The organism is Flavobacterium aeripolare, assembly GCF_013294025.1.
GTDB lineage: Bacteria > Bacteroidota > Bacteroidia > Flavobacteriales > Flavobacteriaceae > Flavobacterium.
This window is the reverse complement of record NZ_JABSNL010000006.1, coordinates 57672-244483: the sequence shown is the minus strand read 5'-3', so window position 1 is coordinate 244483 and position 186812 is coordinate 57672. Positions and strand designations below refer to the sequence as shown.

115 protein-coding genes and 1 pseudogene (1 of these 116 only partly in view) are annotated in these 186812 nt (G+C 34.8%); 29 read left to right on the top strand and 87 right to left on the bottom strand.

Features of this window, described 5'->3' with window-relative positions; all coding sequences use genetic code 11:
- Positions 1-59: 59 nt before the first annotated feature.
- The 4 genes from HNQ00_RS09060 to HNQ00_RS09045 form a co-directional block, all read right to left on the bottom strand.
- Positions 60-614, bottom strand: coding sequence for an HNH endonuclease (locus HNQ00_RS09060; protein WP_173838005.1), 555 nt, complete (start codon positions 612-614; stop codon positions 60-62).
- Positions 615-739: 125 nt separating this feature from the next.
- Positions 740-1981 carry a hypothetical protein gene (locus tag HNQ00_RS09055; RefSeq protein ID WP_173838004.1) on the bottom strand — a complete coding sequence of 414 codons (1242 nt, stop codon included), beginning with the start codon at positions 1979-1981 and terminating at the stop codon, positions 740-742.
- Positions 1978-2403, bottom strand: a complete 426-nt coding sequence (locus HNQ00_RS09050; RefSeq protein WP_173838003.1) for a hypothetical protein — start codon at positions 2401-2403, stop codon at positions 1978-1980. Before HNQ00_RS09050 ends, HNQ00_RS09055 begins: the two co-directional genes overlap by 4 nt.
- A gap of 368 nt (positions 2404-2771) precedes the next feature.
- Positions 2772-3119 (bottom strand): helix-turn-helix domain-containing protein, encoded by a 348-nt coding sequence (locus HNQ00_RS09045; RefSeq protein ID WP_173838002.1) that lies wholly within the window; start codon positions 3117-3119, stop codon positions 2772-2774.
- A 1465-nt stretch (positions 3120-4584) separates the two neighbouring features.
- On the opposite strand from HNQ00_RS09045, the gene HNQ00_RS09040 reads away from it, so the two are divergent.
- The 3 genes from HNQ00_RS09040 to HNQ00_RS09030 are packed head-to-tail and all read left to right on the top strand — an operon-like array spanning position 4585 to position 11738.
- Positions 4585-7614: a SusC/RagA family TonB-linked outer membrane protein gene (locus HNQ00_RS09040; protein ID WP_173838001.1), complete on the top strand. Its 3030-nt coding sequence runs from the start codon at positions 4585-4587 to the stop codon at positions 7612-7614.
- 19 nt (positions 7615-7633) lie between these two features.
- Positions 7634-9061 carry a RagB/SusD family nutrient uptake outer membrane protein gene (locus HNQ00_RS09035; RefSeq protein ID WP_173838000.1) on the top strand — a complete coding sequence of 476 codons (1428 nt, stop codon included), beginning with the start codon at positions 7634-7636 and terminating at the stop codon, positions 9059-9061.
- The gene (locus tag HNQ00_RS09030; protein WP_173837999.1) at positions 9051-11738 is read left to right on the top strand and encodes a S9 family peptidase; all 2688 of its coding nucleotides are present in this window, start codon (positions 9051-9053) and stop codon (positions 11736-11738) included. The genes HNQ00_RS09035 and HNQ00_RS09030 overlap by 11 nt, the downstream gene beginning before the upstream one ends.
- A 57-nt stretch (positions 11739-11795) precedes the next feature.
- Here HNQ00_RS09030 and HNQ00_RS09025 read toward each other — a convergent pair whose 3' ends face one another.
- The 24 genes and pseudogenes from HNQ00_RS09025 to HNQ00_RS08915 all read right to left on the bottom strand — a co-directional run bounded on the left by HNQ00_RS09025 (position 11796) and on the right by HNQ00_RS08915 (position 53711).
- Positions 11796-12077: a DUF6520 family protein gene (locus HNQ00_RS09025; RefSeq protein ID WP_173837998.1), complete on the bottom strand. Its 282-nt coding sequence runs from the start codon at positions 12075-12077 to the stop codon at positions 11796-11798.
- A gap of 97 nt (positions 12078-12174) precedes the next feature.
- Positions 12175-12609: a hypothetical protein gene (locus HNQ00_RS16320; protein WP_254598475.1), complete on the bottom strand. Its 435-nt coding sequence runs from the start codon at positions 12607-12609 to the stop codon at positions 12175-12177.
- A gap of 254 nt (positions 12610-12863) precedes the next feature.
- Positions 12864-13684 (bottom strand): annotated as a pseudogene (locus HNQ00_RS16315) (MauE/DoxX family redox-associated membrane protein).
- Positions 13685-14439: 755 nt separating this feature from the next.
- Positions 14440-15408, bottom strand: a complete 969-nt coding sequence (locus HNQ00_RS09015) for a DUF3078 domain-containing protein (protein WP_173838016.1) — start codon at positions 15406-15408, stop codon at positions 14440-14442.
- Positions 15409-15687: 279 nt separating this feature from the next.
- Entirely contained in the window at positions 15688-17124 is a 1437-nt protein-coding gene (locus tag HNQ00_RS09010) for an MFS transporter (RefSeq protein ID WP_173837997.1), read from the bottom strand.
- Positions 17125-17242: 118 nt separating this feature from the next.
- On the bottom strand, positions 17243-19321 hold the full coding sequence (locus HNQ00_RS09005; protein WP_173837996.1) for a beta-N-acetylhexosaminidase: 2079 nt from the start codon (positions 19319-19321) through the stop codon (positions 17243-17245).
- Between the two features lie 241 nt (positions 19322-19562).
- Positions 19563-20240, bottom strand: coding sequence for a copper homeostasis protein CutC (locus HNQ00_RS09000; RefSeq protein ID WP_173837995.1), 678 nt, complete (start codon positions 20238-20240; stop codon positions 19563-19565).
- Positions 20241-20319: 79 nt separating this feature from the next.
- Positions 20320-21312, bottom strand: a complete 993-nt coding sequence (locus HNQ00_RS08995; RefSeq protein WP_173837994.1) for an isoaspartyl peptidase/L-asparaginase family protein — start codon at positions 21310-21312, stop codon at positions 20320-20322.
- 227 nt (positions 21313-21539) lie between these two features.
- Entirely contained in the window at positions 21540-23828 is a 2289-nt protein-coding gene (locus HNQ00_RS08990; protein ID WP_173837993.1) for a GH92 family glycosyl hydrolase, read from the bottom strand.
- A gap of 83 nt (positions 23829-23911) precedes the next feature.
- Positions 23912-24763: an endonuclease/exonuclease/phosphatase family protein gene (locus HNQ00_RS08985; RefSeq protein ID WP_173837992.1), complete on the bottom strand. Its 852-nt coding sequence runs from the start codon at positions 24761-24763 to the stop codon at positions 23912-23914.
- A gap of 102 nt (positions 24764-24865) precedes the next feature.
- Positions 24866-27142 carry a GH92 family glycosyl hydrolase gene (locus tag HNQ00_RS08980; RefSeq protein WP_173837991.1) on the bottom strand — a complete coding sequence of 759 codons (2277 nt, stop codon included), beginning with the start codon at positions 27140-27142 and terminating at the stop codon, positions 24866-24868.
- Positions 27143-27319: 177 nt separating this feature from the next.
- Entirely contained in the window at positions 27320-29347 is a 2028-nt protein-coding gene (locus HNQ00_RS08975) for a glycoside hydrolase family 97 protein (RefSeq protein WP_173837990.1), read from the bottom strand.
- A 319-nt stretch (positions 29348-29666) separates the two neighbouring features.
- Entirely contained in the window at positions 29667-31154 is a 1488-nt protein-coding gene (locus tag HNQ00_RS08970) for a SusD/RagB family nutrient-binding outer membrane lipoprotein (RefSeq protein ID WP_173837989.1), read from the bottom strand.
- Between the two features lie 11 nt (positions 31155-31165).
- Positions 31166-34273 carry a SusC/RagA family TonB-linked outer membrane protein gene (locus HNQ00_RS08965; protein ID WP_173837988.1) on the bottom strand — a complete coding sequence of 1036 codons (3108 nt, stop codon included), beginning with the start codon at positions 34271-34273 and terminating at the stop codon, positions 31166-31168.
- A gap of 977 nt (positions 34274-35250) precedes the next feature.
- Positions 35251-37902: a GH92 family glycosyl hydrolase gene (locus tag HNQ00_RS08960; RefSeq protein ID WP_173837987.1), complete on the bottom strand. Its 2652-nt coding sequence runs from the start codon at positions 37900-37902 to the stop codon at positions 35251-35253.
- A 105-nt stretch (positions 37903-38007) separates the two neighbouring features.
- Positions 38008-40260: a GH92 family glycosyl hydrolase gene (locus HNQ00_RS08955; RefSeq protein WP_173837986.1), complete on the bottom strand. Its 2253-nt coding sequence runs from the start codon at positions 40258-40260 to the stop codon at positions 38008-38010.
- 145 nt (positions 40261-40405) lie between these two features.
- On the bottom strand, positions 40406-42727 hold the full coding sequence (locus HNQ00_RS08950) for a glycoside hydrolase family 20 protein (RefSeq protein ID WP_173837985.1): 2322 nt from the start codon (positions 42725-42727) through the stop codon (positions 40406-40408).
- Positions 42728-42891: 164 nt separating this feature from the next.
- Complete coding sequence (locus tag HNQ00_RS08945) at positions 42892-45135, bottom strand: GH92 family glycosyl hydrolase (RefSeq protein WP_173837984.1); 2244 nt, start codon at positions 45133-45135, stop codon at positions 42892-42894.
- A 10-nt stretch (positions 45136-45145) separates the two neighbouring features.
- Entirely contained in the window at positions 45146-46264 is a 1119-nt protein-coding gene (locus tag HNQ00_RS08940) for a family 10 glycosylhydrolase (protein WP_371739048.1), read from the bottom strand.
- 30 nt (positions 46265-46294) lie between these two features.
- Positions 46295-47452, bottom strand: a complete 1158-nt coding sequence (locus HNQ00_RS08935; RefSeq protein WP_254598473.1) for a glycoside hydrolase family 18 protein — start codon at positions 47450-47452, stop codon at positions 46295-46297.
- Positions 47453-47482: 30 nt separating this feature from the next.
- A complete protein-coding gene (locus tag HNQ00_RS08930; protein ID WP_173838014.1) occupies positions 47483-48559 on the bottom strand; it encodes a carbohydrate-binding family 9-like protein in 1077 nt (358 codons plus the stop codon).
- A gap of 4 nt (positions 48560-48563) precedes the next feature.
- Positions 48564-49529: a glycoside hydrolase family 130 protein gene (locus HNQ00_RS08925; RefSeq protein ID WP_173837982.1), complete on the bottom strand. Its 966-nt coding sequence runs from the start codon at positions 49527-49529 to the stop codon at positions 48564-48566.
- 55 nt (positions 49530-49584) lie between these two features.
- Positions 49585-51462, bottom strand: a complete 1878-nt coding sequence (locus HNQ00_RS08920) for a sodium:solute symporter family protein (protein ID WP_173837981.1) — start codon at positions 51460-51462, stop codon at positions 49585-49587.
- Positions 51462-53711, bottom strand: a complete 2250-nt coding sequence (locus HNQ00_RS08915) for a GH92 family glycosyl hydrolase (RefSeq protein WP_173837980.1) — start codon at positions 53709-53711, stop codon at positions 51462-51464. The genes HNQ00_RS08920 and HNQ00_RS08915 overlap by 1 nt, the downstream gene beginning before the upstream one ends.
- 126 nt (positions 53712-53837) lie before the next feature.
- On the opposite strand from HNQ00_RS08915, the gene HNQ00_RS08910 reads away from it, so the two are divergent.
- Both HNQ00_RS08910 and HNQ00_RS08905 read left to right on the top strand, forming a co-directional pair.
- Entirely contained in the window at positions 53838-54896 is a 1059-nt protein-coding gene (locus tag HNQ00_RS08910) for a sensor histidine kinase (RefSeq protein WP_173837979.1), read from the top strand.
- Positions 54897-54972: 76 nt separating this feature from the next.
- Complete coding sequence (locus tag HNQ00_RS08905) at positions 54973-55689, top strand: LytR/AlgR family response regulator transcription factor (protein WP_173837978.1); 717 nt, start codon at positions 54973-54975, stop codon at positions 55687-55689.
- Between the two features lie 125 nt (positions 55690-55814).
- Here the strand turns inward: HNQ00_RS08905 and nagB are convergent, their stop codons facing one another.
- Complete coding sequence (nagB, locus tag HNQ00_RS08900; protein ID WP_371739053.1) at positions 55815-57743, bottom strand: glucosamine-6-phosphate deaminase; 1929 nt, start codon at positions 57741-57743, stop codon at positions 55815-55817.
- Positions 57744-59293: 1550 nt separating this feature from the next.
- On the opposite strand from nagB, the gene HNQ00_RS08895 reads away from it, so the two are divergent.
- Both HNQ00_RS08895 and HNQ00_RS08890 read left to right on the top strand, forming a co-directional pair.
- Entirely contained in the window at positions 59294-62506 is a 3213-nt protein-coding gene (locus HNQ00_RS08895; protein WP_173837977.1) for a SusC/RagA family TonB-linked outer membrane protein, read from the top strand.
- Between the two features lie 50 nt (positions 62507-62556).
- Positions 62557-64266, top strand: coding sequence for a RagB/SusD family nutrient uptake outer membrane protein (locus HNQ00_RS08890; protein ID WP_173837976.1), 1710 nt, complete (start codon positions 62557-62559; stop codon positions 64264-64266).
- 254 nt (positions 64267-64520) lie between these two features.
- On the opposite strand, the gene HNQ00_RS08885 is transcribed toward HNQ00_RS08890, so the two are convergent.
- The 17 genes from HNQ00_RS08885 to HNQ00_RS08805 all read right to left on the bottom strand — a co-directional run bounded on the left by HNQ00_RS08885 (position 64521) and on the right by HNQ00_RS08805 (position 97317).
- Positions 64521-65660 (bottom strand): formylglycine-generating enzyme family protein, encoded by a 1140-nt coding sequence (locus tag HNQ00_RS08885; RefSeq protein ID WP_173837975.1) that lies wholly within the window; start codon positions 65658-65660, stop codon positions 64521-64523.
- Between the two features lie 151 nt (positions 65661-65811).
- Positions 65812-67704 carry an alpha-1,3-galactosidase-related protein gene (locus tag HNQ00_RS08880; protein ID WP_254598472.1) on the bottom strand — a complete coding sequence of 631 codons (1893 nt, stop codon included), beginning with the start codon at positions 67702-67704 and terminating at the stop codon, positions 65812-65814.
- Positions 67705-67850: 146 nt separating this feature from the next.
- Positions 67851-70211: a glycoside hydrolase family 2 TIM barrel-domain containing protein gene (locus tag HNQ00_RS08875; RefSeq protein ID WP_173837974.1), complete on the bottom strand. Its 2361-nt coding sequence runs from the start codon at positions 70209-70211 to the stop codon at positions 67851-67853.
- The gene (locus HNQ00_RS08870; protein ID WP_254598471.1) at positions 70204-71724 is read right to left on the bottom strand and encodes a sulfatase family protein; all 1521 of its coding nucleotides are present in this window, start codon (positions 71722-71724) and stop codon (positions 70204-70206) included. The genes HNQ00_RS08875 and HNQ00_RS08870 overlap by 8 nt, the downstream gene beginning before the upstream one ends.
- 8 nt (positions 71725-71732) lie before the next feature.
- Entirely contained in the window at positions 71733-73091 is a 1359-nt protein-coding gene (locus HNQ00_RS08865; protein WP_173837973.1) for a sulfatase, read from the bottom strand.
- A 28-nt stretch (positions 73092-73119) separates the two neighbouring features.
- Positions 73120-74007 carry a sialate O-acetylesterase gene (locus HNQ00_RS08860; protein WP_173837972.1) on the bottom strand — a complete coding sequence of 296 codons (888 nt, stop codon included), beginning with the start codon at positions 74005-74007 and terminating at the stop codon, positions 73120-73122.
- A gap of 4 nt (positions 74008-74011) precedes the next feature.
- Positions 74012-75598: a sulfatase family protein gene (locus HNQ00_RS08855; protein ID WP_173837971.1), complete on the bottom strand. Its 1587-nt coding sequence runs from the start codon at positions 75596-75598 to the stop codon at positions 74012-74014.
- 310 nt (positions 75599-75908) lie between these two features.
- Complete coding sequence (locus HNQ00_RS08850; RefSeq protein WP_173837970.1) at positions 75909-80024, bottom strand: hybrid sensor histidine kinase/response regulator transcription factor; 4116 nt, start codon at positions 80022-80024, stop codon at positions 75909-75911.
- A 171-nt stretch (positions 80025-80195) separates the two neighbouring features.
- Positions 80196-81770, bottom strand: a complete 1575-nt coding sequence (locus HNQ00_RS08845) for a sulfatase family protein (RefSeq protein WP_254598470.1) — start codon at positions 81768-81770, stop codon at positions 80196-80198.
- Positions 81771-81804: 34 nt separating this feature from the next.
- The gene (locus HNQ00_RS08840; protein WP_173837969.1) at positions 81805-83607 is read right to left on the bottom strand and encodes a right-handed parallel beta-helix repeat-containing protein; all 1803 of its coding nucleotides are present in this window, start codon (positions 83605-83607) and stop codon (positions 81805-81807) included.
- Positions 83608-83619: 12 nt separating this feature from the next.
- Positions 83620-85098 carry a sulfatase family protein gene (locus HNQ00_RS08835; RefSeq protein WP_254598469.1) on the bottom strand — a complete coding sequence of 493 codons (1479 nt, stop codon included), beginning with the start codon at positions 85096-85098 and terminating at the stop codon, positions 83620-83622.
- An 88-nt stretch (positions 85099-85186) separates the two neighbouring features.
- Positions 85187-86515, bottom strand: coding sequence for a hypothetical protein (locus HNQ00_RS08830; RefSeq protein WP_173837968.1), 1329 nt, complete (start codon positions 86513-86515; stop codon positions 85187-85189).
- Positions 86516-86632: 117 nt separating this feature from the next.
- Positions 86633-88108 (bottom strand): RagB/SusD family nutrient uptake outer membrane protein, encoded by a 1476-nt coding sequence (locus HNQ00_RS08825; RefSeq protein WP_173837967.1) that lies wholly within the window; start codon positions 88106-88108, stop codon positions 86633-86635.
- A 12-nt stretch (positions 88109-88120) separates the two neighbouring features.
- A complete protein-coding gene (locus HNQ00_RS08820; protein WP_173837966.1) occupies positions 88121-91321 on the bottom strand; it encodes a SusC/RagA family TonB-linked outer membrane protein in 3201 nt (1066 codons plus the stop codon).
- 593 nt (positions 91322-91914) lie between these two features.
- Positions 91915-93366 (bottom strand): sulfatase family protein, encoded by a 1452-nt coding sequence (locus HNQ00_RS08815; protein WP_173837965.1) that lies wholly within the window; start codon positions 93364-93366, stop codon positions 91915-91917.
- A gap of 121 nt (positions 93367-93487) precedes the next feature.
- The gene (locus HNQ00_RS08810; RefSeq protein WP_173837964.1) at positions 93488-94942 is read right to left on the bottom strand and encodes a hypothetical protein; all 1455 of its coding nucleotides are present in this window, start codon (positions 94940-94942) and stop codon (positions 93488-93490) included.
- Positions 94943-95034: 92 nt separating this feature from the next.
- Complete coding sequence (locus HNQ00_RS08805) at positions 95035-97317, bottom strand: beta-galactosidase (RefSeq protein ID WP_173837963.1); 2283 nt, start codon at positions 97315-97317, stop codon at positions 95035-95037.
- Between the two features lie 281 nt (positions 97318-97598).
- Here HNQ00_RS08805 and HNQ00_RS08800 point away from each other — a divergent pair, with 281 nt between their 5' ends.
- Positions 97599-99224, top strand: coding sequence for a sulfatase (locus tag HNQ00_RS08800; RefSeq protein ID WP_173837962.1), 1626 nt, complete (start codon positions 97599-97601; stop codon positions 99222-99224).
- Positions 99225-99742: 518 nt separating this feature from the next.
- Here HNQ00_RS08800 and HNQ00_RS08795 read toward each other — a convergent pair.
- On the bottom strand, positions 99743-101185 hold the full coding sequence (locus HNQ00_RS08795; RefSeq protein ID WP_173837961.1) for a sulfatase: 1443 nt from the start codon (positions 101183-101185) through the stop codon (positions 99743-99745).
- A gap of 289 nt (positions 101186-101474) precedes the next feature.
- On the opposite strand from HNQ00_RS08795, the gene HNQ00_RS08790 reads away from it, so the two are divergent.
- Positions 101475-102425, top strand: coding sequence for a hypothetical protein (locus HNQ00_RS08790; RefSeq protein WP_173837960.1), 951 nt, complete (start codon positions 101475-101477; stop codon positions 102423-102425).
- A gap of 28 nt (positions 102426-102453) precedes the next feature.
- Here the strand turns inward: HNQ00_RS08790 and HNQ00_RS08785 are convergent, their stop codons facing one another.
- From HNQ00_RS08785 to HNQ00_RS08710, 16 genes are all read right to left on the bottom strand, one after another.
- Positions 102454-104439, bottom strand: coding sequence for a glycoside hydrolase family 127 protein (locus tag HNQ00_RS08785; protein ID WP_173837959.1), 1986 nt, complete (start codon positions 104437-104439; stop codon positions 102454-102456).
- 34 nt (positions 104440-104473) lie between these two features.
- Positions 104474-105973, bottom strand: a complete 1500-nt coding sequence (locus HNQ00_RS08780) for a family 16 glycosylhydrolase (RefSeq protein WP_173837958.1) — start codon at positions 105971-105973, stop codon at positions 104474-104476.
- Between the two features lie 5 nt (positions 105974-105978).
- Positions 105979-107460 carry a family 16 glycosylhydrolase gene (locus HNQ00_RS08775; protein WP_173837957.1) on the bottom strand — a complete coding sequence of 494 codons (1482 nt, stop codon included), beginning with the start codon at positions 107458-107460 and terminating at the stop codon, positions 105979-105981.
- Between the two features lie 209 nt (positions 107461-107669).
- Positions 107670-109235, bottom strand: a complete 1566-nt coding sequence (locus HNQ00_RS08770; protein WP_173837956.1) for an MFS transporter — start codon at positions 109233-109235, stop codon at positions 107670-107672.
- A gap of 32 nt (positions 109236-109267) precedes the next feature.
- Positions 109268-111163 carry a CRTAC1 family protein gene (locus tag HNQ00_RS08765; protein WP_173837955.1) on the bottom strand — a complete coding sequence of 632 codons (1896 nt, stop codon included), beginning with the start codon at positions 111161-111163 and terminating at the stop codon, positions 109268-109270.
- Between the two features lie 17 nt (positions 111164-111180).
- Positions 111181-112635: an NAD-dependent succinate-semialdehyde dehydrogenase gene (locus tag HNQ00_RS08760; RefSeq protein WP_173837954.1), complete on the bottom strand. Its 1455-nt coding sequence runs from the start codon at positions 112633-112635 to the stop codon at positions 111181-111183.
- Positions 112636-112654: 19 nt separating this feature from the next.
- Complete coding sequence (locus HNQ00_RS08755; protein ID WP_173837953.1) at positions 112655-113809, bottom strand: mandelate racemase/muconate lactonizing enzyme family protein; 1155 nt, start codon at positions 113807-113809, stop codon at positions 112655-112657.
- A gap of 563 nt (positions 113810-114372) precedes the next feature.
- A complete protein-coding gene (locus HNQ00_RS08750) occupies positions 114373-115740 on the bottom strand; it encodes a glycoside hydrolase family protein (protein WP_173837952.1) in 1368 nt (455 codons plus the stop codon).
- Positions 115741-116091: 351 nt separating this feature from the next.
- Entirely contained in the window at positions 116092-116736 is a 645-nt protein-coding gene (locus HNQ00_RS08745) for a bifunctional 4-hydroxy-2-oxoglutarate aldolase/2-dehydro-3-deoxy-phosphogluconate aldolase (RefSeq protein ID WP_173837951.1), read from the bottom strand.
- Between the two features lie 12 nt (positions 116737-116748).
- A complete protein-coding gene (locus HNQ00_RS08740; RefSeq protein WP_173837950.1) occupies positions 116749-117705 on the bottom strand; it encodes a 2-dehydro-3-deoxygalactonokinase in 957 nt (318 codons plus the stop codon).
- A gap of 192 nt (positions 117706-117897) precedes the next feature.
- Positions 117898-118251: a hypothetical protein gene (locus HNQ00_RS08735; protein ID WP_173837949.1), complete on the bottom strand. Its 354-nt coding sequence runs from the start codon at positions 118249-118251 to the stop codon at positions 117898-117900.
- Between the two features lie 28 nt (positions 118252-118279).
- Positions 118280-119278: a family 16 glycosylhydrolase gene (locus HNQ00_RS08730; protein WP_173837948.1), complete on the bottom strand. Its 999-nt coding sequence runs from the start codon at positions 119276-119278 to the stop codon at positions 118280-118282.
- Between the two features lie 282 nt (positions 119279-119560).
- On the bottom strand, positions 119561-120424 hold the full coding sequence (locus tag HNQ00_RS08725; protein ID WP_173837947.1) for an AraC family transcriptional regulator: 864 nt from the start codon (positions 120422-120424) through the stop codon (positions 119561-119563).
- A 352-nt stretch (positions 120425-120776) separates the two neighbouring features.
- A complete protein-coding gene (locus tag HNQ00_RS08720) occupies positions 120777-121262 on the bottom strand; it encodes a hypothetical protein (protein WP_173837946.1) in 486 nt (161 codons plus the stop codon).
- 10 nt (positions 121263-121272) lie between these two features.
- Positions 121273-123102, bottom strand: a complete 1830-nt coding sequence (locus HNQ00_RS08715) for a RagB/SusD family nutrient uptake outer membrane protein (protein WP_173837945.1) — start codon at positions 123100-123102, stop codon at positions 121273-121275.
- An 11-nt stretch (positions 123103-123113) separates the two neighbouring features.
- Positions 123114-126251 (bottom strand): SusC/RagA family TonB-linked outer membrane protein, encoded by a 3138-nt coding sequence (locus HNQ00_RS08710; RefSeq protein ID WP_173837944.1) that lies wholly within the window; start codon positions 126249-126251, stop codon positions 123114-123116.
- Positions 126252-126999: 748 nt separating this feature from the next.
- Here HNQ00_RS08710 and HNQ00_RS08705 point away from each other — a divergent pair.
- The 6 genes from HNQ00_RS08705 to HNQ00_RS08680 all read left to right on the top strand — a co-directional run bounded on the left by HNQ00_RS08705 (position 127000) and on the right by HNQ00_RS08680 (position 136374).
- Positions 127000-127389, top strand: a complete 390-nt coding sequence (locus tag HNQ00_RS08705; RefSeq protein WP_173837943.1) for a hypothetical protein — start codon at positions 127000-127002, stop codon at positions 127387-127389.
- A 278-nt stretch (positions 127390-127667) separates the two neighbouring features.
- On the top strand, positions 127668-129179 hold the full coding sequence (locus tag HNQ00_RS08700; RefSeq protein WP_173837942.1) for a DEAD/DEAH box helicase: 1512 nt from the start codon (positions 127668-127670) through the stop codon (positions 129177-129179).
- A gap of 475 nt (positions 129180-129654) precedes the next feature.
- Positions 129655-130248, top strand: a complete 594-nt coding sequence (locus HNQ00_RS08695) for a TetR/AcrR family transcriptional regulator (RefSeq protein WP_173837941.1) — start codon at positions 129655-129657, stop codon at positions 130246-130248.
- A 262-nt stretch (positions 130249-130510) separates the two neighbouring features.
- On the top strand, positions 130511-131656 hold the full coding sequence (locus HNQ00_RS08690; RefSeq protein WP_173837940.1) for an efflux RND transporter periplasmic adaptor subunit: 1146 nt from the start codon (positions 130511-130513) through the stop codon (positions 131654-131656).
- A gap of 11 nt (positions 131657-131667) precedes the next feature.
- A complete protein-coding gene (locus tag HNQ00_RS08685) occupies positions 131668-134826 on the top strand; it encodes an efflux RND transporter permease subunit (RefSeq protein ID WP_173837939.1) in 3159 nt (1052 codons plus the stop codon).
- A 129-nt stretch (positions 134827-134955) separates the two neighbouring features.
- Positions 134956-136374, top strand: coding sequence for an efflux transporter outer membrane subunit (locus HNQ00_RS08680; protein ID WP_173837938.1), 1419 nt, complete (start codon positions 134956-134958; stop codon positions 136372-136374).
- A 108-nt stretch (positions 136375-136482) separates the two neighbouring features.
- Here HNQ00_RS08680 and HNQ00_RS08675 read toward each other — a convergent pair whose 3' ends face one another.
- From HNQ00_RS08675 to HNQ00_RS08660, 4 genes are all read right to left on the bottom strand, one after another.
- Positions 136483-137091 (bottom strand): DUF1989 domain-containing protein, encoded by a 609-nt coding sequence (locus HNQ00_RS08675; protein WP_254598468.1) that lies wholly within the window; start codon positions 137089-137091, stop codon positions 136483-136485.
- A gap of 2 nt (positions 137092-137093) precedes the next feature.
- On the bottom strand, positions 137094-137771 hold the full coding sequence (gntA, locus tag HNQ00_RS08670) for a guanitoxin biosynthesis heme-dependent pre-guanitoxin N-hydroxylase GntA (protein WP_173837937.1): 678 nt from the start codon (positions 137769-137771) through the stop codon (positions 137094-137096).
- Positions 137772-138303: 532 nt separating this feature from the next.
- Positions 138304-138993, bottom strand: a complete 690-nt coding sequence (locus HNQ00_RS08665; RefSeq protein WP_173837936.1) for an SIMPL domain-containing protein — start codon at positions 138991-138993, stop codon at positions 138304-138306.
- Between the two features lie 59 nt (positions 138994-139052).
- Positions 139053-139691: a rhomboid family intramembrane serine protease gene (locus HNQ00_RS08660; RefSeq protein WP_173837935.1), complete on the bottom strand. Its 639-nt coding sequence runs from the start codon at positions 139689-139691 to the stop codon at positions 139053-139055.
- 114 nt (positions 139692-139805) lie between these two features.
- Here HNQ00_RS08660 and HNQ00_RS08655 point away from each other — a divergent pair, with 114 nt between their 5' ends.
- Both HNQ00_RS08655 and HNQ00_RS08650 read left to right on the top strand, forming a co-directional pair.
- A complete protein-coding gene (locus HNQ00_RS08655; protein WP_173837934.1) occupies positions 139806-140675 on the top strand; it encodes a lysophospholipid acyltransferase family protein in 870 nt (289 codons plus the stop codon).
- 58 nt (positions 140676-140733) lie between these two features.
- Complete coding sequence (locus tag HNQ00_RS08650) at positions 140734-142302, top strand: protein adenylyltransferase SelO (RefSeq protein ID WP_173837933.1); 1569 nt, start codon at positions 140734-140736, stop codon at positions 142300-142302.
- A gap of 74 nt (positions 142303-142376) precedes the next feature.
- On the opposite strand, the gene HNQ00_RS08645 is transcribed toward HNQ00_RS08650, so the two are convergent.
- The 4 genes from HNQ00_RS08645 to HNQ00_RS08630 all read right to left on the bottom strand — a co-directional run bounded on the left by HNQ00_RS08645 (position 142377) and on the right by HNQ00_RS08630 (position 146999).
- Positions 142377-143864: an aminotransferase class V-fold PLP-dependent enzyme gene (locus tag HNQ00_RS08645; protein WP_173837932.1), complete on the bottom strand. Its 1488-nt coding sequence runs from the start codon at positions 143862-143864 to the stop codon at positions 142377-142379.
- 103 nt (positions 143865-143967) lie between these two features.
- Positions 143968-144765 (bottom strand): zinc metalloprotease, encoded by a 798-nt coding sequence (locus HNQ00_RS08640; RefSeq protein ID WP_254598467.1) that lies wholly within the window; start codon positions 144763-144765, stop codon positions 143968-143970.
- A 133-nt stretch (positions 144766-144898) separates the two neighbouring features.
- Positions 144899-145417 (bottom strand): ankyrin repeat domain-containing protein, encoded by a 519-nt coding sequence (locus tag HNQ00_RS08635; protein ID WP_173837931.1) that lies wholly within the window; start codon positions 145415-145417, stop codon positions 144899-144901.
- A 58-nt stretch (positions 145418-145475) separates the two neighbouring features.
- On the bottom strand, positions 145476-146999 hold the full coding sequence (locus HNQ00_RS08630; RefSeq protein WP_173837930.1) for a catalase: 1524 nt from the start codon (positions 146997-146999) through the stop codon (positions 145476-145478).
- 94 nt (positions 147000-147093) lie between these two features.
- Between HNQ00_RS08630 and HNQ00_RS08625 the strand changes: the two genes are divergently transcribed.
- The 12 genes from HNQ00_RS08625 to HNQ00_RS08570 all read left to right on the top strand — a co-directional run bounded on the left by HNQ00_RS08625 (position 147094) and on the right by HNQ00_RS08570 (position 165977).
- Entirely contained in the window at positions 147094-148017 is a 924-nt protein-coding gene (locus HNQ00_RS08625) for a LysR substrate-binding domain-containing protein (protein ID WP_173837929.1), read from the top strand.
- 210 nt (positions 148018-148227) lie between these two features.
- Positions 148228-148965 carry a hypothetical protein gene (locus HNQ00_RS08620; protein ID WP_173837928.1) on the top strand — a complete coding sequence of 246 codons (738 nt, stop codon included), beginning with the start codon at positions 148228-148230 and terminating at the stop codon, positions 148963-148965.
- A 608-nt stretch (positions 148966-149573) separates the two neighbouring features.
- Positions 149574-151175, top strand: coding sequence for a hypothetical protein (locus HNQ00_RS08615; RefSeq protein WP_254598460.1), 1602 nt, complete (start codon positions 149574-149576; stop codon positions 151173-151175).
- Between the two features lie 154 nt (positions 151176-151329).
- Positions 151330-151767 carry an acyl-CoA thioesterase gene (locus HNQ00_RS08610; protein ID WP_173837927.1) on the top strand — a complete coding sequence of 146 codons (438 nt, stop codon included), beginning with the start codon at positions 151330-151332 and terminating at the stop codon, positions 151765-151767.
- Positions 151768-152038: 271 nt separating this feature from the next.
- A complete protein-coding gene (locus tag HNQ00_RS08605; protein ID WP_173837926.1) occupies positions 152039-157024 on the top strand; it encodes a translocation/assembly module TamB domain-containing protein in 4986 nt (1661 codons plus the stop codon).
- A 15-nt stretch (positions 157025-157039) separates the two neighbouring features.
- Entirely contained in the window at positions 157040-159337 is a 2298-nt protein-coding gene (gene tamL, locus HNQ00_RS08600; protein ID WP_173837925.1) for a translocation and assembly module lipoprotein TamL, read from the top strand.
- 176 nt (positions 159338-159513) lie between these two features.
- Complete coding sequence (locus tag HNQ00_RS08595; RefSeq protein WP_173837924.1) at positions 159514-160941, top strand: L-serine ammonia-lyase; 1428 nt, start codon at positions 159514-159516, stop codon at positions 160939-160941.
- A 391-nt stretch (positions 160942-161332) separates the two neighbouring features.
- Complete coding sequence (locus HNQ00_RS08590; protein WP_173837923.1) at positions 161333-161743, top strand: DoxX family protein; 411 nt, start codon at positions 161333-161335, stop codon at positions 161741-161743.
- Between the two features lie 231 nt (positions 161744-161974).
- The gene (locus HNQ00_RS08585; RefSeq protein WP_173837922.1) at positions 161975-162886 is read left to right on the top strand and encodes a mechanosensitive ion channel family protein; all 912 of its coding nucleotides are present in this window, start codon (positions 161975-161977) and stop codon (positions 162884-162886) included.
- Between the two features lie 290 nt (positions 162887-163176).
- Positions 163177-164106, top strand: a complete 930-nt coding sequence (locus HNQ00_RS08580) for a mechanosensitive ion channel family protein (protein WP_173837921.1) — start codon at positions 163177-163179, stop codon at positions 164104-164106.
- A 215-nt stretch (positions 164107-164321) separates the two neighbouring features.
- Positions 164322-165374: an AI-2E family transporter gene (locus tag HNQ00_RS08575; RefSeq protein ID WP_173837920.1), complete on the top strand. Its 1053-nt coding sequence runs from the start codon at positions 164322-164324 to the stop codon at positions 165372-165374.
- 57 nt (positions 165375-165431) lie between these two features.
- Positions 165432-165977, top strand: a complete 546-nt coding sequence (locus HNQ00_RS08570; RefSeq protein WP_173837919.1) for a hypothetical protein — start codon at positions 165432-165434, stop codon at positions 165975-165977.
- 132 nt (positions 165978-166109) lie between these two features.
- On the opposite strand, the gene HNQ00_RS08565 is transcribed toward HNQ00_RS08570, so the two are convergent.
- The 16 genes from HNQ00_RS08565 to HNQ00_RS08490 form a co-directional block, all read right to left on the bottom strand.
- Positions 166110-169127: an SbcC/MukB-like Walker B domain-containing protein gene (locus HNQ00_RS08565; protein WP_173837918.1), complete on the bottom strand. Its 3018-nt coding sequence runs from the start codon at positions 169125-169127 to the stop codon at positions 166110-166112.
- A gap of 22 nt (positions 169128-169149) precedes the next feature.
- The gene (sbcD, locus tag HNQ00_RS08560) at positions 169150-170367 is read right to left on the bottom strand and encodes an exonuclease subunit SbcD (protein WP_173837917.1); all 1218 of its coding nucleotides are present in this window, start codon (positions 170365-170367) and stop codon (positions 169150-169152) included.
- A gap of 224 nt (positions 170368-170591) precedes the next feature.
- A complete protein-coding gene (locus HNQ00_RS08555) occupies positions 170592-171584 on the bottom strand; it encodes an L-histidine N(alpha)-methyltransferase (protein ID WP_254598458.1) in 993 nt (330 codons plus the stop codon).
- 48 nt (positions 171585-171632) lie between these two features.
- Entirely contained in the window at positions 171633-173126 is a 1494-nt protein-coding gene (locus HNQ00_RS08550; RefSeq protein ID WP_173837916.1) for a BCCT family transporter, read from the bottom strand.
- Positions 173127-173133: 7 nt separating this feature from the next.
- Positions 173134-174495 (bottom strand): mercuric reductase, encoded by a 1362-nt coding sequence (locus tag HNQ00_RS08545; protein ID WP_173837915.1) that lies wholly within the window; start codon positions 174493-174495, stop codon positions 173134-173136.
- Between the two features lie 21 nt (positions 174496-174516).
- The gene (locus HNQ00_RS08540; protein ID WP_173837914.1) at positions 174517-174798 is read right to left on the bottom strand and encodes a DUF427 domain-containing protein; all 282 of its coding nucleotides are present in this window, start codon (positions 174796-174798) and stop codon (positions 174517-174519) included.
- A gap of 12 nt (positions 174799-174810) precedes the next feature.
- A complete protein-coding gene (gene egtB / locus HNQ00_RS08535; protein ID WP_173837913.1) occupies positions 174811-175950 on the bottom strand; it encodes an ergothioneine biosynthesis protein EgtB in 1140 nt (379 codons plus the stop codon).
- A 506-nt stretch (positions 175951-176456) separates the two neighbouring features.
- A complete protein-coding gene (locus tag HNQ00_RS08530) occupies positions 176457-177122 on the bottom strand; it encodes a bifunctional 4-hydroxy-2-oxoglutarate aldolase/2-dehydro-3-deoxy-phosphogluconate aldolase (protein WP_173837912.1) in 666 nt (221 codons plus the stop codon).
- Positions 177123-177132: 10 nt separating this feature from the next.
- Positions 177133-178155, bottom strand: coding sequence for a sugar kinase (locus HNQ00_RS08525; RefSeq protein WP_173837911.1), 1023 nt, complete (start codon positions 178153-178155; stop codon positions 177133-177135).
- 99 nt (positions 178156-178254) lie between these two features.
- Positions 178255-179019, bottom strand: coding sequence for an SDR family NAD(P)-dependent oxidoreductase (locus tag HNQ00_RS08520; protein WP_173837910.1), 765 nt, complete (start codon positions 179017-179019; stop codon positions 178255-178257).
- Positions 179020-179062: 43 nt separating this feature from the next.
- Entirely contained in the window at positions 179063-180331 is a 1269-nt protein-coding gene (locus HNQ00_RS08515; RefSeq protein WP_173837909.1) for an MFS transporter, read from the bottom strand.
- A 190-nt stretch (positions 180332-180521) separates the two neighbouring features.
- Positions 180522-181223 (bottom strand): FadR/GntR family transcriptional regulator, encoded by a 702-nt coding sequence (locus HNQ00_RS08510; protein ID WP_173837908.1) that lies wholly within the window; start codon positions 181221-181223, stop codon positions 180522-180524.
- 111 nt (positions 181224-181334) lie between these two features.
- The gene (locus tag HNQ00_RS08505; protein WP_173837907.1) at positions 181335-182180 is read right to left on the bottom strand and encodes a polysaccharide lyase family 7 protein; all 846 of its coding nucleotides are present in this window, start codon (positions 182178-182180) and stop codon (positions 181335-181337) included.
- A gap of 20 nt (positions 182181-182200) precedes the next feature.
- On the bottom strand, positions 182201-183034 hold the full coding sequence (locus tag HNQ00_RS08500; protein WP_173837906.1) for a PKD domain-containing protein: 834 nt from the start codon (positions 183032-183034) through the stop codon (positions 182201-182203).
- A gap of 32 nt (positions 183035-183066) precedes the next feature.
- Complete coding sequence (locus HNQ00_RS08495; RefSeq protein WP_173837905.1) at positions 183067-184446, bottom strand: RagB/SusD family nutrient uptake outer membrane protein; 1380 nt, start codon at positions 184444-184446, stop codon at positions 183067-183069.
- 14 nt (positions 184447-184460) lie between these two features.
- On the bottom strand, positions 184461-186812 hold the 3' portion of the coding sequence (locus HNQ00_RS08490) for a SusC/RagA family TonB-linked outer membrane protein (RefSeq protein WP_173837904.1). 708 nt of this gene lie beyond the right edge of the window; 2352 of the gene's 3060 nt are visible here — the last part of the coding sequence; its start codon lies off the right edge, out of view; its stop codon occupies positions 184461-184463.

The following is a 186812-nucleotide window of genomic DNA, read 5'->3' as shown; positions in this document are numbered from 1 at the left end:
AACCAGGATAAACATCTAATTTTAATGGAAAAATTAACAGCATAATTAATAATCGAAATTTAGAATAATACTCTTGTTTTATAGGGGTCAAAACAATAAGTTGTGGCAATATAACTTTTTAATTTTTTGGTAAATCTTTTATCCCACGTTGAGCTATTTATAAAAGTGCTAATATTTCTAAATAATTTTAATGTTACTGTACTCAAATATTGGTCTTCTATTGTTAAATATTCAATACAGGTACTACCAACGATTTTATAGCCCCAATTTGGATGATACGTTAAATGTTCATATCTGATTTCAGCTCCACATCCTTTGCGTTCACAAATCCCGTCTTTGTTGCCTAAATCTTCAACAGATATAAGAACCCATCCATATTCGGGTTCTATCAAATTATGCTCTCTTGCATGACAGCCCTTACAAAGTGTAATACAATCACTGTATGGATAGTCCCATGGTTCAAGGTTTGGTCTGTATACTTTATGATGTGCTTGAAGAATGACTTCAGACTCTTGTCTATCACATTTTAAGCATCTATTATTATCTCTAAGTTTTATCGCTATAGAGAATTCATGCCACTTATTGTTGTAATATGATTTTCTAAATTGATTCATCTATTTTTACGATTCTGGGGCTAAATATCATACAACGTGTTGCTATTTTGAGATGGTGGGGAATTTGTAACCTTTCTGCTTTGCATAATTTTATTACGAAACGACAATTCCACTAGCTCAATGCTTTATAAAAATTCAAAAACTGAATTATTTTCAAAATCTTCTATTGTTAAAGCAAAACTATCTTCTTTAAAAGGAAAAATTGAGTGAATTGTTATTTCTTTTTCTTTAGTCACTGAAATCAAATTTCTGTATCTTTTTGATGAAGGATATGTTCTGACATTAATAGCAGGAGTGTTTTCAATTATTTTTGCTTTCGAATTTTGATAAAGTACAACCTTATCAAAATATTCAACCACACAACCTTCTGGTACTATTGAGGTAGATAATGGTTTAAAGAAATTTGCGCTACCATTTTTTAATGTTGGTAAAGCCTTATTTTTTGATACAAAATATAATTGTTTGTCCTTTGGTTTGTTTAAATTTATATTCAAAAAACTTCCATCTTTCATAAAAAAGAATCCAGAAGTTGAGCTATTAAAACAATAATTGATTTCTTTTTTTTCTATTCTTGAATAATTCAATAAAGTTGAAAGGTCATACTTTGATGAACCAAAATCCGTTATTCTTCTTCTTTCGCTGTCTTCATCAAACTTTGAATAATTTAATTTATTTTCAATTTTTTCAGTTTCATTTACGTAATACTCAAAATCATTTTGCTTGTCATAATTTATAACATCGTAACCAGACCAAGCAGTTCTAATTGATTTTTCAGCAACAGGCTTCTCGTTAACTTTAAGATTGTTAGAACTGTTTAAAAAAGTTCCGTGAAATAATCCGTTGCTATTTGAAGAGATAATTATTTCTCCTGATTTAGCATTCAGGCAGGTTACTTTGCCGTCAAAACGTTTTTGAGGTTTAGTTGGTTCTAAATTATATCTGTCATCGGAATTTAAATTAATTTCATATAGTCCCTCTTTACTACCAACATATAAGCGCATTGCGTACATTTTGAGGTCAAGAACTGGCATTGAAGGAACTTCATCAATTACAGTATAATCGTTCTCATCAAGAATTATTGTAAATTCCATCTCTTCAGAAGCTTTTTCCCATAGATGAATAAAACTTTTTTTCATTTCTCCAATACCAAAAAACACTTCTGCCTGCCTATTATTTAGATAATCATTTCGCTGAAATGAAACCCTTATTAAATTTTCAAAATCAGGATACTCGTTTACGAGCTTAGATATAACACGAGATAAAGGTGAATAAACTATTTGACCATTTGATAGAATAAGAAATAAATGACCACTGTAAATGTAGCTCTCAATTGCATCTACTTTTAATGTGAATCTGAGAGTTTTCATATCGATCCTTTTAAAATTTTAATATGCATTCTTTTATCAATAACTTTATCTTTTAACCATTTGTCTACAGTTTTTGTACTTGGTTCAAACTCTCCACTATGAACAGGGAAACCGTGCCAAGGGTCTTCAATATTTGCTGGATTTGGAAAAAAAGATAGTCTTTCTTCTCCATCTCCGAGAATAATTTCTCCATTTTCTAAAATTCCAAATAACCCGCAATTCTCATTACAACCCCATTCCCCTTCGTCAGAAAGCTTAAAAACCTCATACTGTTCATTCTTTTTAAGAATCCATTTTGTTTTATCAGGATTTTTTTTTGCTGTCTTATTGTGATAAAAGACGGGATGATAAAAATTCTTATTTTCAGTTAGCCCAAAATTACCCTCTTTATTAATTGTGACTTTCGGAAATTTGTACTTCATTTGGTTTTTTTTAGTATTGCTGCTAAATTCAACAAGTAACATTTAAATTAAAGTTTCAATACAACTCATGCTATGTATCTTGGGACGTAAATAAAAGCTTTTTAGATTATTAATGCAATACCCACTTTTAGTGATATATTGAAAAATTTATCAACGATTAAAAGTAATGCATTATATTTTTTACAGTTTTCTAAATTATCGCCAAACATAAATCGAATAAAAAAAGATTCTCTAAGCCATTTAAAATCCAATTAATAGAAGAAAAAAAATAACTGGACAAGCAGCTAAACTTTTGAGGTACTTAATAGTGATATTCTTTATAATGTTTACATTTAGCTAATAAAGTATAATTATTTATTTATTGTAAATTATTTTAAAGGCTCAATCAGTATCACCTCTGACCTCAAAGCCTTAGTACCGCTTTCATTCATAGTTTGTTTTACGGTAACTTTAATTTTATCATATTGAGGAGTAGGGAACTTCATCAGATCTGAAATATTTTTATAACCAAAAGCCTTTGCTAATAATGCAATGTGACGTGTCGAATATTTGTGACGCTGAGTAAATGATTCAACATTTCCAACAAATGTTTTCGCCACACCCATTGCCATGCTTAAATCTTCCTTAGTAAAACCTATTGATTTTCTCAGTGCGACAATGTGATTAATCAACTCAAAATCAAATTGAGTAGTTTGAAATTCCAATATTTTTTCCATTAAAAGTAAATATTATATCCAACTTGTTGGATATTTGAATATTATTATTATATTTGTTCTAGCGAATTGATTATGAACCTCTAAAAGGTATAATTAGACGATGTTTTCTCGTTCCGTAAAGTCCTATTTTAGCAAACGAGAGTATCGTGAAATCGCTCCATGTCATAAAGTTTATTACTTTTGCAAACGGCATGCGAGCGGTTCTCACATATGCTTTCAATTGCAACCAGTAATTATTAATTATTGGTGAGGGTCGTAGGACACCCACGGATTGAAAGTGTGAGGCCGCTCCTTGCTTTTTCTGCAAGCACTCTTCATACCTGAAATACATCGTTCCATAACCATAAACCTATAAATTATGAGAACTAATTTTTTATGTATTACTCGTAGCAAACCACCTTAATTAACTACTAATTAAAGGTTCCTTTTGTCGCCCTCAACTGAAACAATCAATGGGTTGGCTAGGATAAGCAGAGAAGCACTCTTACAAGAGCAACTTCTACCATCAGTATAATTTATATACTGATACGTGAAACCCTACCCTGATATATAAAATGAGATTTATTACAAACAACATTTCTATCGTTATATCTCACCGCAAACCTAAGCTGCTTTTGGCACTTAGATTTCAGCCTTTCTATTTTAAACTCGCACTTTAAAAGTATTGTCTTTATTTCTATTTTCCAAATGGTATGCTTAAGTTTTTAGAATATGTTTTGCGAGGGGGAGCAAAAGGAGTTTTTGAACCAAAATAAAAAATAGATATTCATCTAAAAAATATTGATGGAATACATGCTATTATACTTAAAATCAACTATAAAATTAACAAAACCATTTATGACTTTATAATCTATTAAACCTAAACACCTGCACCAAAAAACCTTTTGAATAAAATGGACATAATTTAATTTGAGTTAGTTATCACAAGGTGCAGGTTATTTAGTAATCCTATAAAACCAAAAAAAACAGCTTGCTAATGATAGAATGGTAATAATGAATCAAAGAGATCAAAGAGAACCTGTCCCCTGTCGTCAAACAGATTAGAGAGTCATAACAAAACATTTGTTTAATCTAACCAACAACCAATATAATGAAATACTACAAACAAATACAAGCCGCTTTAATAGTGGCATTAATAACAATTATAATTCTTTGGCTTTATGGTTGCAGCAGAATTTTCTAAACGAGTCGTCCAGACCTAAAACAGATCTAAAAGGCTGTTTTTAAAGATATTGGGTTCAATTAATAAACGGTGCAACTTATTGAGAAGCTACAGTAACTAATAACCTTTAACGCACAACCATCAAACTTTTAAAGCCTATGACTAAATAAAAAATTAACCTTAATGCCTTAGCGCCTTTGTGGCTCATCACACAAAAAAAAGACCCTCTACCCCTGTCGTCAAACAAAATAGAGAGTCACAGTAAAACAAAACGCATGTTTCATCTAACCAATAACCAAAATTATGAAAAATAGTTCATTAATCAACGGGAGTAGGACAATAGTGTATTCCCTTATTTTAGGGTTGTACCTGTTCCTTACCCCTGTCCTAGCTTACAACGGCAGCAATTTTCTAAAACTCAACCTTCAAACCCATCAAGTAAGCGGCACCATTACAGATTCTAATGGCCCATTACCAGGCGTAACGGTTACTATCAAAGGAACAAATACGGCTGTCATTACAGACTTTGATGGGAAATATCAAATAGCGGCTTCCCCTAGCGCTACGCTAGTCTATTCCTTTATGGGGTATAAGACGGTCTCTATGCCAATCAATGCGCTTAAAATGATTGATATCGTTTTGCAAGAAGATGCCACAACGCTTCAAGAAGTACGCGTCAATGCGGGATACTATTCCGTCAAGGAAAGCGAACGTACTGGTAGTATTGCCAGAATTACAGCAAAAGACATAGAAAAACAGCCTGTAACTAATGTACTGGCAGCTATGCAGGGAAGAATGGCTGGAGTTAGTATCACGCAAAATACTGGAGTGTCTGGCGGTAGTTTTGACATCCAGATTAGAGGACAAAACAGTTTGCGCGCTGATGGAAACAAGCCTCTTTACATCATTGACGGTGTTCCTTATGCTTCAGAAGCGCTAGGTTCTGATTTAACTGGTACAGTCCTGCCTGGCGGAATCAGTCCACTAAACAGCATCAATCCCGGAGATATCGAAAGTATTGAAGTCCTTAAAGATGCTGATGCAACAGCCATTTATGGATCCCGTGGCGCTAATGGTGTGGTACTCGTAACTACTAAAAAAGGCAAAGAAGGCAAAACAAAATTCACTACGAATGTTTCTACTGGTTTTGGGAAAGTCACCCGACTGATGGATTTGATGAATACCTTGCAATACTTGCAAATGCGAAAAGAAGCATTTGTTAATGATGGTATTCCCTATGGTTATTCTGATTATGATGTTAACGGTACTTGGGATCAAAATCGCTATACTGATTGGCAAAAGACATTTGTTGGAGGAACTGCTGAGTTTACTGATTTGCAATCATCCGTCTCAGGCGGATCGTCACAAACGCAATTCATCATCAATGGAAACTTTCACAAAGAAACAACCGTTTTTCCTGGCGATTCTAATTATAAAAAAGGAAATATACACTCTCAACTGAGTCAGGAATCAGAAAACAAAAAATTTAGACTCAATTTTTCGATGGGTTATACCGCACAGGAAAACAACCAACCAGGGATTGATATTACGCAACAAGCCATTCTTCTTCCGCCTAATGCACCAGCTTTGTATGATGCGCAGGGAAATTTAAACTGGGAAAACAGTACCTGGAATAATCCTCTTGCTAACCTAAATGGAAAATATATATCCCGCACCAATGACTTATTTGTCAACAGCTTGTTGTCTTACAACATCCTCCCCCATTTAATTGCTAAAACAAGTATTGGTTTTACAGATACTCGTTTTGATGATAGCCGCACACAACCTTCTACTTTGTATGATCCTGCCTATGAAGTAGGAAGTGAATATTCATCTATTTATGTCAATACCACGAACAGAAAATCATGGATCATCGAGCCCCAAATATCATGGAAAAAAGAATTTGGCAAAGGGAAAACAGAAGTGCTATTGGGAAGTACTTTCCAACAGCAGAAGACCCTTCAACTAGTACAAGAGGCAAACGGATTTAGTAGCAATAGTCTGCTTTATAATCTTTCCTCCGCCTTTAATGTATATGATCTTTTGCATGAGGAATACGTTTACAAATATCAAGCGTTCTTTGGTAGGGTTAACTTCTCATGGGCGAACCAATACATCCTCAATTTTACTGCTAGAAGGGACGGTTCAAGTAGATTTGGTGCACAGAAACAGTTTTCCACTTTTGGAGCGATTGGAAGTGCATGGTTGTTTTCCAATACCAATTTTATAAAAGATAATCTTCCTTTTTTAAGTTTTGGAAAACTTAGGGCTAGTTATGGTACTACAGGAAATGACCAAATTGGGGATTATCAGTTTTTAGATACTTACGGCTCTTCTGGAAACAATTATGGGGGAGTTGTCGGACTGGAACCAATACGCTTGTTTAATCCCAATTTTGGATGGGAGACCAATAAAAAATTAGAATTCGCATTAGAAACCGGTTTTATACAAGACCGAATTTTTTTAACAGCAGGCTGGTATAACAATCAATCTTCAAACCAATTAGTGGGAATTCCACTCCCTGCAACAACCGGGTTTAATTCCTTACAAGCAAACTTAGACGCAACAGTACAAAACAGAGGAATCGAGTTAACATTACGTACCATTAATTTTCAAAAACAGTCCTTTATCTGGACCAGCAGTTTTAATTTGACAATCTCGCGTAATAAACTATTGTCTTTTCCCAATCTTAAAGGGTCAACATACGAGAATCAATTTGTAATAGGTAAGCCTTTAAATATTAAAAAAGTATACCATTATACGGGTATTGATCCGGCAACCGGTATCTATCAATTTGAGGATTTTAATAATGATGGCTCACTTACGGCGGCAGAGGACAAACAGTCCATCCGTGATTTGAATCCAAAATATTTTGGAGGGTTTCAAAATACAATTACCTATAAAAACTGGCAATTGGATTTTTTGTTTCAGGGGGTCAAGCAACTAAATTACAGTGGATCTTATACTACGGGAATACCTGGGACGATGATAAATCAGCCAGCAACAGTTGTTGATCATTGGCAAAATTCAGGAGACAGTGCGCTTTATCAACAATATACTACAGGAGTAAATGGTGTAGCAGTGTCCGCATTTTACAATTTTTACTCCAGTGACGCCATGATTGTAGACGCATCCTATATTCGTCTCAAAAATTTGTCCTTGTCCTATACTGTTCCGCAACAATGGATCAAAGGTATCAATTGCCGATTCGTATTTCAAGGTCAAAACTTGCTTACCATTACCTCGTATCGCGGAGCAGACCCCGAGTCCAGATTTAGTTCAAGTCTCCCGCCTTTAAAAGTATTTACGACTGGAATCCAACTTACTTTTTAACCCTTTAATTTCAAACATTATGAAACAAATATCATTTTTCCGATTTATCCAGCAAGGTAAAGCTGGAATAGTAACCAATAGATTGCTTATCCCATTCCTTGCATTTAGTCTGCTTCTGAGTAGCTGTGATAATTTTGTCGATGTGGAACTCCCAACATCACAACTTACGGCAAGCGCCGTTTTTCAGGACAAGGCTACAGCCAATGCGGCTATGGTGAGTATTTATGCCAAAATGAGAGATACAGGCATTTTAAGCGGGAATGTTTCAGGGCTATCCAATGAACTTGGGAACTATGCAGATGAACTTGATTATTATGGCGGTATTTCTGGAACGACCCGAAATTTTTACAACAACAGCATCCTTGCTTCTAATACCGAAATTTTTAGTTGGTGGAGCAGCAGCTACAGCCAAATTTATGCTGCGAATGCAATTATCGAAGGGGTTAGCGCTTCTACTGTATTGGCTAAAGTGGACAAAGACCAACTTACTGGCGAAGCATTATTTGTAAGATCCTTACTTACTTTTTATCTTCTAAATCTATACGGTGACGTGCCCTACATTACGACAACGAATTATCAGTTAAATAAAGTGGCACACAGAATGCCTTATTCGGAGCTGTATTCCCACATCATCAGTGATTTACAACTTTCTGCTTCATTGCTATCGGACAACTATATTTCTACCGATCGGGTACGTCCTAATAAGTCTGTGGCCATGTCACTATTAGCAAGGGTCTATCTTTATAATAGCTCATGGGCAGAAGCAGCCGATACCGCTTCGTACCTCATCAATAATACCGGAGTATATCCTTGGGAAAATAATCTGGAGGCCATCTTCTTAAAAGAAAGTAGTACCACTATTTGGCAATTTATGCCTCGTACCGATGGGCAAAATACGCAGGAAGGAGAAACTTTCATCTTTACCTCAGGACCGCCGCCCACTGTTGCTTTGAGTGATCAACTCCTAAATGATTTTGAAATTGGGGATCAACGGAAGATTCATTGGGTAAAAACAATAACAAACGGAAGTGATAGCTGGTCTCATGTCAATAAGTATCGTCAAAAATCAAATACTTTGGGAGCAATGGAATACTCTGTCGTATTTCGTTTAGCAGAGCAATACTTGATTCGTGGTGAAGCACGAGCGCAACAAGGGGATCTTATTGGAGCGAAAGAAGATTTGAACAAAATTAGAAATACTGCAGGCCTAGCGAACACTACTGCTCTGAGTAAATCGGATATTCTTACTGCTTTATTGCAGGAGAGAAAGGTGGAACTTTTTACCGAAATGGGGCATCGCTTCTTTGACCTTAAAAGAACAAACCAACTCGATGCCGCATTAACAGTCGTAAAACCAGGATGGAATACTACGGATAGGTTGTTCCCCTTACCTGAATCGGAAATTTCATTAAATCCCAATCTGAATCCACAAAATAATGGCTATTAAAATGCAATATACTATAGAAAATATAACTCATACTTCTGTTAGATATCTAACTGGAATAAAGGCGTACTTTGTAGGTCTGATACTCCTTTTGATTTCATGCCCTGGGACTGCACAAAACAACAATAAAAAAGAACTTATAGCTGCCGATTATTCTTTATGGAGTTATCTCACCTTGCAAAAACTCTCTGAAAATGCAAAATGGATTAGTTATTCGCTGTCTTATCAAAATGGCAACGATACTCTATTTGTTAAGAACAGTACTAATTCAAAAACCTTTACTTTTCCTGGCGCAAGTGGAGGAAAATTTTACGCAGATAAATGGTTTTTGATAAAAAGTCCAAATGGAGAACTAAAAATCACTGATTTACTTACCTCAAAACAAGAGAATATAGAAAAAGTAGTTCAATATGATTTGAGCGTTTACACCAAAGATATACTCATATTGAAAAAAGTTAACCATGAGAAAAAACAGCTGCAGCTAAAAAATCTGGCAACTGGTAAATCCCTTATTCTAGAAGATGTGGACAAGTACTGGTATAATCAGCAGAATGATGGCCTTGTTTATACTTCAAAGTCAGGAAACCATACGATAATTTCCCTCTTCAACTTAAGGGATAAAACTACCTCAGTAATCGCTAATACAACCGCAGCTTGTGACTACTCCGATATTACTTGGCAAAAAAACGGAAAGTCTGTTGCTTTTATAAAGCACCCTTTAGAGAATGATAAAAAAACAGAATCCACTTCAGTAGGCTATTATGATATAGAACAAGCTAAATTATATACTTTTAATCCATCTATACAAGATATTTTTCCAGCAAATATGAAAATTTTCTCTTCCTCTTTTGAAAAACTTAGCATTTCTGATGATGGCAGGCGTATATTCTTTGGAATGGAAAAAACGACAGCTCCTATTGACCCTTTGCAAACGCAAATTTGGAATGCAGATGACAAATTTCTTTATCCTGTCAAAGTAAACAATGATAATTGGAATAAAATAGCCAAAGTGGCTGTATGGTGGCCTCAGCAGAACCGCTTTAGCCCCATTACTGATAATGAATTTCCTAAAATGATGTTAAGTGGAGACCAGAAATATGCTTTTATCTACAACCCAGCTACGTATGAACCACAAGAAAACCGTGATGCTCCCTTGGATATTTATATTTTGAATCTGGAAACAGGAGAGCGAAAATTAGTATTGCAAAACCAATCAACAGGTGGAGGGACTTCGATTTCTATTTTCGAAAAACATATTGCCTATTTTAAAAATAAGGATTGGTGGATTTATGATATAACTCGTGGATTACATAGAAATCTTACCAAGGAACTTGGTGTGTTTTTCTCAGATAACGAATCAGACTGGCCCGAAGAGGCATCTCCTTTTGGTAACCCAGCATGGATACAAGCAGATAATACACTTCTTGTATATGATAAGTATGACATTTGGAGTATTGCACTCGATGGATCAAGTGCCCGTAGACTGACCAAAGGTCGAGAAAACAAAACTACTTATAGAATCGCACCTCAATCACCACAGCTTTATGACAAAATGAATTACGATGGTGGGTATAAAATTATGTACCAACCCTCTGAAAGATTAGTGCTAAAAACCGAAGCATTGGAACATAAGGGATATTGTTTTTGGGATAAAAAAAATGGAGTACAACCTTTATTGGATAAAAAAATGCATACCAGCCGACTCCTAACTGGTCAAAATAATGACTGTTATGTGTATCAAGAAGAAAACTATAATTTCCCTCCGAGATTACTTTTTAAACAGAACTCAAATTCAAAAGAGAAAGTACTCTTTCAAAGCAATCCACAGCATTTTAAATACAATTGGGGACGGTCTAAGCTCATTAGCTATACCAATTCTAAAGGCACTATTCTGAATGGTGTATTATTTTATCCTGCCAATTATAATTCCCAAATCAAATATCCTATGATTGTACATTTATACGAAAAGCAATCGAAAGAATTGTATAAATATGTAAACCCATCTCAGAACAACCCGACAGGATTTAATATTAGCAATTTTACATCAAATGGATATTTTGTTTTTTTACCTGATATTGTTTATGAAATTGAAAATCCAGGACCTTCAGCAGTAGATTGTGTCGTATCAGCTACTAAAAAAGTCATTGATAGTGAATCTATTGACAGATCCCGAATAGGTATCACTGGTCATTCCTATGGAGGATATGAAACGGATTATATAATTACCCAAACTGATATGTTTGCAGCAGCGGTGGCTGGGGCCGCTATTACTGATTTTGTTAATGGTTACCTTTGGGTTGTCCCAGGATATGGAATACCTAATTTCTACCATTATGAGTTTGGACAACTAAGAATAGGTAAATCTTTATATGAGGATTACCCCGCATATTTAAGAAACTCCCCACTTTATCATGCAGATAAAGTAAATACACCACTATTGTCTTGGGCAGGTGATCAAGACGGCCAGATAGATCATAATCAAACTATAGAATTTTATCTGGCACTGAGACGCCTTGGTAAAATAAATACCATGTTACTCTATCCCGGAGCAAATCATGTTTTAATGGAAAAAAAACATCAAGAAGACTTAACCCAACGAATTGAACAGTGGTTCGATTATTATTTAAAGGACAAAAAAGAGTCTGTGTCGTCCTTGAAAAAAGGGAACATTCCCCAGTAAAAAACAATGCAGTTCCTTTGCTGGAACTGCATTGCCCTTTTCTACTAACAATAAACACTAGGGTCTATAAACCGTTACTGTACATTGATTTGCCGAATTTTTAGCAAACAATGGCGTAGCCCCTGGTACTAATCCTACGGTACAAATGTTTCCATTGTTAATAGTTGAACACATATCACGTTGTTCACATGACGTTCCTTGTGGATTAAGTTTAACATACCCTTGAACTGTTGCTACTGTTTTAGAACGCACATTCATGGCATTGGTTGTAAATGCCCCTGCTACCGCAAGAGCAAATACGGCAACAGGAATACCCTGTTTGATAAAATTTGCTTTCATAATTAATAAAATTAAAATTATTTTTGATCTACTCTTTGACAGGTTTTCGATCGTTCCCCCGACACTGGCCAGTATATTTTAAAGACATTATTCTTTTCTACTTTTGATCGTTATTTACATTAGTTGATAGTAATCCTTTGTTTAACTTATATTGAACTAAATGACTTCCTATAAATCCATAAAAATTATCATCCAGCACAAAAAAGTTCTTCAACTTTTCATCATCATAATCATAGATGTAAAAGCTCCCTACATAGGTATTCGTGTTTAGATTGTATACATCAATGATAGTTGCTTCCTCCCACATTTCTAGAGGTTCATATTGTCCAATTAATGCTGAATTGACAAACAGTAAATTGTTAGAAACCGCACTAGACTTATTAACCATTAAAGGGGGCGCTGCCAGTTTGCGCTCTTTTCTACTTGTCACGTCAACAACTTTAATCTGAGCCTTACTAATAGTGTCTATTGTCTTACCTCGATAGCTAATATTCAGTGCCTGATCTGCAACAATGAATTGGTTGCGATACAAATAGATATAAACTAACCGATTAAGGGCTTTGTCAAAATGAAGATAGCCGTCTACATCAAAAATTCCATCAATCTGTTTCTGTAAAAGATTGGCATTAAAATATGTTTTAGGAGAACTTCCAAAATATAAGGTTCCAAGAATACTTTCGCCTTTTATATTGTAATTGGATCGAAATACTAAATTAAGGGAATCAATAAGCTGGTAATGAGAAAAAGTAGTTGCTCCGTTCCATAATAAATTAGCATTCCAATCGGCTATTTTCCTACTGGTACAGTTCCATCAATAAGATAAAAATTTGGAGGTAGAATGCGAACTTGAACAGATTGAAATTTAAAATCAGTTCGATTAGGATGAATCTTAAATTCATTCTTTTTAAGTAAAGACTTATCCATCGTGGTCACTAGAAGAGGAGCTGTATAATTCCCCAAATATATTTTGCCCTCACCAGCCCCTGCAAAATAATAAGAATTAAAATCGAGATCAATTTCTCCAACTTTTGTAGCATCATCTGGGAAGCGACGAACAAAATTATTTCGATGATGCATAATATCTTCTGATACAATAAAAAATAAGACCACGATACCGGTACTTAAAACTGCCGTGCTAATCAGTGAGAGAAAAATCGCATATGGCTTTGCACTAAATTGGGATATTTTTTTTTTGGAAAGAATACAGATTCCTACAACGGATAAAGCGACAAAGAAAACATTAAATATTAAGTGAGTTGACCAACCCATTTTTTCAAGAATTCCTCCGCATGAACAAGGTACAAAAGAACTAAAATTTAAAATAACTACTATATAAGTGGTAAACATAATCATAAGACTAAAGGCAGCAAAAAGACCTATGATTCTCCATCTATTAAAAATAATCAGTAGAGAAATAAGTAATTCCAAAACAGGAACAGTCCATGCCACCCAACTGGAAAACTACTTAATAAGGGAGACTGTCCCAGTTGCACTTGGAAGTTCTCGAAATCCAGCAATTTGCTAACTGCTGCATAGACAAATAGAAGAACAAATAGCAGGCAAATTGTCTCTAGAACTATATTCTTAATTCTTTCATTAAATTTCATGTTTTCTGTAGTTTTAGTTTAAACCATTGCATTTATGAAATAGTATAATTCAATCCTTTGCAATTAGAACGAAAACAAAATTACAACACGCTATTTAATAGACTGTTATCTAAAACGTGCCAACATTTTTCAAAAACAGGCTTTTTTTAGTTAAAATTTTAAAATGTTGGTAATACTCAGAAATAAAGACATTAATTAATCACTTGACTTTACCAGTAACTCATAATCTTAAACTAAATTTTAAAAACCAATTCAGTGTTCAACTGTATTTCCTCTCACTTCTTAAATTCTTTTTTTTTATTGCATTTAATGTTTTATCCGATAAATGATTTTGAATGAAAGTTAAAGAATCTAGACCGAAATTTAACCTTCTAAAAAACACTTAAAATTAAAAATACCTACTAAATAAAAAACATAAATGCATGTAAATCAATTAATTACACTAAAAAAACCACAACTGTCTAACAACGCTAAAATTGGAATCAGGTGTTCGATTGAAGTCTCAGTCACTCCACAAACGACAAATGACGCCATTGGAAGACAATTGGTGTCATTTTTTTTCTCTACATCGTACGGAAATTTAGTATAGATTTAGTAATTGAAGGTTTAAGCAATCAAAATAATCACAAAGATGTTGCTTAACCTAAGCTGTGTTTTTTGTTTGCATATCTACTGTACCACTATAAACAACAATTAGTAGATTCGGGTCGTGATTCTTAATGAGATCGCAGATTAATAGATCAATAAAACTTGTACTAAAAATTATAGATGATTCCTACTCCTAAAACTTGTTTTAATTGTGTTTTTGGGCCTAAGATAACCTGCTTTCCACCGATTTCTTCTTTGGCTTTTATATCATCGTCATAGATAATGTGGATTCCAATGTTTGTTTTTACATGTTCGTTTACCACTAATTCTAACGAAAGGTCATTATCAACATCAATGTTGCCAAATTTATTTATATAATCCGAATACAAACTAATTCTATTTTCAATAGTGATGTTTTTTAATATTTCTTTTTTATAAAAGCTAGTTAACAGAAAACCAAGTTCCAATTTTGATTTTTCTCCTTCCGTAATTAATTTTCCATCCAGATCATACAGTGCTTTTTTTACACCAAAAGCGCCCTGATTAGCTAATCTTTGGTCAGACACAATTGTTATTTTGGAAGTAAAAGGAGATAAGTAAAGTAATTTGTGCTTGTCTTTTGTAGCATATTCTGCTCCAAGCCCTAAAAAAATGTACGCAGGTGCAAAAGGTCTTGATACTGATATATCCTTATTTGGATACGCATACCCATCCGTGAATTGGGTAGAAAAATTAAATTTGGCTGTATGATACCAGTTCGATACAGTGTCGTGGCGGTAGCCTAAAGCAGAATTTAACTGCAGTACATCTTCCGTCTTTCGCAATTCAATACCATCTTGTTTATTTAGGCCATAACGTACAATTAATTCGTTTGTCCAGTTGTAATTGTCTTTCGTATATACTCTATTAAATTTACCTTTTAATAATCCAGAAATAGAGCTAGTTCCACCAGCATTCCAATTCACAAAGGCAATTTCAGAGATATCAAATCCAATGCGATTTTTTTTAACCCAATGAGAAAGAGTGTCTGGTCCAATCACTTTAGGGACATCTATAGTAGTAATGATTTTTTGGGAGAACATAGTGGCTGAAGACAGCAATACAAAAAACAGTATGGACGAAGAAACTAATTTCATTATCATATCATTGTGTTTAGTGGATGCAAACAATTATTTTTATCCAATTGAAAAACTATTTATAAGTCTTTAATTTCAATCTTGTAATTTTACCGTAATCGTTCAACGGTTTTGTATTTTATGAACTTAGCGTGAGTACAAGGACACATATTCTTGGCTACATAAGCTAAAATTCCATTCCAAAGCGTCCCTGTACAGTCAAATGTTCGATATACATTAAAGAAATTTTATTTTAGAACGAAAATTTTTATTTATACAATTACTTTATTCTACTTAAAACTAATGCCCTCCGGCTATTTTAGTATCAAAATTAATTCCTTGGGCTTTAAGAATACCACTGACCCTCCAAGCATAAAAAACCAAATAGGCAAAACATAAAACGCCTACAATATAACTATTTTGAATACCGATAACTTCTGAAATGGATCCTTGCAACCAGCTCACAATTCCACCACCCATAATCATCATTATTAAGAAACTACTCCCTTGACTCGTGTGCTTTCCTAATCCGCTTACTGCCAAAGTAAAGATACAAGGCCACAGCGTACTACAGAATAAACCAACGCTGGTGATAGCATAAACACTAACCATCCCACTTGTACCCATTCCTATTAGTAGCGCTACTATTCCTAAGGACGAAAAAATGAGTAGCATTCTCGCAGGATTTCCTTTACTAGCAATGTCTGCGGCAATCAATACTAAAATAACTAAACCATAAATATAGAATGGAGTCAAATCATGTTTAGCAATAGCATTTACAGCTAAGAACACGCCAAAAGCCAAATAAGGAGCCAAGAAACGCAGTACTCTTCGCAAGTTCATATCATTCGTAAATGCTTCAACAGCTCCGGTCCAACGACCAATCATTAAACTCGCCCAATATAAGGAAATGTAGGGAGCGACATCTTGTGTTAAAAACCCTAAATGCTTTTCCATATAAGCTGGTAAATTACTGGCAGTAGAAACCTCAACACCAACATATACAAAAATGGCAACCATCCCTAAAACCAATTGAGGGTACTGTAAGGCTGATCTTTTTGAAACAGCCGCTTCGTCTATCACTTCTAAGATTGTTTTGGGTTTTTCTGGAAGTGACGAGAATTTTAATAAGATCGCTACAATTAAAAAAGCCAGTCCCAATACTAAATAAGGGATTTTCACACTTTCAATACTCATCTCAGTGCTACCTGCTACATTTGTACCAAAAATAGCAAAACTCACAATTAGAGGACCAATGGTAGTTCCAAGATTATTGATTCCTCCTGCCATTGTTAAACGTTGTGATCCCGTGGTCAATGGGCCTAAAGCAATAGCCAGTGGATTTGCAACAGTTTGTTGTAAAGAGAAACCCAAGGCTACAATGAATAAGCCGGATAACATTAAGGGAAAAGAACTCATATTTGCCGCAGGGTAAAAGAGCAATGTTCCCATTGCAGAAATAGCCAACCCTAAAGCTAATCCATTTTTATACCCAATCTTATTGACAATATCTTGTTTTATTAAAAGAGAAATCCCCATATATATCAAAGAACCTACTGTATAAGCAATGTAAAAGGCCAAAGAGACTAACTGACTCTCCCCTTGCGACAAATCAAACGCTTTTTTAAATACTGGTATTAATATGTCATTACTGGCAGCTACAAATCCCCAAAAGAAGAATACAATAGCTAAAGGGATAAATTGTCCCCATTTCGTTTCTGAATTTTCTGTATTCATGGTAAAATAATTGATTAATTAAAAATTAGTTAGTAGTTAAATATTTTTAGCCTAAAAGTTCCTTAAATAGATCTAATACTGAATTCTATTATACATCAATCAGCACAGTGTCTATTTTTCAGTCCTTTAAATCTATATATGTTACCATCTTTTTTAAACTGGCATATACTGCTAGTTCAACATCCGCATGGTTTTTAGCATTGCATTCCTCTAATAAATTACTCAGAAGAGAAGAGTCCGTTTTCTTTTTCTCCAGGGCCAATAAAATTTGCACTGAAATATCACTTAGACTTTTTGACAAAGGTAAAAGTGGTTGAACCAAAGGTGCATTGGCACTCATCTCCACTAAATCTGAATTCATATTGATCCACTTGCTGAAATAATTAGTAAGTGCAACTTGATTTTCACCACTTTTATCTACCAAATAATTATCTACAATTACATTAAAATCATAGGCGTCAGAAGCGTCAGAAGTACAAGCGTCTGCAAATAAAGTAAATGGTGAATACGTTTGATATTCGGTTCCACCACTATTTCGTGTATAAATTTTTAATGGTTCGCAAACATTAGAAAAGTCTTTGAGAGCGGTAGTTTCCTGATTATTACTAATATTTCTCAAGAGTACTCCTTTGTTTTTTAAATGTGTTATTCCAAGTTCTTCCAAATGGAAGGAAACTCCTTTTATTCTTTTGTGCAAACTATTCAAGTCAGTAATATCACGACTCGACCAGAGTCGTTCAGCTATCGCGGCTGTTCTAGGCCAAATTCTAGAATCTATAGTCAAAGGAGTTACTAACTCGCTCCACATAGTTGCCTCTCCACCTAATATTCGTTCTTTTTCTTCTAAGCTTAGAACTGTATTTTTAGGTATTGGATCATTCAAATAATGGTCTTCCATATTTTGCATCAAATCAAGATAATATCCGTTTGACAAAACTGTTTTATAACCATTTTTTGCAGCTGCTGCAATAGAACTACCTTTTGACAGACCTTCGTTTAGTCCTTTCCATGAATGAATAATAGCGCTTTTAGACATGTTCTTTGTCATTATTTCCTCCCACCCCATTAATTGTTTGTTATGCTTTCTTAGCATTGGGACCAATTGCATCGTAAAATAGGTTTGTAATTCGTGGTTATTTGCTAACTTCTTTTCTCTCTTAAACTCTTGTATTTTAGGATTAGTATCCCAATCTTTTCCTTCGTTCTCATCGCCTCCAATATGGAAATAGTCACCGGAGAATAAAGGACAAACTTCATCAAAAATTTCACTCAACAATTGATATGTTTTGGGATTTGAAGGATCTAATGTAGGCGTAAAAATCCCTGCATTTCTTTCAATCGAATAGTTCACTAAAGTTTGCTCGTTTGTTTTTAAAATCCCTTTGTCTAAATTATTTTTTTTACTACCTAATTCAGGATACGCAGTTAGCAAGGCAGATGCGTGTCCAGGAACATCAATCTCTGGAACAACCATAATACCTCTTTCATCGGCATATTTTACGATGCTTCTAATTTCTTCTTGAGTATAATAATCTCCATCTGAAGCTAGTTCTGTAAGTTTTGGATGGTTTTTAACTTCAATTCTCCAACCCTGATCATCGACCAAATGCCAATGAAACACATTCATTTTAACCGAAGCCATCGCATCAAGATTTCTTTTGATGACATCCACTGGCTGAAAGTGTCTGGCCGCATCAATCATCAATCCCCTCCAAGTAAATCTTGGATTATCTGAAATAACAGCTGTTGGAAAATAGAAATCCGTACTGTTGTTTTGCAATAGCTGTAGTAAGGTTTCTAAAGCATGAAGGGCGCCAAGGTCATTAGCAGCATTAATTCGTATTAGATTTGGTTCTACCTCCAAAACATAATTTTCGTCTTCATTTAATCCTAAGACACCACTACTCTGACAGTTTATTTGTAATTCAGCAGATGGAAACTCATTGATCTTTGTAATGAATCCCTGCTCCAGAAACAATCCAGTCCTGCCATCTAGCCTTCTTAAAAAATGCGTTGCGCCCACAAAAATCCTTGAGTTGGGATCCCCGGTAATATTAACTTTAAAGTTTTTTGTTAGGGTAAAAACACCTTTATTTAGATTTATATTTTGAGGCCATGGCATCAAATCCAGTTGTTCTTTTTTAATTTGAGCATTTGATACAAAAGCAACAAGCAATAACATTAAAATATTCTTCATAATTTACTATCCTATTTTTTAAGCTGTAATTAATTCTTAAATCGTTTAAAAAGCTTCTATGTTTTATATGTATTCATTTCAAAATCAACACACTATTTAGCCGTAAATTTTAAGTATTACTCGGACCTTAATATGAATCCTTAATCAATAACATCTTTATAGCTAATATTCTGTATAAATTCTAAAGTATTTTAGGTTCTGCTTATTTTCACACTTAACTTATTAGTTAAAAGATGCAGAACTATAATTCCAAATTATTTTGTATTGCCTTAATCTCATTTCCATTTGCTGTTTCGGTTAAGTCGACAATAGCAGAAGAATGATAAAATAAGGCATTTGTATTTTTCTTTACTAAACCAATATTTGACGAACGCAATCCGCCTCCAGGCATAATCACAATTCTACTGTTTGCTTTTTTAACTAATTCAGCTAATACTTCAATCCCTTCTACTACATTCTTTTCTTGTCCAGAAGTCAGAATAGTGGTAAAACCGCATTCAATAATCGTTTCTAAAGATTCATCAATATTTTTTACTACATCAAAAGCGCGATGAAATATACAAGGACACGGATAGGCTAATTTTACTAATGCTGTATTTTGTTCTTTATTTACGTTGCCATCTTTATCTAAAATTCCAAAAACAAAACCATCTACTTGTAATTTTTTAAATGCTACAATTTCAGCTTTCATTTGTTCTAATTCATCATAGGAATAGACAAAATCTCCGCCACGAGGACGAATCATTACATTCAATTTTATAGACAGCTCCTTCCTTACTGCTTCCACAGTTTTAAAATCAGGAGTTGTTCCTCCTTCTTTCATATTGGCACATAATTCAACTCTGTCTGCACCGCTTTCTTGTGCAATAAGTGCTGATTCCCTATTGAAACACGCGATTTCCAGTTGATCCTTTTTCATATACCGCTATTTATTCTTTTAAAACATCAAATAAAATTTACTTGTCATTTTTGGTATTTGTTACCAATTAATTGCATATTTACTTCATAAAATAATTAGCATCAATTAATCGGTTTCCTGTGTCATCATGAACCGCATAATTAAACCCTCCTTGAATACAATAAGAACCATATTCTCCCTGTTTATTTAAAGCTATAAAACCCACTTGTATATCTTTTAATTCCTTGTTTCTACTCTTTGTTAATTTTACGATTCGGTCAACAGCTTCTTCACATGCTTTTTGCGGGGATTTTCCCTGGCGCATCAATTCGACAACCAAATGGCAACCAGAAATCCGAATCACTTCTTCACCATGACCCGTTGCAGTCGCCGCACCAATTTCGTTATCAACATACAAACCAGCTCCAATAATAGGAGAATCCCCAACACGTCCATGCATTTTGTAGGCCATTCCACTAGTTGTACAGGCTCCTGAAAGATCACCGTTAGCATCCAAAGCAATCATACCAATGGTATCGTGATTTTCAATATTAGCAATAGGTTTATATTGACTTGTTTTAAGCCACTCTTTCCACTCTTTTTCAGACTCTTCGAGCAATAAATTTTCTTTCTTAAATCCCTGAGATAATGCAAACTGTAAAGCGCCGTCACCCACTAGCATAACGTGAGGTGTTTTTTCCATCACCGCACGAGCTACAGTAATAGGATGTTTGATGTATTCTAAACAGGCAACTGAACCAATATTAGCTTGTTCATCCATAATACAAGAATCAAGCGTTACTCGCCCATCTCTATCCGGTCGTCCTCCATATCCTACGCTTCGCTCCGTCGGATCACCTTCTGGAACTTTTACACCCGCCTCAACAGCATCTAAAGCACGTCCTTTATTTTTCAAAATTTGCCAAGCGGCCTCATTAGCCTCAATACCAAATCTCCAAGTAGACAACACAATAGGTTTCTTAACCTTTTTTGATACTGCTTTTTCCTCTTCGGGTTTCACTCCAAAAGAATTCAATGCAACTGCTACTGAAGCCACTGCCGCTGTTCTTATAAAATTTCTACGATTACTCATCTTATTATTTTTAATTGACTATAATTTCATTTTCCAACCTTAATACACTCTAAAAACTGTTCTCCGTTTTGAATAAAAACTACTTGCCAATATTAAAACCAAAACAATTATCGTACTGATAATATATTTAAAACAATATAACACTTGATTTAGAGCGAAAATTGGGACTGCAATGTTGACAAAACACCTCTATCCTGAATAAATTTTCTACGTGACTGCATAGCAATCTATTTTTTTTGTGAGGAATAAGAATACGGATAACTCGTTTCTGATGTTCCTCTTTCTTTGTCAGGAGTTCCAACCATTTCGAAATCTAATGTCGTTCCTTTTAGCAAATCAAAATGATTGATATAGTTCTTGCTATAAGTACTATTATTCCATTTTAACTCTTTAACATATTTATTTTTATCAGAATTATTTGGCGCATTTATAATTAGCTGCTTACCATTTTCTAAATTCAAAGTAACCTTCTTAAACAATGGTGCTCCTAAAACATATTCGTCCGTCGCTGGACAAACAGGATAAAACCCCATCGCAGAAAAAACGTACCAAGCAGAAGTTTGTCCATTGTCTTCATCTCCACAATATCCATCGGCTTCTGGCTTATACAGACGGTTCATTACTTCTCTTGCCCAATACTGTGTTTTCCAAGGTTGTCCTGCATAATTGTACAGATAAATCATATGTTGAATAGGCTGATTTCCGTGGGCGTATTGCCCCATGTTCATTATTTGCATTTCACGAATTTCATGAATAACAGAACCGTAATAACTTTCATCAAAAACAGGAGCCATACTAAATACCGAATCTAATTTACCTGTGAATTTACTTTCCCCTCCCATTAAATCAATAAGGCCATGAATATCATGAAAAACACTCCAGCTATAATGCCAGCTGTTTCCTTCGGTAAAAGCATCACCCCATTTAAATGGATTGAAATCGGCCGGAAAACTACCGTCTTTATTCCTACCGCTCATGAGTCCAAAAGAGGGATTAAAAACGTTTTTATAATTCATCATTCGTTTTTCAAATAGCTTTACCTCCTTTTTAGGACGGTTTAATTTTTTAGCTAATTTCCAAATAGCAAAATCATCATAGGCATATTCCAGTGTTCGTGCAGCGTTCTCGTTGATTTGTACATCGTATGGAACATAACCTAAAGTATTGTAATACTCAACTCCTTTTCTACCCACTGCATCCATTGGTCCTTCATTATTCGCACCATGTAACAATGCTTCGTATAATTTATTAATATCATATCCACGTAATCCTTTTATATACGCATCTGAAACAACAGACGCCGAATTATTCCCTACCATTACGTTTCTAAAACCCGGACTTGACCATTCTGGTAAAAAACCGCCTTCTTTGTAATCATTAATCAAACCTTCTTGCATCTCTTTATTTATCGAAGGATAAACTAAATTCAACAGAGGATACAAGGCGCGGAATGTATCCCAAAAACCAGTTCCCGCATACATATACCCTGGCAATACTTTACCATTGTAAGGACTATAATGAACAATTTCTCCCTTAGAATCAATCTCATATTGTTTTTGTGGAAAACAAACCGTGCGATACAAACAAGAATAAAACGTTTTGAGCTGCTCATCACTTCCTCCCTCAACTGCTACTTTACCTAGAACGTTATTCCATTCTTTTTTAGAAGCTGCAACGGTTTGCTCAAAAGGGACATTAGCTAATTCAGTCTTTAAATTCAGTTCGGCTTGATCAAAACTAATAAATGAAGATGCAATCCTCGCATTGATTTTCTCCCCTTTTTTAGTTTTAAAACTCACTATGGCTCCTACATGATCATCAGTCAACTCTAATTTATCGCGTTCCAGAATGGAATCTCTCCAAGTATAATTTGTTTCAAATGGCTTATCAAATACTATAACAAAATAGTTTTTAAAATTACTGGGTACACCCCCACTATTGCGAGTCGTGAATCCAATAATCTTATGCTGCTCTGGAATTATTTTTACATACGACCCTTTATCAAAAGCATCAATAACTATTGACGACTGCTCGTTCTCCGGAAAAGTGAATTGAAAATGAGCGGCACGTTCTGTGGTAGTCACCTCAGTAGTCACATCATAATCAGCAAGATAGACACTGTAATAATAAGGTTTAACAATTTCTGATTTATGACTAAACCAGCTTGCTCTTTCCTCTTCTGTAAAAGCTAATTTCCCAGTGATAGGCATGATTGAGAATTGACCATAATCATTCATCCATGGCGATGGCTGATGCGTTTGCTTAAAACCTCTAATTTTCTCTGCTGTATAGGTGTAGATCCAGCCGTCCCCCATTTTACCCGTTTGAGGCGTCCAAAAATTCATTCCCCAAGGTCTGGCAATTGCAGGGTAAGTATTACCATTAGAAAGGTTATGTGCTGATTGTGTTCCCATCAAAGGGTTTACATAGTCTACTGGGTCAATACTATTCGTTTGAGCACTTGACTGAAAAAACAAAAAAAACATTGCCAATAAAATTAAATTCCTTTTTATCATTATTATCCTTTATTTATAAATTGCTAACCTATTATTTTACTTTAATAATCTTAAAATTCATTCTCAAAAAACCTTATAAAACTTTATAAAGAAACTTTGATAAACACCGGAGCATGATCAGACAAAAAAACTCCATTCACTGTCTCGGCAGAGACATAATATTTATTAACACTTATCTCTTTATTCACAAAAATATAATCAATAATCTTTCGTTCTTTAATGGGAATTGTTCCAAATCCATTAAAAGTCCAATCTGATCCATATACCTTTGAAGCCACTGATTTTGAGTCAAAAAGGGTAATCGAGTCTGTAGCAACAAGCATTTTTTTGATCACCGACGATTCAGGTTCTGCATTAAAATCTCCCATAATAACCTGAGGTAAACCAGTCCTTAATAATGCTACTTTTTGTTTTATTAACGCGACACTTTCTTTTCTGGCTACTGTACCTAAATGATCAAAATGAGTATTTAATACAAACACCTTTTTTCCTGTAATATTATCTTTAAATTCTGCCCATGTTGCTATTCGTTCACAAACAGCATCCCATCCTTTTGAAGGTTTTTCTGGTGTCTTACTCAACCAAAAATACCCTGATTTCACAACTGTAAATTTGCCTTTCTTATAGAAAATAGGGCTAAACTCGCCTTTCTCTTTTCCGTCTTCTCTACCCACTCCAATAACAGCATATTCTGGTAGTTTTTTAGATATATCCTTTAATTGGTTGACTAATACCTCCTGCGCACCGAGAATGTCAATTTTTTCGGAAAGAATCAATTTTACAGCTTCTTCTTTTCTATATTTCCAGTTATTCAAATTATCATCTGGATTGTCGTATCGAATGTTAAAAGTCATAACATTTAAAACAAGTCTAGATTTGTCCATTGTACTGGACGAAAGAGAAAAGAACAGTACTAAATAAAATATATTTTTCATATAAGATTCAATTTTAAAAAATTTCATGCCTTTGGTTTCATATTTTACTAATTGGACTATAGTTGATACTGTACTCCATTTTGACCCACTACTCTTATAAATCTACATAGGTCTATCTTCTTTTTTTACACCCCACGATGGCGAAGGGACACTTCCCATATATAATTTCAATTCTCCTCCTTTTACTATCATTTCGTGTGTGATGTAAGACTTAGTATATGCATGTCCTTTGTATTCCGCTTTTTGAATGTATTTATTTTCTTTACTGTAATCTACTGCCGTCATCTTAAAAGAAATTCCGTTTTTATGATTTATCGTAGCGCTACTCATCAAAGGACTTCCTAAAACATAAATCCAATTGGCTGGATTAACAGAGTAGAATCCCATAGATGAAAGTACATACCAGGCAGACATTTGACCCAAATCTTCATTTCCGCAAAGACCATCGGCTTTTGAAGTATAAAAAGTATCTGCTATTTCTCGAATTAATTTTGCTGTTTTCCAAGGCTGACCTGCGTAAACATATAAATATGGAATGTGGTGATTTGGTTCATTTCCTTGTGCATACTGCCCAATAAAACCACTAATATCCGGTGAAGCATTATCACCTACAACACCTTCTTTTAACGTAAATAAAGTATCTAGTTTCTGAGTGAATTTTTCATCACCACCAAATAATTTTATTAAGCCGTATGGGTCTTGCGGTACTAGCCAAGTATATTGCCACGCATTACCTTCAACATAATCATCTTCCCTATGTGATGAAGAAAGTGGGTCAAAAGGTTCTCGCCACTGACCATTTTTTAATTTCCCTCTCATGAACCCAGTTCTAGAATCAAAATACTGCTCATATAATTTGGCTCTTTTCGAAAAATATTCATAATCATCTTGCTTGTTCATTTCCTTTGCCATTTGTGCAACACACCAGTCATCAATAGCATATTCCAATGCGTTTCCTACACTTTCCACCTGAGAATCTGCAGGAATGTATTCTAATTTTTGAACATAGTCCATACCAGCACGGCTTTGCATTGATGTTTTTTTTATCGCTTCATAAGCTAAATCCACATCATAGTCTCTAAAACCTTTAAGATAAGCATCTACAATAACAGCTATCGAATGGTTCCCGTTCATAGTATTTGTTTCATTTCCCATCAAGTGCCAAACCGGTAGTCTTCCTTGTTGCTGGTATATGGCCAGAAAAGATTTTACAATATCATTTATTTTATCAGGCTGCGTAATCGTAAATAAAGGATGTAAAGCACGATACGTATCCCAAAGTGAAAAAGTAGTATAATTTGTAAAACCGGCTTTTTTATAAACTTTTTTATCCGTTCCTCTATAATCGCCATTTATATCGTTAAAAATAGAAGGCGCAAACATAGTATGATATAAGGCCGTGTAAAAAATCTTCTTGGTGTTTTGATCTGCCGTAATCTGAATTTTGTTTAATTCGGTATTCCATTTTGTTTTGGCTTTCTGCGTTGTTTTTGCAAAATCCCAATCTGGAATTTCCGCTTTTATGTTTGCCGAAGCATTTTCAGAACTTACCGGAGAAATCCCTACTTTAACTAATATTATTTTTTCTTTATTCAAATTAAAATCAAGTACAGCCTTCATTCGAATACCTTCCGCTTCACTTCCTTTTACAGTGGATATACTATCATACAGCGTAATATTTGCAATAGGCTCCGAGAATTCCATCGCAAAATACACTCTTTGATCTTCAGCCCATCCTTTTGAAAGGCGGTAACCTTCAATACTATTTTTCCCCGTTTTCTTGATAAATGTCTTCATTGGTTTATCCCAACCCACACCATCAGCCAAATTAAGTAAAACATGAGATTCCTCTTTTGAGTTGAAAGTATATTTATGGAAGCCTACTCTTTCAGATGCTGTTAATTCTGCTTTAATATTATATTTATCCAATAAAACACTATAATATCCAGGTTTACTGATTTCATTTTCATGCGAAAAATAAGATCCATAACCATGCTCCATATCTTCCTTTGTTCCTTTTGTAAGTGGTACTTTTCCAGTTACAGGCAATAGTAGAATATCATTCAAATCCCCAATTCCTGTGCCACTCAAATGGGTATGGGTAAAACCCAAAATAGTATTACTTGCATAATTGTAGCCACTGCACCAGTCCCAACCTTCAAAGACATTAACTGGTCCTAGTTGAACTGCTCCAAAAGGTACATTTGCTCCTACAAAAACATGACCGTGTCCAGCTGACCCTATAAAGGGATTTACATATTGACTATAATCTAAACTAGATTGCTTATGGGTTATGTCTTGCGCGGAACTTGGTTGTACAAACCATATACTGAGTGCAATAATAGAGGAGAAAGCTATTTTATTATATTTTGTAAACATTATACTTTTTAGTTAATTAATACCTATTATAATTTTATAAGTAACGAAAAATTTCACAGATTTACTTTAAAACATGTTTACTAAACTTTTGCCAAGTTATTCTTGAAATAGCTAAATTAATATTTTATAAATTTGGCTAAACTTAAGTCATTTTTTTTTAAATCTGTTTTTCTATTATTATTTAATAGGTACAAACCTAATTGCTTGTCCACCACCAGCGGCTAATTTAATATCGAGAACACTCTCTGAATTAACTTCTTCTTGATAAACCGCTATATCCTGTGGGTTTGTCTTCCAATCAGCGTTTACTCCATCAGCATATATTTCAGCACGATACTTTATACCTTTATCTAAAAATGTTAACGCTATTTTTAGATCTCGCTCATCTTCATCAGTTATACTACCTAAAAACCAATTATCACTAAATTTATCCTTTCTAACAACAGTAATATAATCTCCTATTTTACCATTAACTACTTTTGATTTTTCCCAGTCCACTCCTAGATCTTCAATAAATTTAAAAGCTGGCTGATTTTCATAGTTTTCAATAAGATCAGATGCCATTTGTAATGGACTGTACAAAACGACAAATAATGCCAACTGTTTAGCAATAGTAGTATTTACCCTAGAAGTTCCATCGTCTAAGTCATTCCATTTTACTCTGTTTTTCGCGTTTTTATATAAAACATCAAATGTTCCAGGCGTATAATCAAGTGGGCCGCCTAAACCTCTTGTAAAAGGTAAAATTGTTTGGTGCTCAGGTGGATTCCCAGAACTCCATCCATTCCACTCCATACCTCTTGCACCTTCTCTTGTCATCATATTTGGGTACGTTCTTCTAATACCAGTTGCTTTAATTGGCTCATGAGCATCAATCATGATATGGTATTTTGCAGCTGATTTTACCACGGCATCATAATGATTCACCATAAATTGACCATGGTGAAACTGTCCTTTTGTTTGTATACCACCCGCATATCCTGTTTTTACCGTTTTAACCCCTAAATCGTGGTACATTGAAAATATTTTATCAAAATTTTCTTGAAAGGATTCTGCTGCACCTCCTGTTTCTACATGACCTATATAACTTATATTTTTTGATTTTGCGTACTGCGCAATTTCTTTCAAATTAAAATCTTTATAAGGAGTTACGAAATCAAAAGCATCTTTTTTACCCCAATTTTCCCAACCTGTATTCCAACCTTCTGTCAAAACACCTTGAACCTTATGCTTACTCGCAAAATCAATATATCTTTTAGTATCAATAGTATTTGCACCGTGTCGATCGCCCAAAGTCCACGTTTGTGTCCCAATATGCATTCCCCACCATATACCAATATATTTCATAGGTTCAATCCACGAAGTATCCTCCAACTTATTAGGCTCATTTAAATTCAAAATTAAATTAGATTCTACTAATTCCGAAGCTTTATCAGCTATTTGAATTGTTCTCCATGGGGTTTCCATAGGAGCTTTAGTTTTTACCTTTACTCCATCTGGCCACGGAACTAAATTACATTGAAAGGAAAATGAATTGTTTTCAGATTTCAATAAAGTCATGTCTGCATAATTAGTCAAATTAGCCTCATGAATACTTGCAAAAAACCCATCGGTAGTTTCAAATGTTATTGGTGTATTAGCGCTAGTAACATCAGAGATTAATGCTTTTTTGTATAACATTTCATAGGAATCAAAATTTGCTGGTATATACCAAGCAGTATGATTGTTTATAAAATTAAATTCTGTTAACTCTTTAGTTATACTAATACTATCAATATTTTTTTGCTTAGGAATTTCATATCTAAACCCTATACCATCATCATAAACTTTAAATAAAATATTCATTTTTCTCTTTAGCCCTTCCTTTTCTTGTAACTCAACCTTTAATTGATTGTAATTATCAACTATTTCTTTGTTTTCGCCCCATACTTGAGACCATGTTGTATTTGAATGACTATTTTTAAATCTTATCACTTCTAAATTTTGACTCAAAGCTTTTGCTCCTGTGAACTCAAATCCTAGATTTGAAGATTTGATAAATGGAGTATTCTTATATTTAATAGAATAGTGAACAGCATCATTAAAAACTTCTATGGTTGCTTCTATTTGTTTGTTTGGAGATCGTACTGTTAAAACATTTTTCTTAGCAAAACTGGTAAGAAATACTAGTAAAAGGAGAAAATAAAACTTACAAATATTTTTCATTATTCTTTATTAAAAATTTATTTAATTATTTATTATTATGATTGAGCTCAATACCCACAATTACTAACTTATTCGATAGAATAAATTAGAGATCTCCTAATAATTTATAAATGAATACAATTAGATTAATTTATAGGTATTTACTTCGAAAACAGATTAGTTTCCTAAATTATTTTGCTTGCAATTTATTTACTGGCAAACCCTTATTAAGGGGCTATGCAAAAAAAATGTTTTATTTTGTTGATCATATTTGTTTATAATAAAAAAAAGGGAGGGTAAAACTGCTCCCTTTTTAATAACTAAACTGAAAATATTTTTATTATTTGTCCCACCATACTCTTGTAGTAAGTACATCTGGTCCTTGAGCTGCAATTGCTGCAGCATAATTTGTAGGATTTACAACTTGTTCGCTAGTTGTATATGTTAATCGTCTTGGAATGGTTCCATTAGTTTCATTTCCAGGATAGTTTACCGGAACTAAATTAGGAAAACCTGTTCTTCTCCAGTTAGCAAAAGTTTCATATTCGTTTAAGAATGTTGCTACCCAGTATTGATCTCCAATCATTTGTAGCGCATTTGCAGCAACAAAAGGCTTATTAGTTAGATACTCTTGGATTTTTACATCTGAGATAGTCGCCGCTGATCCATAAATCGAAAGATATTTCATTGCTGCAGTAACTCCTGCATTATAATGAGATTCTACATTTCCACCAGCTAATCCCCATCTGAAAGCAGATTCAGCTAACATAAATTCAACTTCAGCGTACGTTTGGAAAAACATTGGTGCATCTTCCCCTGTAATTATTGCTCTGTTAGGTTCTGCGTATGCATTAGTATCATCCTCACCAGTTAAAGTCTTTAATAGGTCTGAATCTAAACCATTAGGTAGACCTTTCAAATTAGCAACAATAGTACTTTTGTCACTTCTTCTAGCCCCTAAAATTGGTAGTCTAGGATCTCCATTAAGAAAATCTACAAAAGTTTTACTTAATCTTGGATTACTATCTGCTGAAAAAGCTTCTCCATTACCATTTTTATTAATCCCTTCAGGACCTGGTGTGTGCTGAATATAAGCTATGTCACTATTTGATGTCATTACTCCTCCTGCAATAGCTTTGGTAGCCCATTCTTGAGCCGCAGCAGCATCAACTTTAATCATGCGCAGCGCTAAACGTAACATCATTGAATTAGCGTATTTTTTCCACTTTGCTTGATCTCCGTCAAAAATTAAATCAGCAGCTCCCCATTTTGAAGTTCCAGTACTTAATTCAGCAGCTGATTCTTCCAGTTCTTTTAACATATCTGCATAAATATCGCTTTGCAAATCATATTTAGGCGTTAAAATCCCGTCTAAATATCCTTTTCCTGCTTCACTGTAAGGAATATCTCCATACAAGTCAGTTAACCTTTGGTAAATCACGACTCTTTGAATTCTTGCAATAGCAATCATTTCAGCAGGTTGCTCTTCCTTTTTTAACTGCGCTAAAATATCCTCAATCCCCTTTACTGGACCTGAATAATAACGATCCCATAATGAAGACGCATAGCCTTTATTCCAGAAATATTTATCTCCAGACCAATAACTAGCCGTTGTTGCAATATGCTGCATCATAGTCGATTGGTAAATTAAGTTTGCTCTCCATGCTTCGTAACGCTCCCCTGACATTCTCAATTGTGTAGCTGTTAATTTACTTGCTGCATCTATTTGAGAAGATTTTGTTGGATCAACATTTAATTCTTCATAACCATTATCACACGATGTAAATACTAGTAATAATAGTAATAATTTAAAAATTACTTTTTTCATAATTATATCTTCTAAAATTTGACATTTAAACTAACTCCGTAACTTCTTGTAGAAGGTAATCCATAATATTCAAGACCTTGAGCGTTACCATTACTGTAAGCTGCTTCTGGGTCAATATTATCAATACTTCTCTGGATATAAAACAAATTCTTTCCTATTACTGAAATATTAGCGCTAGTTAAAAATGTTTTCTTTAAAAACTGTTGAGGAATATTATACCCAATACTTACTTGTCTGAATTTAATATAATCAGCATCCTCAACAAACTCCTCAGCGATACCTGAAATTCTCCCCCAGTAAGTAGCTAAATTTTTAGGAGCAACAGTTGTTGTGAAAGGTAAACCTGTCGCATCATCAATACCATTAACAGTTAATCCGTCTTCACGACCTTCTAATGTCATTTTATGTTGACCTCTTCCCACTGCTCCAGCATTTGTTCCTGAAAATATTTGGCCTCCAAATTTAGCATCAATTAGAAATGATGCATTAAAATTTTTATAAGTAAAGGAATTGTTTAAACCCATTGAGTAAGGAGGAACTCCTTGCCCTAATTGTTTATTTCCACCATCTTTTGCTCTTGGAACACCATCAGAATCAATCTCATAAATAATCATTCCATCATCATTTCGAGCGTATGACGTTCCATAAATCACACCATAAGGTTGACCTACAATATGACTAATTTGTACATTTTGACTACGAGCCTGACCTAAATTAATATCAGAATTTGTTGCATTTGTTGCCACTACCTTTCCATTATTATAAGCAAAATTAAAGCTAGAAGTCCATTTGAATTTTTGCGTTTTAATTAAATCCCCTGAAATAAGCATTTCAAATCCACTATTGGTAATTTCACCTAAGTTAGCTATTGAACTTCCATATCCTGAAGTTTCTGAAGCACTTACTTCTACAATATCTTTGGTAGTAGTTTTGTCATAATAAGCTAAATCAATTGATAATTTACCATCAAATAATCTAGTATCTAAACCAAATTCAATTTCATTTACATTATAAGGAACTAAGTTTCCATTAGGAATACTACTATTAGAAATACCTCCTAAAGATTGACCTAAATGTCCTTGTCCAAAAATCCCGTAAGTTAAACCTAATGAATAAGGATTTGGTGCTCCCCCGGCTAATTCAGAATAACCAGCTCTTAATTTTGCAAAACTTATCCACTTTGGTAATTCAAAAGCATCACTAAGTATTACACTTGAGTTAACAGATGTATATAAATCATTATTAGGGCTAGTTTTTCCCGGAGCTGACAATGTTGAAAACCAGTCATTCCTTGCCGTAAAATTTAAATAAACCAATTGTTTATAGTCAAATCCAAAAGAACCATAAATAGAACTCATTTTTTGTTTACTATAAGCATATTCTGTACTTTGATCTTTTGTGTTTTTGACAGTCTCTAAATTTGCCACAATAAATCGATCTCCGTTCAGTTTTAACTGCTCTCTCTCTTGAGTATTACTAGAAACTCCAATAATTGAATTCGTAGAGAAATTTTTAGTAATGTTTTTATTGACACCCAACATAAGATCTGAATCGGTTTGAGTATATCTTCTTTCTTCTTCATTCATCCCTCCTTCTGTTTTATAAGCAGTCCCCCAAGGCTCTACAGAAGTTGCTTTTCTAGTATATTCATCTATACCTGTTCTACCCGAAAGATATAACCAATCTAGAATATCATATTTTAAAGATGCAGAAGCAATAATTCTATTTTTCTGATCTTCATTTCTGAAATTATAAGCTGCGAAGTACGGATTAGTAGAATAAATATTAGTTGATGTCGCTCTCTCAGAACCATCTGCATTTGTTCCAGGATTCATTGTTGTTATATCAACGTTTGCCGGTAAAACTGCAACAGAATAGTTTGCATTCCCTGGCGAATCTGATAACCTTGGTCTGTTATTAGTACTTTCTCTAATATACTTAATATTTGTACCTAACGTTAATTTATCTGCCAAAACAGATCCTAAATTTAAAGAGAACGTTTTTCTGTTAAGACCTGAATTTGGTACAATATCATCATTTGACAAATCAGATAAAGAGAATCTATAATTAGATTTTTCATTAGAGTTAGAAATTGCAACAGTATTGATATAAGTTGCTCCTGTTCTATAGAATTTATCTACATTGTTTCCTGCATAAGAATAAGGTCTTGACACACCATCCCAATTTACAACATTAGAACCATCTAACTTAGCTCCCCATGAAGAATTTGGATTATCAAAAGCCATCGCTTCTGTTGCTGGTGCTACTCCTAAAGTTCCTTGCCCGTATTCTTTTTGAAAATCTTGAAGTGATGAATTAACCTCATCAAATATCAGTGAAGAACTATACTCGACACCTAATCCTTTTTGATTTTTTCCTGATTTAGTAGTGATCATAATTACACCATTAGCAGCTCTAGATCCATAAAGTGCAGCTGCAGCACCACCTTTTAAAACACTAATAGAAGCAACTTCATCCGGATTTATACTGGAAATTCCGTCTCCACCATCACTACCACCATAGGTTCCTGCAGAACCATTAGTGTCGTTCCCCATTGGCATACCATCAATGATATAAAGTGGTTGGTTATCTCCTGTTAAAGAAGTATTACCACGAATAATAACTCGACTTGAACCCGCAGCTCCTGTTGCGTTTCCTGTGATATTTACACCTGCAATTTTTCCCTGTAGACCATTAATAGCATTTGTTTCTTTTAATAAAGAAATTGCATCCCCTTTGACTTCAGTTATAGAATAACCTAATGACTTAGTTTCTCTTTTAATCCCTAAAGCGGTAACAACTACCTCGCTTAAAGATTCTGCACTTTGAACTAATGAAACGTTAATTACAGTTTTATCCTTAACTGAAACTTCACTGGTGACATAACCCATAAATGAAAATTGCAAAATTGCATTCTCATTTTTTAGTTCAATACTATACTTTCCATCCAAATCAGATGAAGCCGCATTTGTCGTTCCCTTCACAAGAATGGTTGCTCCCGGTAATGTCATACCACTACCCCCATCCTTAATTGTCCCTGACACTGTTGTTTGTGCATTGGCATACTGGAAACCGAAAATGCAAAAAATAAGCAGTAGTCTTAATACTTTTTTAATCATAGTTTAGTTTTTAGATTAATATTTCAACCTTTAACTTAAGGTTAATAGTTTGTTAAAACTAAATTTATAATTCCTTATTTGCATATTATTTCGACCAATAACAATTTGTAAAAGGTGTTAGTCATTTTTTAAACTATTTAGCATCTAAAAGCGTCATTTTATAAAGTAATTTTTAGCGTAAAAAAAAACTTCCTTAAATAGAAAAACAATGTTAAAAACAACCCCAATTTGAAAGCTAAAAACAGTTAAACTCATTGAAAAATAATACAAACTCTGCATTCTCCTTTAATTCAACTCAAACGATGTATTATTTTCAAATATGTTAATAATTCATTTAATACTGCTTTTTTTTATACATCAAATAATTATAGCATAAAAAAATTAAACTGATAAGAATCGTATTAATCGAAAAATAGTCGTGCTTTAATTTTTTTTCGGTATATATTTTTTGTTAAAAAAAACAGAATGTTTTCATTTTAAATTACGATAATAATGAATAAGTAGCGCCTTTTTAAGGTTCATTCAGCGCTTCAGTAATATTTGTTTTCACCGTTTTTAAATGATTTTATTTTAGAGAAATATTCACTAAGAACAAAGGATCCTGCAGTATAAAAATGAGAAAAAACTATTTTTACGCATAGATAAAGATGCTGTTTAAATACTACTATGGATATTTAAAAAACTAGCTCTTCTTATAAAAAAAGGTTAGTCTGTTTTGGATGTCATAAGTCTTTGTTGCTTCTACAGCAGTAAGCTGACCTGGTTCAAATTCTTTGACAATTTGTAATTTAATAGACATTGAGTACTCTTTTTGAGTAAACTTCACATGACGTGTTTATCCATGTCTATCCATTAAACTAATTTTTGTGTCTCTTTATTTCAGGACGGGACAATGGCTAAAATTAAAAAGGAGGTAGTTTTCACTACCTCCTTTTCATATACATACTTATTAATAATTAATTAATGTATTGATGATTCTATAATCCCCATTTTTTATTTGGTCTTGGCCCCATTTCAAAAATCAATTCTCCATTAGATACTAAAGCCTCATGACTAAACCAACTTAAGTTATACGATTTTCCGTTTAATGTTGCAGACTGTATATAAGCATTCTCCTTTGAATTGTTGTTTGCGATGATAGTAAAAACTTTCCCTTTACCTACATTGATTTGAACCTTATTAAATATAGGGCTACATATTTGATATCTTGGGTCTCCTGGATTTGCTGGATAGAATCCCATAGCCCCAAATACATACCAAGAAGAGACCTGACCACAATCATCATTACCTGGTAAACCTCCTACATCATTAAAAAAATATTTAGCCAGCATTTCACGAACAACTTTTTGTGTCTTCCATGGACTTCCTAAACTATTATACATATAGGGTGCGTGCATAGAAAACTCATCACCTACATAGTACATATCCTTTTCAAAAAAATCATCAAGATAGTTTACTAATTTTTCTTTTCCGCCCATAAAACTTGCTAGACCAGGAATATCGTGGGGAACAAATAGTGTATAATTCTTATAATATAATTCAGTATCATGATCACTTCCTTGTGCCCAAACACTAATACTTTTGTCATAAGGTGGTAGCCATTCACCATTAATTTTTTTTCCTCGAACAAGCCCTGTTTCTTTATCTAGTACATTAATATATCTTTTTGATCGTTCCATAAATTTACTATAAAAATCATCTTTGCCTAGGGCTTTTGCTATTTGTGCTATGCAATAATCATCATAAGAGAATTCAAGAGTTCGTGCTACTGGTTCTCCATATGTTCCAAAAACATCGGCAGGCACATATCCTATTTCATTAAAGTAATCAATCCCTACTCTACCAGAAAAGCCTCTATCCCCTTTCTTATTAGCATTTTTAAGCATTGCTTCGAATGCCATATCAGTATCAAACCCTCTAATTCCTTTTACGTAAGCATCAGCAATTATTGCATCAGCATGAGTCCCCATCATAATACTACGATACCATGGATTAGGCCACTTTGGTAACCAACCACCTTGTTGATATGTATTTAACATACCATTAATAATATCAGTAGTTTCCTGAGGTTTTAAAATGACCCATAATGGATGTAAGGAACGGAAGGTATCCCATATTGATAAATCAGTATACATTACCCCTTCGTGAACTTTAAAATCAAATGGACTAAAATATCTCCCTCCCTCGTTTAAATTACGTGGACTTACAAAACATTTAGTCAATGTAGTATAAAAAATCGCTTTATCATCTTCGTCACCTTCAACTTGAATCATATTCAATTCTTTTTCCCAAACGTCAGCACCTTTTTTTACAGCCTTGTTAAAATCGAAATCCGGAAATTCTTCTTCCATATTTGCACGGGCTTGTGCTATGTCAATTAAGGATGTACTAACTTTCATCTTTACTTTTTCATTATCATTTGTTGCAAAAGTTACATACACCGCATTTCCGTCAGCTCCTTTTAGAGCCATTTCTGATCCTAATTTAGGATCTAACGTTACTGGCTCTGCACATCTCAATTGCATAGCAGTCGATCCTGAACCATCATAATATTCAATCCTAATAATATATTTATTCCCTTTTATAAGATTTATTTTATAATTTTCAGTACCGACATTGCGATACATCCACTTATCTATTACGAGTTTATCGTTAATGTACATTCTAGTACCATCATCAGTGGTTAAGTTAAAAATATGTTCTCCTGAGTGTCTTGCAACAAGAGTACCTGTATAAATTGCAGAGAAAAAGTCATCTCTTATACCCTTAATTGGTGATTTCAGCCATTCATAATTTAATTCTGAATACGTTTCAAATCCTTCTGGTTCTCCTTCTAGTTTATCATTATTATAATATTTAGCTTTAAATCCTTCCGGCACCAAACCGCTATTTACTACATTAGCTAACAGATCTACGTTAAAGGAGTCAAATTTTTTATCAAACTTTGCTACAAAATAGTTCCTAAAGTGACCTGCAATTACCATATAACCTTCAATTTCATTTTTATCAGGAATCACTTTGTAATATCCTGGAACATAAACACCATCGAAAACCACTGATGAAGCTTTAGATTTAGGAAAAGTAAACTGAAAAAAACCAGTTTTCGACGCCGCTGTAAATTCTGTTTTTATATTGTAGTCCTCTAAATTCACAGCATAATAATGAGGTTTAGCAATTTCAGTATCGTGACTGAATTTTGATGCACGAGCCTCAGCATCAATCTGCACCTTACCTATCATCGGCATTAAAGACATTGGCCCCCAATCACTAACAACAGCTCCATTAGGATAGCGTGTACCACGAAACCCTTGAATCTTATTTTGATCATACCAGTAAGGTACTGGTACATTATTCACACGATTAGTCCATTTCGCAGTCTGTGGTGTCCAATGCGTCAAAGCAGATGGATTACCAACGATAGGAGAGACATATCCTAGAGGCTCCTCTGCTTCTGTAACAGTAATATTAGCAATACTAGGCGCAGTACCAACACGAGTGTCTACATAATTCAAATATTCTTTGGCAGGAATTAGCCTTGAATTTCCAGAAACATCTTTAAGTTGCTTACAACTCAAACACAGTAAAGCAAATGCGCATATACTAAAAGTTATTTTTATTTTTTTTATCATAATTTATTTTATTTTGCGATAACGAAACGCACGTTATTTAAAAGCTATATTATTAAAATGTATACCGTTCCTAAGCCACATATTAAACTTCAGATAGATAATTCTTCACTTTTGAATTATTTTTAAAGTTGACCCATTTACAAAATCATCGTGGGTTATAAAAAAGCTTTTATAGTTCTTTCCGTTTAGTTCTATATTATTAATTTTATCATTTTTAGAACCTTCTCGTTCAATAACGATACTTTTATTTTTGTAATATTCAGAATCTAATTCGATAGTAATTTTATCAAAGACTGGCGCAGTAATGGTATATTCTGGATTGCCTGGCGCAATAGGATAGATTCCCATCATCGAATATACTAACCAAGCCGACATTGTACCTGTATCATCATTTCCTGGTAAACCATCTGGTTTATTTTGGAAATATTTTTTTATCAATTTTTTTACTAACTCTTGACTTCTCCACTCTTCTCCTTTTACATAGTTGAACAAATAAGGATAAGCAATATCAGGCTCATTAGCCATATCAAAATAGTTGTTATCAAAAAGCTTTTGCAGTTGATTTGTAAATTCTTTTTTACCTCCCATCAATTTCATTAATCCATTAATATCATGCGGGACCATAAAAGCATATTGCCAAGCATTACCTTCTATAAAACCAATATTTTCTTCAAAATTAGCACCAGATAGAGGGTCAAACGGCTCATAAAAACTACCTTTTTCTGTTCTTGGACGCAATAATTTTAAATTTTTATCATATAATTTTCTATACGATAACGAACGATTTTTAAAACGCTCATAGTCTTTTTTATTTGCTAAGGCTTTCGCCAAAATAGAAATAGCATAATCAGAAGCATTGTATTCTTGAGTAGTAGAAACCGATCCTTTGTTTTTTGTAGTAACAAAACCTTTCTCTATATAATCTTTCAATTCTGGACGCAACGGATTATTCTCGATTTGATCAGCACTTTTAAGCATGGCTTTGTATGCCTTTTGAACATCAAAATCCTGAATCCCTTTTAAATAGGTATCAGCAATTACAATACTAGCTGGATCACCCACCATCGTAAAAGTTTCTGTAGCATTCAATTCCCATTTCGGCAGCCATCCATTTTCATCATACATTTCCAACATACTTTTTATCATATCAGATTGCTGCTTTGGATATACCAATGACATCAGCTGATGCAAATTTCGATAGGTATCCCAAAGTGAAAAAACTGTATATCTCGTTCCTTCTGTTTTACCTATTTTGCCCGTTTTAATCTCCGGATAATCCCCATTAGAATCATTTAAAGTATTAGGATGAATCAAAGTGTGATACAAGGCCGTATAAAAAACTGTTTTGTCTTCTTTTGTGCCACCTTCTACCTTAATTCTAGAAAGTAAGTCATTCCATTTTTTGTACGTTTCTTTGTAAACGGCATCGAATGTTTTATTTGATGTTTCATTCTCTAAATTTTCACGGGCGTTAGCAATGCTCACATAAGAAACACCGATTTTGACTTCAACAGTTTCTATTTTATCAAATTCATAGGTAAAATAAGTCCCAATACTATCTCCAACAACCATTTTAGTATTGTTATCCATCATGCGCATTTTACCATTATATCCCATCCATTGTGCTTCAACACCTTCGTGTTTCGCAGGTTTTTTCCAAACTCCAAATGAATCAGCAGGTTTAGAAAATTGAGCCACAAAATAAACTGGATAAGCATCTTCTGGACTATTGTAACAAAACGAACCTACATTGCGCATTCCTTCAATCTCAGTAGCCGAGACTACTTTTACCATTCCGCCTTCTTCATTGGTTAAGCCCACTCCAAGATTCAGTAGAATATTAGACTGCCCTTTGGGGAAAGTAAACCTACTTACACCAACACGTTTTGAAGCTGTAAACTCTGCTTTGATATTGTATTTATCAATCTTCGAACTGTAATAAGCCGTTTTTGCCACCTCATCAGAATAAGTGGAACCGTATTTTAAATGATTTGTTTCTACTTTTCCTGTGGTGGGCATCAGCAATAGAACACCCAAATCAGGGCAACCAACCCCACTTAAATTCACCTGAGAAAATCCTGTTAAAAAAGTATTTTCATGAACATAAGGATTCGACAACCAACGACTGTCTTTCTCTAATGGTAAGTTTTGTGGTCCCGCTACATTAAACGGACTAACACTAGCCATTCCTCTAGGTGCAATTGGCCCGGGATAAGTAGCCCCAAAATTAGAAGTACCAATAAAAGGATTGACATAATCAGCGGGTTGCTGTTGTGCACATAAATTAGAGTAGCAGATAGAAACTACCACCACAAATATAGATTTTACTATTACTTTAGTTTTGTAAATTAAAAGCATATCATTTATTTAGTATTTATTTATATTTTTAATGTCCAAGCTTCTTTTGAACATAAATTATTTTTTAATGGTACCTGAATAATAACTTTAGACCCTTCATAGATTTATTACTATTTAAAACCCAACTAACCATCTCTTACAAATTTTAATTTACCTGAATTTCGTCAACAAATAGCCAAGTTCCGCCGCCTGTAGGACTCTTTTTCAAATTAGTAGCAACCACTTTTAAAAATCTTGACTTTGTTTTATTAAAATCAATTTTAAAATCTTTAAGTTCGTCATTCCCATTTGCTGCAAAAGCACGCGTTAACTTTCCAACTTCTATAAAATTAATATTATCATTAGAGATTGAAACAGTCACTGTAGTAGGAAAATAAATTCCTGATCCTTGACTTTCTAAACTCCCTAAAATTACTTGTTGAATCTCTTTTTCTTTTTTTAAATCAATAACCACTTCCATATCGTCTTTTAACCAAGCCTGCCATTGTCCATCGTGAAAATTCTTAGTTCCTCTGATAATGTTTACCAAACTTAAAGCGCCATCACCTTTATAACTATCATTAAATGGTATTTTAAAAGTGAGTTTGCTTGCTACCGCTTTATGAAACTGAATGGTATCAATAAAAATTTTTCCTACAGGCTTATCGTCCTTAAACAAAGAAGCTTTGAATAATGTAGTTCCCTTAACCTCAATAGGATTAGTGTATTTAATTGCATTTTCAGTTATCTCTTTTTCTCCAATTAGGTATCGAATGTCAGGATTAGGAAATTCGTTTTCTAAACTTAAGAGCACTTTTTTCGTATCCACATTTACTATGCTACTTACTGTTATCATGTAAGCGCTTTTAGCATAGTTAATCCTTAACGCATCGTAACGCTTAAACATCGCCCCCAATCTTATGGAGAAATCTTCCCAGTTACGCGAATCTTTTGTACTCCATAAAACTTCAGACAACGCCGCTAGTCTAGGAAAAAGCATATATTCTGAAAGTGCATCTGAAGTTATGTATTCTGACCATAAATTGGCTTGACCACCAAGAACATGTTTTGCTTCGGCACGAGTCATCGACTCTACGACAGGGTCAAAAGCATATACTTTGTGTAAAGGTAAAAAACCATTAAAAGCTAAAGGCTCTTCATTTTGAGGACCTTGATAAAAGTTAAAATAGCAGTGAGATTCTGGTGTCATAATTACATCATGTCCCTGCTCAGCGGCTTCAATTCCGCCTTTAGTTCCTCTCCAGCTCATTACAGTTGCTTCGGGAGCTAAACCTCCTTCTAAAATTTCATCCCAACCTATTAATTTTTTGTTATTTAAAATTATGAATTTTTCAATTCGTTTTATAAAATAACTTTGCAATTCGTTTACATCTTTTAAGCCTTCTTCTTGAATTCTTTTTTGGCAATCAGGACAAGTTTTCCAATGGTCTTTGGTTGCTTCATCACCACCAATATGAATGTATTGTGAAGGAAAGATTTCCATTACTTCACTTAGAACGTTTTCTAAAAAATTGAATGTACTTTCTTTGCCTGCGCAATAAATATCCGTAATAGGCCAAACTCCTCCCGAGGGGGCACCAATAGCACTTCCAAAACAAGACAATTCAGGATACGCCGCAATCGCTGAACTTACATGCGCCGGCATTTCAATTTCAGGAATAATTTCTACATTCTTAGACTGAGCATATTTTACAATCTCTTTTAATTCTTTTTGCGTTAAAAAACCACCATATGTTCCTTTATCCGTAGGACTATTTACTGCTCTAATATCCCAAGCTTTGTCTTCTTGATCAACCCTCCATGCACCAACTTCCGTTAATTTCGGGTACTTTTTAATTTCGATTCTCCATCCTTGATCATCTACTAAATGTAAATGCAGCACATTCATCTTATGCATCGCTAGACGGTCAATAGTTTTTAAAATATATTCTTTATTAAAAAAATGTCTCGATAAATCAAGCATCAATCCCCGCCATTGAAAACGAGGTTTGTCTTTTATATCAATTGCAGGAATTTCCCAAATGGTATTCGCAACTACCATTTCACTTTCTATTGCAACAGGCAATAATTGCCTCATAGTTTCTAGACCATAAATAAATCCAGCACTCCCTTTAGCAGTAATAACTACACTTTTTTTAGAAACTTTCAATTCATAAGCTTCTTTTTTAAAACTATCATTTACTTTTAATTGAACAAAATTACTTTTAGGTGCTTTTGAAACAACATCAAATTTTAGTCCCGAAGCTTTTTCAAATTTGTTAATTAATGTGGAAGCAATTCCTCTTTGCTCGTCATCGCTAACGACAAATTCTGTTTCATTCGAAAACTCGAACACTCCATCAGAAAATACCATTTCATTGGGCTTTGGAATGATTTGAATCTCTTTTTGACTAAATGCTTTTTGCCCTAAACAAACATTCGTAACTGCAATAAACACTATAATCAATAAGCGGTCGACTTTATTCATTTTGGTTTCTATTAATTTTTAATTAAACGGTGTAATTTAAAATGGTAGTACAACGCTTTTTAACCTAAGAAAATAGTGTTCTATTAACCATACAATCAGTAATAACAGTCTCTATCTGTCTAAAAGTGCTAATCAATTTGTTCTTTGCACTTTTTTAAATTCAATTAGAAAACTATTGATGACAAAGCCATCGTGTTAGTTGCTTTTTTATTTGGAGTACTCCCCATTTTAAAAGTTAAAGTCCCTCCCTTTTCTATCTCTTTGTGAGTAATATAGTATCTGTCAATCACTTTACCGTTTAATGTAACGGACTGAATGTAGAAATTTTCATCACTATTGTTAATTGTTTTTACAATAAATTTATTCCCATTTTCTAAATTAATAGTTGCTGATTCGAATAAAGGTGAGCCAAAAGCATAAATTCCCTGTGCTGCATTTACAGGATAAAAACCGAGAGAACTAAAGATATACCAAGAAGACATTTGTCCGCAATCTTCATTTCCACAGTGTCCGTCAGGCGTGTTTTTATATTGTGTCTTTAAAATTTTTCTAACTAATTTTTGTGTTTTCCAAGGTTTATTTACATAATCATATAAATAAGCTACATGGTGACTTGGCTCATTCCCATGGGCATATTGACCTATCATTCCTGTACTAAAAACAGGAAGCTTATCCTCCGGTAACGGATCTAAACTAAACATAGTATCTAACTTTTTATCAAAGGCATCTCTACCACCAACTATTTTTATTAATCCTTCAACATTTTGAGGAACAGACCAGAAATATTGCCAAGCATTACTTTCACAAAAATAGGCGCTATACTCTTTAGGAATAAAGTCACTTATAAAAGTACCATCTTTTAATTTTGGTCTCATGAATTTACTTTTAGAATCATACAAATTCCTCCAGTTTTCAGAACGTTTCAAGAAATAATTATAATCAGCTGTTTTATGTAATGCTTTTGCAAACTCCGCTAGGCACCAATCATCATAGGCATATTCTAAGGTTTTTGATACTGACCAATTCTCATTTTGATCTCCTACAGGAATATATCCCATTTTTTTATAAACATCTAACTCTCTTAAATTAACCATTGAGCTTTCTTTGCACGCCTTATATGCCAAGTCAACATCAAAATTCTTAATCCCTTTTAAGTAGGCATCTACGATTACAGGTATCGCATGATTACCAATCATCATATTTGTTTCATTTCCTTGCAATGACCATACAGGCAACAATCCTGTTTCTTTATAATGTGCCAATAAGGAATTAATCATATTAGAAACTCTCTCTGGATGCAAGATTGTGTACAAAGGATGTGCAGCACGGTAGGTATCCCATAAAGAGAACGTATCATATCGATCAAAACCTTCTGCCTTCATTATTTTTCCGTTAGCCCCTTTATACTCTCCGTTATGATCACTTAAAAGTGTGGGAGCTAGCATGGATTGGTACATCATCGTATAGAAAATTTTCTTATCGTTTACATTAGATGTTGTAACCTCTATTTTATGAAGTTCCTTATCCCAAATAGAATCTGCTTTAGCTCTATATTTTTCAAAATCAAAATCAGGAGCTTCGATCTCTAAAGATTTGTATGCTCCTTTAATGGAAGCGTTAGACAAACCTGTTTTTAAAACAATAGCCTCATTATCATTAGTCGAATAATTCAATATTATTTTTGACTTTGTTGCGATTACTGGGCTACTTGTTAGTGTATCATTTTTAAATATTTGAAAAGACTTGAATGGTTTTGAAAGTTTTATAACAAAGTAAAGGCGCTGATCTTTTGCCCATCCCGTAGACATTCTATATCCTTCAATAGTTGTGTCGTCAACCACACTTAAGTGTGTTTTTGTAGGAGCGTCCCAGTTTAATGCATATCCTAAGTCAATATGAATTTGAGATAAAGTGTCTTTTGGAAATGTATATTTATGAATTCCTGTTCTAGCAGTTGCGGTAAGCTCAGCCTTAATACCATAATCTAGAAGATCTACGGTATAATATCCTGGTGAAGCCTGCTCTTTATCATGAGAAAACTTAGAAAAAGGCATAAAATTATTTTCGGCAATTTTTTTTGTGAATCGACTATTTGTAGGCATTACAAGAATGTCGTATAAATCTCCGGCACCTGTACCCGTTAAATGTGTGTGTGAAAAACCGGTAATAATAGAATCTTTATAAAAATAACCTGCAATCCTATCCCATCCTGGAATACCAATATCTGGACTTAATTGAACCATTCCAAATGGAACTGTCGCTCCTGGATACGTATTACCAGGACCGTCCGTACCGATAAATGGGTTAACAAGACTCGTCAATTTAATTTGCTCCGCTGTTGTCTCTTTTTTGCAACAGATCAATAAAGATGTAAATAGTACTAAAAATATAAAACCAATTTTTCTCATTTGTTTACTTTTATTTTAGGCTTGCCTTAGTTTCTTTAATCGTTTTTATATTTGCCGCTGTTAAAGCCGCTCCATCAAAAAATGTAATTCCTTTAGCGCCATTTTCTTTGGCTAAAACAATCGCTTCTTTCAGTTCGTCCTCTGATTGTAATCCAGGAATATAAACCCCGGTGTTAATTCTAATTTTTGTGTCTTTTAAATCAGTTACACCTTGTTTAGTTGCGTACCCTATCCAATCAATTTCTTCGTTATAAAAATTATGATAGATCATAGGATAAACTTCATCAATATTCCATTTATCCCAGCGTTGGCGTACCATATGGTCGGCCATTTCTGGATAAGGAAATACCGCAGCTGTTAATTTTTTATTGTGTTTATGAACAATTTTGTACGCATCGTCGACCACTGCTTTAATAGCATTTAATCTAAAGTTCTTCCATTCCATATCGATTGAGGTATTTTTACTTTCCCTCGGATTTTTATGGTGTAATTTTTCAAAAGCAGCAACACAAGTATCACAATAACAGAAGTCGTATTCTGGCATTTCAAACTCTTGTTTTAAGTTATACTTAGGCAATAAACCTATTGGTAAAAAAATATCTGGAAAACGAATATAATCTAAGTGCACACTTTCGATTCCATCCACTTTTGCCAAACCTTCAACTAAACTTAGTACATGATTTCTAGACTCTTTCCTTGTAGGGCAAAGCCATTGGTAATAATCCACATAGGGACGAGTATCAAAACAAGATTTCCCGTCTTTGCTAACCATATACCATTCGGGATGCTGTAGTGCAATAGAATCTCCAGGACGATTCATTGCCATAATCCAGGCATGAACTTTTAATCCTTCTTTTTTAGCAACAGGAACCAATCGCTTTAGAAGTTCAGCATCTGTGTTTGTATTAATTAAAACGGCGTCAATTCCCCCCTCTTTGTATTTTTTAAATTCACTTGTATAAAAAGCATCCGATTTTTTAGCATCTGCACCTATCCACACACCAAACTGAAAAGCTTCTTTTATTTCTTCAGTGCCTTGGGTTATATTTGCATCTTCGCCTCCTATTTTACTATTGCACGCTATAAAAAGTAAGCCAATTATAAATGTCGCTATATATTTCATCTTCAATGGTAATTAATTAGTTTATAATTTATTTTATCATTTTTTAATACTTTCAAAAAGTTGCTCTAATAATTCTTTGTTATTATCTAAACTATATTCCCAAAACATAGCACCGCCAAGTCCACTTTCCTTTATAAATTCTGATTTTAATTTTATTTCTTTCGGTCTTTCATAAGATATAAAAACACGGTCTTCTGCGTTCCATAAATAGGATGCTTTTGCCTCGTTATCGTATAATTTCTTGAATTTTCCAGACTGCATTTCTTCGGCTATTTTCCAAGAAGAGATAATCTCATTTGTAGTTTCGGCAGATTGATACAATCCATTATTTTCTGGTGATACCTTTTCCCATTTTCTACCGTAAAAAGGAATTCCTAAAATAAGTTTGTTCGCAGGAATACCCACTTCTAGTAACCTAGTAATGGTACTAGCCCCGTTATTTCCAACAAATTTTACATCACTCGAAGGGTATAAATTGGCATGATGTCCAGTTTGATGAAACGGTCCGCTATAAAAATCGTAACACATCACATTTATAAAATCAAGATATTGATGCGCCTTTTTTAAATCAGTATGATCAATGTATTTTTGATTTGCTCCGGCTGCTATAGTTAATAAATAATGTGTTTTAGCTACTTTATCCTGAATGTCTAATTGTTTTCGTAATTCACTCAGTAATAAGGTGAAATTTTCTTTATCAGCAGTTCTAAAAACATTATCCTCCCCAAGTTGCCCTGGATATTCCCAGTCAATATCAATACCATCAAAATCATAGGACTCCATTAATTTAACTGCACTTTTAGCAAATTTTTCTCTTGAATCACTATAAGCAGCTATATCTGAAAATTGATCTGACCAAACCCAACCGCCTATTGAAAATAAAACTTTCAAATCAGGGTTTTGTTTTTTAAGGCGCATTAAACTCCTAATTTTTATGCTATCCGTAGCTAATTCAAATTGAACACCGCCATCAACAATATTGGCAAAAGCATAATTAATATGTGTCAACTTTACAGCGTCAACTTTTGCTGGATCAAAATCTTCATAACCCGCAACGTAACCTATAATTTTTAAATCTTTGTTTTTATTTTTCTGATTTTTTTCTAATGAAGAACAAGCAAAAAAACTGCTTATAATTACGATTATAAAACTTGATCTAATTAATGTATTGTATTGTTTAAAAAGATTCATCATTACGATTTATTTAAAAAATATTTATTCAAATTAATTACTTTTTTCTAAAAATTGGCCATCTTCCTTTATAACTAAGGTTTTATTAGAAAAAGGACTTATAATTGATATAGTATAGCCTGCCAAACAATTTTCCAGTACTGGCTTCAAAGTTCTACCGTCAACTGTAATACTTCCCTTTGAAATCGTAGCTAGTGATGTAGCCCAAGATTTATGCGTTTTATGATATGTTTTTTGTTTTCTATAGAGACTAAACAATTCCCATTTAATTTTATCGTCCTGTGGAACCGTGAAAAAATCCTTATTCCCAACCTCTTTTGACGAAAAATAGACATAGCCCCATTTTTCTGGTTCATGCATATTAATCACTCCCATAGGCGACCAAACCCAGTTATATTCTGGCAAGAACTTCCCTTCAGTACCTTTCTTACGCTGGTACTTACCATCAATGATTGAATGCTGCCAGTTTACTCTGGAAAAATTCACCCTCCAAAAATTATCTTTAGGCACGTTATCCTCCCCATACGATTTTCTAAATGCAGCCCAAGGAATCGCCATTTCTAAAACCCATCCATTATCTATATCTAATGAGTTATTCAGCGTTCCATTTACTTTTACCGCTGACTTTAATCCATTGATGTCCCAATCATTTAAAACGACATTTTTTTCTCGATAAGGTTTATTTATAAATAAGTCCCATACTGTATTTAAAGCATTTATTTCTAATTCAGAATAATTTTGAGTATCTCCATCTGGGTCAATAAAAACTTCAAAATCATTATTGTAAAAAATTATAGTATCTCGTTGTTTTAAATTTGCCCAAACATGAGGTTCCTCCATTTTTGCAAGTATATAATAATAATTGTCATCCCAAAGCATTTTTATTTGAGTATCATACTTTGGTTTTTTAACACCTTCAATATCTATAAAAGGAGTCGTCCACTCTGCTTTTTCCCAAGCTGCTTCTGCTGCATCACCATCGATAGTTATTGCAGTTGGGGTTTTGTAAGCAACGTAGCTTTTGGGTGTCATTTCGCTATTTGATTGAGCATAACTCAACATCGAAAAACAACCTAAAATTACTGACAGTATTTTACTATTATCTCGCATCATTTTATAAACTATTATCTTTTGTAAATTGAACAACTTCACTTAATTTACCAAAAGCCAGTGCTACCACAGTATCTGCAGCACCATAATAAACCGCTAATTTATCCTCTTCTAAATCATGTAAAGCGGCGCATGGGAATACCACATTAGGCACATCACCTACTTGTTCATAATTTACCGTTGGTCCTAACAAATAAGGTTGTGTTCTATATTTCACATTATCTGGTTTTTCTGTATCTAAAATAGCCGCACCCATTGCATAACGGAAACCATTACAAGTATTGATAACTCCGTGGTACAACATCAACCAACCTTCGTCAGTAAGAATAGGAATTGGTCCTGCCCCAACTTTGGTGCACTGCCAAGCACTGTCCTCAAAGGGAGTCGGTTTCATAACTAATCTGTGTTCTCCCCAATACTTCATATCTGGACTATAACTGATCCATATATCTCCAAAAGGCGTATGGCCGTTATCACTTGGACGGCTTAACATAGCATATTTACCGTTTATTTTTTGTGGAAACAAAACACCATTTCTATTAAAAGGCAAATAAGCATTCTCGCATTGAAAAAATTCTTTGAAATCAAAGGTATAACCAATGCCTATTGTTGGTCCGTTATATCCGTTGCACCATGTAATCCAATAACGATCTTCAATGAATACCACCCGTGGATCGTATTTATATGCTGATTCAATCATTTCAGTATTACCCGCTTTCATTTCAATAGGTTCATGATTGATATCCCAGTCTATTCCATTTTTACTAAAACCTGCAAATATATTCATTTGCACCGCTTTATTGTCACATCTAAAAATTCCTGCAAATCCGTCCCCAAAAGGAACCACAGCACTATTAAAAATACTATTAGAAGACGGAATTGCATTTCGATCAATAATGGGGTTATTTGAATATCTCCACATTACATCAGTACTATTTTCTGGCTTATCTTGCCATGGAATTTTATTCATTTTTGTTGTTTTATTTTAGTAATCTTTGTTTTTGTCTTTTCCAAAAAAGGAGTAGTTAGTCTTCAATTTTCCGAACTTTATCTAGCCAAGTATATTTTAAAATTATCGAAGTTATTAAAAAGACAACTAGGGAAACGATCATTTTTGGATAATCTCTAATTAGTAAAAATATAGGAAGTACAATCATGCTCGATTGCCATACAATTCCGATGGCACAGTTCATCATATCCATTAAAAAATTATTGTTTTTTTCAAAAGAATGATCTTCAAGCTGTAGTTCAGTATACACAGGTTTCCACCAACCCCAAGGTCTTACATTTGTATAAAATGATTTTAAAACTTTACTATCTGTAGGTTTCGTCAAAAATGTACCTAATAAACAACCCAGTGTTGAAAAACTAAAAATAATTGGGAACATATAGATATCTTTCAGTTCAGACAGCTCATAAAATAGTGTTCCTTCAGTAAAATGACCTTTACTTTGACCTAATACAAATTGTAAAGAAGCGACAACAAGTCCTGCAAACATTCCCCAGAAATAACCCCAACCATTAAAACGCCACCATACCCATTTCAAGAAATTAGCAGCCACATAACCACCAAATAATGCGCTAGTAATCCATAAAGTCAATGAGTTAATAGAATCAGCAAAGAAACCCATAAAAACACCTAACCCTACAATAACAAAAGAAGCGATATGGCTAACTTTAATGTAATGCGCACTTGTAGCGACTGGTTTAAAATATTTTTTATAAATATCATTTACAATATAAGCAGGACCTGCATTTACAAATGCTGAAAAAGTAGACATAAAAGCAGCTAATAATCCTGCTAACAACAATCCTTTAATCCCTACTGGGACATGAAAATTAATTACTGTTGGCAACAAAATCTCTAAGTCACCTCCACTCAATGCTGGATTATGAATCATCTGTGGAGCAAGTGTCATCAATGCTATCACTACAATTCCTCCGATCAATAAATACCTTGGAATAAATAGAATTAAATTAGTAAAACCACTCATGTAAGCCGCTTCTTTAACTGATTTAGTAGAAAGGATCCGTTGTAAATCGTAGCTTGGCGTAGGCCCTGCAATACTAGCAAAAAAGCCTTTAAATAAAGACATTCCTATTAATGCACCAAACATTTTATAACCTTCGGTATTGATCAATTTATCAAACACTTCATATTTACCTGACCAATGACTTCCTAATTCCATATCAAAGAAAACATTTTTCCACTCTTCTGTAATAACAGAACTAATCTGTATATCAGTATAATTTACTAGTGTATATCCTGCCACAAGTACTCCTGAAAGCACCATAATTCCATATTGCAGCACTTCTGTAGCAACAACAGAGAACATCCCTCCTTTTATGGTATAAAGTGTCGTTAAAAAGATAATTATTAAAGCATATGATTGTTCTGAATTTAAAAATACCGATCCGTTAAAATGAACCGCTAAATCCCAAGGTAAAATTACAGTTAAAAATTTACCAATGCCTTCAAAAAAATAAGCTATAAAACCTATCGTTGAAATTATAGCAAAAACAGCAACAATAATATGAGAAGCCTTTCCAGCTCTATCGTTTCCGAAACGCGTTAAAATCCACTCAGAACCTGTCATTATATTAGATCTTCTTATCCAAACTGCAAGGAACATCATCACAAAAATTTGATTCCATATTGGCCAAAGCCACATTAGCATAAAACTTTTAACCCCGTACAAAAACAAAATCCCCACCATCCAGGCGGTTCCTGAAACATCAAACATTCCTGATCCATTACTTAAACCTAAGTAATACCATTTTATAGATCTACCACCAAGGAAATAGTCATCTAAGCCATTTGACGCTTTTCTAGAAATCCAAATACCGATACCAATTGTTATCAGGATGTAAATTATAATTATACTTAAATCGATGATATCCATTATCCCTTTTTGTTATTATTTGTTAAACCCCATTTTTTATTTGGCTCTGACCCCATCTCAAAATGCAGAACACCACCTTTTGTGATTTGTTTATGAGTAATAAATGTTTGATCAAATTTCTTCCCATTTAGTGTTGCTGACTGAATGTAAAAGTTCTCTTTAGAAACATTTTTTGCTTCAATCACAAATGTTTTACCATCGACGAGCGTTATCGTTGATTTTTCAAAAATTGGACTTCCTATCTGATACTCTCCAGATGCAGGATTCATAGGATATATACCTATAGAACTAAATATATACCAAGCAGACATTTGACCACAGTCTTCATTTCCGCTTAATCCGTTAGGTGTTGTGTTGTATTGTGTTTCTAAAATATAATGTGCCCAATACTGTGTTCTCCAGGGCTGTCCTGCACTATTAAATAAATAAGAAATATGATGACTCGGTTCATTACCATGTGCATATTGACCTATTAATCCAGAAATATCAGCAGATACATTATCACCTGTAATCTCAGAACTTTCAGTAAATAATTTTTCTAAGCGGCTAGCAAAGATTTCATTGCTTCCATGTAGTGAAACAAAGTCTGTAACGTCTTGTGGCACAAACCAGCTGTGTTGCCAAGCGTTTCCTTCAGTATAGTCAGTTTGTTCTCTGTGGTTTGAATGTTTAGGGTCGAAAGGTTCATTCCAAGATTTCCCGTCTTTAGATTTCCCTCTCATAAAACCAGTTTCTGGATCGAATAAATAGTGATATGCTTTAGAACGATTCAGAAAATATTCATAATCGGCTTCTTTACCCAAAGCTTTTGCCATTTGAGCAACACACCAATCATCATAAGCATATTCTAAAGTAATAGTGACAGACTCATCAAGTAAGTCATAAGGAATAAATCCAAATTGTTTGTAAAAGTTTAAACCACGCTCGTTTTGCATCATTGTGGTTTTCATAGCTTCGTATGCTTTCTCAGCATCAAAACCTTTAATTCCTTTTTGGTACGCATCTACTATTACAGGAATTGAATGATAGCCTGTCATAGTATTAGTTTCATTAGCATAAAGCGTCCAAACAGGTAATATTTTTTTAGTTTCGTAATACGACAACATAGAGTTTACAATATCTGAAACTTTATCTGGAGCGATTAATGTTAACAAAGGATTTTCTGCTCTAAAAGTATCCCAAAGTGACAAGGTAGAATAAGCCGTATAGTTCTTAGCAGTAACGATGCTGTCATTCTCTTTTCGATATTGTCCGTTTTTATCACTGTAAGTTACAGGAGCAATTTGAGCATGATACATTGCTGTGTAAAAAATAGTTTTAAGGGAATCTATAGGAGTTTCAACTTGAATTTTAGACAAAGAACTATTCCAAACATCTTCAGCCGCAGTTCTAGCAACATCAAAAGTTTCTGAATCCAAATTGTCTTTTGCATTAGCAACACTAACAGATGAAACTGCTACTTTTACTATTAATTCGGTATTATTTTTAGCATCGAAAAATAATTGAGTAGAAGTTTTTTCACCTTCAGAAGCAGCTCCATCAATTATTTTGTGATTACTAGCAAGAATATAATTCTTTACTGGCTTAGAAAATTTAGCCACAAAAAACACTTTTTGATTTTTGGCCCATCCTGTACTAAAACGATAGCCACTCACTGTATATTCATCTTCTAGAGTTAAACTCGTTTTTACTGCTTTATCCCAATTAATGGCATAACCCAAATCTATTACTACAGACTGCTCGTCCCCTTTAGCAAAAGTATATTTCTGATATGCGGTACGCTGTGTTGCCGTTAACTCAACATTAACTTTTGAATCTTGTAAAAACACTTGGTAATAACCAGGACTAGACTTTTCATTAGAGTGAGAGTAAGATGATTTATAAGGAATTTCATCTCGTGCAGTAGCTTTGATTGTTAAATCTACTTTTTTATTTATTGGCATTAATAAAACATCAGCTAAGTCTCCAATACCCGTTCCGCTCAAATGCAAATGGCTAAACCCAACAATAATAGAGTCTGAATAATGGTAACCCGAACACCAGTCCCAGTCTGACTTTCCATTATCAGGACTCACTTGTACCATCCCAAAAGGCACTGTAGCTCCAGGATAGGTATGACCGTGGCCACCGGTGCCTATAAATGGATTTACAAAAACCGTTAAGTTTTCTTTAATCTCACTTTTAGCTGAATTATCTTTACAACTATAAATAAACACTGACAATAAAATAAATAAAATCTTGCTCTTCATATGTTAACTATCTTAATTTAAGTTTAAATTTTCATAAATTTAACCACTCTTAAAACAAATTTAGACGGACAACGTCTAAACGATGTTAAACATCAAAAAAGCAGTTACAAATCCTATTTTCTACCAATGAATTTTACCTCTAATAAACTTTACAAAATTTCAGTAACACATCATGTGATCTTTTGGTTAATTTACTTCTCTTTCAATACTTTTCGTTGGGGCAGTTATTTTAATGATTTTTCATATTCTTTTAAATCTAATTTATTGGGTTTCCCTATTCATATGATTTTGTGTTATTTGAATATTTTTCTATTAATGCCCTACTTGGTTTACAAAAAAAAATACTTTAGCTACATTCTTGCTATTCTGTCAGCACTTATAATAATGATGGTTGTGAAATTTGAACTTACCTATTATTTATTAGGGCACAAGGTTTGGCCAGAAGGTCCACAAAGTATTGATAGAATAAATCTCACATATGCTATTGACACTATGATAGGTGAACTTTATGTGATTACTTTTGCTACTGCAATAAAAATAACGCTTGATTTTTTAAATGAGAATAAAAGAGCCGCTGATCTTGCCAAAATACAATTAGAAACTGAATTACTTTTTTTAAAGGCCCAAGTCTCCCCTCATTTTTTCTTTAACACCTTAAATAATATCTACTCTTTATCAGTCGATAAGTCTGACAAGACCCCTAAAATTATCTTAAAACTTTCTGAGTTAATGCGTTATATGATATACGACACTAAAAATGGAAGACAATCATTAGAAAACGAAATTCTTTGTATTCAAAACTACTTAGACTTGGAAAGGATTCGACACGATAATCGTCTTGAAGTAAATATGGCTATTTCTGGTGACATTGAAGACAAAAAAATTGCTCCTATATTATTACTTTCATTCATTGAGAATGCCTTTAAACACGGCGTAAATAAAAACATCGGAAACGTTAAAGTTGATATCAAATTTAAAATCAAAGAAGATTTTCTATATTTTTCAATCTCAAATCCAATGCCTAATACATCCATCTCCGAAGAAAAGGATACTGCTACAAATGGTATTGGATTAGCTAACGTAACAAAAAGACTCGAATTAGGTTATAAAAAGAACGATTATAAACTAACCATTAAAAATAAAAACAATAGTTTTGTAGTTAAGCTTAAAATAAGAGTAAGTTAGCACAACCTTAATAAATTAATAATTCTTTAAATAAATTCCTTCTATAAACCACCTGGAATTAAGAAATAATAAAGATATGAAAGTAAGATGTTTGATTATAGATGATGAGCCATTAGCAATTAACATTATCAAAAATTACTTGGAGAATTTTGAGAATTTTGAATTGATTTCTACATTCAACAATGCTATAGACGGTTTAAATTTTTTAAAAAATAATAGTATTGACGTGATTTTTTTAGATATTAATATGCCTGTATTAGACGGAATAAACTTCATTAAAAGTTTAGATGCTCCTCCCCTTGTAATAATGACAACAGCTTACAATGAATTTGCACTAGAGACATACGAGCTAGATGTTTTAGATTATCTCGTTAAACCTATTGAATTCCCTAGGTTTATGAAAGCTATCAATAAAGTAGATAAAAGGCTAGATCCTATAAACGGAAAACACACTACAGAAACGAATAAGGAACGTCCCTTCATTTTTGTCAAGATAGATAAGAAAAAAATGAAAAAAATCTTTCTAGATGAAATTTTAGTAATTGAAAGTCTAAAAGATTACTTAAAAATAAACACTATTAGTAGTAGATACATAGTACATAGCACTTTAACTGATTTTACTAATTTATTACCTCCTAGGGACTTTATAAGAATACATCGTTCTTTTACTATTTCTATAGATAAAATTGACGCTCTTGAAGGAAATAGTGTAGAGATTGAAGGACTTAGATATATTATCGGTAGATCCTACATCGATGATGTAAAGCAGAAAATTTTAAATTCTTCAATATAGAATTTAGAACCTTTCTAAAAAAATTGATGGCTATCATCTTTCTAAAAAAGTGATAACCATCAATAACAAATAACCAAACCAAACAAATATTTCAACCAAAAATATTCATTAACTTTTATATATTTCTAAAAAAAATAACGCTTAAAAGCCTCTATTGCAGCATACTCAGCTAAACCTAAATCATTATATTTTATTGCTGTAGCTCTATTTCTATCCTCTGCTCGAACCCAAAATTCTCTAGAATCATCCCCTTGAAACATTACTCCATCTTTTTGAGATTGATGATAAAATATTGCGTGACGTTTTTTAAGTACTTGGTCAGGACTCATAGGTACTGCCATTTCAATTTGCCACGACTCCCATTCATGCCAAGCTCCGCGATACAACCATACCCAGCAATCATCCATAAATTTTTTGCTCTTTAATTGTTTTAAAGATTCAAATAAACTGTCCAAACAAACTTTATGAGTTCCATGTGGATCAGCTAAATCTCCCGCTGCATAAATTTGATGTGGCTTTATATCTTCGATGAGGTCACACATTATTTTAATATCAGTATCAGTAAGTTTACCTTTTTTTACCGTACCTGTTTCATAAAAGGGAAGATCAAGAAAATGAACATTCTCATCTGGCAAACCTAAATATCTTGTAGCTCCTAGAGACTCACTTCTTCTAATACCCCCTTTCAATTTTCTGACTTCAACAGGATCAATATCATTTTTAGATTTATTCTTTGAAAATTGAATGATCGTACTAGAGGAAGTAGATGCAGGATTTAAAATCTCTGATACTTCAGCAAACTTCAAACACTCTTCATTAGAAACCGCTAAATTCCCTGAAGTTTGATAAGCAACATGTACTTCATGACCATGCTCAACTAATCTATCAAAAGTTCCTCCCATTGAAATTACGTCATCATCCGGATGAGGGCTAAAAATTATAATTCTTTTCTTAGCAGGCAGTGAGCGCTCTGGTCTATTAGTATCTTCAGAATCGGGTTTTCCGCCCGGCCAGCCCGTTATGGAATGTTGTAATTTATTAAACATTTTAATATTCAAATGATACGCTATTCCTACTTCGGCTAATAAGCCAGACATCCCATTATTATTATAATCTTTATCCGTTAATTTAAGAATCGGTTTTTTAGTTAATTCACTTAACCAAACAACAGCTTTAAGCTTTAAATCATCACTCCAAAAACATGACTTTACTAACCAAGGAGTTTTTACCCTTGTTAATTCAGACGAAGCGTCCCTATCCAAAATAAAAGTTGTGTTATTATGCTCTTGCAAATAAGTAGCCGGCACTTGAGATGATTTTTCTCCTTCAATTGTATCTTTTACTATTTCAGCTTTACTTATACCCCAGGCAAGAAGTACAATTCTTTTTGCTCTTCTTACCGTACCAATTCCCATTGTAATGGCTTTTCTAGGCACATTATCAATACCTAAAAAAGAAGATGCTGCATCGATGCGTGTAATATGATCTAGAGTAATACTTCTTGTACCAGAATTAATATGAGATCCTGGCTCATTAAACCCTATATGTCCAGTTCTTCCAATTCCTAGTAGTTGAAAATCTAATCCTCCATAAGATTTAATTTTCATTTCATAATCAATACAATATTGCAAAAGTTCTTGTGAACTAGCCCCTCCATCAGGAATATTAATATTCTCAGGTAGTATATCTACATAATTAAAAAGATGATCATGCATAAAATGAAAGTAACTTTGAATATTCTCTTTATCCATAGGATAATATTCATCTAAATTAAAAGTTACTACATTTTTAAAACTTAGTTTCTCTTCATAATGCATTCTTACAAGTTCTTCATATACTTTTATAGGAGAAGATCCTGTAGCCAAGCCCAAAACACAAGGTTCATTTAACTCCTCTTTGGTTTGTATTAAATTGGCTATTTCACGTGCTACTAAAATTGAAGCTTCAACTGATGAATCAAAAATAACATTATGAATTTTTTCACAACGTGTTTCTTCAAATTTCCCTGCTTCTTTATAGCTTATTTCATCTCTAGTCATCTCTCGGTTTATCATTTTAATTACTTTCTGAACTAAAATTACATAATAGCTCTTAATACGAGTTAAAATTTCGACTAACAACCCTTGTACTTCGGCAAAAAACATAATTAAAAATGTTAGACTCTTTAATCTATCTTAATCATTGTGTAGTTCCGACTAAGGTTTTTAAACATATTTATGAAATTAAAATTATTACTCTGAAAAACAACCAATCCTTTGTAGTGGAAATCCATTGACGTTAAATTCCCCATTGTCTATTTGGCTCCGATGGAGTTTCTATAATAAGCTTATCGCCTGTTAGAATCTCTTGCTGCTTTAACCGGGATCTCTCTATTTTTTTTCCTTTCAAATTAGCTGATTTTTATGTAAATATTGTCCATGTTATTATTCATAACTTCTAGAATAAAAGGCTGGACATGCTAACTTAGCCCGCAGATTGAGTTAAGAATAAAAGACTTATTTTTAATTTATGAAACAGACGCGCAAGATTTACGACCGAGCTTTTAAAGAGAAAGCCGTGCAATTGAGTTATGAAAGGCATAACCTATGAGAATTAGCTCGTGAGCTAGGTATTACTGCCCCTCAGTTATACAAATGGAGAAAAGAGGTCGATTATAATCAGAAATACAATAATAGTTCTATAATAATTTTATTAAATTGCTACACTTTCATTCTAAATTTAGCTACATTTGACTTTAATTAAACATGAATTATTACGTTCATTAAAATCAAGTTAAGCAACTGATAATGTTATAATTTAGCTATCAAATTAACTCATTTAGTTTTGTGGCAAAATCGTGGCACATTGGGTTATAAATTTAGACAAATGCAGCGTAGATAAGGGTTCAGCCGATTAGGTTCGAATCCTACTCTCCCCACTTAAAAAAAGCTGCAATTTTACTGCAGCTTTTTTCGTTTTTAATATATCCCTTTTAGAGGTGAAATACTTTTCTTCTGCCCTTAAACTTAGACAGGTACTCCCTAACTAATTCCAGATTTACTTCCTCTACGTTTGTAAAGAGCATGTCTTTTGCTTATTCGAAAACAAATCTTCCGTATACCTTTTCTACTAAATACCTCCTATACGTATACGCAGTATCGACAAATGGAAAAGCCATTGTTAAACACTGTAAATGCCATTTTTCCGCCTTTTTTCTTGAAGCCATCATTGAATTTAACATCCTCAAATTAACGCCAACTTTTTAGTGCTTCCAGAAAATAACTTAAAACCAATAAGTAACTCATTTACAACCTCATCCTTAGTTACGAAATCTAAATAATGGGTAATTTAAAACAGATGAAGGGTAATTTAAAGGAGGTTTGAAACTTAATATAGTGGTTAATTTGTTAGAAATAATTGCAGTATATATAAATTATTTAGATAAAAATTATTGATACTATAAATTAATCAACATAATAAAACTAAAACCACAATTAAATAGTAAAAAACAATTAGACAAATTATTACTCAATAAAATAACTATCAAACATTATTAACAATACGCTTTCCACCCACTCTTTAATGATGAAACATCTATTTCTAACTAAAAATCAATAACCAACAAATGAAACATCTCAATTTTAAAAAAGGCAACTATCATATATTATGGAAATTTGATTTACTAAAACGATACGCGATTTTTTTGCCACTTCTTTCTGTTTGTCAAATACAAGCAAAGTCCCATGTAAATCTGGAACTGACTAACAAAACTAGTGTTTACATATCCCATCTCAATCAAGTAGACAGGCAAATTACAGGTCAAGTGACAGATGGAAAAGGCCCACTACCTGGGGTTAATGTAAATATTAAGGGGTCTACTGTAGGAACGGTGACTGATATGGATGGGAACTTCACCCTATCTGTAAAAGATAATAATGCTATTCTTGTTTTTAGCTATATGGGTTTTGACTCTAAGGAAGTAGCTGTAAAAAGTCAAAATTCTTTAAAGATAGTTTTAACTGAAACGTCGTCTAACTTAGATGAAGTAGTTGTTGTAGGTTACACCACCAAGAAAAAAGGAGAAGTCACTGGTTCGATTAGTACCATAAGCTCTAAAGAAATACAAAATACAAGTAATAATGATGTGGCTAAATCGCTAGCTGGTAAAGTTCCTGGTTTAATTGTGGTTGATAGAGGTGGATATCCCGGTGCAACTGGAAACACTACCTTATTGATTAGAGGAAAGGCTACTCTGGGTAATAATTCTCCATTGATAATAATTGACGGTATATACTCAACAGATTTCTCCTATTTGTCTCCTCAAGACATTGAGTCAATGTCTATTTTAAAGGATGGGGCCGCTGCTATCTATGGTGCACGTGCAGCAAATGGTGTTATATTAATCACCACTAAAAGAGGTAAATCTGGAAAAACTAAAATTAATCTCTCTTCAACTTATAGTCTTTCGTCTTTTTCAGTAAAGAACAAATTTATGTCTTCTGAACAGTACGCTATTTATAATAATGAAATAGCAGAACGTAATGGAACTGCGTTGCCGTACACCCAAGATGACATTACTAAATTTGCTTCAGGAACAGATCCTATAAATTATCCTAACACCAATTTTGCGGATCTAACTTTCGCTAAAAATTCTCCTTTAAGAAGAACTTCTTTAAATATTTCTGGCGGTACTGAGAAAATAAATTACTTTGTTAGTGCTGACAATATGGATCAAGTGGGACTGTTTAAATCCGGTAGCTTGAACTTCAAACAAAATCAAATACGCTCTAACGTAGACATTAAAATTGGAGAAGACTTTAAATTAGGAGTTGATTTAAATGCTCGCTTTGGAGTGAACAATCAACCAGGTGTTGACTTAGCATACATTTACAAGCACATTTACACTAACGAACCAACACAAGTAGGAATATATCCAAATGGTCTTGTAGGTTGGGGTGGAGAGAATGGTTCTAACCCTGCAATCATGTCTACAAATGCTTCTGGTTTTCAAAAACAAAGCGATACTAATTTAAGAGGTAGATTTTCTTACGACTGGGATTTACACAAATTAACTAAAGGTTTGTCTGTTAAAGGTTTCTTAGGAATTAGAAAAATGAATAACGACAATAAAAGTTGGTACACACCTTGGACTGTTAATCAGTACGTTTCGTCTACTGGAGAATATTTGCCTACTATAGGTTTTTCTCAACAAGGTCAAGAAAGTATTTTACGTGAAAGTTTCTGGAAGAACGATCAAACAATGGTGAATTCTACACTTCATTACAACACTAAAATTGGTGAGAAGCACGCTATAACAGCTTTTATAGGAGCAGAACAAACTAAAGAAAGCTCTAGAGAGTTTTATGCTCAACGTACCGGTTTTCCTAGTAAAGATCACCCCGAATTATTCGCAGGAAGTGACAACGGACAAATCTCAGGAGGTTCATCTAGTGAATGGGGACGTGTAAACTATTTTGGTTCCCTGTCTTACGACTATTCTAAAAAATACTATGTAGATTTTACATTGCGTCGTGATGGATCAAGCAATTTTGGACCAGGAAAACAATTTGGTACCTTCCCTGGTATTGCTTTATCTTGGGCTATAAATAAAGAGAAGTTTCTTGAAAATATATCTTGGATTAATTCTATCCGTTTGAGAGCATCATCAGCAGTAATGGGTAATGACCAAATCGCAGGTTTTCAATATCAAACAAGTTATAACTACGGTGGACCTACTAATACTGCTCAGCCTAACTACTATATCTTTGGTACAAATGGTGTAAGAGAAAATGGTTATGTAAGTGCTAATGTTCCTAATCCAAATATTACATGGGAGACAGCATACATTAAAAACTTAGGAGTTAATTTCAGCTTATTTGATAACAGATTAACAGCTGATGCCAACTATTTTTATCAAAAAAGAACAGACATCTTAATTACAAAGGCTGCAGCGATACCAGATGCAGTAGGCTTAAATTTACCCCAACAAAATCTTGGAAAAGTAGATAATTATGGTGTAGAATTTCAGGTAGGTTGGAGCGATAAAATTGGCGACCTCTCATATAATATAGGTGGTAATTTTACACAAGCAAAAAACAAAGTTGTTTATATGGCAGAAGCTGCTGATGTTCCAGATGCCTTAAAGCGCGAAGGTCACTCACTAGATTCTTATATTGTATATCCTACTAATGGCATTTTTAAAGACCAAGCACAGGTAGATAGTGCTCCAGCAAAACTAGCAGGTACAGTACCCGGTGAGCCTAATTATATCGATAGCAATAACGATGGGAAAATTGATGCTAATGATAGAATACGCTTGTATTCATCTAATGTGCCTCAAATTCAATTTGGTTTCAGCGGAGGATTGAATTATAAAGGATTTGATTTCAACTTCTTGTTTCAAGGTCAAGCCAAAGCAAAGACCTTAGTGTTTTTCGACCAATCAGGTGCTAAACCAGAATTTACTTATACTGATAGATGGACACCACAAAATACTAATGCCTCTTACCCTCGAGCATTTGCGCAAGGTGATAAATATAGTGGTCAGCAAAACCCTATAGATTTCTCATTGAATGGTGGATTTGAAGGTGCCGATTTGTATTATAAAGATGCCACATTTGTTAGATTGAAAGAAGTAGAACTAGGGTATACATTTAGTAAAGAGAAAATAAAATTTGCAGATCTTAAGTTTTTTGTAAGAGGTTTTAACTTATTAACCATGTTTTCAGAAATCCATAAATTAGGTTTAGATCCTGAAGCAGCTGGTTACAACAACTTTAGAGAAAGTACTTACCCTTCTTTAAAATCAGTTTCAATGGGTTTCAATGTTAACTTCTAATTAAAAGTAAATCACATTATCATAAAATTTAAATCAAATATTTTGACAAAATGAAAAAAATAAAATTAATATATATAGGTGCTTTTTTTAGTCTATTTATGGCCACCGGATGCAGTGATGCTTTAGAGACAGAAGCTTCAAATGCCTTTGGCGAAGACTTGATTTACTCTGACCCTGTTCAAGTAGAAAAATTATTATATAACGTTTACAATAGTACCGAAAGTTGGTCAGTGAACAGAAGTGATTGGTGGGGAATTCGCTTTAATATCGAAAACGCTTCTTTTGAATCTAAGTTTAATTTTAAGAATCTAGATTTATTCAAGGAACAAGCCGGATGGACTTCAAGTAATGTTGGTTTGCTAGGCAACAAATGGAGTAATTATTACCATTACATCCGACTCTCTAACGAATTCTTAGATCGCATTGATGCTAGTGAAGCGATGCAAAAAGATCCTGCAAAAGTGGCTGTCCTAAAAGCCGAAATGCGTTTTTTAAGAGCGAACTGCTATAGTAAATTAATAAAATATTTTGGTGGCGTACCTATAATGGAACACGCATTAGGTTTAGACGCAGATTTTGACATCAAGCGCAATAGTTATGACGAATGCGTTGCTTTCATTGTAAAGGAATTAGATGAAGCAGCTGCAGTATTACCTGCTAGTCGCTCTGAAGCTGAGTTTGGTCGCGTGACTAAAATTGCGGCGCTAGCTGTTAAGTCTCGTACACTTTTATACGCTGCAAGTAAACTTCATGATCCATCATCGGCGCCTATTAACGATCCTTTATTTGTTTATACTAAAACTACTAAATGGCAGGATGCAGCAAATGCAGCAAAAGCAGTTGTTGACTTAATGGGAGGTCGTGATCTAATTGCAGTGAATAATGCTACAGAATATCAAAAACTATATCTTTCTCCTAATGCTGACATCATTTTTGCAAGACCGTACAGCTCGCAATACTATGAATTTGGCACAGATGCTAACTCGCTAAGTGATTTAACGCAATCTCCTAGTGGTTACGGAGGCTGGGGATTATCTTCTCCTACGCATAATTTTACGTTACAATTCAACATGGCTGATGGTACGACTACTGATGGGGCTACTTTTGATCCAAATAAACCAAATAGCAACCGCGAAATGCGCTACTATGCTGATTTACTTTTTAACGGAGCGCAGTTTAGAGGACGTGATGTTCAGTACTATTTATCAGATAATCCTAGTGCTTACCCTGACGGACTAGATTCTCCTAGAGGTCTTGGAAACACGCAACACTCTTCAAAAACAGGCTACAATGTTCGTAAATTTCAAGACGAAGCTGTTAATATTGCTGGTGGAATTTCTCCTAAAAGACCTTACGTATTGTATGGTTTAGCAGAAGTATATCTTAATTACGCAGAAGCTTTGTATCATTTAGGCGAAGAAGGTACTGCACGCATTTACTTAAACAAAGTCTCTTCAAGAGCATTGCAACCTGCAATCACTTCCTCTGGAAGCAGTCTACTTGAGGCTATCAAAAGAGAAAGACGTGTCGAACTTTGTTTTGAAGGACACAGCTTCTTTGATGAAAGAAGATGGATGGATGAATCTCATCTTGCATTTCCTATAAAGGGACTAAATTGGAAAAAAGATGCTAGTGGCAATCTTTCATTTACACAAGTGACTGTATTGACAAAAGCATTTGACCCAAAAATGTATTATCTACCTATTCCATTTACTGAAATCCAAAAAGCTCCGGCCTTAAGTCAAAATACAGGATACTAATTTTTAATTTATACGTCATAAATTAGCTTATACAACAAAGCCAAGAACAATGTGTTCTTGGCTTTGTTGCTTTTACTACCCGCTTAAAATAGCTAGTATTATTTATAAATCTGTAAAAATATAGTCACCAAAACTCCTTTAATCAACGCAAAGGGTCTTGATGTAAAAATAAGCAAAGCAATAAAATAGTACAATTAATTTGAGTCATCCTTAAGATTTCATGCTACTACCCTACTTTAACATAGAGTGAATTACTATTTCACACATCTAAAACCAATATGATTTGCTGCAGATTTTACTTCGCCATTTCCTCGAGTACCTAACATATAACGCGTGCAATATTGTTCTGTACATAAAAAAGAACCACCACGATGCACTCTTTTTGGTAAACCTGGCTCATTAGGATCATTAAAAGTGGCTGGTCCTTGCGGATTTTTACTAACTTTATTTTCACTTGCTAATTGAGCATAATAATTAGCGTCGTACCAATCACTCACCCATTCCCAGACATTCCCAGACATATCATATAAACCGTATGCATTTGCCTTGTACTGAGCTGTTGGAGCTATTCCGGCAAAGCCATCTTCAGCAGCATCTGCACCATCAACTGGAAATTTCCCTTGATAGATATTAGCCTGAAATTTACCATCTACTGTTAGTGTATTTCCCCAGGCATATAATTCCCCTGATTTTCCACCACGCGCTGCAAATTCCCATTCGGCTTCAGTGGCTAATCTTTTACCAGCCCACTTGGCGTAAGCGATTGCATCTTCATAACATACTTGTACCACAGGGTAATTATCTTTTCCTTCTATGGAACTATCTGGTCCTAGTGGATGTCTCCAGTTTGCTCCACCTACATAGCCCCACCAACGTAAGTAATCATTAAGCGGAACTTCTTGTTTAGTGGGCATGAAAACAGCCGTACCTGCAATAAGTTTGTCAGCAGGAACACCTGGAAATTCTTCTGCAGAGGGTTTGATTTCGGCTACAGTAACATATCCTGTGGCTTTTACAAAAGCGGCAAATTGTTTGTTAGTTACTTCCGTTTTATCCATCCAAAAGCCATCAACATAAACTCTATGAACTGGGTTAGCATCATTTGTAATCCCTTTTACACCGCACAAACTTTCGTTGCTAACACTGCATCCCATAGAAAATTCTCCACCCGGAATCCACACCATGCCTTCTGGAGCATCTTTAGGTTTATTGTTTTTATTTTCGATGGTAGAACTAAAGTCAATGTCTCCAACTTTTGATTCATTGTCAGCACTATTTTCAGAAACTACATTTTCAGAAATCATCTTTGACTTGGTAGCATTAACAAAATAGATTACCCCAGCTACAATTAGCACAAGAGCTATAGCGGATATCGTTTTATTTTTAGTACTCATATATATTTTTTTTTAAACGCAAATGTTGTTATCGAATAATTATAGAACCTGCAAATTTAATTATAAAATAGCTGGCATTACAGAGTTTGTTACCAATTATCTTCTTTATTTTATCCACAAAACATGCTGTAATTGTCAAGCATATTCACTTCTACTTAAGAATAATATTGCTAGACATTTTATCTTTGCGCAATATTTCTGTAGCTTTTCCAGAAAACTGATTGTTCTTAAATAATAAGTTACGAGAATGGTTTACCATAATAGCCGGATTATCTGGATACAAACTTTCATGGTTCTTAGAGTCATTAATAGTATTACCTACAAATTCAAGCATATTTACGTTGTTTGCCTCTACTATCAAATTATCAAATTGATTAAATACATTATTAGAAATCAGGATATTTTCAAATGCAATATGATCACTTTCGTTATCTGTTTCAAATCGAATGACCCCCTTGTTTTGACCACCAGTAGCACAATCTTGAAAAATATTATTACGAATAGTCAGATCGAGAACGCTCCCTGACTCATACCAATACCCACTTTCTACAGGTGCTAAAATTGCTTCCATCTCAGTGCTGAAAAACGAATTCTCAATCACAATTTTACGTGGAGTAGATAGTAATAACCCTCTAGCTCTGTTGTTTATGATTCTACAATTTTGCACAAGTAATTCAGGATAAGCATCTAGGTTTTCTATATAATCTCCTACTTTTAAAGAACGTGGTAAAACTTCATTAAAAGAGATTACTTGATAGCGGCCATTGATTTTTTCTACAGCTTTCAAAGTCATTTCTTCCGTAGCAAAAAAGGATTTTTGTAAATTAACAATTCCTATTTTATCATTTTGCTTACCAATGGTAAAGCCCTGTTGCTGAAAATGTCCCACTTTTATAGCTACCTTATGGTCACCCAATATTTCAGTAATTTGTTGATAGATACCATGAACGTTAACAGCGTCATCTAATTGACTACTAAACAAACAATTTTTAATCTCAATTTTACCGCTACAACCCACAAAATGTGTCGCATCAGCAGTTGTTGAGATTATCCTACCCTGAGAAGGCGTTACATTAAAATTATCTATAGATATGTTTTTAGTATTCTCTGCAATAAGCCCCATACCACAAGCATGATGAACGTCTATATTGTTAAAAGAAACATCGCTAGAAAAAGTTATATGAAAAGCCGGTGCAAACCGATTATACCCTTGCTCACCCTTCATAACTACTACCTTCCCTACTTCTGGAATCTTTTTAGTATGGCCATAAATCCTTATGAGACCAGGCTCTAATTGCTCAGCGGTCAGCTTGTCTTCGATTCCAATTTTTGCATAGTCAGGTGATCGTAAATCAACAGGATATTTATATTTTATCGCGTCTACGTTTGATTGCGTGGCCGTCTTACTCTTTGTAGTTAGCGACGTGTAAGCCTCTGTATGAAACGCTGTAGCTCGCGTTTCTGGATCAAACAATATTGATTGTCCTATACTATGTTCATAATATTCTTTAATAAATACTAGCTGACCTTTCCTAATCTCATACGGATAATCTTTTGAAATCTTCATGTCAAAAGTTTTCTGTTCTAAATTATTTGCTACAATTATTCCTTCACTATGAAAGGACATACCCCAATCAATTGAAACATTTTTGATTCTAATATTAGAAGAGTTCTCAATAGAAAACGGTATAATTAAACCATGAAAAATAAAAGTGGAACCTTGCCCATCTATGGTCAGATCATGCCTGTCAAATATAGGAAAAGCAGTTTTTACCACACTACTGTTGTGATTAGCAACTTGTGTATATCGCTCTAAAGCTTTATCAGGATAAAAATGATATATGCCTTTTTTAAATTTGAGCACCTTAATATTCTCGTTATCTAAATTCTTTAAAGTTTCTAAAAGTAATGGTGTAGCATCTCCAGCGATACTCTCGTCAAATAGTAGTGAGGCACCGTTCTGAGTTTGCCCCTTAACGGTGAACGAACATCCAAGTATCAATACGAGAATAAAAAGATAATATTGCTGTAATTTAAAAGTCATGATATAATACTATTTTTTAAAGAAATATTTTATAGTTTTTTGATTCTCTTTCAGCTAACCGCTGTCTCAGATTGAAGTACTAGCTATTGTTGCTAGTAAAGCATACACATTTAAAAGAGTATAATTATTGTTTTTTTATCGAATAATTATCTAACAGTTTTTACGACAGTATTTCCTTTCAAATTAGCAATTGCCGCTTCAAAAGCTATTTTTCCACTTTTCGAACCAATTCTTACCAAAGCTGTTGCAATTCCTGCTTCGGCTGTTATAGGACCAACGTTCATAACTTCAGCATCTCCTTTGATTGAAAAATTGATTTTACTATCGAAAGTTGGAATCACCGTTCCATTTTTGTCAACGGCTGCGATGTACACAAAAACAACATCATTTACATTTGACTGTGGCTTTTTACCACTTTCGTCAAACCAAATCTTTAATTTACTAGGCGCTTCTGGTGTTTTTACAGACACTTTTTTCACTTCCTTTCCATCAATATAACCTACAGCCTTCAACTCACCTGCTTGAAAAGAGGGGATTTTAAATGTAAAAGGCGCATGGCTAATTTTTGTTGTGTTTTTATCAACATCCGGTTTTTGAGAAGCAATACTTTTTCCATTCAAGAATAATTCAACTTGATCGCAATTGCTAAAAACCTTTACGTCCAAATTCGAATCGGCATTCCAATAACTAGCAATTTTCAATACTATTGCTTCTTTTAGACTTTTTTGACTTGCATAAAAATCATAACCAAATTTTGGCAACCTAAAAATATCCATGATTCCCGAAGACTCAATTTCGTCATGATAGCCACGGTTGTAATCATACATTACCCAGTATCCATCGCCCATGACGCCCGTTGCAAGATTATCATTATGAGATTCCTGCAAATTATAAGCTTGCTGTACCAATGCTTTTTCACCTTCGGCTCTTAAATGGCGACTGCTTTTTTCAAGACGCAAACCTTTAGGCATTTTATCTTGATTCAATCCACCATTAGAGGAATAATATTCCCAATCTCCATATTCAGATACAAAGTAAGGCTTGTCAGCATGATTTTCATTTCCATGTAATATTCTATGCTGTCTCGATTGAAAATAGATATCGTATACTTCTGGCATCCATCCTGATGAAAATGCTTGACTTCCTGGATATTCTTCATGGACTCTTTTATTCAATTCTTCCATAAAAAAGATTGGCATTTTAGTTTCGTTCAATGACACTTCCCAAGAAACAACCGATGGATGGTTGCGGTCTCTACGAATTAAATCTGTAGCGGCATTGTAGCAAAAATTTCTAAAAGCATCTGTATCTGCATAATATTGCCATCCTAGAATAGCATCAACAACAAAAATTCCTAACTCATCACAAGCGGCTAAAAAAGCGGGTGATTGTGGGTAGTGAGACAAACGAATACAGTTAAAACCAGCCTCTTTAATCTTTTTTGCATCACGGTATTGTGCATTGTCCGAAAGTGCATAACCAATAAATGGATACTCCTGATGACGGTTTACCCCTCTCAAAAAAGTCTTTTCTCCATTTACATACAATTGATTGTCTTTAAATTGTAAAGAACGAATTCCGAAAGTATTCATTTCTAGATCTTTCAACTTTCCGTCTACTACAACCTTCGTTTCTAACTGGTATAAATTAGGATCCGCTGGAGACCATAATTTCGCATTTTGAATACGAATCAAAGCATTCAGCTCAACCGATTTTGTAGCTGCTAATCCGTTTGAAATAGTTTTATTTTCTGCTACTTTTTTTCCTTTAAAATAAATGGTTTGCACACACTCGATATCTTGCGATGTACTAGTTTCATTTACTATATCTGTTTTAATAGCAACCTCACTTTCGTCAGTTGCAACTTTTGGAAAGGTTACAAAAACACCACCACCAGCTTTTTTATTTGCCAACATTGGATTCGAAATATAAATTCTATCCTTGTAGCTAATCCATGCATCACGGTACAAACCACCGTACATATTAAAGTCTAATATCTTCAAAGGTTTCGGACCTGAAATTGGATTGTCTGTATTGTCCAATTTTACTGCAATAGTATTACTTTGTCCTACTTTGACAAAATTTGTTGCATCAATAACCACAGGCATATAGCCGCCCAGATGATCTGCAGCCAATTGACCATTGATCCAAACTTGGGCACGATTCATAGCACCTTCTAGCTCAATAATTACCTTTTTATTTTTATTAGCAGAAGCTATTTCGAATTCTTTTCGGTACCAACATATGCCTTGCCATTGATCATTTACGACTAAGGGCTCAATATTTGCCGTGTGTGGCAAACTTACAGCCAACCATTTTGAATCATCAAAATCAGTTTTGCTTAAAGCTTCGTCTGAATTTGTAGTGTTACTAATTTTTGAGAATTTCCAACTGTGATTGAAACTTAACTTGACGGTAGGTAATTTTTGAGCAATTGCACTACTACTCATAAGTAGAACAGCAATCAAAACCAACTGTTTTATAGTATTTATATTAAACTTACTCATCTGACTTTTTGGTATTTTTTGTTTGTTTATTAGCAGTTCTATAATCCTTAGTTATCGTTTTTAAACCTATTTCAACTCCTTCAAGTATCTGCTGGTACAGTTCAGGTTTATCTTTTTTAACCCATTCTAAAACTTGAACGGCATCTGCATCTTCGGGTTCGTAAACATCACTTACTGGCTTCATTTTTTTGTCATACCAAACTGTTTTTTTACGTAACTTTTTTAAAGTAGCACTATACTTTGCGTCAAATGCAAGATTGTGTAATTCCTCAGGATCTTTTTCTAAATCATATAATTCTTCTACCGGTTTTGTAGGTGCAAAGAACAATCGCTGAGCATCATTCAACTTTCCTTCTTCATTCAATCGTCGCATTACGTGTATAGCAGGCCTGTAAAATTCAAGGTATGCTTGGTGTGCATCATAAGGAATCTCTGGTTTATCATTACGTATGTACTTCCATTTATCCGAGGTTACTGCTCTTGACTTCTCTAAGATTTCGTCCCATAAATCACGTGCAGCGTATACATAATCATTTTTAAATCCTTTTTTCAAAATAGATTTTCCCGTCATAAACGATGGTACTTTTACAGCAGCTAAATCTAAAATAGTAGCCGTAATATCTACAGCCGAAACAATCTCTTTACTCACATGTGGACCTGTATAATTTTTAGGATAATGCATAATAAAGGGTATATGCAATCCTGGATCTTCAAGATATCCTTTTCCTTTAATATTACACCTACCATTGTCACCAATAAATATTACGATAGTGTTATCAGCCAGTCCTTTGTCTTCCAACTCTTTGAAGATCAAACCAACTTCATTGTCCAAAAATTCAATTTGATCTAAATATTTAGCCCAATCCAATCGTATAGCTGGATCATCTGCTAGGTAAGAAGGTAAAACTACTTTGGCTGGATCAACTGGATGTTTTGATTTTGCACGTACTTCGTTCCACCAGTCACCTCTATGACTAGCAAGCAACTGGATTTGAGCAAAAAACGGTTTACCATCATTTACAATTGTATCATATCTATCAAATAAACCAAACTGCGTTTTACCATCCCAAGAACCTATTTGCTCTGACTTAAAATTGACATCAGTTTTACGACCATGTCCCATTACAGCTTGATTTCCTAAAATAGTGGTGTATCCCGCTTCACGTAGCAAAGCAGTAAATGGTTTGAATCTTGAATCTAGAGGCACTTCTCTATTACTACGGTGGTGTTGCGCATTAATTTTTAACTGATGCGTACCAACCATCATTGAAGATCGACTTGGTGAACATATAGGATTAGTGACAAAACAATTATCATAACGTATTCCTTCTGCTGCCATTTTATTTAAGTTTGGCGTTTTTACAGCAGCCATACCATAGCATTCTAAATCCAGACTCATATCCTCGGCCATTAGCCATACAATATTGGGTCTTTTGCTTTCTTGTTGCGCCACTGCCGAAACCGTCATCAAAGACACAAAGGCAATAGTTATTGATTGTTTAAAATTCATCATTTTTTGATTTATTTTTTATTGTAAGCAGGAACCGCTTTCTTCTCCCATTTTGCTATATCTTTTTTCAATTTAGCGGCTTGTTTTAATTCGATAGCAATCAAATCATGTTGTTCTGCTTGATCCTTTTTGATATTGAACAAATGAAATAGCCCGCTGTGGTATTTAATCAATTTCCAATCTCCTGCAATAACGGCAGCATATTGATCCTCATAACTACGGAAAAAATACAAACTTCTATCTTCTTTAAATTTTTCTCCTTTAACAATTGGCAACAAACTTTTACCATTAACTTGTTTGTCTTTACACGCTTTTCCTCCTGCAATATCAACCAAAGTAGGGAAAACATCTATCGTCTGAATTGGAATAGCAGTATTCGTATTTGCTTGTGTAACGCCAGGATAGTACATTATAAATGGGACTCTTGCTCCACCTTCACCAAGAGTATTCCCACCTGTTTTACCTCCGCTTAGAGGAGCATTGCTAAAAAACCCACCTTGATCTGATGTGAAAATAATTACCGTATTCTCTGCAATACCTTTTTCGATTAATGCCTTTCTAACCCTTCCCACCGATTCATCAACAGCTGAAATCATCGCGGCATATTCGGCATCTTTTCCTTTTAAACCTTCTTTTTTGTATTGTTCTACCCAGTCTTTTCTACCAATTTGTGGTCCATGTACATCATAATGAAAATAGGACAACATAAAAGGGGCTTCTTTTTTATAGTTCGAAATAAAATCTACTGCTTTGTCTGCCAAAACCGTTTCGAGGTATACCTCTGTGTTATCGAAACTAGCCAAAGGGTTCACATCTTTAAAGAATGGTGGGTAGTATCCTTTTGGATGTCCAAAATTGCAAACGCCATATTCTTCATCAAATCCTTGCTTAGATGGATAATAACGAGCATCACCTAAATGCCATTTACCTAAGAAAAAGTTGTAGTATCCTAATTCTTTCAATCGCTCAGCATAAGTGACTTCATTCAAAGGCAACATATTAATCGATGGCATTTGCACAGGATCATTAGGCCATAAGCTATAGGCGTTAATTGAATTACTCTTTTCGTCAAAGTCACGTCCGTTACCGTCATCAATATGTCTCACCATTTGAAAACGAACAGGTTCTCTACCTGTTAAAATTGAAGCTCTACTAGGACTACAAGTAGGCGTAGCAATATAAGCACGACTAAACTCCATTCCGTCTTTTTTTAATTGATCGATGTTGGGTGTGTGGAATTTTGCGTTGCGATACCCCACATCTGCCCATCCTAAATCATCTACAAAAAAAAGTACAACATTGGGTTTCTCTTGTCCGTAAATGGTTTGTAATGCCATTAAAAATACTAACGCAACGATTGATTTTTTCATAATATTTCTCTTAATTACTTTATTTCTCTTACTGTAATTGCAACAATGCTTCTGCAAATGCAGTTCCTAATCTATATTGCCCTTCGGCATTGTAATGCACGTTATCCGAGTGTTTAGGATAATCCTTATAAGGTGCATCGGCAGTAGTTTTGATTGTCTTTACTTTCGATACTATTTCTGAAACTTTCCACTCTGCTGCTCGTACCGTTGCAGGTCCTGCAGAAAAATCTCCGTAATGTGAATTAATTTGCCCCAGCACAAAAGGCATGTCTTTTACATTCAAATCAGCACGAACACGGTTGATCAGATTGACCAAATTAGTCTCATAACTCAAAGCCGAAACTTCTTTGGCAGCATCATTTTCTCCTTGCATCCACCCCATTCCAATAATTTTATACACTTTGCCTTCTCTTTCGATTCTTTTTATATTTTCCTTGACATCATCAATAAAATTAGCGTACAATTTTAAATCTCTTTTAAAACCTTCTGCTTCTACTTGAGCCGCTTTTTCGGCAGTCCAATCAGGATTCCAAGCGCCATACAAAGCAGTTCCACCTTGAGCCGTTTTGACTAACAAAAACTTGTCTTTTGGAAATTTTTCTGCTAAGACAATTCCAATCAATAATTCTGGTCCAAAAGCTTCTTCAAAACCATATTTATTTTTATGCCCTTTGGACAAATAAAAAGATAATGGTGTTGGTCCTTTTCCATCATTGCTTATTTGAACCCTATCTACAGCATTGGCCAAACGCTTTTTAACCGATTCATCCAAAGAAGTATAATCTCCGGCACCAGCCATATTTGACTGACCTGCTAGCAAAACTATATTTACTGTGTCTTTATTTGTTTGCGCAAATGCATTTCCATAACTCAAAATAAAAAGAAGAAACGCCACCAGTTTGTATGTACTCTTCATCTTCTTACTTTTTATCCATCATGTCTAAATCGATATCTTGTGGATTGATTCTTGCTTTTTTATACGGCTTACCGCTCATATAATTGTTATATAAATTCTGTACACCAGCACCAAAATAAGGGTAATGATCAAAAACATCTCCGTTACCAAGAATTCTAGGATCATTTTCTTTGATTAACTTTTTGGTTAATTCTTTATTCATATTCGCCATTAACTTTAAGTAATCTGCATTTGAAGCTAGATTTGTAACGCAATAGGGATCTTTTTTTATGTCGTATAATTCATTTTCACCACGCTTACCAAAGTTCAATTCCCAGTATTTCATTATTCCATCCTTTCGTCTAGAATCTAAAACCGCTGTCTTCGTTGGACTCGAATCACAGTTCAAATATCCTAATTCAGGATTTCCAACTGGCCATCTGTCAATTTTAAAATTGTGTAAGTATAAAAATCCGTCCTTGATAATTCCGCGTACAGGATACCCTTCATCATTTGGCCTTCCCACATCATGACGTTCTTTCCCTACCAACTGGTAGTCACGCTTTTTATTTACTACTCCTGCTTTATCTGAAAATAAAATATCCGTTAGACTATTCCCTGATAATTTAGCCATTCCTGATTTCTTTTCAGAGATCCCACCTAACTCTAAGTAAGTTGGAGCAAAATCAATAAAACTCACTAGATCATCTACAACACGGCCTGGATTTTTAATTCCGTTTGGCCACATAATCGCTAGTGGCATGTGGTTTGAATATTCATAAACTTGCCCTTTAACACGAGGAAAAGGCATTCCGTTATCTGAAGTTACGATTACAATTGTATTTTCAAGTTCGCCAATTTCTGCCAACTTATTCAACATGTTTTGTAGGTGCTTATCAAAATATTCTACCTCAAAAGCATAATCCAACATATCATTTCGCACATCTTCATTATCGGGCCAGAAAGTTGGAACCTCATTGATTTCGTCAATTGTTTTCCCTCCTACCTTGGCACCAGAACGAAATTCATATCCACGGTGTGGCTCCTTACCGCCATACCAAAAACAGAAAGGTTCTCCTTTTGGTCTCGCTTTTAAGAAAGCATCAAAATTTTTGGTGTAGTCAATATTTGAAATTCCCGTAGTAGGTGGTTTCAATTTAAATTCATTGTATTCTGGTCCAGCTAATTCACGCTCTTTCCCGTTAATTTCTCCAGGGTTTCCTGGGCCCCAACCTTTTCCTGTAAATCCAACAAAAAATCCGTTTTCACCCAAAACTTCAGCATAGGTTTTAAACTTCGTTGGGAAATCTGGAGAATGGTTTGCGGCTGCTTCCAACTGCCAACTATTGCGACCTGTGATAATACAAGCACGTGAAGGTGCACATTTTCCGTTGGGCGTGTAGGCATTATTGAACAAGATTCCTTTTTTGGCCACTTGATCAAATCCTGGCGTTTTCACCCATTTGCATCCATAGGCACTGAAATGTTTCCAGCCCGCATCATCTGCGATTGCAAATAAGATATTAGGTCTTTTAGCTTTCTTTTCCTGTGCCCTTGTAATTTGGCCAAAAGCAAGTAGCGAACCAAAGGCAATTAATAGTATTTTTTTCATTATTTATGTAGATAAGATTGTCGATTCATTACAACAAAAATTCAATAATTATTCTATTTCTATGTCTTTGCAGGTCTAATATTAGTCTTCTATAGTAAATTTTATACCTTAATAGCTATATAAACGCCTGATTACAAATGCAGCTCATATTATTTGCAGTTTCAAAGCAGAAATTACTGTAAAGTAGCGATGAAGTATTTTAATTAATAAATCAACAGCAAAATAAACGTGCTGCAAAATGTGAAATACTAACCATTTCTTGAAAATCTGTAGCTGCGAGACTATAAAAAGAGGTCTATTTATCCTGATATTATTCGGCATATTTACTTGCAATCTCAGCAGCATATTTTCCAGGGGTGTAATTGTACTTTTCCTTAAATAGTTTACTAAAATGCGTTCGGCTTTTAAAACCGGTCATGATGTATACCTCATTAACTGAGAAGGTGCCGGCCATTAAAAATTCTGAAGCCTTTTTCAGACGATAAGCTTTCAATAGTTCAAATGGGGTACAGTTTGTCAGGGATTTAACTTTTTGATAAAAGTGAGTTCGATTTAAATATAAATCTTTAGCAAAATGATCTAAATCTAAGTCTTGATTATCTAGATTTTCAGCCATTAAACTATATAATTTTTCTAAAAAAATGTGATCATTAGCGTTATCATTTACCTCTAGAGTAAGAGGCAACTCGATCATAAAACGTTCCCGCAATTGTTTCCTATTTCGCAAAATTGATTCAATTGTTGCTAATAAATGCTGCATATTGAATGGCTTTTCAATGTAAGCATCTGCTCCATCAATTAATCCTTTTACTTGATCATCAATTGTTGTACAAGCGGTAAGTAAAACAACCGGAATATGACTCGTTTTAATATTAGACTTTACACTTTTACAAAGTTCGAAACCATTGACTTCGGGCATTAAGACATCACTCAATATAAGATCAGGCCAGCTAATTTCTAACGCATCAAGACATTCTCTACCGTTCACATAAACTTCGATTTTTAAATACTTCTCTAGCATTCCGGAAATATAGTTTCGTAAATCTAAATTATCTTCTACGATAAAAATTTTAGCCTCTGAAAAAGAAGAATCAAAATGTAATTTCTCTGCTGCAACAGGCTCTAAAACGATAGGCTCTATATTATTATTTTCTAACTCTAAGACTTCGTTTTCGATTTGCATTTGACTTAATGAATATTCTGTATGTACAATAGGTAATTGCAAGGAAATTGTTGTTCCTTTCCCTAATTCACTTTGAACATCGATAGAACCAAAATGCATTTCTACTAATTGTTTCGAAAAAGCCAAGCCAATTCCCGAGCCACCGTAATAGGCTTTTTCACTAACTTTTGAGTGATAAAATCTTTCAAAAATGTGTGGTAAATCAGCGCTATGAATACCACTGCCTTCATCAGATATCGCCACATTCAAATTTTTATCAACTATGTTATAATTGACAAGTATTGCGTCTTTTGCCTTTGTATGCTTAAAGGCATTAGTAAGTATATTATTAAATATTTTCTCTAATTTATCTTTATCAGCGTACACATAGATAGTGGCTGGAGCAGCAACAATCTCAAGACTTTTATTTTCACTCAATGATATAAACTGATATTCTGAAACCAAATCTTCAATAAAATGATTAAAATTAAAATAAGAATAATTCATCTTTAAAAGATTAGCATCCGCTTTCTGAAAATCGTGAACCTGATTGACCAATGCTCCTATCTTTGAAGCTTGCTTCTGGATTATTTGAAGCGTATCACTCACTTCTGAATTATTTTCGAATCTATTTCTTAAAGAATCTACGGGACCTAATATTAGTGTAAGTGGTGTTTTGATTTCGTGCGAAATATTACTAAAAAACAGCAATTTAGCTGCATTAATCTCTTTACCAATATTACTTTCAAGTTGCTCAACATCGAGATCATGCTTTAATTTTTGCATTTTTAAAACATAGTAAAGTATTACGTACCCCACAGCTAATAACAATAAAAAATAAATCAAATACGCCCAGTAGGTCTTCCACCAAGGGGAGCTGATTGTAATTTTTAATTCTTTAATTTTTGTCCACTCATTTAGAGTATTAGATGCTTTTATTTTTAAAGTATAGGATCCCGGTGGTAAACCATTGAAATAAATATTGCGCTGGCTTGACGGAATTTCAATCCAATCTTTATTAATTGGTAGTAATTGATATTTTATAAAATGATTTTTTTGAGAAGAATAATGCAGCGAGGTTACACCAATAGAAAAGACATTCTCGTGGTATTTTAAAAGTAATTCCTGCAGTTCACTCAGGCGTGACTTCATGATCACCCTTCCATTAATTGTATCATTAGGTTTTACAATACTATTGAAAATTTTCAAATCTCCAAGCTCTAACTTTGGCAGTGCCTCAGAATGTGGAAGCGCATTAGGATTGAAATAGCAGAAACCATTAAACCCGGCAAACAGCAGTAAGCCATTCTCCATTCTAGTAAAACCATAATTGAAATCTTCAAATGGCAAACCATCAACCACATTAAATTTTTGAAAGCTTTGTTTATCGATATCAAACTTATTTAAACCATTATTTGTACCAATCCAGAGTGATTTTCTACCGTCAAAAACCATACTTTTAACGACATTGTTAGACAATCCTTCTTTTTCAGAAAAGGAGATAAACTTGGGAGTTTTATTACTATTTTCTACTTTACAAATCCCTCCACGCTCTGTACCCACCCACAAACTATTATCTGGTAAGCGCAATACTGATGTAACAAAACTACTCGATATAGCACTTGGATTTCTACCATCATATCTAAATTGGTCAACCCTTGCATTTTGTAATTTTTTGCTTTTATCGAATGCCACGCGTAGTAAACCATCAACATTAGTACCTACCCATAAAATATTTTTATATAATGGATCAGCATAAACACATTTTATAAGAGGAAGTTTATTTTTAAAAAACAAGGCATGTTTGCTTAGTTTTTCGACATCTTGTACATCTTCATTCTTGTCAAGAATAATTCGATAACACTCCTTTGAGGTTGTTAGGAGAATATTACCATAGGAATCCTCAGTTATGATCCCCTTGGCATCCACAATTTTAACCTCAGAATCAACAGCAGCAATTTTCTCTAATTTTGATGATTTATTTTTTACCCGATACAAACCGTCGCCAAAAATTTTAAACCACAAGTTTTTTTTCGAATCCACATAAGTAGCACCAATCTTACTGATTAACTTTTTTGGAATAGCAAAAGGTAGTGGTTCAAATCGCTCCAAGCGTGTGTTGAACAAATTCAAACCTCCTTGTAACGTAGAAATATATACTCTGTCTTTATCAAGATCAGTGATACTATATACTTCATTAGACGTTAATCCATAGGGTTGCTCTAAACTGGTATCGTAGTGTTTAAATGGATTAGAATTGAGATTGTACTTAAAAATTCCTTTGTTATAGCTCCCCACCCAACAACTGTTTTTTAAAGGTACGATGCAGCTTACCCGCAGCATGTTTTCGGCAAGGTTGAAGTTGGTTATTTTATACTTCTCATTCTTTAAAAAAGACTTGCTGTCATTTATTTTCAGAAAGCCATTCTTAGCAGTTCCTAGCCATAAGTTGTTCAAGTGATCAATAGCTGCACATACAAACTGATATTGCTCTAAATCAGTTTGTACAATTTTAAACGAGAGCAAATTTGCTTTCTCCTCATAATTAACAATGGCAATACCATTATCAAGAGTTACTAATAATTTACCCTTAGCAAATTTTATGATTGACCTACTTTCAGTAATAGCTGTACTTAAAATATTCTCAAATTTATTTGTTGAAATATTGAAACTAATCAAACCTATAGACGTAGAAAAAATATAGGTATTACTGCCTACTAAACAGCCATCGTAAAAGGTAACATTACTTCTAGAAGTTGGAATATATCGCGTTTTGAAACTGTAATCACTATTAAAAATTAATAAACCGCTACCCTCTGTCGCACATAAAATAAGATCCTGAGCAGGAGCAATAATTATTTTTCTAACTATAGGACCATTTTTCCCTTCTGATAATAATTTACTCGTGAAAATAGTTTTAAATTTCTCTGTCGAATAATTGTAAATTGACAAGCCGTCATCTGTTCCTATCCAGATGTTACCTTTTTTATCTTCAGCGAGAGACCTGACACGGTTATTTACCATTAGCTCTTCCCTAACTATGTTTTTATAGGTGTCAAACTCATAGCCGTCATAGCGATTTAAACCATCGTAGGTCCCAATCCATATATAGCCTTTACTATCTTCAAGAATAGATGTTACTCCATTGTGTACGAGACCATCTGAAATAGATATATTCTTAGAGTAGGATATTTTTTGGCTCTGCGCTAGAAGATTAAAAGTGCACAGTAGTAAAAATATATATTTTATGAGTTTATAAAACATAGAGGAAATGATGATTTAAAATCGTTTATTATGTAAATATAACCACCAAAATTGAATTTTTCATTTATTTGTTGGCAATATACTATGAAAAATTAAATACTATAAACTAGAAATAGCAATTCTCTAGAAAACCATTTCTAGAGAATTGCCTATTATACCTCTGATTTGTGGTTACTGTAGTTTTAGTTCGCTTACATTTCCATAATCTACCCCTCTTATTTTTTCGAAGCTATCTCTTAACTCTTTCAGTTTTTTAGGGAACTTTTTAGCTAAGTTATTTTTTTGGCTAATGTCTTCCTTAGTATTATACAATTGGTAGTCATCATCTGCTCCCATTTCTATATTTACTTCTGTATTAATCTTTGAAGCACCTTTGTAAGGAGGTATCATGATCCAATCTCCTTGTCTTATTAAAGTTTTAGAATTAGCCTCTAGAACAAGTGTTTTTCTACCTTCTTTGCTATTCCCTACAAATTCATTAAGCAGATTTTGACTGTCTCCATAATTCGTTTCGTTACTTCCTACTAGCTTGGCAAGTGATGCTAACAAATCGACTTGACAAACAACAGCATCAGAAACCCCAGGTTGAATAGTACCATCCCAATACGTTATAAACGGAACTCTAGTACCGCCATCAAACAAGCTGTACTTACCACCTCTTAACAATCCTGCTGGTTTATGGTTGCCTAATTTTTCAACGGCATCATCGTAATAGCCATCATTTAAAACGGGACCATTGTCACTTGATAATACGATCAAGGTGTTCTCTAATAGTCCTTGAGCTTCCAGCTCTTCCATAAGCTGTCCTACACACCAGTCTGCCTCTACAATAACATCGCCTCTAGGTCCCAATCCTGATGCCCCTACAAATCTAGGGCTAGGTGTACGAGGCACGTGCGGTTGTTGTAACGCGTAATACAAAAAGAAAGGTGCCTTTTTATGACTGCTGATATAATTCTTTGCTTCTTCTAGAAAAGTATCTGCCATATCTTCATCAACCCATTTTGCACTAGCACCACCTTTCATGAATCCTATTCTTGGAATACCGTTGACAATACTTTGATTGTGACCATGATGCCACTTCATCTTCAACATCTCTGGATTAGAAAGTGCTGTAGGCTCACCATCAAAATTAGTTTTATAACTTACTTCAATAGGATCTTTGGGATCAAGACCAACAACATTTCCGTTCCGAATGTATACTGTGGGCACTCGATCTTGCGTTGCTGCCATAATAAAGCTGTAGTCAAAACCTACCTCATTAGGTCCTGGGCTAATGTGATTGTTCCAGTCTACGTTACCTGTACCCAAACCTAAGTGCCACTTACCTACAATTCCAGTATCATAACCGTTAGCACGTAGCATTTTAGGGATAGTCATTTGCAGTGTATCAATCAACAAGGGTGCTGTCCCTGGCAAAATTTTAGCTTTAGCATTGCGCCAGGGGTAACTTCCCGTTAGCAAACCATATCTACTAGGTGTACATGTGGCTGATGTAGCATAAGCATCTGTAAATTTTATACCTCCAATTGCCAACTTATCAATATTAGGTGTTTTAATTCCTTGAGAATCATAGATTCCCAAATCCCCATATCCTAAATCGTCTGCGTATATAAAGATTATATTGGGCTTTTTATTGACTAAATCAACCAGCTCTTTCTTTTGACCATATCCATCAAAAAACAAAATGATAGTGGCTAAGAAGGTGAAGGAATTTCGAATCATATTATTTTTTTTACTTATCATAGCTGCATATTTATATTATTAATTAAGTGGACTATTAAAAGCCCGCATTTCCATTTTGAGTGACTGTTTTCTTTGAGATCACATCCATTTTGACACCGTTTTTATTGGCACCTTCATACTTGTTATTTGTTATTTCGACGTCTTTACAATTTACAAATTCGAATATAGGCGCTAAGGGATACAGATTATGCGCAGCTGTTTTTTGAATAATAGTATTATTAGCAATTGTTAATCCTGCCACTCGATCTGCCCATACCACTCTATTAGAAGATGACTCTATTGTATTATTTTCAAAGCGAATGTTTTTATCGTAGATCGCTTTACTATCAAAAACCTTCCCTAACCTAGGAGTGATGTATAATATAGCCGCTTCGGCACCACCATAGCAGCAGTTTGTAAAATGGTTATTGCGAATTAATACGTCATTGACCGCACCTGACTCATACCAGAAGAAACTTTCACCCCTCAGTTGAATAGCAGACATCATTGACGAAAAATTGTTGTTCTCGATAATAATTTTTAAAGGTGTTTTTATAATCACGTTACGTGCTCGGTGATCTTTTATAGTGCAACCTCTCATTGTAAATGTAGGGTTCCAAGTTTTATTTTCTAAAATAGCACCATTTTTCAATCCTACTGGAAGCGCCTCTTTAAATCTAATTTTGATAAAACGATCATTGATAATGCTTGTCTCTGCAACTACATTTACAGCTGCTCTATCTGGACTAGGTGGCATAATAATCCAAACCTCATCTCCTGCAGAAGCAAATTCGAAACCCATTTGTTCTTTGTGCTTTAATTCTACAACAAGTGTTTTTTTATCGATTATTTTGTTGACTTCTACATAAGTTCCGTGTACATTAGTTCCATCATCTAGCATTTGTTTGAATGTGCAATCTTCAATTAAAATAGCTCCTTTGCAGTTACTAAAATGTGTGGCGTCGGCTATTGTAGAAACTACTCTATCAGCACCCTCACGCACATAAACACCACATTTTTTAATTACAATATCTTGTGATCTTTCGAATAAAAATCCCATACCAAGAGCATGATGGACAATAATTCCTTCCAGCAAAATATTTTGTGAATTAGTATATTGAAAAGCAGGAGCATATCTATTTTGCTCGCCTTCACCCTTTGAGTTTAGAATATTACCTATTTCAGGATATTTTCTAAAACGATCATGTATTCTTATAATACTGTCTCCCATAACTTCAACCCAGCGAGGTCCTAGCGAGTAATCTAATGCACCATCTGCAGCTCGTTTTTCGTTTGAATCAAACTCCAGTGTACTACCCATTTCAAAAAAAGAAAACCCATCAACATTAGGAAATGAGATTCTATCTTTTTCTACACTCCATGAAAATCCTTTACTAAAAGGTTTTACATCTACATAGCTCTCTTTTTGATTTACAGCAACAACCCTAGATTGAAATACAAAGGGAATGTCCCAGTCAATACTAAGATTTTTTACTGTTACCTTTTTACAGTTTTTTATTTGAAATGGCGCCACTTGTCCATGAAAAATAAATTCTGATCCATTACCTTCTATTGCTACAGAATCATATCCTTCTAATAAAAAGATTATCTTTTTTAACCCATTACTGTGATTAGTGATGTAACTGTAGTTATTTACTGCAAAATCAGCTAAGAATAGGTACTTGCCCTTTTCAAAAACTATCGTAAGCTCTTTATCTGTATTTCCTTCAATTGCATTACGTACTACCTCTGTCATATCACCATCTTGGTGCTTGATTTCAATAGTAGTTTTAGCAAGCGAGCTTATAGAAATAAACAGCGCAATTAGTATGTTAATCCTTATCAATATATGCTTCATTTTTTAACTTATTTAAAGATGTGTTCCTGAACCTTGCAGGCTACTGTCGTGATCTCCCCACATTATTAGCCAGGGATCATTTGTCTTAGTTTGAAATTCCCTTATTTTAACTTTTAATTCATTTAAAATCGTTGCATACTTTGCATTGGTAGCTAAGTTATTTACTTCGTTAGGGTCATTTTTTAGGTCGAATAATTCAAATTGAGGATGGTGTAAAAAGTCTTGCGTTTTACGCTTACCATAGAATTCACTTTTATTCCTGTACACTGCCTGCCAGGTTGATGAATCCCAGAGATCAGAAGCAAAAGGGTATTCTAATGGATAGGCAATATTCCAAATCAATTTATAATTTCCTTTGCGTACTACGCGCATTGGGTAGTACATGGTTATTTCGTGAAAGGTGTGAGATACATTTATTTCGTCCCAACCTATCGGATCTTCCTCTCCAATTATTTTTTCGAAAGAACGACCTTGAAATTCGTTTTTAGTAATTGGAACTCCCGCCATATTTAAGATTGTAGGCGTCATATCGACCCATGATATCAAGGCATTATTTACAGTACCTTTTTTTGATTCGAAAGGGTCTTTGATGATACAAGGCAATTTAATTCCCGGCTCATACACCGTAGTTTTGGCTCCTGGAAAGGCCATACCATTATCTGATATATAAATAACAATCGTGTTTTTATCCTTTCCTGATTTTTTTAACATCTCCATCAACTTACCAAAGCCTTGATCAATTCTAGAAATACTTTGATAATATTGAGCGATTTCCTCTCTACTTTTCTGGGTATCTGGCATGAAATCTGGCACTAGAACATCTTTAGGATCGTAGACAATCGTTTTTACGCCAGGATAACCTTCTGGTTTGTTACCAAAATTGTTAGGTGTTTTCCAATCAGCAGGTTTAAATGGGCCTCCACGATGTGGATCATCAGTACAGAAATATAGAAAGAAGGGCTTATCTGAATTTAAAACACTTTCACATTTTTCGGCCATTTCAAAAGTGCTTCTAGGATTAGCTTCGAGCACTATTTGAAAATGGTAAACTGTTTCTGGAGCCACATGGTACTTGCCTATTCTTGCTGTTAAATAACCCGCTTTTTCTAATAAAATAGGTAGTGACTTAATACTGTCGTAAGTGCTAAAATGATGGTAATCGTGAACATGACCGTATGAGCCAGTAGCATGACCATATTTCCCTGTAAGTAGCACAGAGCGACTGGCAGCACAACTAGCACTTGTACAATACGCATTTGTAAATCGAGTTCCCTCAGCCGCTAACTTATCTAAATTGGGTGTTTTAATAACGGGATTACCATAAGAACCAAGTGCATCAACACCGTGATCATCAGCAACAAATAGAATAATGTTAGGCCTTTGTTCTTTTTCTCTCACATTGTTTCCGCTTCTTTCTACATAGCTAGAGAGAAAGACAATCATTATTAAGGCAGGAATGCAAATGGATAATATTTTTATAGATTTTTTCATAGCACACTATTAAATTGGATGGTTTCATTTACAGGAAATAGTACATCAATTACATTACCTACTTAGGTGTAAAGTTTGTTATTGTAGTTTACTTTTTCTTAGAGCCCACCTTAGATTTCTCTTTACCGTGTTTTGCTTTCATGCCCGGTATCGCCACATTACAATCAGTATTTCCCATATTCTTGAAGGTATAATCTTCTGTCATTACAAAGTTGGTATTAGTTCTTTCTATGTTTCCAATATGCACCTCATAGCAGCCACCATCTTTACCGTTTTTACAGCCGCTTGATGCTGTTGCATTAGTCCTTATAACACTTATTGAGCGACCTGGAGTACTCTCATTGTCTGGATTTTGTTTTTTAGCAATCATTTCTTTTTGCTCATCACAATTGAAATACATAAAATCCTTTGCTTTTACCTGAGCTCCTATACCACCAGTTGCTTTGATATTTCCTATGTATGAATTATGATCAAACGTACCCATGTTGTCTACACCACCTAATTTTTTATCCTTAAAGCCAGCTGCTATTTGAACTGCAAAGCTAGAATTAACGGCAAAAATTCCTTCGGCATCCACTCGACCTTGATTTACTCTATGAGGAGAAAGGTTTAAAGCAGCATCTCCATTTTTTACTTTAATGTTACGTCCCACAATGTCATCTACAGTCATAATGTTTGCTGTTCCTGTTTCTCCACTTCCTGTTTCTACACGCATAGTAACACCACCTATACCTTCTAAATTTTTACACAGAACAGTTTTTGCAGCCTGAATTTGAATTACTCCATAACCTACATGACTATCAACTAACAAGATGTCTTTAACTATTCCGCCTGTCGCAACCTCATTACGATCTTTTGAATCTGGTAAGTTTAAAGCAATACTCGAGAAAGGTGTATAAGAATCTTTTATCTTAAAACCTGAAAATTTGAAATTTCGAACATTACATGCTGTTATTATTTTCATACGATAGTCTCCTTTAGGAAATACTGCAGAGAACCAAGTGCTCTTATCCTCATTATCCTCATCAGCATTTGTAATGGCTACATTTTCGACCTTAAATTGCTTACCAACTTCAAAAATTGTACTACTTACCTTCTTACTATTAGGAGAAAAATAAGGTTGCAGTACTACCTCTTTATCAATTTTAAGATGAATATTTGACTTTAATAAAATGTCAATTAAATAGTATAATCCTTTTCTAATGTGGATTGTACCACCACCCGCATTTGATAAGGATGTAATTTTGGCATTCAATAAATCACTGTCATTTTCACTATTTTGACCTGTGAGTTGTACCTCAACTTCTTTTTTATTGAATGTATCAGTATAAAATCTATTTTCATTATCTGTCAAACGTGTTTGAGCCATTCCTAGCGCGCTGCTTACTAACATTAGTAGCAAAACTGATTTCTTCATAATTTTGTTATTTGTTGTGAGATCATTCGATCAGTATTTCAACACATATATGGGTTTAATACCTATTTTCAATCAGTAGTATAAATCAATATAGAGACAAAGCAATTGCTACTTACATTAATAATTATTTTGCACTAAGATTCCTTTAGATAGGGTAACTTGTGAGTAAGGAATAGGCATTACTTCATGTTTACCAATGATAAAACCACGAGGTACAAGAATCGATTCTATTCTTCCTGTACGTATCAAATCATGGTAACGGTAACCTTCTCCCGCTAGTTCTACCCTCCTCTCATGATAAATCGCGTCACGCATTGCGGTTCCTGTTAATGTAGTAGGTAGATCTGGAACAATAGTAGCAGCCATTGTACCTCTGGCGCGCTGACGAACCTTATTTACATAACCTACTGCTGTAGAAGGATCAGTTTTGTAAATTGCTTCAGCATACATTAAGTAAGCATCTGACAAACGCATTACACGTATATTATTTGCACTATTGTTAGTTCCTCCGATAGTAGGTTTTGGGTAATTACTGTAAGGATCCCATGAGTATTTACGTATATACCAACCGGTGCCGTATGCAGACGGTTCATTAAGTTTATAAAATGTTGTTGCCTTTCTAGGGTCATTTGCCTCAAACTCGTTTAGTAAATCATCCGTAGCTTGCATAAAGCCTCCACCTCGCTTAGACCTAGGAGAAATGCGTTGCGTAATACCTGTACCTAATATACTTGCATTAGTAGCAAAATTGATTTCGTAAATAGACTCACTACTCCACTCCCCTTCTTGCTGAAAAACAGTAGCTAAATTTACTAACTTGTACGGCATGGTAAATAGTTGCTCGCCATATAATTTAACCTGCTCCATCTTGTTTTGATATAGAGACACACGCATCATCAAGCCCAGTGCAGCACCTTTATCAGCATGTCCTAGGTATGAGCTAGGTTTACTAAACCTAGATGGTAGATCAGCTAGCGCCATTTTTAAATCATTTTCTATAAAAAGATAGGTCTCCTCTGTAGTTGATCTTGGAATATCGTAATCACCAGCTTCTTGTAATGGATCAATCAAGGGTACACCGCCAAAAGAATTTACTAAATCAAAGTAATAGTATGCTCTTAAAAAATGAGCTTCAGCTATTAATTCTTTCTTACGGTCTGCATCTTCAAAATCTATGGCAGCCACTTTATTGATAATTAAATTAGCATATAAAATTCCTTTGTAATTAGTTTGCCAAGTTTGCTCTATGGCAATATTTGTTGTCGAAATAGTATAACTTTCTTTTTCAAATAAAGGTACATTGTCATTTAGTCGATTCCCTCCTTTAATAAAGTCATCGGTTCCTATATCACCTTGAATTATATCTGTTCCCATCACAGCCCAAAAGTTTTCCTTCCCATAAATTTCGCGCATAGGTGAGTAAGCAGCATTTAGTGCTTGCTCTGCATCTGCAGGAGTTTTATAAAAATTCTCTACTTCTGGCGTTCCAAAAGATTCAACGTCTAGATAATCTTTGCTGCATGATAAGAACAATGTTGCTAGTAGCAAGCCAGAATAGGTTACGCTCTTTTTTATTATATTGTGTGTATACATCGTTTTTATGTATTAAAAATTAATATCTAAACCTAGGGATAATGATCGCACTGATGGGTATCTACCTCTATCAATACCAAGATCTAAAGGACTATCTTGTGAACTATCCACTCCTAATTCAGGATCTACTCCATCATATTTTGTAAAAGTCAATAGATTTTGTGCCGCAACATAAACCCTTAAGTTTTGCAAGTTGATAGCATCTAAAACAGACTTGTTTAGGGTGTAACCTAACTGCACATTTTTCAATCTTAAATAAGATCCGTCTTTTACAAAACGACTCGATTGTAGATTATTAATTCCCGCATTTGTAAATGTGGATCTAGGTACTGAATTAGAAGTTCCTTCAGCGGTCCATCTACCTAGTACAGTAGTACTTGAATTTGAAGCCAAATCCCCTTCTAACCAATAATCTGTTGTGTTATAAATTTTATTTCCTTGGCTACCTTGAAAGAAAGCAGTGAAATCAAATTGCTTGTATGCCAAATCTAAATTTAGTCCATAGGTAAACTTAGGAAATGGCGACCCTATATATTTACGGTCATTATCTGTAATTTCTCCATCACCATCAACGTCTTGATATTTTACATCACCGGGTTGTGTATTTAATAGTGAAGCACTAGAATCTATTTCGTCTTGGTTTTGAAAAATACCCAGCATTTGGTATCCGTAAAACGAAGCTAAAGAATGCCCCACCTCAGTACGAGAAATATTATAAAAATTATTCCCGTCTCCTGTTAAAATAATACTTCCTTCTGAGGCTAAAGCTGTTACTTTGTTACGAATAAAAGAGATATTACCCCCCACATTAAAAGAAAAGTCTTTGATTGTCTTTTTGTAATTTAAACTTAATTCCAAACCTTTGTTTTCGATATTCCCAGCATTTGTATACGGACTATTAGCATAACCAGAGGTAAATAATATTGGACTAGCCAATAACATATCCGAAGTATTTTTAATAAAATAATCTGCAGTAACGGTAATGGCATTTTTAAAGAATCCCATATCGATACCAATGTTAGTAGTAATCGTAGTTTCCCATTTTAAATTAGCGTTTCCTGGCGTTAATGGCGCAATCCCTAAAGCGGTTAACTCATCTTTACCAAAAATTGAATTTGTACCCACATTTAATGTATTGTACACTGCTGAGTTAGGAATATTTTGATTTCCCGTTTCTCCCCAACCAGCACGAACTTTAAACTGACTAATTGCATCTACCTTAAAAAAGTTTTCCTTATGTAGGTTCCATGCCGCTGCCAAGGATGGAAATTTTGCCCATCTATTGTTAGATCCAAAACGGGAAGAACCATCAACACGATAAGTACCTGTTAAGATATACCTATCATCAAAGTTGTAGTTTAATCGCCCAAAGAAAGAAAGCAACTTAGACTCAGCTCTTGTACCACCATTTGTTGAAGAAGACACGTCTCCTGCATTAATGGTAGGTTGTCCCACACTTGTAGGTATTGAATTTCTACTTGCATTTATATTATTATTACTCGAGTTTTGAATCTCTTGTCCTAATAAAGCGGTGAAATAGTGCTTATTGTTTATTTTCTTATTGTAATTTAAAGTATTGGATAAGACAATAGAACGTCGCTCTGCCCTACTTAAATTGTATGTACTCACAGGCGAACTAAACATAGGCGATACATAATAAGCTGGTTGAAAGTTATCTGATGAAGTATTATTTACTTGTAATCCAAAATTAGATTTAAAAGACAAATCTTTTATAATATCAACATCTATATAGACGCTTCCTAAAAAGCTCTCCTTTTTCTCAGGAGTGACGCCATATTTTGTTAAACCAAAAGGGTTAATAGGCTGTGCGGCATATTTAGGTAGTGCATAGCTACCATCTTCATTAAAAAATGGTGTTACTGGATCGATAAAAAATCCGCTAAATGCAGCCTTAGCATTAGAGTTGACTCCGTATGAGGGAACCGAATTTGTATTTGAAACTGAATACTGTATGTTGTTTCCTAATTTTATTTTTGGTGTTATTTGATAGGTATTGTTTACTCTAAAATTAGTCCTTTTATAACTAGACTCTTCAACAACTCCAGTTTGATTGATGTACCCAAAACCAACATAGAACGTAGATTTATCTGACCCACCTGAAGCGGCAAGTTGGTGACTTTGTAATGTTCCTGTTCTATAAACAGCATCCTTCCAGTTATAATTTGGTAAAGAAGATGGATCGGCTAAGAAAGGATCGGCAGCACGACCATCATTTACATTTGCTTCATTATAAAGTGTAGCCCATTGCTCAGAATTTAATACATCTAAATTATCAATACGTTTTTCTGAACTAGTAAATGTCTTGTAACTAATAATTGTTTTTCCTTTTTTACCGCTGTTTGTAGTGATTAAAACAACACCATTAGCTCCACGAGAACCGTAAATAGCAGTAGCAGATGCGTCCTTTAATACCTCAACTGATTTTGCGTCAGCCATGTTTACACTTGAAATATCAGTAATTGGCACACCATCTACAACATACAATGGATCAGCATTGTTAACTGTGCCTACTCCTCTAATACGTACTGTGGGAGTGGCACCAGGTCCACCAGAACCTTTAGAAACAGTAACACCTGCCGCTCGACCTTGAATTGCTTGTGCTATAGATGTGTTTTGAGTTTTGTTAATATCCTCAGTGCTTACAGAAGTTAAAGATCCAGTAACGTCTGATTTTCTTACTGTGCCATATCCCACTACAACTACCTCATCTAGTGCGGCAGCGTCACTTTTTAAAGTAGCATTTACAACACCACTTTGAGTTATAGCTATTTCAACTGTTTTCAAACCTAAGTAGGAGAAAATTAGAATTTTTGCATCGCTTGAAACTGTAAGCGTATAATTTCCGTCAATATCAGTCGTGGTTCCATTTGTACTACCTTTAACTAAGACATTGACTCCAGGAATAGGAAAACCAGCCTCGTCTTTAACAACTCCTGTAACTTGAGTTTGCTGTTTTACATTACTTGGAAGTAATGACGTAGTACTCCAAGACATTGTACTATCATGTGTAGATGTCAAATTGTCTATCGTTGTATGTGTAAAACTACGATTAGATAAATTTAGCGCGTTCGCATTAATCGAAAGCATCGTTCCCATGCAAGCCACCACCATAAATTTTGTTGAGACCTTTAGAGGCGAAGGTAGTTTTAGTGAAGTACTTGATTTGGTTAATTTAGTATTGGTTTTCTTCATTAGGCCTTAGTTTAAAATTGTTAGTGTTTAAGCATTTAGAAATCACAAATAGCTCGTCATAATTTGCTTCCTTTTTAAAATATTTAAAAAAAAATCAATTTAAGATGCAAATTCGATCATTTTCGAACTGATTAACGATCTGAGAAACGGTAAACTTACGAATACCGTAATCAACCCTTATTATAATTTGCATCTGAATAAAATTTCCTAATATATTTTACAATATTCACATTTATTTCCGATGATGTAAAAGTTCAAATATTATTTCCGCAGGATGTTTCTAAGGGTAAATAAAATGTCTTTCTGAATAAATTAGCTAAAGACATTCGACAACATAAGTACTAAATGATTCATAATCAATAACTTAACATTATATACAAAATAACAATAACATAACATAGTTAAAAGCCCGCTAGCTAAAAACTGCTTTTAAATAAGAGCTACCGCTACGTCACAAACAAAAAAAAAGAGAGAAAATATTACGGTAAGTAATTTTTCTCTCTTTTAGAACCAAACTATTTAAACAAACTATAATCAAATTTTAGAGCCTGATAATTAAATCAAGTCTATTCACTAATTATTTCAAACTTCGATTAATCAATTTTAAATGTATTGGGAAACTGAGCCATGTTTTTGTCTTTCCAAACTTGCTTTAATTCTACTGGATCAAACCATAACGGCTCTTCGTGACCTTCACTCCATTTTTTAGCTCCAGCTACCATAATTTTTAGTTGCTCAGGATGTTGCCTACTTATGTCTTTCTTTTCACTTATATCCTCATTAATATTGTACAATTTCCAAGGACCGTTATAGGCTTTTGCAGCTTTCCATTGGTCTAATCTAACTCCTACATCTGAGAAACCTGAACGGTGACGCATAGCAAATATCATTTGTCCTTTTCTAGGATTATTTCCTGTAATAACATCGTTCCAAATGTCTTTTCCATCTAGTTGTTTTTCTTTTGGAATAGCAGCATGTGCTAAACCAGCAAAAGTAGGATAGAAATCTAAAGAAGAAACTGGGTAGTCAAAATGCTTTCCTGCTGGAACATGATTAGGCCAATGGAAAAACATTGGAACTCTAAATCCTCCTTCATAAGTATCCCCTTTAGCACCTTGAAGCGGGTAGTTATTAGCCCCATGATCTACTCTACCGCCATTATCACTCAAGAAAACAATTAAGGTATTATCAAATTGATTCGTCTCCTTCAAGACTTTTACTAATTCTCCCACACCTCTATCAACGGCATATACCATGGCAGCAAAGGTGCGTCTGTTTTTATCTTTAATATCCTTGAATTTCTCTAAATCTTCCGCTTTAGCTTGCAACGGAGTATGCGGAGCATTGTAGGCTAGATAAAGAAAAAATGGCGTTTCTTTTTTAGATGCATCTTTTACAAATCTAACGGCATCATGAGAAAACGCATCAGTTATGTATTCTGTTTCTTTCGTTTCTTTCCCATTTCGAAGCAAAGGAAATAAATATTCGAAAATATTTTTATTGCCTGCCTTCACTAAATTCTCATATTTAGGTTGGTACTCATTTGGAAAATAATCATGACCTCCTCCTAAGAAACCAAAAAACTCATCAAAACCTCTATTTTGTGGTTCGTATCCAGGAACAGCGCCAAGATGCCACTTTCCTATGATTCCCGTATGATATCCTGAATCTTTCAAAACGCTACTAATAAATTTCTCTGATAACGGAATTCCAGTTCCTACAGTTCTCTCACTGTTTGCAGGAAGGTTGAATTGAGAACCAAATTCATGCGGATACTTACCCGCTAACAATCCGGCTCTACTGGGGCCACAAAATGGATGTGCAACGTACGCCGAGGTGAAAATTGTTCCTTCTTTAGCTAATCGATCAATTTCTGGAGTGGTAATATCCTTAGAGCCGTTAAAACCTACATCAGAATACCCCATATCATCCGTCATCACGATAATAATATTCGGTCTCGAAGACTTCGTTTCTGCCGTCTGTCCTTTTGCTCCTGTGCATGACGCTAATGTTGCAGCAAATAACACAACTAATACTTTATTCATATCTCTTTCTTTTTATTCGAAATTAAATTTGACAACAAGAAGTTGCACTGTCTTTCAAAATTATACTTTTTACATCGCGATTCGTACTTGTTTTTTATCCCGTTACTAATAGAAATTACCCTCAATTACTAGTAACGTCAACACTATCTAATAAATAGAGATCACCAGCTGCTTTGATATAAATAGCAATAGTAGCCACTGCTTTTTCCTCTTTTAAATAGGCATCAAAAGTAAACGCTTTTAACGGACTTACATTTCCTAATGTTCTTTTTTTAATGATTTCACCTTGATTGTTTTTTGCAATTACGATAGCTTTACCTTGGATAAAAACACCATAAGCACCATGAGCTATTCCGTCTTTTGTTAGATGGAGTTTTTGTGTAATTATACCTGTTTTATTCACATCAAGAATGGGTGTACTTGCTATTTTTGCTGCAGCTTGGATTTCGTTATAATCAAAACGCTGTCCAGGTTTTAAGGTGTGAATCGCTGTTTTAATTTCTGTTTCTAAATATCCTGTTTCTAAGCCACTGTTGTAAATCTCAGCATTGGCACCATACTCATAATTTAGTTTTTTACTATAGGGTTCAAAAATAGTGACAAAAGCAGTCTTCTTTAATTTGTCTACAAAGCCTATCCATGATTTTGCAGCTATAAAATGCACGCCACCCATCAAATCGTAATCATAATGCAACTCACATACCCCAGGAGCAACCTCCCCTTTCCAGTTTGTCCCGCTATTGAAATATTTAGCTACATCCTCTGCATTATTTTTATCTAATGGTTTCCTGTTTTTATTTACAAAGTTCCATCTTGATTGCGGTGTCAACATGATTTCAAATGATTTACCATTTGGCAATACATCCTTGTTAGAAATGGGAATATAAGCTAAAAAATTCTCCCCGTCTTCTAGTTGAGGTTCGCTTCTAGTAGGATGCTGACTAGTAATTTTAAGCCCTCTTTCAATTGTGGTTGCTCCTTTATTTAGCAAGCTATGGGTAATAAAAACCAGACTTTTCCCTTTCTCGATATACATACTACGCTTGTACTGTAATTGCTCATCGTAATTAAGAACAGTACTGAATGTATTTATAGTGCGATCAAATACTGGTACGGGAAGATTTTGAATTCCTGAACTCACATTAATCAGCTGGTGGGCGGCTGCATCAGTAGATACAAAAGCGTCATACGGACTATCGCCCATTATAACCGGTGGCGGCCAGCGCTTCGTTCTTTCTCCATTACTGTTGACAGCAAAATTATCTACTGGTATGGGCACAAGGCGGTACCCACCAAAGTTGCGCCAGTCTTGCATTTTAACTTTATCGTCAGCAGCAAATTTGCGTCCTAGCAGTTTAGGATTTACCCATAATGAAGCTGTTTTACCCAAATCAAATTGGAGCATTCTCCCTGCAGCGTCTGGTACTACAGCAACAGTAATAAACTTGTTTTTAGCAACTAATACATTGTTCCAACCCCAATTGTTGTAATTATCAACAACAGAAACGGTTTTGTAAGACTGCGCAAACATGCCACAACTTAGTAACAGCAAACTGTATTTTATGGGTAGTTTCATTCCTAAATTATTTTAATAGTTTCAAAAGAGACCTCTTTTTCAAAGGCATTATATTCTCAAACTAAATGTTTCAACGGTAAGCGTGCGCTTTTTTACTTTTGCTCAGAGACCGATACAAAGTACACTTCGTACGGTTTTAATAGTGGTGTTGCAGCAACTGCTACTCCATTAATCAAATCAGTACATACAACTCCATGTGTTGAATTAGTCATTTTAAATTTTATCTGTATCGCTTCCTTTCCCAAATTAATAACCGATAAGACCTGACGGCCGTCCTTAGCTGTAACGCTTCTCCAAGTACATTTTTTCTTAGCTCCTATAACAACTTCTTCAACAGTTACCTTAGGCATATGGTCAAGATTTTGTACTATTTCGAGTGCTGACTTTTTCATATTCTCTGCAACAGAAACAATTTGTAACGTACCTGCCGCCTTCACTAGTGGCTTTAAAGGACGCCCATATTCATCTGATTTAAAACTTACATCGTCAATAAGTACTTTCCCTCCCTTGTTCAAATAGCTTTGTACTGCATCAAACTCCGCTTGAGTCACTTTCTCTGTTTTATAAATTGCGATAACATCCCAATTTTTACTATCAATTCGCTGGATACTGTTACTTGTAGCAAAACCTAAAGGCAAGCCTTCAAAATTTAAACTCTCGTACAGCTTAAAAAGATCATCCATATAAGCAGCCTTTTGATTTGCTGTAGTTTTAGAATAAAAAACTCTAATTGGTTTGCGTTGCTCCTGCATTGCCGTGATCTCTTCACTAAAAGTATTCAAATCTATCATCGTGCTCTCTAGCTCTTGAGTCACTCTAGGCTGTTGATTAAGCGAACCCGCATAAGCATTTGTCAATTTCTTCTTGAAAGAACCATCCTCTGCTCTGGGCCAGTACCAAGTTTGCGTAGCATTTAATCCTAATGTATGTGCCGCCCAGGTTACCGCTCTAACATATTTGGGATTCATGTATAAATCCCTAGCGTGGTTTGTTGTTATTAAGTGACTTTCTGAATTAAAATTAATTTGGTCAGGCTGTATTGATTTTAGAAAGTCATACCCCATAAACAGTTCTCGCCAACCTAATACGTAATCAGCTTGCCAGTCGGCAGTTTCTCTTGTATTATTGTAATGCGCTGCAACATCATTACCGTTGATACCACTTAAGGTAGTCAAAGCCTCAAAATCGATACCACTATCAGCATCATTATTCGTAAAAATAGAAGGCATTATTTTCAAATGTACTTTTGCTGCCGGGTCATATTTAATAATTTCAGCTTTTAAAAACGCGATCCATTGTGTAACACGCTCTTGATTAAAGGTGGTCCAATCGTACCATTTTGCTGTTCCCATTGTCGAAATATCAATTGGTACAGCAGTGGCAACTGCATCAAAGTTTGAAAAATTGGTTCCCCATAGTGCATTTAACGCTGCAATAGAATCATGTTTGTCTTTAAGCCAGGTGATGAATTTATCAATAGTGTATTTAGACACATCTGATCTAAAATATACTTTCTTCTTTCCGTTTGTATAATTTGCCCAGCGCGGCTCGTTTATCAGCATGTAGCCTAGTTGCGAGTAGTTTTTAGCTGCTATAAACGGAACCGTCTTTGCAAACAAATCACTCATCATGTTTCTAGCGCCAGGATTATCAATGTCATAAGCTGTAAATGGTTTTCCTATGATTTTATTAAATTGATCCCCGTAAGCTTTTGCCGTCCATTGCGGCACATTATTGTTTGCAATAAAAATAAATCCTGCATTTCCAGAAGCTTTTTCTTGTAACTCTTTCTTTGTTTTAGCTACTAATTCTCCTGTTTGATCGGCTAATTGCATCGGACTTAAAAGGTAGCCGTCTAGCTGTCCAAAATAGTCTGTTAGTTCCTTCGTTTCTGGTTTCCATGTGTAATCAGATAGAAACACAGGTCTATCATTATATAGTAATTGATCTTGCTTAACGACAATTTTAGACCAATCTATTTCATGATATGGCTTTCTACTAATTTTTCCTTCTTTGAGCTGTGTTGCGGTATTTATTGATGCATCAAGCATTGTTAGGATGTCTTTCCTTTCAAATTCAGGTAGTTCTTGAGCTAGTTTTCCAGCTTGATCCTTGTAAATGTTAACCATTTTGAAGGCATCTTGATTAAAAGCAACGTTTTTCTCATCCCAGCGAGCATATTTTAAAAATACTTCGGCAACACGTACCGTCATCTTTTCTTTGTAAGAATCAATTTTTCTACCCTCTAGGTCGTGAATCAGCGTTTGTAAATTTGCTATTTTAGAAGTTACATTTATTTCTGACGTTTGCGCTTGTACATTGGTTGCTAAAACCATCAAAACGCCAAAAAGTACATTTTTTTTATTTGTCTTCATTTATATTAAACTAGTTTTACTTTTTAAATTGGTACTACTGTAATTCGCTAAGTAAAAACATTTATGCTATTAAAGAGTTCTTAAATTTACCTCTCATTACTATCATATTATCTATTTTAAAATGCTTTTTTTTTGGATATGTTAAATTTTAAAGTAATTTTCGGGTAAAATCTTTATAGCAAAGGGTAATCTTAATGATTAAAATAACTGACATATTTTCCTTATTTGTAATTCGATCTATTAAACTAAAAACGTAATTTACTTTAGCTAACTTTTATTCGATGAAAACAAAACAACTACTCCCACTTTTACTACTAGCAGTACTTAGTTCCTACAGTGCTTTTTCGCAGAAAAAGAAACAACCCAATATCTTATTCATTGCAGTTGATGACCTGCGCGCAGAGTTAGGAACCTATGGCTCAGAAATTGTAAAATCTCCTAATATCGATGCTTTGTCTCAAAACGGAGTACAATTTAACCGTGCGTATTGTCAAGAGGCTATTTGTGGTCCTTCACGTGCTAGTGTCATGACTGGAGCACGCAATGAGACTATAAATGTAATTGACTTGTTTCAAGATTTTAGAGAAAATGTACCAAGCATTGTGACGATCCCACAGCACTTTAAGGAAAACGGTTATGAAACTGTCTTTACAGGAAAAGTATTTCACCCTGGGTTTACAGATGATGAAATGTCTTGGAGTAGAAAACCGGTGAAGGTACAAGTGGGTGATAATGTACCTAAGATATCTGGAGGATATGCGCTTGCGGCAAGCCAAGAGATGTATGCAAAAAATAAAGAAGAATTAGAAGCTAAATATGGCGCCAAACTTATTCGTGAGAATTGGCTAGATAAAGGTCCTGCCTTAGAATCTGCTGATGTACCAGACGAAACCTATGATGATGGATACAACACCTTGTCTGCAATTGCAACGTTAAATGACATGGTTAAAAAGGGGGACAAACCTTGGTTTCTTGCACTAGGATTTAAAAAACCACACCTTGATTGGATTGCTCCAAAAAAATACTGGGACCTGTATGACGAATCAAAAATTCCAATTGCGACTCAAGTTAGCCCTCCTATTGATGGTGCAAGTATGGCGCTATCAGAATCCTTAGAGCTACGCGTTTCAGCAGACATGCCTAAAACGGGTGAATTTAGCCCTGAATTACAGAGGAAACTAAAACATGGTTACTATGCGTGTATCAGTTATATAGACGCTCAATTAGGAAAAATGATCCAAGCCTTGAAAGATTCTGGCGAGTATGACAATACTGTGATCGTATTATGGTCTGACCACGGATTTAATTTGGGAGAAATGGGATATTGGGGGAAAGCAACCAACTATGAGATTGCCACTCGCGTACCGTTTATAATTTCTGCACCTGGTGTAACGAGCAAATCCAAAGGCCATCAATCAGATGCTACCGTTGAGCTAATTGATTTATATCCTACTTTATGTGAATTAGCGGGCATCAATAAACCGGCACATTTAGAGGGTCAAAGTTTAGTTCCGTTTTTGAAAAATCCTGCTGCAAAATCATCAAAACCTGCATTTAGCGTATTTCCAACACCAGCTTTGCGTGAATGGGCAGCGCGTCCATTTACACCGCCGTTTAGAACTACTTTCTTCATGCCGCTAATCGAAAAAATAGAAGCAAAAATAGAGGCTCAAATGGGTGACAAGTGGGATCGAAAAACATTTGAACAATTTGTAATGGGCTACGCAATGCGAACAGATAATTATAGAATTGTTGTTTGGAAAGATAGAAGAAAACCCAACGATACGCCATTATACGTAGAATTATACGATCACGTAAAAGATCCAAATGAAACGGTAAATATCGCAAAGCAAAATCCAAAAATTGTAAAAGAATTAATAGCTTTATCTAATAAAAAGCAGTCGTAATTTATTAAGATAGTATTGAAGAATCCAGCGTAGAAAGACTTTCTATTGCTGGATTTTTTTTTGGGTAGATTACTGATTTAATTTTATAATAGGTACGGCTGAATTCACTGATGAACGGTAGTGTAATACTGCTAGCTAGTTATCTCAACTAAACTAGTATCAATTAAACATTTTTCTGTGAAGCGAATACATTCAAGCATAACAGCAGCAATAATCAATAACGACACTTTCTTGACACTATTAAAACTTAATTCTTAGCTTGAATCATAGCGCTACCTCTACCTTATTAAAATAGCGCGTTATTACTCATTTCGAAAACAAAAAAACAGCCAAATGGTTGTTGAAAATTCAAGCCGATTAATTGTAATTATTCTATGCAAATCTAGATAACCTGAACATCTTTGATAATAAAAAGCCGTAAAAACAGAAACAAAACATAGTTTAAATAGAAAAATCCAGTACAGTAGCGAACTACTAATACTGGATTTTTACTAACTAATAAAAAAAAACCAACTTAATTAATGGGTTTTTCCAAAATACGAAGGATCACTCATTAACTTCATTTCCTTTTTAACTAACTCTGGACTTCTATAACGGTCCATTCGATCAATATCATACTTTTCAAATTTTCTTTTAAGCATCCACAAAGGTCGCTCTAAGGTCAATTCCCAACTAAAAAGTTGTTTGTACATCTTTCTAACTCGTTCAGGATATTTTGTAGCTAAATCGTTTTGCTCAGAGATATCTTTTGTCAAGTCATACAGCTCTGCTGGTCTATCAGGAAAACGAATTAGTTTCCAATCGTTCTCTCTATAAACAGCACGATTTTCTTTTTTCCAAAACATTGTTTCATGTGGTCTTTGTGTTTCCTCTCCTTTTAAATACGGTACAAGATTTACCCCATCAATGTCTTTCAAATCTGCGCTATTTCCTCCTCCTGCAACGTAAAAAGTAGGCAATAAATCTAACGTGCTTACCGGGTAGTTATATACTTGGTTTGCCTTTAATTGCGCTGGCCAACTCACTAAAAACGGCACTCTCAAACCGCCTTCTAAATGATTGGATTTTGTACCACTCAATGGTAAATTTATAGAAGCATTATTATCTGTAGGTCCGCCATTATCATTTGAGAAAACTACAATCGTATTTTCATCTAAGCCTAATTCTTTTAATTTATCTAGCACTTTACCACACGCTCTATCTAAAGCTAGGGTCATCGCAGCAACTTCTTGACGTACCCCTACTAGCTCTGGAAATTGTTTTAAATCTTCAGCAGTTGCTTCAACAGGCGTATGCACCGCGTTAAAAGCTAAGTAAAGAAAAAATGGCTTGTCTTGATTTCTTTCGATAAAAGAAACTGCTTTCTCTCCAAAAACATCTGTGGCATAACCATCAGGTTCTTCAAAATTCCCAAAACCATTCTCCATTCTCTTATCTAAGTTGTTCCCTTTTAAGTCTCCTTTGTAAGCATAGTAGCTACGGTCACCACCTCTAAAACCATAAAATTCATCAAAACCTCTTTTTAATGGATGAAAGCGATCTGCATCCCCTAAATGCCATTTTCCAATCATAGCACTAGTGTAACCTAGCTTTTTAAGATAATCAGCCATTGTTACTTGATCTAATGGTAACCCCATATCATCACCAAGAAACTTTGAACTTTCACTCATATAACCTGGTACATTGATTTCTTCATAACCAAAACGTTGCTGGTATTTACCCGTTATAAGTCCTGCTCTTGAAGGCGCACAAGTGGCATCAGTAACATAACCTTGCGTGAATTTTACCCCACGCTTTGCCAGTTTATCTAAGTTGGGTGTTTTCATAATCTTACTGCCTTGAAAACCAAAATCAGCATAACCAGCATCATCACAAAATAAGAATACAATATTGGGTTTCTTTTGAGCATTGACAGTCATTTGGAAACCAACAATTGTAAGTAGTAGTACTATTTTTTTCATAGCATTGTTTTTATTTATTTTTAGTAACACCAGCCTAACTAACATTATTTAACTACTGTTGCTTTACAAATTGACGCAAAAACATTTGATTTAATAAAGGTCATTTTATCATATAAGTATTCGATTTTAACCTTATTTGGCAAATAAAAAATTAAAATGTGTTTTTTTTAGCCTGAATTATTTTGAAATCGTTAATAGTCAGTAAGTCTTGGATAATTTCTACCGCAAAATATTAGCCATTTTGCAGTTTCTTTATAACTCATTCTAATACTAACATAAACGACCAATTATGCTTAAATCTAAACTACTATTTTCGATTGCCATTCCTTTAATTCTATTGCCCGTTTCATGTAAACTAAAGCAAACTGATAGTGTATACAAGAAAAAAACAAATAGCTATCCTAACCAAATAACATTTAATGCAGCTGGTCAAAATCCAGAGGGAATTGCATTTGACTATAGTAAAAACAACTTTTATCTAAGTGCGATAAACAAAGAGCCAAAAATTGTAGCAGTAAGTTTAAATGGTATTGCTACGGTATTTTCGAATACTAGTACGGGTTCAAGTATGTCCAGTTTTGGTCTGGAAGTAGATTTTAAGAACAACCGTTTACTAGCCTGTGAAAACGATAAATTATCAGGAAATCTAGCCATATATAATCTCATTAGTGGAAACTTGCAGCATTCTATTGCACTAACTCCTTTATTAACTAACAAGATGAGCCATCAAGTAAATGATGTAGCTGTGAGTTTATCGAGTGATATTTATGTAACAGGTCGCTTAGAGGATGTGATTTATAAAGTTAATAGTAATCTCCAACCCACTATTTTTTTCGAAAAAGAAGGCTTTTCAAAACCTAACGGAATTGTAGCGCATCCAGATGGCTATTTACTGGTAAGTTATAGCAATGCTCATTCACAACTAGTAAAAATACCGTTATCAAATCCAGAAGAAGCTACGATTATCGAACTAAAAGAATTTGAAGGATTTGATGGTATGCTATTAAATGAAAAAAACAACATTGTAGGAGTATCATTTGCTGCAGATCAAAACAAAGACTATTATGTCAGAGAGTTAATTAGTACTGATAATTGGATTTCGGCGACAGTTGTCCATTCGAAAAAAATAAATAAAAGTACCACAATTGCCCAAGTTGCTCCCAACACGTACTATGCAATAAATCAAGATTGGTCCAATAAAAAAACCGAAAACTGGACGTTAGAAAAAGTAACGTTTTAGTTTTCGGCTTTGTTAATTTGCTTTATTATTACCAAACAACAGGTAGAAAAACAGTCATCTCTGCCTGTCCTCTATTGCTCCAAGCATAGTAAGGAACTAGTTGCGCCTTATACGATTGAAATGCTGGCTTATTAACTGTTTGATACATATCATCTGTCTTTGCTGCTCTAATTAAGAGTGGCGCTTCGACAACAGTTATGCCACCAAGAAAATCCTCTTTATGTACAGCCTCTTTAGGACCGTTACCATCAAAATACACATCTAATATTGAAACGCCTCCAGGTAAATCTGGTGTTTCTAAACAGTATACAATAGGGCCTCTTTTAACCGCTACTTGATTTCTAACTTCTTCAATTCTATTGTGACCTTCGATTAAAGTAACCTCCATAGGCATGTCTAAAATGATAACATCACCCGCTTTCCAGGCTCTAGTAATCGTAGCAAAATTACCTGGATTGATGGTCGTAGTAACCGCTTCTCCGTTAACAGTCAAACTACTACCAATAGCCCAATTAGGAATTCTAACTTTAATATCAAAAGCATCATTCTTACATTCTTCAACGGTAATTTTAACGATACCTTTCCAAGGATAGTCTGTGTCTTGTGATAATTTAATTGCCGAACCATCTAGCAAATTAGTATCTAAGGTATTCCCACCAAACAACACTACTGCCACACCATTTTCAGATAAATTATAAGCCCATCCTGAACTTTTACAAATGGTCCTTACTAAGTTAGGAGGACAACAAAAACACTCAATATAAGGTTGTCGTACTGGGCTCTCAGTAACATCAGCATGAGATTCATAATCCCTAGAATTGTTGACCATACGCAACGGATTAGAATAAAAATAATCTTTTCCTTCAATACTAATTCCAGATAATCCACTGTTGTACAGTACAAGTTCTATAATATCTGCATATTTAGATTCCTCTTTTATAGCCATCATTCTACTGCTAAACATAGCATTGCACAAGTTAGCACAAGTCTCATTATAGGCAGTCATATTAGGCATCATGTAGGCGTCTATAAAACCTTCTTGAATCATATCTAAATTAGTCGAAGCACCAAAATGGGCTTGACCAACTGCTCCTGTTACGTACATCTTTTTGCCTGTAACATTCTCCCACAAGCCGTCTAATGCATCTATCAAGGCTTGTTCACCTGTTTCGGCATAAACATCAGCAGCACCTGCGTAATAGTACAAAGCTAAAACTGCATGCCCTACTGCTTCTTTAGATTCTCTCAGAGGCGTTCTTTCTTGCACCATATCCCCTATAGGATATCCCTCAGTTGTAGAATCGTGTTTTATTTCATAAGTCCCTCGACGGTTTATAAACTTTTCTGCTAGCTTTAAGTATTTTTCATCTCGTGTCGTTCTAAACAATTCCACCAAGCCCATTATTTGCGTTTGGTTGAAACCAAAACGTTGATAATGCTTTGTATCAGGCATAAAATACGCACATAGTAAGTTGGCCATTTTCACCGCTATATCAAGAAAATTGCGTTGTCCTGTAATGCGATAGTGCACTGTACCTGCTATAAATAAATGCCCACAATTATACATTTCGTGGTATTTTCTATTTTCAAAACGGTCTGCCCCTTCTGTGATTTGGATATGAGTATGAATGTAACCATCCTCCTCTTGAGCTCTACCTATAACAGCAATGTACTCGTCCAATTCTTTTAAGATAGACTCATTTTTTGTTAAGCCATAGATATAGGTTTTGGCCTCCATAAATTTATAAAAATCACCATCATGCCAGTAGAACCCTTTGTGCTCTCCCTCTTTTTCACCTGCAGCAATTTTAAAATTATTTAAACCATGACCAATATCTCCACACAATAAATCGCCCATGTAAGGAAGCATGTGATCTTCGGCCGTTTTTACTTTATCAGCCCAGAATCCGGTATCCCATTTGCAGTCACCAAAATTGATACTTTTCAATTTTACAAAAGGACTTTCAGAGTTATTTGTAATTGCGTTGTTATGATTGTTTGAACTTGTGCTCATAATGTGTGTTTTATATTCTAATCTTCTCTTTTATCTATTTTACTTTGTGCACTGCTATATCGTCAATATACAGTTTGGCCGCTTTTGTTTTGGGTAGGTCTGCTTTGCGAATTTCAATCTCCATTCCGTCATTAATTGCAGAAGCTTGTGCTCTAGAAATTTTTGCTTCAACGGTTACCCATTGTCTTCTCGCTAATTTTTCTAAATCTTTAAACTCGACTTCTAACTTCGGGTTTTGTAAGGTCACATGAATTGTATTTGCAATACGTCCTTGATCTAGCCACAGCTTCATTGATAAAGTAAAATCACCCGCCGGTAGTTTTAAAGATCCATCTGGCGTTTTAGCAATTACTTTTTCTGCTTCTAATTTTTCGTTTTTACCAAATCCTGTAAATTTGAGACTGTTCACTCCCGAAGCATAATCTCCTTCGACAATTTCTAAATATTTCGATGAAGGCGCATCTATCAACCAAAATTTTTGATACTCATTTGGTGTAGAATCTTCAGGTACCATTTTAAGTGGTCTTTTATTATTTTCGAATAAAATAGGGCCTTCAAAACCATAAAATGCACGGTCTTTAGCGAGTAAATTATCAGATGGCTTTTGCCAAACACGCATGTATTCGATTTCAAAATCAACAGGTAGTTCTTCTTTATGAGGCAAACCTAACCATTTAAAAATTTCAGAATCCAACCAAACTTCCATTGGATTATTTAGTACCCAGTCTGTCCCTACTTCGTCTTGTGAAAATTGATGCACTAGTTTACCATCTATGAACAATTTTAAATAATCTTCACCCCATTCTGCTCCATACACATGAAAAGCATCTGCGGTTCTATAAGGCAAATTTTCTGTGTGTTGAAAAACGTTTGTTGGTCTTGTTGCCGGAGGACTCCAGTCGTGTGCCGTTGCTAAATATGAATTTTCTTTAATGTTTCCCGTTTTAACTTTTGGGTTCCCCATTAATTCATAAACATCTAATTCTTGCTCGTAACCAATGGCCCAAAAAGCGCCAGTAATTGCAGCGTTACCTACTTTAGATTTTACTTCCATATAACCGTTTAAAAAACGTTTTTTAGAGATAACGCCTGCCGTTGTGATAGGCAACGGTTTTCCGTCGATCATTCCATATACAGACGCTCCCATATTTCCATCGGCATACTCTTCTTTAGCAAATGGATATTTAGGTTCCCATGCTGTTCTTAATTTCAATTTACCATCTTTAACACTCACATTATGAGGTGCAAATTGTGAGGGCGCTCTTCCTTTCCAGATATAATAATCGCCGTTTTGTCCCTCTACAAACCATTTTGTAGTGTCAATTTTAGTACCTTCAAATTCGTCACTAATTTCTTCATTAAGTACCCAACCTTCCGTATTTTTTGGATCAGAATAAGGATTGTATTTAGCAACAGCTGATTCTGTCTTTTGCGTCCTTTCTGTGCTTTGTGCTTTTGTACTGCTACAACCTATTCCCATTAATACGGTCAAAGGAAGCAAGAACAATGATTTAACTTTTGTGGTTTTTAACATGGTAATTATATTTTTGTAATTTGTATATCGTCAATAAATAATTTAGCTGCTTTAGTCTCTGGTAAATCTTCTTTTTTGATTTCGATTAGCATTCCATCATTCAACTCTGATGGTTGATTTCTTGTAAATAAAGCCTCAACCGTCACCCATTGTCTCCTGGCTAATTTTGTAAGATCGGCAAAAACTACAGTTAGTTTAGGATTATTTAACTGCACGTGTATTTTATCTGCGATTCTACCTTCATCCAGCCATACTTTCATGCTAATTTTAAAAGCTCCTGCAGCCAATTTCAAAGCTCCTTCTGGAGTGATCGCTTGCACTTTATCTGCTTCTAATTTTTCGTTTTTACCATAACCTGAAAAGGCTAAACTGTTGACACCAGAAGCATAATCACCTTCTACTATTTTCAAATATTTTGCAGATGTGCTGTCAATTGACCAAAACTTTTGATAGTCATTAGGCGTTGAATCCTCAGGAACCATAGTAAGCGGTCTTGGATTATTTTCGAATAAAATAGGTCCTTCAAAACCATAAAATGCACGGTCTCTTGCTAATAAATTATCTGATGGTTTTTGCCATACACGCATGTATTCTACCTCAAAATCTACTGGAAGCTCTTCTTTATGAGGAACACCTAACCATTTAAAAATTTCAGAATCCAACCATACTTCCATCGGATTGTTTAGCACCCAGTCTGTACCTAATTCTTTTTGATGTGCTTCATAAGTTAGCTTTCCATCTCTAAAAACTTTTAAGAAATCTGCACCCCATTCTACTCCATAAACGTGAAAAGAATCGGCGGTTTTATAATTTACTAATTCGTCATTTCCAAACGCTTTTGTAGGACGTATTGCAGGCGGACTCCAATCATGAATCGCTGTTCTAACGGTATTAGATAAGATGGTTCCGTCAATTTTAGGGTTCCCCATTTGTTCGTACACATCTAACTCTTGTTCGTACCCAATAGCCCAGAAAGCGGCAGTAATAGCAGCATTACCTGCTTTTGACTTTACTTCCATATAGCCATTTAAAAATCTTTTTTTGCTAACAATACCTGCCGTCGTCACTGGCAGTGGCTTTCCTTCATGCATACCATAAACATCAGTGTTTGCACCATCTGCATAATTTTCTTTAGCAAAGTTAAAATTGGGCTCCCATTGTGTTCTTAATTTTAATTTACCGCCTTCTACAATTACATTGTGTGGCGCAAACTGTGAAGGTGCTCGCCCTTTCCAGATGTAATAATCTCCATTTTGACCTTCAACAAACCATTTTGTAGTATCGATTGTATCACCATCAAACTCATCACTTACTTCCTCGTTTAATACCCAACCACCAGCATTTTCTTGATCAGAAAACGGATATACCTTTTGGTCGATTGCTTTACTTTTGATAGCCGATTTACTTTGCTTTTTCTGCGCACAACCTATATTCGAAAATACTATTGCACTAACAAGTAATAGCAAATTAACACTGACATATCTCATCTCTTTTTGTTTTAATATTCGTTTAATAATAAAATTTTATTGACTTTCAACAGCTTGCAAAACCATGCTATTTAACTACATCTCGCTCTGAATTCTACTAATTTTAGTAACAGCTTACTATGCTTATAACGATTTAATCTGTGGGTAATTATATCATTTCGTACAACACACCCCACACACTTTAAGTTTGTAGTGCTTTAAATTCTAACTTATTTGTTCTGGAGTTTCAATTGAATTTCCTCAATAGTCATATTTTTTGTCTCTACTAAATAGCGGTACAAAATCACTAACCCTATAGCGACAGTCACTGCATAAAATAGCAAGGTGTAACTTATTCCCATAGTGGCGAGCTGCTTAGGGAAAAATACCTGAACTAGCATACTCACTAAGCTTGTTATCAATGTAAAAAATGGGATAGCGATACCTCTAATAGAATTTGGGAAAATCTCTGAGAACAATACCCACATTACTGGCCCTACAGAAAAATGAAATGCAGCAATAAAACTAAGTATTCCTACTAGAATCAAAATTGAATTAATAGTTGCTGCTTTTTGAATCAAAATACTCTCATAGTTACGTGCATCTACCGCGCCTAAATTATCTTCTAATGCTTTTTTAAATTCGATATCGCTACCATACTCCACACCCACAATAGGTTGCAGTCTTTGTACATTATCAACTGATGATAATGCTGTAATCGCTTCGGTAGTTATGGTATATCTCGCAGTTTGAAATCCGTAAAAGCAAATCCCTAAACTTAGAATTATCCAGGCCATTCCCCATATAATTAATGGTCTACGTCCTAGTTTATCTACTAACAATAAACCTAGAATCGTAAAAACCACACTAGTTAATCCTACCCAAATAGATTGCATAAAAGCAGTATCTGATCCACCTCCAATTTGTTCAAAAACAGTAGGAGCATAAAATAATATTGCGTTGATTCCCGTAGCTTGTTGCGCAATGGCAATGGTGGTTGCGATAATTAAAATGACACGCATTTTTTTACTAAAGATTTCTTTTAATTGAGATACAAGAGAATGATCTTGAGAACCAGTAGTGATCTCATTTTCCATTTCTGAAATTAAAATGGTTACTTCCTCCTCTGCTTGAATTTTTCTAAGCGTGTTAATTGCTTCTTCTTTTTTACCATTAAGCATCAACCAAGCTGGGCTTCTAGGTATGAAAAATAAAGCTACTAACCAGGCAAACGCAGGAATGATTTCAGATCCTAACATCCATCGCCATACATTAGTTTTTAAACCAGTACTCACAACCCAAGCAGCATCTGAGTTTGCATAATTTAGAATAAGATAATTGATAAAATAAGCGGCTGATAAACCTAAAACGATGTTTATTTGAGTCATCGATACTAATTTACCGCGCCATTTAGGTGGTGCAATCTCACCAATATACATTGACGCAACAGAAATCGAACTAAAAGCCAAACCACCTAAGAAGCGAGAAGCGACTAGTGTCCAATATGTAGGTGCAATTGTTGCTCCTACCGCCGAAATTAAATACAATAATGCAATGATTTTTAAGGTTGTTCTTCTACCTAAAGCATTACAGGCACTACCTGCAAAAAACAGAGCCAACAAGACACCTATACTAGGAGCACCCACGACAATCCCTAATTGCATAGGATTTAAAGAAAACTCCTCAGTAATAAACTTTACTGTTCCTGATATTACCGCTGCATCTAAGCCAAAAACAAAGCCTCCAAAGGCTACAATTGTGGCATAAGTAAATGCGTTTCTTTTATATGAACTCATAATTAAATGATGTATTAAAAATTGGTTATTGGTTAGTTTTTAGTTCCGATTAAAATTTTATTATTGATCGAATTAACAGATTGTTTACTAGTTTCTCCATTTGACCAGGTCACTTTAACTTTAATTGCTTTATCACAAGAATCTAGTCCAAAATGGATAAATTTATTGAAGCTAAGTGAGTAAGATGCTCCAGTGGCTCCTACACGCTGTATTTGTTTTTTGTTACAAGACTGCAGTTCGACCACCGCTCCTAAAGCTATCGCTTTTCCCGACTTAGAGTTGCCTATTTCGATAGTAACCGATTTATTTTTAGCAGCATTTGCCAACTCATTTTTGAACAAGTGCCATTTTCCTCTTTCGTTCCCAATGACTACATCTATTTTTCCATCTAAATCATAATCGATGGTTTCAACCGCCATCCCTATCGCTCCTAATTCATTAGAAACAATTGCTAAATCTTGGATAGGTTCAAATGAGGCGTTTCCAGAATTAAGATACAATACTGATTTATTGGGATGAATTAAATCGCCTCGTTTTACCATTAAAATATCTGCAAAACCATTGTTATCAAAATCAGCCACTATTGCTCCTTCGATAAACTCATTCAAGAATATTTTTGACTTCTCAGTAACATCAGTAAATTTCCCTCCTTTATTTTCTAACAATAAGGTGCTTGGAGCTTTAGGGTGCTTGTAATCAGGATAGTCTAATACGCCACGTACCACACCTGTTGCCGGAGCATTAAGAGATCCTGCGATTCTCCATTTATCATTTCCTACATAGCCTATGTAAAAACCAGATTTGTCTTTATAATTATCAGGAAACCCAAGAGAATTGCTGTTTACTAATCTAATGTTTTTACCAGAGTGCGTCTCTGCTGGGAATTTATAATCATACCCAGATTCTCCAATAAAATAAGTATCGGCATTAGGCCATTGTGACTGAAAATTTTCCATGTTCAATACATCGCCTACTTCAAGATCTGCAAACTTAAAAGCGCCCCTTTTTGTAAAAAAGCCCCATGTTTTACTTTCTTTATCAAAGAATGTTTCCCCTATTTCAAAATCTTTTGAGCGTGTAAAGAACAAATCGAAATCGCCATCATTGTCATAATCTATTTCGTTAATACTCGTAACATCATCTATTTTAAATGGGAATATTTTATCTGTAACTTCTTTAAAAGTAAGATCTCCTAAACCTTGAAAAGCTTTCACACTGCCATTACCATACATAATGATATCTACAATAGCATCCCCATTATAATCTGTTACTAACGTTTTTTGACCGTCTGCTTTTATAGCAGGTAATTTAGATTTAAGAACTAGTTCCCCTTTACCTATATTTTCATAGATATAATTTTCACTTTCTCCTTTTTTATCTGCGTCAGGGAAAGCAAAATTTAATAGATCTAAATCACCGTCATTATCTAAATCTACAAACTTAACGGTACGACCGCGCATCATTTCTAGTGGTACATTAAATTCAGGAAGCTCAATAAATTCACGCTTTTTATTTACAGTGAACAATTTAGAATTTCGAGCATTACCACCAGAGCCACCGCCGCGAGCCATTATAATCTCTAAATTTCCGTCGCCATCAAGATCACCCACAGAAACTCCGTGAACGTCTCCTATTAATATGTCGTATGGTTTTTCAAATTTCCCTTTATTATTCCAGCAAACTTGTACGCCATAACCATGATCATTAATTAACAAATCAAGATAGCCATCGTTATCTAAATCGACTACAACAGGCGCATCCCACTTTCTAAGATTTTTATCTTTAATGGAAAACTCCTTACCCACTTCGGTAAAGTTGCGATTTGCAGTAGCAAGCGCTGACTCTTGACCATTACTTACATTAGCTAGAATGCAACTTACGGTAAAGGCATAAAGTGCCACTTTTAAAGGTTTATTTATTCTCTCCATTTTAAATAATTCTAAAATTAGATTGCAGTAGACACTCTTTTCTTCACCAAATAATCATCAAGTGCTAAATGCGAACAGTCATGTCCGATACCACTATTTTTAATTCCACCATGAGGCAGGTAGATGGCATATTTCACTCCATTAATTTGAATTTCTCCAAAATCTAAATCCTCTGTAAAACGTTGAATTCTTTTATGGTTGTTTGTAAAAAGGTAAGATGCTAATCCATACTCTGTGTCATTTGCCATTTCTAACACTTCGTCGTCTGTATCAAAAGACATAATTCCGGCAACAGGTCCAAAAGTTTCTTCTCTAAACAAACGAGAATCTGTTGTGATTCCTGACACTACAGTTGGTTCCATCCAGTTTCCATTTTCTGGGAAACCCTCAGGAATTTTTCCACCGTACTCTAATTTTGCTCCTTTGCTTACAGCATCAGCAACTAAATCAAACATTCTGTTTCTAGCTTTTCTGTCCACTACAGGTCCCATATCAACTTTTTCATTAGGATCAATACTAAATCCTAATTTAATTTTTGAAGCCCTATCAATGTAAGCCACTAAGAATTTATCGTAGATATTTTTGTGTACAAAAATTCTGTTTGCAGCCACACATATCTGACCTGAGTTACCAAATTTTAATCCAATTGCTAAGTTCAAAGCGGTATCAAAATCAGCATCTTCAAAAACAATAAAAGGTGCATTTCCACCCAATTCCATTCCTAATTTTTTGATTGATGTTGTACTATCTGCAATGATTCTTTTTCCTGTCGCTGTAGAACCAATCATGGTTAATACCGCTGGAATTGTGCTTGTTGTCATTGTTGTAGCCACTTCTGCAGAAGGACCTGCAAGAATATTTACAACTCCTGCTGGAAAATCAATGCTGTGTAGTATTTCACCAAGGATATAACTTGACAAAGGCGACATTTCAGAAGGTTTGATAATCAATGAACATCCAGCTGCTAATGCAGGTCCAATTTTGAAACCAACATTCAATAACGGAAAATTCCAAGCTAAGTACGCCACGGCTACACCTGCAGCCTGCTCAACCATCTTGTGTGTATGCGTGTGCTCGTAATCAGGAATTTGCTCTTCTCTACGGTTTTTCATTGCTGCAGGATACCATTCTAATGCATTGGTAATGGCTTCGATATCTTCTGCAGATCCAGCATAGGTTTTACCCATTTCGTGCACCATTGCCGAGCGTAATTCTGCTTCTCTTTCGATAATAGCCGTTCTTAATTTGGTCATCCAAACGGTACGTTCAGCCAAAGATAATTTCGACCAAAATTTAAATCCTTTTTGTGCAGCGATCAATGCTTTTTCAGCATCTGCTTTTCCTGCTAAGGCAACTTGAGCAATAGCTTCTCCAGTAGCTGGACAAATTACTGCTGCTTTTTCACCACTCACTGCATCAACTAATTGACCGTCTATATATAATTTTTTATATCCAAAATCTTGTGTTTTCATCTTGTTTTTAATTTGGTAATTAAAGTTTTAATTTAATGGTATCTTTTGAGATTGCATACTGTTTCAATATGTCCTCGTCAACGTCTATCCCTAATCCGGGACGATTTGGGACTTCAAGATAACCATCTTTCATTACTATCGAAGGGAAAGTTAACTTTTCTCGAAGACCATTTTCTGTTTGATCGTATTCTATTAAAAAATTTGAATTGTACATTCTTCCTGGTATGCACTCCATATTAGCTATAAAATGCAGCGCCACATGAATCCCTATTGCTGTTCCCCAAGTATGCGGAACAATATCTACTCCATTTGCTGTAGCTAATGCCGAAATACGTTTGGCTTCTGTAAGTCCGCCACTACTGCAAATGTCTGGCTGCAAAATATCAACTGATTTATTTTGAATTAATTGTTGGAATCCAAAACGCAAATATTCACATTCTCCTCCCGCAATTGGGATTGTCGTTTTTTGCCTTAACTCATTATATTGCCCATAAAACTCTGGCGAAATAGGCTCTTCAAACCAAGCAATATCATACGGCTCAATCAATCGACTCAATTCTATAGCTTCTCTCAAAGTATAGGCATGATTAGAATCGACCATTAACTGAATATCAGGACCTAAAATTGCGCGCATTTTCTTCACGTTAGCAACATCCGCTTTGATCCCTAAACCCACCTTCATTTTCATGGCTCTAAAACCTTGAGAAACATATAGTCTCGCTTCTTCTTCAAAATCCTTAGACGGATTATCATGACATGAAAAGTACAAACCAGTTGCATAAGGTTGGATTTTTGTGCGATGCGCACCACCAAGTAAAGTCGCAATTGATTGCCCTAAAATTTTACCTTTTAAATCCCATACCGCAATATCAATTGCACTCATAGACGCCACTAAGATTCCTCTACGAGCATAATCTAGGGTTCTACGGTACATTCTATTCCAGATTACCTCATTGTCTAATGGGTTTTGACCTATAACCATAGGTTTCAAAAATTCGATTCCAGCCTCAAGTATACTTGCAGGTCCGTAGCCTTCTCCCCAACCGTAAGTACCGTCAGAGCAAGTTATTTTCACTACACAAATACATCTTTCTGCATATTCCCATTGCGAAAAGAAAAAACTTTTAGACAGCGTATCTTTGAGTACATAGGTTTCAATTTTTTCAATAACCATAACAAATAATTTAGTTTTAAGGATTCATATATAATTCAGCTTCCTAGAGGTATAGGCATTAAAATGAATGTTGAATTATTTTTTACTAAATTATATGTATTACACGCTTTTTTAAGTCAATAAATTACCTAAGAAGTAGCCTATTTTATCTCTTTATTATGAGAAAACAATAAAAAAATGGGTAATTTTTTTACTTATATAGATTATTTGTCTAATAAAAAACTGAATTACACAAAGTCAATTTACTTTGCATAACTCAGTTCTTTATATAGTAATAAGCAACTATAGCGCTGCATGTTAAGTGCTTTCAGATTGTGTTTAAGAGTAAAATCTGATTCTTATATTTTAAAGTTACTGTCAAGCTAACTAACAGTAGTTGCATTATTTATTTATTTTTGGCTGTTGCCAAAGTAGCTCTAATTTTAATAAAAACTCTTGTAGTGCATAATAGCATTCGAATACAATTACCAATTTCCTAGTCTAGCCCGACCACATTTATTATTCGAAAAAAGACAGCTTTGTATTGTTAGTTATCAATCATAACCCTTTATATCGAAACAAAACTAAGCTCTTTTTTTATTCTTATTTACACCCTTAGGCTTTGTGTCTTTTTTACTATTTTCCGTTGCTGTTTTCTGTAAACAATCTGCATTTCGCTCCACTTTCGTTTTATCACAGCCATTAACCGCCATTGATTTGTAAATAAAATTATCCGGTAATAAAAAATCAGAATTGGTTTTTGTAATTTTTCCAATATTGATTTCGTAACAACCACCATCACTACCGTTTTTACAACCGCTTTCTAAAGTTGAGTTGGTTCTAAAGACACCAATTGAACGTCCTGCAGTACTTTCAAAATCAGGATTCTGACATTTACTTGCCATTTCTTTACGCTCAGCGCAATCAAAAAACATAAAATCCTTAGACTTTACTTGCGCTCCTTTACCACCAGTGACAGTAATATCACCCACATAAGAGCGACTATCAAAAGTTCCTATATTGTCAACTCCAGTTTCTTTTCTATCCTTGAAACCTGCGGCTAGTTGTACCGCAAAAGTGGAATTAATTGCAGTAATCCCTTCGACATCTACTCTACCTTGATCGACTCTATGCGGGGAAATTGTTAGCGCAGCATCTCCTTCTTTTATCGTAATATTTCTACCTACAATATCATCTACGGTTTGCACATTCAATTTTCCAGTTTCACCACTTCCCGTTTCTACTCGCAAAGTTACGCCACCCACTCCTTCTAAGTTTTTACACAAAATAGATTTACCGGCTTGAATTTGAATCACTCCATATCCCACATGACTATTAGTTAACAAAACATTCTTAACAATGCCTTGTCTTGCTACTTCATCGCGGTTACTATTGTCAGGTAAATTCAAAGCAATAGCCGAAAATGGTGTGTAAGAATCAATCACTTTAAAACCAGAGAACTTAAAATTACGCACATTACAAGCTGTAATTATTTTCATTCGGTAATCTCCTTTTGGAAACCTAGCGGTAAACCAATTTGCTTTATCTTCATTATCTTCTTCTGCATTAGTTATCGCTACATTTTCAACAAGAAACTTTCTACCCACTTCAAAAATAGAATTGCCCATTTTTTTTGCTGTTGTATCTAGAAAAGGTTCGATAACCACCTCTTTATCTATCTTTAACTGAATATTAGAACGCAGTAGCACATCAATTAAATAGTAGTTCCCTTTTGTCAAATGAATGATTCCTCCGCCACTTTTTGATAAAGAGGCAATCTTGGCGTTTAGCAAAGCGCTATCTGTTCCATCATTCTTTCCTGTTAATTTGATTTCGATTTCTTTATTCGGAATTTTATTGGTGTAAAACCTATTTTCATTATCCGTTAATCGGTCTTGAGCCAAGGCTGTAATTGTCGTTAAGAACAGCATGATTGCAATTGCTTTTTTCATTATAGTTTTTATTTATTTTTTAGTAATACCAGATTAAATGCAATCACAACAGTGCTAAATTATAGGTCGCATCTACTATATATTAGACCTTAAATAACGGCAATAGTTTAAGCAGCTCGTATCACAATTTATACATTTAACGTTAGTTTACGATTTATACTTAGCAAACAAAAAGTCTGAATTAAAATGATTGTTCCCTCCTTTCTCAAAAAAAAATCCCGAAGGAAATTCCATCGGGATTAATTACTAATAAACTAATAATTCAATTCTTTAATTACTAAAATACTTCCTGATAAGGATCTAGCATTAATTCTAAAATTAGCAAGATCATCATAGAATCAGTAGTTAAATTTACTTTGCTCTAGCAGTATTTACTGCATCGCAAATAGCTTTGAAATGCTGATAAAGCAACTCATAATTTTTAGCTTCAATTAATTTTTTATCGAATAAAGAGCCGCCCATACCCACACCTATAGCGCCAGCTTGAAAAAACGACTGAATATTATTAACATCTACACCTCCTGTGGGTAGTAATTTTATGGTGTCTAATGGCCCCAAAATATCTTTTACATAGCCAGGCCCCATTTGCGTAGCTGGAAAAATTTTAACTGCCGTAGCGCCTAGCTTGTTTGCTTTATAAATCTCTAGAGGAGTGAAAGCACCAGGAAATATAGGAATGTTATTTTCATTACAATACTTCATTACAGCTACGTCCATTATTGGAGTGACAATAAATGTTGCGCCTGCCTCTAGAGCTTGCATTAGATCATCCATGGTGCAAACTGTTCCTGCACCCACATTTATCTCTGGATGATTTGCAGCTACCGCTTTAATAATGGCACAAACATTATCAGAGTTCATCGTGATCTCTAGTGTCGTCAAGCCTGCTTTTTTATAATAAGGTAATATTTCTTCAATTGTTTCTAATGATACATTGCGGATAATCCCCACAACGGGCATTTGCTCAAAAAGTTCTGGTTTATAATTTGTTCCCATAATCAAGTGTTTTTAAAGTTTGTTTTTTAAAATATTCCATTGCCCTTTTACTACTGAAAGATCTACTAAATGGGCTTCTATAATTTCTGTTTTTGACTCTAAGCCTAGCACACAAATCGCTTTGTGGTACAGTTCAAACAATTTTCCTCCAGCGCATAATTTTATCGAGTCACAATCTAATTGGCGTAAACTTTGCAGTTCCTCACCAATTAGTAAGCCACTGAGGTAATAGTAATTTTCTACATTCGATTTTTCTTTGAACAACGTATTTGTTCGAATAGTAAAAAGCGTATTCAAGAGTGATTTTCCTTCCATAGCCTTAGCAACACCTTGTTCAAATGCGCTTAAAACTGCTGTATTATAATCTGTTCGTTCTAGCGAAGCTTTCAAAATAGTATGCTCTGCGATTACGCTAAAAATTTCTCCTGTCATAAAAGTGAAAAAATTGATTATCTCACCATTTACACATACCACATGCTTGCTGTGCGTTCCAGGAGTTACAAAAACAATCGATTGCTTCTTGTCTTGCTCATTTACTAAACCTATAATTTCGACTTCTTCCCCTCTTATAACATCTGACTGTGACTTTACACCCGAAATTAAGTGTATTGTATTTGGGATGATATCTGAATTTATTTGTTCGATAAAAAGTGATTTACCATCTGTTTTAAAAGGCAAGTTTGCATAAGGTAATTCCCTTAATCCAATGCTAGATGAAGCCATTCCAGAAATAACGATAGCCACATCTGAAGTGATTTGATTTGAAAAAAGAGCCAATTGATTTTTTAAGAAATTCAAAAAGTAGGTTTCTTTATCACCGCCAAAGTCCAACCATTCATTATAAATAGTTTTAATCCCTTTTGAAGAGACTACTTCTTCAATTATTTCCAAACTTGGAACTGCTACCAACCTTAAACGTAGGTTTGTAGTTCCCCAATCAACACTTACAAAAGTTTTTATATTGGCCATTTTACTTCATTTTTGTTCTAAACAAATATAGCTGAACGCCTCTATTATTTGATTTTAGAGATTACCTGAACCTACTTCTTTTTTACCCTAATTAAAGAATCAAGACTCTAGCTTGTATTATGAACGTAAAAGTCGGTGATGTAAAACATACAAAACCGACTTATTTTTCACAAAATCCCGACAAACTATTGCTTATACTCCTTTTAACTCGTTACGCATTCGATCAAAAAATGGCTTAGATTCGGCTGCCGTTTTTCCAGTAATGCTGTAAAATGCTGCGTTAAAATCATTGTTTACCTCATTTAATTGTGCTCTTTTATCAGCTACAGATAAAGTTCCCGCTTTCCCCTCTTTGTTTATGGACATGAATTTAGTCACATACACGTTTCGAGCATCAAGCAATTCTTTCGTTTTACTAGCATCTAGACTAAAGGTGGTAGCTGCCGCCTCAACGAAATAGTTGATCTTTTTTTCTTGTGTTTTGTTTTGAGCCTTTACCGAAGAAAAGGAAACTAGTAACAACAGTAGTAATGCAATGTTTTTCATTTTTGATTTTTTATAATTTGTTATTCAGTTATTTTTTTTGCCAAACACGCACGTATTCAATTTCGAAGTCTACGATACCGTCCTCTTTTTTACCATCGGGACTATTTAATTCTAAGTCTTCTTTACTATCGGGAACACCATGCCAAGGAAAAGTTTCTTGATCTAACCATATCGAAATTGGTTTTGTTGCAACATATCCTTTTTGGAATCCTATACTAATCGCCCACGAATCTATTTTTTCCTTCGAAGCTTCGGTGAATAATTTCCCGTCTATATAATATTTAATACCGTTTTGATCCCACTCTACACCATAAGTATGAAAAGCATCAGCTACTCTAAAATCTAAAATATGATGCTCTGTGTAGACACTATTATTTCCTTTGACAGTCCAGTCATGAATAGACCACCATAATTCTTTATCTAATGCTAACTTACTCGGCTGCCTGTGATCTCCAAAATGTTCAAACATATCTACCTCTAAACCCTGACCCATCGCCCAGAAAGCACTGGTAATCTCAGCATCAGCAGCTTTGCTTTTAATCTCCATATAGCCGTATTGAAAAAATTTTCTCCCAATAAGACAGGCGGTTGTAAGATTTTCAAATTTGCTTCTGGTGTTATCTTTCCCCCATGGTTTATCTAAGTCTTTACTGAAGGGGAAGTCAGGTTCCCATTTAGTCTCTAAGATTAGTTTGCCATTCTCTAAGCGGTAATTATTTCCAGAAAATTGAGAAGGAGCACGACCTATCCATACCTTCTTATTAGGTAAGTCAGGATGTTTATACTCTGGTTTTCCATCTTTAAATTTCCCTACGACATACCATTTATTCTCATCTAATATAGGAGCATCAAACTCATCACTAACAGTGGTATTTAAGATCCATTGCCCTTTATTTGTAGGGTCAGATAACGGCAGTAATGCTTTACCACTTGTTTCATTGATATTGTTCTGGCTTACACATTTTACAAAAAATAAAGACAGTACTGCTGTGCAAAAAACAGAAGTATTTCTAGTAGTAATCATCATTTAAAATACTTTTATATTATGGATTCATAGACAAACTTATATCATAGATATTTCATCAATTCACAGTCTGCAACTATGTAAAAAAACGAATAAACACTAGTAATATACAGTCAAAAATTACCTTATAACAGCGTTATTTTACCTGTTACTACAAGTAGTGCATGTAGAACCATAGGCATGCGATAAACTACCGCCTAGACAGTGCCTTTTTAAATTAAAAAAACTATGCTTTTTTGAGAAAAGTCGCTTTACAGCATTGAAAGGTTTCTATTAAATGGACTGCTATAAGTTATAGCGATAGCCCTTAGGTGTTTCACCCATAATAGCTTTGAACTGTTTATTGAAATTGGGAATTGATTTATAGCCTACATTATAACAAACTTCTGAAATAGGGGTACTTTCTTGAATAAGCATTCGAGAAGCATTTCGTATTCTAATTTCGTTTAAAAATTCAGTAAAAGACTTATTAGTCATCTTCTTAAAAAAACGACAAAAGGAGTTAGTAGTCATGCAAGCAATGTTAGCCACGTCGCTTAAAGTAATATCTGACCTATAATTTTCAGAGATGTATCTTATTACACTATCCAAACGATCAGGACTTTCAGTAGAAAATTGCCTCATATCACTTGATGATAATACAATTCTATCTTCGGGACTTGTTAAAGACAAGCGGTATAAAATATTTAAAAGACTCATCGATTGTTCTGCCGGTGAAACAGCCGTAATATCCATGAGTTCAACATTTAATTGGTTAGCAATTGCGGCACTAAAACTAACGCCAAATTTAGATTGCTCCAGTAAGTTTTTAATACTATTAAATTCAGGATTGTCAAAGGTGTCTGTACCCATGAAATTGCTGGTAAATTTCATGATGATTGTTTCGACCATTAAATTCCCCTCTGACTCATAATAGGTTTCCTCATTGCGCCACAAGTGTGGTAAGTAAGAACCCACTAAGACTAAATCTCCGGCAGAAAAATGAGCCACACTGTCTCCTACAAAACGAATACCTGAGCTTCTTGATATGTATATTAATTCAAATTCTGCATGATAATGCCAGGCTGTATCTAAACAAGGTACTTCCTTTTTAAAAATACTAATTTTTTGACCTACAAAATTTTCGGGATTTTTTAAAACAAGTTTCATAGCAGTGAAATTATAGATAGTTGTAGTTAGAGATAATATTTTACTATTACCTAATTAAAATTACCTCATCATGAACAATATTTAATTAAATTATGCATGATTAACATTACGAAGATAACAATTATATAACTATAAATTAATGAATCACGGAAAAACTGCTTAACAAAAATTCCATATCATCATTTAAGACCTTACAATTCAATAAAATCAATTATAGGCAGTGTGATGCTCCTTATTAATTAAGCTGTTCATTATAAAAACAAAAAAAAGACATTAGATACTAATGATCTAATGTCTTTTACAATAAATGGTCACCTACCTACCATTTATATTTTTTATAAATGACTTCGTTTTAAATTACAGTCACAGTAAATGTTTGTTCAAACACCCAAACACCATCAACTAAAACCGATTCTACTTCTGGATCTCCTTTATAGATCACCTTATCCTTGAACGTATTTTTTAAAGTAATCGTGTACCTACCTACCGTGGGGTACAAGATGTAAACCGTTTTATCAGTTGTCATTAGACCTTTATCTGCATCAATAAAAGCAGTAAGATCTGGTGGTATTCCAGTACCATCCCCATTTTTAAAACCTGTTTTTAAAAAGTTGCTACCTTCAGAAATTTTCCACTCATGAGATAGTGCACCTTGCGATAAATCAAATATCGAAATTGCTTTTCCTACACCTATAACCGCATTTTCAGTCGTTTTAAGCGGTGTACTAGCATACCAAGTTACATCAGAATAATTTGGAGCCTCAGTAACAGAATCATTTGAACACCCTGTAAGTAGCGCTCCTAAAAACAACATGCTGAATACTATTTTATTTTTCATCTTAGATATATTAATTATTTAGGTTAGGATTTCTTCCTACTTCATTACTAGGTAACGGCAAATACTCGCTCACACCCACTTGGAAATTTTGTGCAGGAATAGTAAATTCGTTTGGTACAGTATGATTTGCTAAGTTGTCATTAGAAGGCCTAACGATCACCTTTGCCACATCGTCTACTACTATTGCTTTAAATTTAGTATTAGGAGTTCCTATGTTAGGGTTTGTAGTTTTTTGATATGTAAAATCATTTAAATAGAAAGTCTTAGTAGCAAGATCATCAAAACGATTTTTTAAAATTCCCCATCTACGTAAATCAGCAAAACGGGTAGCATGCCCTTCTGCAGCAGTTTCTAATGCTTTGTCTACAAACATAAGTTGGTCTAACAATGTTTTTGCAGTGTACGATACTCCGTTATACGTGCGTGCCCCACTAAATTCTCCAGAAGTACCTAATAATACTAGTCCCCATCTCGCTCTCACTTTATTGATCAAAGCAAGCGCTCCATTAACATCGCCTGTTTTTATCAAGCACTCTGCTTGCATTAAATACACTTCAGACAAACGGTGAACAATAAAGTTTTTAGAAGATTTTTGAGCACCAAGTGGATTTCCAGATTCTCCTGTATAAATATCTACATTCAAATACTTTTTATAATAGGCAAATACTCTCGCTTGCGCAGTAGGATTTGCTGCAGATAATGTTAATCCTGCTGTAAGCACATCTATCGCTGCTGGTTGTCCATAAGTAGGTGTATCTAAATCATCTGGTAAAATCACCATAGCCGATGCTCTCAAAGGAACTGATCGCAATGGATTAGATAATGCACCCCCTTTGTGATTTCTAACATCTTTTACATCCATAGGCTCTGATTTGTAAGCATAAGCTACCCAAGCTGGAGCGCTAAAAAGTAAATTTTGAGAGAAGCTTAAAAAAGCGTTACGGGTTGTAGTGCTTTCTTCGTCAAATAATCCAAGTTCTGGTCTGAAATTACCATCAAAGTTCACTTCAAAAATAGATTCACTATTGAATTCGTTAGCTGTGTAAAACATGGTAATAGGATCCTGACTTGCTGTAAGTCCGAATAGCTTATATGCTGGATTGTCAATTACATTTTTAAAGTAAGGAATCGCTAAGTCGTTTTCTCCTTGATACAAATGACTCATTCCTAAAACGGTCGCTGCAGCTGCTTTTGAGGCTCTTGCTTTCTCAGCTGTAGGGGTTGCAGGCAAATTATCATAAGCGTACATTAAGTCTTTTCGAAAAAAAGCAATCACATCAGCAGAGCTAGACACTGTTTTAAAAAAGTCTTCGTTAGTTATAGGCGTATGATCTTCAATAACCACACGACCTTCATTAAATGAAGTATGCAGGTAAAAATGAAACAACCCTCTCAAGAATCGAGCTTGCGCCATTTGATACGTCCATTTATCAGTATCTGTTACTTGTGCTTTGATTTTTTCTAAAGCTTCAATAACTTGATTAGCTCTAAAAACTCCTCTATAACAAGCTGCCCAGTGGCGGTCTATCGACTGATTATTGTTAGTATAATTTTGAAACCAAAAAGTATAAGCTAAATCATTAGAAGCAAATGGCGTAGGACGTACATTAGAAAAATACCCCATATCTGACCTTACCATTTCTTCACGTAAATTAAATGTGTACGGAGATAGTAATGTGGCATAGGCTGCTGTAAGTCCAGAGTTAGTATCGTCTAGATCTTTCCAGAAGCTGCTTGCATCAGTAAAATTAGGGTTTGTTTCATTTAAATCGGGACTGCAAGAAACGATAAGTCCAGCAGTAAAAATAAGCGCAATATATTTATTTATAGATTTTTTCATAATCAGATACATTAAAAATTAAATTGTAAACCAGCTACATACATCTTAGTCATAGGGTAACTTCCCTTGTCTAAACCTCTTGAACTTACATTCCCTCCTACCTCTGGGTTATACCCCGTGTACTTTGTAAAAGTGAATAAGTTTTGTCCTGTGAAGAAGAAACGTAATTTTTCGAATCCTATTGATGATGCTATTTTTGTAGGCACGTTATACCCTAATGTTATGTTTCTTATTCTTAAGTAAGAACCATCTTCAATGAACAAATCAGTGTTTGGTTGGTAATTTGGGTGTGCCGAGAAAATTCCTCTGTAAGCCGGCAATGTTCCATTAGGATTGACATCTGAATACGAATTTAAGATTTCGCTACTTCTTCCAAAACCTACTGCTGTTGCTCTAGCCCCATTTACAATTTCGTGACCTATTGCAGCATACATATTTACGTACAAATCAAAATTATTATAATCAAAGCTTACATTATAACCCAACTCGTATTTTGGCAATCCGCTTCCTGCATATACACGATCTCCTACTGATTGAAAAACACCATCTCCATCAACATCTTTATAAATTAAATCTCCCATTTTGGCCGAAGGTCTAATTTTTTGAAATTCAGCTAGTTTCTCAGGTGTGTTAGCGATACCATCTGTAGCAAAAACAAAGTAAGCACCTGCTTCATATCCTTTTGCAATAGCAGTAATCTGGCTTGTACTAGCATTACCTCCTGGTACAATACCTGTATCATTAGTTAAGATAGGACCATCAAAACCATCAGCAATTTTAGTCACTTTGTTTTGGTTTGTTGTGAATGTCCCGTTCATTTTAAATTTTAACTTACCAATATTGTCACGGTACCCTATTGCTAGTTCGTATCCGCTGTTTGTCATATTACCAATGTTTAAAACGACCTGATTGTTGTTATTTAAATTTCTAATAGAGTTAGGCGCTCCAAAACCTGAAGAAGAATCATCAAGACCTACACTAGGCGGAACAGTCAAGTTAAACAACATATCCTTTTTATCAGTTCTATAATACTCTGCAGTAACACTTACCTTATTTTTAAACAACCCAATATCAACACCTATGTTTCTTTGAGTCGAACTTTCCCATTTTACATCACTGTTCCCTATTGTTGTTTGAATAGTACCATTAGACGCATTACCATCACCAAAAGCGTATACATGATCTCTATAAATAGAAGTACTGTAGAAGTAATCTTGAAAATTTTGATTTCCTACGGTACCGTTACTCACTCTTAATTTCAGGTTGTTTACAACAGATAGCATTGATTTAAAAAACGCTTCATCAGATACATTCCAAGCGGCTGAAACACTAGGGAAAATTCCGAAGCGATTTTGTTTTGCAAATCGCGATGATCCATCTCTACGCACACTTGAACTTATTAAATAACGCCCTTTGTAATCATATTGTACTCTGGCAAGCATACCAAATAATCTTGTAGTATAATCAAATCCTGACGTAGCAGATGCATTACCTGTTGCAGTATTTAATACCGGAATATCGTTATCTTGAACATTGTCTTTTGTAACGCCAAATTCTTCATTCACATATTTTTCACCTGAAACAGCAGTCGTTAAAGTAAAATTATGATTTTCGAATAATTGCGCTTTATAATTAAGGGCTGCATCCCAAGTAATAGCTGTATTTCTAGAAGCATCTTGTCTAATAAAACTAGGCTGAACAACTTCTAATCCTCTTTGAACATCAAAAGTAGATTGTGATGGTCTGAATCTTTTTCTAGTAGTATAAGTATCTGTGATTCCTGCTCTAGTAGTGATAGATAATGATTTTAAAATATCATAATTTACAGATACGTTAGTAAAGGATTTATTTAATCTTGTTTGATCTTTAGAATTTAAACTTTGAATTAATGAAACATTTGTATTAAAATCGTCTCCACCAAAAAGATCTAATGAGTTCCCGCTTGCCGCTAATACGGGCTGCGTAGGTTGGTAACGTAATAATTGACTAATTGTATTTGACGCACCGCGATCAGTATATTCTCTTGCAATACCTACACCTAAATCTACTGTCAACTTATCTCTCTTATAATTAACATTTGATCTAGAATTGAATCTTTGATAATCAGTACCTATTACAACACCTTTTCGATCAAAAATAGTTCCTACAAATGAATACTTAAGGTCTTTACTACCACCACTTACATTGATGTTATAATTTTGAGTATTGGCATTATCTGTAAATAATAATCTAGAGATATCATTGTCATATTGATACCTGTCTGGAGCATTAGTCAAGTAAGCTAAATTGATAGCATCATCTGAACTCCCTGTTAAATTTCTAGCTAAAAGCACATCTGAATACGTTTGATCTACTGAACTTAGCAATCGTTGCCCTCTCCCTAGACTTTCAAAACTTTTTGATGCATCTATTCTAACTTTCATTGGTCCTTCTTCACCTCTTTTAGTAGTGATTAAAATTACACCTGCTGCACCTCTAGTTCCATATATAGCTGCAGAAGAAGCATCTTTTAATACGTCGATAGATTGAATTTCGCTAGGATTGATTCTTGGATCGCCTTCTTGAGGTATTCCATCTACAACATATAAAGGCGTATTTGAACCTGATATAGACGTTATTCCTCTAATTAATATTTCTGAACTACTTCCGGGCTCTCCTGAAGTAACAACATTTACTCCTGAAATTTGTCCTTGAAGTGAGCTACCCAAATCTGAAGTGATTTGTTTTGCTAAATCATCTGCTTTCAATGTTGCCACCGCACCTGTTAATTCTTTTTTCTTAACAGCACCGTACCCTATTACTACTACTTCGTCAAGTCCCTCAACATTTGCTTTTAAGGTGACGTTCATAGATTTACTTTTTACCATTATAGATTGCTTAACCAAACCCAAATAGCTAATTTCTAAAACATCCCCAATTTGAGCATCTATTTTAAAAACACCATCAAAGTCAGTTATAACTCCTAATTTACTTCCTTTTTTCAATACTGATGCTCCCGGCACAGGTAAACCGTCCTCAGCACTAGTTACCACACCTACAACTACAATTTTACTCTCCTGAGCAAAAGTTAAGGATCCCGTAATTAAAAATAAAGTGAGCAAACAAGCGCTCAATAATTTTCTGCATTTTAAGTCCATACTTATTTTCATTTAATTTGGTTTAAGTTCTGTTAGAATAATTGGTTCCGCAAATTTTCAAAAATATCGATCTGCTATCATCAGGAGTTCTGAATACGACTATTCAATCCTTCTAAGACTTTGGTAAAATTATATCCTTTATCTAAAAACATACTGACAAAGATTACCCTTAACTTGTTAAATTTTACCATAATTTTAAGATATGTGGAAAAAAATATCTTTTAATTTATATTAAAACAAATATTTCAAAACGAAAATTTAATAATATATAATTCAAGAGGCTGCTGGGCATCTTTTATTAGCGTTTCAACATATAATACAGATTGTGCATCACTAAGTATATCTAGAAATGTTTCAATTAACTGTAGGCTACGATCGCAGAAAAATATGTATAAACGGCCGTAATGATCTTTACCTATATATTAAGGAGTACTCTTGATTAGTTAAAACACTATTGCAATATGAATAGACATTCTCACTTACCGTGTTAAAAACAATTAAATTACTTTTATCTTGCAAATAGTTACTGTAGCTTTTAAGTAGTAGTAGTAGTAGTAGTAGTATGAATGAAACAATGAATAATCCATCATTCAACATATAGCAGTTCAAAAATATACTCACTCAAATAAAAATTTCTCGAATACAGCATTATAACCGTTTGCTATTATTTCAAACCTTATTACTAGATCAATTTTAAAAGACTTATAACGCAATCAAAAAAATAGCTCGCTTAACAGACAAAATTTAAGTTACTTCAATTATGAATACAATCACATCAACAACATTTACGGCTACAGCAACAGTAGGACTATACAAGTCATACTCTAAGGAACTTATTTCTATAAATACATTTAAAAAGGCATTATGTAAAGCTCAAGAAGAAATTAAAAAAGAATTTAATGTTGCGTTGAGTACCAAAATGACGTTATGCCAAATTATTTTTCTTGGTCAAGAGGAACCCTCTGTAAGTCTAGATTTTATTCAATATCCTAAATTCCCGAAAGATGAAGTGGTTCTTCAAGAAGCAATCATGCAATTAGTGCAGCTCTTAATGGAAAGCCTGGATCAAAATCGAATAGTAATTGTCTTTCAGAATGAAACAATTTGCCTAGAAAAATCAGAAGAAATTGACCCCAAAATTCAATTATAAAATAACTATAACTAACTAGCCAAATAAATAGTAAACATATCTTAAAGTTAATTTTGAAATAACTCTTGTTCATTTCACCCAAATCCTATAATAATGGCCGTGAATTGTATAAAATAATGATAGCACAAACAGTCTACTTTTATTTTGTGAAACCAAACAAATAAATATTCCTAAAAGACTGCGTTGGTATTCGAAAATTTGATCAATATAAATTGGTCTTGGCACACATATAAGTGTTGTATTCGAATACAAAATAGCAGCCTATCATTATTAAGACTATGAAAAATGCTATTCAAAACGCGACCTTGTTTTACGATTATCAGCAGAAAGATATCGAAACAATATTTACAAATATAGAAAGTAAACCAAATCAGAAGTTAGTATATCAATTGCCCACAGGTGGTGGTAAAACGATGATATTTTCAGAAATCACCCGAAAGTATTTATCACAGTACGACAAACAGGTCATGATCTTAACGCACCGCAACGAACTGTGCAAACAAACGTCTAGCACTTTAAAAAAACTGACCGTGCAAAATAAGATTATTGGTAGTAAAACTAAAAATTTTAAGACCAATGCAAGCTGTTATGTGGCGATGGTAGAAACATTGAGAAACAGAATCAAAGACAAAAAAATCAATACTAAAAATGTTGGCTTGCTTATCATTGATGAAGCGCACCACAACTCTTTTAGAAAACTGACAAAGAAATTTAAAAATGCCTTTATAATAGGAGCAACTGCAACCCCATTTAGTTCAGATGTTTCTAAACCTATGAATACCTACTATGATAGTTTAATCACCGGTGAAAGCATTGCAAATTTAATTGATAATGGTTTTTTGGCTAAGCCAAAGTCATACGAATATGAAATCGAACTCAACACCTTGAAAACTGGAGTACATGGGGATTTTACGGTAAGCTCATCTAACGAGCTCTATGGTTCTCAAGCCATGCAAGAGCTATTACTACAGGCATATAAAGAAAATGCCAATGGTAAAAAAAGCCTGATTTTTAATAATGGTATTGCCGTATCTCAGCAAGTGGAACAAAACTTTAAGGCTGCTGGTATCCCAGTGAGACACTTAGACAATAAAACTGCAGATGAGGAGCGAAAAGAGATCTTGCAATGGTTTAAAAAGACAAAAAATGCAGTGCTGACTTCGGTTTCAATTTTGACTACTGGTTTTGACGAACCCACCGTGAAGCACGTTATCTTGAATAGAGCGACTACATCCATCACGTTGTACCATCAAATGGTAGGACGTGGCGCGAGAAGATTAGCTTCTAAAAAGACTTTTGGAATCACCGATTTAGGAAATAATATTCAACGTTTTGGAGCTTGGGAAGCGCCATTAGACTGGAAATACATATTTGAACACCCAGACGACTTTGCTAAGCAATTACACTATCAAGTGGTAGGCAACACTTCATCACAATCGAATGCTATTACTGCTGAAATGCGAAGCCATTTCCCCAAAACGTTAGAATTGGCTTTTGATATAGACAGTCATTTTCAAGAAGCTCTTGACATGGACAAAAAGCATAAAACGGTTATACAAGAATCAATTAGACAGCAAGCAAAAATGTGTTTAGATAATGGCGAAAGCCTAAGTCACGCACTTGAATTAGCAGCAATCTTAAATCCTGAAGTTCAGTGGCGCGTAAAGCAGTATGTAAAATGCTTAGATAGTGCAAGCACAAGTTATAAAAGTTGGTTGATGGAAGATTACCAAAATCGATTAGAAGGCTTGATAAAAAAACTATATCCTAAAATACATGCAGCCGATTAAATGCGTGATTGCATTTAAGAGTACAGCTGCCGCAGCATATAATTAGTAAGAAAAGGTAAATTTATTCTATTCCTATTAATCTGTGGCAGCATACTAGTAATAACGGCTTAGATGACTACAAACATGTTAGGGCGCGTTTTTAATTCGATAACACAAACAAGCATCGGTATAATCTTGGTCAGCGTATTCTTATTGATGACAATCCCGTAAAGGCTTTACCCTTAAAGTGCAAAAAGCCTATTGAATTCTTTTATCGATAGTAGCAAATGACAGTTTACGAACTACTAAAGTCCAAATTAATAATCAATTTCAAAAGTACAGATAACTTGTAATCAATAATATGAGTTTCAATGCTACCCTTTAATCAATAAAAGTGATGTGGAAATAACAAAAAACAATACTAGCTTTATCTTAAAAGGAATTATTGTATTACTTTTGCCTAACACTGTTAAATCATTTAATAGGGTACTATAATATGGCAAGCAAAGATCGAATTTTAAGACATAAGGAAGAAACCAGAACTAGCATTCTCAAGGCAGCCCACAAGATTGTCAAAGAGGAAGGCTGGCAAGGACTAAGCATGCGAAAAATTGCCGATCGAATTGAGTACACAGCGCCTATTATCTATGAGTATTTTTCGAACAAAGAATCAATTTTAGAGGAGCTTACTTTTAAAGGTTTTAAGAAATTATCTAAGCACTTAGAAGTAGCTAAAGCTAAACATGATTCACCGGAAGATCAATTAGAAGCAATGTGGATGGCCTACTGGAATTTTGCTTTTACACATACAGAGATGTATCAGGTAATGTACGGAATTCAAGTGAGCTGCTGCTCTAAAAAATGTACTGTGACTGATTCACCTTATCAGCTGTTTATTACGGTAATCTCTGAAGTTATGAAGGGAAAATCACCTACAGAGGAAGAAATCAAACAGAAATACTTTACGTTCTTTTCGGTTATTCATGGATTAATAGCAATCAATATTATTAATAGAAGCGATGTATCTGAATCTATTAATAACCAAATCTTGAAAGACGCTATCGGCGGAATTATCACATCCATCAAATAAAAAAATTTTCACAAACAACTTAACACCTTTAGATAATCTAATCTAAATAGCAAGCTTCTTATAAAAGCGAGCGCCATTCACACTATTAGACCCTTACTTAACACTGTTAAATAAATTAATATGATTATGTAGCACTATTTTAAACCTTACTCCAAACACTTTTGTCTTTTTACTTAACAGTGTTAGATAATTTAATTACGTAAATAATAAAAATCAATTTTGCATTGATTTAGAATAAGAAAACAAATAATAAAATTCAAAAATGAAAAATACCCTTATTAAAACTATGGTTCTTGCTGTTTTAATCAGCAGCTGTAATAATAAAGCAGAGGCTCCTGCTGCACCAGCTCCTTCCCTAGCTGTTATGACATTAAAAACAGTATCAACTACTACGTCCGTTGCTTACCCCGCAGCAATTCAAGGTACTGTAGATGTTGAAGTTCGCTCTCAAGTAAATGGAAACCTTGATAAAGTACTCGTTGATGAAGGTGCTTATGTTCGTAAAGGTCAAGCACTTTTTAAAATCAATGATAGACCATACAGAGAACAATTGAATAATGCTCTTGCTAATTTACACGCAGCAGAAGCAGCTCAAATAAATGCTGATATAGAAGTGGATAAATTAAATCCATTAGTTAAAAACAAAGTGGTTTCTGACTACCAGTTGAAAACGGCAAAAGCAATGCAAAAAGTAGCTCAGGCAAATATTGAGCAAAATAGAGCAATGGTAGCTTCTGCTCGTATTAACCTTGGTTACACGACAATTTCTGCTCCAGTAAGTGGATACATAGGTCGGTTACCTAAAAAGCAAGGAAGCTTAGTTAACGCTGCCGATGTAGAATCGCTAACAACCCTTTCAGATGTGCATGAGGTGTACGGTTATTTTTCATTAAGTGAGAGTGATTTTATCAATTTCAAGAATACCTACGCTGGAAATACACTAGCTCAAAAAATGAAAAACCTTAATGCTGTTGAACTTATTCTTGCTGACAATAGCGTCTACGAAAAAACCGGTGTAGTTGATATGATTGACGGTCAGTTTGATAAAAACACCGCTGCAATTACCGTGAGAGCAACATTTCCAAACGCAAACGGAATTCTTCGCTCAGGAAATACAGGAAAGATAAGATTGCAAATTCAGCATGATGATGCCATTTTAATTCCGCAATCAGCTACGATTGAAATGCAGGATAAAGTGTTTGCTTTTACTGTAAATGCTAAAAATGAAGTTACTAAAATGCCACTAACTATTTCAGGCAAAAGCGGTACTAATTATTTAATTAGCGAAGGATTAAAAGCTGGAGACAAAATCGTCTTAAGTGGAATCGACAAACTACAAGAAGGTCAAGTGATTCAACCAATTACTACTGCAGTAAAACAAGTTGCACAAACAGATATTAAAAAATAATTACTAGAAAAATGTTTAAAATATTTATACAAAGACCAGTACTCGCAACTGTAATCTCTATTTTATTAGTGATTTTAGGAGTACTAGGATTATCAAAGTTGCCATTGCAGCAATTCCCTGATATTGCACCGCCATCTGTACTTGTTACCGCGGTGTACCCAGGAGCAAATGCGGAGACAGTACTTCGCTCTGTAGCACCCTCACTTGAAGAGTCTATTAATGGTGTAGAGAACATGACCTACATGAGTTCGACAGCCAGTAATGATGGAACATTAGCTATTACTGTTTTCTTTAAATTAGGAACAGATGCTGACCAAGCTGCAGTAAATGTGCAAAATAGAGTTGCACAAGCAACAAGTCAGTTACCTAGTGAGGTTGTTCAACAAGGTGTTATTACTGCAAAGCAACAAAACAGCTTTGTAATGGCCATTGGTTTGTACACTGAAGACGAATCTAAGTACGACCAAACATTTGTATCTAACTACGCTCAAATTAATATTATCCCTGAGATTAAGCGTATTCCAGGTGTAGGTTCGGCAAATATTTTTGGTGGTGTCAAAGATTATTCGATGCGTGTGTGGTTAAATCCTTCACAAATGGCCTCGCATAATGTTACACCTGCTGAGGTTATGGCAGCCATAAAAGACAAAAGTTTAGAAGCAGCTCCAGGAAAATTTGGAGAAAGAAGTAAGGAAGTATTCGAATATGTAATCAAATATAAAGGAAAACTAACTAAACCAGAAGATTATCAAAACATTGCCGTAAGAGCTAATGGTGACGGATCTATCTTGCGTTTAAAAGACGTTGCGAGAGTAGAACTTGGTGCGTATTCTTACACTAGTTTAACACGTTTGAATGGTAAAAAAGGAGCTGTAATTGGAGTAATTCAATTAGCAGGATCTAACTCTAACGAAATCCAGATTGCAATTAATGCCTTAATGGAAAAAGCTTCTAAAGATTTTCCTGCAGGAATTAAACACAATATTTTTTATAGCACAAAGGTCTCTCTAGATCAATCTATCGAGCAAGTACAACATACCTTAATAGAAGCTTTTATTCTTGTATTTATCGTGGTGTTTTTATTCTTACAAGATTTTAGATCTACGTTAATTCCAGCAATTGCAGTTCCTGTTGCTATCTTAGGAACCTTCTTTTTCATGCAATTATTTGGTTTCTCAATTAATTTATTGACACTTTTTGCCTTGATTTTGGCGATTGGTATTGTAGTCGATGATGCGATTGTAGTTGTTGAGGCAGTGCATGCTAAAATGGAACACAAAAAACTAGCGCCTAAAGCGGCTACGCATGAAGCAATGCACGAAATCACAGGTGCTATTATTTCGATCACCTTAGTAATGGCTGCAGTATTTTTACCTGTAGGTTTCATGGAAGGCTCGACTGGAGTTTTCTACCGTCAGTTTGCATTTACTATGGCGATAGCTATTGTAATTTCGGCTGTAAATGCACTTACTTTGAGTCCGGCGCTGGCAGCATTGTTTCTAAAAGACAACCACAATGAAAATGGGCATCATGATGAAACTACCAAGACTAGTTTTAAAGAAAAATTCTTCACAGGATTCAATACGAGTTTCAACAAATTAACGGATCGTTATGTAGGTAGTTTGAATTTCTTAATCAAAAATAAGTGGGTTAGTTTAAGCGGATTGGCATTAATCACTTTTGCTACAGTAATTATGGTCAAATCAACTCCTGTAGGTTTTATACCAACAGAAGATCAAGGTTTTATTGCCATTGCCGTAAATACGCCATCAGGAACATCGCTAAATGGAACTCAAAAAATTATGGGTGATGCCGAAACTACATTAAGAGGTATCGAGAGTTCGCGATTTGTAACTGCTATTTCAGGTTTTAACTTGTTAACAAATTCTACGAGTCCGTCTTCGGCAATTATATTTTTATTGTTGAAACCAAATGAGGAACGCGGTGCAACAAAAGATATTGACGGAATTATGAATGAAGTTCGTGGCAAACTAGGTGCGATTTCAGGAGGAAGTTTCTTCGTATTTAGTTTCCCTACCGTTCCAGGATTTAGTAATGTAGAAGCGCTAGATATTGTCTTACAAGATAAAACAGGTGGAAAACTAGATAAATTCAGTGGGATTTCTCAAAACTTTATTGGCGAGTTAATGAAGCGCCCAGAGATTGCGGTTGCCTTCACAAGTTTCAAAGCAGATTATCCTCAATTACAACTGGATATCGATGATGAAAAAGCAGACCAACTGGGAGTAAAAGTGAGTGATATTCTGGGAACAATGCAAGCTTACTTTGGTAGTGCTCAAGCCTCAGATTTTAACCGTTTTGGTAAATACTACCGTGTAGTTGTACAAGCAGATATTGAAGACCGTGCAGATCCTTCTGCTATTGATCGTGTGTTTGTTAAAAATAAAAATGGCGAGATGGTGCCTATCAATTCATTGGTAAAACTGACTAGAATTTATGGATCAGAAACAGCCTCACGTTACAACTTGTTTAATTCGATTTCGATAAATGCAATTCCTAACGCTGGATTTAGCTCAGGTGATGCCATTAAAGCAATTGAGGAAGTTTCGGCAAAACAATTGCCTACTGGTTATAAGCATGAATTCTCTGGTCAAACTAGAGAGGAGATTTCGTCTGGAGGTCAATCTGCTACCATTTTCTTACTGTGTTTAATATTTATTTATTTCTTATTAGCAGCACAATATGAGAGTTACATACTACCATTAGCAGTTATATTGTCTATACCTGTGGGAGTTTTTGGAGTATTTATAGCGATAGGATTAACGGGGATTGCAAACAATATTTATGTACAAGTCGCCCTAGTAATGTTAATAGGTTTACTTGCTAAAAACGCCATCTTGATTGTAGAGTTTGCTTTACAGCGTAGAAAAGCGGGACAACCACTAGTTGAAGCAACAATCGAAGCGGCGCAACTACGTCTCCGTCCGATTATCATGACTTCACTAGCATTTGTTGTAGGATTGATTCCTATGATGGGAGCTACGGGACCGTCAGCACAAGGCAATCATTCGATAAGTATAGGTGCTGCAGGAGGTATGATCTCTGGAGTAATTCTAGGGGTATTAATTATACCGGTACTTTTTATTGTTTTCCAAAATTTACAAGAGAGATTCACTGGAAATCCAAGTGAAACTAATAACAACATATAATTTTATGAACCACTATATCACATCAGTAATCGTCGCTGTAGTCGCTGCAATGGCTTACTTATCATACAGAATCTCAAAAGAATTAGAAGACAAACAAGATTCTTGTCCAGAATGCTAATACCTATTCAAATGAAAAAAAATCAATTAAAAATTGTGCTAGCTGTAATATCAGTTAGCACATTTATATCCTGCTCTGTGAGTAAGGACACGCCACTACCTGCGACTGCTATTCCAGCAAGTTTTAGAGGGGCAAGCACAACCAGTGATAGTTCGAGTATTGCTGATATTAGTTGGAAAGATTTCTATACCGATGCTGCTTTACGCACCCTTATAGACAGTGCGATCACTAGAAATAATGACTTGCAAATCGCCATTAAAAACATCGATATTGCTCAAAAGAAATACGCACAATCTAAATGGAATAATGTTCCTCGCTTAGACCTTGCGGTAACAGGAAGCACTACAAATCCATCAGACAATAGTTTTACGGGTAAAAATCTGGGACAAGCGTTAGGGCAACAGCACCTTGACGACTACTCTACATCATTGTCACTTTCATGGGAAGCAGATATTTGGGGTAAAATTAAAAGTCAAAACAAAGAAGCTTTTGCTACTTATCTGCAATCTGAAGAAGTACGTAAGGCAGTAAAAACAGCTGTAGTTGCTGACGTTTCTAAGGGGTACTATAACTTATTAATGTTAGATTCTCAATTGGCTATAGCCAAAAAAAATGTGCAGCTTAACGACAGTACTACAACTATAATTAAGTTGCAGTATGATTCAGGAATGGTAAGTTCACTAGCTATTCAACAGTCAGAAGCACTGAAACTGAATGCACAACAGCTAGTTCCCAAATTAGAACAAAATATCGCTATTCAAGAGAATGCTCTAAGTGTTTTGACCGGAGAATTTCCTAATTCGAAAGAAAGAAGTGCATCAATCAAGAGCATGAAGATCAAAGATAGTCTAGCAATAGGTTTTCCTTCTTCTTTAGTACAAAAACGTCCTGATGTACATAGTGCTGAGCTGGCTTTACAAATCGCAAATGCTAGAGTGGGAATCAATAAAGCCAACTTATATCCTTCATTGAAAATTACTGCGCAAGCGGGCTTGAATTCGTTCGAACTTTCAAATTGGTTTACAATGCCGGCTTCGTTATTCGGAACTGCTTTAGGTGGTCTTGCACAGCCTATTTTTAATAATAAAAAGCTGAGAACCAATTATAATATTGCTAAAATAGAACGTGAGAAAGCCGTAATTCAATTTAGACAAACAGTTTTAATAGCAGTAAGCGAAGTGGCAGATGCCATGGTAAAATTAGAGAAATTGCAAGATCAAATTGCTTTCTTACAACAGCGAGTGACGATATTAAACAAAGCAACCTTCAATGCTACCTTGTTGTTTAAAAATGGTATGGCTGACTATTTAGAAGTTTTAACTGCGCAAGCAAATGTGTTGCAAGCAGAACTCGAACTAGCAAATTTAGAGAGAGAACAGCTAAGTAATAATACAGAATTGTACAAAGCCTTAGGCGGCGGATGGCAATAATACAACGCTAGAAAAATAAAAGCCGGTACGTTAAATCAATAACATACCGGCTTTTTTTATGCGTAATTCTCTTTTTTTTCTCGAATGTAGATCTCGTGTAATCCTAGTTTACATTTGGGAAACCATATAATGAATAGGCTTAAAAGTACCGCCATTACTATCCTCGGCAGAGCAAGCAGTTAAGCAAACAATCAGGTCCATTTCTGCTTTAAACTTTACGTAATCACCTGCAGTGGATGTGGGAGGCAAAACACTAATCTTTCCTTTATCGTCAAACTGCACATTCATAAATATATTGAAAGCAGTAGGTATGTCGTCTAGCTCAATATCGTAAGCAGCTAGATTGACTTTAAGATTATTAAGGCAACTAGGGTGTTCTTCATGATTATTATACATAATCTGAAAGGTCTCTGGGCTACAAGGCGCTAATAAAAAATCATTACGCCCATTGGTGTCTTCCACTATTTCCATCATTTTATGAGAGCGATTACTCCATAAAAAATTTCCTGCACTTATGAGAATACTTTCTTCAAAATCTAAGGTCTTGCCTGAAGATAATTTCTCTTTTTTGTCATCTAAATTAAACAGCACCATATCGCTAACCTGACTACCTAGAGGATCAACAACGGTCAAAAAATCACCTTTTTTTAAAGCAAATGCTGCACCAGTTTGCGGCGGAATCAAGTTGAATTCGTTCATTATTATTTCTTTGCCCATTGTTAACTATTTTTATTGTGAAAAGGACATTTCCAGCTAGCGTCTACTTCCCTACCACTGTATTGTTTGGTTTCGCTATCTTCGGCAAAATCTTGTAAAACTGGATTAATACTTCCTTGCAAAGCTTTATCTCTCCATCTAATCCGCTTTTTTACAGATTGGTACGTACCCATCTCTCGTAATTTTTCAAATTGCCAGTGCAAATTAAAAACTAGGGTACAATAAGGTGCTCTTCTAGCCATTCTCGAACTCTTAGGATGCATTCCTACAATGTAAAATGCTTTTCCTTTTATACTAAAACTAAAGGTAGGGTCATTAGGGTCTTGGCTCACATTAGGATCCCACTCAGTGTGGTCTTGATCATGCAACTTTTGTAAAAATTGCCATAAGGCATTTTCAAAAGCAAGTTCTGTTTTAAAATTATTATCCTTAAAACTGATGATTAAAGATTCAAAAACATTCGATTCAAAATCATAGCTTTCTAAATAGTCAGCTATATCATTTAATATGGGTTCGATTACTTCATCATTTGTGATATCATCGTAAACTTTTAAATGGTATTTATCCATTCTAAAAACCGTATTTGCCATTAGGCAGGGATGATTTTTATTGATGATAAAATCCTTAAATTCCTGTTCTATTGTTCCCACTTCGGTAGTATCAACGATTGCTGTATTCATGTCAGTATCTTTTAATAATAGCTAATTTTCACTTTACATTTTATTATCAGAAAAGCTTATTTTATAAAAAAATTGACCGATGCTTCTATCATCGTTGGGCAACTGATCTTTATAATTAAAGACGTAGGCACTACTGCATGCACGAACGGGTGGAAAGCACATGCGCCGTTACAGCTGCTTCAACAACCTGCCTACCCGTGTTCTTCGTTTCAACAAGCATCAGGTCAATTATTTCTTTCATTAAGGTTTTATTTTTTATCGAATGAACCATTTTAAAAGCAATGCTATAATTCAGTAAATTTTGTTCCTTTTCTGTTTTATAAGATTATAAATTCTACCCGCTGCCAATGTTACAGAATTATACTTAGGTTTTGTATTATTAAAAGAACCCACTTTAAACTGCAAATAATGCAATAAATACAATCTAAAACAGTGAAAAGCATTGCTTACATACTACTGTATAAAAAAATCTGCTTACTCTCTATGTTGAGAATAAGCAGATTTTAGCATACATATTAAAGTACTATGTGTTTTATTCGAGAATGAAATTAACACTTACATTAGCCGAAATTTCGATTTCACCCGCAGCAAGTGTTTCTCTAGGTGTAGCTGAGTCACTCATTTCTGCTTTCATCATGCGAGCATAAACAGGTTGTGGCGAATAGCTTTGTGAATTGTCCGAAATTGTCATTGCACGCCCTAGTTTCTGTCCAAGAACAGATACATAATCTTCTGCTTTCATCTTCGCATCTTTCATCGCTAATTGTCTAGCTTCAGATTCGTACTTAGCCATATTAGAAGATTGAAAAACAACATTGTCTATTCGATTCACACCTTCAGAAACTAATCCTTCCATCAATTCATCATATTGATTTAAGTTCCTTACAATGATTTCGATTGTTTGTGTCGCATTATAATTGGTTTTCTTCTTAGCATAATCATACTGAGGATTCAAAGCTACGCGCTGCGTTCTATAATCTGCAGTGGCGATATTATTTTTCTTGATTAACTTTAAAACAGCATCAATTTGCTTGTCGTTTTCTTTTTTAACGTCTTTTGCATTGCTTCCTTTTGTCTCAACTGTAGCAGTAATTGTTGCTTGATCTGGTGCCACTTTTACTTTGGCTTGACCATTAACACTTATTTGTGGTACTTGTTTAATTTCCTGGCCGTATGACTGAGCCATAAAAACCATTGCTAAAATGATTAGTGCTTTTTTCATAATTCGTTTCTTTTGTTTGTAATTATTATGTTACAAGGCTGTATTCAAAAGCCGTGCCATTACAGTTTCCCCATTTTAGCCATTACAAATAAAATCACGATAGGAATTGTCAACAGCACTACCATAAAAGTATGCTCTATAATTAATGATGGCTGTGTTGCCAGTGTAACAATATAACCACCTATTGCTCCACCAAAGTGTGCTGTGTGGCCTATGTTATCATTTTTTGCTCGCATGCCATAAATAGAATATAAAAGGTATAGAATCCCGAATAAATAAGCAGGAATAGGAACAATAAAAAATAACCCTAACATCATATCAGGACGCAGTAAAATCGCTGAATACAGCACACCCGTTACCGCTCCTGACGCTCCAACGGCTCTATAATTGTAATCGTTTTTATGAAATAATATTGTAAGTAAACTACCAAAAAGCAAACTCGCCATATAGATAATAATAAATGAAACAGTTCCCAAATAGCCAATAACTACTGGTGCAAAAAAGTAAAGCGTTAACATATTAAAAGCGAGATGTCCTATATCTGCGTGTAAAAAACCAGAAGAAAACAATCGAACTTGCTCGCCTGCGCGAATACTTCCCATGTGAAATTCATATTTTCGAAAAAAACTAATGTCATTAAAGCCTTTAAAACTCATTAAAGCATTAGCTGCGATTATAATAATCAAGATGGTATTCATAAATTTATTTTATAATTTCAGTAAATATAAACATTCTTAAAGGGACGCGTTTGCAACTTTTTAATTTTTTAACGCTATTCATTTTTGCCTTACCTTTGCAACAAAATTTATTGCATGCAATTTCTAGTATATATAATCGCTTATCCTTTTCTGTGGTTCGTTTCGATACTTCCATTTCCTATTTTTTACGCCTTGTCTGATGTGATCTATTTCTTGATTTATCACGTTATTGGTTATCGTAAAAAAACGGTTAGAAGTAACTTAGCATTAGCACTACCGCACTTATCTGAAGAAGAAAGAAAAGTGATCGAAAAGAAATTCTATCAGCATTTTTGTGATATGTTCTTAGAGATGGCAAAAACCATGACGATATCTGAAGAGGAAATCAACAAACGTTTTGTAATAACAAATCCTGAACTAGTAACAGAATACGAACAAAAAGGCAAAAGCATCATGTTGCTAGCTTCGCATTATGCAAGTTGGGAATGGTTGCTCGCGCTTAATAAAAAACTATCTTTTCAAGGGGTAGGTGTGTACAAGAAATTAGCCAATAAATATTTTGATAAATTAGTAATAGACATACGATCTAAATATAATACAAAGCTTGTTGTTACTAGAGAAACGATCCCGTTAATCGCTAACAATCAAAGAAAAGGAATTTTATCAATGTACGGTATGGCTAGTGACCAATCGCCTAAGAATGACCGAATTATTCATTGGGGAAATTTCATGGGTATCGATGTGCCAGTGCATACTGGAGCTGAAGTTTTAGCAAAAAAATACGATTTAACAGTGCTTTTTGCTAAGGTAGAAAAGGTAAAACGTGGCTACTATCAAGCCACCTTGATTCCCTTGACAGACGAGCCTAAATCAATTCCTAATTTCGAAATCACAAACCAATTTATTAAAGAGGTTGAGAAACAAATTCATGAAGCTCCTGAATATTATTTCTGGACGCATAAAAGATGGAAACATAGAAGATAAAGGCACTTTTACTTTATATTAACTAGCGGTTTGAGTTATATTCTTTAATTTTGTTAGTATGAAATTAAAGATCAACAATAAATATAGTACACTACTTCCAGCAGATCCCGAGGAAGCAAATGGAACACGCCAAGTTACTGAAACAGCGTTTTCTTATATGCGTCCTACAGTTCCATCAAAACCAGAATTGATACACTTTTCTAAAGAGACTGCCGCCCTAATTGGTCTTACAGAAACAGATGCTGCAAGTCCTGCGTTTACAGCTATTTTTTCTGGAAAGGATCTTCTTGAGGGAACACGTCCTTATGCCATGAGTTATGCCGGACACCAATTTGGTAATTGGGCTGGACAACTAGGCGATGGTAGGGCGATTGTACTTACTGAAATCGACGTGCAAAATAAAAATTATACGTTACAACTTAAAGGAGCTGGGCCTACTCCCTACTCTCGTCGTGCAGATGGTATGGCAGTGTTGCGCTCGTCTATAAGAGAACATTTGTGCAGTGAAGCAATGTTTCATTTGGGCGTTCCCACAACCAGATCACTATCATTACTATTAACTGGCGACCAGGTTTTAAGAGACGTGATGTATGATGGCCACGCCGAATATGAAAAAGGTGCAGTCGTTTGTAGAGTAGCACCCTCTTTTATACGATTTGGAAATTTTGAGTTGTTTGCTTCTCAAAATGATATTCCGAACTTAAAAAAACTAGCCGATTTTACCATAGAGCAGTATTATCCTGAAATAAAAGGAGATGATAAAACACGTTATGCAGCCCTATTTGAGGCTGTAGCCAATAATACGCGCAAAATGATTGTGCAGTGGCAACGTGTGGGTTTTGTTCATGGTGTAATGAATACTGATAATATGTCAATCCTAGGGCTAACCATTGACTACGGCCCTTACGGATGGCTAGAAGACTATAATCCTGACTGGACACCCAATACCACAGATCGCGAAAATAGAAGGTACCGCTATGGAAATCAGCCCCAAATAGCATTGTGGAATTTGTACCAACTAGCAAATGCTTTGTATCCCTTGATCGAAGAGGCGGCTCCATTAGAAACCGTTTTACAAGCTTATCAAGATCAATACGAAGCGGATTATACGGCCATGATGAATGAAAAGTTAGGCTTGGCTGCTTCTCTAAATGACACCAAAGAATTAATTGGTTTGCTTTCGCAAAATTTACTCTTGCATGAGACCGACATGACTATTTTCTTTAGACTATTAGCACAAATCAAGCAAGCAGATGATGAAGAATTGGCTTTCAAAAAAATTAGTGATGCCTTTTACAATCTGGAAAAAGTAAGCAAGGAAACTAAAGAAACGTGGTTATATTGGTTTACGCAATACATAACAAAATTGAAAGCTGAAAAAGCTACTGATGCTGAAAGAGCTATAAAAATGAATCAAGTAAATCCTAAATATGTATTGCGCAATTATATGGCACAACTGGCTATAGACCTAGCCGAAAAGGGAGATTATAGTTTGATTACTGAATTTTACGAGTTATTGAAAAAACCCTATGATGAGCAGGAAGCTTTTTCAAATAAATGGTTCGCAAAAAGACCCGACTGGGCGAGACAAAAAATAGGTAGTTCGATGCTATCTTGTAGTTCTTAAAACTGCATTGATGCTTTTTGTAAGTATAAAAAAAGCCCTTTTACTTATTACTAGTAAAAGGGCTTTTCTATGCATTAACTAAACCACTTGTCAATTAAATGATCATCGATGGCTACAGCTTTTTTATGTGTAAATTCGTTTGTTGCTTTATTATAGTCGTATTCTAAAGCCCATTGCTTGTGATTTGCAGCTAACGCTTTGATGCTCTCACATACAAATTCAATCTCAGCAGAAGTCGTTGTAGGATGAATAGACATTCTAATCCAACCCGGCTTTCTTATTAGGTCTCCTAGGGAAATTTCGTCAATTAATTTATCTGATGTTTCTTGATCAACATGCAATAAAAAATGACCGTATGTACCGGCACAACTGCATCCCCCACGTGTTTGAATTCCAAAACGGTCGTTCAAAATCTTAACACCCATATTAAAATGGAGGTCATCGATATAAAACGAAATCACACCCAATCGATCTTTGTGTTGAGCAGCGAGAATTTTAATATTAGGAACTAAACCTAGCGATTCAAAAACGTAATCAACTATCTCATGCTCTCTATCTAGCATGTTGTCGATTCCCATTTTCTCTTTTAATTGAACCGCAAGTGCCGTTTTTATAACTTGTAGAAACCCTGGCGTTCCTCCATCTTCACGATCTTCGATATTATCGATAAATTTATGTTTACCCCATGGATTTGTCCATGAAACAGTTCCTCCTCCTGGATTATCAGGAACGAGATTTTGATACAATTTTTTATTAAATACGAGTACTCCTGGAGTTCCAGGACCGCCCAAAAATTTATGAGGCGAAAAGAAAATAGCATCTAAGTACGCCTCTGGATCAGCTGTAGGATGCATGTCAATAGTCACGTAAGGCCCTGAACAAGCAAAATCTACAAAACAGAGTCCGTTGTTAGCATGCATCACTTTTGCAACTTCGTGATATGGTGTGCGAATTCCTGTTACATTAGAACCAGCAGTCAAAGTGGCAATCTTAAAAGTTCTATCCTTATATTGCTCAAGAATGGTTTTAAAATTTTCCATACAAAAAAGACCTTCCTCATTTGAAGGAATCACCACCACATCGGCGATGGTTTCTAACCAAGTAGTTTGATTAGAGTGATGCTCCATGTGCGAAATAAATACAACTGGTTTCTTCTCAGCAGGAATCGTTATAAAATCTTTCAAGTTTTCTGGAACACGCAGCCCTAAGATACGTTGAAATTTATTTACAACCCCCGTCATTCCTGTTCCATCAGTAATTAGAATATCGTCTTCACTAGCGTTTACATGATGCTTGATTATGTGTCTCGCCTTATGATAAGCCTTTGTCATTGCAGTACCTGAGATGGTAGTTTCTGTATGGGTATTGGCTACAAACGGTCCAAACTCATTCATCAGTTTCTCCTCGATAGGTCGGTACAATCTTCCGCTAGCAGTCCAGTCAGTATAGATAATTTTTTTTGTTCCATAAGGCGAAACAAACTCTTGATCTATACCTATAATATTTTCTCTATACTGTTGGAAATAACGTTCTAACTTGGTCGTTTTTTCTGTTGCAATCATCTCGTTCTAATTTTGCCTCAAATATACAGAAATTTAAGGGTTTTACTATTCGAGAATAGTCAAAACCGTCCCTAATTTCTACTAAAATGTAACTATTTAACGATTATCTACCGCCATTTGCTCTTAAATCTGCAAGACACTGCGCATCTAGCTGTGGTACCGCACCAGCAGCAGCCATTGCACCTATCCCTACTTGCATCTCTGACGAAAAATACATCAAGCAGCTCTCTACCACGCAATGTTTACTATTATCAGGATCCTCATGATTGCTTTGTAAAGGCGCACCCAAATTTGTCAAACCCAGAATATGTCCAAATTCGTGCTCCATAACCGTGGCTTCTAGTAACGACCGCGTATTTGAAAACGGGTTGCTACTCGTGTTTCTCCTAATGGTATTTTCGAAAATAACAAAGGAAGTATTGCGATAGGCAATTCCTAACACGACACTGTTCCCTTCATTCTCAGCCGAAGCACCATCAGAGAAATAAGCCCAAACAGCGATTTCAGTGCCATTGTTAAATTTAGTTCTATTAGCATCTTCAATTGCAGCAATATCTGTGGTGGTATAGACCGTTTTAGCTGGTGATTCAATCTCTCTTTTTAATACGGTAATGCCTCCAGGTTTAAAAGTACGTGCTTCAATAAAAGAAACAAAGTTAGCAACCGCAGCCGCAGATGGCTCAAATCCTTTTACATAAACTAGCTCGACAACCATACTTTTAAATTTGGCGTCAGAGAGTAAATCTCTTGAAGAACTACCCGTTACTTTTTTATTGTTGACCGTTACTAAGGCTGTTGCCTCTTCGCTAGTATCATCTGTTTTTGAACAGGCTGTTCCTAAAACGGCTAGTAAAAACAAGGCGCTTATAACCTTACTCGCTTTCATCATTCTTAATTTCATTTGTTTTTTCTTGTATTTATTAAAGTGGTATTTAAATATAAATACGCAAAAAATCACATTTTAGTTTAAGCTAAGCATACAAATAGCTCATTTTAAAGCATTAAAAATTGATTAAAAGCTAGTACAAATACAATTACTCTGCAGACAATAGTTCGATAAGTGCGTCGTGACCTTGCATCGCTGCATGATTTAGTGCCGTGTTTCCGCGATTGTCTCTGATGGTTTTATCGGCACCGTTTGCTAAGAGAAATTTCACAATTTCAGTTTGCCCAAAAGTACTCGCATAGATTAAGGCAGTCGCATTATTTAAATTCGTTAGATTAATATTGGCTTTGTTTTCGATCAAAATTTTTACAATTTCTAAATTCCCTTTAAAAGCCACGCCCATCAAGGCCGTGTTTCCTGATTTATCTTGTGCATCTATCAGTGCGCCTTTGTTAATCAACATTTGTACTGTAGCAACTTCATTGTTGTATGCTGCTAAAATTAAAGGCGTAAACCCTTTGCTATCTACTGCGTTTATGGTGTCTTGATTCATCTTGTATTGTTTTTCGATTGCTGTAATATCTCCGTTTCTAGCGTTGTCAAATATTGACTGTGCTTGTGTCGTTGCTGTAATTATCAATAATAGCAACAAGTATTTGATTTGCATGTTTTCAATGTAAATAAGGGGAAATAGTGCTACCTCCCCTATCTTTTATAAATATAATTTAATTTCTGAAGTCTTTTTGAGAGAATCCTAATTTTTCTGCAACTCGCATTCCGAAATTCGAATCTGCTCTGTAGAAAAACGTAATCATCTTTTTCTGGATTTCTTTGTTGGTCACCTGGCCTAAATCACCACACAAGTTCTTGATTAAATTGTCTTGCTCTGTTTTACTAAGAGCTCTGTAAAAATCTCCCGCTTGCGCAAAATCATTAGTTTTAGTAATTTTCTTTTGCGTTATAGTAACATTTGTAAAGTTTGTCTCTGATTGCTTGAATTTACTATTATCAGCAAATGAAGCTTTGTTACTTGGTTGGTAATTAACGTCAGGGTTTTCAAACTTTTTATTAGCAAAACTACCGTAGCCATTTGAGTTGTAATTTACTGCTGGCTCTAGCGGTTGGTTGATTTTTAACTGTTGGAAATTACCTCCCAAACGGTAACGCTGTGTATCAAAATATGAAAACAATCTTCCTTGTAACAATTTATCCTCTGAAGCTTCAATTCCAGGAATGAAATCCGCTGGTGAAAAAGCGATACTTTCTACTTGCTCAAAATAATTCACAGGATTTTGATTTAACGTCATCGTTCCTATTTTGATTTTCTCAATTTTATCAGCAGGCCAATCTTTGGTGGCGTCTAAAGGCCAGAAATCAAAGGATTGTAAATCCTCTGGAGCGATCATTTGTACGTATAAATCCCACTGCGGATAATTTTTATCGGCAATGTCTTTTCTCAAGCTCATTGTCGCGTGCTGCCAGTCTATGCCTTGTTGCTTTGCAGCCTCTTCTATTGTCATGTTTTTTACACCTTGTTTTGTAACCCATGAATATTTTACATAAGTCACTTTTCCAGCTGCATTAATCCACTTATAGCCGTGTACACTGCTACCATCCATGTACTGATACCCTTGAGGAATTCCTAAATCAGTATACAATCTCGTAAGCATGTTTGTCGATTCAGGAACGTTTGAGAAAAAGTCAAAAAATCGGTTTGGATCTTGCTTGTTAGTTTCTGGAGATGGTTTTAATGAATGCACCATATCAGGAAATTTCATGGCATCTCTAATAAAGAAAACAGGTAAATTATTCCCCACGATGTCATAGTTTCCTTGCTCAGTATAGAACTTAACTGCAAAACCACGCGGATCTCTTAAAGTTTCTGGAGAACCATTCCCGTGAATTACAGTCGAAAAACGAACAGCCAAGTCGGTTTTTTTACCCGATTTTGCAAAAAGCACTGCAGATGTATAGGCAGACATGTCTCTCGTCGCCTCAAAATAACCCGAAGCTCCAGCTCCTCTAGGGTGAACTACACGTTCTGGCGTGCGCTCTCTATCAAATGAAGCTAATTTTTCGATTAAATAACTGTCTTCTAATAACACAGAGCCGTACTCCCCTATAGTTTTAGAATTTTGATTGTCACCCACTGGAGCACCATTGTTACTCGTCATGGTTTTTTGCGGGTTTGTTTGTGCACTTGTGGCTAATGCAATTGATAAAGCCAATGCTGATAATAGTAATTTCATCTAATTTGTTTTTTATTGTGGTACAAATATCTCTTGAACAAGTTTATTAATCAAATTAATAATATTTATATTTGTATTAATAAAATCAATAAGCATGACATTACAACAGCTAGAATATGTCGTTGCGCTAGATACTTACCGGCATTTTGTAACCGCTGCCGAAAAGTGTTTTGTCACGCAACCTACTATTACGATACAAGTTAAAAAGTTAGAAGACGAGATAGGATTTGCTCTATTCGATAAAAGTAGTTCACCATTTAAACCCACGGATTTAGGCGAAATGTTTGTGAGAAAAGCCAAAATTATTTTGCGGGAAGTGAGCGATTTAAAAAACATGGTTAATACCGAGCTCGGTAATTTAGAAGGAGAATTTAGAGTAGGCATTCTTCCTACCATTTCACCTTACCTGATTCCGTTGATCTCAGGTTCGTTCTCGCAAAAATACCCCAACTCTATTTTACGAATAGAAGAAATGCAGTCTGAGGCTATAATTGCGGCGTTACAAAAGAAGGAAATCGATATTGGTATTCTTGTCACTCCTATCACTGAGCCTTACATCAGGGAAGTAAATCTATACAACGAACCCTTTGTTTTCTATGGTCAAAAATCAGACGAATTGAATCATAAAAAAACGATAACTACGCAAGATGTGGAACAATTAGAAGACGTATGGTTGCTTGAAAATGGCCATTGTTTTAGGAATCAAGTTTTAAATATTTGCAACAATATAGAAAGTAATAAAAGCATAAAATTCCAGAGTGGTTCTATCGAAGCTTTGAAGCGCATGGTCGATAATTATGGTGGTTTTACACTAGTGCCTGAAATGGCAATCAATAAAAATGATCAAGGTTGCAGTATTAATTTCTCAGATCCCAAACCCATTAGAGAAGTTAGCTTAGTAGTGCATCACTCTTTTTCGAAAGATACTTTGATTGAAGCTTTACGGACAGAAATATTAGAAAAAATCCCAAAAGACTTTATTAAAAAGAAGAATTTTATGAAAATAAATTGGCGTTAATTGCAACCGCTTTTTATTCGAAAATAAGCCAGCGCGAAAATATCTTAAATTTAAAGGTGCATCTGTAGGCGGTATCAAAATTATTATTACTACATTTATTTTTAGGTCTAAGAAAGCGACTGTAAAACAACAATGTGTTTAATAGAATAATGCATCACAGTTAGGGTGAATTTCAAAATACGCCCATAGCTTTTTTAAAAATTGATTAAAATGAAAAATGACAGTACCAATTATACTACAGAAAAAGTAGCAGAAAATACCATCATAGAAGGAAGTATGAAACCAGCAGTTTTTGCAGCAGATGCAGCGTCAGGATTAAATTCTACGAGAATGAAATACAAGCCCATGCTTGACGATACCATTCTTTTTAGAGACGAAACTAGCGTAGAAACTAAGAAGCATAGCATAGCACAATTGATTGAAAAACTAAATGTAATTGAGAATCTTCGCTACAAGCGCACCGTAGAGGATACGTATTGCAATGTTTATTCTTTTGATTATTGCCATTTCAACAATGTTTATTTACCTACAGTCTGGTGGACAGATGAAGCCATTGAAAGATTGCAAGCCGGAGAAGATGTAACACCTATATATAACGACACCGTAAAAACAATTTACTCTAGTGCCATCACGGATTGGTTTGTAAAATGGGGCCCAGCTTTTGGGTGGAAACGCACCATGGACGTTAATGAATTACAAGAAAAAGTGAATAATGAAGGCGCTATAGGAATTATATGTGCCAAAAGAAAAATTAGAGGGCTCTCTGGACATATAGTTCCTGTTGTTCCTGAAACCGCTGCACATAAAGCATATAGAGAGGACGGACGCGTAATTTATCCTTTACAATCACAGGCAGGAAAAGTGAATTATAAGTATTTTGCCAAGGTTAAAAAAGACTGGTGGAACAATGCTTTGTATTCCTCATCTGTGTTTTATTATCATGACTAAATTTACAATTTATACTACAATATATTAGACTGCTTTCTCACATGGGAAAGCAGTTCTCTTTTAAGTTTGTTTTCACTATCCTTTTGCTTTTATTTTCGAAAAAAAAGTATTTGATATTAGTACCAACTAATACATTAAAAAAGAACAGCTTACAAAAATTATAACTTTAAAATATTCGAACAAAACGGTATAAATAAGACTGTTTTTAAACGGCAGAAAATTTAACAGTTCGCAGCTATCATTTGCTGTTGTATTTTCGAAAAAAATGGAGTAGTTTTGCACTTTGGAAAAATACAAGAAGAAACAAAAACTAATTTTGGATCTTCGTCTTCTTAAAAGATTGTCTCAAAAGGAATTACAGTGCGGTTACAAGTCGTTATCACCAACTTCAAAAAGCGCTCCTTTTAACAATATTTCGGTCGATCAAAAACTAAATTTCTAAGACTGAAATTAAATTCCTGTAATTTAAAAGTAAAATCGTTTTTTGTTGCTTAACAGCTTAATGTTCCTACTTCAATTTGAGACACATTATAAGTCGTTTAAACAAAAACCTATAGGATAAAAAAAAGCAAAACAGTATATAACACCTAAAGAAAGCCATCGTATAAATGAAAGAAAATCACAAAACAAAATATTATTGGGGTATTGGTTTAGAAAATGAAACCTACTTACAATTTGAAGAATCTTTAATCGTTAGTGGTGCTTTTATACAGGAAAAAATAGGTAGGGAAAAATACAGTATTGATTACACAAAAAACTACAAAGAGGACAGTTTAGCGCCGCTACTAGAAAAAGCATTTATTACCGATGAGAACTATGCTGTAAGTCGTATGATGAACAGTCACTCATTAGAAAAACTAGATGTAAATTTTCAACATAAAACCATTTCGTTGCCAAGCGTTGCTTTAAGCGAAGAAGAAGCTGCATTTGCTACACCACTTACAATTGACAACCCTGAATTTCTAGGGAAATCGATAATGGAAACTTTTTTAGAAAAACAACCGTACAATATTCAGAGTATGATTACTCAAAGAGAAAAGACCATGGGCTCTGTTCACTTTGATGGTGACTCTATTGAATTTGTTACTAAATACTTTGAAAATAGAACCGTTGTTGACTCTTGCAAAGAACTGAAAGCAACTAAGAAGATATTTATTGATAGGCTTAATGACTCTAATGTACTAACAGAAAAATTACGTTTTCCTGATTACAACTCTGGGTTAAATATGTTCATGACCAATCAAGAAAACTTAGTATTGTTCAATAATGGAACCTACCATTTTCACATTACCTTACCTACCCTTACTGAGGATAGCCGTATTGTTGACTACGATGCTTTTGAAAAAACCCATGCTAATGCAATTTACATGCTGCAATGGTTTGAACCTTTCTTTATCGCAACCTTAGGGAACCCAGACATTATGGGAGTAATTTGTGAGAAACACAATCTTGACAAGAATTTCACTATGGGGTCTATGCGCAGTGCCATGTCAAGATATATTGGCGTGGGTACCTACCATAAGGCTATGCCAAAAGGTAAAATACTTACTTACAAAGTAGATGATTTTAGAAAGTTATTGAAATTCTCGCAGGAAGATAATATCTGGTGGAGAGATCGTATTGAAAGCGAAATGGAGTACGAACTACTTCCTGAAGTTGGCTTGGATTTCAATCAAGAAAAAATGTATCAGAGTGGTTTTGAGTTTAGAAGTTTAGACGAATTTCCTGCTGATTACTTAAATGACGTATTGTATGCCATTATATTGCTATGCGAACATTCATTGCACTTACCCGATGTGAAATGGGGTCACGATAGCGCGGCTTGGAATAACTTGGTTTTTAATTCTTTAAAATCAGGATACAAAACGACAATTAGCGATGATGAAAAAGCAGAAATCTTAGCTACTTTACAAATACTTGACGTTAACGATGCTAACTATGATAGCTTAAAAGTAGCATTTGACGCAATTACAAAATTAGATGCTTTTTTCTTTAAGATTATTGCTGTCTTGTACGATAAATATAAAGACAACAACATTTGTTTAGACAGCATGTTTGGAACCGAAACTAGCTCTGCTCCTTACTGGGAAAACTATAACGAAATCCAAACGATGTTTCACAAAAAGCAAATTACACCCTTAGAAGAAGATGCGGTAGTGTTAGAGAGAACGGTACCCTCTAATAAAACTATTGAAACTACAATTGTATAAAAGGAGTTTCTGTTAAGTGTTTGCAACCGCTTATATAATCTAAGCGATAGCATATTTTAATATATTTATAACTTGTGTTGGCTTTATTTTCGAAAAAAAATTTTTAATTTTGAGCGTTGTATTGACAATTGCAGTACAGTAAAAAACAACAATCATGACAGCATATAAAAAACAATTATCCTTTAGATGGGCAGATTTAGATCCTAATTTTCACGTACGCCATAGTGCCTACTACGATTTTGGAGCGCAACACCGTATTGAAATACTAGAACAACTAGGTTTGACGATGAAGGTATTGCAAATGAACTCATTTGGACCAATACTATTTAGAGAAGAATGTGTTTTTAGAAAAGAGATCAAATTATCTGATGTGATTTTCATGCACACAAAAGTATCTCAAATGAGAGCAGATGCGTCAAGATGGTCTATTGTGCACGAATTTAAAACTGCCGATGACCAATTGTGTGCTACAATAACTGTAGATGGGGCTTGGATGGATACTAAGCTTAGAAAAATAGCCAACCCTACACCAGAAATGGCTTTTAAAGCGCTGACTAGTTTTCCAAAAACGGAAGATTTTAAAGAACTATAATTGCATTAAAATTATAACTTATAATAAGCTGATAGCACTCAAAACAGAGTACTATCAGCTTTTTTTGTTTTCTTTGATTTCATCATGTGCTCTAATCAGGAAGTTATGGCACGTAACCAACTAATAATACCGTAATAAATTCTTAAAATATTGTAATATTAAGTCTGTTAGTTATAAGAGATATTAGATTAAATTTTTAATCTTTGCCACTGTTTCATCTTCTTGAGATGCTAACAGCACAAATTAGCCTTTTGACCTAAAACAGAAACACTTGGAAAAATATTTAAAGATAAGTTTACGAATATTCTTATGGATTATAGGAATACTTTTTGCAATAATCATCGTGGTACTTGTAGCAATACAGCTCCCTACTGTGCAAAATTTTGCAAAGAATAAAGCGGTAGCATTTCTCGAAGAAAAAATCAAAACCAAAGTTTCTATTGACAAACTAGACATAGGCTTCCCTAAAAAAGTTATTCTGGAAGGCGTTTATTTTGAAGGTCAAAAAAAGGACACATTATTAGCAGGAAAAGAACTGGCTGTAGACATCAGCATGTTTGACCTACTGAACAATAAAGTAACCATTAACAGCATTGATTTAACAGGGATTACTGCAAATGTAATTCGTGATGATAAAGGCGTTTTTAACTTTGATTACATCATAAAAGCGTTTGCTTCGCCAGAAAAAGCGCCGGTTGATACTACCGCTACTCCACTCCAAATTTCACTACAATACATTAATCTAGATGACGTTAAAATAAAATACAGCGATGCTTTTACTAAAAATGATCTTGCTTTAAATCTAAATCATCTAGAGACTCGTGTGAAAACATTTGACCTTGATAAGATGAATTTTGAGGTACCCCGAATTAAAATCAACGGATTAAAAGTGGCTTTGGCTCAGGGATTAGTCGAAAAAATCAAAGCAGTAAGCGATGATGTCGCCGATGCTACGGCTGATGCGCCCTTCAATTTACAATTAGGTGAAGTGGATTTAGCTAAAATCGACCTGACTTACGCAGATGATAAAAGTAAACTGGCTACTAATTTAGACTTCAAAAAATTGCTGGTAAAGTTTAACAAAATTGATATGAACAACCAATTGTTTATTATCGACGAAATTGCATTTGAAAATGCAAAGGGTAAACTAAGCTTTGGTAAAACGACAACTCGTACAACTGCAGTTCAAGACACTACAGCAACTGCAGAGCAGAGTAAGCTCGAACTAAAAATAAAACAAACAAAATTTAAGAATATTGATTTTGTTTTCGAAAATAACAATGCTGCTGTTGCAAATAAAGGAATCGATTACCAGCATTTAGACCTACAATCTTTAAACGTAGATCTTGCAAACCTTCATTACAGCCCTTTGAGTATTGAAGGAAACTTAAAAGCACTTACGGTTAAAGAAAAGAGCGGTTTAGACATTCAAACATTCACCACTGATTTTTTCTATGGTCGAAAAAATGCGTACTTGAAGAACTTGAATTTAAAGACAGCTAAAACCGAACTAAAAGACAATATCGAAGTGGGGTATCCTTCTATCGAAAGCATTAGTGAAAATCTTGGAGAGCTAAGTGTAAAAGCAAACTTAAACAACAGCAGTTTGAGTTTTCAAGATGTTCTTATTTTTGTTCCGGGCATGGAAAACTCAGTTCCTTTCAAGGGCAATCCAAACGCAATTTTAAAAATTAACAGTAAAGTAAGCGGAAAATTAAAGCAGCTTAGTATTCCGCAATTAGAAGTTAGCGGTATTGGGGCGACTACTATTGCTGCGAGCGGATCAATTACTGGATTACCTGATGTAGATAAAGCGTATTTTGATCTTGATATAAAAGATGTAAAAACAACATCAAAAGATATCGCAGCTTTTACTCCTAAAGGAACTATTCCTGCTAGTATTCAATTGCCATCGCAAATGAATTTAAAAGGAACATTTAAAGGTACGATCACAAATTTTAATACGAACCTAGCTTTAGGTAGCTCTTATGGTAATGCAAAAGTTAACGCGTTATTTGACCAACGCGTTAAAAACAAAGAGCGCTACGATGCGCAAATAAACCTATCTAATTTTGATTTAGGGAAGTTAATGCGTGACAATACCATTGGTAAATTAAGCTTGAAAGGAAATGCTAAAGGAACAGGATTAGATCCTAAAACGGCAAAAGCTACCGTACAAGGAACTTTAGTGAGCTTAGATTATAACAAATACAAATACCAGAATCTGGCTTTAAAAGGCGCAATTAATAATGGATTATTCAATATCGCTGCCGATATGAGCAATCCTAACCTAACCTTTGATTTAATTAGTAGTGGAAATTTCAAAGACAAATATCCAGCTTTAAAAGCATTATTAAATGTTGATATAGCTGATCTTGAAAAGTTAAACCTGCATGCGGGACCTTTAAAAATTAGAGGTGCAATTGATGCCGATATTAAAACTGCTGACTTAGATTACCTGAACGGTAAAATTAATATTGTCAAACTAACAATTGCCGATGCGAAACAGCAAATCGTAACCGACTCTATTAGTTTAGTTGCAACAGCTAAGCCTGATACTACTGCAATCGTTGTAAAATCTCCATTTTTAAACGCTGCTATAAAAGGTAAATACAAATTATCTAAAATTGCTACTGCTTTACAAAACTCAGTAGCTACGTACTATGATACAAATCCTGGCGCAAAGAAAGTTGCTAGCGAACCACAGAATTTTGATTTTAACATGAAAATTCAAAGTAGTCCGCTTATTTCTCAATTGCTTCCAGAGATTAAAAGTATGGAACCAATCGCTATATCAGGGCGCTATAATACAGTGAACGATACGATCGTATTAAAAGGACAAATACCTAAATTTGTTTATGGTAAAAATACTATTACTAATGCCGTACTTGACGTAAACACTGAGGCCACATCATTAAACTATTCGTTTATTGTTGACGACATTCAAAACGATCAATTCCAGTTGCCTTATACCGCATTCACGGGACAGTTAAAAGACAACATAGCAGCATACCAACTGCAATTAAAAGATCTTAAAGATGTAGAGCGCTACGCGATTGCTGGTACTTTAAAATCAGTTGCTGCTGGTAGCGAACTGCATTTAAATCCTGAGAATCTTGTTTTAAATTACGAACCGTGGCAGGTCGCTGCTGAAAACCTGATTCGTTTTGGGTCTACTGCAATTTATGCAAATAAATTTGAGTTGAGTAAATCAGGAAGTAGCATTTTAATTCAGTCGCAATCTGAGAAATCAAATGCGCCGCTAGCCGTTCAGTTTAAAGATTTCAAAATCGAAACGTTGAGCAGTTTAGTGGAAAAAAGTGATCTTCAAATTAGCGGAAACATTAACGGTGACGCTACTATCAAGAATTTAAATGCGAGTCCAAATTTTGTTTCAGATTTAAATATAGCCGATTTTGCTTTTAAGAAAGATACAGTAGGTACTATCGAAATTCACGTTGACAATAACGTAGCAGATACTTACAATGCTGCTGTAGGAATCACAGGACAAGAGAACAAACTGGATTTATACGGAACGTACAAAACAGCAACCTCTGGACTTAACATGAATCTTGATGTAGCCAAGTTAAATCTAAAAAGTGTACAAGGGTTTACACTAGGAAATTTACAAAAAAGTACTGGTTTTATTGATGGTAAATTAAAGATTACAGGAACTTCTTCGGCACCATCTATTAATGGAAATTTAAAGTTTAATGCCATTGGATTTAATGTAACACCATTAAATGCGACATTCAAAGATATGAATGACAATATTGTATTTAATGATGCAGGAGTTAATTTTGATCAATTCACCATTAAAGATGATCAAGACAACGACATGATTATTGATGGTATCATTACAACAAAAGACTTGACCAATCCTGGCTTTAATTTAACGCTAGTAGCTGAAAATTTCAAAGCTGTAAACTCTAAGCCGCAAGACAACGATTTGTATTATGGCGAGATGTACTTGAATAACAACCTTCGCATCAAAGGGGATTTAAACAATCCTACTATCGATGGTACTATTAAAGTAAACGCAGATACTAAATTTGCCATTGTATTACCACAATCTGATCCATCTATCGCAGATCGTGAAGGAATTGTCGAATTTATTGATCAAGATAATCCGCCTTTAATTACTAAAATTACTGTTGATGAATCGCTAAGTAAAACTGAAATTAAAGGGATGAACGCTTCGGTAAATATCGAGGTCGACAAAGATGCCGAATTGTCTATCATCATTGACAAAGCTAATGGTGATTTCTTAAAATTAAAAGGAGAGGCTGAATTAACCGGAGGAATTGATCCTTCTGGTAAAACATCACTTACTGGTCGTTACGAACTGAACGAAGGTGCATACGAAATGAACTTTAATTTTATCAAAAGGAAGTTTGAAATTAAAGACGGCAGCTACATTTTATGGACAGGCGAGCCAACATCTGCAGATATCAACATCACCGCAGTATATAAAAATGAAGCTGCTCCTATTGACTTAGTTGACGATCAATTAGGAAGCACATCATCTGATATAAGAAATACCTACAAACAAAAAATTCCGTTTGAAACGGAGTTGATCATGAATGGAGAGTTGATGAAACCTACTATCTCGTTTGACATTGTTTTGCCTGATGGAAACAACAGCGTGTCTACAGAAATCATCAATACAACACAGGCTAAATTGTCTCAGTTACGTCAGCAACCTGATGAATTAAACAAGCAAGTATTTGCGCTATTGCTATTGAATCGTTTTATAGGTGAAAATCCATTCTCTAGTGAGGCCGGTGGTGCTTCTGTAGCTTCTATAGCGAGAGAAAGCGCAAGTAAAATCCTTTCACAGCAGCTGAATAATTTAGCAGGAAATTTAATTGAAGGAGTCGAATTAAACTTTGATTTAAACTCTACCGAGGATTATACAACAGGACAATTAGAAAACAAAACAGACCTAAGTGTTGGCGTTTCAAAAAAATTATTAAACGACCGCTTGAAAGTTACTGTAGGAAGTAGTTTTGGGCTAGAAGGACCGCAACAAACAAACGAAGAGACAAATAATATCGCGGGTGATGTGAGTATCGAATACCAATTATCTAAAGATGGCCGTTATAAATTAAAAGCATACCGCATCAATAAATACCAAGTTGCCTTGCAAGGACAGGTTGTAGAAACAGGAATTTCATTTGTACTAACAATTGATTACAACAAGTTTAGAGAACTGTTTCATTCGAAAAAAACAAACGAAAAAGAAGCTAAGAAATAATACGTTATAACGAAGATGACAAAGAGTAGACAAAAAATAAGCTATTGCCTTTTGACCGCTGTATTAATTGCAAGCTGCACGGGTACACGTAACATACCTGAAGGAGATCTTTTATACACTGGTGGTTCTGTAGATGTAGTGAGTAAAACCACTCCTAAAAAACAACGAAAAGCATTAGAAGCTGCTTTGACACCACTATTACGTCCTAAACCAAATGCTTCTTTTCTAGGAATGCGTCCTAAATTATTCTTTTACAACTTGGCTGGAGAGCCTACAAAAGATAAAGGATTTAGGTATTGGTTGCGTAACAAAGTGGGCGAGCCACCGGTTCTTTACAGCAAAGTAGATTTAGAATACAACAAAAAAGTACTGCAAAACTACGCTGAAAATAACGGTTATTTTAACACCACATCTGAGGCTGATTCAACTCGAAGTGGTAAGAAAGCCACCGCAGAATACACACTTGATCCAAGGAGGATTTACACGATTAGAGACGTAAAATTCCCAGAGGATTCTACTGTTTTGAGTACAGCAGTGAAGAACACTAAGCGAGGCACAGTCCTTAAAAAAGAGGCTGGCTATAGTTTAGATAACATTAAATTAGAGCGAGAACGCATAGACGCACGTCTTAAAGAAAAAGGTTTTTATTACTTTAATGAGGACTATTTAAAGGTGCAAGTAGACAGCACTGTCGCAGATCATAAAGTAGATATGATTGTAAAAATCAAAGACGAAACTCCAGACTTAGCTAAAAACAAATACAAGATTAATAAGATTGTCGTTTATCCTAACTTTAAACTTTCTAAAGATAGCTCAGCTACCGTAGATAGCAATAAATTAGAATACCATGACTTTACCATTATAGATAAAGAAAATTTATTCAAGCCTAGAATTTTTGACCGCACTTTATACTTTAAAAAGGGCGATTTGTATAATAGAACAGATCACAACCTTTCCTTGAACCGATTGGTTAATTTAGGGACGTTTAAATTTGTAAAAAATCAATTTAAAGTTGCTGATACCATTGGCAATTACCTCGATGCCTACTACTATTTAACACCGTTGCCTAAAAAGTCAATACGAGCAGAATTACTAGCTAAAACCAACTCTGCTAATTATACGGGAACAGAACTAAACTTAAACTGGAGTAATCGCAACTTGTGGAAAGGCGCTGAACAGTTGACAATCTCTGCTTTTGGTGGGGTTGAAGTGCAAGTATCTGGACAAAATAATGGCTTCAACGTATACCGTTTTGGTACTGAAGCCAACTTAATATGGCCTAGAATTATTGCTCCATTTAAATTTGAATCTTCAAGTGGGTTTGTTCCAAAAACAAAAGCTACTCTAGGATACGAATTCCAAAATAGAACAAAGTTGTATTCGTTACAAACATTGAAAGCGTCTTTTGGATATTTATGGAAAGAAAACGAGCGTAAAGAGCATTTATTTAATCTTACCGAGATTACCTATGCGAGTCCGCAAAATGTTACTGCATTGTATCAATCACAAATTGATGCTACCGCGTCGCTTGCTCGTGTGATAGAAAAGCAATTGATTTTTGGCCCTACCTATTCGTACACCTATACTAATACGATGGAAAAAAGAAAGAAAAACACGTTCTATTATAAAGGAAGTGTGGATTTATCAGGGAATATTACTGGTTTACTTTCTGGAGCAAACATAAAAAAAGGCGATACTATTAAAGTTTTTGATGTACCGTTTAGCCAATTTATCAAAATCGAAAATGAGTTTCGCCATTACTTAAAGTTAGGTCCAGATTCACAATTAGCAAGTAGAGTAATTGTGGGAGCAGGATTTGCTTACGGAAATTCTGACGAGATGCCGTTTATTAAGCAATTTTTTAATGGAGGAACAAATAGCCTTCGTGCCTTTAGAGCGCGATCTCTAGGACCAGGAACTTACGATGGATCTACAAACAACAATACTTTTTTACCCGATCAATCAGGAGATGTAAAGTTTGAATTTAGCACAGAGTACCGTGCAAAAATATATGGCTTAGTTAAAGGTGCTGTCTTTTTAGACGCTGGAAACATCTGGTTGCTTAAAGAAGATCCCGAAAAACCGGGAGCAAAATTCTCAAAAGATTTCATGAATGAACTGGCTGTAGGTGTAGGTGCTGGTTTACGTTTTGACTTCTCATTCTTAGTACTGAGAACAGATCTCGCCTTCCCTATTCGCAAACCGTATTTACCTGATGGTGAACGTTGGGTATTAGACAAAATAAACTTTGGTAACGGCGCTTGGAGAAGTGATAATTTGGTTTTTAACCTAGCCATAGGGTATCCATTTTAAGCATTACATCATAATAAGGACCTGTTTTTTGAACATTACATAAATTATCGAGAAGTTATCCATTGTGAAATAATCATTGAAAGTGAGCAATCTCCAATATAAATTTCATATTTATAAATTTAAGACTGTGTTCGTTGCTAAATTCGATTATATTTGTCTAAAAAAACAAGGGTACTATGGAAGAATGCATTTCGGTTTTTGACATGCTTAAAATTGGTGTTGGTCCTTCAAGTTCACATACTTTAGGTCCGTGGCGCGCAGGAGAACGCTTTTTAGAAGAGCTTCGTGAAGAGCAACTTCTTGACAAAACAGTAAGAGTTAAGATAGATCTTTATGGGTCATTATCCTTAACAGGTCGCGGTCACGCCACTGATCTTGCAGTAATGTTAGGTTTAAGCGGACAAGATCCTGAGTATATTCCTGTAGAAAATATCGATGGTATCATTAAAACGATCGAAAAAACAAACACCCTGCTTCTTGCTAATGAGCATGCAATTGCATTTCATATTCATGAAGATATTATATTCAATAAAGACTTTTTACCTTTTCATTCTAATGGGATGATGTTTACTGCTTTTAACGCAGCAGGCGATGAATATACTGCTACCTTCTACTCTATTGGTGGTGGTTTTGTAGTCAAAGAAGAACGTACAAATGCTAAGGAAAAGATCAAGATAAAATGTGCTTTCCCGTACATGGTTAACAATGCTGCTGAGCTGCTTAATTTTTGCATTAGCGAGAATAAAAGCATCTCGGAAATTGTATATGAGAATGAAAAATCAATGCGTACCGAAGAAGTCATTGATCACGAGTTAATGCGCATCTGGAATACCATGTTAGAATGCATGTACATAGGATGCCACTCTGAAGGGATTTTACCCGGTGGTCTTAATGTGCGTCGCCGAGCCTTTGACATGCATCAAGGATTAATAGGGTTATCTAACTATGCTGACCCACAATCGTGGTTAGAAGAAATTAGAAAAACAGAAGTTAAATTTCGCCAGATCTTAAAATGGGTTAGCTGTTTTGCACTAGCCGTAAATGAGGTAAACGCCGCATTAGGTCGTATTGTCACTGCGCCTACAAATGGTAGTGCTGGTGTAATTCCATCGGTATTGATGTATTACATGGTTATCGAAAATCACCAAGCAGGTCCTAAAGAAATCAAACAATTTTTACTAGTTGCCGGCGAAATAGGAAGCATCTTTAAAAAAGGATCTACTATCTCTGCAGCTATGGGTGGTTGCCAAGCCGAAATAGGCGTTTCCTCTGCGATGGCAGCGGCTGCATTGTGCGAACTCATGGGCGGAAGTCCTGAGCAAGTGTTAATGGCTGCAGAAATAGCAATGGAACACCACCTTGGTCTTACCTGTGATCCTATAGGTGGATTGGTCCAAATTCCTTGTATTGAGCGCAACACCATGGGTGCTATAAAGGCAATTAACGCCGCTGAATTAGCACTTTCTACTGATGCTAAAAATGCCAAAGTACCTCTCGACAAAGTAGTCAGCACTATGTGGGAAACTGCAAAAGACATGAATAATAAATACAAAGAAACCTCTGAAGGTGGTCTAGCAATCGCCGTGAATATGGCCGACTGCTAATAAAACATAGCATATATATTATAAACCTACTAATGCGCACTTTTACTGCCATCTAGTAGGTTTTTTAATTTGGATTCAATCCCTATTATTTGGGCGTGCCGTAGCTTGCATTGCATTCCAGCAACGTCAGGCTCTTCGTTACAATCTTTTATTCCGTTATACTGCATAAGAGGATTTCCACTGCGATCCTTCACGCGACATTTTAGTAGTCAACAACGACAGTTATCAACTAGTACTTAATCGTTAATACTGATTAATAAGTCACCTACTTTATTTACTTTACATTCGATTATATTTTGAACCTATTTTCATAACTTCGTTAACGTACTATAGTAGCTATAAAACAAGACTAGATACTCACAAAACATTATTAATAACTAATACTAATAGAATGCAAAATAAAACAACATATTTAATCGTAAGATTAGGAATAGGCCTAAGCATGTTCGGACATGGATTAGTTCGTTTACCAAAACTGCAAGCATTTAGCAACGGAATGCTAAAGATGTTTGCCAACTCAATTCTACCAGAAATTTTAACGGTTCCCTTCACTTATGCAATTCCTATTGTAGAATTTACTTTTGGACTAATGATTGTACTTGGTTTGTTCACTAGAACAGCTGCTATTGTACTTTCTACATTGTTGATCTCGTTAATATTTGGTTGCACACTTATTGAGAATTGGGATGCTATTACCTCTCAGTTAGTGCATCTAGCATTTGTTGCTTACCTAGTTAATTATATAGACAACAACAGTTATGCTGTAGATAACATCTTGCTTCAAAATAAAAAAGGGGTTTAAAACAAACTATAAAAAGACTTAAAAAGTCAAAAAATATTTTTCGATAAATACTTTTAATTGTGCCTTGCTCAGCTTCTGTATTAGAAGGAGATAGCTTTCAATTAGCTGTAGTCCTATTTCTATTTGCAATCTGGCAGGAACCATTAATGACCTATAAAAGTTGCTTGCAGCTATTTCATTCCTTATATTAGTGTTTTCGAACAAAAATTAACATTAAACCAAAAATAAAACATGAATTTTGACTTAAATAAAATGAGCGAACTACTAAACGATAAATTAGTAAGTTGGGGCGAAATGATCATTAAATTATTACCTAATATTGTTATCGCCGCCATTGTCTTAGTAATTGGTCTTTACATTGCTAAGTTTATTAAAAGACTTACAGCAAAGTTAGTGGCAAAAATATCTACTAATATTACACTAAACAACTTGTTTAGCTCGGTAGTTTATTTTGCTTTTATAGGTATTGTTCTGTTTACAGTTTTGAGCATCTTAAATCTAGACAAAGCCGTTACATCGATTTTAGCCGGTGCCGGGATTTTAGGTTTGGCATTAGCATTCGCTTTTCAAGATATTGCTGCTAACTTCATGTCGGGAATTTTCATATCATTTAGAAAACCTTTAAAGGTGGGCGATATAGTGCAAATTAAAGAGTACATGGGTAAAGTAAAAATGGTCAACTTGCGCGACACTGTTGTAGAGACATTTCAAGGTAAAACAGTAATTATTCCTAACAAAGAAGTTTTTCAAAACCCAATTGAAAATTACACTATTCTGCAAAAAAGAAGGTTTGACCTAAGCGTTGGCGTTTCATACGGTGATGATTTAGAACGCGTGCTTGCAATTACACATGACGCTGTGAAAGATATAGCGGACTTATCTCCTGATGACGAGGTGAGTGTTTTCCTGATGGAATTTGGCGATAGTTCAATTAATCTATCTGTTAGAATGTGGGTAAACACACCAGAACAAGCTGTTTACAACAAGGTAAGAAGTCAAGCAATTTTAAATATTAAAAAAGCATATGACGCTAATGATATTATGATTCCGTTCCCTATACGCACATTAGATTTTGGAATCAAGGGTGGAACTACTTTATCGCAAACGCCAATTCAAATGGCAACTGCAAATCCTAATAAGTAGGAACTGGTTAATAAAAATTTTAGAAATTATAAGCCTGATTACTCCAATAAGAGTGGAGTAATCAGGCTTTTTTCATTATCTATATTTAGGGCAACTTAAATAGCTGATTGCTTTTTAAACAGCATAATTTCTTAACAAAATCCTATTTTTTTACGCCAACTTTTGAGCTCCAATCTATTTATCGTATTTTCGTTTATACGAGTACTGCTGGAATATTACAAGTGAAATTCGAAAAAAAAGCACACTCAAAATTATGCACAATCTGAAAAATTAATAAACAGATAATCACTATGAAAAGAAATTGCTACCTCATCATTAGCGTTTGTTTTGTCGCCTTATCTGCTGCGCTAGGACCAATCTTAGCGGCGCTGACAAACATGCTAAATATTAATACTGCGGTATTATCTTCGCAGCAGCATAATTTTGTAATTGCTAGCTTTTCTTGTTTTTTAATCATCGTGATTCGTAGAACCAAACAAAATATTTTAAATCGGTACGATATCACTGTAGAAGACAATTTGCATTCGAGAAAATTACACACACAAATCAACATCTTTGAGAAAGTGGTTATTTTCATAATCGTTTTAATCACAGTCGCAAGTATCTTACTCTCTTTTGACGGCATTAGACAGATAGGAATAGGGATATTTGCATCGGCGGGAGTGGCTGGGATTATCATCGGTTTATCTGCACAAAAAGTTGTAGGTGCCTTATTAGCGGGAATCCAAATTGCCATTACACAACCCTTCCGGATAGACGACGCAGTGCTAGTAGAAAACGAATGGGGCTGGATCGAAGAAATAAATTTGACGTACGTAGTAGTGAGAATCTGGGATAAAAGGCGATTAGTACTTCCGTCTACCTACTTCCTTGAGAAACCTTTTCAAAACTGGACTAGAACCAACGCTGATATTATAGGAACTGTTTTTTTATATACTGATTACACAATTGATTTTGAAGAATTAAGAACAGAACTTACTCGACTGTTGAATCTAAGCCCACTATGGGATAAAAATGTCAACGTACTGCAAGTAACAGACTCAAAAGAAACAACCATCGAAATTAGAATTCTAGTGAGTGCAAAAAACTCTCCTACCTCTTGGGATTTACGTGTGTATATAAGAGAAAAAATGATCAGTTTTATACAAGCAAAATATCCTGACAGCCTACCAAAGACAAGAATTACCTTAAGTCAAGAACCCCCAACTATTGCGCAATAATAACAACTGCGACACGGATTAACAAATTTTTATATACCGACTGTTTAAAAATTGTCTATTTTAGTTAAAAGTAATTTATTGGCGCTAGTAAACGCTGCCAATACAAGGAACATTGATTTTTTTTCACTCTTTATAGTACACTTTTTTACTACTAATAAATAAACAAACAATGTACTTACATCACTATCCAAAATAGTAAACTAAAATATACCCCTATGATCGAAAAAAATACACAACAAGATACTCCTGATAACAACCCTAGCTTCCAAAAAAAGGTTTGGATTACAGTGGGAATAGTCAGCTTTGTGCTGCTTTCGCTACTCATGCTAAAGACAACAATAAATGTCTTTTTATTAATTCTAGCTGGTACTTTAATTGCTATCTTTTTTAGGGGCATTAGTAATTTTATCGAACGAAAAACTGGCTGGAAGGAGATGGTTTGTGTCGTAATATCCATCCTAGGTACGCTGCTAATTGTGGCAGGTTTATTTTATCTTATTGGAGCCAAAGTGCAAACGCAAATTGGTGATTTAATGGAAACTTTACCCAAAACTATTGAAAATGTAAAACACCAAATGAATAATAGCACTGTAGGTCATGAAGTGATAGACAGTGCCTCCTCTGACGATGCTACAAAGAAAGTGCAAGGTTTTGCTGGAAAGTTTTTTCAATCCACTTTCGGGATATTTGGTGATGTTTATGTGATTTTGTTCATTGCTATATTTTTTAGTATTGCTCCTCTAACATATACTGAGGGAATTATCCAACTTATTCCTAAAAGAGGACAAGAAAAGGCTAGAACAATTATGGATAAATTAAACAAACAACTACGCAACTGGTTAAAAGGAAAATTGTTTTCGATGTTTGTGGTTTTCATTCTAACTGCAATAGGTTTAGCGGCGATAGGCATGCCTTTATGGTTAGTACTTGCCTTACTGGCAGGTCTAATTAGCTTTATCCCTAATTTTGGTCCTATAATTGCTTTAATACCTGCCGTACTAGTAGCCTTATTACAAAGTCCAGAAACAGCCTTGTTAGTCGCTGGTTTGTACACGCTAATACAGTTTGTAGAAAGTAATTTTATTACCACATTAGTACAGCAAAAACTTATTAACATGCCGCCAGCACTAATTATTATTGCCCAATTACTCATGGGAGCTCTGACCGGTGGATGGGGACTTATTCTTGCGACCCCAGTTACAGTAATAGTTATTGTACTAGTACAAGAATTATATCTCGACAATCGCGAAACAAATAATACCAACTAATACTACATCAATCTAAAATTACACTTTTCTACTACTTTAAATTTAAAACAAAATCTCATGAAAATAAAATCGATATATCCATTAATGCTAGTAACGCTTCTTACATTAAATTCCTGTAAGGATAAAGTCGAAACTACAGACACGAAAACTATTGATAGTGTAACCGTTGAAAAGCCGGTCGAAAAACCAATGGAAGAAATTAGTCCCGAGCTAACTGCAGTAGATACTGTCGCTAGTGCTACTAAAACAAGTAAAACTGATGATAAGTTTGAATACATCTGCTACACATTTGATACTGATGCTAACAAACGTATTTGGATTCAATTTGGCTCTAATGGAAAAGCAAACCTAGTTAAGTATCAAGGTCAAAAGAAAGCAATAAAAATTGTTTTTAAGAGTGAGGATTTCAGAGCTGGCGGTGCGCATCCTACCGTTACAACAAAGTACGATGAGTTAATAGATGGTAAAGTAAACGGAGAGTACACATTGATACATTCAGGAGTTTGGGACTACGTTTCTTATCAAAGCAACGGTTCAAATAAAGTGTTTAAATTTACTATTGATCACGAAGCAGACCCATACGGGCATACACCTTGTTTTTAATACTTTCTGAATATATTTCGAAAATAAATAAAAATATATAACTATGTAATACACTAAACACCAGTTAAGAAGAATCTTTTATAAAAAGTGTCTGTTGAACAATTATATTGTTTCTAACAGACACTTTTTTTGTTATTCAATTTCGATCGAACTATAACCAGCCGCAGTGCGAACCAATTTTATTTTGGCTCCAATGCGGTCCTTCAATTCCCCAACATGCGAAATAATACCTATAGACTTATTGCTTTCATGTTGCATATTTTCTAGAATACTGATGGCTTGATCTAGAGATTCTGGATCTAGAGAACCAAATCCTTCATCGATAAATAGCGACTCTATTGATACATTTTTTGCAGCTAGATCGGAGAGTCCAAAGGCTAATGCAAGACTTAATTTAAAAGTCTCCCCTCCAGATAATGAACTCACTGATCTCTTAGTGTTTCCCATGTAAGTATCAATTACTCGAAGTCCGTCATAGTCACTCGAACTATCTAATAAATACCGATCTGAAAATCCAATTAATCTTTGGTTACCATATTCAAGCAGTTGCTTCAAAGTCAAATCCTGAACAAAATTGGAAAATTTCTTACCGCCAGCATCACCAATCAATGCATTCATTTGTCCCCATAAAGCCGACTCTTTCAACAGTGCGTCTAAAATTATTTGGCTTTCTTTAAGCTTTAACTTGTTAGCATTATCTAAAGCTATCTTTTTTTCCTGCTCCCAGATATGTTTCTTTAAGGTTTCTAGCTCAGCTCCCATTGCTAGTAAGGCAGTGTTTACCGTTTCTAGTGTTTGGGTTGTATCATCTAGCTTCATTTCTTCAGACAATGCTGTAGCAATGGCATCCTGAGAAGCTTTCAATTTTATTTCTTGCTCCATTAAACCCTGCAGCTCATTTCGCAATTGACTAGCAGTATTTTCATCAACAATTTTAGATTGCAAATCTTCTATTGATGCTACGCCTTTTTCTTGCAGTTGTGGCAATAATACGGCTGCTATAGCCGTCGCTTCAGTTGCAGCCTCTAGATGACTTTTATTACTGCTGGCAAGCTGCTCTTCTAATTCTTTTAAAGTCGAATTACAACTACTAAATTGATTACTTAATTTACTCACTTCACCAGCAATATCTTTGCGATCATAAACTGCGGCCAATTTATTTTTTGCTTGGCTGTATGCTGCTTTAACAACTAAATAATCAGTGTACAAGACGTTGATTTGTTCTAATACAGTTTGAGCCTTTATTGCTTTTTCCAGTTGGTCTAAAGTTCCTAATTCGGTGGTATAACCTTCATAATGCTGGTTCCAAACAGCCAGTTCATCAGAAGATTTCCAAACTAATTTTGCGCAGCCCGCTTCTATTTTCGATTCAAGCACTTTAAAATCAATTTGCCTTTGTGCTAACGAAGCTTCATCTCTAGTGGTGGTTTCTTTAGTGCTTTGTTGGTTAATTTTATTTTCGAGCAATGCCTTTTTGAATACCTCTAATTTAGCAGTCAACTCTTGATAATTTTCTTCTAAAGTGTGTACTAGTAAAGTGGATGCTTCCAGTGCAAAAGGATGATTTTCAGACCCACACAATGGGCAGGCCTCACCCTCTTTCAAATCATGACGATAATCATCTAAACTTTTTCTTTGCTTCCAAGCTTCAAATTCATTCTTTGCTTTATCTACTTTAGGAATTAATACCTCAACAAAGGCAGCCGTCTCCTTCTCTTGAATTTGAAAATCTGCTAAGGTCTTACGCTGTTTTTGGATTTTAGCTTTTAATTCTACTATCGCGTTTTTTCGTTCATCAAATAGTTTTTTATCTCCAATTAGTTGATTTGCAACCATAATTCGAGCGGTCAAGCCGTCTTTTTCAGCCCTAATTGCATCTACTGTTGTAATGCCTTTTAGTTTTATTAAGCTAGAAATCTTTGATAACTCTACATTAATTTGATCGCTGAGGCTATCGTTTATTGTAACCGTTATTCCGTAACCCTTTAACTCTGTATTTCGATCCTGAATGCGCTGCGATTGCTGTTGCGCTTTAGACAAACAATCTTTCTCATGTTGTTCTAATTCTAATACTTGAGATCTAAAAGCACTAATCTCTTTATCAAATTCGCTAACGTCGATTTCGCGTTTTAATAAACTGTTTGCTGTTGAAAGCACGGTACTTTTAATCGTTACTTGATCTGCAATTTTAGCTTTAGTTTTGCTAATATGTGCTGCGACTGTTTCCATCGTTTTTTGGGCTTGCGTCAAAGCGACCATCTGATCTTTGAAAATAACCAAATCATTATGAACGGCTAACCTTTTTTCTTGGGGTAAAAAAGCATCTTTTCGTTTGGCAAAATGCTCCCACTCAAGTGCGTTATTTTCCTGAAGTTTCAAGTTCTTAGCAATACTCTCTTTCAAAATTTTCTTTTTCGAAAAAACATCTTGAGCTGCTTCTTTTACAATCAATAAAGGTTTTTGAGCCGCAATGTCGTGCGCAATTTCTTTGACTACTTCGTCCTCTAATATCGTAGTCTCCCCCATCTTTATCTGCTGGGTTTTGACCGCTTCATCGGTTGCTTTAAATCTAATGTATACCGCGCGACCTATTTTGCGATAAATCGATGAACCCGTTATTTCTTCTAGTAACGCATTGCGATCGTCTTTTTTAGCCAACAATAATTTAGAGAATTGCCCTTGTGCTAGAATCATCGATTGAACAAACTGATTGTAGTTAAGCCCAATGATTCTCTCATTTTCACTCACCACCTCTTGCACACTAGACACTAATATAGCTCCAGTTTCAAGATTGATTAGTTCTTGTTTTCTCTTGTCAAGCGAACCCGTTCTTGTACGACGAATGGACCATGAAGACAAGTACTTGACTCCTTTGACCTCATAAATAACTTCTGCAAAACAAGCGCTAGCATTTTTAGTAAGAATCACGCCTTCATTCTCTATCACTGATTCTGTTATGGCTTTATCTATCCTGGGAATTCTATTGTAAAGTGCTAGCGTAATTACATCAAGCAAGGTTGATTTTCCAGTTCCTGTGGCGCCCGTAATTACAAAGAGCCCCGCTTCACCCAGAATTCCATTTTCAAAATCAATAGTGTGTACGCCTTTTAAAGCGTGTATATTTTCAAATTTTATAGTACAAATTTTCATAGCTTATATCGCTTATTGTGCATTAATCATCTAGCTCAACTGCATCTAATCCTTCTAAAATCTCTTTGAATGCATGGATTAGTTCAGTAGAATTAGTCACCGACTCATCTTGTTCTAATCGTTTTTGGAACAATTGAACCGCCGAAAAATCCTTGATATCCTCCCCTTGACCCAGCAATTTTGAAGTTCCAACTGTAGTGTTTTTAAAGTGGATGCTGCCTTTTAAAATTTGTAATTTACCATCTAAGTCTGATGTTAGTATATTCTCTAAGGCTTTGATATGCGCAATATTTTCGCTCTCTTCTTCAACAATTATCTCCGCAAGATCAACCAGCACTGATTCTGATTGATAGGCAGCAATTTTAGCTTCCACTTCCTCAATCGTTCCAGTTATAGAAACAAGCTTTCTAAACTTTGGAACTGCAAGAGCTTCATAAGTAACACTAGTGCCGTCTACTGTTACTAGCACAACTTCTTTGACATCCTTCTTCTCACTAAAACTAAGTGCAATAGGCGATCCGCTGTATCTAATGAAAGGTCTAGAAACCATTTGTGGACGGTGAATATGACCCAAAGCAATATAATGGGGCTCTTCACCAAAAACGGCTGAAACTACAGAGGCCTGATTCCCTATCTGGATTTCGCGCTCACTATCTGAAATTGAAGCACCTTGTGCAAATAAATGCGCCATCAATATATATGCTTTACCACTATAATTTGAATTGTAGTAATCGTTGACACTCTTAAAATAGCCTGCAATTCCTTCTTTTATTAGTTGGATTTTGTCACTGTAGGATTCTCCAGGCGCCGCATTTCTAATATCTCTATCTTTTAAGAAAGGTACTGCTGCTATCACTACGCTATCATCTCCAATCTCGATATCCACAAAAAGTTCGCTGATGTCTTCAGGCACACCTCCTACGACCTTTATATCTAATAGTTGTAAAAGCTCTTTGGGGGCATTAATCACATGAGCCGAATCATGATTCCCACCGGTAATTATTACTTTACAAGACAAAGGAATTAGCCTTTTTAAAAATTGATAATACTGTGTCATTGCAGCCTGAGAAGGATTAGCCTGATCAAATAAGTCACCTGACATAAGCAACACATCAATTTTTTGCTCTTGAATACATAGTAACAACCAATCAAAAAACAATTCCATATCTGGAGCCAAATCGATTTTATGCAGCTGTTTACCAATGTGCCAATCAGCAGTGTGAAGAATTTTAATACTCATATAATTGTCGCTTTGCGTACGTAATTTTGATGAAGATAGTACGAGAGAAGCTGTCCTACAATTGAAAACAGGCCCATCAAATTCCCTCGACCTTGCACAAAATTAGGCTTTAAATTATAAAAAGCCTTACAATATCACATTAAAAAAAGCCTTCCTTATGAATAATCATAAAGAAGGCTTTTACTATTTATTGCGTGCTAAAAAAATAAAATTAGATGTACTTTTTATTTCACTTCTAGAACATAATTGGCAAAATATTTCTGCGAATCTGTGATTCTGGTTTTGATTTCAAATCGGGTGTCGCTTAGAATGGTATTCAATATTTCGTCATTGTACTTGCGAGATATCTCCATTAAAATTTTCTCTTCTTTAGCAAAATGAAACGTTTTATTTAAGCTTGCAATGTACACCTCTTGATCTGTTGTACTCACAAGGTAACTTTTAGCTATTCCGTCACTTTCTTTATATTCAGGGCGGTGTTCAAACAATCCTAAATCAAAGTCGGCATCCAATTCATTGTTTATTCGCGTAAGCAAATTGAGGTTAAAAGCTGCGGTGATACCTTGACTATCATCGTATGCCGGTAAAACCACCGACTCTTCTTTGATTAAATCTACTCCTAAAAATACTTTGTCGTTTTCTTGCAGACTATTGCTTAATTTAGAAATAAAATCAGCTGCAGTCTCATCATCCATATTTCCTATATTCGAACCTAAAAATAAAATTACTTTAGGCCTTTTATTTTCTTTTAAAGATTGTAATACCTCAAAGTAATCTCCCTGCTTCGTTTGCACAGAAACGTCAGCTAGAGTATCTTGTAAATCGGTTTCTAAATTGTCTAATGCATTTTGAGAAATATCAACGGGCATATAGTCAAATTTATACTTGCCATCCGTAAGTTCTTTCAGCAGCTCTTTAGTTTTCGTTCCATCGCCTGCACCTAATTCGATAAGTTCGAAGTAATAATCCGGATCTAAATTTAAAGCAGATATAATTTCAAGACTTTGATTTTTGAAAATCTCATGCTCTGCTCTAGTCACATAATATTCTGGTAAATGCATTATTTGAACAAATAAGGCATCCCCTATTTTATCATAAAAATATTTAGAAGGCAATGTTTTTTCTTTGCTCGAAAGTCCTTGATCAACATCGTTCATAAATTGTGTTGTCATTGCCACTGTGGCCATCGATTTATTTAAAGTATCTATATCTTTCATCTCGTTAAATTGTCAATTATTATCTATTATTATTGCTTAAGAATATCCTTAAGACTTGTCACTTGCAATGCCCGCTTTTCTCTTAAATACGATATTTTTAAAAAAGAAAAATACAATATAGCCGTATAAAAAGCTAAATGGTAGTGCCATTATCACTAGCAAATTGCTAATTCCGTTGAGGAGTTCTGTTGTTCCTATTGCTGTTAATCCTAGGGCCGTGGCTGTAATTATGAATCCCCAAATAAACTTATGCTTTTTTGAGGGATTTTCATTGCCGTTATCACTAAACATCCCCAATACAAATATGGCCGAATCGACCGAATTTATTATCGAAATTAACACTAACAGTCCCGCTATAAAGAACGTGATATGATGCAATGGAAAGTGCTCTAAAAACACAAATAACGAACTAAAAACATTGTCAAACTGATTTGCATCTCCTACGCTGACAATATCAAATGCAGCATTTGCAAATACCGAAAACCACAATACAGTCGCTACTGTAGGTATTAATATAGTTGTTATTATAAATTCTTTTATGGTACGTCCTCGCGAAATTCTTGCTATAAAAATTCCGGTAAAAGGTACCCATGCTAACCAAAAAGCCCAATAAAAAACAGTCCAATCCTTAGTAAAACTTTCTGAGGTTTTATAATCTCCTAGAGACAAACTCATCTCAAAAAAGTGAAGACAGTATTTATAAAATGCCGTTATTGTTTGATAACCAAAACTCTCAAAGTTTAAAAAATAGGCGATAAATACCATCAGTATAATCGACATTGTAAAATCTAAATCAGCTAGAAATTTAATGATTTTGTTTAAACCTGTCAATGCCGAGTAGGTTGCTACAATTCCTATTGCAACTACCATTAGCAATAAAAAATTAGTCCCATAATCAACCTTAAAAGCATAATTAATGCCGTTGACCACTTGTGCAGTCCCTAATCCTAAAGAAGCAATTACACCCGTGATTGTAATTAAAATTATAAATAATATTGCGGTGAATTTCAACCACTTATTTTTTGCATGTGGTACAATTGCATCTAGCAAATTAGTATTTTTCTTGACGTACAAATTGTACGCTACGATTAGACCAAACAAACTGTACATAGCCCAAGGTGTAAAACCCCAATGGAAGAATGTGTATTGCAAGGCGGTAATTTTTGCATCAGTAGTCACCACGGGACTATTCTTAAAATAATACACAGGCTCTTGAACAGCACGCAACAATAATCCTGACCCCATACCTGTACTGTATAACAAGGCAACCCAACTAAAATAAGAGTAGGATGGTTCTTGATCACCCAATCTTTTTTTTCGAATAGGCAAAATGATGATTACCACAGCTGCCAGAACAGCAATTAAACCAACCCACAAATAATACGTGCTAAATACAGATAACAATTCCTGGTTGATCTGATTGAGCACATCTGTCAATAATTGCGGTGCCAGTAAACCTGTAAAGAAAAAGAATATGCCAAAGAGCGCCCCATAAAATAAGAGACTATTTGAACGTACTTTTTCATATAATTTTAAATTCAAAATGACATTATTTTTTAGGTGGACTTAGACTTTCTAACATTGTAGGAATCAATTCAGTTACCGTAGGATGAATGTGCACACCATCTCTAAACACGGTGTAAGGTTGCTTTGCATACATCAAGTTAGTAAAACCATTTATTATTTCGTCACCACCAACTCCTAAAACACTAGCACCCAAAATAAGGCTTGTTTTTGCATCAATTATAGCTTCCATAAAACCTTGCGTTTCGCCTTTTTCTTTTGCTCTCGCAATGCGTGACATTGGTCTGTTAGCAATTAAAATATCGTATCCCTTATCGACAGCTTGCTGCTTAGTTAGTCCCACGCGTCCTAGCGGCGGATCAATAAACAAACCGTATGTGGTAATACGATCACTAATTTTACGCTCTTCTTTATCAAGTAAAAAAGCCTCTACGATTTGGAAATCATTGTATGATGTATGTGTAAAACCACCGTTGCCATTACAATCCCCTATGGCAAATATTCCATCAACATTTGCACGGCAAAAATCATCAACAGTAACCATCCCTTTGTCACTAACTTCAATGTTGGTATTTTCCAGTTTTAACGTATCTGTATTCGGTTGTCTACCTATCGCTAATAACACATGAGAAGCTGTAATAGTAGTCGTTTTATTTACAGCAATAGTAATTGCAGAACTATCTTGGGACATCGCAATTTCTTTAGCATTTAAAAGGACATCCACCTCTTCGTCCTGCATGATTTTTGCGACAGCTTCACTAATATTATCGTCTTCTCTTTTAATTAATCGATCACCACGTTCTAGAATTGTTACATCACTACCAAAACGCTTGAACATTTGTCCAAATTCAAGACCAATATAACTTCCTCCTACAATGACTAAGTGTTTAGGAATATTCGTTAACTCTAAAATACTAATATTAGTTAAGTAGTCGATTTTCTTATATTCTTCGGGTACCACCGCTCTCGCTCCTACATTAATAAAAATGTTTTTTGCAGTGATTTTTTCATCATTTACCATGATTTCGTAATCAGAAACAAAATAAGCTTCTGCGCGATAGAATGTGATATTCTCATTATCGGCAAATCCTTTTTCTATCCCGTTGCGGGATGCGTTCACAAAGGTTTCTTTGCGTGCTTTGATTTTCTCTAAGTTTGCTTTTGCACCAGCAGGAATTTCGATACCTAAATCTTCCCCATGCTGACTGTCCCACATTCTTCTAGCACTTGCAACATAAGCTTTTGTAGGAACACAACCATTATTTACGCAAGTTCCGCCTACTAAGCTTTTTTCTATAATGGCAACTTTACCTTTCTTTGCTAGGCTAAATGCCAATGGCGTGCCTGCTTGTCCTGTACCTATAATTATATAATCAAACTCCTTCATAACTATTATTTTAAGCAACTATTAATTTGTAACGGTAACCTCTTTCCAGAAAGCTACATAACCTTTTATTTCTTTTGCCGCTTCTTTTGGTTCCTTGTAAAACCATGCCGCATTCTCAGATTTTTTTCCGTCTACTGCAACCGTATAATACGATGCTTTTCCTTTCCAAGGACAAGTTGTGTGATGCGTGGTCTCAGTAAATAGGCTTTCATTGATACTATCCAAAGGAAAATAATGGTTTCCTTCTACTACAATTGTATTGTTGCTTTCGGCAATTACTGTATTATTAAAAAGTGCTTTCATAATCCTGTTTTTTTATTTAATTAATCGAATGCCGTTATACTGCCAGCGCATGCTAGCATGAAAAAAGTTACGATATGTTTTTCTACTATGTCCCTCAGGAGTCGCAACAGATCCTCCTCTTAAAACCATTTGATTCACCATAAATTTACCGTTGTATTCACCAAGTGCTCCAAGAGATTTATTGAACCTAGGATAAGGAAGGTATGCACTGTGCGTCCATTCCCATAATTGTCCCCAGCTAAATTTTTCGCTTGCTATTTCCCACTCAAATTCAGTAGGCAAACGCATGCCTTTCCATTGACTGTATGCAAAGGCTTCGTAAAAGCTAATGTGCATGACCGGCAAATCTAAATTTACTTTTTGCAATCCTTGTAAGGTATAATTCCACCACTCACCGTCAAATTTATGCCAGTAAAGTGGCGCTTGAATTTTGTTTTCATTGATCCAGCTCCAGCCTTCATCGTGCCAAAAATTAAAATCTGAATAACCACCCGCCTCAATAAAATCTAGGTATTCTTTATTAGAAACTAAGTTGCTAGAGATTTCGAAATCATCAACATATACTTTGTGTGCACCAAGCTCATTATCAAATGAAAATCGATCGCCCTGATGACCAATAGAATAAATTCCCGATTCGATTTTTGAGAAACCACTTACTTGACTAATTTCCTTTGGCGTAAAGCCGCTTCCATACTGAGGAAACAAAGGCTGATTGCCTAATATATATTTAATATCATAAACAAACAGCTCTTGATGTTGCTGCTCATGATTAATCCCAATTTCGATAACATCTAAAACTTCTTTATCTAAATTGGTTTTAAGTAAAGCAACCATAGCCTGAGTAACATAGTTGCGATAAGCATAAACCTCATCCACAGAAGGACGCGTCATTAAACCACGTACCGGACGCAAAACGCGTTTGCCAACATTGTTATAATAACTGTTGAATAAAAAAGAAAAGTCATCGTTGTAAGGACTGTATTCTGGACTGTATTTTGTCAACACAAATTCCTCCCAAAACCAGGTAACATGCGCAAGATGCCATTTAGGAGGGGAGACAAATTCACTTGCTTGTACAGAATAATCTTCAATTAGCAATGGCTGACAAAGAATTTCGGATTGGCTTCTGACTTCTAAAAAACGATCAATCATATATTTTGGATTCTTGGTGGAATTAAGAAAACGAAAGTTAACAATTATATTTTTCTTAGATTTATAATTCAAGAGGCATTTATTACAGAATTACCATTAATTTCAAAATTGAACATAATAACAGTTTGTAATTTTAAATTTATCGAATGTATTAAGGCGATTATTGCAAGTACCTATTGTTAAACTTATTAAGTGATAGCGATCAGACAATAAGCCTCATCAAAATTTAACGAAACCGATTATTACAGGTAGATAATTTATTTTTGTTCGAAAATAAAACAAAAAAAAACGCCTCTATTACTAGAAGCGTTTCACAAAAAAATAAAATAAATGCATTCGGATTACATTTATATTTGGTGTAATAGTGCGAACTAATTCGTGAAGCCTTTAGATAAAATAAATTACAACAATTTATAAAACTCAAAAAAAAAATCTAAATAAAACCACCACGTAGCTCCACGAAAAGTCCCACTGTTTCTAATACCCTACTTTACATAGTTATTGTGTTATTTTAAAGACTGAATAATTCTTAAACATTCTTTTACTACTTCTTCAATTTGAACCAAATCAAAGGCACCGTTTTGATCTGCCTTAATTAATTGCGAACCAATACCTACACAAGTTACGCCTGCTTTGAACCATTTAGAAAGATTTTCAACAGTAGGCGAAACACCACCTGTAGGCATAATTGATGTCCATGGTTGCGGCCCTTTAATTCCTTTTATGAACTCAGGTCCGTAAATATCACCAGGAAATAATTTCACTATTTCGCAACCCAATTCCTCTGCACGAGCAATCTCAGTTAATGTTCCGCAGCCCGGTGACCACAGTACTTTACGTCGGTTACAAGCAATTGCAATATCCTCTCTTAAAACAGGAGTTACAATAAAATTTGCCCCTAACTGCATGTATAGTGATGCAGCTGCAGCATCAGTTACAGAACCTACACCTAGAATCATTCCAGGTAATTCTGCTATGGCATATTTGCTTAAAGCAGCAAATACTTCGTGTGCAAAATCGCCTCTACTAGTAAATTCTAACAAACGAGCACCTCCATCATAACAAGCTTTTAAAACTTTTTTACTGACTTCGATATCTTGATGATAAAACAAAGGAACTAAACCTGTTTCCTTCATTTTTAATGCAACTTCTATTCTGCTATATTGCGCCATTCTATTTTTTTTATCTTGAAACTTTACCTGAGAAATCTCCAGCAAGCAACTTTTCTATTTCTTCAATTGTAATTAAATTGTAATCTCCTGCTATTGTGTGCTTCAAACAACAAGCTGCCACGGCAAAATTTAATGCTCTTTGCTTATCGACAGGAGTTTGAAGTAAACCATAGATTAATCCTCCCATAAAAGCATCACCACTACCCACACGATCTACCACCGGAGTGACATCTTGCACATCTGCATTATATACTTTTTCTCCATCATATAATATCCCACCAATTCTTTGATGAGAAGCACTAATAGAGTACCGTAATGTTGTTACAGCAGTATTTAAGTTTGGACATTTTGTAAACAATGCGTCATACAGTTTTGGCAAGGATGCCTCATTACTATAATCAGGATCAACTTTGTCCATTCCTAACATAAAATAGGCCGTATCAATATCACCTAAGATGATGTTGCTATATTTTAACATTTCTGGCATAACCTCTTTAGGTTGTTTACCATAATTCCAAAGTTTAGAACGGTAGTTTAAATCTGTAGAGATTGTAAGTCCCATTTCACTAGCCACTTTAATAGCTTCAAAACAAGCATCAGCAGCGCTTTGAGACAAGGCTGGAGTAATACCACTCCAGTGAAACCAAGTAGCTCCTTTTAATGCTTCTCTCCAGTCTATAGTATCAGGAGTAATTGTCGCCATCGAGCTATTTGCTCTATCATATATAACATTGCTAGCGCGTGTTCCCGAACCTGTTTCTAGAAAATAAAGTCCTAATCTATCACCAGCAAATACCACGTTATTACATGCTACACCTAGTTTACGCATTTCCTTTACCGCACTATTTCCAAGTTCGTTATCAGGAATCACTGTAATAAACTCAGCTGCTACACCGTAATTTGCTAAGGAAACAGCAACATTAAACTCGCCACCGCCATAGGTAGCTTTGTACGAATCCGCTTGAGAGAACCTCAAATGTCTTTCTGTAGAAAGGCGGAGTAAAATTTCACCAAAAGTGACTACTTTATTCATTTTGTTATTCCTTATTAAGTATCATTCGCACAAAGCTAAATGCACCTTGTTAGCCGTATAATTAACTATGCTAACAGGGTTAGCACTTATTATTTAGTATTAGATTCCTAAAGCTTGACCACCACCAATTTGGATTGTTTCTGCTGTCATAAATGAAGCATCATCACTAGCTAAGAAAGATACAACAGATGCAACCTCTTCTGGCTCACCTAATCTACCTAATAAAATACTATTTTTCCAGCTAGCAAAAACCTCTGGTTTAGTCGCTTTAATTTGTGCGTGAAAAGGCGTGTCGATAGTTCCCGGAGAAACAGCGTTAACTCTAATTCCGTACTCAGCTAAATCTTTTGCCAATGCTCTTGTAATAGCATTCACACCAGCTTTTGAAGTACCATAGATTCCAGCTCCAGGTCCACCTGCGTTCCAAGCCGCATTTGATGTATAATTAATAATAGAAGCATTCTCCCCTTTTTTAAGAAAAGGAATCGCTGCTCTTGAAGCAAAAAATACAGAGTCAAGATTCAAAGCCATTACTGATCTGTAAAATTCAGTTGTCATTTCTTCAAATCTAGCTCTACCACCAAGTCCTCCTGCATTGTTCACAAGAACATCAATTCTACCATATTTTTCACCTATTTTAGTGATGTTGCTTGTTACTTCCTCGTCATTAGTTACATCAAAACCATAATATTCAGCTTTGATTCCGTCTGCAGTTAATTCAGCAACTTTTTGTGCTCCAGCTTCTGCTTCAATACCGTTTAAAACAACTGTATAACCATCTTTACCTAATCTTTTTGCTACTGCGAAACCAATTCCTCCTGTTGCACCAGTGATTACTGCTACTTTTCCTTCTGCTTTACTCATCTTAATTTATTTAAAATTTTTTATTTCTATTTTTTGACTTACTCTATTTTTCTACTTGTTCGATCTTTCTAATAAAAAAGAATACTGAAACTATCGTTAATGGTGCTAATATTGCAATAATGATAAAAGCAGGTGTGTACGATACCGTTGTGATTTTGGGAATTAACCAGTTCATCACAATCACTGACAATGCACCTATACTACCTGCTAATCCTGCAAGCGTTCCTACAGATGGCCCTTTAAACAAATCACTAGATAGTGTTTGTAAATTACCTATCGCAAACTGGAATCCAAATAACACTAAACTAACAATATATATAAACGTCATAGGACTGTCTCCATCTACTAAAAAGATGATTCCTAATAATCCTAAGAAGATTAAAACACAGCCTATTGTAATTGATATTTTTCTTGCAGCATCAACCGTTTTAGTTTCGATTAACTTTCCACAATACCAACCTCCAACCAGACTTCCTGCCATTCCTCCTAGATAAGATATCCATATTGTTGAACCTATTTCGACAATACTAAAACCAAATTTAGAATGTAAGTATAAAGGCATCCAACCCACAAATAGCCACCATATAGGTTCTATAAAAAAGCTAGCCGATAAAACTCCCCATGCTTCTCTGTATTTTAATATATTAAGTACACTCAATCCTTTTTCGTTAGATTTTGAAGCTGTACCTGCATTCCCACTAGACTTAATTAAGTTTAATTCTTCCTCTGTAATCCAAGGATGATTTTCTGGAGTAGCTTTATTAATGATCAACCATGGAATAACCCATAAAATACCAATAGCACCAATAATAATGTAAGTTGATCTCCAACCAAAACTACCGTATAAAAAAGCAATTAAAACGGGTGCAATTACACTTCCTAAAGAAGCTCCAGCATTAAAAATTCCTTGTGCAATTGCACGTTGCTTTACTGGAAACCACTCTCCATTACTCTTAACCGCACCAGGCCAGTTCCCCGCTTCACCTAACCCTAACAACCCTCTAAAAAGTGTTAAAGAAAAAAGTCCTCTGGCAAATGCATGAAATACAGACGCAACAGACCACAATACAATAGAAACGACAAACCCTAGACGCGTACCAATAATGTCATATAATTTTCCTGATAAAAATTTACCAGCTGCATAAGTGATCATAAAAATATTAAGCATGACAGCATAATCCGCTTCATCCATACCTAAATCCTTACCCATCTCTGGCCACATGATTCCAAAAGCAGTTCTATCGATATAATTAATAACAGTCGCGATGCAAATTAATGTTATAATCCACCATCTTAATCCTCTTACTTTCATTGTTAATTGTTTTATTTAGGGCTCAAATTATGCTTAAAAAAAGCACAAGAAAACCTGCATCTCCATTCAAAAGAATAGGACGGAATATTAATTTATAAACTGTTTTGCTAATTTTAAAGAACTAAAAGTAGTCACTCAATACTTAAAATAATAACTAAGGCAACCGCGCAATTTCCTTAGCATTTTTTATTTAAATATTGTAGCAGTACTGATATAAAGCCTTAAAGTGCTCTTTCATTTTTTGCTTAGCCAACTGCGGATTTTGATCTTTAATTGCGTTGTAAATATCAAGATGCTCTTGAATACCTTTCACAGCTTGACCTTCATCACAAACATGATACTTTTCAAAATTAGTGATGATCTCAGGAGTTATGATTAACATCAAGGTATTGATCGTACTGTTTCCGCTTGCTTTTGCAATAGCTAAGTGAAATAGTAAATCTTCCTGAACTGCCTCTTCTCCGTTCATCACCTTTACACTGTAGGCATCCAGAGCTGCTTTTACAGCAACTAAATCAGCCTCAGTTCTTCTTGTAGCTGCAAGTCTTACCGTTTTTAATTCAAGTAAAATTCTTGTCTCTACTAGTGATCTAAAGTCAGACTCCTCTAACTTTAAAATATCTTCAATAATACCATTCATCGCGATTACACCTATGTTTGCAACAAAGGTTCCGCTTTGAGGAATGGATTTTAAAATACCGTAAAATTCTAGTTTCTGGATCGCTTCACGAACCGAATTCCTACTCACTTCAAACCGTTCTGACAACATTCTCTCTGAAGGTAATTTGTCGCCTGGTTCTAAGTTTTTAAAATTCATATAATCCCTGATCTTAGCGATGATATTATTTACAACTTCTTTATTATCTTTTTTTGTTAACGCCTCTAAATTCATACTTCATATATTTAGTATAATCTGGTTAACCAGATTGGTTTGTTAAAAATATAAAAAATATCGATATAAAAAAACAAAACAACTCTTTTTTTATTCGATGTTAATCCATTGTTAATGAGATACATCAAGGCTATAATACTTCACTTTTGCAAATGCACCTTTGTCATTTGTTTGCAAATAGTTCCCAGCTTTAAAATAGTTTTCAAAAACATCCCATTTTTTAAGATCTGAAGAGCGATAAACAACTGATTCATTATTATTTAAAACCACTTCTAACCTACCCTTTGATACGATAACTTCGAGAGTAAATTTATCAAAATTCACTTTTTCTTTAAAATTGTACCCCTTATCATCTATCCAAGCTTTTGTATTTAGCATCTCAGTATCTGATACTTTTCTATTTTTCAAAACTTTTGTTTTTACACGTACTTTCCCATTGTCCCAATAGATTTTCAAGATTGGCGGTGCATTGTTATCGTCTTCACCAATTAACTCTTTTTGATCATCACTTAAGCGACCGTGAATTTGCATGATAATGACTTTATGGTATTTGCCTTCCTTACTTTTAGAGACTGGCCCCATGGCTAATGTTCCTTTCATTCTTCCACCTTGGCTAAACTTCCAGTTGGGTTCATTTTTTCCAGGTACCATCTGCTCTCTCAGTTCTGAACGAGAATAATGGGTATTAGCAGTGGTAACTCCTGAAGGATACGCGTAGAAAACTACTGCACCATCGGTATCATTGTACATGTACTTATTAATACTTTGGTTTGTATTGTATCCTAATATTTCAGGATACCCTATTGATGTAGGATTACCTTTAGGAATTGTGACCTTCCAGTGTGTTAAATCAAATGGCGCTTTGTCCTTTTCATCAGCTACTTGCGCCACACAAAAACTAGAAATCAATAAAGACCCGAAGCTCAAACTGCTTATAATATTTTGTTTTGAAATCATAAATTGCTTAAATTCTTTAATTAATTGTTTGCAATACTTATATCATCAACACGAGCCTCTGCCAACTGGTTAGAGATATAGATCGAAATTGATGCATTATCTCCAGAGTTAAACGTTAATGATTCTTTAATGTAAGTATTCGCATCATTTTGATCGCTTACTGTTACACTACCAATTGTTGCTGCAGTCAAATCTGCTTTACTATTTACCTCTCCCGCCAATACAGCTATGGTCACATTACCCACAGGTGATGTTTTTAAAGTGTAGTAAAATGAAAGCGTATATATTTTATTTTTTTCTACTGTTATTGTCTGGTATGCAATTCTGCTACCATCACTAGGAAACTTCGCTGCTTGACTACCACCTACAACTGGACTTGATGTAACCTGGATTTTTCCTCCCAAATCTGCATTTTCCCAACTTTCGGTACCACTTTCAAAACCTGAATTCAAGATAATTGGTTTGAAAACTTCAGATGGTTTCGTCACTTCAATTTCTTGAACTACTGTGTTGCTTACCCCTAACTTATCTGAAGCCGTTAAGGTTACCGTGTATTTTCCAAAATCAGGAAAGTCATGGGATGCATCCTTGTCTGTACTTGATCCTCCATCTCCAAAATCCCAAAGATAATCTGTAGCACTCACAGAAATATTTGTAAAGTCTACCGTAAGATTATTAGCAATGTTTACCTTTGATGTAAATGCAGCCGATGGAGGTGTTTGATCAGCAATACTACCTTCTTCAGGCCATTCAGAGCCATAGCTATCACAGCTTTGTAAACTTGAAACAGTTACTATTGTTAAAACAAAAACCTTTATATACGTTGCTATATTTTGAATACTATTTTTTTTCATAGTGTCGCTTTTTAAATTTAATGTAATTAGTACTAGTAACCTGGGTTTTGCAATAAAGCACCACCACTCACATTGATCTCAGCTTGCGGAATAGGAAGCAATAAATCTGTAGGAGAAAAACTCACTGCTGTATTTGTCGCATAAATAGACAATACATTTTGTGCTTCTCCAAAACGAATAAGATCATACAAACGGTGATTTTCAAACGCCAATTCTATTCTTCTCTCGTCCATCAACATTTGTTTTGTAAGTTTTGCAGTACCGTCTTCGGCTAAGGTGCTCAATCCTACTCTCGCTCGCACTAAATTGTAGCTTTTTATAGCAGCTACACTGGCTGTCTCTGCTTGCCCAGCCATTATCGCTTCTGCATGTAGTAACAATACATCAGCAAAACGCAAAACAATCCAGTCGTTTCCACACAAACGTGCGTTACCAGAAGTTGTTAAAAATTTAGCATTTGCCTTAGGATCTAAAGGATTAATTAAGATTGGTTTTCTTTTTACATCTGCAGGATCTATGGCTGCAGCCAAATCATCTGTAACAAAATCCAATCCACTTACTTGCCCGCCTTGAGTCATTTCAAATGAGAAATCTTGCGATTCATTTACATCATCATTCGTATACGGAATAGCAAATAAAATTTCATTGTTTTTCTCCGAATAAAACACATCTCGGTATGCTGCTTCAAGTGCATATTGACTGTTTGCAACTAACTGTGAAAGTATTGGTTGAGCTGCAGTATAATTTCCTTGTGTTAAGTAAACTTTGGCTAACATTCCTTGTGCCGCAGCCATTGTAGCACGTCCAAAAGAAGCACTTGCCTTAGAAGGAAGATTTACTGCTGCATATTCTAAATCTGTTTGTATAAATTTAAGTACCTCTGTCGCTGAAGTTTTAGCTAAATAACTAGCATAATCACTATCTGTAGGCGTAACAACCTTATCTAGTAAAGGCACGTCACCGTACGCTCTAACAAGATTAAAGTGAGATAAGGCTCTTACAAATCTAGCTTCGGCAGCGTACTGACTTTTCTTAGCGCCATCTTGCACTACTTCGATATTTTTAAGCACCACATTAGCTCTAAAAATCACATTGTAATTTGCTCTCCAGTAATTTACAATTGCTACGTTAGTAGACTTCACACTAAAACTTTCAAACTGTGCCCAGTCACCTTCACGAGATTTTGATTTTGCATTGTCTGACCTCATCTCTGTTAAAGCAAATTCTCGCATGGGAACTTCTTGTAAACCGTCATATATTGCGATTACCGCTCCTTCAATTTCTTCGTCATTTTTGTAAAAAGCATTGTCACCAATTTGCGAAATAGGAGCTAGATTTAGATCGTCTTTTCCGCAAGAATAAGTACTTGAAACTAGAATAAATAATCCTAAAAGTTTGTATATATTTTTCATATTTCTTGTTCTATTTAAAATTCAACATTAAGTCCAAATGATACTGTTTTGTAGATTGGAGCAGCCCCTTTTTGATATCCGTATGTTAACGGATTACTAGATCCATCTGTGATTCCTTCAGGATTGTAACCTGTATAATCCTTAGACATAAAGTACAATAGGTTTTGTCCTGCCACGTACAATCTCATTTTACCAATCCCAAATTTTTTCAGCAGTTCCTTAGAAAAAGTATACCCTAAATTCACATTTCGCAATGCCACATAAGATGCATCTTGCACATCATCACTTGTAAAAATACGTTGTGTTGTAAAGTCAGCATTTGGCAAATCAGAAGTTGAATCTTGATTAGAAGCAAACTCATTATTGATGTATTGTGAATTTATATTACGCACCTCAGCACCAACAGATCCTTGAAACATAAAGCTAAAATCAACATTTTTATATTTGAAATTATTACTAAAACTCCAAACCAAATCTGGATATGGTGTTCCTAAAACAGTACGGTCATCAGTATCGATAATACCATCTCCGTTAAGATCTTTCACATAAACATCCTGTGCCTGAGCATTGATAGGGTAGAAAGGATTTTTAATAAATTGTTTGTCAATTTGGCTGCTTACAACATAACCGTAAAAAGAGGAAATAGGTTGACCTTCTAATGAGATCCATTCAGATGGACGCTTGTCATCGATAATACTAATCAATCCACTTGAACCAGCAAAATCAACTAATGTATTTTTATTATGTGTGAACAAAGCTGATGAAGTCCATGAAAAATCGTTAGTTCTAATGTTTTTTGAACGTAATTCTAATTCGAATCCTTCGTTTTTCACTTCTCCTCTATTTACTAACGCTGTTTCAAATCCAGTTACCGCAGCAACAGGCAGATCAATTAATAAATCATTACTTGTTCTAGTATAATAATCGAATGATAATCCAAAAGCACCATCAAACAATGAAGCGTCAACCCCAGGATTAAATTCTACTAATTGCTCCCACCCTAAATTAGGATTAGAAATATTTGTCGTATTGAAACCATTTGAAACTCCGTCAAGGGCCGTTCCTACTGGTTGCACTAAGCCAATATAATCATATTCACCTATCCCTGAATTACTTCCGGTAACACCATAACTTACTCTTAATTTTAAATCTCTCACAAAATGGCTGTCTGCTAAGAATTTTTCGTTCGATACTCTCCACCCTAAAGAGGCTGCAGGAAAAAATCCGAATTTTTTATCAGGTCCAAATTTTGACGAACCATCTGTTCTAAAACTAGCAGATATTAAGTAGCGATCGTCATAAGAATAGTTTACACGAGATAAATACGAAATTAATTTTTCTTTGTATTCACTAGTAGATCCACCAGTTAAATTTGCAGCAGGAATAGTTTGTATGAAGTCATTAGTATAACCCGCAGCAGACAAACCTACAAGTGTAGTTGACCAGTGCTCAGTTGTAAAACCTGCAATTGCACTAAGGTTATGTTTTCCAAAATCATTGCTGTAGCTAAACAAACTTTCTGTTACAATGTGATTTTGCTCTGTTGAGCTGTAGAAAGATCCAGAATCTGCAGCACCATTACGTGTTGCTTGCACTCCTCTATATTCTTCTGATTTTATAAATCTATAATCTCCTCCTAAGGTTTGCTTGAAATTAAAATGATCTGTAAAATTTATTTTAAAATACGTGTTACCATAAAACTTAGTCTGGTATTTAAGTTCGTTAATCTCATTTACTTTCGCAAAAGCATTTTGATTAGAAGTAGCACTAATACTTGTTCCTCCACTTGCAACCGGAACACCATTTTCTAAATCATAATTATCAAACATTCTTTCCATGGCATAATCACCCACTTTGGCATTAGCCCATCTACCGTTTTCTCTCAATCTATTTACATATTGGATAGAATTTTCATCTAGGTACACTGGCAACCATGGATTTTGTCTAATAGCATCCACAAGGTTAATAGGAAACCTTCTTTGCTTAGTAAATGATGGATTAATCATCACACCAAATTCTAATTTATCTACTTTAGAATCTAAATTTAAACGTAGATTGATTTTTTTGAAGTTGTCATTAAGCAAAACACCTTCGTCACTGTTGTAACCTATGGAAGTTCTAAATTTAGTATTTGCCGAACCTCCACTCACAGATAGGTTATGATCTGTGATTACACCACCGTCCATAATTTCTTTCTCCCAGTTAGTGTAAGTACCTAGTTTTTCAATATACTTCATTTGATCTGTCAGTTCGCCTCCGTTATTTTCTTTCACATAACTAGACCACTTCTCTGGTGTAGACAAAATGTTTGTTCGTGGTACAAATTTGTACCCAGTGTACGTATTATAAGAAAATTTGGTAGCACC

Coding starts and splice junctions, on each gene's coding strand:
- HNQ00_RS09060 (WP_173838005.1), bottom strand. CDS start 614: ATGAATCAATTTAGAAAATCATATTACAACAATAAGTGGCATGAATTC.
- HNQ00_RS09055 (WP_173838004.1), bottom strand. CDS start 1,981: ATGAAAACTCTCAGATTCACATTAAAAGTAGATGCAATTGAGAGCTAC.
- HNQ00_RS09050 (WP_173838003.1), bottom strand. CDS start 2,403: ATGAAGTACAAATTTCCGAAAGTCACAATTAATAAAGAGGGTAATTTT.
- HNQ00_RS09045 (WP_173838002.1), bottom strand. CDS start 3,119: ATGGAAAAAATATTGGAATTTCAAACTACTCAATTTGATTTTGAGTTG.
- HNQ00_RS09040 (WP_173838001.1), top strand. CDS start 4,585: ATGAAAAATAGTTCATTAATCAACGGGAGTAGGACAATAGTGTATTCC.
- HNQ00_RS09035 (WP_173838000.1), top strand. CDS start 7,634: ATGAAACAAATATCATTTTTCCGATTTATCCAGCAAGGTAAAGCTGGA.
- HNQ00_RS09030 (WP_173837999.1), top strand. CDS start 9,051: ATGGCTATTAAAATGCAATATACTATAGAAAATATAACTCATACTTCT.
- HNQ00_RS09025 (WP_173837998.1), bottom strand. CDS start 12,077: ATGAAAGCAAATTTTATCAAACAGGGTATTCCTGTTGCCGTATTTGCT.
- HNQ00_RS09015 (WP_173838016.1), bottom strand. CDS start 15,408: ATGAAATTAGTTTCTTCGTCCATACTGTTTTTTGTATTGCTGTCTTCA.
- HNQ00_RS09010 (WP_173837997.1), bottom strand. CDS start 17,124: ATGAATACAGAAAATTCAGAAACGAAATGGGGACAATTTATCCCTTTA.
- HNQ00_RS09005 (WP_173837996.1), bottom strand. CDS start 19,321: ATGAAGAATATTTTAATGTTATTGCTTGTTGCTTTTGTATCAAATGCT.
- HNQ00_RS09000 (WP_173837995.1), bottom strand. CDS start 20,240: ATGAAAAAGGATCAACTGGAAATCGCGTGTTTCAATAGGGAATCAGCA.
- HNQ00_RS08995 (WP_173837994.1), bottom strand. CDS start 21,312: ATGAGTAATCGTAGAAATTTTATAAGAACAGCGGCAGTGGCTTCAGTA.
- HNQ00_RS08990 (WP_173837993.1), bottom strand. CDS start 23,828: ATGATAAAAAGGAATTTAATTTTATTGGCAATGTTTTTTTTGTTTTTT.
- HNQ00_RS08985 (WP_173837992.1), bottom strand. CDS start 24,763: ATGAAAAATATATTTTATTTAGTACTGTTCTTTTCTCTTTCGTCCAGT.
- HNQ00_RS08980 (WP_173837991.1), bottom strand. CDS start 27,142: ATGTTTACAAAATATAATAAAATAGCTTTCTCCTCTATTATTGCACTC.
- HNQ00_RS08975 (WP_173837990.1), bottom strand. CDS start 29,347: ATGAAAAATATTTGTAAGTTTTATTTTCTCCTTTTACTAGTATTTCTT.
- HNQ00_RS08970 (WP_173837989.1), bottom strand. CDS start 31,154: ATGAAAAAAGTAATTTTTAAATTATTACTATTATTACTAGTATTTACA.
- HNQ00_RS08965 (WP_173837988.1), bottom strand. CDS start 34,273: ATGATTAAAAAAGTATTAAGACTACTGCTTATTTTTTGCATTTTCGGT.
- HNQ00_RS08960 (WP_173837987.1), bottom strand. CDS start 37,902: ATGATAAAAAAAATAAAAATAACTTTTAGTATATGCGCATTTGCTTTA.
- HNQ00_RS08955 (WP_173837986.1), bottom strand. CDS start 40,260: ATGCTTTTAATTTACAAAACTAAAGTAATAGTAAAATCTATATTTGTG.
- HNQ00_RS08950 (WP_173837985.1), bottom strand. CDS start 42,727: ATGAATAAAGTCGACCGCTTATTGATTATAGTGTTTATTGCAGTTACG.
- HNQ00_RS08945 (WP_173837984.1), bottom strand. CDS start 45,135: ATGAGAAAAATTGGTTTTATATTTTTAGTACTATTTACATCTTTATTG.
- HNQ00_RS08935 (WP_254598473.1), bottom strand. CDS start 47,452: ATGATGAATCTTTTTAAACAATACAATACATTAATTAGATCAAGTTTT.
- HNQ00_RS08930 (WP_173838014.1), bottom strand. CDS start 48,559: ATGCGAGATAATAGTAAAATACTGTCAGTAATTTTAGGTTGTTTTTCG.
- HNQ00_RS08925 (WP_173837982.1), bottom strand. CDS start 49,529: ATGAATAAAATTCCATGGCAAGATAAGCCAGAAAATAGTACTGATGTA.
- HNQ00_RS08920 (WP_173837981.1), bottom strand. CDS start 51,462: ATGGATATCATCGATTTAAGTATAATTATAATTTACATCCTGATAACA.
- HNQ00_RS08915 (WP_173837980.1), bottom strand. CDS start 53,711: ATGAAGAGCAAGATTTTATTTATTTTATTGTCAGTGTTTATTTATAGT.
- HNQ00_RS08910 (WP_173837979.1), top strand. CDS start 53,838: ATGAATTTTACCTCTAATAAACTTTACAAAATTTCAGTAACACATCAT.
- HNQ00_RS08905 (WP_173837978.1), top strand. CDS start 54,973: ATGAAAGTAAGATGTTTGATTATAGATGATGAGCCATTAGCAATTAAC.
- nagB (WP_371739053.1), bottom strand. CDS start 57,743: ATGATAAACCGAGAGATGACTAGAGATGAAATAAGCTATAAAGAAGCA.
- HNQ00_RS08895 (WP_173837977.1), top strand. CDS start 59,294: ATGAAACATCTCAATTTTAAAAAAGGCAACTATCATATATTATGGAAA.
- HNQ00_RS08890 (WP_173837976.1), top strand. CDS start 62,557: ATGAAAAAAATAAAATTAATATATATAGGTGCTTTTTTTAGTCTATTT.
- HNQ00_RS08885 (WP_173837975.1), bottom strand. CDS start 65,660: ATGAGTACTAAAAATAAAACGATATCCGCTATAGCTCTTGTGCTAATT.
- HNQ00_RS08880 (WP_254598472.1), bottom strand. CDS start 67,704: ATGACTTTTAAATTACAGCAATATTATCTTTTTATTCTCGTATTGATA.
- HNQ00_RS08875 (WP_173837974.1), bottom strand. CDS start 70,211: ATGAGTAAGTTTAATATAAATACTATAAAACAGTTGGTTTTGATTGCT.
- HNQ00_RS08870 (WP_254598471.1), bottom strand. CDS start 71,724: ATGATGAATTTTAAACAATCAATAACTATTGCCTTTGTGTCTTTGATG.
- HNQ00_RS08865 (WP_173837973.1), bottom strand. CDS start 73,091: ATGAAAAAATCAATCGTTGCGTTAGTATTTTTAATGGCATTACAAACC.
- HNQ00_RS08860 (WP_173837972.1), bottom strand. CDS start 74,007: ATGAAGAGTACATACAAACTGGTGGCGTTTCTTCTTTTTATTTTGAGT.
- HNQ00_RS08855 (WP_173837971.1), bottom strand. CDS start 75,598: ATGAAAAAAATACTATTAATTGCCTTTGGTTCGCTACTTGCTTTTGGC.
- HNQ00_RS08850 (WP_173837970.1), bottom strand. CDS start 80,024: ATGTTTTATAAACTCATAAAATATATATTTTTACTACTGTGCACTTTT.
- HNQ00_RS08845 (WP_254598470.1), bottom strand. CDS start 81,770: ATGATAAGTAAAAAAAATAATATGATTCGAAATTCCTTCACCTTCTTA.
- HNQ00_RS08840 (WP_173837969.1), bottom strand. CDS start 83,607: ATGAAGCATATATTGATAAGGATTAACATACTAATTGCGCTGTTTATT.
- HNQ00_RS08835 (WP_254598469.1), bottom strand. CDS start 85,098: ATGAAAAAATCTATAAAAATATTATCCATTTGCATTCCTGCCTTAATA.
- HNQ00_RS08830 (WP_173837968.1), bottom strand. CDS start 86,515: ATGAAGAAATCAGTTTTGCTACTAATGTTAGTAAGCAGCGCGCTAGGA.
- HNQ00_RS08825 (WP_173837967.1), bottom strand. CDS start 88,108: ATGTATACACACAATATAATAAAAAAGAGCGTAACCTATTCTGGCTTG.
- HNQ00_RS08820 (WP_173837966.1), bottom strand. CDS start 91,321: ATGAAGAAAACCAATACTAAATTAACCAAATCAAGTACTTCACTAAAA.
- HNQ00_RS08815 (WP_173837965.1), bottom strand. CDS start 93,366: ATGAATAAAGTATTAGTTGTGTTATTTGCTGCAACATTAGCGTCATGC.
- HNQ00_RS08810 (WP_173837964.1), bottom strand. CDS start 94,942: ATGAAACTACCCATAAAATACAGTTTGCTGTTACTAAGTTGTGGCATG.
- HNQ00_RS08805 (WP_173837963.1), bottom strand. CDS start 97,317: ATGAAGACAAATAAAAAAAATGTACTTTTTGGCGTTTTGATGGTTTTA.
- HNQ00_RS08800 (WP_173837962.1), top strand. CDS start 97,599: ATGAAAACAAAACAACTACTCCCACTTTTACTACTAGCAGTACTTAGT.
- HNQ00_RS08795 (WP_173837961.1), bottom strand. CDS start 101,185: ATGAAAAAAATAGTACTACTACTTACAATTGTTGGTTTCCAAATGACT.
- HNQ00_RS08790 (WP_173837960.1), top strand. CDS start 101,475: ATGCTTAAATCTAAACTACTATTTTCGATTGCCATTCCTTTAATTCTA.
- HNQ00_RS08785 (WP_173837959.1), bottom strand. CDS start 104,439: ATGAGCACAAGTTCAAACAATCATAACAACGCAATTACAAATAACTCT.
- HNQ00_RS08780 (WP_173837958.1), bottom strand. CDS start 105,973: ATGTTAAAAACCACAAAAGTTAAATCATTGTTCTTGCTTCCTTTGACC.
- HNQ00_RS08775 (WP_173837957.1), bottom strand. CDS start 107,460: ATGAGATATGTCAGTGTTAATTTGCTATTACTTGTTAGTGCAATAGTA.
- HNQ00_RS08770 (WP_173837956.1), bottom strand. CDS start 109,235: ATGAGTTCATATAAAAGAAACGCATTTACTTATGCCACAATTGTAGCC.
- HNQ00_RS08765 (WP_173837955.1), bottom strand. CDS start 111,163: ATGGAGAGAATAAATAAACCTTTAAAAGTGGCACTTTATGCCTTTACC.
- HNQ00_RS08760 (WP_173837954.1), bottom strand. CDS start 112,635: ATGAAAACACAAGATTTTGGATATAAAAAATTATATATAGACGGTCAA.
- HNQ00_RS08755 (WP_173837953.1), bottom strand. CDS start 113,809: ATGGTTATTGAAAAAATTGAAACCTATGTACTCAAAGATACGCTGTCT.
- HNQ00_RS08750 (WP_173837952.1), bottom strand. CDS start 115,740: ATGAAAAAAGCAATTGCAATCATGCTGTTCTTAACGACAATTACAGCC.
- HNQ00_RS08745 (WP_173837951.1), bottom strand. CDS start 116,736: ATGGGAACAAATTATAAACCAGAACTTTTTGAGCAAATGCCCGTTGTG.
- HNQ00_RS08740 (WP_173837950.1), bottom strand. CDS start 117,705: ATGGCCAATATAAAAACTTTTGTAAGTGTTGATTGGGGAACTACAAAC.
- HNQ00_RS08735 (WP_173837949.1), bottom strand. CDS start 118,251: ATGAAAAACATTGCATTACTACTGTTGTTACTAGTTTCCTTTTCTTCG.
- HNQ00_RS08730 (WP_173837948.1), bottom strand. CDS start 119,278: ATGATGATTACTACTAGAAATACTTCTGTTTTTTGCACAGCAGTACTG.
- HNQ00_RS08725 (WP_173837947.1), bottom strand. CDS start 120,424: ATGAAACTTGTTTTAAAAAATCCCGAAAATTTTGTAGGTCAAAAAATT.
- HNQ00_RS08720 (WP_173837946.1), bottom strand. CDS start 121,262: ATGAAAAATAAAATAGTATTCAGCATGTTGTTTTTAGGAGCGCTACTT.
- HNQ00_RS08715 (WP_173837945.1), bottom strand. CDS start 123,102: ATGAAAAAATCTATAAATAAATATATTGCGCTTATTTTTACTGCTGGA.
- HNQ00_RS08710 (WP_173837944.1), bottom strand. CDS start 126,251: ATGAAAATAAGTATGGACTTAAAATGCAGAAAATTATTGAGCGCTTGT.
- HNQ00_RS08705 (WP_173837943.1), top strand. CDS start 127,000: ATGAATACAATCACATCAACAACATTTACGGCTACAGCAACAGTAGGA.
- HNQ00_RS08700 (WP_173837942.1), top strand. CDS start 127,668: ATGAAAAATGCTATTCAAAACGCGACCTTGTTTTACGATTATCAGCAG.
- HNQ00_RS08695 (WP_173837941.1), top strand. CDS start 129,655: ATGGCAAGCAAAGATCGAATTTTAAGACATAAGGAAGAAACCAGAACT.
- HNQ00_RS08690 (WP_173837940.1), top strand. CDS start 130,511: ATGAAAAATACCCTTATTAAAACTATGGTTCTTGCTGTTTTAATCAGC.
- HNQ00_RS08685 (WP_173837939.1), top strand. CDS start 131,668: ATGTTTAAAATATTTATACAAAGACCAGTACTCGCAACTGTAATCTCT.
- HNQ00_RS08680 (WP_173837938.1), top strand. CDS start 134,956: ATGAAAAAAAATCAATTAAAAATTGTGCTAGCTGTAATATCAGTTAGC.
- HNQ00_RS08675 (WP_254598468.1), bottom strand. CDS start 137,091: ATGGGCAAAGAAATAATAATGAACGAATTCAACTTGATTCCGCCGCAA.
- gntA (WP_173837937.1), bottom strand. CDS start 137,771: ATGAATACAGCAATCGTTGATACTACCGAAGTGGGAACAATAGAACAG.
- HNQ00_RS08665 (WP_173837936.1), bottom strand. CDS start 138,993: ATGAAAAAAGCACTAATCATTTTAGCAATGGTTTTTATGGCTCAGTCA.
- HNQ00_RS08660 (WP_173837935.1), bottom strand. CDS start 139,691: ATGAATACCATCTTGATTATTATAATCGCAGCTAATGCTTTAATGAGT.
- HNQ00_RS08655 (WP_173837934.1), top strand. CDS start 139,806: ATGCAATTTCTAGTATATATAATCGCTTATCCTTTTCTGTGGTTCGTT.
- HNQ00_RS08650 (WP_173837933.1), top strand. CDS start 140,734: ATGAAATTAAAGATCAACAATAAATATAGTACACTACTTCCAGCAGAT.
- HNQ00_RS08645 (WP_173837932.1), bottom strand. CDS start 143,864: ATGATTGCAACAGAAAAAACGACCAAGTTAGAACGTTATTTCCAACAG.
- HNQ00_RS08640 (WP_254598467.1), bottom strand. CDS start 144,765: ATGAAATTAAGAATGATGAAAGCGAGTAAGGTTATAAGCGCCTTGTTT.
- HNQ00_RS08635 (WP_173837931.1), bottom strand. CDS start 145,417: ATGCAAATCAAATACTTGTTGCTATTATTGATAATTACAGCAACGACA.
- HNQ00_RS08630 (WP_173837930.1), bottom strand. CDS start 146,999: ATGAAATTACTATTATCAGCATTGGCTTTATCAATTGCATTAGCCACA.
- HNQ00_RS08625 (WP_173837929.1), top strand. CDS start 147,094: ATGACATTACAACAGCTAGAATATGTCGTTGCGCTAGATACTTACCGG.
- HNQ00_RS08620 (WP_173837928.1), top strand. CDS start 148,228: ATGAAAAATGACAGTACCAATTATACTACAGAAAAAGTAGCAGAAAAT.
- HNQ00_RS08615 (WP_254598460.1), top strand. CDS start 149,574: ATGAAAGAAAATCACAAAACAAAATATTATTGGGGTATTGGTTTAGAA.
- HNQ00_RS08610 (WP_173837927.1), top strand. CDS start 151,330: ATGACAGCATATAAAAAACAATTATCCTTTAGATGGGCAGATTTAGAT.
- tamL (WP_173837925.1), top strand. CDS start 157,040: ATGACAAAGAGTAGACAAAAAATAAGCTATTGCCTTTTGACCGCTGTA.
- HNQ00_RS08595 (WP_173837924.1), top strand. CDS start 159,514: ATGGAAGAATGCATTTCGGTTTTTGACATGCTTAAAATTGGTGTTGGT.
- HNQ00_RS08590 (WP_173837923.1), top strand. CDS start 161,333: ATGCAAAATAAAACAACATATTTAATCGTAAGATTAGGAATAGGCCTA.
- HNQ00_RS08585 (WP_173837922.1), top strand. CDS start 161,975: ATGAATTTTGACTTAAATAAAATGAGCGAACTACTAAACGATAAATTA.
- HNQ00_RS08580 (WP_173837921.1), top strand. CDS start 163,177: ATGAAAAGAAATTGCTACCTCATCATTAGCGTTTGTTTTGTCGCCTTA.
- HNQ00_RS08575 (WP_173837920.1), top strand. CDS start 164,322: ATGATCGAAAAAAATACACAACAAGATACTCCTGATAACAACCCTAGC.
- HNQ00_RS08570 (WP_173837919.1), top strand. CDS start 165,432: ATGAAAATAAAATCGATATATCCATTAATGCTAGTAACGCTTCTTACA.
- HNQ00_RS08565 (WP_173837918.1), bottom strand. CDS start 169,127: ATGAAAATTTGTACTATAAAATTTGAAAATATACACGCTTTAAAAGGC.
- sbcD (WP_173837917.1), bottom strand. CDS start 170,367: ATGAGTATTAAAATTCTTCACACTGCTGATTGGCACATTGGTAAACAG.
- HNQ00_RS08555 (WP_254598458.1), bottom strand. CDS start 171,584: ATGAAAGATATAGATACTTTAAATAAATCGATGGCCACAGTGGCAATG.
- HNQ00_RS08545 (WP_173837915.1), bottom strand. CDS start 174,495: ATGAAGGAGTTTGATTATATAATTATAGGTACAGGACAAGCAGGCACG.
- HNQ00_RS08540 (WP_173837914.1), bottom strand. CDS start 174,798: ATGAAAGCACTTTTTAATAATACAGTAATTGCCGAAAGCAACAATACA.
- egtB (WP_173837913.1), bottom strand. CDS start 175,950: ATGATTGATCGTTTTTTAGAAGTCAGAAGCCAATCCGAAATTCTTTGT.
- HNQ00_RS08530 (WP_173837912.1), bottom strand. CDS start 177,122: ATGGCGCAATATAGCAGAATAGAAGTTGCATTAAAAATGAAGGAAACA.
- HNQ00_RS08525 (WP_173837911.1), bottom strand. CDS start 178,155: ATGAATAAAGTAGTCACTTTTGGTGAAATTTTACTCCGCCTTTCTACA.
- HNQ00_RS08520 (WP_173837910.1), bottom strand. CDS start 179,019: ATGAGTAAAGCAGAAGGAAAAGTAGCAGTAATCACTGGTGCAACAGGA.
- HNQ00_RS08515 (WP_173837909.1), bottom strand. CDS start 180,331: ATGAAAGTAAGAGGATTAAGATGGTGGATTATAACATTAATTTGCATC.
- HNQ00_RS08510 (WP_173837908.1), bottom strand. CDS start 181,223: ATGAATTTAGAGGCGTTAACAAAAAAAGATAATAAAGAAGTTGTAAAT.
- HNQ00_RS08505 (WP_173837907.1), bottom strand. CDS start 182,180: ATGATTTCAAAACAAAATATTATAAGCAGTTTGAGCTTCGGGTCTTTA.
- HNQ00_RS08500 (WP_173837906.1), bottom strand. CDS start 183,034: ATGAAAAAAAATAGTATTCAAAATATAGCAACGTATATAAAGGTTTTT.
- HNQ00_RS08495 (WP_173837905.1), bottom strand. CDS start 184,446: ATGAAAAATATATACAAACTTTTAGGATTATTTATTCTAGTTTCAAGT.